At 63.0% G+C, this 230686-nt stretch carries 198 protein-coding genes, 3 tRNA genes, 1 other RNA gene, 3 pseudogenes and 1 riboswitch (2 of these 206 only partly in view); of the genes and pseudogenes, 77 read left to right on the forward strand and 128 right to left on the reverse strand.

Annotation, left to right across the window (positions count from 1 at the left end):
- The 4 genes in view from PATSB16_RS12850 to PATSB16_RS12865 are tightly spaced (at most 24 nt apart) and all read left to right on the forward strand, a layout consistent with a single transcriptional unit that may run on beyond the window.
- Window positions 1–375, forward strand: partial view of a fumarate hydratase gene (locus PATSB16_RS12850; protein WP_047214505.1) — the final stretch only. Its footprint begins 498 nt before the window's first position; 375 of the gene's 873 nt are visible here — the last part of the coding sequence; its start codon lies off the left edge, out of view; the stop codon is at window positions 373–375.
- Window positions 376–399: 24 nt separating this feature from the next.
- Window positions 400–1011, forward strand: a complete 612-nt coding sequence (locus PATSB16_RS12855) for a fumarate hydratase C-terminal domain-containing protein (protein ID WP_047214506.1) — start codon at window positions 400–402, stop codon at window positions 1009–1011.
- A complete protein-coding gene (locus PATSB16_RS12860) occupies window positions 1008–2744 on the forward strand; it encodes an L-aspartate oxidase (RefSeq protein ID WP_047214507.1) in 1737 nt (578 codons plus the stop codon). Before PATSB16_RS12855 ends, PATSB16_RS12860 begins: the two co-directional genes overlap by 4 nt.
- On the forward strand, window positions 2741–3493 hold the full coding sequence (locus PATSB16_RS12865; RefSeq protein ID WP_047214508.1) for a sulfite exporter TauE/SafE family protein: 753 nt from the start codon (window positions 2741–2743) through the stop codon (window positions 3491–3493). The genes PATSB16_RS12860 and PATSB16_RS12865 overlap by 4 nt, the downstream gene beginning before the upstream one ends.
- 15 nt (window positions 3494–3508) lie before the next feature.
- Here PATSB16_RS12865 and orn read toward each other — a convergent pair whose 3' ends face one another.
- On the reverse strand, window positions 3509–4147 hold the full coding sequence (gene orn / locus PATSB16_RS12870; RefSeq protein WP_072628644.1) for an oligoribonuclease: 639 nt from the start codon (window positions 4145–4147) through the stop codon (window positions 3509–3511).
- A 191-nt stretch (window positions 4148–4338) separates the two neighbouring features.
- Between orn and PATSB16_RS12875 the strand changes: the two genes are divergently transcribed.
- The gene (locus PATSB16_RS12875; RefSeq protein WP_047214510.1) at window positions 4339–5586 is read left to right on the forward strand and encodes a M48 family metallopeptidase; all 1248 of its coding nucleotides are present in this window, start codon (window positions 4339–4341) and stop codon (window positions 5584–5586) included.
- Complete coding sequence (gene rsgA, locus PATSB16_RS12880) at window positions 5583–6527, forward strand: ribosome small subunit-dependent GTPase A (RefSeq protein ID WP_047214512.1); 945 nt, start codon at window positions 5583–5585, stop codon at window positions 6525–6527. Before PATSB16_RS12875 ends, rsgA begins: the two co-directional genes overlap by 4 nt.
- Before the next feature lie 14 nt (window positions 6528–6541).
- Here the strand turns inward: rsgA and PATSB16_RS12885 are convergent, their stop codons facing one another.
- The 6 genes from PATSB16_RS12885 to rpsP form a co-directional block, all read right to left on the reverse strand.
- Complete coding sequence (locus tag PATSB16_RS12885) at window positions 6542–7480, reverse strand: CobD/CbiB family protein (protein WP_047214513.1); 939 nt, start codon at window positions 7478–7480, stop codon at window positions 6542–6544.
- Between the two features lie 94 nt (window positions 7481–7574).
- The gene (locus PATSB16_RS12890; protein WP_047214514.1) at window positions 7575–8270 is read right to left on the reverse strand and encodes a CoA pyrophosphatase; all 696 of its coding nucleotides are present in this window, start codon (window positions 8268–8270) and stop codon (window positions 7575–7577) included.
- Window positions 8271–8373: 103 nt separating this feature from the next.
- The gene (gene rplS / locus PATSB16_RS12895; protein ID WP_047214515.1) at window positions 8374–8763 is read right to left on the reverse strand and encodes a 50S ribosomal protein L19; all 390 of its coding nucleotides are present in this window, start codon (window positions 8761–8763) and stop codon (window positions 8374–8376) included.
- 117 nt (window positions 8764–8880) lie between these two features.
- Window positions 8881–9642, reverse strand: a complete 762-nt coding sequence (gene trmD / locus PATSB16_RS12900) for a tRNA (guanosine(37)-N1)-methyltransferase TrmD (RefSeq protein ID WP_072628645.1) — start codon at window positions 9640–9642, stop codon at window positions 8881–8883.
- A 50-nt stretch (window positions 9643–9692) separates the two neighbouring features.
- Complete coding sequence (gene rimM / locus PATSB16_RS12905) at window positions 9693–10265, reverse strand: ribosome maturation factor RimM (protein WP_052892677.1); 573 nt, start codon at window positions 10263–10265, stop codon at window positions 9693–9695.
- A gap of 106 nt (window positions 10266–10371) precedes the next feature.
- Entirely contained in the window at window positions 10372–10626 is a 255-nt protein-coding gene (rpsP, locus tag PATSB16_RS12910) for a 30S ribosomal protein S16 (protein ID WP_047214518.1), read from the reverse strand.
- Window positions 10627–10942: 316 nt separating this feature from the next.
- Between rpsP and PATSB16_RS12915 the strand changes: the two genes are divergently transcribed.
- From PATSB16_RS12915 to PATSB16_RS12925, 3 genes are all read left to right on the forward strand, one after another.
- Entirely contained in the window at window positions 10943–11497 is a 555-nt protein-coding gene (locus PATSB16_RS12915; RefSeq protein WP_047214520.1) for an META domain-containing protein, read from the forward strand.
- Window positions 11498–11626: 129 nt separating this feature from the next.
- A complete protein-coding gene (locus PATSB16_RS12920) occupies window positions 11627–12067 on the forward strand; it encodes a TM2 domain-containing protein (protein ID WP_047214521.1) in 441 nt (146 codons plus the stop codon).
- 75 nt (window positions 12068–12142) lie between these two features.
- On the forward strand, window positions 12143–13774 hold the full coding sequence (locus PATSB16_RS12925; protein ID WP_047214522.1) for an acyl-CoA synthetase: 1632 nt from the start codon (window positions 12143–12145) through the stop codon (window positions 13772–13774).
- A 15-nt stretch (window positions 13775–13789) separates the two neighbouring features.
- On the opposite strand, the gene PATSB16_RS12930 is transcribed toward PATSB16_RS12925, so the two are convergent.
- Both PATSB16_RS12930 and PATSB16_RS12935 read right to left on the reverse strand, forming a co-directional pair.
- Window positions 13790–14878: a PA0069 family radical SAM protein gene (locus PATSB16_RS12930; protein ID WP_052892678.1), complete on the reverse strand. Its 1089-nt coding sequence runs from the start codon at window positions 14876–14878 to the stop codon at window positions 13790–13792.
- A gap of 88 nt (window positions 14879–14966) precedes the next feature.
- A complete protein-coding gene (locus PATSB16_RS12935; RefSeq protein WP_047214525.1) occupies window positions 14967–15455 on the reverse strand; it encodes a winged helix-turn-helix transcriptional regulator in 489 nt (162 codons plus the stop codon).
- Window positions 15456–15562: 107 nt separating this feature from the next.
- Here PATSB16_RS12935 and PATSB16_RS12940 point away from each other — a divergent pair, with 107 nt between their 5' ends.
- Both PATSB16_RS12940 and ald read left to right on the forward strand, forming a co-directional pair.
- Window positions 15563–16849, forward strand: a complete 1287-nt coding sequence (locus PATSB16_RS12940; RefSeq protein ID WP_047214526.1) for a D-amino acid dehydrogenase — start codon at window positions 15563–15565, stop codon at window positions 16847–16849.
- A 74-nt stretch (window positions 16850–16923) separates the two neighbouring features.
- Entirely contained in the window at window positions 16924–18057 is a 1134-nt protein-coding gene (ald, locus tag PATSB16_RS12945; protein ID WP_047214527.1) for an alanine dehydrogenase, read from the forward strand.
- Between the two features lie 71 nt (window positions 18058–18128).
- Here ald and PATSB16_RS12950 read toward each other — a convergent pair whose 3' ends face one another.
- The 3 genes from PATSB16_RS12950 to PATSB16_RS12960 form a co-directional block, all read right to left on the reverse strand.
- Window positions 18129–19910 (reverse strand): acyl-CoA dehydrogenase, encoded by a 1782-nt coding sequence (locus tag PATSB16_RS12950; protein WP_047214528.1) that lies wholly within the window; start codon window positions 19908–19910, stop codon window positions 18129–18131.
- 132 nt (window positions 19911–20042) lie between these two features.
- Complete coding sequence (locus PATSB16_RS12955) at window positions 20043–20978, reverse strand: electron transfer flavoprotein subunit alpha/FixB family protein (protein ID WP_047214529.1); 936 nt, start codon at window positions 20976–20978, stop codon at window positions 20043–20045.
- Between the two features lie 11 nt (window positions 20979–20989).
- Window positions 20990–21739, reverse strand: coding sequence for an electron transfer flavoprotein subunit beta/FixA family protein (locus PATSB16_RS12960; protein WP_047214531.1), 750 nt, complete (start codon window positions 21737–21739; stop codon window positions 20990–20992).
- Between the two features lie 251 nt (window positions 21740–21990).
- Between PATSB16_RS12960 and PATSB16_RS12965 the strand changes: the two genes are divergently transcribed.
- Both PATSB16_RS12965 and PATSB16_RS12970 read left to right on the forward strand, forming a co-directional pair.
- On the forward strand, window positions 21991–22848 hold the full coding sequence (locus tag PATSB16_RS12965) for an alpha/beta hydrolase (protein WP_047214532.1): 858 nt from the start codon (window positions 21991–21993) through the stop codon (window positions 22846–22848).
- A gap of 96 nt (window positions 22849–22944) precedes the next feature.
- Entirely contained in the window at window positions 22945–23718 is a 774-nt protein-coding gene (locus tag PATSB16_RS12970; RefSeq protein WP_083566772.1) for a ferredoxin--NADP reductase, read from the forward strand.
- A gap of 15 nt (window positions 23719–23733) precedes the next feature.
- Here the strand turns inward: PATSB16_RS12970 and PATSB16_RS12975 are convergent, their stop codons facing one another.
- Together PATSB16_RS12975 and PATSB16_RS12980 are read right to left on the reverse strand one after the other, a co-directional pair.
- Window positions 23734–24534 carry an enoyl-CoA hydratase gene (locus tag PATSB16_RS12975; RefSeq protein ID WP_047214534.1) on the reverse strand — a complete coding sequence of 267 codons (801 nt, stop codon included), beginning with the start codon at window positions 24532–24534 and terminating at the stop codon, window positions 23734–23736.
- A 38-nt stretch (window positions 24535–24572) separates the two neighbouring features.
- Window positions 24573–25496: a histone deacetylase family protein gene (locus PATSB16_RS12980; RefSeq protein ID WP_047214535.1), complete on the reverse strand. Its 924-nt coding sequence runs from the start codon at window positions 25494–25496 to the stop codon at window positions 24573–24575.
- Window positions 25497–25714: 218 nt separating this feature from the next.
- On the opposite strand from PATSB16_RS12980, the gene mltB reads away from it, so the two are divergent.
- Window positions 25715–26827: a lytic murein transglycosylase B gene (gene mltB, locus PATSB16_RS12985; RefSeq protein ID WP_052892679.1), complete on the forward strand. Its 1113-nt coding sequence runs from the start codon at window positions 25715–25717 to the stop codon at window positions 26825–26827.
- Between the two features lie 87 nt (window positions 26828–26914).
- On the opposite strand, the gene cysM is transcribed toward mltB, so the two are convergent.
- The 16 genes from cysM to gyrA form a co-directional block, all read right to left on the reverse strand.
- Window positions 26915–27817, reverse strand: a complete 903-nt coding sequence (gene cysM, locus PATSB16_RS12990) for a cysteine synthase CysM (RefSeq protein ID WP_047214537.1) — start codon at window positions 27815–27817, stop codon at window positions 26915–26917.
- A 159-nt stretch (window positions 27818–27976) separates the two neighbouring features.
- Window positions 27977–28417: a ComEA family DNA-binding protein gene (locus tag PATSB16_RS21310; protein ID WP_052892680.1), complete on the reverse strand. Its 441-nt coding sequence runs from the start codon at window positions 28415–28417 to the stop codon at window positions 27977–27979.
- Window positions 28418–28533: 116 nt separating this feature from the next.
- Entirely contained in the window at window positions 28534–29535 is a 1002-nt protein-coding gene (rfaD, locus tag PATSB16_RS13000; protein WP_047214538.1) for an ADP-glyceromanno-heptose 6-epimerase, read from the reverse strand.
- Window position 29536: 1 nt separating this feature from the next.
- Entirely contained in the window at window positions 29537–30484 is a 948-nt protein-coding gene (rfaE1, locus tag PATSB16_RS13005; protein WP_052892681.1) for a D-glycero-beta-D-manno-heptose-7-phosphate kinase, read from the reverse strand.
- Window positions 30485–30492: 8 nt separating this feature from the next.
- A complete protein-coding gene (locus PATSB16_RS13010; RefSeq protein ID WP_047214539.1) occupies window positions 30493–31869 on the reverse strand; it encodes a UDP-glucose dehydrogenase family protein in 1377 nt (458 codons plus the stop codon).
- A gap of 21 nt (window positions 31870–31890) precedes the next feature.
- Window positions 31891–33066, reverse strand: a complete 1176-nt coding sequence (gene lapB, locus PATSB16_RS13015) for a lipopolysaccharide assembly protein LapB (RefSeq protein ID WP_047214540.1) — start codon at window positions 33064–33066, stop codon at window positions 31891–31893.
- 56 nt (window positions 33067–33122) lie between these two features.
- Window positions 33123–33419, reverse strand: a complete 297-nt coding sequence (locus PATSB16_RS13020; RefSeq protein ID WP_047214541.1) for a LapA family protein — start codon at window positions 33417–33419, stop codon at window positions 33123–33125.
- Between the two features lie 189 nt (window positions 33420–33608).
- Entirely contained in the window at window positions 33609–33902 is a 294-nt protein-coding gene (locus tag PATSB16_RS13025) for an integration host factor subunit beta (protein WP_047214542.1), read from the reverse strand.
- A gap of 12 nt (window positions 33903–33914) precedes the next feature.
- Window positions 33915–35624 (reverse strand): 30S ribosomal protein S1, encoded by a 1710-nt coding sequence (gene rpsA, locus PATSB16_RS13030; RefSeq protein WP_047214543.1) that lies wholly within the window; start codon window positions 35622–35624, stop codon window positions 33915–33917.
- Between the two features lie 85 nt (window positions 35625–35709).
- On the reverse strand, window positions 35710–36405 hold the full coding sequence (gene cmk / locus PATSB16_RS13035) for a (d)CMP kinase (RefSeq protein WP_047214544.1): 696 nt from the start codon (window positions 36403–36405) through the stop codon (window positions 35710–35712).
- 210 nt (window positions 36406–36615) lie between these two features.
- Window positions 36616–37935, reverse strand: coding sequence for a 3-phosphoshikimate 1-carboxyvinyltransferase (gene aroA, locus PATSB16_RS13040; protein ID WP_047214545.1), 1320 nt, complete (start codon window positions 37933–37935; stop codon window positions 36616–36618).
- Window positions 37932–38804 carry a prephenate dehydrogenase gene (locus PATSB16_RS13045; protein WP_047214546.1) on the reverse strand — a complete coding sequence of 291 codons (873 nt, stop codon included), beginning with the start codon at window positions 38802–38804 and terminating at the stop codon, window positions 37932–37934. The genes aroA and PATSB16_RS13045 overlap by 4 nt, the downstream gene beginning before the upstream one ends.
- A gap of 22 nt (window positions 38805–38826) precedes the next feature.
- Complete coding sequence (pheA, locus tag PATSB16_RS13050) at window positions 38827–39909, reverse strand: prephenate dehydratase (RefSeq protein WP_047214547.1); 1083 nt, start codon at window positions 39907–39909, stop codon at window positions 38827–38829.
- Window positions 39910–39982: 73 nt separating this feature from the next.
- Window positions 39983–41080, reverse strand: coding sequence for a 3-phosphoserine/phosphohydroxythreonine transaminase (gene serC / locus PATSB16_RS13055; RefSeq protein WP_047214548.1), 1098 nt, complete (start codon window positions 41078–41080; stop codon window positions 39983–39985).
- Window positions 41081–41246: 166 nt separating this feature from the next.
- Window positions 41247–41816 carry a DUF2059 domain-containing protein gene (locus PATSB16_RS13060; protein WP_047214549.1) on the reverse strand — a complete coding sequence of 190 codons (570 nt, stop codon included), beginning with the start codon at window positions 41814–41816 and terminating at the stop codon, window positions 41247–41249.
- Between the two features lie 96 nt (window positions 41817–41912).
- On the reverse strand, window positions 41913–44498 hold the full coding sequence (gene gyrA / locus PATSB16_RS13065) for a DNA gyrase subunit A (RefSeq protein WP_047214550.1): 2586 nt from the start codon (window positions 44496–44498) through the stop codon (window positions 41913–41915).
- A 408-nt stretch (window positions 44499–44906) separates the two neighbouring features.
- Here gyrA and ompA point away from each other — a divergent pair, with 408 nt between their 5' ends.
- The 5 genes from ompA (at window position 44907) to ssrA (ending at window position 51372) form a co-directional block, all read left to right on the forward strand.
- On the forward strand, window positions 44907–45575 hold the full coding sequence (gene ompA / locus PATSB16_RS13070; RefSeq protein WP_047214551.1) for an outer membrane protein OmpA: 669 nt from the start codon (window positions 44907–44909) through the stop codon (window positions 45573–45575).
- A gap of 145 nt (window positions 45576–45720) precedes the next feature.
- The gene (ubiG, locus tag PATSB16_RS13075) at window positions 45721–46416 is read left to right on the forward strand and encodes a bifunctional 2-polyprenyl-6-hydroxyphenol methylase/3-demethylubiquinol 3-O-methyltransferase UbiG (RefSeq protein WP_047214552.1); all 696 of its coding nucleotides are present in this window, start codon (window positions 45721–45723) and stop codon (window positions 46414–46416) included.
- Window positions 46409–47095 (forward strand): HAD-IA family hydrolase, encoded by a 687-nt coding sequence (locus tag PATSB16_RS13080; protein ID WP_047214553.1) that lies wholly within the window; start codon window positions 46409–46411, stop codon window positions 47093–47095. Before ubiG ends, PATSB16_RS13080 begins: the two co-directional genes overlap by 8 nt.
- 55 nt (window positions 47096–47150) lie before the next feature.
- Complete coding sequence (locus PATSB16_RS13085) at window positions 47151–50981, forward strand: DUF748 domain-containing protein (protein WP_047214554.1); 3831 nt, start codon at window positions 47151–47153, stop codon at window positions 50979–50981.
- 31 nt (window positions 50982–51012) lie between these two features.
- Window positions 51013–51372, forward strand: a transfer-messenger RNA (tmRNA) gene (ssrA, locus tag PATSB16_RS13090).
- Window positions 51373–51562: 190 nt separating this feature from the next.
- Here the strand turns inward: ssrA and PATSB16_RS13095 are convergent.
- On the reverse strand, window positions 51563–52471 hold the full coding sequence (locus PATSB16_RS13095) for a DMT family transporter (protein ID WP_047214555.1): 909 nt from the start codon (window positions 52469–52471) through the stop codon (window positions 51563–51565).
- A gap of 237 nt (window positions 52472–52708) precedes the next feature.
- Here PATSB16_RS13095 and PATSB16_RS13100 point away from each other — a divergent pair, with 237 nt between their 5' ends.
- Complete coding sequence (locus tag PATSB16_RS13100; RefSeq protein ID WP_047214556.1) at window positions 52709–53707, forward strand: methyltransferase; 999 nt, start codon at window positions 52709–52711, stop codon at window positions 53705–53707.
- A gap of 94 nt (window positions 53708–53801) precedes the next feature.
- Here the strand turns inward: PATSB16_RS13100 and PATSB16_RS13105 are convergent, their stop codons facing one another.
- Window positions 53802–55166: an NAD(P)H-dependent oxidoreductase gene (locus PATSB16_RS13105; protein WP_047214557.1), complete on the reverse strand. Its 1365-nt coding sequence runs from the start codon at window positions 55164–55166 to the stop codon at window positions 53802–53804.
- Between the two features lie 128 nt (window positions 55167–55294).
- Between PATSB16_RS13105 and PATSB16_RS13110 the strand changes: the two genes are divergently transcribed.
- Window positions 55295–56299 (forward strand): LysR family transcriptional regulator, encoded by a 1005-nt coding sequence (locus tag PATSB16_RS13110; RefSeq protein ID WP_072628647.1) that lies wholly within the window; start codon window positions 55295–55297, stop codon window positions 56297–56299.
- Here PATSB16_RS13110 and mdeB read toward each other — a convergent pair.
- Window positions 56285–59005, reverse strand: coding sequence for an alpha-ketoglutarate dehydrogenase (mdeB, locus tag PATSB16_RS13115; RefSeq protein WP_047214558.1), 2721 nt, complete (start codon window positions 59003–59005; stop codon window positions 56285–56287). The two genes, PATSB16_RS13110 and mdeB, sit on opposite strands and share 15 nt — an antisense overlap.
- 149 nt (window positions 59006–59154) lie before the next feature.
- On the opposite strand from mdeB, the gene PATSB16_RS13120 reads away from it, so the two are divergent.
- On the forward strand, window positions 59155–59682 hold the full coding sequence (locus tag PATSB16_RS13120; RefSeq protein WP_047214559.1) for an Lrp/AsnC family transcriptional regulator: 528 nt from the start codon (window positions 59155–59157) through the stop codon (window positions 59680–59682).
- Window positions 59683–59777: 95 nt separating this feature from the next.
- Window positions 59778–60002: a hypothetical protein gene (locus tag PATSB16_RS13125; protein WP_047214560.1), complete on the forward strand. Its 225-nt coding sequence runs from the start codon at window positions 59778–59780 to the stop codon at window positions 60000–60002.
- Window positions 60003–60018: 16 nt separating this feature from the next.
- Here PATSB16_RS13125 and PATSB16_RS13130 read toward each other — a convergent pair whose 3' ends face one another.
- The gene (locus PATSB16_RS13130) at window positions 60019–62979 is read right to left on the reverse strand and encodes a putative bifunctional diguanylate cyclase/phosphodiesterase (RefSeq protein ID WP_047214561.1); all 2961 of its coding nucleotides are present in this window, start codon (window positions 62977–62979) and stop codon (window positions 60019–60021) included.
- 101 nt (window positions 62980–63080) lie between these two features.
- Window positions 63081–63872: an N-acyl amino acid synthase FeeM domain-containing protein gene (locus PATSB16_RS13135; protein ID WP_052892682.1), complete on the reverse strand. Its 792-nt coding sequence runs from the start codon at window positions 63870–63872 to the stop codon at window positions 63081–63083.
- A 354-nt stretch (window positions 63873–64226) separates the two neighbouring features.
- Here PATSB16_RS13135 and PATSB16_RS13140 point away from each other — a divergent pair, with 354 nt between their 5' ends.
- Window positions 64227–64979 carry a YoaK family protein gene (locus PATSB16_RS13140; protein WP_047216553.1) on the forward strand — a complete coding sequence of 251 codons (753 nt, stop codon included), beginning with the start codon at window positions 64227–64229 and terminating at the stop codon, window positions 64977–64979.
- Window positions 64980–65089: 110 nt separating this feature from the next.
- Here the strand turns inward: PATSB16_RS13140 and PATSB16_RS13145 are convergent, their stop codons facing one another.
- Entirely contained in the window at window positions 65090–65518 is a 429-nt protein-coding gene (locus tag PATSB16_RS13145; protein WP_047214563.1) for a hypothetical protein, read from the reverse strand.
- 245 nt (window positions 65519–65763) lie between these two features.
- Here PATSB16_RS13145 and PATSB16_RS13150 point away from each other — a divergent pair, with 245 nt between their 5' ends.
- Window positions 65764–66036 carry a hypothetical protein gene (locus PATSB16_RS13150; RefSeq protein WP_047214564.1) on the forward strand — a complete coding sequence of 91 codons (273 nt, stop codon included), beginning with the start codon at window positions 65764–65766 and terminating at the stop codon, window positions 66034–66036.
- A 52-nt stretch (window positions 66037–66088) separates the two neighbouring features.
- On the opposite strand, the gene PATSB16_RS13155 is transcribed toward PATSB16_RS13150, so the two are convergent.
- Both PATSB16_RS13155 and PATSB16_RS13160 read right to left on the reverse strand, forming a co-directional pair.
- Window positions 66089–66559, reverse strand: a complete 471-nt coding sequence (locus PATSB16_RS13155; protein ID WP_047214565.1) for a cyanophycin metabolism-associated DUF1854 family protein — start codon at window positions 66557–66559, stop codon at window positions 66089–66091.
- A gap of 18 nt (window positions 66560–66577) precedes the next feature.
- Window positions 66578–68896 carry a cyanophycin metabolism-associated ABC transporter gene (locus PATSB16_RS13160; protein ID WP_047214566.1) on the reverse strand — a complete coding sequence of 773 codons (2319 nt, stop codon included), beginning with the start codon at window positions 68894–68896 and terminating at the stop codon, window positions 66578–66580.
- Window positions 68897–69154: 258 nt separating this feature from the next.
- Between PATSB16_RS13160 and PATSB16_RS13165 the strand changes: the two genes are divergently transcribed.
- Window positions 69155–71377: a cyanophycin synthetase gene (locus PATSB16_RS13165; RefSeq protein ID WP_083566773.1), complete on the forward strand. Its 2223-nt coding sequence runs from the start codon at window positions 69155–69157 to the stop codon at window positions 71375–71377.
- Between the two features lie 20 nt (window positions 71378–71397).
- A complete protein-coding gene (cphA, locus tag PATSB16_RS13170; protein WP_047214567.1) occupies window positions 71398–73980 on the forward strand; it encodes a cyanophycin synthetase in 2583 nt (860 codons plus the stop codon).
- 59 nt (window positions 73981–74039) lie between these two features.
- On the opposite strand, the gene PATSB16_RS13175 is transcribed toward cphA, so the two are convergent.
- On the reverse strand, window positions 74040–74513 hold the full coding sequence (locus PATSB16_RS13175) for a WbuC family cupin fold metalloprotein (protein WP_047214568.1): 474 nt from the start codon (window positions 74511–74513) through the stop codon (window positions 74040–74042).
- A 167-nt stretch (window positions 74514–74680) separates the two neighbouring features.
- Window positions 74681–74757, reverse strand: a tRNA-Pro gene (locus tag PATSB16_RS13180).
- A gap of 137 nt (window positions 74758–74894) precedes the next feature.
- Here PATSB16_RS13180 and PATSB16_RS13185 point away from each other — a divergent pair.
- Complete coding sequence (locus tag PATSB16_RS13185) at window positions 74895–75371, forward strand: SixA phosphatase family protein (RefSeq protein WP_047216555.1); 477 nt, start codon at window positions 74895–74897, stop codon at window positions 75369–75371.
- A gap of 191 nt (window positions 75372–75562) precedes the next feature.
- Entirely contained in the window at window positions 75563–76390 is an 828-nt protein-coding gene (locus PATSB16_RS13190) for a GNAT family N-acetyltransferase (protein ID WP_047214569.1), read from the forward strand.
- Window positions 76391–76448: 58 nt separating this feature from the next.
- Here PATSB16_RS13190 and ppx read toward each other — a convergent pair whose 3' ends face one another.
- Complete coding sequence (gene ppx / locus PATSB16_RS13195) at window positions 76449–77954, reverse strand: exopolyphosphatase (protein ID WP_047214570.1); 1506 nt, start codon at window positions 77952–77954, stop codon at window positions 76449–76451.
- 172 nt (window positions 77955–78126) lie between these two features.
- Between ppx and ppk1 the strand changes: the two genes are divergently transcribed.
- Entirely contained in the window at window positions 78127–80187 is a 2061-nt protein-coding gene (ppk1, locus tag PATSB16_RS13200; protein WP_047216557.1) for a polyphosphate kinase 1, read from the forward strand.
- A 60-nt stretch (window positions 80188–80247) separates the two neighbouring features.
- Here the strand turns inward: ppk1 and phoR are convergent, their stop codons facing one another.
- The 11 genes from phoR to PATSB16_RS13255 form a co-directional block, all read right to left on the reverse strand.
- Complete coding sequence (gene phoR / locus PATSB16_RS13205) at window positions 80248–81594, reverse strand: phosphate regulon sensor histidine kinase PhoR (protein ID WP_047214571.1); 1347 nt, start codon at window positions 81592–81594, stop codon at window positions 80248–80250.
- Window positions 81595–81670: 76 nt separating this feature from the next.
- On the reverse strand, window positions 81671–82372 hold the full coding sequence (gene phoB / locus PATSB16_RS13210; protein ID WP_047214572.1) for a phosphate regulon transcriptional regulator PhoB: 702 nt from the start codon (window positions 82370–82372) through the stop codon (window positions 81671–81673).
- Window positions 82373–82398: 26 nt separating this feature from the next.
- Window positions 82399–83106, reverse strand: a complete 708-nt coding sequence (phoU, locus tag PATSB16_RS13215) for a phosphate signaling complex protein PhoU (protein WP_047214573.1) — start codon at window positions 83104–83106, stop codon at window positions 82399–82401.
- 20 nt (window positions 83107–83126) lie between these two features.
- A complete protein-coding gene (gene pstB, locus PATSB16_RS13220; RefSeq protein WP_047214574.1) occupies window positions 83127–83909 on the reverse strand; it encodes a phosphate ABC transporter ATP-binding protein PstB in 783 nt (260 codons plus the stop codon).
- A gap of 15 nt (window positions 83910–83924) precedes the next feature.
- Complete coding sequence (pstA, locus tag PATSB16_RS13225) at window positions 83925–84818, reverse strand: phosphate ABC transporter permease PstA (RefSeq protein ID WP_047214575.1); 894 nt, start codon at window positions 84816–84818, stop codon at window positions 83925–83927.
- Window positions 84815–85798, reverse strand: a complete 984-nt coding sequence (gene pstC, locus PATSB16_RS13230; protein WP_047214576.1) for a phosphate ABC transporter permease PstC — start codon at window positions 85796–85798, stop codon at window positions 84815–84817. The genes pstA and pstC overlap by 4 nt, the downstream gene beginning before the upstream one ends.
- Window positions 85799–85869: 71 nt before the next feature.
- Window positions 85870–86904 carry a phosphate ABC transporter substrate-binding protein PstS gene (gene pstS / locus PATSB16_RS13235; RefSeq protein WP_047214577.1) on the reverse strand — a complete coding sequence of 345 codons (1035 nt, stop codon included), beginning with the start codon at window positions 86902–86904 and terminating at the stop codon, window positions 85870–85872.
- Between the two features lie 193 nt (window positions 86905–87097).
- The gene (gene glmM / locus PATSB16_RS13240) at window positions 87098–88447 is read right to left on the reverse strand and encodes a phosphoglucosamine mutase (protein WP_047214578.1); all 1350 of its coding nucleotides are present in this window, start codon (window positions 88445–88447) and stop codon (window positions 87098–87100) included.
- Between the two features lie 7 nt (window positions 88448–88454).
- Entirely contained in the window at window positions 88455–89333 is an 879-nt protein-coding gene (folP, locus tag PATSB16_RS13245) for a dihydropteroate synthase (protein ID WP_072628648.1), read from the reverse strand.
- Between the two features lie 100 nt (window positions 89334–89433).
- Window positions 89434–91314: an ATP-dependent zinc metalloprotease FtsH gene (gene ftsH / locus PATSB16_RS13250; protein ID WP_047214580.1), complete on the reverse strand. Its 1881-nt coding sequence runs from the start codon at window positions 91312–91314 to the stop codon at window positions 89434–89436.
- A 117-nt stretch (window positions 91315–91431) separates the two neighbouring features.
- The gene (locus tag PATSB16_RS13255; protein WP_047214581.1) at window positions 91432–92085 is read right to left on the reverse strand and encodes an RlmE family RNA methyltransferase; all 654 of its coding nucleotides are present in this window, start codon (window positions 92083–92085) and stop codon (window positions 91432–91434) included.
- Between the two features lie 99 nt (window positions 92086–92184).
- Here PATSB16_RS13255 and PATSB16_RS13260 point away from each other — a divergent pair, with 99 nt between their 5' ends.
- Window positions 92185–92667 (forward strand): YhbY family RNA-binding protein, encoded by a 483-nt coding sequence (locus PATSB16_RS13260; protein WP_047214582.1) that lies wholly within the window; start codon window positions 92185–92187, stop codon window positions 92665–92667.
- On the opposite strand, the gene PATSB16_RS13265 is transcribed toward PATSB16_RS13260, so the two are convergent.
- The 6 genes from PATSB16_RS13265 to PATSB16_RS13290 all read right to left on the reverse strand — a co-directional run bounded on the left by PATSB16_RS13265 (window position 92642) and on the right by PATSB16_RS13290 (window position 99834).
- Window positions 92642–93172 (reverse strand): DUF4149 domain-containing protein, encoded by a 531-nt coding sequence (locus PATSB16_RS13265; RefSeq protein ID WP_047214584.1) that lies wholly within the window; start codon window positions 93170–93172, stop codon window positions 92642–92644. The genes PATSB16_RS13260 and PATSB16_RS13265 overlap by 26 nt on opposite strands.
- Complete coding sequence (gene greA, locus PATSB16_RS13270; protein ID WP_047214585.1) at window positions 93156–93632, reverse strand: transcription elongation factor GreA; 477 nt, start codon at window positions 93630–93632, stop codon at window positions 93156–93158. Before greA ends, PATSB16_RS13265 begins: the two co-directional genes overlap by 17 nt.
- 176 nt (window positions 93633–93808) lie before the next feature.
- Window positions 93809–97048: a carbamoyl-phosphate synthase large subunit gene (gene carB / locus PATSB16_RS13275; protein WP_047214586.1), complete on the reverse strand. Its 3240-nt coding sequence runs from the start codon at window positions 97046–97048 to the stop codon at window positions 93809–93811.
- A gap of 17 nt (window positions 97049–97065) precedes the next feature.
- The gene (gene leuE / locus PATSB16_RS13280) at window positions 97066–97719 is read right to left on the reverse strand and encodes a leucine efflux protein LeuE (RefSeq protein WP_047214587.1); all 654 of its coding nucleotides are present in this window, start codon (window positions 97717–97719) and stop codon (window positions 97066–97068) included.
- A gap of 10 nt (window positions 97720–97729) precedes the next feature.
- The gene (carA, locus tag PATSB16_RS13285) at window positions 97730–98893 is read right to left on the reverse strand and encodes a glutamine-hydrolyzing carbamoyl-phosphate synthase small subunit (protein WP_047214588.1); all 1164 of its coding nucleotides are present in this window, start codon (window positions 98891–98893) and stop codon (window positions 97730–97732) included.
- A gap of 206 nt (window positions 98894–99099) precedes the next feature.
- The gene (locus tag PATSB16_RS13290) at window positions 99100–99834 is read right to left on the reverse strand and encodes a FadR/GntR family transcriptional regulator (protein WP_047214589.1); all 735 of its coding nucleotides are present in this window, start codon (window positions 99832–99834) and stop codon (window positions 99100–99102) included.
- A 236-nt stretch (window positions 99835–100070) separates the two neighbouring features.
- On the opposite strand from PATSB16_RS13290, the gene PATSB16_RS13295 reads away from it, so the two are divergent.
- From PATSB16_RS13295 to PATSB16_RS13305, 3 genes are read left to right on the forward strand one after another with little or no spacing between them, the layout of a single operon-like run.
- Window positions 100071–101402: a C4-dicarboxylate transporter DctA gene (locus PATSB16_RS13295; RefSeq protein ID WP_047214590.1), complete on the forward strand. Its 1332-nt coding sequence runs from the start codon at window positions 100071–100073 to the stop codon at window positions 101400–101402.
- A 32-nt stretch (window positions 101403–101434) separates the two neighbouring features.
- The gene (gene alc / locus PATSB16_RS13300) at window positions 101435–102460 is read left to right on the forward strand and encodes an allantoicase (protein ID WP_047214591.1); all 1026 of its coding nucleotides are present in this window, start codon (window positions 101435–101437) and stop codon (window positions 102458–102460) included.
- Window positions 102461–102470: 10 nt separating this feature from the next.
- Entirely contained in the window at window positions 102471–103001 is a 531-nt protein-coding gene (locus PATSB16_RS13305; protein ID WP_047214592.1) for an ureidoglycolate lyase, read from the forward strand.
- 15 nt (window positions 103002–103016) lie between these two features.
- On the opposite strand, the gene PATSB16_RS13310 is transcribed toward PATSB16_RS13305, so the two are convergent.
- The 10 genes from PATSB16_RS13310 to gloB all read right to left on the reverse strand — a co-directional run bounded on the left by PATSB16_RS13310 (window position 103017) and on the right by gloB (window position 115722).
- Complete coding sequence (locus PATSB16_RS13310) at window positions 103017–103442, reverse strand: RidA family protein (protein ID WP_047214593.1); 426 nt, start codon at window positions 103440–103442, stop codon at window positions 103017–103019.
- 4 nt (window positions 103443–103446) lie between these two features.
- On the reverse strand, window positions 103447–103887 hold the full coding sequence (locus PATSB16_RS13315) for an acyl-CoA thioesterase (protein ID WP_047214594.1): 441 nt from the start codon (window positions 103885–103887) through the stop codon (window positions 103447–103449).
- A gap of 11 nt (window positions 103888–103898) precedes the next feature.
- Window positions 103899–105536, reverse strand: coding sequence for an AMP-binding protein (locus PATSB16_RS13320; RefSeq protein ID WP_047214596.1), 1638 nt, complete (start codon window positions 105534–105536; stop codon window positions 103899–103901).
- A 66-nt stretch (window positions 105537–105602) separates the two neighbouring features.
- A complete protein-coding gene (locus tag PATSB16_RS13325) occupies window positions 105603–106763 on the reverse strand; it encodes an acyl-CoA dehydrogenase family protein (protein ID WP_047214597.1) in 1161 nt (386 codons plus the stop codon).
- Window positions 106764–106784: 21 nt separating this feature from the next.
- On the reverse strand, window positions 106785–107648 hold the full coding sequence (locus PATSB16_RS13330) for an enoyl-CoA hydratase family protein (protein WP_047214598.1): 864 nt from the start codon (window positions 107646–107648) through the stop codon (window positions 106785–106787).
- A 28-nt stretch (window positions 107649–107676) separates the two neighbouring features.
- Window positions 107677–108483: an SDR family NAD(P)-dependent oxidoreductase gene (locus tag PATSB16_RS13335; RefSeq protein ID WP_047214599.1), complete on the reverse strand. Its 807-nt coding sequence runs from the start codon at window positions 108481–108483 to the stop codon at window positions 107677–107679.
- Window positions 108480–110822, reverse strand: a complete 2343-nt coding sequence (locus PATSB16_RS13340) for a bifunctional salicylyl-CoA 5-hydroxylase/oxidoreductase (protein WP_047214600.1) — start codon at window positions 110820–110822, stop codon at window positions 108480–108482. Before PATSB16_RS13340 ends, PATSB16_RS13335 begins: the two co-directional genes overlap by 4 nt.
- 206 nt (window positions 110823–111028) lie before the next feature.
- Window positions 111029–112927, reverse strand: a complete 1899-nt coding sequence (locus PATSB16_RS13345) for a propionate--CoA ligase (RefSeq protein ID WP_047214601.1) — start codon at window positions 112925–112927, stop codon at window positions 111029–111031.
- Between the two features lie 161 nt (window positions 112928–113088).
- On the reverse strand, window positions 113089–114792 hold the full coding sequence (locus PATSB16_RS13350) for a transglycosylase SLT domain-containing protein (RefSeq protein WP_047214602.1): 1704 nt from the start codon (window positions 114790–114792) through the stop codon (window positions 113089–113091).
- A gap of 138 nt (window positions 114793–114930) precedes the next feature.
- Entirely contained in the window at window positions 114931–115722 is a 792-nt protein-coding gene (gene gloB / locus PATSB16_RS13355; RefSeq protein ID WP_047216558.1) for a hydroxyacylglutathione hydrolase, read from the reverse strand.
- A 15-nt stretch (window positions 115723–115737) separates the two neighbouring features.
- Here gloB and PATSB16_RS13360 point away from each other — a divergent pair, with 15 nt between their 5' ends.
- The 5 genes from PATSB16_RS13360 to trhA all read left to right on the forward strand — a co-directional run bounded on the left by PATSB16_RS13360 (window position 115738) and on the right by trhA (window position 118793).
- Window positions 115738–116574, forward strand: a complete 837-nt coding sequence (locus tag PATSB16_RS13360) for a class I SAM-dependent methyltransferase (protein WP_047214603.1) — start codon at window positions 115738–115740, stop codon at window positions 116572–116574.
- A complete protein-coding gene (gene rnhA / locus PATSB16_RS13365; RefSeq protein ID WP_047214604.1) occupies window positions 116571–117014 on the forward strand; it encodes a ribonuclease HI in 444 nt (147 codons plus the stop codon). Before PATSB16_RS13360 ends, rnhA begins: the two co-directional genes overlap by 4 nt.
- Window positions 117015–117031: 17 nt before the next feature.
- On the forward strand, window positions 117032–117769 hold the full coding sequence (gene dnaQ / locus PATSB16_RS13370) for a DNA polymerase III subunit epsilon (RefSeq protein ID WP_047214605.1): 738 nt from the start codon (window positions 117032–117034) through the stop codon (window positions 117767–117769).
- A gap of 84 nt (window positions 117770–117853) precedes the next feature.
- Window positions 117854–117928 (forward strand) — tRNA-Val (locus PATSB16_RS13375).
- Between the two features lie 244 nt (window positions 117929–118172).
- On the forward strand, window positions 118173–118793 hold the full coding sequence (gene trhA / locus PATSB16_RS13380; protein ID WP_047214607.1) for a PAQR family membrane homeostasis protein TrhA: 621 nt from the start codon (window positions 118173–118175) through the stop codon (window positions 118791–118793).
- Between the two features lie 48 nt (window positions 118794–118841).
- Here the strand turns inward: trhA and PATSB16_RS13385 are convergent, their stop codons facing one another.
- Complete coding sequence (locus PATSB16_RS13385; RefSeq protein ID WP_047214608.1) at window positions 118842–119099, reverse strand: DUF4148 domain-containing protein; 258 nt, start codon at window positions 119097–119099, stop codon at window positions 118842–118844.
- A 190-nt stretch (window positions 119100–119289) separates the two neighbouring features.
- Window positions 119290–121638 carry a cytochrome P450/oxidoreductase gene (locus tag PATSB16_RS13390; protein ID WP_047214609.1) on the reverse strand — a complete coding sequence of 783 codons (2349 nt, stop codon included), beginning with the start codon at window positions 121636–121638 and terminating at the stop codon, window positions 119290–119292.
- 236 nt (window positions 121639–121874) lie between these two features.
- Here PATSB16_RS13390 and PATSB16_RS13395 point away from each other — a divergent pair, with 236 nt between their 5' ends.
- Window positions 121875–122714: an IclR family transcriptional regulator gene (locus tag PATSB16_RS13395; RefSeq protein ID WP_047214610.1), complete on the forward strand. Its 840-nt coding sequence runs from the start codon at window positions 121875–121877 to the stop codon at window positions 122712–122714.
- An 86-nt stretch (window positions 122715–122800) separates the two neighbouring features.
- Here PATSB16_RS13395 and PATSB16_RS13400 read toward each other — a convergent pair whose 3' ends face one another.
- The 8 genes from PATSB16_RS13400 to PATSB16_RS13435 all read right to left on the reverse strand — a co-directional run bounded on the left by PATSB16_RS13400 (window position 122801) and on the right by PATSB16_RS13435 (window position 130301).
- Window positions 122801–124126, reverse strand: a complete 1326-nt coding sequence (locus PATSB16_RS13400; protein WP_206093702.1) for an MFS transporter — start codon at window positions 124124–124126, stop codon at window positions 122801–122803.
- Window positions 124127–124479: 353 nt separating this feature from the next.
- Window positions 124480–125418, reverse strand: a complete 939-nt coding sequence (hutG, locus tag PATSB16_RS13405) for a formimidoylglutamase (protein ID WP_047214613.1) — start codon at window positions 125416–125418, stop codon at window positions 124480–124482.
- A gap of 4 nt (window positions 125419–125422) precedes the next feature.
- A complete protein-coding gene (locus PATSB16_RS13410) occupies window positions 125423–126184 on the reverse strand; it encodes an amino acid ABC transporter ATP-binding protein (RefSeq protein WP_047214614.1) in 762 nt (253 codons plus the stop codon).
- Window positions 126181–126849, reverse strand: a complete 669-nt coding sequence (locus PATSB16_RS13415; RefSeq protein WP_047214615.1) for an amino acid ABC transporter permease — start codon at window positions 126847–126849, stop codon at window positions 126181–126183. The genes PATSB16_RS13410 and PATSB16_RS13415 overlap by 4 nt, the downstream gene beginning before the upstream one ends.
- An 18-nt stretch (window positions 126850–126867) precedes the next feature.
- Window positions 126868–127617 (reverse strand): glutamine ABC transporter substrate-binding protein, encoded by a 750-nt coding sequence (locus PATSB16_RS13420; RefSeq protein ID WP_047214616.1) that lies wholly within the window; start codon window positions 127615–127617, stop codon window positions 126868–126870.
- Between the two features lie 20 nt (window positions 127618–127637).
- Window positions 127638–128405 (reverse strand): IclR family transcriptional regulator, encoded by a 768-nt coding sequence (locus PATSB16_RS13425; RefSeq protein ID WP_047214617.1) that lies wholly within the window; start codon window positions 128403–128405, stop codon window positions 127638–127640.
- A gap of 214 nt (window positions 128406–128619) precedes the next feature.
- The gene (locus PATSB16_RS13430; RefSeq protein WP_047214618.1) at window positions 128620–130092 is read right to left on the reverse strand and encodes a sodium:solute symporter family protein; all 1473 of its coding nucleotides are present in this window, start codon (window positions 130090–130092) and stop codon (window positions 128620–128622) included.
- Entirely contained in the window at window positions 130089–130301 is a 213-nt protein-coding gene (locus PATSB16_RS13435) for a DUF3311 domain-containing protein (protein WP_047214619.1), read from the reverse strand. The genes PATSB16_RS13430 and PATSB16_RS13435 overlap by 4 nt, the downstream gene beginning before the upstream one ends.
- A gap of 477 nt (window positions 130302–130778) precedes the next feature.
- On the opposite strand from PATSB16_RS13435, the gene PATSB16_RS13440 reads away from it, so the two are divergent.
- Window positions 130779–131129 carry a hypothetical protein gene (locus PATSB16_RS13440; RefSeq protein WP_047214620.1) on the forward strand — a complete coding sequence of 117 codons (351 nt, stop codon included), beginning with the start codon at window positions 130779–130781 and terminating at the stop codon, window positions 131127–131129.
- Here PATSB16_RS13440 and PATSB16_RS13445 read toward each other — a convergent pair.
- Together PATSB16_RS13445 and PATSB16_RS13450 are read right to left on the reverse strand one after the other, a co-directional pair.
- A complete protein-coding gene (locus tag PATSB16_RS13445; protein ID WP_047214621.1) occupies window positions 131102–132343 on the reverse strand; it encodes an MFS transporter in 1242 nt (413 codons plus the stop codon). The genes PATSB16_RS13440 and PATSB16_RS13445 overlap by 28 nt on opposite strands.
- Window positions 132344–132509: 166 nt before the next feature.
- On the reverse strand, window positions 132510–133901 hold the full coding sequence (locus PATSB16_RS13450) for an MFS transporter (RefSeq protein WP_047214622.1): 1392 nt from the start codon (window positions 133899–133901) through the stop codon (window positions 132510–132512).
- 357 nt (window positions 133902–134258) lie between these two features.
- On the opposite strand from PATSB16_RS13450, the gene nirB reads away from it, so the two are divergent.
- The 3 genes from nirB to PATSB16_RS13465 are packed head-to-tail and all read left to right on the forward strand — an operon-like array spanning window position 134259 to window position 139933.
- Window positions 134259–136700: a nitrite reductase large subunit NirB gene (gene nirB / locus PATSB16_RS13455; protein ID WP_047214623.1), complete on the forward strand. Its 2442-nt coding sequence runs from the start codon at window positions 134259–134261 to the stop codon at window positions 136698–136700.
- Between the two features lie 32 nt (window positions 136701–136732).
- Window positions 136733–137116, forward strand: a complete 384-nt coding sequence (gene nirD, locus PATSB16_RS13460; RefSeq protein ID WP_418303898.1) for a nitrite reductase small subunit NirD — start codon at window positions 136733–136735, stop codon at window positions 137114–137116.
- 9 nt (window positions 137117–137125) lie between these two features.
- Entirely contained in the window at window positions 137126–139933 is a 2808-nt protein-coding gene (locus PATSB16_RS13465) for a nitrate reductase (RefSeq protein ID WP_047214625.1), read from the forward strand.
- On the opposite strand, the gene PATSB16_RS13470 is transcribed toward PATSB16_RS13465, so the two are convergent.
- Entirely contained in the window at window positions 139923–140840 is a 918-nt protein-coding gene (locus PATSB16_RS13470; RefSeq protein WP_047214627.1) for a LysR family transcriptional regulator, read from the reverse strand. The genes PATSB16_RS13465 and PATSB16_RS13470 overlap by 11 nt on opposite strands.
- A 117-nt stretch (window positions 140841–140957) precedes the next feature.
- On the opposite strand from PATSB16_RS13470, the gene PATSB16_RS13475 reads away from it, so the two are divergent.
- Window positions 140958–141572, forward strand: coding sequence for a glutathione S-transferase (locus PATSB16_RS13475; protein WP_047214628.1), 615 nt, complete (start codon window positions 140958–140960; stop codon window positions 141570–141572).
- Complete coding sequence (locus PATSB16_RS13480) at window positions 141569–142504, forward strand: pyridoxamine 5'-phosphate oxidase family protein (RefSeq protein WP_156884746.1); 936 nt, start codon at window positions 141569–141571, stop codon at window positions 142502–142504. The genes PATSB16_RS13475 and PATSB16_RS13480 overlap by 4 nt, the downstream gene beginning before the upstream one ends.
- Here PATSB16_RS13480 and PATSB16_RS13485 read toward each other — a convergent pair.
- The 8 genes from PATSB16_RS13485 to PATSB16_RS13520 form a co-directional block, all read right to left on the reverse strand.
- Complete coding sequence (locus PATSB16_RS13485) at window positions 142501–145668, reverse strand: error-prone DNA polymerase (protein WP_047214629.1); 3168 nt, start codon at window positions 145666–145668, stop codon at window positions 142501–142503. The genes PATSB16_RS13480 and PATSB16_RS13485 overlap by 4 nt on opposite strands.
- A 3-nt stretch (window positions 145669–145671) precedes the next feature.
- Complete coding sequence (locus tag PATSB16_RS13490; RefSeq protein ID WP_047214630.1) at window positions 145672–147201, reverse strand: Y-family DNA polymerase; 1530 nt, start codon at window positions 147199–147201, stop codon at window positions 145672–145674.
- On the reverse strand, window positions 147131–147892 hold the full coding sequence (gene imuA / locus PATSB16_RS13495; protein WP_237170231.1) for a translesion DNA synthesis-associated protein ImuA: 762 nt from the start codon (window positions 147890–147892) through the stop codon (window positions 147131–147133). Before imuA ends, PATSB16_RS13490 begins: the two co-directional genes overlap by 71 nt.
- 392 nt (window positions 147893–148284) lie before the next feature.
- A complete protein-coding gene (locus PATSB16_RS13500) occupies window positions 148285–148425 on the reverse strand; it encodes a DUF3563 family protein (protein ID WP_072628649.1) in 141 nt (46 codons plus the stop codon).
- A 323-nt stretch (window positions 148426–148748) separates the two neighbouring features.
- Window positions 148749–150134: an NCS2 family permease gene (locus tag PATSB16_RS13505; RefSeq protein WP_047214631.1), complete on the reverse strand. Its 1386-nt coding sequence runs from the start codon at window positions 150132–150134 to the stop codon at window positions 148749–148751.
- 591 nt (window positions 150135–150725) lie between these two features.
- Window positions 150726–151151, reverse strand: coding sequence for a Cu(I)-responsive transcriptional regulator (gene cueR, locus PATSB16_RS13510; RefSeq protein WP_047214632.1), 426 nt, complete (start codon window positions 151149–151151; stop codon window positions 150726–150728).
- 6 nt (window positions 151152–151157) lie between these two features.
- Window positions 151158–151913, reverse strand: coding sequence for an endonuclease/exonuclease/phosphatase family protein (locus PATSB16_RS13515; protein ID WP_047214633.1), 756 nt, complete (start codon window positions 151911–151913; stop codon window positions 151158–151160).
- A 138-nt stretch (window positions 151914–152051) separates the two neighbouring features.
- Window positions 152052–154436 (reverse strand): heavy metal translocating P-type ATPase, encoded by a 2385-nt coding sequence (locus PATSB16_RS13520; RefSeq protein ID WP_083566775.1) that lies wholly within the window; start codon window positions 154434–154436, stop codon window positions 152052–152054.
- A 186-nt stretch (window positions 154437–154622) separates the two neighbouring features.
- Here PATSB16_RS13520 and PATSB16_RS13525 point away from each other — a divergent pair, with 186 nt between their 5' ends.
- Window positions 154623–154829, forward strand: a complete 207-nt coding sequence (locus tag PATSB16_RS13525; RefSeq protein ID WP_047214635.1) for a heavy-metal-associated domain-containing protein — start codon at window positions 154623–154625, stop codon at window positions 154827–154829.
- A 32-nt stretch (window positions 154830–154861) separates the two neighbouring features.
- On the opposite strand, the gene PATSB16_RS13530 is transcribed toward PATSB16_RS13525, so the two are convergent.
- A complete protein-coding gene (locus PATSB16_RS13530; protein ID WP_047214637.1) occupies window positions 154862–156622 on the reverse strand; it encodes a cation:proton antiporter in 1761 nt (586 codons plus the stop codon).
- A gap of 328 nt (window positions 156623–156950) precedes the next feature.
- On the opposite strand from PATSB16_RS13530, the gene PATSB16_RS13535 reads away from it, so the two are divergent.
- Entirely contained in the window at window positions 156951–157463 is a 513-nt protein-coding gene (locus PATSB16_RS13535) for a disulfide bond formation protein B (RefSeq protein WP_047216561.1), read from the forward strand.
- A gap of 19 nt (window positions 157464–157482) precedes the next feature.
- On the opposite strand, the gene PATSB16_RS13540 is transcribed toward PATSB16_RS13535, so the two are convergent.
- Window positions 157483–158433: a LysR substrate-binding domain-containing protein gene (locus PATSB16_RS13540; RefSeq protein WP_047214638.1), complete on the reverse strand. Its 951-nt coding sequence runs from the start codon at window positions 158431–158433 to the stop codon at window positions 157483–157485.
- Between the two features lie 159 nt (window positions 158434–158592).
- On the opposite strand from PATSB16_RS13540, the gene xdhA reads away from it, so the two are divergent.
- The 6 genes from xdhA to PATSB16_RS13570 all read left to right on the forward strand — a co-directional run bounded on the left by xdhA (window position 158593) and on the right by PATSB16_RS13570 (window position 167043).
- Window positions 158593–160074 (forward strand): xanthine dehydrogenase small subunit, encoded by a 1482-nt coding sequence (gene xdhA / locus PATSB16_RS13545; RefSeq protein WP_047214639.1) that lies wholly within the window; start codon window positions 158593–158595, stop codon window positions 160072–160074.
- An 11-nt stretch (window positions 160075–160085) separates the two neighbouring features.
- Window positions 160086–162440, forward strand: a complete 2355-nt coding sequence (xdhB, locus tag PATSB16_RS13550) for a xanthine dehydrogenase molybdopterin binding subunit (RefSeq protein ID WP_047214641.1) — start codon at window positions 160086–160088, stop codon at window positions 162438–162440.
- Window positions 162440–163498 (forward strand): xanthine dehydrogenase accessory protein XdhC, encoded by a 1059-nt coding sequence (gene xdhC, locus PATSB16_RS13555; protein ID WP_047214642.1) that lies wholly within the window; start codon window positions 162440–162442, stop codon window positions 163496–163498. The genes xdhB and xdhC overlap by 1 nt, the downstream gene beginning before the upstream one ends.
- An 84-nt stretch (window positions 163499–163582) precedes the next feature.
- Window positions 163583–164611 carry an adenosine deaminase gene (locus PATSB16_RS13560; protein ID WP_047214643.1) on the forward strand — a complete coding sequence of 343 codons (1029 nt, stop codon included), beginning with the start codon at window positions 163583–163585 and terminating at the stop codon, window positions 164609–164611.
- Between the two features lie 271 nt (window positions 164612–164882).
- Window positions 164883–166232, forward strand: coding sequence for a guanine deaminase (guaD, locus tag PATSB16_RS13565; protein WP_047214645.1), 1350 nt, complete (start codon window positions 164883–164885; stop codon window positions 166230–166232).
- A gap of 48 nt (window positions 166233–166280) precedes the next feature.
- Window positions 166281–166509, forward strand: a riboswitch (yybP-ykoY riboswitch).
- Window positions 166477–167043, forward strand: a complete 567-nt coding sequence (locus tag PATSB16_RS13570) for a TMEM165/GDT1 family protein (protein ID WP_047214647.1) — start codon at window positions 166477–166479, stop codon at window positions 167041–167043. (Overlaps the previous riboswitch by 33 nt.)
- Before the next feature lie 69 nt (window positions 167044–167112).
- Here the strand turns inward: PATSB16_RS13570 and PATSB16_RS13575 are convergent, their stop codons facing one another.
- A complete protein-coding gene (locus tag PATSB16_RS13575) occupies window positions 167113–167721 on the reverse strand; it encodes a DUF4136 domain-containing protein (RefSeq protein WP_047214649.1) in 609 nt (202 codons plus the stop codon).
- A 129-nt stretch (window positions 167722–167850) separates the two neighbouring features.
- Here PATSB16_RS13575 and pepN point away from each other — a divergent pair, with 129 nt between their 5' ends.
- On the forward strand, window positions 167851–170526 hold the full coding sequence (gene pepN, locus PATSB16_RS13580; protein WP_047214650.1) for an aminopeptidase N: 2676 nt from the start codon (window positions 167851–167853) through the stop codon (window positions 170524–170526).
- Window positions 170527–170559: 33 nt separating this feature from the next.
- On the opposite strand, the gene metE is transcribed toward pepN, so the two are convergent.
- Window positions 170560–172875 carry a 5-methyltetrahydropteroyltriglutamate--homocysteine S-methyltransferase gene (metE, locus tag PATSB16_RS13585; RefSeq protein WP_047214651.1) on the reverse strand — a complete coding sequence of 772 codons (2316 nt, stop codon included), beginning with the start codon at window positions 172873–172875 and terminating at the stop codon, window positions 170560–170562.
- Window positions 172876–172971: 96 nt separating this feature from the next.
- On the opposite strand from metE, the gene PATSB16_RS13590 reads away from it, so the two are divergent.
- The 4 genes from PATSB16_RS13590 to PATSB16_RS13605 all read left to right on the forward strand — a co-directional run bounded on the left by PATSB16_RS13590 (window position 172972) and on the right by PATSB16_RS13605 (window position 176545).
- Window positions 172972–173895: a LysR family transcriptional regulator gene (locus PATSB16_RS13590; RefSeq protein ID WP_047214652.1), complete on the forward strand. Its 924-nt coding sequence runs from the start codon at window positions 172972–172974 to the stop codon at window positions 173893–173895.
- An 83-nt stretch (window positions 173896–173978) separates the two neighbouring features.
- The gene (locus PATSB16_RS13595) at window positions 173979–175268 is read left to right on the forward strand and encodes an aspartate carbamoyltransferase (RefSeq protein ID WP_047214654.1); all 1290 of its coding nucleotides are present in this window, start codon (window positions 173979–173981) and stop codon (window positions 175266–175268) included.
- A gap of 84 nt (window positions 175269–175352) precedes the next feature.
- Window positions 175353–176357, forward strand: coding sequence for a class 1 fructose-bisphosphatase (locus PATSB16_RS13600; protein WP_047214655.1), 1005 nt, complete (start codon window positions 175353–175355; stop codon window positions 176355–176357).
- Window positions 176358–176469: 112 nt separating this feature from the next.
- A tRNA-Thr gene (locus PATSB16_RS13605) sits at window positions 176470–176545 on the forward strand.
- 252 nt (window positions 176546–176797) lie between these two features.
- On the opposite strand, the gene PATSB16_RS20890 is transcribed toward PATSB16_RS13605, so the two are convergent.
- The 6 genes and pseudogenes from PATSB16_RS20890 to PATSB16_RS13630 form a co-directional block, all read right to left on the reverse strand.
- A complete protein-coding gene (locus PATSB16_RS20890) occupies window positions 176798–177001 on the reverse strand; it encodes a hypothetical protein (protein WP_156884748.1) in 204 nt (67 codons plus the stop codon).
- A 116-nt stretch (window positions 177002–177117) separates the two neighbouring features.
- Window positions 177118–177396, reverse strand: a complete 279-nt coding sequence (locus tag PATSB16_RS13610; protein WP_047214656.1) for a helix-turn-helix transcriptional regulator — start codon at window positions 177394–177396, stop codon at window positions 177118–177120.
- A 3-nt stretch (window positions 177397–177399) separates the two neighbouring features.
- Entirely contained in the window at window positions 177400–177717 is a 318-nt protein-coding gene (locus tag PATSB16_RS13615; RefSeq protein ID WP_047214657.1) for a type II toxin-antitoxin system RelE/ParE family toxin, read from the reverse strand.
- Between the two features lie 31 nt (window positions 177718–177748).
- Window positions 177749–178291, reverse strand: a pseudogene (locus PATSB16_RS13620) (tyrosine-type recombinase/integrase); the annotation flags it as partial.
- Between the two features lie 29 nt (window positions 178292–178320).
- On the reverse strand, window positions 178321–178614 hold the full coding sequence (locus PATSB16_RS13625) for a HigA family addiction module antitoxin (RefSeq protein WP_047214658.1): 294 nt from the start codon (window positions 178612–178614) through the stop codon (window positions 178321–178323).
- Between the two features lie 288 nt (window positions 178615–178902).
- On the reverse strand, window positions 178903–179547 hold the full coding sequence (locus tag PATSB16_RS13630; protein WP_047214660.1) for a DsbA family oxidoreductase: 645 nt from the start codon (window positions 179545–179547) through the stop codon (window positions 178903–178905).
- Window positions 179548–179670: 123 nt separating this feature from the next.
- Between PATSB16_RS13630 and PATSB16_RS13635 the strand changes: the two genes are divergently transcribed.
- Window positions 179671–180330 carry a trimeric intracellular cation channel family protein gene (locus tag PATSB16_RS13635; RefSeq protein WP_047216563.1) on the forward strand — a complete coding sequence of 220 codons (660 nt, stop codon included), beginning with the start codon at window positions 179671–179673 and terminating at the stop codon, window positions 180328–180330.
- Between the two features lie 43 nt (window positions 180331–180373).
- Here PATSB16_RS13635 and PATSB16_RS13640 read toward each other — a convergent pair whose 3' ends face one another.
- The 3 genes from PATSB16_RS13640 to PATSB16_RS13650 all read right to left on the reverse strand — a co-directional run bounded on the left by PATSB16_RS13640 (window position 180374) and on the right by PATSB16_RS13650 (window position 184179).
- A complete protein-coding gene (locus PATSB16_RS13640; protein WP_047216564.1) occupies window positions 180374–181429 on the reverse strand; it encodes a porin in 1056 nt (351 codons plus the stop codon).
- 102 nt (window positions 181430–181531) lie between these two features.
- A complete protein-coding gene (locus PATSB16_RS13645) occupies window positions 181532–182242 on the reverse strand; it encodes a YczE/YyaS/YitT family protein (RefSeq protein ID WP_047214661.1) in 711 nt (236 codons plus the stop codon).
- Between the two features lie 167 nt (window positions 182243–182409).
- Window positions 182410–184179 carry an adenine deaminase C-terminal domain-containing protein gene (locus PATSB16_RS13650; protein WP_237170232.1) on the reverse strand — a complete coding sequence of 590 codons (1770 nt, stop codon included), beginning with the start codon at window positions 184177–184179 and terminating at the stop codon, window positions 182410–182412.
- Between the two features lie 252 nt (window positions 184180–184431).
- On the opposite strand from PATSB16_RS13650, the gene PATSB16_RS13655 reads away from it, so the two are divergent.
- Together PATSB16_RS13655 and PATSB16_RS13660 are read left to right on the forward strand one after the other, a co-directional pair.
- A complete protein-coding gene (locus tag PATSB16_RS13655) occupies window positions 184432–185334 on the forward strand; it encodes a LysR family transcriptional regulator (RefSeq protein ID WP_047214663.1) in 903 nt (300 codons plus the stop codon).
- A 287-nt stretch (window positions 185335–185621) separates the two neighbouring features.
- On the forward strand, window positions 185622–187895 hold the full coding sequence (locus tag PATSB16_RS13660; protein WP_047214665.1) for an FdhF/YdeP family oxidoreductase: 2274 nt from the start codon (window positions 185622–185624) through the stop codon (window positions 187893–187895).
- Between the two features lie 149 nt (window positions 187896–188044).
- On the opposite strand, the gene PATSB16_RS13665 is transcribed toward PATSB16_RS13660, so the two are convergent.
- The 7 genes from PATSB16_RS13665 to PATSB16_RS13695 all read right to left on the reverse strand — a co-directional run bounded on the left by PATSB16_RS13665 (window position 188045) and on the right by PATSB16_RS13695 (window position 196336).
- Window positions 188045–188986, reverse strand: coding sequence for a VOC family protein (locus PATSB16_RS13665; RefSeq protein ID WP_047214666.1), 942 nt, complete (start codon window positions 188984–188986; stop codon window positions 188045–188047).
- Between the two features lie 14 nt (window positions 188987–189000).
- Complete coding sequence (locus PATSB16_RS13670) at window positions 189001–189849, reverse strand: fumarylacetoacetate hydrolase family protein (protein ID WP_047214668.1); 849 nt, start codon at window positions 189847–189849, stop codon at window positions 189001–189003.
- A gap of 47 nt (window positions 189850–189896) precedes the next feature.
- The gene (locus PATSB16_RS13675; protein WP_237170233.1) at window positions 189897–190775 is read right to left on the reverse strand and encodes an alpha/beta hydrolase; all 879 of its coding nucleotides are present in this window, start codon (window positions 190773–190775) and stop codon (window positions 189897–189899) included.
- 116 nt (window positions 190776–190891) lie between these two features.
- The gene (locus PATSB16_RS13680) at window positions 190892–192229 is read right to left on the reverse strand and encodes an amidohydrolase family protein (protein ID WP_047214671.1); all 1338 of its coding nucleotides are present in this window, start codon (window positions 192227–192229) and stop codon (window positions 190892–190894) included.
- Window positions 192230–192233: 4 nt separating this feature from the next.
- Complete coding sequence (locus PATSB16_RS13685; RefSeq protein ID WP_047214673.1) at window positions 192234–193733, reverse strand: FAD-dependent monooxygenase; 1500 nt, start codon at window positions 193731–193733, stop codon at window positions 192234–192236.
- 56 nt (window positions 193734–193789) lie between these two features.
- Entirely contained in the window at window positions 193790–194863 is a 1074-nt protein-coding gene (locus PATSB16_RS13690; RefSeq protein ID WP_072628651.1) for a porin, read from the reverse strand.
- A gap of 135 nt (window positions 194864–194998) precedes the next feature.
- Window positions 194999–196336: an MFS transporter gene (locus PATSB16_RS13695; protein ID WP_047214674.1), complete on the reverse strand. Its 1338-nt coding sequence runs from the start codon at window positions 196334–196336 to the stop codon at window positions 194999–195001.
- A gap of 129 nt (window positions 196337–196465) precedes the next feature.
- Between PATSB16_RS13695 and PATSB16_RS13700 the strand changes: the two genes are divergently transcribed.
- Window positions 196466–197458, forward strand: a complete 993-nt coding sequence (locus PATSB16_RS13700) for a LysR family transcriptional regulator (protein ID WP_083566777.1) — start codon at window positions 196466–196468, stop codon at window positions 197456–197458.
- Between the two features lie 309 nt (window positions 197459–197767).
- On the forward strand, window positions 197768–198100 hold the full coding sequence (locus PATSB16_RS13705; RefSeq protein WP_047214675.1) for a type II toxin-antitoxin system HicB family antitoxin: 333 nt from the start codon (window positions 197768–197770) through the stop codon (window positions 198098–198100).
- A gap of 206 nt (window positions 198101–198306) precedes the next feature.
- Here PATSB16_RS13705 and PATSB16_RS13710 read toward each other — a convergent pair whose 3' ends face one another.
- A complete protein-coding gene (locus PATSB16_RS13710) occupies window positions 198307–198594 on the reverse strand; it encodes a HigA family addiction module antitoxin (RefSeq protein ID WP_047214676.1) in 288 nt (95 codons plus the stop codon).
- A gap of 9 nt (window positions 198595–198603) precedes the next feature.
- On the reverse strand, window positions 198604–198882 hold the full coding sequence (locus tag PATSB16_RS13715; RefSeq protein ID WP_047214677.1) for a type II toxin-antitoxin system RelE/ParE family toxin: 279 nt from the start codon (window positions 198880–198882) through the stop codon (window positions 198604–198606).
- A 418-nt stretch (window positions 198883–199300) separates the two neighbouring features.
- Here PATSB16_RS13715 and PATSB16_RS13720 point away from each other — a divergent pair, with 418 nt between their 5' ends.
- From PATSB16_RS13720 to PATSB16_RS21140, 4 genes and pseudogenes are all read left to right on the forward strand, one after another.
- Entirely contained in the window at window positions 199301–200386 is a 1086-nt protein-coding gene (locus PATSB16_RS13720) for an alcohol dehydrogenase family protein (RefSeq protein ID WP_047214678.1), read from the forward strand.
- A 143-nt stretch (window positions 200387–200529) separates the two neighbouring features.
- A complete protein-coding gene (locus PATSB16_RS13725; protein WP_047214679.1) occupies window positions 200530–201102 on the forward strand; it encodes an NADPH-dependent FMN reductase in 573 nt (190 codons plus the stop codon).
- 438 nt (window positions 201103–201540) lie between these two features.
- A pseudogene (locus PATSB16_RS21135) lies at window positions 201541–202341 on the forward strand (ABC transporter transmembrane domain-containing protein); the annotation flags it as partial.
- A gap of 141 nt (window positions 202342–202482) precedes the next feature.
- On the forward strand, window positions 202483–203208 hold the full coding sequence (locus tag PATSB16_RS21140; RefSeq protein ID WP_237170370.1) for an ABC transporter ATP-binding protein: 726 nt from the start codon (window positions 202483–202485) through the stop codon (window positions 203206–203208).
- On the opposite strand, the gene PATSB16_RS13735 is transcribed toward PATSB16_RS21140, so the two are convergent.
- The 3 genes and pseudogenes from PATSB16_RS13735 to PATSB16_RS13745 form a co-directional block, all read right to left on the reverse strand.
- A complete protein-coding gene (locus PATSB16_RS13735; protein WP_047214680.1) occupies window positions 203181–203753 on the reverse strand; it encodes a GNAT family N-acetyltransferase in 573 nt (190 codons plus the stop codon). The genes PATSB16_RS21140 and PATSB16_RS13735 overlap by 28 nt on opposite strands.
- 82 nt (window positions 203754–203835) lie before the next feature.
- Window positions 203836–204264: pseudogene (locus PATSB16_RS13740) on the reverse strand (class I SAM-dependent methyltransferase); the annotation flags it as partial.
- A gap of 36 nt (window positions 204265–204300) precedes the next feature.
- On the reverse strand, window positions 204301–204642 hold the full coding sequence (locus PATSB16_RS13745) for a DHCW motif cupin fold protein (protein ID WP_047214682.1): 342 nt from the start codon (window positions 204640–204642) through the stop codon (window positions 204301–204303).
- Between the two features lie 457 nt (window positions 204643–205099).
- Between PATSB16_RS13745 and PATSB16_RS13750 the strand changes: the two genes are divergently transcribed.
- Window positions 205100–206113 carry a hypothetical protein gene (locus PATSB16_RS13750; RefSeq protein WP_047214683.1) on the forward strand — a complete coding sequence of 338 codons (1014 nt, stop codon included), beginning with the start codon at window positions 205100–205102 and terminating at the stop codon, window positions 206111–206113.
- Window positions 206114–206392: 279 nt separating this feature from the next.
- Here PATSB16_RS13750 and PATSB16_RS13755 read toward each other — a convergent pair whose 3' ends face one another.
- Window positions 206393–207277, reverse strand: a complete 885-nt coding sequence (locus PATSB16_RS13755) for a bifunctional helix-turn-helix transcriptional regulator/GNAT family N-acetyltransferase (protein WP_047214685.1) — start codon at window positions 207275–207277, stop codon at window positions 206393–206395.
- Window positions 207278–207864: 587 nt separating this feature from the next.
- Between PATSB16_RS13755 and PATSB16_RS13760 the strand changes: the two genes are divergently transcribed.
- Window positions 207865–208317 (forward strand): DUF302 domain-containing protein, encoded by a 453-nt coding sequence (locus tag PATSB16_RS13760; RefSeq protein WP_047214686.1) that lies wholly within the window; start codon window positions 207865–207867, stop codon window positions 208315–208317.
- A gap of 43 nt (window positions 208318–208360) precedes the next feature.
- On the opposite strand, the gene PATSB16_RS13765 is transcribed toward PATSB16_RS13760, so the two are convergent.
- The 7 genes from PATSB16_RS13765 to PATSB16_RS13795 all read right to left on the reverse strand — a co-directional run bounded on the left by PATSB16_RS13765 (window position 208361) and on the right by PATSB16_RS13795 (window position 217085).
- Window positions 208361–209317 (reverse strand): D-2-hydroxyacid dehydrogenase, encoded by a 957-nt coding sequence (locus PATSB16_RS13765; RefSeq protein WP_047214687.1) that lies wholly within the window; start codon window positions 209315–209317, stop codon window positions 208361–208363.
- A 29-nt stretch (window positions 209318–209346) separates the two neighbouring features.
- Window positions 209347–211326 (reverse strand): transketolase, encoded by a 1980-nt coding sequence (gene tkt / locus PATSB16_RS13770; RefSeq protein WP_047214688.1) that lies wholly within the window; start codon window positions 211324–211326, stop codon window positions 209347–209349.
- Window positions 211327–211431: 105 nt separating this feature from the next.
- Window positions 211432–213285, reverse strand: a complete 1854-nt coding sequence (locus PATSB16_RS13775) for a TRAP transporter large permease (RefSeq protein ID WP_047214689.1) — start codon at window positions 213283–213285, stop codon at window positions 211432–211434.
- Window positions 213282–214325, reverse strand: coding sequence for a TRAP transporter substrate-binding protein (locus PATSB16_RS13780; RefSeq protein WP_047214690.1), 1044 nt, complete (start codon window positions 214323–214325; stop codon window positions 213282–213284). The genes PATSB16_RS13775 and PATSB16_RS13780 overlap by 4 nt, the downstream gene beginning before the upstream one ends.
- Window positions 214326–214422: 97 nt before the next feature.
- Window positions 214423–215187: an SDR family NAD(P)-dependent oxidoreductase gene (locus tag PATSB16_RS13785; protein WP_047214691.1), complete on the reverse strand. Its 765-nt coding sequence runs from the start codon at window positions 215185–215187 to the stop codon at window positions 214423–214425.
- A gap of 54 nt (window positions 215188–215241) precedes the next feature.
- Window positions 215242–216240, reverse strand: a complete 999-nt coding sequence (locus PATSB16_RS13790) for a transketolase family protein (protein WP_047214692.1) — start codon at window positions 216238–216240, stop codon at window positions 215242–215244.
- A complete protein-coding gene (locus PATSB16_RS13795) occupies window positions 216237–217085 on the reverse strand; it encodes a transketolase (RefSeq protein WP_047214695.1) in 849 nt (282 codons plus the stop codon). Before PATSB16_RS13795 ends, PATSB16_RS13790 begins: the two co-directional genes overlap by 4 nt.
- Window positions 217086–217289: 204 nt before the next feature.
- Here PATSB16_RS13795 and gcvA point away from each other — a divergent pair, with 204 nt between their 5' ends.
- A complete protein-coding gene (gcvA, locus tag PATSB16_RS13800) occupies window positions 217290–218180 on the forward strand; it encodes a transcriptional regulator GcvA (RefSeq protein ID WP_047214696.1) in 891 nt (296 codons plus the stop codon).
- 207 nt (window positions 218181–218387) lie between these two features.
- A complete protein-coding gene (locus tag PATSB16_RS13805; protein ID WP_047214698.1) occupies window positions 218388–220298 on the forward strand; it encodes an EAL domain-containing protein in 1911 nt (636 codons plus the stop codon).
- A gap of 74 nt (window positions 220299–220372) precedes the next feature.
- Here PATSB16_RS13805 and PATSB16_RS13810 read toward each other — a convergent pair whose 3' ends face one another.
- Window positions 220373–220873, reverse strand: a complete 501-nt coding sequence (locus PATSB16_RS13810) for a peroxiredoxin (protein WP_047214700.1) — start codon at window positions 220871–220873, stop codon at window positions 220373–220375.
- Window positions 220874–221186: 313 nt separating this feature from the next.
- Here PATSB16_RS13810 and PATSB16_RS13815 point away from each other — a divergent pair, with 313 nt between their 5' ends.
- Window positions 221187–222017, forward strand: a complete 831-nt coding sequence (locus PATSB16_RS13815; protein ID WP_047214701.1) for a GntR family transcriptional regulator — start codon at window positions 221187–221189, stop codon at window positions 222015–222017.
- Between the two features lie 41 nt (window positions 222018–222058).
- On the opposite strand, the gene PATSB16_RS13820 is transcribed toward PATSB16_RS13815, so the two are convergent.
- The 3 genes from PATSB16_RS13820 to PATSB16_RS13830 form a co-directional block, all read right to left on the reverse strand.
- Window positions 222059–223366, reverse strand: coding sequence for an MFS transporter (locus PATSB16_RS13820; RefSeq protein WP_047214702.1), 1308 nt, complete (start codon window positions 223364–223366; stop codon window positions 222059–222061).
- 278 nt (window positions 223367–223644) lie between these two features.
- Complete coding sequence (locus tag PATSB16_RS13825) at window positions 223645–224151, reverse strand: aconitase X swivel domain-containing protein (RefSeq protein WP_047214703.1); 507 nt, start codon at window positions 224149–224151, stop codon at window positions 223645–223647.
- Window positions 224148–225383, reverse strand: a complete 1236-nt coding sequence (locus PATSB16_RS13830) for an aconitase X (RefSeq protein WP_047216570.1) — start codon at window positions 225381–225383, stop codon at window positions 224148–224150. Before PATSB16_RS13830 ends, PATSB16_RS13825 begins: the two co-directional genes overlap by 4 nt.
- A 348-nt stretch (window positions 225384–225731) precedes the next feature.
- Between PATSB16_RS13830 and PATSB16_RS13835 the strand changes: the two genes are divergently transcribed.
- The gene (locus PATSB16_RS13835; RefSeq protein ID WP_047214704.1) at window positions 225732–227402 is read left to right on the forward strand and encodes a SulP family inorganic anion transporter; all 1671 of its coding nucleotides are present in this window, start codon (window positions 225732–225734) and stop codon (window positions 227400–227402) included.
- Between the two features lie 56 nt (window positions 227403–227458).
- Here the strand turns inward: PATSB16_RS13835 and PATSB16_RS13840 are convergent, their stop codons facing one another.
- A complete protein-coding gene (locus PATSB16_RS13840; RefSeq protein WP_047214706.1) occupies window positions 227459–227833 on the reverse strand; it encodes a single-stranded DNA-binding protein in 375 nt (124 codons plus the stop codon).
- A gap of 223 nt (window positions 227834–228056) precedes the next feature.
- Here PATSB16_RS13840 and PATSB16_RS13845 point away from each other — a divergent pair, with 223 nt between their 5' ends.
- Window positions 228057–228296, forward strand: a complete 240-nt coding sequence (locus PATSB16_RS13845) for a hypothetical protein (protein WP_047214708.1) — start codon at window positions 228057–228059, stop codon at window positions 228294–228296.
- 14 nt (window positions 228297–228310) lie between these two features.
- Here PATSB16_RS13845 and PATSB16_RS13850 read toward each other — a convergent pair whose 3' ends face one another.
- Entirely contained in the window at window positions 228311–229204 is an 894-nt protein-coding gene (locus tag PATSB16_RS13850) for a PhzF family phenazine biosynthesis protein (RefSeq protein WP_047214709.1), read from the reverse strand.
- Window positions 229205–229407: 203 nt separating this feature from the next.
- Between PATSB16_RS13850 and PATSB16_RS13855 the strand changes: the two genes are divergently transcribed.
- Both PATSB16_RS13855 and PATSB16_RS13860 read left to right on the forward strand, forming a co-directional pair.
- Window positions 229408–230100, forward strand: a complete 693-nt coding sequence (locus PATSB16_RS13855; protein ID WP_052892687.1) for a LolA family protein — start codon at window positions 229408–229410, stop codon at window positions 230098–230100.
- A 108-nt stretch (window positions 230101–230208) separates the two neighbouring features.
- On the forward strand, window positions 230209–230686 hold the start of the coding sequence (locus PATSB16_RS13860) for an MFS transporter (protein WP_047214710.1). Its footprint extends 713 nt past the window's final position; the window shows 478 of its 1191 coding nt (coding positions 1–478); its start codon is at window positions 230209–230211; its stop codon lies beyond the right edge, outside the window.

The raw sequence follows: 230686 nt of genomic DNA on the forward strand, positions 1-230686 counted from the left end.
GATGCCATCAAGACGTTCGTCGTCGATTGCGTGCTGTCGGCCGGCGGCAAAACCTGCCCGCCGACCATCGTCGGCGTCGGCGTGGGCGGCACCGCCGACCTTTGCGTGCATCTGGCCAAAATCGCCGCAACCCGCCCGCTCGGCTCGCACTGCGACGATCCTCAGGGGCGCGAGCTCGAGACGCAACTGTCGAACGTGGTCAACACGCTGGGCGTCGGCGCCCAGGGGCTTGGCGGGGACGCCACCGCGTTTGCCGTGCATGTCGAAGTGGCCCACACGCACATCACGCTCAATCCGGCCGCCGTCAATATGCAATGCCACTCGGCACGGCGCGCACTGGCACGCTTCACGCCGGCCGGCGTGGCTTACGAATAACGTCGTCTGCATGGAGGAGGCGCCATGGCGCATCATGACATTACACTGCCGGTCGACGAAGCCGCTGTGCGGGCGCTGCGCGCAGGCGACACCGTCACCCTGAACGGCACGCTGTTCGGCATTCGCGATGCAAACCAGATTGCGATGTTCGACCACGGCCGCACCACCCGCTTCGATATGCGCGGCGGCGCGGCCATCCACACGGCGCCCAATGTGCGGCGCGTGGCGCGGTCGCCGCAGTATCCCGCCGGTTATGCGCCGGTGTGCATCGGCACCACCACCAGCGCCCGCATGGAGCGCTTCACGCGGCCATTGATGACGCAGTTGGGCGTGCGCCTGATTATCGGCAAGGGGGGACTCGGCAGCGACTCGCTCGGTGCCTTCGCGGAATTGGGCGGCGCTTATCTGGCGATCGTCGGCGGTGCCGCCGCGCTGGAGACGACGTGGATCGAGGCGATCGAGGACGTCGATCTCGACGACCTGAATCCGGAGTCGCTGTGGCGCTTTCGCATCCGCGATTTCGGCCCGTTGCTGGTGGGCATGGACAGCCACGGCGGCAGTCTGTACGCCGACGTGGCGGCGCAGGCCCAGGCGCGACGCGCCGATGCGCTGGCGGCCCTCGGAGTGCACTCATGAACCTGCCGCTGCGTCGTATCCAGACCGACGTCCTGATTCTCGGCGCGGGCGGCGCGGGGCTGTTCGCCGCGCTGCACGCCAAGCGCGCCGCGCCCGCGCTGCGGGTGACGATCGCCGTCAAGGGACTGCTCGGCAAATGCGGCTGCACGCGCATGGTTCAGGGCGGCTATAACGTGGCGCTGGCCGACGGCGACTCGATCGAGCGGCATTTCATGGACACCATCGAGGGCGGCAAGTGGCTGCCCAATCAGGAACTGGCCTGGACGCTGGTCAACGGCGCGGTCGAGCGCGTGCACGAACTCGAGAACGAAATCGGCTGCTTTTTCGATCGCAATCCGGACGGCACGCTGCATCAAAAGGCGTTCGCCGGCCAGACGTTCGATCGCACCGTGCACAAGGGTGACCTGACCGGCATCGAGATCATTGGCCGGCTGGCCGAGCAGGTCTGGGCGGCCGGCATCGACCGGCTCGAGGAGCATCGCGCCATCGCACTGATCCGTTCGAGCGACGGCGCGAGCCTGGCCGGCGTGCTGATGATCGACGTGCGCAGCGGCGCCTACGTATTCGTGCAGGCGCGTGCGGTGCTGCTCGCCACCGGGGGCGGCCCGACCATGTACAAGTACCACACGCCCAGCGGCGACAAGAGTTGCGATGGTCTGGCCATGGCGCTGCAAAGCGGCCTGCCGCTGCGCGACCTGGAAATGGTGCAATTCCACCCGACCGGCCTGCTGGCCGGACAGCACACCCGCATGACCGGCACGGTGCTCGAGGAGGGGCTGCGCGGCGCTGGCGGATATCTGCTCAATGGCGCTGGCGAGCGCTTCATGGCGCGCTACGATGCGCGCGCCGAGCGCGCCACGCGCGACATCGTGTCGCGCTCCATCTATCGCGAAATGCTGGCCGGCCAGGTGAGCCCGAATGGCGGCGTGTACATCAGCATGGCGCACCTGGGGCCGGAGAACGTACGTCGCCAATTCAAGGGCATGGTCGAGCGCTGCGCCGATTGCGGTTTCGATCTGGCTGGCGGACGGGTCGAGGTGGTGCCCACCGCCCACTACATGATGGGCGGCTTGATGTTCGAGACCGACGGCGCGACCGAACTCCCCGGCCTGTTCGCGGCGGGAGAGGACACCGGCGGCGTGCATGGCGCCAATCGCCTCGGCGGCAACGGTGTGGCCAACTCGACCGTGTTCGGCGGCATTGCCGGCGACGCCATGGCGGCCTGGATCGGCCAGAGTGACTGGCGAGCGCCGGACGAGGACGCCATTGCACACGCAATCGCGCGCAGCGAGCATCCGTTCCATCAACCGGCAGGACAACTGCAGGCGATTCGCGACGCGCTGTATGAAACCATGTGGCAGGACGCCGGCATCATTCGCACCGCCACAGGCCTGATGCGCGCCAGGGATACGTTGGCCGAACTGGCTGCGCGGCTGGATCGTTGCGGCATCGACGACGGCGCGCGCACGTTCCATCTGACCTGGCACGACTGGCTCAATCTCGACAATCTGATTGCCGTGAGCCGCGCGATCGTCACTGCGGCGCTGGCGCGCGAGGATTCCCGCGGCGCGCATTTTCGCGACGACCACCCCGAGGCGGGCGACCTGGCCACCTCGACCTATACGGTCGTGCGCGCGCGCGAAGCCGCACGCGCCGGAGACGATTTGAGCGTGTCGCACGAACCGGTCAAATTCACGCGCGTGCAGCCTGGGCAATCGCTGCTGGCCGCATGAGCCACACCGCCGTCCTGGTGCTGATCGGCTCGGCCGTCGGCGGCTTCATTTCCGGCCTGGCGGGATTTGCCTTCGGCCTGGTGGCCATGGTGTTCTGGGCCTGGACCATCAAGCCGCAACTCATCGGCCCGATGCTGGTCGTGGGCTCGTTGTCGGGGCAATTGCTGACGATCCGCACCGTGCGCCATAGCATTCGCCCCGCGATGGTGTGGCCGTTTATCGCGGGTGGCGTGATTGGCGTGCCGGTGGGCGCGAGCCTGCTGCCGTATCTGGACCCGCTGTGGCTACGCATGACCGTGGGCGCATTGCTATTCGTGTACTGCCCGTTGATGCTCTGGTCGGCCAGTTTGCCCGGCATTCGCTGGGGCGGACGCAAGGCCGACGGCGCGATCGGTGCGGTGGCCGGCGTGCTGGGCGGGATCGCCGGCCTGATCGGCCCGGTGCCGACCTTGTGGTGCATCCTGCGCAATTGGCCCAAGGACGTGCAGCGTGCGGTGTGCCAGAGCTTCTTTATTGCGATGCAGTCGCTGACGCTGGTCGTCTATCTCTTCAACGGCTTGCTGACCGGCGAAGTGCTGCGGCTGTTCGCGCTGCTGCTGCCGACGGCATTGATCAGCGCCGGCCTGGGCGCGCGACTGTATGTACGGCTGAGCGACCTGGCGTTTCGCCGCGTGCTGCTGATCATTTTGTTTTTTACCGGCACCCTGCTGCTGGCGTCGGCGCTCTGGCAGTGGTGGCGCACCGCGTGAGCGCCGCGCCGTGCCTCAGGATTGGCTGACGGCAACCGCGCCAGGCTGGCCGATGAAGTGCTCGCGATAGTATTTCAGCTCGTCGATCGATTCGTGGATATCGGCCAGCGCGGTATGCATGCCACGCTTGTTGAACCCCTTGGCAATCTCTGGCTGCCAGCGCCGGCACAGTTCCTTGACCGTGCTGACGTCGAGGTTGCGGTAATGGAAAAAGGCCTCCAGGCGCGGCATGTAGCGTGCCATGAAGCGGCGGTCCTGGCAGATCGAATTGCCGCACATCGGCGATTTGCCGGCAGGCACGTACTGCGCGAGAAACGCCAGCAGCAGGTCTTCCGCCTGCGCCTCGTCGATGCCCGAGGCCTTGACGCGATCGATCAGCCCCGAGCGGCCATGGGTGGTCTTGTTCCAGTTGTCCATGCCGTCGAGCACGGCATCGGACTGGTGAACCGCCAGGACCGGGCCTTCGGCCAGCACGTTCAATTCCGAGTCGGTCACCACCACGGCGACCTCGATGATGCGGTCCTGCTCGGGCTGCAGGCCGGTCATTTCCATGTCGACCCAGATGAGGTGAAACTCGTTCTTGATGATCGCGGGCTGCGTGTCTGGCGAAGTCGAGGGCGCGGCGGTAGCCGGTGTGGTTGGTGTATCTGACATGGGGCTCTGAAAAGTAATCGGGTGAGACTCGCCGCCGTGACAATGCGGCCAGCGGGCCGGAACAGGCTGCCATTTTGCCCGAATATGCGCTTTTTGGCGCGCTTCGCTGGTTTCCCGGCGGGCAGACCGGAGGGCGATGGCGAAAGAATCTATAATTCGAGCATTCCTCCTCGACGAGCAAACGAATCCGGATGTTTACCTACCTTTTTGTGTTCTTCCTGCTGGCGATGGTGATTGTGAAGCTGTGGCTGGCCGTGCGGCAAGTGCGCCACGTGGCGCAGCATCGCGGCGCCGTGCCGGCTCAGTTCGCGTCGACCATCGCATTGAGCGATCATCAGCGGGCGGCCGACTACACGATCGCCCGCAGCCGGCTCGGCATGTGGGAGACACTGGCGCAAGGTGCGTTGCTGCTGGCCTGGACCCTGCTGGGCGGGTTGCAATGGCTGCATGTCGGCGTGATCGAGTGGCTGGGTCAGGGAACCCTGGCGCAGGTCGTGCTGGTCGGCGCCGTGCTGGTGATTTCCGGCATCGTCGATTTGCCGTTCGCCTATATCCGCCAATTTGTCATCGAGCAACGCTTCGGTTTCAACCGCATGACGCTCGGCCTGTTCATTGCCGACCTGTTGAAGTCGGCGATCGTCGGGCTCATTCTGGGCGTGCCTTTGCTGCTGGCCGTGCTGTGGCTGATGACGCAGGCCGGGCAGTGGTGGTGGTTTTATGCGTGGGTGGTCTGGGTGGCGTTCAATCTGGTGGTGCTGGTGCTGTACCCGACGGTGATCGCACCGCTTTTCAATAAATTCGAGCCGCTCAATGACGAAGCGCTGAAGGCCCGTATCGAGGCGCTGATGAAACGGTGCGGCTTTGCCGCCAAGGGGCTGTTCGTGATGGACGGCAGCCGCCGCTCGGCGCATGGCAACGCCTACTTCACCGGCTTTGGCGCGGCCAAGCGGATCGTGTTCTTCGATACGCTGCTCAGCCGGCTCTCCCCGACTGAAGTCGAGGCAGTGCTCGCGCACGAACTGGGACATTTCAAGCATCGCCATGTGCTCAAGCGGATTGTCGTGACCTTCGCGCTGAGCCTGGTGTTTCTGGCCCTGCTCGGCTGGCTCTCGGGCCGCACCTGGTTCTACACCCAGCTGGGCGTCATGCCCTCGCTGACCGGCAGTAACGCCGGCCTGGCGCTGGTATTGTTTTTCCTGGTGCTGCCGGTGTTCGGCTTTTTCTTCAGCCCGCTGGGCAGCCTGTCGTCGCGGCGGCATGAATTCCAGGCCGATGCGTTTGCCGCCCAGCAAACTGGCGCCGCCGATCTCGTCAATGCGCTGGTCAAGCTGTATCAGGACAATGCGTCGACCTTGACGCCCGATCCGCTCTACACGGCGTTTTATTATTCTCATCCGCCTGCCTCGCAACGCATCGACCGGCTGCTCTCGCACGCATGAAGCGCGCGTCCGCTCCCCGGGGAAAATCCGCCGCGGCACCGGTCGCCGCGTTGGCGGGCCGAGTCGTGGCCGCGCATGGCCGGCACTATGCGGTGGAGCTCGATGACACTAGCGAGACGCTGCTGTGCTTTCCGCGCGGCAAGAAGAGCGCCGTCGCGGTGGGCGATCGGGTCGCACTGCAGCGCACCGCCGCCGACCAGGGTGTGATCGAGGACATTTTGCCTCGCCGCAACCTGCTGTATCGCTCGGATCAGTTCAAGAGCAAGCTCTTCGCCGCCAATATCGATCGCCTGCTGATCATGCTCGCCACGCAGCCCTCGTTCAGCGAGGATCTGCTCGGACGCGCGCTGGTCGCTGCCGAGGCCCACGAACTCGCACCGCTGATCGTGCTCAACAAGACCGACGTGACCGACGCGCTGCCGGCAGCGCGCGATCGCCTGGCGCTATATCAGTCGCTGGGCTATGAGGTCGTCGAAGTCTCGATCAAGCAGGCGCCGCAGGAGGCACAGGCCCGCCTGCTGCCGGCTTTGGCCGATCGCGCCACGCTGCTGCTGGGACAGTCGGGCATGGGCAAGTCGTCGCTGGTCAATTTGCTGGTGCCGGATGCGGAAGCGGCAACGCGCGAAATTTCGCACGTGCTCAACTCAGGGCGCCACACCACGACCTTCACGCGGCTGTTTCATTTGCCGGGCGGGGGCGCGCTGATCGATTCCCCGGGTTTTCAGGAGTTCGGCCTGCATCATTTGAGCGAGGGGCAGCTGGAGCGGGCCTTTCCGGAGTTTCGCCCGCTGCTCACGGGATGCCGGTTTTATAACTGCCACCACACCAAGGAACCGGGCTGCGCGATCCTGGCAGCGCTGGCCGAAGGCGGCATTGCCCCTCGGCGTCACGCGCTGTATGCGCAACTGCTGCATGAATCCGAACAGCAGTTGCCGTGGTAGGAAACGTTAGAAAATCAGCCGAACCAGACGGCGATCGTCAGCATCATCAGTAGCAGCATCCACAGCAGCACGGCCCGCCAGACCAGGCCTACCGCTGCCTGCAGGGTACGCGGTGTGCAGTCGCTGCCGACCGGTAACGGCGCCTCGTGGTCACCGTCCAACGTGTCGACGCTCGACGGTTCGGCCAGCGGGCCGACCAGCCGGGCGCCGAGCGCGCCACTGCCGGCCGCCAGCAGAATGCCGTCGTTGCCGTCGGGCCATTGCTTGGCGTAGGTGCGCCACGCATAGATCGCATCCTCGAAATTACCGACGATGGCAAAACCGATCGAGGTCAGGCGCGCGGGAATCCAATCGATCACATAAAAGGCACGCCGGGCGAACTGGCTGAATTCAGGACTGCGATCCGGGCCGGGTTCGGACCAGTGGCGCGCCAAATATTCCGAGACGCGATAAAGCACGGCCCCGGCCGGCCCGATCGGCATCAGGAACCAGAAAAAGACGCCAAAAACATGGCGATGCGAGGCAACGACCGCGTGAACGAGCGTGTTTCGTACAACTTCCTGCACCGGCATGTCGACCGTGTCGATGCCGATCCATTGGCGCAGGATTTCGCGAGCCCGGTTGGGATCGTCATTGTTCAGGGCGAGATGGATGTCGGTGAAGTAATGGCTGAACTGACGGAATCCCAGCGTGAGGTAGACGATCAGCACATTCCACGCGAAGCCGAGCAGAATGTTGATGCGCATCAGTACGTAGTAGACGATCGCCACCACCAGCACGAACGGCACCACCACCACCAGCCAGGCCAGCAGGCCGTGCTTGGCCCTGCCGGCATCGAAGCCTTGCGCGGTATGCTCCGCGTGCGAGCGCACGAGGTTATATATCGGATTGTGTGTGGACAGCGCGCGGACCTGTTCGATAATCAGGGCCAGCAAAACCGAGAAGAATGTCATGCGATCGGATTATCGAATGGAATGACGTAAAGATAGCACAGGTCGGCACCGCGCCGATGGCCGCGCAATGCCTTGCGCGTCAGGCTGCACGGCGTCAGGCACGGAGGAAATGATAGAAATTGCGGAGCATCGCGGCAGTCGCGCCCCAGATGAAAAACTCGCCTCCGTCCGGGCGCGGATAGGGCATGGCATAGAAGTGCCGCTCACCGACAACCCATTTGAATAGTCTGACCTGATGATTATTGGGGTCCATCAGGAAATACAGCGGCACTTCGAAGATCTCGTCGACTTCCTGACGATCGGCCTGCAACGCGAACGGCGGTGCGATCAGGCCGACGACCGGCGCGATGCGAAAGCCGGTGCCGGTGACGTAGTCGGGCAGCGTCCCGATAACTTCCACATGCTCGGTATTCAATCCGATTTCCTCACGCGTCTCGCGCAAGGCGGTGGCGACCGGGTTCGGGTCTTCGGGCTCGCGACTTCCACCAGGGAAGCTGATTTGCCCGGCATGCGCACTCAGATGGGCGGTGCGGCGCGTGAGCAATACCGTCAGCCCCTCGTCACGCTCGACCAGCGGCACCAGCACCGCGGCCTGGCGGGGCAGGACGGCTTGTCCAAGGCGGCTCAGGCCGTGTTCGACAGCGATCTCGGGTTGCCAGATCGGCGGGTTGGCAAAGCGATCACGCAAGGCGGCGGGCAGCAGGCGTTCGGCCGGCACAGGCGGCTCGCCCTCGCGGGTCGCGATGACCGGCAGGCGTTCTGGATGAGAAATCAGGGGGGAAGCCACGATGTTATTCGAATGGATATGTCGCCTATTCTACTAGCCTCCGGCTAATTGCGACGGTCAAAAAAAAAGCACCCGAAGGTGCTTTTTTCCTGGCACAGCGGATGCCTCAAGCTTCTGCCGTCGTCTTTTTGCTCTTGAACGCCAGCTTTTCCTTGATGCGAGCCGATTTGCCCGAGCGCTCGCGCAAATAGTACAGCTTCGCACGGCGGACGTCGCCGCGACGCTTGACTTCGATGCTGGCCAACAGCGGCGAGTAGGTTTGGAAGGTACGCTCCACACCTTCGCCCGAAGAAATCTTGCGCACGATGAACGAGGAATTCAGACCACGGTTGCGCTTGGCGATCACCACACCTTCGTAAGCCTGAACACGCTTGCGGTTTCCTTCAACGACGTTGACGTTAACCACCACGGTGTCGCCGGGAGCAAATTCGGGAATGCTCTTGTTGGCGGTCAGGCGGACGATCTCTTCCTTTTCGAGTTGTTCGATCAGGTTCATTGCTTGCTCCATAGCCATCATGTCGACGTTTCATACCGCCCCGGCGGGGTCGGCCTCGACAGAGGATGATTTTAATCGGCGTCGATTCAACGACGCCACCCTCCGGCAAGCGGGCCACTAATTCGGTTCGCTCGCCAGTTTTGCCAGCACAGCCTCATCGGCCTTGCTGAGCAATCCATTGCGACGCGCCGCCTCGATCAGATCGGGCCGCTTGCGCCAGGTGTTGGTCAACGCCTGTTGGCGTCGCCATTTTTCAATCTCGGCATGGTGTCCTCCCAGCAACACTTCGGGGACACGCACGCCCTGATATTCTTCCGGCCGGGTGTAATGCGGGCAGTCGAGCAGGCCGTTCACGAAACTGTCCTGCTGCGCCGATTGCGCGTCGTTCAATACCCCCGGCAATTGCCGGACTACCGCGTCCATCAATGCCATCGCGGGCAACTCGCCACCCGACAGCACGAAATCGCCCAGGCTGATTTCCTCGTCGACGCAGCGGTCAATCAGGCGCTGGTCGATTGCTTCATAGCGACCACACAACAGCACCAACCCCTCTTCCGCAGCGAAACGCATGACGTGGCGGTGGGTCAACGGCGCGCCTTGCGGCGACAGCGCCACCACGCGCGGCCTATGCACACCCGTTTGGCGTTGCGCCGCTCGCGCAGCGTCGATCGCATCTTCGAGCGGCTTGGCCAACATCACCATGCCCGGTCCGCCTCCGTAGGGACGATCATCGACCGTGCGATAGTTATTGCTGGTGAAATCACGCGGATTCCACAAGCGCATTCCAAACTGCCCCTGCTTCAGTGCGCGACTGGTGATTCCCCACTCGCTGATCGCCTGAAACATGTCAGGAAAGAGCGTAATGACGTCGAACTGCACCGCTCCTCCTCATGTATCGCCCAAAGGCGATCGTGCATCGCCGGTCGGCGCTAATAGTCCCGCCCCCAGTCGACCACGATGCGTCCGCCAGCCGTATCGACTTCGTGCACGTATTGGGCGACGAACGGGATCAGCCGCTCGGCATCCTGTGGCGCGCCGCGCCGGTCCGTCGCCGGGTAAGTCACGCGCAGTACTGCATGCGCGCCGTTGTCGAGCAGTCCGCTGACCTTGCCGAGCGCCTCGCCCTGCAGATTGGTCACCTGGGCGCCGATCAAATCGACCCAATAAAACTCATCTTCCTGCGGCACCGGAAAGGCGCTGCGGGGCACCCAGACCTGCAGACCCTTGAGCGCTTCGGCAGCGTCACGGCCTTCGATACCCTTCGGTTGAGCAACGATCGAGCCGCTGTGCTCGCGGCTGCGAGCGATTTCGACGACATACGCATCACGTTCGCCGGGCCGCCGCAACCACCAGCGGCCAGCCCCGAGGAGCACTGCGCCGTCGGCGGCGTGCGGTTGCACTTTCAACCAGCCGCGAATGCCATGCGCCTCGGCGACATAGCCCAACTCGACCAGGTCGTCCGGCAAATCGTTGGCTGCCATGGGTGTACAGGCGGATGGCATGCCGCCCTGCTGCGTCGCCTGACGACGGATCAGTGGTTCACCGCTACGCATGTGAATCGGCGAACCCTGTTGAAATACCCACCCCGCCAGACATGTACGATGCCAATCAGGCCGTCTTTTGCGCGGCTTGCTGCTTGAGCAGGCGCGTGACGGTCGGCGACAGTTGTGCGCCAACGCCTTGCCAATAGGTCAGACGGTCTTGAGCGATACGCAGACCCTCTTCCTTGTCCGACGCGACCGGGTTGTAGAACCCGATGCGCTCGATGAAACGGCCATCGCGGCGATTACGGGAATCCGTTGCCACGATGTTGTAAAACGGGCGCTTTTTCGCGCCGCCGCGAGCCAAGCGGATAACGACCATAGTAATTCCTTGAGAAACCTAAACGGGTTTGAGCACAGAAAGCGCGTGATTATAGCGCAAAAACATCGTCAAAACAAACACTTCGAGCCCTCCCCGGGAACCCGTCGCGCCGGACTCGCGCCGGCCGGCCGGCCCTCGGCGTGCCAATCGGGGCTTCTCGGCGCGCCGCTTTCCATCCGATGCCTACGGGGATATCCTGAGGTTATCTTGATTGCGATGAAAATGTGCGGCACGCAACCGCCAGGAACCGATCGGCCCGCAGGGAGTCAATCGGGATCAGAAATCCAACGCATTGCAGCACTGTGGATCACAAAAAATGACCAAAAAGAATGCCTTCACGAGCGCCGCCCGTTTGCTGGCCGCATTCTCGATCGTGCTGAGCTCCTTTGTCGGATGCGCGGCAACGCCAATTTCGCCGCATGCCGACCGGGCCGTCGGCCAGCCCGGCACTGGCATTGCCGGACTGACCGGTCGATGGGTTTTGTTGAGCTGGGTGGGGCAACATGCTTCGCCACCGCCCGCCGCGCGCAACGTGACCCTGGTGCTCTCGAAAGACGGGGCTTATGGCGGCTCGGGCGGCTGCAACAGGATTTTCGGGCAATATCACGTCGGTCCGGCTCATCAGCAGATCAGCGTGAATCCGCCGGCGACGACCCGCATGAGCTGCCCGGTCGACGTGATGGCGTTCGAATCGCGGTTTCTCGCCACCCTCGCGCACGTCAACCGGTTCGAACTGACCGGCAACACCCTGGTCCTTTTCGTGCGTGACACCGATCGCCTGACCTTTGCCCGTCAGGTCATTCCCCGACAAGGATCGCTGGCCGATAACGCGCCGGGCAAATCGATGGCATCGGGCCGAACGCCAGCGTAGAATAAGCGCCGCACTGACCGGGCAGGCAACGCCGGCAGCGCCATCGGCCGGCATGGCCAACTGGCGCGCGCTGCCCCTCGGGCAGGCGCGATCGCAAAATAAACGGCCGTATCTCCCTGATGACGCCCCATGGCTTATAAATCCAAGACCGTGGCTGCCCTGCTTGCCTTTGCACTCGGCACGCTTGGCGGCCATCGCTTTTACCTGTACGGGCCGCGCGACGCATTCGGTTGGCTGCACCTGCTGGGCACGCTGCTCGGCATCGACGGCTGGCGGCTGTTGACGCACAGCCAATTGATGTCACCGCTGGGTTGGGCGCTTACGATCTGTGGCGCCGTTTCGCTGTTCTCCAGCTTGCTGGCGGCAATCGTCTACGGACTGCGTCCCGACGAAGCCTGGAATAGCCGCTTCAATAGCCAAAGTTTGCGTAAATCACGCTCCGGCTGGAGCGCCATTCTGATAGTGAGCGCCTCCCTCTTTATTGGCGCCGGGCTGATGATGTTCGGTTTCGTCGTCGGCTTTCAGACTTACTTCGAAACACATCTGCCACCCAATTCGCTGTCACAATGACATAAACGACCGTACTACCGTACTGATCCGCACGGGTCAGCAACGGAGATGCGGCCGGATCCACAGGAGACAAAAATGCTCACCAGGCAATCGACCTATGCCGAACTCGTCGCCGGCTTTTCGTGGCACATCCCGCCGCGCTTCAATATCGGCGTCGACACCTGCGACAAATGGGCCGACGGCAGCGGGCGCCTCGCGCTGATCTATGAAAGAAACGACGGCACGCAAGCGCGCTACACCTTCGACGACATCAAGGCACGCTCCAACCAGCTCGCCAATAGCATGCGCCGGCAAGGCGTCGAGCGCGGCGACCGCATCGGCATCTTTCTTCCGCAAACACCGGAAACGGCGCTCGCGCATATCGCCGCTTATAAGCTGGGGGCCGTGGCTGTGCCGCTGTTCGCCCTGTTCGGCATGGAGGCGCTCCAGTATCGCTTGTCCAACTGCGGCGCCACCGCGCTGGTCACGGATCGCCAGGGCCTGGAGAAGATTCGCTCGATTCGCGATACCTTGCCCCACCTGAAGACGATCTATTGCATCGACGCGACAGCTTCCGATACCGATGCCTGCGATTTCTGGCAACAGCTGCAAGCCGAAGCGGATGCGTTTGAGCCAATCGACACGTCAGCGGACGACCCGGCCGTCATCATCTACACCTCCGGCACGACCGGCAAGCCCAAAGGCGCACTGCACGCGCATCGCGTGCTGCTGGGGCATCTGCCCGGCGTCGAGATGTCGCATGAATTTTTCCCGGAGCACGCGCGGCTGATGTGGACGCCGGCCGACTGGGCCTGGATCGGCGGCCTGCTCGATGTGCTGCTGCCCGCCTGGCATCATGGCGTGACCGTGCTGGCCCGCCGCTTCGAAAAGTTCGACGGCGAGGCGGCATTCGATCTGATGGCCCGCCACGGCGTCACGCACACCTTTCTGCCGCCGACCGCCCTCAAGATGATGCGCGCAGTCAAGGATCCGCAACGCTGGCGCTTGTCGCTGCGTGCCGTCGCCAGTGGCGGCGAGTCGCTCGGCGAAGAGCTGATCGAGTGGGGGCAGGCCGCGCTGGGCGTCACCATTAACGAGTTCTATGGGCAGACCGAATGCAATGTGGTGCTGTCGTCGTGCTCGTCGCTGTTTCCACCCAGCATCGGCTCGATCGGCAAAGCAGCGCCCGGACACCAGGTACGGATCGTCGACGACGCCGGCGAAGTATTGCCGGTCGGGACCGAAGGCAATATCGCCGTGCGCGCCCCCGATCCGGTGATGTTTCTCGGTTACTGGGACAATCCCGACGCCACTCGTGCGAAATATGCCGGCGACTATTTGATCACCGGCGATCTTGGCGTGGAGGATGCGGACGGTTTCATCCGGTTCATTGGGCGCAACGACGATGTCATCACCAGCGCCGGCTATCGCATCGGCCCGGGACCGATCGAAGATTGCCTGCTCGGTCATCCGGCCGTGCGCATGGCGGCCGTGATTGGCGTTCCCGATCGCGAACGCACCGAGATCGTCAAGGCATTCGTGGTGCTGAACCCCGACTACAAGCCGAGCGATGCGCTGGTCAAGGAAATTCAAATGCACGTCAAGACGCGTCTGGCCGCGCACGAGTACCCGCGCGAGGTCAGTTTCGTCGATGCGCTGCCGATGACGACTACCGGCAAGATCATTCGCCGAGCCCTGCGCGAGGCGGCTGGCGACGCGAAGACGTAACGCGCGCGCCGACGCTCAGAACAGGTCCAGTTGCGCGCTGTGTGCATCGGGCCGGCGAAACCGCGTCGCGTCCAGCTGACGGCGTGCCATGTTCAAGCCATTGCGCCGGCACGCCAACTCGAAACGCCGGCGCACCAGTTCCGCATATTGGCCGGTGCCGCGCATGCGGCTGCCAAAATTTGCGTCGTTATGGCGACCGTCCCGGACTTGCTCGATGAGGCTCATTACATGCGCCGCGCGTGAGGGGAAGTGAGCGTGCAGCCACTTGACGAACAGGTCATGAACCTCGAGCAGCAAGCGCAACATCACGTAACCGGCGCCCTCCGCCCCGGCCTGGGCCGCGACCTCGAGCACGCGCTCGATGTCATAGTCGTTGAGCGCCGGAATGATCGGCGCGACGATCACGCCGGCCGGCACGCCCGCCTGCGCGAGCCGGCGAATCGCCTCGATGCGGCGCCCCGGCGTATTGGCGCGAGGCTCCAGTAGCCGCGCGAGATCGGCGTCCAGCGTGCCCACCGACAGGAACACCCGTACCAAACCCTTGCCCGCCATGCGCGAGAGAATATCGAGGTCGCGCACGACCAGCGCCGACTTGGTGGTGATGCCGACGGGGTGATTGAAGTCTTCCAGCACCTCGAGTATCGAGCGCGTAATGGCAAGCCCGCGCTCGATCGGCTGGTAGGGATCGGTATTGGCGCCGAGCGCGAGTATCGCGGGCCGATAGTTCGGCTTGCTCAACTCCACGCGCAACAGTTCCGCGGCGTTGCGCTTGGCGTATAACTCCGTCTCGAAATCGAGCCCCGGCGAGAGCCCGAGATAAGCATGCGTCGGCCGAGCGAAACAATAGATGCAGCCATGTTCGCAGCCACGATATGGGTTGATCGACCGGTCGAACGGCACGTCCGGCGAGTTGTTGCGGGAAATGATGCGGCGGGCGATTTCGTCGGTGACATGTGTCTTGAACTGCACCACATGCTCGTGAGCCGCATTGGCGGATTCGATCGTCTCGTCGGGCTCTCGTGACCAGGCGCTAAAACGTTCAACCTGGTTGGACGTGGCGCCTCGCCCTTTGAGCGCGGCAGTTGGCTGATCGGAGGAAGGCATGACGACCCCTTGAGTACTGTATATTTATACAGTATATCGCTTCCTCCATCGCTTGGCAGGGCGTCGGGAATTTCGCGCCCTGTTTGCCTTACTCTTGCGCGTCGATCACGAGCGTCTCTTTGATTTCTTCCATCACGACGTAACTTTTGGACTGCACCGCGCCGGGCAGCTGCAGCAGGATGTCGCCCAGCAGCTTGCGGTATTCCGACATCTCCCGGATGCGCGCCTTGATCAGGTAGTCGAAATCGCCCGACACGAGATGACACTCGAGCACCTCGGAAATGCGCAGCACCTCGCGGCGAAACTGCTCGAACATATTGCCCGATTTGTGATCCAGCGTGATTTCGACAAACACCAGCAACGTGGCACCCAGCGCGACCGGATTGACCCGTGCGTAATAGCCGGTGATCACACCGTCGCGCTCCATGCGCTTGACTCGCTCGATACACGGCGTGATCGACAGGCCGACCTGCTCGGCGAGGTCTTTCATCGAGATGCGCCCGTCGCGCTGCAGGATCGTCAGGATGCGTCGATCCAGTTTGTCGAGCGTGCGCACGGACTGCTGCTGGATTCTCATTATTTTTTCCCGAAAACAGAAAATCTACATGAACAATTACTACTTAATACTCAATAGTATAGCGATTATTAATACCAATTTTTAAATTTACAGCATCGGAGCATACTATGCGGGTGGTCATTCTCGGTAGCGGCGTTATTGGCACCGCCAGCGCTTTCTATCTCGCACAGGCTGGCCATCAGGTCACTGTCCTCGACCGCCAGCCCGGCCCCGCCCTGGAGACCAGTTTCGGCAATGCCGGACAGATTTCTCCGGGTTATGCGTCACCCTGGGCCGCCCCGGGCATCCCGCTCAAAGCAGTCAAATGGCTGTTTCAGGCCCACGCGCCGTTGGCCATTCGCGCCGACGGATCGCTGTTCCAATTGCGCTGGCTCTACCATATGCTGCGCAACTGCACTGCCAGCCGCTATGCGGTCAACAAGGAACGCATGGTGCGCCTGGCCGAGTACAGCCGTGACTGCTTCCGCGCCCTGCGCGCCGAAACCGGCATCGAATACGAGGGGCGCCAGCAAGGTACGTTGCAGTTGTTCCGTACCCAGGCGCAGCTTGACAACGCGGCGCGCGACATCGCCGTGCTCGAGCAGGCCGGCGTGCCCTTCGAACTGCTCTCGCCCGCCGAACTGGCACGGGCCGAGCCGGCGCTGGCTGCCGTCAGCCACAAGCTGACGGGTGGCCTGCGCCTGCCCAATGACGAAACCGGCGACTGCCAATTGTTCACCACGCGCCTGGCCGCGATGGCCGAGGATCTGGGCGTGCAATTTCGCTATGACACACCGATCGATGCACTGCTGACCAACGGCGACCAGATCAGCGGCGTCGTCTCGGGCCAGCAAGTCATCAAGGCCGACGCCTATGTGGTTGCGCTCGGCTCCTATTCGACGCCATTCCTGCGCGGCATCGTCGATATCCCCGTCTATCCTCTCAAGGGATATTCGATCACCGTACCCATCGCCGACGAACGCGCCGCTCCGGTGTCGACCGTGCTGGATGAAACCTACAAGATCGCGATCACACGTTTTGACGATCGCATCCGGGTGGGCGGCATGGCCGAGGTCGTCGGCTATGACAAACGCCTCAAGCCACAACGGCGCGCCACGCTCGAGATGGTCGTCAATGATCTGTATCCCGGCGCAGGCAACACCGCCGAGGCCAGTTTCTGGACGGGTTTGCGGCCGATGACGCCAGACGGCACGCCGATCGTCGGCGCCACGCCGGTAAAGAATCTGTTCCTGAACACCGGGCATGGCACGCTCGGCTGGACCATGTCGTGCGGCTCGGGCCAGCTCCTGGCCGATCTGATCTCGGGCCGGCGTCCGGCGATCGCTGCGGACGACCTGTCGGTCGCCCGTTACCTGAGTGAGCCTGCCGACACACGGCAACCTGCTTATGCCTGATACGCGAACGGCGCTCTCGAGCGCCGTTTTTTATTCAACCGCTTCACCCAAGCACGACACGATAGGAGACAGCCATGAAAATCGGCGTACCCAAGGAGATCAAGAACAATGAGTTCCGCGTCGGCATGACCCCAGGCGCGGTGCGCGAAGTAGTCGCGCATGGTCACGAAGTCTGGATCGAGAGCCATGCCGGCGACGGTATCGGCATGGACGATCAGGCTTACGTCGCCGCTGGTGCCCACATTGCTCCAAGCGCGGCGGACGTTTTCGAGCGCGCGGAATTGATCGTCAAAGTCAAGGAACCACAAGCCGTCGAACGCGCACGGCTGAGGCCGGAGCAAACGCTCTTTACCTACTTGCACCTGGCGCCCGACCCCGAGCAAACGGCCGACCTGGTCAAGAGCGGGGCAACGTGCATCGCTTATGAGACCGTGACCTCTTCCCAAGGGGGGCTGCCGCTGCTGGCGCCGATGTCCGAGGTCGCGGGTCGCATGGCTGTTCAGGCGGGCGCCACCGCGTTGGAAAAATCGCATGGCGGCCTGGGGTTGCTGCTCTCCGGCGTGCCGGGCGTGGAACCCGGCAAAATCGTGATTCTCGGCGGCGGCGTGGTCGGCTCGAATGCCGCCACCATCGCCTGCGGCATGGGAGCTGAAGTGGTGGTGATCGACCGCTCGGTGGACGTCCTGCGGCGGCTATCCGCGCAGTTCGGCGGGCGCATCAAGACGGTTTATTCGACCCGCCACGCGATCGAACAGCATCTGCGTGACGCCGATCTGGTGATCGGCGGTGTGCTCATTCCGGGGGCCGCGGCGCCAAAGCTGATTACGCGCGACATGCTGGGCCTGATGCAGCGCGGCGCAGTGATTGTCGACGTGGCAATCGATCAGGGCGGCTGCTGCGAAACCTCGCGCGCGACCACGCACGCCGATCCGGTGTATGTCGTCGACGACATTGTGCATTATTGCGTCGCCAATATGCCCGGCGGGGTACCCCGCACATCAACGAAGGCGCTCAACAACGTGACATTGCCGTTTATTCTTCAGCTCGCTGGGCAAGGCGTGCGCGGCGCTCTCGAAGCCAACCCGCATCTGCTCAACGGCCTGAACGTCGCCAATGGCGCAGTGACCAACGCGGAAGTCGCGCAGGCGTTGAACTATCAGTACCGAGCACCCTTGAGCGCCATCGCCCATTTACCGCGGCCGGCCTGAGCGGGCGCGAGTGTACCGCCGAGGTCGCGGCGGTTGCCGCGGCCTCCTGCATTGCTCTCGATAACGAAGAATCAGAACTGTGCTTCGGCCAGTGCCAGCACGTCCTCGCTGCCCTCGATGATGGAGGTGGCCAGACCCGGCGCCTGCGTCAACACGTGATCGGCGAAAAAGCGCGCGGTGACTTGCTTCGTACCATAAAACGCCTTGTCCTCGTCGAGTCTGCGCTGCGCCGCGAGGAACGCGCGACCCAATTGCCAACCGGCCAGTACGATGCCGGCGAGTTTCAGGTATGGCACGCTGCCGGCAAAGACGGTGTTGGGCTGCGACTTGGTCTGGGTGACCACGAAGTCGACCACGCGCAGCAATGCCTGCCGACCCGCCGCCAGACGCCGTCCGATGGCCGCGCCGGCCTCGCCCTGGGCCGTCAATTGTGCCTCGGTCGCTTCGATTTCGGCACACAGCGCCCTGGCCGCGGCGCCACCGTCACGCACCGTCTTGCGCCCCACCAGGTCATTGGCCTGAATGGCCGTGGTGCCTTCGTAAATCGTCAGAATCCTTGCATCGCGATAATATTGCGCCGCACCGGTTTCTTCGATGAACCCCATGCCGCCGTGCACTTGCACGCCGAGGCTGGTGACCTCCAGCGACATCTCGGTGCTCCATCCCTTGACGATCGGCACGAGATATTCATAGATCGCCGCATTGTCGCGCCGCACCTGGGCATCGGGGTGATGGTGCGCCATGTCGCACGCGCCGGCCGCCGCATAAGCCAGTGCCCGCGCGCCCTCGATCTGGGCGCGCATGGCCATCAGCATGCGCTTGACATCCGGGTGGTGCACAATGGTGACCGCCTCGCGCGCCGAGCCGTCGACCGGCCGGCTTTGCACCCGCTCACGGGCGTAAGCCACGGCCTTCTGATAGGCGCGATCCGCGATCGACACGCCCTGCATGCCGACGGCAAAACGGGCGGCGTTCATCATGATGAACATATACTCGAGCCCGTGATTGAGTTCGCCGACCAGATAGCCCTTGGCGCCGCCATGATCACCGAATTGCAACACTGCCGTCGGGCTCGCCTTGATGCCCAATTTGTGTTCGATCGACACGCAATGAACGTCATTGCGCGCGCCCAGGGAGCCATCGTCGTTGACCAGGAACTTGGGCACGATAAACAGCGAAATACCTTTTACGCCCTCCGGTGCGTCGGGGGTTCGCGCCAGCACCAGATGGACGATGTTCTCGGCCATATCGTGCTCGCCATAGGTGATGAAGATCTTGGTGCCGAACAACTGGTAGCTGCCGTCGGCTTGCGGTTCGGCACGCGTGCGCACCAGCGCCAGATCGGAGCCGGCCTGCGGCTCGGTGAGATTCATGGTGCCGGTCCATTGCCCCGACAACAGGCGCGGCACATAAAGCTGCTGCTGCGCCGCGCTGCCAGCGGTCAGCAGGGCCTCGACGGCGCCGTCGGTGAGCAGCGGACAGAGCGCGAACGAAAGATTCGCGGCATTGAGCATCTCGTTGCAGGCGGTCGCCACCAATTTCGGCAGCCCCTGCCCCCCGTAAGCCTGCGGGTGCAGCACGCCCTGCCAGCCAGCTTCACCGAACTGGCGGAACGCCTCCTTGAAGCCAGGAGTCGTGCGAACCTCGCCGTCCTGCCAGGTACTCGGGTTTTTGTCACCAGTGACGTTCAGCGGCGCGACGACCTCCTGATTGAACTTGGCGGCCTCCTCCAGCACCGCCTGCACCGTTTCCGGCGTGGCATCCTCGAAGCCGGGCAATGCCGCTACTTGCGCCAGTCCGGCCAATTCGTTCATGACAAACAACATTTCCTTAACAGGCGCTTGATAGCTCATGGCCGTCTCCTTTGACATTAAAAATCTGTTGTTCTGCGGGATGCACGCCGCGCGAGACCGTGAAAAAAGGGCGCAGGAAATTGCCGTGCGCCCTTGCTTCTTGCTTTACCTACCCGGGTGTTCTCGCGTAGCTCAGCCCAACGCGCCGATCAGCTCCGGCACCACGGTGAACAGATCGCCCACCAGGCCGTAGTCGGCCACCGAGAAGATCGGCGCCTCCGGATCCTTGTTGATCGCCACGATCACCTTCGAATCCTTCATGCCGGCCAAATGCTGGATCGCGCCCGAAATCCCCACCGCGATGTACAACTGGGGCGCGACAATCTTGCCGGTCTGCCCGACCTGATAATCGTTGGGCACGTAGCCCGCGTCGACCGCCGCGCGCGAGGCGCCCAGCGCCGCGTTCAGCTTGTCCGCCAGCGGCTCGAGCACCTTCGTGTAGTTCTCGCCCGAACCCAGCCCGCGACCGCCCGAGACGATGATCTTGGCCGAGGTCAGCTCCGGCCGGTCCAGCTTGGTGACTTCGCGCCCCACGAAGCGCGACAGGCCCGCATCGGCCGCCGCCGCCACGTTCTCGATGGCCGCGCTGCCGCCTTCGGCCGCCGCCGCATCGAACCCCGTGCTGCGCACCGTGATGACCTTCACCGGGTCGGCGCTTTGCACCACCGCCAGCGCGTTGCCCGCATAGATCGGCCGCTCGAACGTGTCCGCGCTCTCCACCCGGGTGATGTCCGAGAGTTGCGCGACGTCGAGCAGCGCCGCCACGCGCGGCGCGATGTTCTTGCCGTAGGCCGTGGCCGGCGCGAGGATGTGGCTGTAACCCTGGGCGATCGCCAGCACTTGGGCAGCGACGTTCTCCGCCAGCCCGTCGGCCAGATGCGGCGCATCGGCCACCAGCACCTTGCTTACCCCGGCGATCCTGGCCGCCTGCTGGGCCGCGCCGCTGCAATTGGCGCCCGCCACCAGCAGGTGCACTTCGCCTCCGCACTGCGCCGCTGCGCTCACCGTGTTCAGCGTGGCGGCCTTGATGCTCTGATTGTCGTGTTCTGCAATTACAAGAATGCTCATGACGGCTTCCCTCACAATACCTTGGCTTCGTTCTTCAGCTTGTCGACCAGCGTGGCCACGTCGGGCACCTTGACCCCGGCGCTGCGCTTGGCGGGCTCGCTCACCTTGAGGGTTTTCAGGCGCGGCGCGACGTCCACCCCGAGCGCCTCGGGCGTCACCGTCTCCAGCGGCTTTTTCTTGGCCTTCATGATGTTGGGCAGCGTCACGTAGCGCGGCTCGTTCAGGCGCAGATCGGTGGTGATCACCGCGGGCAGATTCAGCGCCAGCGTCTCGAGCCCGCCGTCGACCTCGCGCGTGACTTGCGCCTGGCCGTCGGCCACCACTACCTTGGAGGCGAAGGTCGCCTGCGGCAGGCCGGCGAGCGCGGCCAGCATCTGGCCGGTCTGGTTGCTGTCGTCATCGATCGCCTGCTTGCCCAGGATCACCAGTTGCGGCTGCTCCTTGTCGACCAGCGCCTTGAGCAGCTTGGCTACGGCCAACGGCTGCAGTTCCTCGCCCGACTCGACCAGGATCGCGCGGTCCGCACCGATCGCCAGCGCCGTGCGCAGCGTCTCCTGGCATTGCGTGGCGCCGCACGACACGGCAATCACTTCGGTTGCCACGCCCGCTTCCTTCAGCCGCACCGCCTCTTCCACCGCGATTTCGTCGAACGGGTTCATCGACATCTTCACGTTGGCAATGTCAACCCCGCTGCCGTCGCTCTTGACGCGGACCTTGACGTTGTAATCCACCACCCGCTTGACTGGTACCAGAATTTTCATCAACTTCCTCCACAATGGTATTCACATCATTCCAGCGCCATTATAACCACAGGCATAATGATGCAAATTGCGGTGTTTTTTGCGCTTCTGATGAGATTGGCGCAGCAAATTCGCCTCGAACGATCGTGCTATTTTAATGGAAAACCGGCAAATTCCTACCTCGATTTTGGGATTTTTCCTCTAGTGCCGTGCTCGCGCTCAACGCAGAGACTATGATCGAATAGCGGCTTTAAAGCTTCGCCGCGCCCATCATGCTCCATACCGCTTACGAATTGCACGGCAGCGACGGTCTGCCCTTGTTCGCCCAATCGTGGCAAGCGCCCGATGGCGCGCCGCGAGGGGTTATCGCACTGGTGCATGGTATGGGCGAGCATAGCGGCCGATATGCCAAACTGGCGGAATATCTCGGCCAGCATGGCTTCGCCACCTACGCCTACGATTTGCGTGGTCACGGGCGCTCCGGCGGCCCACGAGTATATGTCGACAAGTTTGACGAATATCTTAGTGATACCGACGTTTTTCTGACCGACTTGCGACGTCGGTGCGGTCCGACACCGGTGTTTCTGGTAGGCCACAGCATGGGAGGCACGATTGCTGCGCTATACGTGATAACGCGCCAGCCGGCGCTGCGCGGACTGGCGCTGAGCAGCCCTGCCGTTGAACTCGGCGCGGACATTCCCAAAGCACTGATCGTCGCCGGACGCTGGCTGGCCCGGGCGCTGCCTCGGCTGCCGGTACGCAAGATCGACGCTCGCCTGATATCGCGCGACCCGGCCGTCATCGCCCAAGCGGCGAGCGACCCGCTTAACCATTACGGCGGCACGCCAGCACGCACCGGCGCGGAACTGCTCAACGCCATGTCCAGAGTGCTGGCTGCTTGCCGCACGTTGCGCACGCCCATGTATATCTTCCACGGCACCGAGGATCGCCTGACCTCGCCTTCCGGCAGCCAGGCGTTGTATGCCGGCTCGGCCTCGCTCGACAAGACGCTGCGCCTGTATCCCGGCAGCTACCACGAAACCATGAACGACCTCGACCAGGAACAGGTTTTGCAGGAACTGGCCGACTGGCTGGTGGCGCATTCGCCGCGCACCGCGTCGGCGGCTTAAGACACAAAACCCTTTGCCCTTACCGGCTTTCTGGCTAAAGGCGGGCGATCGCGGTGCGCGGACTATACTCCAAGAATGACCATTGGAGCCCGTCTTATGAGCGATCCGGAGAAATTTTCCGCGCAGCGCATTACACAGATTAAATTCTGGATGCCGAATCTGTTTACTTTCAAAACGACGCGGCCGGCCAGCCTGACCTTTACCCCTGGCCAGTTTGTCAGGTTGGGGCTGCACAAAGAAGATGGCAGCGAAGTCTGGCGTGCATATTCTTTTGTCAGCGCTCCCGACGAAGAAAATTTGGAGTTCTATTCAATCGTCGCCCCCGACGGCGAGTTCAGCCCGCGGTTGGCCAGGATGCGCACAGGCGACGAATTGCTGGTGGCGCATACTGCCTTTGGCTTTTTGACACTGGATCGCTTCGAAGATGGCCGGGATCTCTGGCTGCTTGCGACCGGCACCGGACTCGCCCCGTATATTTCGATGCTGCGAACCCAGGAACCCTGGCATCGCTTCGAGCGGATCTTCCTGGTGCATAGCGTGCGTCTGGCCGCGGACCTGACCTACCGTGACGAGATCGAAGACTTGGCGCGTCGCAACGGGCCGCAGACCCATACCGCCGAGTTGCGCTACGTGGCAACGGTCACACGGGAGAAGGCGCCCGACACGCTTGGCGGGCGCATCACGCAACTTATCGAAAACGGCGCGCTGGAACAGGCGGCGGGCGCCACGCTCTCACCGCAGCATTCACGCATCATGGTGTGCGGCAATCCAGAAATGGTGCGCGATACGCGCAAACTGCTCACCGGCATGGGTTATGCGGTGAGCCGCTCGGCGACGCCTGGCCCACTCGCGCTCGAAAATCAATGGTGAGCGCTCGCGCACCGATCAGTCGCGGGACCAGTGCGGCGGGCGTTTTTCGATGAAGGCTTGAACACCCTCGAGGGCGTCGCCGGCCATCATGTTGCAGGCCATCGTCTGCCCGGCCAGTTGATACGCGGCTTCGATGCCGGTCTCCAGCTGGCGATAGAACAGGCCCTTGCCGGCGGCCACGGCAACCGCCGGCTTGGCGCAGATCGTTCGGGCCAGCGCCCCCAATTCGTCGTCGAGTTTATCCAACGATACGACGCGATTGACAAGACCCCGCTCACGCGCGGTATTGGCATCGATGAATTCGCCGGTGAGCAGCATTTCCATCGCCTGCTTGCGCGACACGTTTCGGCCGAGCGCCACGCTGGGGGTGGCGCAAAACAGGCCGTAGTTGATGCCAGAGACGGCAAATCGCGCGACGTCGGCCGCGACCGCGAGGTCGCACATGGCGACCAGCTGGCATCCGGCAGCCGTCGCCAACCCATGCACGCGGGCAATCACGGGCTGAGGCAGACGCTGAATCGTCAGCATCAGGCGGCTGCATTGCGCAAACAGTGTCTGATAATAGGTCAGCGACGGCGCAGCGCGCATCTCCTTGAGGTCATGCCCGGCGCAAAATGCCGGACCGGCACCGCCGAGAATCACCACCCGCACCGATTCGTCGACCGCGATTGCTTCCAGGGCCCGCTGCAGCGCATCCAGCATCGCCTCGGACAACGCGTTGAATTGGCGCGGCCGGTTCAAGGTCAGCGTCACCACTCCGTGGGCATCGCGCGTTTGCAGCAGCAAAGGAGCGTCCGGTTGGGCTTCCTGATTCATTGCTCAACTCCTTGTTGTGAGACCGGTCGACAGGCCGGCTACAGGTCGGCCAGCACCCTCAAATGCGCAACGACACTGCGGCCGAGCGCCGACAGGTTGTATCCGCCCTCCAGACAGCTGACGATGCGCCCATGGGCGTGTCGCTGCGCAACGGCCTTGACTTGCGCCGTGATCCAACTGAAATCCGCCTCGGTAAGGGCAAGGCCGCCAAGGTCATCGTCGCGATGCGCGTCGAAGCCCGCCGAGATGAAGATCATCTGAGGCTTGAATTCCTCCAGGCGCGGCAGCCAGGTCAGGTCGATCATTTCGCGCACTTCCAACCCGCCGGTGCGCGCCGGCACCGGCACGTTGACCATATTGGGGGCTGGATTTTCGGTGCCGCTGTATGGGTAAAACGGATGCTGGAAAATGCTGCACATGAGCACCCGGGACTCTCCGGCAAAAGCGGCTTCGGTGCCGTTGCCGTGGTGCACGTCGAAATCGACGATGGCGACCCGCTGCAGGCCATGGACGTCAAGCGCATGACGCACCGCAACCGCGATATTGTTCAGCAGACAAAACCCCATGGCGGTACCTGGGGTCGCGTGATGTCCGGGCGGTCGAATGCTGCAGAATGCGTTCTCCAGCTCGCCGGCGAGCACCGCGTCGGTCGCGGCAACCGCCGCGCCAGCGGCCCGTCGGGCAGCTGTTAGCGAATGCGAGTTGAGCACCGTATCGCCGTCGATCGCAAAGTAGCCGCTCTTCGGCGCGTTGGCCGACAGGAAATCCCAGTGAGCAGCCGTGTGCGCCCGCAGAATGTCCGCTTCCGCCACCAGCGGCGCTTCGCGCCGCTCCAGCAGGCCGTCGATGCGCCCGGCGATCAACTGGTCTTCAATGGCCTGCAGGCGGGCAGGGCATTCCGGATGCCATTCACCCATTTCATGGAGCACGCAGTCCGGGTGCGTGTAAAAGCCGGTCGCCATACGAAAATCTTTGTCTCGATCTGTTTAAATCGCTGCGCGGCCAGTCTCCGGGCGCGGCAGCCTCTTTTGCTATTATCCGCCCGTTCGCTTCACGGCTGGCAACTGGGGGAATCTGCGGATTAAGGTATCACAGGTTCACTCGGTTATACTGCACGCATTGCTTTCCCCCGGCCCGACTCTCGCCTGACCGTATGAAAAATCCGCTAAGGACTCCTCACGTGGACAAGCTGGCTCGCATTGTTGCCAACGTTTCGCTTTCGTTCCTGTTTGCCTTCGCCGCTGTCGTCCTGGCGCCTGCCCACGCGCATGCGACCCCGAGAAACGACCGGACGAACAATTCGCTGGAGGAGGAAATCGTACCCCAGCATTACGCCAACAACCCGGACGTCGACGCGTTCATTGCCGATCTGGTGGCGCGCGACGGATTCGACGGCGCGGCGTTGAAACGGCTGTTCTCGCAAGTCGATTATTCCCAGACGGCAGCGCGGCTGGTCGCGCCGCCGCCAGTGCCGACCCCGAAGAACTGGAGCGCATATCAGTCACGTCTGGTCGATTCCATTCGCATCAATGACGGCGTCCAGTTCTGGCAGGACAATGATGCCACCTTGAAACGAGCGGCCGAACAATTTGGTGTGCCCCCGAGCATTATTGTTGCCATTATCGGCGTCGAAACCGTCTACGGTCGGCACATGGGCAACTTCCGCACGATCGACGCGCTGACGACCCTGGCCTTCGACTATCCGCAGACGAAGAACCGGGACGACCGCATGACAATGTTTCGCAAGCAGCTGGAAAATTTCTTGGTCTGGACCCGCGAACGCAATGTCGATCCGCTGTCGGTCTATGGGTCATATGCTGGTGCCATCGGCATTCCTCAATTCATGCCGACCAGCCTGATCAACTATGCAGTCGATTACGACGGCGATGGCAAGATCGACCTCGCGCACAGCGCTGCCGACGCAATCGGCAGCGTCGGCAATTTCCTGATGCAGCATGGCTGGGAACGCGATCAGCCGGTGATTTGGCATATCGCGAGCGACCCTGGCAGCCAGGGGCTGGCGCAAGCGGGCGCGGATGGGCAGGCCAAACCGCATTGGACGCTGGGTAATTTCCTCAAGGCGGGCATCGAGATGAACGAGCCCGGCCTGAACCTCGCCGCGCAGAGCAACACTCCGGTGTTGGTCATCGATTTACCGACACCCGACCAACCCACTCAGTACTTCCTGGGGCTGCAGAATTTCTACGTCCTCACGCGCTATAACCGCAGTTTTTTCTATGCGATGGCGGTGTATGACCTGGCCCAGGCAATCAAGGCGGCCAAAGCACCCTGAAAGGCCTGAACCGAGGCGCGCGATAAAGTAAATTCGCGCGCCGGCAAGCATTGACAGCTCAACGATAGCGCGGCGGTGAAGCGGGGCTCAGGCAGGAAATACGCCGGTCGACAGATAGCGGTCGCCACGATCGCATACGACGAAAACGATCGTCGCATTCTCGACTTCCCGCGCAATACGCAATGCAATCGCGCAGGCCCCTGCAGCGGAAATACCACAAAAAATGCCTTCCTCCGCAGCCAGCCGTCGCGCCATGACCTCGGCTTCGGCCTGGGTAACGGACTCGGTACGATCAACCCGATTTCTGTCGAAAATTTTCGGCAGATAGGCTTCCGGCCATTTGCGGATGCCGGGAATCCGCGACCCTTCCGCAGGCTCGGCGCCAACGATCTGAATGGCTGCGTTTTGTTCCTTCAGATACTGCGATACGCCCATGATCGTACCGGTCGTGCCCATGGCAGAGATGAAGTGCGTGATGTTTCCACCAGTGTCCCGCCAGATTTCCGGGCCAGTCGTTTCATAGTGAGCCAGCGGATTGTCCGGATTGGCAAATTGATCGAGAATCACACCTTTGCCGTCTTTTTCCATTTGATTCGCCAGATCGCGGGCGTATTCCATGCCCCCCTTGACCGGCGTCAGAATGATCTGCGCGCCATACGCTGCCATGCTCTGCCGGCGCTCGATCGACAAGTCTTCCGGCATGATGAGAATCATTTTGTAACCGCGTATGGCGGCAGCCATTGCCAGCGCAATACCGGTGTTGCCGCTGGTCGCCTCGATCAGCGTATCGCCCGGCTTGATCCGGCCACGGGCTTGTGCATGCTTGATCATCGATAACGCCGGACGGTCCTTGACCGACCCTGCCGGATTATTTCCTTCAAGCTTGCCCAGAATCACGTTGTTGCGGCGACGCGCCTCCTCGTCCGGCAAGCGCACCAGTTGCACCAGAGGGGTATTGCCGATCGTGTCTTCAATGGTTTTGTAAGTCATTGCACAAAGCTCGCGAGCATAGGGAGTGCTTGCATTCTAAACCACGGCGGAGCGCGGTGCTGCAGCTCGGTCCGGACGGTTGCCCACCCGCTCATCGGGGAAATAAAAAACCGCCGAAGGCGGGGGCCAAGGGCGGTTCTTTGGAAATGCAAGAAATCGCTACTTCTGCGCGGGTTTGCCGGCGGGCGTGGTAGCTGCGCCTTCATGCGCGGCGTTTTTCTTGGCCGCCTTGTCAGCCGAATGAGCGTTGCCTTTCGCGTCGCCATGCTTGCTTGCTGTCACTGGCGCCGCCTTCCTGTCGCCGAACGTCAGCCCTTCCGCCTCGAGTTTGGCAACGGATTTGCTCCCAATGCCCTTGACTCGTCTGGCAAGGTCCTCAGCGCTTTTGAACGGACCATTCTTGGTTCGTTCTTCCACGATCGCTTTTGATTTGGCTGCACCAATGCCCTTGATCGTTTCCAATTGAGCCTGGCTGGCCGTATTGACGTCAACGGCGGCCGCGGCCATACCGGAGAAAACAAAAAAAGCGACAACTGCCAGCAGTACTTTCTTCAACATAATGCGGTCCTTATCGAGATTGACCACTTTTAAAATGGGCATACGACGATGCCGTTGCCCTCCCTGTGTCAACACCCCGCACCCGCGCCATCGGCGGAGAACCGACAGCAACGGGCGCGTGGCGCAAACGCTTCCAGCTCTCGAAGGCTGTTACAGAATTATTTTGAAAGCAACCAATGACAGTACCGCTCAACGCCTTGAGCGACACTCAGGAACGGAGCGTCGTAACCCGCCGCCCTCAATTGACCGATATCGGCTTGTGTGAAGCATTGATACTTGCCACGCAATGCGTCCGGAAATGGAATGTACTCAATCAATCCGTCACGCACCAACGCTTCCAGCGGCATCGCCGGCATGCCCTGTACGCCACGTAGCGTATTGACCACGGCCATCGCAACGTCATTGAACGGCTGGGCACGGCCAGACCCCAGGTTGAAGATGCCGCTTTGCTCCGGGTGGTCGAAGAAATGCAAATTGACCTTCACGACGTCTTCGACCGATACGAAATCGCGGCTCTGCTGACCGGCGGCATACCCGCCGTATTCGCCGAACAGCTTGACCTTGCCTTCGCTGCGGAACTGGTTGAAATTGTGAAAGGCGACCGACGCCATGCGCTCCTTGTGCGCTTCGCGCGGACCGTAAACATTGAAATAGCGAAACCCTACGACCTGACTGGGCAGCTTTCCACCGGCGTTACGGGTCAGCCGCCGGACAACCTGGTCGAAAAGAAATTTCGAATACCCATAGACGTTGAGCGGCTGCTCATACTCGCGCGACTCGACGAAGGTGTCGGAGCCCCCATAGACCGCGGCCGACGACGCGTACAGCAGCGGTACGGCTTGCGCCAGACAACTGTCGAGCAGCGCACGCGTGTAGCGGAAATTGTTTTCCATCATATAGCGGCCGTCGGTTTCCATCGTGTCCGAACATGCGCCCTCGTGGAATACCGCGCGTACTTTACCGAACTCGCGCCGCGCCATACGCTCGATGAAATCGGTTTTGTCGAGGTAATCGCTGATATCGCAATCAACCAAATTGCGAAACTTGTCGGCGCGAGTCAGGTTATCGACCGCCACGATGTCGGTTTCGCCGCGCTCATTGAGTGCCTTGACAAGGTTGGCGCCGACAAAACCCGCTGCGCCGGTGACGATAATGGTCATGTCAGTTGCCTGGGAAAAGTTCTGCGTAATCGACGGTTGCCGTACCGAGCTTGCCGACGACGATACTGCCCGCCCGGTTCGCGTGCCGCACCGCGTCAGCCAGAGGCACGCCCGCTCCGACCATTGCGGCCAGCGTCGCAATCACGGTGTCGCCGGCACCCGAGACATCGTAGACTTCGCGTGCCTGAGCAGGCTCGTTCAGCACACCATCTGCGGTGAAGAGCGTCATGCCCTCCTCGGACCGGGTCAGCAGCAGCGCGTCGAGCGCGAGATCGTCGCGAAGCCTTTGCGCACGCGCCACAAGGTCGCTCTCCGAATGCCACCGCCCGACGACCTGCTGCAATTCCGCACGATTTGGGGTGAGCACGGTAGCGCCCCGGTATCTCGCATATTCGCTGCCCTTCGGGTCGACCAGGACGGGCACGCCCGCCGCTCGAGCCGTCTCGATCATGGGCTGCACGTGGGTGAGACCACCCTTGGCATAGTCGGACAACAAGACGACGTTATGTGCCGGCAGCAGCTTGCGATACCGATCGAGGACGCCGAGCAAGACCTCGTGAGTCGGCTGATTTTCGAAATCTATCCGCAGCAATTGTTGCTGGCGCGATACGATTCTCAACTTGATCGTTGTCGACAGCTCTTCATCGCGGTGGATGTGCGACGCGACGTCGCTCGCCGCCAACATGTCGGCAATGCGGTCACCCGGTTCATCCTGCCCGATCACGCAGAGCAGATCGGCTTTTGCGCCCAGCGCCGCCGCGTTGAGGGCGACGTTGGCAGCGCCGCCCAGGCGCTCCTCGTTGCGTTTCACATGCACGACGGGTACCGGTGCTTCAGGTGATATTCGGTTGACATCGCCAAACCAATACCGGTCCAGCATCACGTCCCCGACGACCAACACGTGCGCCGCCGCGAGCCGCGCGCGCGTAATGGTGCCTGAGTTAGTCATTGTCTTACTCATGAGCGTTGTGGCGCGGCAGAGCGCCCAATGGCGTAATACTCGATACCCAGTTCGCTCATGGCTTCCGGAGCGTAAAGATTACGACCGTCGAACACCAGCGGCGCCCTCATGGCCGCCTTGACGCGCTCGAAGTCGGGGCTGCGAAAAGCTTTCCATTCAGTCACAATGACCAGCGCATCGGCCCCTTCGAGTGCATCATTCTGTGATTGGGCAAAGGTGACGCGAGCCAGTAGTTCCTCTCGCCCCGCAAAATCGAGCGCCAGCACACGGCGAGCCTCGTCCATGGCAACGGGATCGTAGATCCGCACGGAAGCGCCGTGCCCCAACAGGGCGGCAATGATGCGCCGGCTCGGCGCTTCGCGCATATCGTCGGTATTGGGTTTGAATGCCAACCCCCAGATAGCGAATGACTTGCCGTCAAGGCGTTCACCCAGGCGCGCCAGGATCTTGCCAATCAGCACTTCCTTTTGCCGTTCGTTGACTGACTCGACCGACGCCAGAATCTGCAGCGGCAGGCCGTTCTCGTTCGCGGTTCGCATCAACGCCTGGACGTCCTTGGGGAAACATGACCCTCCATAGCCGCATCCGGCATAGAGGAAGTCATAGCCAATGCGCGGATCCGAACCGATGCCCAGGCGAACGTGCTCGATGTCGGCACCGACGCGATCGGCCAGGTTGGCGAGTTCGTTCATGAAGGAAATCCGCGTCGCCAGCATTGCGTTCGCGGCGTATTTAGTGAACTCGGCAGAGCGCACATCCATAAAAAACGTTCGTTCATGGTTGCGGTTGAACGGTGCATACAGCGCTTTCATCATTGCCTTGGCCTTTTGCCCGGCAACGTCGTCGCGGCAGCCCAGCACAATGCGATCGGGGCGCATGAAATCTTCCACCGCAGCGCCTTCCTTGAGGAACTCCGGATTCGATACCACGGCGAATTCTGTGTCGGCGCCACGCGCCGCCAGCTCCTTGGCAATCACGTCGGTCACCCTGTCCGCGGTTCCAACCGGGACGGTCGATTTGTCGACGACAACCTTGTACTCCTTCATGTGACGTCCAATGTTCCGTGCCGCTGCCAGCACGTACTGCAAATCTGCCGAGCCGTCTTCGTCGGGCGGCGTGCCAACGGCAATGAATTGGATCTGGCCGTGCGCTACGCTCGCTGCAATGTCGGTCGAGAACACCATACGCCCGCTGGCACGGTTGCGGTCGATGATTTCCTGCAAGCCCGGTTCGTGGATAGGTACGCCGCCACTATTCAGAATGTCGATCTTGCGCTGGTCGATGTCCAGGCAAAAAACGTCATTGCCAAGCTCGGCCAGACAGGCGCCCGTGACAAGTCCAACATAACCGGTGCCGATGATAGTAACTTTCATAGCTGCTCGATACAAATAGGATCAGGATGAAGCTGGCATGTCGGCGCGGCGGGGCACGTAGGTCTCCCATCCGCCGCACCCGGGGCATTGCCAGTAGAAAAAGCGGGCGCGAAAGCCGCACTGCTCGCAGACATAGCGCGGCAAATTTTTGGTGCGCTGGAGTAGCCACTCTCGCACCATGACCAAATCGGCTTGCTGCGACCCGCTGGCGTGTTCGTGATGCGCTGTCAGCAACTTGACGGCAGACTGCACGCTGGGCGCACGCTTCATTTCGTCTCGCACTACGGCGTAGGCCGCGTCGGGTCCATCCTGTGCCATGACTTTTTCAAACACAACCTCGGCCAGATCATCCGAAGGATGGAGCGAAAGCATGTCGCGCAGATGAACGATGCCCTCGGCAGTTCGTCCCAGCGCTTCATAGGCACGCATCAGCCGCCCCGCAGCGAATCCCACGTAGGTTGGATTCTGCCGAGGTACCTCGCTCAGGATCGCCAGCGCACCTGCCGGGTCGCCATTGTGAAGCAGCATATCGCCACGCAACAGCATCGCGCGGACATTTGCCGGGTTGACGCGCAATGCCGCCTCGATTTCGGCCGAGGCGGCTGCGGCGTCTTTTCGCTGCAATGCTTCCTGCGCCAGTTCGCAATGAAACTGGGAGATTTCCTTTTCGTACGAAGAGCCGTCGCCGTCGGCGGCCAGGCGATCGGCACACTCGAGCGCCTTGTGCCACTCCTTTTCGATCTGGTAGATCGCCAGAACACTGTGCTGGGCCTGTTTTGCGAAGCTACCGGTTTGCAGTCGCTGGAAGGCTTCCTCGGCGCGATCCAGAAGGCCGGCCTTCAGGAAATCCTGTCCGAGATCGAAAAGCGCATGCTCCTGCTCGCTAACCGGCAGATCATCGCGACTCAGCAGGTTCTGGTGAACACGGATAGCGCGCTCTGTTTCGCCACGCCGCCGAAACAGGCTGCCGAGCGCGAAATGCAACTCCGTTGTCTCGGGATCGAGTTTTGCAACCTCGATAAAAGCGTCGATCGCCTTATCGGGTTGTTCATTCAGCAGAAAATTGAGCCCGCGAAAATAAGATCGCGGTAAGTTGCTGCTCTCGGAAAGCAGGCTCTTGACGTCGAACCGGGATGCGGCCCAACCCAGCCCAAAGATCACTGGGATCGCCAGCAACCACCAGACCTCGAATTCCATTGTGGTATTTCTTTTGATAGTGTCGGTTAAACGCCGTCAGACTGGCGTTGGGTCATTCAGACGGGCGGCAGGATGGGCGGTTGCTGTTGCACCCCGCTGGCGTCCCGTTGGGCCTGTTCCAGCGCCCGGCGCGCGCGGCGCAGATCGAAGCGCTGACGCACCAGACTGGGCAGTGTCGCCAGCACCCCCATCAGCATTCCCACCACGAAGAATGCAAGGCCAATCAGAATCAGAGGCGCAGTCCATGTGTGCCCAAGAAACAGATGCAGCGGGACCTCGTCGGTATTGGCCAGCGCGAGCAGCAAAAGCACCAAAAAAATCACCAGCCGTACGATCCAAACAATCAATTTCATGTCGAAATGCTCCTGCGGCAGGTTTGAAGTACATGACAACCCGCCCTCGGGCCTGCGCCATGCAGTGTCGCCGTATTGTACCGGAAAGCCCTCGCGCGTCTCCGCACGGCAAGGCGAGCAATAGAAAACGTCCGGCGCAAAAGTAAAAAAAGCGTCAGAAGACGCTTTTTTTACTTGGAAAACCAATTGCTAGTTTTGCTCGGCCTTGTGGTCGACTCGCTCGCGCAATTCCTTGCCTGGCTTGAAGTGCGGCACGAACTTCTCCGGCACCAGCACTTTCTCGCCGGACTTGGGATTACGCCCAACCCGCGGCGGCCTCCGGTTGAGCCCAAAGCTGCCGAAACCTCGGATCTCGATACGGTGACCGCATGCCAGGGCATCGGCCATCGCATCAAGTATCGCCTTGACGGCGAAATCGGCGTCTTTGAGCACCAGTTGCGGAAATCGCGCCGCGAGCTGGTTGACCAATTCGGATTTGGTCATAAGGCTCGAACCTTATTGATTCTGGCTATCGAGCTTGGCTTTGAGTAGCGCCCCCAGATTGGTGGTGCCACTGGCAGCCGAGCTGTCCGACTGCGACTGCAGTTTCTGGATCGCTTCCTGTTGCTCGGCGGAATCCTTCGCTTTGATCGAAAGGTTGATGTTGCGCGATTTGCGATCGATATTCACGATCATCGCATTCACCGCATCGCCTTCCTTGAGGACGTTACGCGCATCTTCGACTCGATCGTGGGTGATCTCGGAGGCACGCAGATACCCTTCGACATCCTCGCCCAGGCTAACGACGGCGCCCTTCGCGTCAACCGACTTGATGACGCCGTTGACCAGCGCACCCTTGTCGTTCATCGCCACGAAATTGTTGAACGGATCGCCTTCGAGCTGCTTGATACCCAGCGAAATGCGCTCTTTCTCGACATCGATGCCCAGCACGACGGCTTCGACCTCGTCGCCCTTCTTGTACTTGCGCACGGCATCTTCGCCGGTTTCGCTCCAGGACAGATCGGACAGATGCACCAGGCCATCGATACCGCCGGGCAAGCCGATGAACACGCCGAAGTCGGTGATCGACTTGATCGCGCCCGTCAGCTTGTCGCCTTTCTTGAAGTTACGGCTGAAATCATCCCAGGGATTGGGTTTGCACTGCTTCATGCCGAGGCTGATACGACGGCGGTCTTCGTCGATCTCAAGGACCATGACTTCGACTTCGTCGCCCAACTGGACAACCTTGGACGGCGCCACGTTCTTGTTGGTCCAGTCCATTTCGGACACGTGCACCAAGCCTTCGATACCGGATTCGACTTCAACGAACGAACCGTAATCGGTAATGTTCGTGACCTTGCCGAACAGGCGGGTGCCTTGCGGGTAGCGGCGTGCGATGCCTTCCCACGGATCTTCGCCGAGCTGCTTCACGCCCAGGGAAACTCGCCCCTTTTCCTGATCGAACTTCAGAATCTTGGCCGTCACTTCCTGGCCGACGGACAGCACTTCGCTCGGATGGCGAACACGGCGCCAGGCGATGTCGGTGATGTGCAACAGGCCGTCGATGCCGCCCAGATCGACGAACGCACCGTAGTCGGTAATGTTTTTGACCACGCCCTTGACGATCGCGCCTTCCTTGAGCGTTTCCATCAGCTTGGCGCGTTCTTCGCCCTGCGTCGCCTCGATGACCGCACGACGCGACAACACTACATTGTTGCGCTTGCGATCAAGCTTGATGACCTTGAATTCGAGGGTCTTGCCTTCATACGGCGTGGTGTCCTTGACCGGACGGGTATCCACCAGCGAGCCGGGCAGGAAAGCGCGAATGCCGTTGACCATGACGGTCAGACCGCCCTTGACCTTGCCGGTGATCGTGCCGGTGACGAGTTCGCCCGATTCCAGGGCCTTTTCGAGCGACAGCCACGAAGCCAGACGCTTGGCCTTGTCACGCGACAGGACCGTATCGCCGTAGCCGTTTTCCAGGGCATCGATCGCCACGGAAACGAAATCGCCGGCCTGAACCTCGACCTCACCCTGATCGTTCAGGAATTCTTCAATGGGAATATAAGCTTCGGACTTGAGTCCCGCGTTGACAACCACGAAGTTGTGGTCGACACGCACCACTTCTGCGCTGATAACTTCGCCAGCGCGCATGTCTTGGCGGGAAAGCGACTCTTCGAACAGGGCCGCGAAAGATTCGTTTGTCGAGGTTTGCAGGTCGGACATAAAAATGGAAAATACCGTCAGGCGCGCATGTGGAACTGCGCCACAACGGGGGGTTAAAAGTTAAAAACACGCCATGAACAAAAGTTCAGGCACCTTGCGGGTACTGCGCTTGCGAGAACCATTCGAGCACCTGCGCAACAGCCTGATCGGCGGTCATGCCGGATGTATCGAGTACCCTCGCCCCTTCTGCCGGCCGCAGCGGCGCTTCTGCCCGGGTGCGATCCCGCGCGTCACGCTCCTGCAAATCCAGTAAAAGACTATCTATATTAGCAGAAAATCCTTTTTCTATCAATTGCTTATATCGCCTCTGCGCGCGCGCCTGAACGCTGGCGGTCAGAAACACCTTCAAAACCGCATCAGGAAAGACGACCGTGCCCATATCACGGCCGTCGGCGACCAGTCCCGGCGCCTTCCTGAAGCTGTGCTGAAGCGCCAGAAGAGCACGCCTTACCGCCCCATGGACGGCAATCGCCGATGCTCGATTGCCGATCGCTTCGGCACGAATCGCGTCCGTGACGTCCTCGCCCGAGAGCCACACTCGCTGCTCGCCGAAGCGCACATCCAGGGTTTCGGCCAGAACCGACAGGGCATCGGCGTCGTCCGGGGCGATGCCATGGCGGGCACTGGCCAGTGCGGTCAAGCGGTATAGCGCGCCGCTGTCGAGATAATGAAATTCCAGCGCATCGGCAACCCGGTGCGCCACCGTCCCCTTCCCCGAGGCCGTCGGCCCGTCGACGGTGATCACTGGTATCGCGCTATTGTCGCGCTCACTAACATCCATGAGATAGCAAAGTCCTGCTTGGTTTGATATTTTCAGGCGTCAAGACCCGACAATGCCGGAAGCGAGGGACGTGGCCCCGTAACCCTCGCTGGAGCACCATTGCCACGCGTCAACTTCCGGATCCCGCACCGGGACACTTTTTTGTCGCCGGATTGAGTATAGTCGGGACACCGATCGCCAGGCGAACAGAACTCTTTGCCGGGCATCGCCTTAATCGACAATGCGGCTAAATTCAGCAAAATAATCGGGAAACGTTTTTGCGACGCAACCCGGGTCGTTAATGCGCACAGGCACGCCGCCCAGGCTTGCCAGAGAAAAGCACATCGCCATGCGGTGATCATCGTAGGTATCGATTGCCGCATCGCGACGCAGCTTTGCCGGAGGCGTAATGCGCAGGAAATCGGCGCCCTCGTCGACCGCAGCACCAAGTTTGCGCAATTCCGTCGCCATGGCGGTCAGGCGATCCGTCTCCTTGACCCGCCAACTGCCGATATTTCGCAGGTAACTGGTGCCATCGGCAAACAGCGCCGCCACGGCAATTGTCATCGCCGCATCCGGGATGTGATTGAAATCCATGTCGATCGCACGCAGTTTGCCGTTTGCCGTCGAGACGCCATGCGCGACAACCGAATGTTCGCCCAGCGTAATCCTGGCACCCATTTGTTCAAGGGCGTCGACAAACCGGATATCCCCTTGAATACTGTCGCGCCCGACCCCTTCGACGGTGACCGGCCCGCCGCCTATGGCGCCCGCCGCGAGGAAATAGGATGCCGAGGACGCATCGCCTTCGACGTGAATCGTTCCAGGGCTTCGATATCCGCCTCCTTGCGCGATGCCCGGAACCGTGAACCGTTGCCATCCATCGCGCTGCACTTGCACGCCAAAACGGCTCATCAGTCGCAGGGTGATGTCGATGTACGGCTTGGAGATCAGTTCGCCGTCGACAACGATCTCAACGCCATCGCCTGCCGCGCTGAGCAGTGGAGCAGCCATCAACAGCGCGGTCAGAAACTGACTCGAGACGTCACCTCGCACCCGAATCGGCACTTGGTGCAGTTGCACATCGGCCGCATGGATATGCAATGGCGGGAAGCCGGGCTGGCCCGTGTAGTCGATACGAGCGCCGATCTGCCGCAAACCGTCCACCAGATCGCCGATCGGCCGCTCGTGCATGCGCGGCACGCCGGAGAGGCGATAGTCGCCTCGATTGAGTGCCAGGGCGGCGGTCAGCGGCCGTATCGCGGTTCCCGCGTTGCCCATGAAAAGAGTCGCCTGCTTGACCGGAAAATCGCCGCCCGCGCCGTGCACCACCGTGCTGCCGTCACCCGGTTGGTCCCACCGAACACCCAGCGTGCGCAAAGCCTCGAGCATGACGTGGGTGTCGTCCGACGCCAGCAGGTCATGCACCACGGTCACGCCCTGGCTCAACGCTGCCAGAAGCAAGACGCGATTGGAAATGCTTTTCGAGCCAGGCAACTTGATCGTGCCGGAAGCCTTCGAGAACGGACCGAGATCGAGGAAGTTCGTCATTTTTCTTGCTGCCTTCCCCAGTCCAGACGCGCCTGACTGGCGCGCGAAAATACGCGCTCGAGCGCGGCGCCATCTGCCGCCGCCAGCATGCGCCGCATGTCTTGCAACATCGCCATATATCCGTCGATTTCACCCAACAGAGGGGCCCTGTTGGCGAGGCAAATATCACGCCACATCTCTGGGTTCGATGCGGCAATGCGCGTGAAGTCGCGAAACCCGGCTCCCGCGTTGTCCAGCTTCAGATCGGCGTACGAGCTGTCCAGGATTTGCGCGACCAGCGCATAGGAGAGAATATGGGGCAGATGGCTGACCGCCGCGAACACGGCATCATGCTGCTCAGCCGTCATATGCTTGACCAGCGCACCGGCAGCACACCACATCTGCTCGATGCAAGTGACGTCCGCCGGACGATTTTCCGGCAATGGACATAAAATCGCCCGCTTGCCGCGGTACAACCCGGCCTGGGCCGCATCGACACCGCTCAGCTCCCCGCCGGCGATCGGATGTGCCGGCACGAAACGCCAGGCATCAGCCCCCAGCGCGGCATACGCCGCAGCGACCGCATCCCCCTTGGTACTGCCGGCATCGGTAACGATCGTGCCGCCACGCAAGTGCGGTGCCATGGCGCGCAACAAGACCGGCGTCTGAGCCACCGGCGCAGCCAGAACGATGATATCGGCATCCGCCAGGGCCGACTCGATCGACTCGGCGATGTCGTCGATAACGCCGAGCGCCAGCGCGTGCTGCAAGCTGCCGCGGCTACGTCCGATGCCGACGATTTGCCTGGCGACGCCAGCTTCCTTGAGCGCCAGAGCTAGCGACCCGCCGATCAAGCCGACGCCTGCGATAACAAGTTTTTGAATGGCCATGAGAAAAGAAGATGTCAGGCGCTCAGCGAGCCTGGGGATAGGAACCGAGCACTTTGCAGTACGCGGCTCGTTCCTCGAGTTCCGCCAGCGCGCCGGCAATCTTCGGGTCGGCGCGATGACCCTCGATATCGACGTAGAAATAATATTCCCACGCACCGCTCTTGGCCGGCCGGGATTCAAAACGAGTCATTGAAACGCCATGCCGCGCCAGCGGCTCAAGCAGACCAAACACGGCACCCGCGCGGTTGGCCACGGAGAGGATCAGTGAAGTTTGATCACGCCCGCTCGGCGCCGTATCGAGGGTGCCGATAACAACAAAGCGGGTTCTGTTATGTGGATCGTCCTGAATATGGGCCTGTGCGACCTGCAGACCATACTGGGCGGCGGCCGCATCGCCGGCAATGGCCGCCACGGTGGCATCGACGCTGGCCAGCCGAGCTCCCTCTGCGTTGCTGGATACGGCACGCCGCTCCAACTGCGGCGCATTGGCGCTCAGCCAGTGCTGGCACTGAGCCAGCGCCTGAGGATGCGCACAGACGGACGTAACCCCCGCCAAGTTGCCACTGAGTGTCAGAAGGTTGTGATGAATCGGCAGCGCCACTTCGCCGCTGATCGTCAACGGCGACTGGAGCAGCAGGTCGAGCGTGCGCGAGACGGCGCCTTCGGTGGAATTCTCGACTGGCACAACCCCGAAATCCGCGGCTCCGGCCTCAACCGCGCGGAAGACCTCGTCGATCGACGCACAAGGTTGCTCCTGAACGCTGCGCCCAAAATATCCGAACGCGGCCTGCTCGCTGTAGGTTCCGGACGGCCCCAGGTAAGCGACTGCCAGCGGCTTTTCCAGCGCTCGGCTGGCGGACATGATTTCGCGCCAGATCGCCGACAGGCTGTCATTGCCGAGCGGTCCGCCATTCGAGTCCTGCAAGCGAGCGATCACCTGTAGTTCGCGCTCAGGCCGAAAAACCGGCGCGCCCAGACGCTTCTTGACTTCGCCGACCTCGAGCGCCACTGCCGCGCGCTGATTCAGCAGCTGGAGCAGTTGTTCGTCGATTACGTCGATTTTTGCGCGCAGCGGCGCAAGTAATGCGGAGAGTTCGTCTGCCATCAATCTATCTTCGTTGAGCGAATGTGATCGGTGCCGCGCTCGGGAAAGACTCCGCGCGCGGGGTGCGCCGGTGTCAGCCGTGGCTGCGTTCAAATTCTCGCAGGTAGTCGACCAGCGCCTGCACGCCCGCGAGCGGCATCGCATTGTAAATCGACGCCCGCATGCCACCCACGAGCTTGTGCCCTTTGAGTTGCAGCAGACCACGCTCTCGCGCGCCGTCCAGAAACGGCTCGTTCAACCGCTCATCGGCCAGGAAAAACGGCACGTTCATGCGCGATCTGCAGGCCGGGGCAACCTGAGTCCGATAGAAATCGCTCTCATCCAGGCATCGATAGAGCGTCTCGGCCTTTGCTTTATTGCGCTGCTCGATGGCTGCCAGGCCACCTTGCCCCTTGATCCACCGAAACACCAATCCGGCAATGTATATCGCATAGGTCGGCGGTGTGTTGTACATGGAGTGGGCTTCGGCAACGGTCTTCCAGTCGAAGGCCGACGGGCAGACCGGCAATGCACGTCCCAGCAACGCTTCGCGCACGATCACCAGCGTCAGACCGGCCGGCCCGATGTTCTTCTGTGCACCGCCATACATCACGTCGAATTTCGACACGTCCATCGGCCGGGAGAGAATATGCGACGAAACGTCAGCCACCAGCGGCGTATCGGGCAGCCCGGCCGACTTCAGATCGGGGGTCCAGAAATATTCGACACCATGGATCGTTTCGTTCGTGCAGATGTGCACATACGCGGGATTCTTGGACAAACGCCAGGTGTCCTGTGGCGGAATCGCCCTGAAACCGTCGGCCTCGCTGCTGGCCGCAATATTCACGGAACAATACTTGCGCGCTTCCTTTTGGGACTTGATCGACCAGGCGCCAGTGACAACGTAATCGGCTTCGTGCCTGTTGCCCAGCAGATTCATCGGCACGATGGCGTTCTCGGCCAGCGCCCCGCCTTGCATGAAGAGGATCCGATAGTCGGACGGCACCGCCAGCAACTCGCGTAGATCCGCCTCGGCCTGCCCGATGATCGACGTGAACTCCTTGCCGCGATGGCTCATTTCCATCACGCTCATGCCCGAGCCATGCCAGTCGAGCATTTCCGCAGCGGCTTCGGTCAGCACTTCGGGAGGAAGCGCCGCAGGACCCGCCGAAAAATTATAGGGCCGTGTCATTGCTGTTCAAGGGAAAAATTGAAACGCAAAAGGATGCGCGGACCCGAATCCGCGACGCCTCTTGCGTTTCAACTCTACTCGGGGGACGCACTGGGCGCCACCAAAACAATAATGGCCGCCAGCAGTCACCCGCAAACGGCCATTATCGATCAAACAGACAGGAAAATCACTTCGCCGGTTTGACGGCAGCGACTTCCTTTTCGGCCAAAGTGCGCGTTGCCTGGATGGATTGCGGCATGTATTTGCGCATCAGACCGCCAACCACATCCTGGCCGACCTTATCCTGCACCTGGATGTACTTCTGCCCGGTGGGGCTCTTGTAGAACTTGGTCAAGTCCTTGATTTCGTTGGTCGTGTAGTATTTTGCGTAAGCGTCATATTGCGCCTGGATCGCGTCGTTCTTGAAGTTGTCGGTGGTGAATACCTTGCCGGCCTGATCAACCAATTTCGGAACCGCTTCTTTCTGCAAAGTCGGAACGGCAGCCCGCTTTTGCGCTTCCGTCAACGACTTGTTCTGCACCAGCGCCTGCTCGAGAATCGCCGGCACCATTTGCTTCGATTGCTCCTGGGCACCTTCTCCAATCGCCTGCACCAGCTTGTCGGCGTCGATTGCACCGAGCAGATCCTTGATTGCGGCGCGCTCGCCAGCATTGACCGATGTGCTTTGCTGAGCCATCGCCATCGCGGGTACAACCAGCAACAACCACATCCACTTCTTCAGGTTAATGAATCGCATTATTTGGGTAACTCCATTACATAATTCGCAGGCAAATCGCCTGACATGTTGAGATGCGTTCTCGTTCGAGATTTCGCTTGCCAGTACAATCGACCGTTACGATTTGAGGTCGGCTTCATCCACCTCACCATCGGTTTCAGCGATCGGCTGCAATCCCGATAGTTTGGTGCCCTCGTCCAGACTGATCAGCGTCACACCCTGGGTGGCGCGCCCCATTTCCCGGATTTCAGCGACCCGGGTCCGGATCAGCACGCCGCCAGTCGTGATCAGCATGATCTCGTCGTCGGCCTCGACCAGTGTAGCAGCTACGACCTTGCCGTTTCGCTCGCTGGTCTGGATAGCAATCATACCCTTTGTGCCTCGGCCGTGGCGCGTATATTCAACAATCGACGTACGCTTTCCGTAACCGTTTTCGGTGGCGGTCAGCACCGACTGCTGCTCATTCTCCGCCACCAGCAGCGCGATGACCTGCTGACCGTCTTCCAGTTGCATGCCGCGCACGCCGCGCGCCTCCCGCCCCATCGGGCGCACGTCGTTTTCGTCGAAGCGTACCGCCTTGCCGGCATCGGAGAACAGCATGACGTCGTGCGCTCCGTCCGTGATCGCGGCGCCAATCAGGATATCTCCGCCGTCGAGATTGACAGCGATGATGCCGCGCTTCATCGGCCGGCTGAAGGCCTCGAGCGGCGTTTTCTTGACCGTTCCCAGGCTGGTCGCCATGAAGACGTACCGGTCTGCAGAAAATTCCTTGACCGGCAGCACCACGTTGATCTTCTCGCCGTCCATCAGCGGGAACATGTTGACGATGGGCTTGCCGCGGGAATTGCGCGAACCCTGTGGCACCTCGTACACCTTCAACCAGTAGACGCGACCGCGATTGGAGAAGCAAAGTATCGTGTCGTGAGTATTGGCGATGAACAGCGTGTCGATCCAGTCGTCTTCCTTGGTCGCCGTTGCCTGCTTGCCGCGCCCGCCGCGTTTTTGCGCCCGGTACTCGGACAGCGGCTGGGATTTGATGTATCCGGCATGAGACAGCGTCACGACCATGTCCTGCGGCGTGATCAAGTCCTCCGTGAAGAGCTCGGTCGCATTGAGTTCGATCCGCGAACGGCGCGCATCGCCGAACTCGGCTCGCGCAGCACTCAGCTCCTCTGCAATGATCGTGGTGATACGCTCCGGTGACGCCAGGATATCCAGCAGATCGGCGATCTGCGCCATGACTTCCTTGTATTCCGCAACGATCTTGTCCTGCTCGAGCCCGGTCAGGCGCTGCAGTCGCATCTGCAGGATTTCCTGCGCCTGCGTATCCGACAGGCGGTACAGGCCGTCGACCTGCATGCCGACCCGCGGATCGAGCCCATCGGGCCGGAATGCCGCCAGCCCGCCAGGCGTGTCGGCCTGGGCACGGCCAAGCATCTCGCGAACCACCGAAGAATCCCAGGCCCGCGACATCAACTCCTGTTTGGCAACAGGCGGCGTCGGTGCGGCCTTGATGATGGCGATGAATTCATCGATATTGGCCAGCGCCACGGCCAGGCCCTCGAGCACATGGCCACGCTCGCGCGCCTTGCGCAGCTCGAAAACGGTGCGACGCGTAATGACTTCGCGGCGATGCGACAGGAAATGCACCAGCATTTCACGCAGATTGAGCAACTTCGGCTGGCCATCGACCAGTGCCACCATGTTCATGCCGAAGGTGTCCTGCAGCTGGGTATTCTTATATAGATTGTTGAGGACAACCTCGGGCACTTCGCCACGCTTGAGCTCGATCACGACGCGCATGCCGCTCTTGTCGGACTCGTCGCGGATATCGGAGATGCCCTCCAGGCGCTTCTCATTGACCAGCTCGGCAATGCGCTCGAGCAACGAACGCTTGTTTACCTGGTACGGCAGCTCATCGATGATGATCGCCGTGCGCTGCCCTTTGTCCATTTCCTCGAAATGCGTGGTAGCGCGCATCACCACGCGGCCGCGGCCAGTGCGATAACCGTCGCGCACGCCTGCGATGCCGTAGATGATCCCGGCGGTCGGGAAGTCGGGCGCTGGGATGATTTCGATCAGCTCGTCGACCGTCGCCTCCGGGTGCTTGAGCACGTGCAGACAGGCGTCGACCACTTCATTGAAATTATGCGGCGGAATGTTGGTGGCCATCCCGACGGCGATCCCGGACGACCCGTTGATCAGCAAGTTCGGGATCCTGGCGGGGAGGATGAGCGGTTCCTTTTCGCTGCCGTCGTAATTGGGGCCGAAGTCGACAGTTTCCTTGTCGATGTCTGCCAACAATTCGTGGCCGATCTTCGCCATCCGGATTTCCGTATAACGCATGGCCGCCGCGTTATCGCCATCGACCGAGCCGAAATTGCCCTGGCCATCCACCAGCATATAGCGCAGCGAGAAATCCTGCGCCATCCGAACGATCGTATCGTAGACCGCAGAATCGCCGTGCGGATGGTACTTACCGATCACGTCGCCGACGATACGGGCGGACTTCTTGTACGCCCTGTTCCAGTCATTATTCAGTTCGTGCATCGCGAACAAAACACGTCGATGCACCGGCTTGAGGCCGTCCCGAACGTCCGGGAGGGCTCGCCCCACGATCACGCTCATGGCGTAATCGAGATACGAGCGGCGCATCTCTTCTTCCAGCGATATCGGGAGCGTTTCTTTGGCGAACTGATCCATTATTGGTTTCTATCAAGCGTTTATCGCGATAGGAAGCTGCGCGCGACATTATCCAAACATTCTAACATGCGCGACCATGCGCTCCGGAGTCGCCACGGTCCTTATCGGCAAGCTCTCACGGGTCAGAAAATAAAATCCGCAAACTTAGGAGTCGACCTATTGAAAATACCGACGTCCAACTGTTGCTCTCAAACCACAATCACGCGCAGAAGGTTTGGCAAGCTGGGTTTTTTTTAGCGTCAGAGAAAAGCTCTATGGCAAAATGCCGGTGCATAAGTTAGACATTACTCGAAGTGTACGTAGCGGCTCGCGCCGGTTCGGCGATGCTATACTTCGAGCGATGTAAGACTTGTTCCGTCGTCTAGGCTCGCAGTAAACCTGCGGTAATCTCATTTCGAGAGGAGAAATATGAATAAATTCGCAAAGCTCGCGATTGTTGCAGCTACCGCAGTGATGGCTGCATCCGCAATGGCTGAAAGCTACGTTCAGACCGCACCCGGTCCGATCGCTGCGTCGAAGCAAGCCGTCAACAGCAACTGGGTCAACGGTAGCGGCCAGTGGGTATGGAAGAACGGTTCCGACGAACTCTGCTGGCGCGATGCTTTCTGGACTCCGGCGACTGCCAACGCGAAATGCGACGGCTCGATCATTGCACAAGCTCCGGCTCCGGCACCGGCACCGGCCCCCGCAGTTGCTCCGGTCAGCCAAAAGGTCACCTTCCAGGCTGACGCGCTGTTCGACTTCGACAAGGCTGTCCTGAAGCCCGAAGGCAAGGAAAAGCTGAGCAACCTGGCCGCTCAGATCAAGAATGTGAATCTTGAAGTCGTGGTCGCCACCGGCTACACCGACCGCATCGGTTCCGATCGTTACAACGATCGCCTGTCCGTGCGTCGCGCCGAAGCCGTCAAGGCATTCCTGGTCAGCCAAGGCATCGAAGCCAACCGCATCTACACGGAAGGCAAAGGCAAGCGCGATCCGGTCAAGACCGATTGCCATCAACGTAACCGCAAGGCTCTGATCGCTTGCCTGGCACCGAACCGTCGCGTGCAAGTCGAAGTGGTCGGCACCAAGAAGTAAGCAGCCTGACTTCGAAAAGCCCTGCTCCGGCAGGGCTTTTTTTTTGCCATGAGCAAGAACCGTTCGCTATACTGGCCTCGATAAGCCTTGTCGGGGCTGTAATGCCCGCAATCGCCTCGCCTGACCGCCTCTTGAAAAAGACCGCATGAACGCCGATCCTCAAGAATTGCAGAAATTCAGTGAACTGGCCCACCGTTGGTGGGATCCGCATAGCGAATTCAAGCCTCTCCACCAAATCAACCCGCTCCGACTCGACTGGATCGAGCAGCACGTCTCGCTTGCCGGCAAACAAGTCCTCGACGTCGGCTGCGGAGGCGGCATCCTGACCGAATCGATGGCGCGCCAAGGCGCCCAAGTCAAAGGCATCGACCTCTCGCAAAAAGCGCTCGGCGTGGCCGATTTGCACAGCCTCGAGAGCGGCCTGACCGTCGCCTATGAGGAAATCGCCGCCGAAGCGCTGGCGGCCCGCGAGCCGGGCCACTACGATGTGGTGACCTGCATGGAGATGCTCGAGCACGTGCCGGACCCCGCCGCCGTGGTCGCCGCGTGCGCCACACTGGTCAAACCGGGTGGTCACGTGTTCTTTTCCACATTGAACCGAAATCTGAAGGCGTATCTGTTCGCCATCATTGGTGCCGAGTACATGCTACGCCTGCTGCCGCGAGGCACTCACGACTACGCCAAATTCATCCGCCCAGCCGAATTGGCGGGTTTTGCGCGCAACAGTGGGCTGCAATTGATCGACATCAAGGGTCTGACGTACAACCCACTGACCCAACGCTACGCGATCAACGACGATACCGATGTCAATTATCTGATTGCCTGTACGCGAGATGCCTAAATTGCCTCACCCGATCCGCGCCGTGCTCTTCGACCTCGATGGCACGCTGGCCGATACCGCGCCAGACCTGGTCGCGGCCATCAACAAGATGCGGCTCGCGCGCGCCATGCCGGCGCTGCCGTACGAATCGCTGCGCCTGCTGGCTTCGCATGGCGCCCGTGGACTCGTCGGCGCGGCCTTCGACCGGCAACCGGGCGACGACGAATACGAGCCGCTGAAGCAGGAATTCCTGGCCAACTACGCCGACGCCTTATGCGTCGATACGCGCCTGTTCGACGGCATTCCGACCGTGCTCGAGGCGCTCGAGCAAAGAGGTATGCCCTGGGGTATCGTCACCAATAAAATCACTTGGCTGACAACCCCCCTGGTGCGCCAACTCGGCCTGAGTGAAAAGGCGGCCTGCGTGGTTTGCGGCGACACCACGCCCCACAGCAAGCCTCACCCCGCCCCGCTGCTCTACGCCGCCGAACAAATCGGCATCCTGCCCGAGCACATCGCCTACGTAGGCGATGACTTGCGTGACGTCCAGGCCGGCAAGGCAGCAGGCATGCCCACCGTCGCGGCAGCCTATGGTTATTGTGGCGACGGCTTGTCACCTGTCGAGTGGCAAGCCGATGCACTCGTCAAAGCGGCCGTGAACCTGATGGACCTGCTCGATACGACAAGCGTGTCGGCCTGACTGTTTCCCAGTCTTCCTTGCTGAGATCGCGCAGCAACCCCGCAAAAGGAAAACCATGGCTGATCCGGCGCACAACCCAACCCGCTCGAACATCGTTCTCCAGCGCGTCAAGGCGGTCGGCCGATCGCCACGCACCCGCAAGGGCGGTCTGATAGCCCTGGTTGTCGTTCTTCTGTTCGGCTTGGTCACGTTCTTCGGTGTTCCGCCGCTGATGCACCGGGTCGTAGCGCAGAAACTCAGTCAATGGCTCGAGCGTCCGGTCTCCTTCGGCGATATCAGCGTGAACCCGTACACGCTGCGCCTGGATGTCCACAACGTGCATATCGGTGGCCGTCAGGCAGGTCAGCAGTTTGTCGACATCGGACTGCTGCACGTCGATGTCTCATGGTCATCGTTATTCCGATTTGCTCCGGTCATCGACGAATTGACCATCGATCGCCCGAACATTCACATCGTCCGCACGGCCGAACAGCGCTTCAATTTCTCCGACCTGATCGACAAGGCGACCCAGGGCCCCAAACCCAAGGAGCCCAGCAAGCCGGCGCGTTTTGCCATCTACAACGTACAAGTGCATGACGGCACGATCCAGTTCGATGACCGCGTTCTCGACACGCAGCATCAAGTACAGCACCTGCAACTCGGCATTCCGTTTATCGCCAACCTGCCGTCCGACACCAACGTCTTCGTACAGCCGCTGCTGCAAGCGACCGTCGACGGCAGCCCGCTCCACGTGAGCGGCAAGCTCAAGCCGTTTGCCTCGTCACTCGACTCCATCGTCGATCTCAAACTCGATCGGTTCGACGTGCCGCGCTATCTGGGGTATGTGCCTGCCGCGCTGCCATTCGACCTCAAGCAAGGTACGCTGTCGGCCGACCTGCACGTTCAGTTCGTGCGAACCGGCAGCACGCCGAATATCACGCTCAGCGGCACGCTCGGCATGGACAACGTGGATTTGCGCGACACTCACGGCGCTGCGCTCGTCACGCTCAAGCATGCCGAGGCCAACCTGGGCGACGTCGAACCGCTACGCAATTTCGTCCATTTGAATGCGGTAAGAATCGACGGCCTGGCACCGACCGTCACCATCCAGAAGGACGGCAAGCTCAATTTCCAGCAACTGCTCGCCACACCCCGCGCCGCCGCACGCACCGCTCCGACGGCAGACGCGACGGTCGCAGTCGCGAAGCCCGCGGCGGCGGCTCCTTCGGCTCCATCGGCGACGTCCGTGGCGGCCGCTTCGTCGCCCGCGGCATCGTCCGCCGCAGCGGCAAAGACAGCGCCAAACACCGCGACCAAGGCGGCCACGCCCACCCCTCTCGATCTGGCAATAACCGCATTCAACCTGACCAACAGCACCCTCCATTACCGTGACGAGCGAGCCGGTCCGGCCGCCGTTGCCACGCTGGACAACATCCATATTGCGCTCAGAGACGTGCAAACGCTTGGCAACGCGCCAGGCAGCTACGATATCGGCGCGCAATTGTCCACGGGCGGAAGTCTGGCGGCGCAGGGCGGATTCACACTCTCCAGCGCACAAGCCAACGGCGACATCGCGCTGCACGACATCACGCTGTCGGCGCTCCAGCCGTTGCTCAAACCCGTTTTCGCTGGCGACATCAAGGGCGGCACACTCTCGGCCCGAGCCAAATTCAAAGGCCAGTTCGCGACCGGCAAGCCGGACCTGCAAGTGGCCCCCGCCAGCATCGCGCTCGATCGCCTCGATCTGCGCACCCCCGACAAACGCGACGCCCCCCTCAAGGTCGCCGCGCTGGACGCTCAACTGACGAGTTTCGACCTGCTTCGCAAACATGTGGACGTTGGCAGTATTACGGTCAAAGGGCTCGACGCAGCAATTCGCCGCGAACATGACGGCGCCATCAACCTGCTCAAGCTCGCCGCGGCCGCACCCGCGCACGACAAAGCCGGCGCCCCGGCCAAGGCGCCCACGCGACACGGCGCGGCGCCCGCAGCGGAGCAAAGCCGCAGCAACCCATGGCAATGGCAAATCGGCGCGCTGGGGCTGGAAAATGCCGCCGTCAGCTTTGACGACGAAGCGGTTACCGGCCGCCCGGTCAAGGTGCGACTCACCGCACTCAACGCCAAGGTGCAAGGTATTTCGCAAGACCTCGCCAAGCCGCTGGCCGTCGAAATCAATGGAAAGGTCCAACCCCGGGGCACGCTGAATATCACCGGCACGGTAAGCCCCGAGCCACTCAAGGGCGCCCTGACGGTGCGCACGCAAAGCCTCGATCTTGCGGCGTTCGAACCGTACATCGACACGACCTTGAACGCCTCCATCGCCAGCGCGCTGCTGAGCGCCCAAGGCAAGCTCGGGTTCGCCAGGCCACATGACAAGATAGAAGTCAGTTACCTTGGCAATGCAACGCTTGGCAATGTCTTGATGCGCGACAAGCTGACTTCCGAGAGCTTTCTGCGCTGGGGAGCGCTCAACGCCGAGCACATCGATTTTCGCTATGGCATGGGTGAGCCCAAGGTTCACGTCGGCGCGCTGTCGCTCTCGCGCTTCTACTCGCGCATCATCATCAACAGCAACGGCCGGCTCAATCTGGAAGATGTCGTTGCGAAAAAAACCGAAGCGCCAAAATCGCTGACGCGCGCCGAGCCTCAAGGCACGCCGGCGACACCTGCGCCCGCCCCGGCCAGTGGGCCCGTGGCGGGGGCGGGTAAAGTGATTCCGGCCGACATCGCGATCGGACGGGTCACGCTGCAAGGCGGGCGCATCAACTTCACCGACAACTTCATCAAGCCCAATTACACCGCCAACCTCACGCAAATCGGGGGCAGCATCGGCGCCTTCGGCACGCGATCCACTGCGCCGGCCGACGTCGTACTCAAAGGAAGCGTGGATAACGACGCGCCGATCAACATCGACGGCAAAATCAATCCGCTCACGCCGATGGCGTTCGTCGACCTCAAGGCCAAGGCCGATGGCATCGAGCTTACCAACCTGACGCCCTACTCGGACAAATACACCGGCTATCCGATCGAAAAGGGCAAATTGAGCCTCGATGTTCACTACCTGCTCGACCAGGGCAAGCTGACTGCCGACAACCATATTTTCATCGACCAGTTGACCTTCGGCGACCGGGTCGAGAATGACACCGCCACCAACTTGCCGGTCAGGCTCGCGGTCGCCCTGCTCAAAAACTCGCGCGGCGAAATCGACGTGCAAATTCCCGTCTCGGGATCGCTGTCCGATCCGCAATTCAGTCTGGGCAGCGTGATCGTGCGCGCCTTCGTCAACCTGATCGTCAAGGCCGTGACCGCGCCGTTCAACCTGCTGGCATCGGCCTTCGGCGGCGGCGATCAGCAGCTGGGCTTTGTCGCCTTTGCCCCGGGTTCGTCGACGCTGGACGAGGCCAGCATCAAAAAACTGGAAACCCTGGTCAAAGCGCTCAATGACCGACCGGCGCTGCAACTCGACATCATCGGCCGGGTCGACCCGAACAAGGATATTGAAGGACTGCGCAAAGCCAAGGTCATGCGCCTGGTGCGCGCCCAAAAACGCGAGGCGTTGATCGCCGAGGGAGCCAACCCCGACACCGGCCCGATCACGGTCGCCCCAAATGAATACAATAAGTACCTTGAATTAGCCTACAAAGCAGCCAAGTTCCCCAAGCCGCGTAATTTCATCGGTTTCGCCAAGTCATTGCCGCCGGCCGAGATGGAAAAGCTCATGGCCGCCAATATGACGGTCACCGAGCAGGATCTGCGCGCGCTCGCCAATGCCCGCGCCAACGCGGTGCGGGAATGGTTCAATGGCAAGATCGCCGCCAACCGGCTGTTCGTCGTCGCCCCCAAACTCACCGCCGAAGGGATCAAGGACAAAGGTGACACCACCAGGGTTGATTTCTCGCTGAAATGACCCATCTATGGGATAATTGCAGAACACACACGGGGCCGACCTGGTTTCGACGTGGGTAGTGAAGCAATTCAGGGCATACCGAGGACCCGTCACCTCGTAAATCAATGGGAATCAACTAACTGCAAACGACTCTCGTTTCCAGCTGGCCGCTTAACACCGGCCAACCTCGCACTAGCCTGCTGATGGGGTAGGGTCGCAAGACCGCGCGAGGTCATTTTCATCAGATCGTGCCAGATGGCGTCGCGACGTCCGGTACTAAAACCTAGCGAATCGCCGTGCCGAAGCGTGTTCTGTCCGCGTCGGAACGGTTAAATCAAAAGACAGGACTAAGTATGTAGAACTGGTTGCAGAAGACTTACGGACGCGGGTTCGATTCCCGCCGGCTCCACCAACACAGCGTCAAGCGACACCAAGGTTTGACCCAAAACCCCGCCCAGCCCGGCTGCGCGGGGTTTTCCTTTTATCGCCCCGTCCATCGCCATCCCTTCACAGGGAAGGCAGGGGCATCCCGCTTTCCGGAAAATCGGTTGCCCCGTGCTCCTGAGCGGCGTCGAACGACACAACGCGCGGTGAAAGGAAAATCAGGCCCGCTGCCCCAGCCAGATGCCCGCGACAATGGTCACCAGGCCAGCGGCGTGATACCAATGCGGCCACTCGCCCAATAACAGGGTCGACAGCAGCGCCGCGAACACCGGCGTGAGCGTGATAAAGAACACCGGCAGGTGCGCGCCGGCACGGGCGATAGCCCGGTCCCACGCAAAATACGCCAATAGCGAAGGCGTCGTCGCGACGTACAGCATGATCGCCACGACTTTCCCGCTCCAGTGAACCACCTGGTGCTCAACGGTCAACTCCCAGACCGTAAACGGCAGGCTGACGATCACACCCATCACGATCTGCGCGAACAACAACACCGTCAGCGGCACGGCCGGCCGATTCTTGCGCAGCAGCCAGGTATAGCCGCTCCAGGTAATGGTCGCCACCAGCATGAACAGGTCACCCGGCACGAAATCGAATTGTACGAGGCGGCTCAGTTGCCCGCGCACCAGCACGAGCGATACGCCCACCAGGCAAAGCGCCGCGCCGGCGACATGCCACCCGGCCACGCGCTCGCGGAAAAAAATCACCCCGACCAGCAGCAGGAACAGCGGCATCGATGCGCCGATCAGCGTGACGTTGATTGGTGTGGAGGTCGTGAGCGCGAGGTATTGCAAAGCGTTATAGCTGGCGATCGAGAGCACGCCCATCGCCGTAATCACACCGAGGTTCTGCCGCAGCGTAGCGCGGTGAGCCACGACCCCGCGCCATGCGTAGGGGGCCAGCAGCAGCCCCGCAAACACCCAACGTGCGAAATTCAGGGTGATCGGCGGCACCGCGCCGATCGCAAGCCGACCGACGATGGCGTTACCGGCCCAACACAATGGCGGAAAGGTCAGCAGAAAAAGCGTCAACCAGTTGGGACGGGTACCGCTGGGGGTGGTGGAGATCATTACGCGTCGAACCCTTGGCCTGTTTTCGCCCAATTATGCAACAAACCCTCGCAGCGGTTCTCGCCAGACGCCGCCGTCACGGCATTCAAAGTACCGCCAGTTAAGTTCTTCCCTGACAATCCGCAAAGTAATGTCATTTAATGAACAGATACCTTGCGGACGCGAATACTTCACCACCGCGATGAGCGTAGCCTCGCCTGATCTCGCGGCATATTTTGTCCTTGAACGGGGGTCACAATGAACGGGGTCTCTCCACAGCCTTTTGTCGACGCGATACTCGGCTACCAGAAAACAGCGGCAATCAAAGCCGCGATTGCGCTCGACCTGTTCTCCGCCATCGCCGACGAGGATGGCAAACTGCCGGGCATCGCGAAGCGAGTACAGGCTTCCGAGCGCGGCGTCCGCATCCTGTGCGATTACCTGACGATACACGGCTTCCTCGAAAAAGCGCAGGACCGCTATCGCCTGACGCCCGCGACTTCCACATTCCTCACGACCTCCTCGCCGGCCTGGATGGGCAGCATCGTGGATTTTCTCGCCGCGCCGGAAATGACGGCGCTGTGGCTGGACGATCCGGTCTCGTTCGTGCGCAACGGCGGAGCCGCCGGACTGGGCACGGTCGCCCCCGACAATCCTGTCTGGGTGAAATTCGCGCGCGCGATGGTGCCCTTCGTGGCGCAGACCGCGCAAGGTGTTGCGCATGAGGTAAGCACCTGGGAAAACGCTCCCGGGCGGGTGCTCGACATCGCGGCAGGGCACGGGCTATTCGGCATCGCCATCGCCAAGGCGATCCCGGGCGCGGAAATCGTGGCGTGCGACTGGCAGGCGGTACTCGCGGTGGCCAAGGAAAATGCCGCTGCCGCCGGCGTGATGGCGCGTTATCGCACAATCGTCGGCAGCGCCTTTGAAGTTGACTGGGGTACGAACTTCGACCTGGTGCTGCTGACGAATTTCCTCCATCACTTCGACCCGCCGACCTGCGTCGAAATACTCTCAAAGGCGCGGCGCAGTCTTGCGCCAGGGGGGCGGGTGCTTGCGGTCGAATTCGTCCCTGACGGGGATCGCATATCGCCGCCTTTCGCGGCGGCGTTTTCCTTCACGATGCTTGCATCGACCCCGCACGGTGACGCGTACACCGCGCGCGAATTCGAGCAAATGGGCCAAACGGCCGGCTTCACCAAGGTGAGCGTCGCGTCGCTGCCGCCCTCGCCGCAAAGTCTGATCGTCTTCGCATAGCGCGGCGCCAGGCCCGCACGCTCGAAGCGGGTCACGCCCTCGCGCGAATGGATTGCCGGCGTTCGTGTGCCCGCGCGCGCGGTAGCGGTGGAGCTCAGCGCGCCGCCACCGCGCCCCACTCATCGCGAAAGACCGCCTCCATCTCGAGACGAAAGGCGATCGCCGGATTGGCACGATCGAAACCGACATCGGCCCAACGGACCGGCACACCGGCGGCCACGGCTCTCTCCAGCTTGAGGCCATGCGCGAGCCCGATCGGCACGGCGCCTAGCTCGAGCGACGCCTGGGCAGGAATCACCTTGCCGTACACCGTGAAACCACCCTCGCCGTCGAGCACTTCGCCCGGCTTGAGCGCTCGCTTGGCGATCGACACGACGTCGGCGCGCCAGCCGTTGGTGGAGCCGGTCGGCTCGCCCCGCGTGGCAATGCTCGCCACCGACGTTCCCAACTCGAGCCCGATCAGGTGATAGGGTTTGTAAGTCGCGGCAAAGCGGCCACTGTCGTCTGTCTTGAGACCATACTGCTTGAAGCACTCGCGAACGTAAGCTGTCGGTGCGTCGAATACGACGTAGACACCCCACCGAAGGTCCCGAAACACCGGGCGCCCGTCGCGCTCGAGCGAGGACACGACCTCCACCGTACCCCGCCTGGCGAGGATGCCGCCCTGTTCCATCGGGCGCAGCACGCTGGGCAGGTCGTCCACGCCACAGGGCGGAAACGCCAGGCCATTGTCGGGCGGGCTCAAATCGCAGGCATTGGCGACTGCCGCCATCTCCAATGCGGATTTCGTGCCGTCCAGGAAGGAATTGAACATCTGCGGATTGAAATCGCCGCCGGCGACCTGCTCGGGGGTAAAGCCATAGTGTCCCCAGACCGTATCGGGCGTGGACTGGTGATACACGGGCAGATATTTGGTGCCCTTGCCGGCACACACCACCTCGAAACCGGCCGTGCGAACCCAGTCGACCAGCTCCGCGATCAATGCCGGCTGATCGCCCGAGGCCATCGAGTAGATAATGCCCGCCTGCTCAGCGCGGCGGGCCAATAACGGGCCGGCCAAAGCATCGGCCTCGACGTTGACCATCACCACGTGCTTGCGGTGCTCGCATGCCATGAGCACATGACGAATGCCGGCGGCCGGGCTGCCGGTCGCATCGATCACGATATCGACGAACGGGCTGGCAATCAGCGCCTGCGCGTCGTCGGTCACGAAGGTGCTCGTGCTGCGGGCCGCGTCCTCGAACGATCTGGCCGAGAATCGCTCCGGCGCCCATCCCACGCGCTGCATGGCATCCTGCGCGCGCGCGGGCGACAGATCGGCGATGCCGGTCAGGTGAATGCCGACGGTTCGCCACGCCTGCGATAAATACATTGAGCCGAATTTTCCGGCGCCGATGAGACCCACGCGAACCGGCTTGCCGTCGGCTGCGCGGCGCTGCAATTTTGCGAACATCGACATGCGTTCCTCCTGGATCGGGTAATTTCGGCGCGCGACCGTTTTTTTCTCCAGGCCCGGCGCGAGTGCTTGTTCCGCTGAAGGTTATTCAATACGATGCCCTTGTGTAAATTCGCAAAGGAGCAAAGCTGGTGTGCGCAAAATCACATACCCCAGTTTTCGATTGGGACGACCTCCGCTCCTTCCTGGCCGTTGTACGCGCCGGGCGCCTCACCACTGCCGCCCTGCAACTGCAAATCGATCACTCGACCCTGAGCCGGCGCATCTGCGCGCTGGAGGCCTCCCTCCAGGTGCGGCTTTTCGACCGCCTGCCGACCGGCTACTCGCTGACGCCGGCCGGCGAGCGCCTGGCCGCCGAAGCGCAGGCGATGGAAAGCGTCGCGATCCGCATCTGTTCGGAGTTATCGGAGGCCGGCCGCCGCATGACGGGCTCGATCCGGCTCGCGACACCGGAGGGCTTCGGCACTTATTTTCTGGCGCGGCAACTGCACCTGTTCGCCGAGCAATACCCCGAGGTCAAAGTCGAGCTCATCGCAAACCCCGGCGCGGTCAGCCTGACCAAGCGACAGGCGGATATCGCCGTCACGATGTTTCGCCCCGAGAGCGGGCCATTGCGCGCCAGGAAACTGGCGGACTATGAATACGGGTTATACGGGTCCCACGAATATCTGCGCACGCGGCCGCGGCTCAAAACCCTTGGCGATGCCGCCTCGCATCGTTTGATCGGCTACATTCCGGATCTTCTGCCGACGCCCGCGCACGACTATCTGAAGGAATTTTTCGGCAATCGTCAGGCGGATCTGCAGATCTCGAATATCCTGACCCAGTTGAGCGCCACGCTCGACGGCTATGGGCTCTGCGTGCTGCCCTGCTTCATGGCCGATACTCACCCGGAGTTGGCGCGAGTTCTGCCGCAGACCGTTTGCCTGACCCGCTCGTATTGGTGGGTCACGCACGCCGAACTGCGGGCGCCCGCACTGGTCAGGGCAATGAAGAGCTTTCTCGAGGAAGCCACCGCGCGCAGCCGATCGGCGCTCATGCCCAGCGCCAGCTTCGGCCAGGCGCTGGCCGGCCGGCCCGCCGGCGCGGCATCACCGATGGACGCGCCGGCCAGCGACGATCTATCGCTGCCATGAGCCGGCTTGCACCGGCTTGTTTTTGCCGTATCGCTCACGCGCGCTGACGACGACATCGGCCTCGATCTCGCCGTCGTCGGCGAGCGCCTTGAGAGCGGCAATCACGATCGATGCACGGTCGACCTCGAAGAACCGGCGCAGCGCCTCACGCGTATCGCTGCGGCCGAAGCCGTCGGTGCCGAGCGTCACGTAGCGACGCGGTACATACGCGCGGATCAATTCGGGCACGGCACGCACGTAATCCGTGGCGGCGATCACCGGGCCACTCGACGCGCCCAGCGCCTGGGTCGCATAGGGTGCCTCGGCCGGCTCGCCCAGACGCGCCAGGCGCTCGGCAGCCATGCCGTCGCGCTGCAGTTCCGTGAAACTGGTCACGCTCCAGACGCCGGCCTCGATGCCCCAGTCCTCCTGGAGCATCTGTCGTGCGATCAGCACTTCCCCGAGAATCGCGCCGGCGCCGAGCAGTTGCACGCGCGCCGCGTCGTTCGAAGCTGACGGCAACCGATAAATACCCTTGAGAATACCCTCGCGGACTGCCTGAAAATCTCCCTCCGGGGCCGACGGCTGCGCAGTGTTCTCGTTCATCACCGTGACGTAATAGAACACGTCGTGCTGGCGCTCGACCATCTCCCGCATGCCTTCGTCGACGATCGTCGCCACCTCGTAAGCAAAGGCCGGATCGTATGCCCGGCAATTCGGGATCGTCGACGCCGCCAAATGGCTGCTGCCGTCCTGATGCTGCAGGCCCTCGCCGCCGAGCGTCGTCTTGCCGGCCGTCGCGCCGATCAGGAAGCCGCGAGCCCGCTGATCGGCCGCCGCCCAGATGATGTCGCCGATACGCTGAAAGCCGAACATCGAGTAATAGATATAGAACGGCAGCATCGGCAGATCGTGCACGCTGTATGACGTCGACGCGGCGATCCATGACGACACGGCGCCGGCCTCCGAAATGCCTTCCTCGAGAATCTGGCCGCTCGTATCCTCCCGGTAATACAGGATCGAGCCGAGATCCTCCGGCTCGTACAGTTGGCCAAGCGGCGAATAAATCCCGACCTGCCGGAACAGGCTGGCCATGCCAAACGTGCGCGCCTCGTCCGCGACGATGGGCACCACCCGCGGGCCCAGCGCGTGGTCCTTGAGCAGCGCGCCGAGCATGCGTACCAACGCCATCGTGGTCGACATCTCCTTGCCGGCAGCCTGCAGCGCGAACTGCCCCCAGGCCTGCGTCGGCGGTACGGCCAACCCCTGCGAGGCCGCAGTGCGCCGTCTGGGCAGATAACCTCCCAGGGCCTCTCGCCGCGCATGCAGATATCGCATCTCGGGGCTGTCGTCAGCCGGCTTGTAAAACCTTACTTGTGCGACGTCCTCGTCGGAAAGCGGCAGGCGGAAACGATCGCGGAACGCCTTCAGATCGTCAAAACCCAGCTTCTTCTGCTGGTGCGTGGTCATGCGGCCCTGGCCGGTCACGCCCATGCCGAAGCCCTTCATGGTCTTGGCGAGAATCACCGTCGGCTGGCCGCGATGGGACAGCGCCTGCGCGTAAGCCGCATACAGCTTGCGCGCATCGTGGCCGCCGCGTCGCAGCCGATCGATATCCTCGTCGCTCAATTGCGCGGCGAGTGCCGCCAGCTCGGGATTCTGTCCGAAAAAGCGCGCGCGGTTGTAGGCACCGTCATTGGCCGAGAAGGTTTGAAACTGACCGTCGACCGTATGCGCGAAGGCTCGCGGCAACGCGCCGGTGCGATCGCGCGCAAACAGCACGTCCCAGTCCGATCCCCACACCACCTTGATCACATTCCAGCCGGCGCCGGTGAATTGGGCCTCGAGTTCGTCGATGATGCGCCCGTTGCTGCGCACCGGGCCGTCGAGCCGTTGCAGATTGCAGTTGATCACGAACACCAGGTTGTCGAGCCCCTCGCGCGCAGCCAGCGACAATGCGCCGATCGATTCCGGCTCGTCCATCTCGCCGTCGCCGAAAAATCCCCAGACCTTGCGGCCCTCGGTGTGCGCCAGACCGCGGTTCTGCAAATAGCGCATGAAGCGCGCCTGATAAATCGAATTGATCGGGCCGATGCCCATCGAGCCGGTCGGAAACTGCCAAAAGTCCGGCATTAGCCACGGATGCGGATAAGAGCATAGGCCCGGGCCGGAAATTTCGCGCCGGTAGTGCTGCAAGTGCTCCTCGCTCAGAAACCCTTCGAGGTAGGCGCGGGCGTAGACTCCCGGCGACGAATGCGGCTGAAAATAGACCAGATCCCCACCCGCGCCATCGGCGGCGCCCGGTGCGGCAGCCCTGAAGAAATGATTGAACCCGACTTCGAACAGATCGGCGGCCGAGGCATAGCTGGCGATATGACCACCGAGTTCGCCATACGCCTGGTTGGCGCGCACCACCATCGCCAGCGCATTCCAGCGCAGCGCGGCTCCCAGCCGCTCCTCGAGCTCGAGATTGCCCGGATAAGGCGGCTGCTCATCGAGCCCGATCGTATTGACGTAGGGAGTGATGCGCGCGCGTGCCGATTCGACGCCCAGCGACAGCGCATGCTCGGCCAGCCGGTCGAACAGGTATTGCGCGCGGCCTTTGCCGACGTGCGCGACCACCGCATCGAGCGCTTCGAGCCATTCGGCCGTCTCTGCGGGATCGCTGTCCTCCCTCTCGGTGGCGAGCGCGCGTATCTGTTCGCTACCGCTGGCTAAATTCGTCATGGCAGGACTCCGTGAGAGAAGCGTCAGGGCTATATTAAAAAATTAATTTTAATCATCCCGGAGAAGAATGTTTCTCTCATTTACTGACTTTCATGGTCTTGACCGGTATATTTATTCTGCTTAATTCAATTCCATGGAATATTTATCCTATGACCTCCGTTCCCAAACGGCTCGACCGGATCGATATCGGCATTCTGAGCGAACTCCAGCAAAACGCGCGCATCACCAATGCCGAACTGGCTCGCGCGGTCAATCTCTCGCCGACACCGTGCTTCAACCGAGTACGCGCGCTGGAAAATCTCGGGCTCGTCAAGCAACAGGTCACCTTGCTCAATCCCGAACCGCTGGGCTTGAGAATCAACGTTTTTATCCAGGTGAGTCTCGAGAAGCAGGTCGAGGACGCGCTGCAGCGCTTCGAGCAGGCCATCGCGGAACAGCCCGAGGTCATGGAGTGCTACCTGATGTCGGGCGATGCGGACTATCTGCTGCGCGTGGTCATGCCCGACATCAAGGCGCTGGAGCGCTTTATCCTGGAGCGCTTGACGACCATTCCCGGCGTCTCGAACATCCGTTCGAGCTTCGCGCTCAAGCAAGTCCGCTACAAGACCGCGCTGCCGTTGCCATCATCGGGGCTCACGCTGATCGATGCAGACGACGCCTCAACGGACTGGCGGTGAATGTGCCGCTCAAACAGCGCGAGGCCGGGATGCGCGATCATTGGCCGCCGGTGTACTAGACTGAATCAATGGGTCAAGGATGCGGGAGGCCAGCGATGATCGAAATTTCAGAAACGGTCGGTACGCGTGATTTTTCGGCGCAGCTCGAGCGCAATGGCATCGTCATATTCAAGGAACACGGACACGAGCGCAGCCGGCTGACGTTGAACGACGCGCTCGCCGCACTCGCCGAAGAGCGTGACGACGACGAGGATATCCGTGCGGCGACCGTCGAGGACATGCTGCGAGCGCTGATTCACGATTGCGCCCGTGCGGTCTGAGGCGAGCCGTCCGGCCTCAGTGAAACCCTCGCCGGGCCAGGATCGCCGCGCTGTCCCAGGGGTCGCCGGTTTCGGCGCCCGTCAGGATCGTTTTGACATACGCTTCGATAGCCGGATCCTGGATGAAGTCCGCCGACGAGCGCGCCGCCAGGATCGCGTCGGGCAACTGCGGCCGGGCGATGCAGAATCCCTGGATATAGTCGATCCCGACTTCGGTCATGGCTTTGACGGTGTCGAGGTTGTCGACCCACTCGGCGACGCTGGTCATGCCCAGATTGTGCGATAACCCGGCAATCGCTTCGATGATCGACAGATTCGCCGGATGGGCGATCGCCTGCGTGACCAGCGAGCCGTCGATTTTCAGCAAATCGGCCGACAGGCTGCTCAGGTACGCGAACGACGTGTAGCCCACGCCGAAATCGTCCAGTGCAATCTTGGCGCCAAGCTCACGCGCGCGATCGATAAAGCGCAACGTGTTCTTGATGTCGCGCACCGCCACGCTCTCGGTAATTTCCAGGCAAAGCCGCTGCACCGCGCGTGGATATTGCGCCATGATCGAGAAGGCATCCTCGATGAAGCGCTCGTTGTTCAGCGAGCCGCCGCTAAGATTCACCGAGACGAACTGGGTGCGGTCGAGCATGTCGGCACGCTTTTCGATCCATTCGAGCACATGCACCAGGACCCACCGGTCGATGATCGCGATCCGGCCATTCTTCTCGGCGGTGGAAATCACCTTCCAGGCCGGCTCGACGGTATTGTTCTCGCCGTGCATTCTGAGCAGCACCTCGAAGTTCAGCGATGCGAACGGCGCGCGCAGCGACATCAACGGTTGCATCACCAGGAACAGCCTGTCGGGCGCCGAGTCCAGACCAAAGCTCTTCAGGATTCGCATTTCTTCCTCGAGCTGATGGAAGACCGGCGAATCCTTCTCGCAGATCGCCAGATCGGCACTGCCCTGCTTCGCTTCCTGGCACGCCCGATCCGCGCTGGAGATCGTCTCGGCAACGCCCATGCGGTCGGTGACCTCGACCAGTCCGACACAGCAGCCCACGCGGAACGCCTTATCCGCAATGACGAACGGCATGGCCTGGATCGCGTCGATCATCTTCTGGCACGTGATGGCCACCAAATCGACCGGCTTATCCAGGAAAATCAACACGAACTCGTCGCCGCCAATCCGGCCGAGCACGTCGTTGTCGTCGAGATGAGGCTGGACTCTCAGGCATATCTGGCGCAATACCTCGTCGCCGGTGCCGTGGCCATAAAGATCGTTGATGAGCTTGAAGCGATCGAGGTCGAGATAGCCGACCGACAGGCTGCGCCCTCTCGCGACCTGGGCCACCCCGTAGTCAAGCCGCTTTTCGATGCCGCGCCGGTTCAGCACGCCGGTGAGCGGGTCATGGTCAGCCAGAAAACTCAACCGTTCGGTGGCATGGACACGCTCGGTAATGTCCTGCAACGATCCCTCGATATGCGCACCCGCCAGCTTGGCCCGCACCATGAACCACATGCCGGCATGCCGCGCGTCGACGCTTTCGATCTCCATTTCGGCGGTCGCGCCGGCGGTCACGCGCTGGCTCAGTGCAGCCCACGAGACCGGGCCGAAATAGTCGGCCCAGGTATGCCGCGCCCATGACACCTCGCGCCCCAGCATGGCCTTGAGCGTCGGATTGCCCCGCAGCAGCACCCCGTTGGCGTCCAGCGTGAACAGCCCGATCGGCAGCTCGTTGTACGTGCGGCTGAGTTCGGCCTGCGCGCGCCGGCGTTCCAGCCGCTCGTCGCGCATCTGCTGCGAAATCGCCAAGGCTGCCATCAGGCTCGAGAAAAGCGCTGCCGTGACGCTATTCACGTACACCAGCAAGCCTTTGAATCCGAGCCAGGCGGCCACGACCTCGCTGAATCCGGAGAACATCGCAATAATGAGCGAGATGCTGAACCAGACCGCCACCTTGGAGCGGGTCACAAACAAAATGCGGCACAGATAGAAGACGATAATGCTGCCGGCAATGCCGGTCATCGCCCACATGCCCGGCAGGTACCACGCATATGGCAATGCCACCATCGCCAGCATCGGCAGGCAGGTCCATTGGTTCCAGCGCAGCAGCCAGCGATGACCGACCCGCTTGAGGTCGTCGCTGAACAGCCAGCCGAACAGCGTCACCGTCAACATGTAGTAGACGGAGATATTGAGCTTTCTGGCGAACAGCAGCCAATGCACCGGGATTTCCTGACCCAGCCATTGGGCATCCCATCCGGTCGACAGCGCCGCCAGCCGGAGGTTGGCAACCAGCCAGGCTGAAAAGACGATGTAGATCCACTCGCGATTGATCAACGCGGTGAGCAACACGAACAGCGCCAGGATGCCCAACCCGCCGTCGAGCAAACCCGAGTCCCGATCAAATGCCTGGATCGCCGAGTCGAACGACTCGCTGTCCCAGTACCTCACCGTCAGGCGCGCCGGGCCGGCGAAGTCCCCGCGGCACAACAGGCGCTGGCCGTCGAGATGAGCGCCGGTCAGTGCGAAACCGGCTCTGGCAAGCATGAACGCACCACTTGCCCCGCCTCTGTCGGCACGCCCAAGCAACTGCATCGTATTGGCGTCCCAGCACGCGATGTCGACGGCATGGCGGGACGGAAATTCAATCACCGAGCGAGCGCCGAAGCGCACGGGCACCGCGACGGTGAACCAGACCGGCGCCGTGGACAGATGAGTACGGTGGAAGGGTTTGGCCGGCGCGGCGTCCAAACGCGTCAACAATGCCGGCGTCGGCTCCGATGTGTTCGCATCGGTCACAAGCGCATGAATGTCGAGCGGCGTGCCCTCGAGCAGCGGGTATTGCGTGTGCCAGAGAAACAGCGCGACAACGGTAATCGCGGCAATCCCGATCGGTGCGAGGTAAACCGACAATGCGTAAAGCAACGATTCGATGAATCGATCCGAAGCTCGCTTACCTGTTACCCCCGTGTCCGCGGACATCCATTTCCTCTATTTGAAAATGTTGGCCACAGTCCCCGCCAGGGGCACTGCGGCCTTCATCGAAAAAACGCGGACTATTTTTGTCGGTACTGCATCACCCATCACGCCTCCAGCGAGAACTCCGCATGACGCATGGTCCGATGGCGCGTCTCGAAATCCTGCAAAAACTCGGGCAGGTGATTTTGATGCCCGACATCGATGTCCGGATGGTGCGTGCGGAAGTATAGATCATACAAAGGGTGCTCGACTTCCGCCCAGCGCTCTTTTGCCGTATCGATCTCATGGCAAAAGACGCGATGTGGAATATTACCAACGTGCTTCATGGGAATGAAGCCCAATTGCGGAAACACATCCTGGAACAGCAGCGCCTCATACTGACGGTCGAGCGGCGAGCGCGCCGTGATCACCATCCAATCGATCCCTGTATCGAGGCAATGCATGTAGAACGCCTTGAACAGCAGGGTTTTCACCAATCGTCCGACCCGGTCCGGCGAAACGCCCAGGCGGGTCGCCTCGGCCAGCACGCAGCCCTTGAACCGCTCCGGCAACTGCACCGACTGCTCCAGGCCAAGCGGGCGGAAACGGTTGGTCTGGATCCGCATGCTGCCCAGCGGAGCTCCGTCGAGCTTCGATTCCGCCAGCAGAATCATCGCGCCGTCTTCAAAATCGTAGGCTTCCGGCTCTTTCAAACCGGCGGCGAGATCCGGCACATGCCTGGCATAGGCGGCATGACGGATCGCCACGGCTTTGTCGATATCCTGCTCGCTACGGGCAATCCGCACCGTGAACGGCAACCGCTCGACCTTGGTCTTGTTCGCCGGTGCCAGCATGGCGGCAAGGTGATGGTTAGTATTGTTGAGGGTGTTGGCGTGGGAAATGATCTGATCGCGCATGGTATGGCTCCATTAGGTGTGGTAGACGACTGAATTACGTCATGTGTATTTTTGTGATACACCGCTAAAGAATGCCACGAGTTTGCCGTTATACGTACTGTGGCATTACCAGCAAGCCCTCCAGAGGAGCTGCGTCTCGACGAAAAAATAGGGTCAGATTCAAGGGCGCATACTGCGTGACTACGGCGCGGTTCGCCGCGACTCCCCCTTCCGCTCCGAAATGCCGCCGCAGCGATGGCCCATGCGCGCCGTTTTCTTGATCCAAGCCGCGTCAGGCGAGGTTTTTTTGGTGCAAACTTGGCGTATCGGCCGGTGCGTTCGCCCGCCAAGCCCCCTCCTGATTATTTTTTCACCATGCCGATCGAATATCTTCGCGGTTTCACCCATCCGGCCCGCACCGAGCAAGCCAATCGCCGCCTGGGCTATTCACTCGCGTTCGTTGCGGGCGCGGCCAATGCCGGCGGCTTTCTGGCGGTCGGGCAATACACGTCGCACATGTCGGGCATCGTATCGTCGCTGGCCGACAATCTGACGCTCGGCGAGATCGGCCTGGTGCTCACGGGACTGGGTTCGCTGCTGGCCTTCACGATCGGCGCCGCCACCTCGGCTATTCTCGTCAACTGGGGGAGGCGGCATCATACGCACAGCGAATATGCGCTGCCCCTGATGCTCGAGGCGGCGCTGCTGTTGTGCTTCGGCCTGCTCGGGGCCAATCTCGAGCAACATCACCTGCTGTTCGTGCCGATGACGGTGCTCCTGCTGTGCTTCGTAATGGGCCTGCAAAATGCCATCATCACCAAGATCTCGAGAGCCGAAATCCGTACCACCCATGTCACGGGCATCGTCACCGACATCGGCATCGAATTGGGCAAGCTGTTCTATTGGAATTTCGGAACCCACGACAAGAGCGGGCCCAAAGTCTGGGCCAACCGGTCCAAACTGGCGCTGCTGGCCGGCTTGCTCGGCATGTTCATGCTCGGCGGCCTGTCGGGCGCGCTCGGGTTCAAGCACATGGGATTCATTGCGACAGTCCCTTTGGCGACGATTTTGCTCGCGCTGGCCGCAGTCCCCCTGTTGGACGACTTGGCCGGTCGACTGCGTCATTGACGGCGGCAGCCGGATCGACTGACTGACACCGCAGCGCGGCGCTCGATCGCCGGAATAAAAAACGCCACCGCAAAACATGCGGTGGCGTTTTGACTTGAGCGGCTTGCCGGTTACTTGCAGGCCTTGCCGTGATCGGGACGGAAGCCTTTGGCCTTGGCCTCGGCTTCGCTCATATAAGCGCCGTTCTTGGTCTTGCCGTAGAAACGATCGCCCTGGCAATGATAGACCTTCGAGGTGTTGTTCACCCATACCTTGCCCGCACCGCCGCCCATCGCGGGCGCTTTTTCGGCGGCGGGCGCCGCGGCGCTCGTGGCTGCACCCGCGGCTGCCTTGGGTTCGGCTTTCATTTTGGCGGTGGCGGCCTTGTCGACGCCGCCGTGACCGCGGCATGCGCCTCTCATCGATTTGCCGGAGTAGGACGTGCCGTCCTTGCAAACCGCGCTGACCGACGCGGCCGCTGGCGTGGATTCCGTTTTCGCAAAAGCGCTCGACATCACCAAAACAGCACCTGCAGCCATCGTCAAAAGCAGTTTCTTCATGACATTCCCCAAGAGGCGCACGGAATTACGTGCGTCTTCCGTTAACGTGGTCATCCCAAAAACGATGACGCGCACTGAAATCTTTAACATTTTTTTACAAAATCACCCTCTCGCCCCCCCCCCGCCCTGTCGACTTGGCGCCACGTCCCGGCCATCGGCAAGTGCAGACGGCGCGCTTCTGATCTATATTGAAAACGCTTGCGGGGGGCGTCAATCCAACCGATCGACCGTCAGGAGGTCTCGACATGCGTTCATTTTTTAGCGTATTCAACTCGCCTGCGCCAGAAAAACTGGCGGAAAAAGAACTGCAGGAAATGCGGCTGACGTTATTCCAGGCCGAGCGGCGCCTGCTGGAGGCGCAATTGCAGGTCGATTACTACCGGAATCTCATCGGATTCCTTGAAGAGGTCTCGACAGTCGGCGTGGAGAGCGTTGCCGACAAACAGAAAGCGGCGCCTCAGGCGCCACGGGTGGCGCCGGTCGCGCCCAATTTCGTCGCGGTATCGTCGGCGGCTTAACGGCCATCACACAGCGCGCCGGACCGCGCAGGCGATCGGGCGCGCTGCCGCTTTACAGGAATCTATCGAGAATCTTGCGGCTGCCGCTGTCCAGCGCATGCTGGTCGCGAATCAGGAAATGTATGCCGTGGCTGTCGGTAACCAACAGCATCGGCGAAGCCAGGCGACGGATGTCGTCCTCGCCCTTGAGCACGAATGTCGTGGGGCCGCGATCGGTCTCCACGGTCCAGGTGCTCGGGGTGTAGAAACTGGAGACCTGCCGGATGCGCTGGATCTCCGGCATGAAATCGCGATTGGCCAATTCCTCCTCGATCATGGCCCGGATCGCCGGCGACACGTCCGCCAGTTGCGCGATCCACGCCAGCTCATGGCCATCGGCATCGACCAGCGCGATGCCCTGCTCCGGGGACGAGATCGGAAAAGCGCGCACCGGCGCCACGCCCTCGTATGTGGCACCGTCCTGCGCGTGCAGAACCAGCCGGCCGAAGGCGTTGCGCGTCAATGTGAAACTGTGTATCGACATCGGGTGTGCTCTCTTCTTTCAGGCCGCGCTCTGCACAACCTCTTCCTCGGCCCAGGCGGCCTCGGCCGACGTATCGGAGTCCTCGGTATCGACTTGCCGGGCCTGCGCCTGATACAGGCGGTAGTAAGCGCCGTTTCGATCGATCAGTTCTTCGTGCTGCCCCACTTCGACGACCTCGCCACGATCGAGTACGACCAGCCGGTCGGCGCGTCGCAAGGTGCTCAGGCGGTGCGCGATCGCGATGGTGGTACGGCCCCGCACGAGGTTATCGAGCGCCTTCTGGATCTCTTTCTCCGTGGCGGTATCGACCGACGAGGTCGCTTCGTCCAGGATCAGGATGCGCGGATTGATCAGCAATGCCCGCGCAATCGAGATGCGCTGGCGCTCGCCACCCGAGAGTGCCTGACCGCGCTCGCCGACCAGCGAATCGTAACCATGCGGCAGGCGCAAAATAAATTCGTGCGCGTGCGCCGCGCGGGCCGCGGCGATGATCTCGTCCCGACTCGCGTCGGGCTTGCCATACGCGATGTTCTCGGCAATCGTACCGAAAAACAGGAATGGCTCCTGCAGCACCAGACCGATGTTGCGGCGGTACTCGCTCACCGGCAAGGCCCGGATATCGGCGCCGTCGATCCGGATCGAGCCTTCCGAGACGTCGTAGAAGCGGCAAATCAAATTGACCAGCGTGCTCTTGCCCGAGCCGCTGTGGCCGACCAGGCCGATCATCTCGCCGGGAGAAATGCTCAGATTGACCCCGCGCAGCACTGCCCGGTTGCCGTACCGGAAGCCGACGTTGCGAATCTCGATTTGCCCCTTGACGTGCGGCAGGTGCACCGGATTGGCGGGTTCGGGCACGCTGGAGACATGATCGAGAATATCGAAGATGCGCTTGGCGCCTGCAGCCGCCTTCTGCGTGAACGAAACGATGCGGCTCATCGAGTCGAGTCGGGTGTAAAAGCGCGTGATATAGGCAAGGAATGCGACCAGCACACCGACCGTGATCTGATGCTTCGATACCTGCCAGATACCGAACACCCAGACAATCAACAGGCCGACTTCCGTGAGCAGCGTGACCGTGGGCGAGAACAACGACCAAACCGTGTTGACGCGGTCGTTGATCGCCAGATTGCGGTCATTGGCTTCCCGAAATCGCGTGACTTCGCGCTTTTCCTGGGCAAACGCCTTGACCACCCGAATGCCGGGAATCGTATCGGTCAGCACATTGGTGATTTCCGACCATACCCGGTCGACCTTTTCAAAGCCGTGACGCAACTGATCGCGCACGATGTGGATCATCCAGGCAATGAAGGGCAACGGGACCAGCGTGACCAGCGCAAGCCAGGGGTTGATCGAGCAAAGGATGATCGCGGTCATGACGATCATCAGCACGTCGGTGGCGAAATCCAGCAGATGCAGCGACAAAAACACGCAAATGCGATCGCTTTCGCTGCCGATCCGGGCAATCAGGTCGCCGGTGCGCTTGCCGCCGAAATATTCGAGCGACAAATGCTGCAAGTGCTCATACGTGGAGGTGCGCAAGTCGGCGCCAATGCGCTCGCTGACCCACGCCAGAATATAAGTGCGCCCCCAGCCCAATACCCAGGCCGCCAGCGCGGAAAGCAGCAAACCGCCCAGGTAGAGCCGTACCAGCCCGTAGTCGATCGACTTGCCGTCCTGGAACGGTATCAACACCTTGTCCATCAGCGGCATCGTCAGGTACGGCGGCACGAGCGTGGCGGCAGTTGCCGCCAGCGTCAGCAGAAATCCTGCCAGCAGCTGCAGGTTGTACGGTCTGGCGAAGCGCCACAGTCGCAGCAACGCCCACGTCGACGGCGGCGACAGTGCTTCTGTGTCGCATGTCGGGCAAATTTCCTGTTGCGGGTCGAGCACCATCTGGCACTTGGGGCAAATGGCGGGGGCAGGCGCTTGGGCGGGATGCCCGGACACCGCACTATCGCGCTGCCGCTCGAAGTGATCGAGCAAGCGAAGCGCCGCGTTATTGCGCCCGAGCGTGTAATGCCAGCAGCCCAGGCGCGCCTGGGCGTCGCATAACTCCAGGCTGCCGACCCCCGCATGATCGCGGTGCCGCAGCGCCAGCCCCTCGCGATAGCGCCACGCCTGCCATTGCGGCTCCTCCTGCCCTTTGGCCAGCAGCCGTCCGTCGGTGACGATCAGCAGGCCGCTCGCGAAGTGCAGGCGTCGATCGACGTCGAGCTCGAGCCAGGCAAGGATTTTTTCGCCGTCGGCCAATTGCGCGGCGACCTCGTGGCGCCAGGCCTCGGGGATGCCGCCGGCGTCGGCAGCCAAAACGCGGGGATTGGGGGATTCGGTCTTCATCGGTACGACACAGTGTCCCTCAAAATGGACATCTCATGAATTTTCTTTGCAAAACAACGCCACGCCGCAGGGCCACCCCCATCGTCACCGGCGCCCAATAGTATAACGAAGCGGCCCCCCGCAGCTGCCCGGTCAAGGACAGATATTTTTTACATTTTTATGTAAACCATTCCCGGGCGAGGACGTTAACCCAGCATTACGCCAATTTCCGACCGATTCCCGGTCGCCCCCAGGCCTAACGAGCTCACTACGCCCTACATGCCAAAAAAAGACATTGATATTCTGGATGTCAAGTCGCTGCGCGGACCAAACATCTGGACCTACCGCCCCGTTCTGGAGGCTTGGGTCGACATTGGCGAATTGGAGGATTTCCCGTCCAATACCATTCCGGGCTTCTACGAACGCCTGTCGACGTGGATTCCGACCCTGATCGAGCATCGCTGCAGCATCGGGGAGCGTGGCGGATTTCTGCAACGGCTGCGAGAAGGCACCTGGCCCGGCCATATTCTGGAACACGTCACGCTCGAGCTGCAAAACCTGGCCGGCATGCCCGGCGGCTTCGGCAAGGCGCGGGAAACCGCGACGCGCGGCGTCTACAAGGTGATCGTGCGCGCCTGGCACGAGGAGGTCACCCGCGCCGCACTGTATGCCGCGCGCGACCTGGTGATGGCTGCCATCGAGGACCGCAGCTATGACGTGGACGCCGCTGTGGCACGCCTGCGCGACATGACCGACTCGCTGTGTCTGGGCCCGAGCACCGCCTGCATCGTCGACGCCGCGGACGACCGCGACATCCCCGCGATTCGCCTGAACGAAGGCAACCTGGTCCAGTTGGGCTATGGCGCGAGCCAGCGCCGCATCTGGACGGCCGAGACCGATCGGACCAGCGCGATCGCCGAGAGCATCTCGCGCGACAAGGATTTGACCAAGCGCCTGCTCAGCGCCTGCGGTGTGCCGGTGCCCGAAGGCCGTCTGGTGGAAAGCGCCGAAGACGCCTGGGACGCGGCCGAGGACATCGGCGTGCCGGTGGTGGTCAAGCCGTGTGACGCGAACCACGGGCGCGGGGTATTTACCAATCTGCGCACGCGCGCCGAGATCGAGGCGGCATTCGCCGTAGCCGACGAGGAAGGCAGCGGCGTGCTGGTCGAGCGCTTCGTGCCTGGCAACGAGCATCGCCTGCTGGTGGTCGGCCGCCGGGTCGTCGCCGCCGCGCGCGGCGAACCGGTATCGGTCATTGGCGACGGCCGCTCGACCATCCGCGAATTGATCGAGCAGCAAATCAATACCGACCCGCGCCGCGGCAGTCTGGAAGATTCGCCGCTCAATCCCGTGCGGCTGGACTCCGCGGCACGGCTGGAGATTGCGCGGCAAGGGTTCGAGGGGGACTCGATTCCGCCGGCCGGCCAGTCCGTGCTGATCCAGCGCAACGGCAATGTCGCGATCGATGTGACCGATCAGGTCCACCCGAGCGTCGCCGCGCATGTCGCGCTGGCCGCGCGCGTGGTTGGCCTCGACATTGCCGGCGTCGACCTGGTCGCCGAAGATATTTCGCAACCCCTCGAAGGCCAGCGCGGCGCCATCGTCGAAGTCAACGCCGGACCAGGCCTGCTGATGCATTTGAAGCCCGCCGAGGGCAAGCCCCGTCCGGTCGGACAAGCCATTATTCAGCATCTGTTCCCACCCGGTGACAGCGGCCGCATCCCGGTGGTCGGCATCACCGGCACGCGGGGCAAGACCCTGGTGGCGCGCCTGGTGGCACGGCTGCTTCAGCTCAACGGGCAGCGTGTCGGCCTGGCTTGCAGCGACGGCCTGTTCCTGGGGCGTCGGCAAATCCAGCAGGCTAACGCCGCCAATTGGCAAGGTGCGCGCAAGGTACTGCTCAATCGCGCGGTCGAAGCCGCGGTCTGCGAGAACGGCAGCCGCTCGATTCTGGGCGAGGGCCTGGCCTACGACCGTTGCCAGGTCGGCGTGATCACCAATCTCGACCCCGATGCGCCGCTGCCCGAATACTCGATCAATGAACCCGAGCAGATGGCCAATGTCCTGCGCACACAAGTCGATGTGGTGTTGCCCGACGGCGTGGCAGTACTCAATGCCGACGACGCACGGGTTGCCGAGATGGCATCGCTGTGCGACGGCGAAGTCATTTTCTTCAGCTTCGCGCCCACGTCGCCGACGCTGGCGGCACATCGCGCGATCGGCGGACGATGCGTGTTTGCCCGCGACGGCTATCTGATCATGGCGCGCGGCCAGGACGAAATGCCGCTGGTCGAACTGGCGTCGGTGCCGGTCGCACGGCCAGGCCAGCCGCGCCTGCAGGTCGAGAACGTGCTGGCTGCGGTCGGCGCGGCGTGGGCGTTGGACATCCCGGCGGGGCTGCTGCGCACCGGTATCGAAACATTTGCGCTGAATCACGCCGCGCCGGCCAGCGGCCCCAACAGTCATGGTGCGGGCGCACGCAGCGCCGCGGCGCCAGCCTAAGACAGGAAAGCACAGCAATCATGGAAGTATCGCGAATTCGGGCGTTGCGCGGCCCCAACCTATGGAGCCGGCGCACCGCCATCGAGGCCATCGTCAAGTGCACCGAGGCCGAATGTTCGATCGACAATCTGCCTGGCTTCGAAGCCAGGCTGCGCTCCCGCTTTCCAGAGATCGGCATGTTGCAACCGGAGGGCATCCAGCAACCGCTCTCGCTGGCCCACGCCCTCGAGGCCGCCGCGCTCGGCCTGCAGGCGCAGGCCGGCTGCCCGGTGACCTTCAGCCGTACCGCCGCCACAGTCGAGCCGCACGTCTATCAAGTGGTGGTCGAATATACCGAGGAGGCGGTCGGCCGCTTTGCCTTTGAATTGGCCGAGGTGTTATGCCGCGCGGCCAAGCGCGATACCTCGTTCGATCTGGCCGACGCTTTGGCACGCCTGCGCGAGCTGGACGAGGATGTGCGCCTGGGCCCGAGCACCGGCGCGATCGTGAGCGCGGCAGTCGCGCGCGGCATTCCGTATCACCGCCTGACCGAGGGCAGCATGGTGCAATTCGGCTGGGGCAGCCGGGCACGGCGCATTCAGGCCGCCGAGTCGAGCGCCACCAGTGCAATCGCCGAGTCGATCGCACAGGACAAGGAACTGACCAAAAGCCTGCTCGCCGTGGCCGGCGTGCCGGTGCCGCAGGGACGCACGGTAGTCGACGCCGAAGATGCCTGGGCGGCGGCATGCGAGATCGGCGGGCAAGTCGTCGTCAAGCCGCGCGACGGCAATCAGGGCAAAGGCGTCGCGGTCAATATCGAGTCCCGCGAGCAGATCATGACGGCCTATGAAGCCGCGGCGCAAATCAGCTCGGAAGTGATCGTCGAGCGGCACATCGCCGGACACGATTTCCGTTTGCTGGTGGTAGGCGACAAACTGGTTGCCGCGGCACGGCGCGATCCGCCGCAGGTCATCGGCGACGGCGTCCAGACGATTCGCGAGCTGGTCGAGCAAATCAACTGCGATCCGTTGCGCGGCGAGGGCCACGCGACTTCGTTGACCAAGATCCGTCTCGACGAGATTGCGCTGGCAACCCTCGACAAGCAAGCCTACACGGCCGATTCGGTGCCCCCGAAGGGCAAGCGTGTGGTGTTGCGCAACAATGCCAACCTCAGCACCGGCGGCACCGCCACCGATGTCACCGACGACGTGCACCCGGAAGTGGCCGAACGTGCCATCGCCGCCGCGCAGATGGTCGGCCTGGACATCTGCGGGGTCGATATGGTGTGCGAGACCGTGCACAAACCGCTCGAGGAGCAAGGCGGCGGTATCGTCGAAGTCAATGCCGCGCCGGGTCTGCGCATGCACCTGAGTCCGTCATATGGCAAAAGCCGGGCGGTGGGCGAGGCAATCATCTCGGCCATGTTCGATGGCGACGACGACGGGCGCGTCCCGGTGGTGGCGGTGGCCGGCACCAACGGCAAGACAACCACGGTGCGGCTCACCGCGCATTTGCTGGCCGCCAGTGGCCGGCGCGTGGGCATGACCAATTCGGATGGCGTCTACATCCAGAAGCAGCGGATCGACACCGGCGACTGCAGTGGCCCGAAGAGTGCGCGCAATGTGCTGATGCACCCCGACGTCGACGCGGCAGTGCTCGAAACCGCACGCGGCGGAATTTTGCGGGAGGGTCTCGGGTTCGATCGCTGTGACGTCGCGATCGTCACCAATATCGGCATGGGCGACCACCTCGGCCTGAACTTCATCAGCACCGTGGAAGATCTCGCCGTGGTCAAGCGCGTCATCGTGCAGAACGTGGCGCCGCATGGCACCGCCGTATTGAATGCCGCCGATCCGATGGTAGCCAACATGGCGGATACCTGCCCGGGGTCGGTGATTTACTTCGCGCGTGAGCGCAACCATCCGGTCATGGCCACTCACCGCGCCCAGGGCAAGCGCGTCGTGTACACGGAAAATGGCCATATCGTCGCCGCCGAAGGGCACCTTGAGTACCGTGTTGCGCTGACCACCGTTCCGCTCACCGCCAACGGGCTGATCACCTTCCAGGTGGAAAACGCCATGGCAGCCACGGCCGCGGCCTGGGCGCTGGGACTCGACTGGGATACCATCCGCGCCGGGCTGGCGACCTTCGTCAACGATGCGGGTACCGCGCCGGGGCGGTTCAATATGTTCGATTACCACGGCGCGACCCTGATCGCCGACTACGGCCACAACCCGGATGCGATTCTGGCGCTGGTCGATGCGATCGACGCATTGCCGGCCAAGCGCCGCGTGACGGTCATCAGCGGCGCCGGCGACCGCCGCGACGTCGACATCCGCCGTCAGACGGAGATCCTGGGCGATGCCTTCGACGAAGTGATTCTGTACGAGGATCAGTGCCAGCGGGGTCGGGCCGACGGGGAGGTATTGGCGCTGTTGCGCGAGGGCCTGAAAAACGCCAAGCGCGCCGCCGTCACGGAGGAAGTGCGCGGCGAATTCCTCGCCATCGACATGGCGCTCGAGCGCCTGGCCCCAGGCGATCTGTGCCTGATTCTGGTGGATCAGGTGGAAGAAGCGCTCACGCACATCGCGCAGCGGATCGCTGAAGCGGATAACGCGGCGTAGGTGCATGCCGGGCGGCCATCGAGGCCGCCCGGCGCCGATTATTCAACTCGCAAACCGCCTCAAGCCGGCCAGCGATCGCCAACGGCGGCTGTCATGCACCATGCCATGAATGCCTGCGCCTGCGGCGTGCCCGCCTCGGCCGACCAGGGCGCGTAGTCGGCGTCGACGAATGGCCGATACGGCCCGTGCTTGACCTCGAAAATCACGCCGCCGCCGTCAAGCGATACAACCGTGTGCAAGGTATCCGGCGGCGTCTCGACGACGGCCGCGCCGGCGCCGAGTGTCGTGCGGCCCGTCACCACGCCCTGCCGGTCGAATTCAAGCACCGCAAAGCGGCCACGCAACGGCAACAGCAACTCCCAGGTGTGCCCATGACGGTGCGGCCGGATATACGTGCCCGGCTCCATCGCAATGGCCAAGCGCTGGATCGGATCGCTCAATTCGGCATGCAGGTTGTGGTTCATGCGCAGGCGTGGCGATTGGCGAGCGGCGTCGGCCAGCACGTCGAGTTGGTCGGAAGGAAGAGTTTTCACGGAAGTTTTCCTGCGATGGAAGACTCTCGGCGGGGCGTCGCCCGCTCGCGCCTGCGTTGCGCGGGGCCGCTGAAGGCAGGCGGCCCGCGACTCGGGGCAATCGCCGGCAGCGCCGCTCGAGAATTTGGGCTGCGGCCAACGAGGCCGATGAGCCCTGGGGGTTTTCGTGGTCGGAGCGATAGGATTCGAACCTACGACCCTCTGATCCCAAATCAGATGCGCTACCAGGCTGCGCTACGCTCCGACGAAGGGGGCTATTCTATAAGCAAGCACATGCAGCGTCAATGAAACGTTTGCGTTGCCGGGACGTTCCGCGCGCGTTTCACCATAACGCCACGGAACAGCGTCAAGATAGCGTTATTTGCAGCAGTCATGTCACTCATGAATTTGATCCTGTGGCGTCATGCCGACGCGCAACCGCTGCCCGACTCGCTGACCGGCCGGCAAAGCGCCGACCTGGCCCGCGAGCTGACCCCACGCGGCCAAAAGCAGGCGAGCCGTGCGGCCGCCTGGCTGCGGCAACGCTTGCCCGAGGGCACCGTGGTGCTCACCAGCCCGGCCCAGCGCGCGATCCAGACCGCACAAGCGCTGACCGACAATTACCGTGTGGTGCGGGCCATTGCTCCCGGCGCCAGCGCGCTCGACGTGCTGAAGGCCGCCGGCTGGCCCGAGGGTCCGGGCAGCGTGCTGGTGGTTGGACACCAACCGGCACTTGGCCGACTCGCCAGCCTGTTGCTGGCGGGTCAGGAGAGCGACTGGAGCGTCAAAAAGGGCGGCATTTGGTGGCTGGCCTCGCGGCAGCGCGAGGACGACGGGCAAATCGTGCTGCGTGCGGTGATCTCACCCGATTTGCTTTAGAGACTCCCGTCACCGATGTTTGCACTGCGCCGGCAAGAAAAAATCTATTTAGTCATGCTTATCAATTAAAAATTTTTCCGCCGACATCCTGGAACGATTTCGCGTGTCACTGAATTATCGCGGAATTGTCACGGAATAGACATTGCGATTTTTTACATTGTGCGTAATACAGCTGCCATACAGGAAATTGTATGCACGACTTGCCGCACCAGAACATCACCATCGCCGCGACGGCGCCGACACTGAGAAAACCGCTGACGCCGCGTCACGACGATGCGGCGCAACCTCACTTGATCGTCGCCTGGGCCCGCGACAGCGAGGAGATCCGCGAAGCGCAGCATCTCAGATACCGTGTTTTCGCCGATGAGATGGGGGCAACGCTCAAAGGCGCGACCGGCCTGGACATCGATGAATACGACGAGTACTGCGATCACCTGCTGGTGCGCGACAAGGCGTCGCTCAAAGTGGTGGGCACCTATCGGGTGCTACCGCCTCATCAGGCCGGGCGGCTCGGCAAGCTCTATGCGGAAGGCGAATTCGATCTGTCCCGTTTCAAGCATCTGCGTCCCAAGATGCTCGAATTGGGTCGCTCGTGCGTGCATCCCGATTATCGCAGCGGCTCGGTGATCATGACGCTATGGAGCGGGCTCGCGGGCTATATGAAAAAGCACGGCTACGAGACCATGCTCGGCTGCGCCAGCGTGCCGATGGCCGACGGCGGCCATTACGCCGCCAGCCTGTACACACAGTTGCAACAGCGCGCGATGACCTCGCCCGAGTATCGCGCCACGCCCCACATTCCACTGCCGATCGCCGATCTGCAATCGAATCTGGCGGTCGAGCCGCCCGCGCTGATGAAAGGTTATCTGCGCTTGGGCGCCCGTATTTGCGGCGCGCCGGCGTGGGATCCCGATTTCAACACCGCGGATTTTCTGACGCTGTTCAGGCTCTCGGAAATCAACCCCCGCTATGCCCGCCACTTTCTCGGCCAGGCAGCGCTCGACGCCTTGACTTTGTAAAGCGCCGGGGTGAAGGCGCGGCAGCGCGGCACTGTCGCACTCCGCTCGCCTGCCCGCACTAGCGATAGACGACCCGGCAACGCAGGCCGATTTTCTCCCACTCGGCGGCTTCCCGCGTCAGGCTGTAGTCAGTCAACGGGTTGGCGTCGATCCAGGCTTTGGACAGGCTGACCTCGAAGCCGTCGGCCAACTCGGCCACCTCGATGCTGGTCGGCAGGGTATCGGTACGGCGCCGGCAAAACAGCACCGCCAGCCGCAGGCAAAATAACAAACGCCATTCCGGCGCATGAAACTGCGAGCTCAGTTTTCCCAGCTTACCGACATGGCCAAGCAACAACGCCGCCAGGCGGGCTTGATCCTGGCGGGAGAAGCCAGGCATGTCGGCGTTGCTGCCGATGTAGGCCGAGTGCTTGTGGTAGGCGCTGTGTGAAATCGACAGCCCCATCTCATGCAACGACGCGGCCCACAGCAGCAGTTCCTGCTGGGCGGTGCGAACCTCGTCGTCCGGCTCGGGAAACTGCAAATACAGCGTGTTAGCCAGCCGCCCTACCCGCTCGGCCTGGGCGCGATCGACCGAGTAGCGCCGCATGAACTGCGCAACCGTGACAGCGCGCATGTCTTGGCGATGCGAACGGCCGAGCAAGTCGTACAACACGCCGAGGCGCAATGCAGCGTCGGTGGTTTCCATCACATCGATGTCGAATTCGTTGAACACCGACAGCATGATCGCCAACCCGCCCGGCAAGACCGGAATGCGGTCCGACTTGAGACCGCTGAGCTTGACCCGGTTGACGTTTTCCGCACGGATCAAACTCCGCTTCAGGCGCTCGAGCCCAACGCGAGAGAGGCCGGTGACACCATCGTCGTTGAAATTGTTGTCCTCGATCAATTCGGCCAGTGCACGGGCCGTCCCGGACGAGCCGATGGCCTGAGCCCAGCCGGACTCCCGATAGGTTGCGGCGATGATCTGTATTTCGCGCCGCGCCGCGAGCTCGGCCTGCTTCATCGCGTACTCGTCGACGTTGCCGCTGGGGAAAAACTGACGGCTGTGACTGACGCAGCCAATATACAGACTCTCCATGATCAGCGGCTGATAGTCCTGGCCAATGATGAATTCGGTCGAGCCGCCGCCAATGTCGACGACCAGGCGCTGCCCCGCACAGGTCGGCACCGAATGCGAGGCGCCGGCATAGATCAGCCGCGCCTCCTCGCGTCCGGCAATGACCTCGATGGGAAAGCCCAGCGCTTTTTCCGCCTTGGCGAGAAATTCCGAGGCATTCTTGGCAACCCGCAGCGTGTTGGTGGCGACCGCGCGCACGTGATCGGGATGAAAGTCGCGCAGGCGCTCACCGAATCGCTTGATCGCCTCGAGTCCGCGTTTCTGGGATGCGTTGTCGAGATACTTGTCCGCATTGAGCCCAGCGGCGAGCCGTACCGGCTCGCGCAGCGCATCCACCTGATAAATCTGACTGCCTGCGGCGATTTCTTCGACTCGGCCAATAATCAGGCGGAAACTGTTCGAGCCCAGGTCTACCGCGGCCAACAAGTGAGGTTGTGCTGTCATAAGCGCTAGCGTGGTGTCATCGGCAACCTGAGTTACCCAGGCGACGAGCGGCAAAAGCCGACGATAAAATAGAAAGGTGATATGACAATAGCGTGAAAATCATGAATGTCATATAACCGTAACAATCGGTATGAAAAATCACAATACTACTACTGGCGATTTCGGGCAAAAAATGAGCTACCCGCTGCTTAACCGAGAGCTTGGCATTCTGGCTTTCAACGAACGCGTTCTCGCGCAGGCGGCCGATCCGGAAACGCCTTTGCTGGAGCGGCTGCGTTTCATTTGTATCGTCAGCAGCAATCTCGACGAATTTTTCGAGATCCGCGTGGCCGGCCTCAAGGAGCAGATGCGGGATAATCCGGGCGTGCTGACGCAGGACGGCATGACGCACCTGCAAGTCTACACGCAAGTGTCTCAGCAGGCGCAGTCGCTGGTCTCCCGGCAATACGCCATGCTGTCGGATACCCTTCTGCCGCTGCTGGAGAAAGAGGGAATTTTCTTCCATGGCGCCGACGGGTGGAACGACGCGCAAAGGCAGTGGGCCAAGGAAGTGTTCCTGCAGGAGCTGATGCCGGTGCTCACGCCGATCGGTCTCGATCCGGCGCATCCGTTTCCTCGCGTGCTCAACAAGAGCCTGAATTTTGCCGTGGAACTCGAGGGCAAGGACGCCTTCGGCCGCGACGCCGAACTGGCGATCGTGCAGGCGCCACGTTCGCTGCCCCGGCTAGTGGCGATGCCGGCGGCCCTGTCCGGCCATCCGTATGGCTACGTGTTGCTGTCGTCTCTGATGCAGTGCTTTGTCGGAGAGCTGTTCCCGAACCTGACGACCAAGGGCTGCCACCAGTTCCGGGTCACCCGCAATAGCGAATTGTTCGTCGACGAGGACGAAATCACCAATCTGCGCACGGCCCTGCAAGGCGAGCTGCCTGCCCGTCACCTGGGCGACGCGGTGCGGATCGAAGTCGATGCGAACACCCCCGGGCGCTTGATACGCCGGTTGCAAATCGAGTGCGGCCTGAGCGACGCGGACTGCTATCGAGTCAAGGGCCCTGTCAATCTGGTACGGCTGATGCAGTTGCCCGATATGGTCGATCGGCCTGATTTGAAGTTCCTGCCGCATGTGCCGGCGCTACCCAAGCGGCTGGCCAATACCTCGGTAATTTTCGATGCGATCGACCAGGGGGATATCCTGCTGCATCACCCCTACGACAGCTTCCAGCCGGTCCTGGAGCTTCTGCTTCAGGCGGCCAGGGATCCTGCCGTGGTGGCGATCAAACAGACCATCTATCGCACCGGTAACGAGTCGGCGCTGATGGATGCGTTGATGGAAGCCGCCCGCAATGGCAAGGAAGTGACGGTGGTGGTGGAGTTGCTGGCGCGCTTCGACGAAGAAACGAATATCAACTGGGCAGCTCAGTTGGAGGCGGTCGGCGCCCATGTGGTGTACGGTGTGGTAGGCCACAAATGTCACGCCAAGATGCTGCTGATCGTGCGCCGCACGCAAACCGGCAAACAGGTGCGGCTCAAACGCTACGTGCACCTGGGAACCGGCAACTACCATCCGCGCACGGCCCGCTTTTACAGCGATTTCGGCCTGATGACGGCCAATGAGGCGATGTGCCGCGACGTTCACCTGGTGTTCCAGCAACTGACTGGTATCGGCGGGCAAATTACCCTGAGCCATTTGTGGCAGTCGCCGTTCACGCTTCATACGGCATTGCTCGAGGCGATTCGCTTCGAGGCGCGCGCGGCCGAGGCCGGAAAAAAGGCTCGCATCATTGCCAAAATGAATGCGCTGCTCGAGCCAAGCGTGATTGCCGAGTTGTACAAGGCGTCCAAGGCCGGCGTCAAGATCGATCTGATCGTGCGCGGTGTGTGCGCGTTACAACCCGGGGTGCCGGGCCTGTCGGAAAATATCAGCGTGCGCTCGATTGTGGGCCGCTTTCTCGAACACCATCGAATCTATTATTTCCACGCCGGCGGCACGGAGCAGGTGTATCTATCAAGCGCGGACTGGATGGATCGCAACTTCTTTCGCCGCATCGAAGTCGCGTTCCCCGTGCTCGATAAAAAGCTCAAGGCCCGCGTGATTCGCGAAGGTTTGATGGTTCACCTGCGCGATAACCAGTCGTCCTGGATCATGCAAAGCGACGGCCGCTATCAGCGGCGACGCCACGGCAAGCGTCTCTACAACAGCCAAAAGGCGTTGCTGGCGGAGTTGTGCGGTGAATAAGCCTGACTGAGCGCCCTGCCGGGTGGCGGCAGGCGCCGCCCACTGAGTTCAGCGCGCAGTTCAGTCGCGCGAGGCGGATGATGCGGTAGCCGCGTCGCCCTGGACCTGATCCCGCGCGATGCGGCTTGCCGGGAAAACGATGGAGAAGGTGCTGCCCCGCCCTTCCTGGCTCTTGATATCGAGATGGGCCTGATGGCGGGTCAGCACATGCTTGACGATGGCCAGGCCCAGGCCGGTGCCGCCGGTGTCGCGCGAGCGGCTGCGGTCGATGCGATAAAACCGCTCGGTCAAACGCGGAATATGTTGCGCCGGAATCCCCAATCCAGAATCGGTAACGCTGAAGATGGCGCCGCCGTCTTCCGTGCCGCGCCAGTCGATTTTGATTCGTCCCTTGGCCGGCGTGTAGCGCACTGCATTCGAAACCAGGTTGCTGAAAGCACTTTGCAATTCGGTCTCCGACCCCAGCACGGCCAGCCCGCTCTCGCAATCGACCGATATATCGTGAGTCTGGTTGGATAGCCCTGCCGCATCGATACCCAACTGCTTCACAATGCGTTTCATGTCGAGCCGCTGATCGACCGGCGGCAGGGTATTGCCCTCCAGCTTGGCCAAGGTCAGAAGGTCGTCGACGATGTTCTTCATGCGCTCGGCCTGACGCTGCATGATATCGAGGTAGCGCTCCTTCTCTTCCTCGTTCAGCGGAAGCTCTTTCATGGTTTCGAGAAACCCTGAGAGCACGGTCAGCGGCGTTTTCAGCTCGTGCGACACGTTTGCGACGAAATCGCGCCGCATGGTCTCGGTGCGCTCCAGTTGCGTGATGTCGTGCGACAGAATCAGCTTGCGATTGTCGCCATACGGGAACACCTGCACCGACAGAACGTTATTGTGCTGCTCGCCCATATGATGCATGCTGAGCGCTTCATCGTAGCGGTGCATCGCCAGGTAGTGAACGAATTCGGGCTGACGCAACAGGTGCGTGATTTGCTGGCGCACGTCACGCCGCGCATTCAGGCCGAAATGCCGTTCGGAAATGGCGTTGCACCATTCGATCTGGTTGTGCTCGTCGAGCATTACCACGCCATTGGGCGACGCCTGAATCGCCTGGATAAAGCGATTGTGCTGCTGCTCGACTTGTCTGACCTGGTTATGCCAGCGCTTGGCCAGGCGATACAGGCGGTAATAGATCTCGCCCCACATGCCGATCGCACTGGGGACTTCGCCATAGACCGGGGCATCGAGCAGCCGCCATAGACGCTGCGCGTGAAAAGTATTGAAAAAAACCTGCAGCAACAGGGCTGCGATCGCGAAGGCAAACCCGATCTTCGATCCGAAAAGCCAGCCCAGCGCCGCCGCTACCGCGCCGAGCAGGCAAGCCAAGGCAACTGTGCGCGCCCAGATGATATTCATAGCTTAAGCAATTGAACCATGTCCCCCGTGACTGCCATGAACCATGGCAGCGGCACAGCTCGTCTCGCGCGGCATGTCAGGCGGATTTCGTCAGGCGATAGCCACTGCCGCGCACCGTTTCAATCATCGAATCGTAGCCAGTGGGCTTGAGCGCCGAGCGCAATCGCTTGATATGCACGTCTACCGTGCGCTCTTCGACGAACACATGATCGCCCCATACCTGGTCGAGCAACTGAGTGCGGCTGTGCACACGCTCGGGGTGCGTCATGAAAAAATGCAGCAGCCGAAATTCTGTCGGCCCCAGATCCAGTTTGATTTCCTCGCCCTCGCGCTGGCTGGTGACCCGATGAGTAGCCGGGTCGAGGCGCAGACCGTTGACGCTGACGGCGTCCTCGGTCAGCTGTGGCGCCCGGCGGCGCAGCACCGCCTTGATACGGGCCATGAGCTCCTTGGGCGAGAACGGCTTGGTGACGTAATCATCGGCGCCCAACTCGAGTCCCATGATCTTGTCCTGCTCCTCGCTGCGCGCGGTCAACATGATGATCGGGATGTGCTTGGTGCGTTCGTTATTGCGCAGTTCGCGCGCGAAAGCCACTCCTGATTGGCCGGGCAGCATCCAATCGAGCAGAACCAGATCGGGCAACACGTCGCTGATCAGCGTCTGAGCCTGTTCGGCGTTATAGGCGCGAATCGCATAATGACCCGCATGCTGGAGGTTGACCGAAATCAACTCGGAAATCGCTGGCTCATCTTCGACAATCAATATGCTGCTCGGCATTGCATCCTCTCAAACTGTCGCTGGTGTTATTTACCTAACGCTTCCCGTTCCAGATCTTCTTGCGACACATGGCGCACGTCGGTGCCGCGCACGATGTAGATCACGAATTCAGCAATGTTCTTCGCGTGGTCTCCAATGCGCTCGACTGCTTTGGCGATGAACAGAAAATCGAGTCCGACCGAGATGGTGCGCGGGTCTTCCATCATGTAGGTGACGAGTTTTCTGACGAAAGCGCGGAATTCATCGTCGATGGCCTTGTCGTCACGCACGATCTCCGCGGCTTCCGCAACGTCGAGCCGGGCGAACGCATCGAGCGTGCGGCGCAACAGCGCCACTGCCATGTCGCCGGCGATCTTGATCTCGGAATGATTCAATGAATGGCCGGCGGCATCGTCCATGATCCGCCCGGTGCGCTTGGCGATTTTTTCAGCCTCGTCGCCGGCACGCTCCAGGTTGGTGATGGTTTTCGAAATCGCCATGAGCAACCGTAGATCGCGGGCGGCCGGTTGGCGCCGCGCGATGATGTTGCTGCACTCCTCGTCGATTTCGATTTCCATCGCGTTGAGCTTGTGCTCCTGCGCGCGCACGGTCTCGATCAGACCGCGATCGAAATTGTTCAACGCCTGCATCGCATTGACGATTTGAGACTCGACCAAACCGCCCATTTCCAGGACGCGCGAGCATACTTGATTCAGGTCGGTGTCGAATTGACTGGAAAGATGTTTATCTGACATGGCTTCTCCTGCGTCATCGGCTAGCCAAAACGGCCAGTGATGTAGTCCTCGGTTTCCTTGCGGCTCGGCTTGATGAAGATTTTCTCCGTTTCGCCGAATTCGATGAGCTCGCCCAGGTACATATATGCGGTGTGATCGGAGCAGCGTGCAGCCTGCTGCATGTTGTGCGTCACGATGACCACGGTGTATTCGCTCTTGAGTTCGGCGATCAGCTCCTCGATCCGACCGGTGGAGATCGGGTCGAGCGCCGAGCACGGCTCGTCGAGCAGCAACACCTCGGGGCGAATCGCGATGCCGCGGGCGATACACAACCGCTGCTGCTGTCCGCCGGACAGGCCATGGCCGCTCTGATTGAGCTTATCCTTGACTTCACTCCACAACGCCGCTTTGGTCAGCGCCCATTCGATGCGGTCGTCCATTTCGGAGCGCGAGAGCTTTTCGAACAGCCGTACGCCGAATGCGATGTTGTCGTAGATCGACATCGGGAAAGGAGTCGGCTTTTGGAATACCATGCCGACCTTGGCGCGCAGCAATGCGATGTCCTGCTTGGACGTCAGCAAGTTCTCGCCGTCCATCAGAATCTCACCCTCGGCGCGCTGCTCCGGATAAAGGGCATACATCTTGTTGAAGGTGCGCAGCAGCGTCGACTTGCCGCAGCCGGACGGGCCGATGAATGCCGTCACCTTGTGTTCCGGGATGCGCAAATTGACGTTTTTCAGCGCATGGAACTTATCGTAGTAAAAATTGAGGTTGTTGACCTCGATTTTCGGCTTGAAGGAAGTTTCGCTCAACAATGAAGTCATGATCGCCTTGCCAGTTTATTTTTTCGCGAATATCACGCGCGCCAAAATGTTCAATCCGAGCACGCCCAGCGTAATAATGAACACGCCCGCCCAGGCGAGCTGCTGCCAGCCTGCGTAAGGGCTCATCGCAAACTTGTAGATGGTGACCGGCAGGTTCGCCATCGGTTGATTCAAATCCACGCTCCAGAACTGACTGGACAGCGCGGTAAACAGCAGTGGCGCCGTTTCGCCAGCAATCCGGGCCACGGCCAGCAGCACGCCGGTGACAATCCCGGCGACCGAGGCTTTGAGCGTGATCAGCGAAACGATTTTCCATTTCGGCGTACCAAGCGCAAAAGCGGCTTCGCGCAACGCATTCGGCACCAGCTTCAGCATGTTTTCCGTGGTGCGAATGATGATCGGAATTTCCAGCAATGCCAGCGACATGACGCCAGCCCAGCCCGAGAAGCGATCCATGTGCGCCACCATCACCGCATACACGAACAGGCCGATCACGATCGAAGGCGCGGACAGCAGGATGTCGTTGATGAAGCGGATCAAGCTGGCCGGCCAGGACGATTGGCCATATTCGGCCAGATAGACGCCCGCCAGGATGCCCAGCGGCGTACCGATCAGGGTAGCCAGTGAGACGAGGATCAGACTGCCGACGATAGCATTGGCCAATCCGCCCCCGGCCGAGCCGGGCGGCGGCGTTGCCGCCACGAACAAATTCAGCGAGAGCCCGCCGATACCCAGCGTGATCGTGGTGTAGAGGATCCAGAGCAGCCACCACAGACCGAAGGCCATCGCCAGCATGGACAGGGTGATCGCCAGCGCGTTCTTGCGACGGCGCCGAGCCTGGAGCTTGAGTTTTGTGCCGGCGTTGATTTGCTTCAAGGCGGGCGTGATTTCGAGTGAGCGATCGTTCATTTTTTGCCCTCGACCCGCTCAAGACGCAGCAGCATCAATTTCGATAACGACAGCACCACGAAGGTAATAAAAAACAGAATCAGCCCCAACTCCATCAGCGCCGAGGTGTGCAGACCCGGACCGGCTTCGGCAAATTCATTGGCCAGCGCGGACGTGATGCTGTTGCCCGGCGAGTACAGCGACGCGTTGTCGAGGATGTTGGTATTGCCGATCATGAACGTAACGGCCATCGTCTCGCCCAGGGCACGCCCCAACCCGAGCATCACGCCGCCGATGACGCCGCTTTTGGTGAACGGCAGCACGACATTCCACATCACCTCCCAGGTTGTGCATCCGATGCCGTACGCCGACTCTTTGAGCAAAACGGGGGTGACCTCGAAGACGTCGCGCATTACCGACGCGATGTAGGGGATGATCATGATTGCCAGAATCACGCCTGCTGGCAGCAGACCGATGCCCAAGGGCGGCCCCTGAACCAGCGCCCCGATCAGCGGAACGTTGCCCAGCAGGTCGGCCAGCGGCGCCTGGAAGTAAACGCTGAAAATCGGCGCAAAAACCAATAATCCCCACATGCCGTAGACAATGCTGGGGATGGCGGCGAGCAACTCGATGGCAGTGCCGAGCGGACGCCGCAGCCACAGTGGCGACAGCTCCGTGAGAAACAGCGCGATGCCGAAGCTGACCGGCACCGCGATAATCAACGCGATAATCGACGTGACGATGGTGCCGTAGATCGGCACCAGGGCGCCGTACTGATTTGCGACAGGATCCCAGTCGCTGGTCCAGAGAAACCGGAACCCGAATTTATGGATGGTCGGCAGCGACTGTATGCAAAGCGAAATAATGATGCCGCCCAGCAGAATCAATGCAACCAGCGCCGCCAGACGTACGACCGCCGCAAACACAACATCTCCGGTATGCCCAGGAGGTCGTGCCATGCCCGGTGCGAACGGCTTGGAGGAAGTGGTGTCATCAGCCATAAATCGAGCTCTCCCAATACAACGCCGCCCAGGGGTGGGCGGCGTTTGCAACGTTACTTACAGCTTAGGCTTTACTGATAAATCGCCTTGCCGCTTTCATCCTTGATCGACTTCTTCCATGCCTGGCGGATCTGGTTGATCACGCTTTCCGGCAGCGGAATGTAGTCGAGGTCGGAAGCCATCTTAAGACCATTCTTGAACGACCAGTCGAAGAACTTCAACACTTCGGCGCCTTGAACAGGCTTGTCCTGCTTGGTGTGCAGCAGCACGAAGGTCGCGCCGACGATCGGCCAGGCGTTCTTGCCGGGCTCATCGGTCAGGATCTGATAGAACGATTTCGACCAATCCGCGCCGGCTGCGGCCGCCTTGAAGGTTTCTTCTTTCGGCTCGACCACGCTGCCGCTGGTGTTCTTCATGGCAGTGTAGGTCATGTGGTTTTGCTGAACGTAAGCGGACTCGACGTAGCCGATCGCACCGGGCAGGCGCTGCACGAAAGCGGCAACACCCGGGTTGCCGTTACCGCCGGCCGAGGTTGCAGGCCACTTGAGCGACGTACCGACACCCACTTCGCTCTTCCAGGTCGGGCTGACCTTCGACAGATAGTTACTGAAAATGAACGTCGTGCCCGAACCGTCGGCGCGACGAACCAGGACGATCGCCTGATCCGGCAGTTTCACCTTGGGATTCAATGCCTGGATCGCCGGATCATTCCACTTCTTGATCTTGCCCAGGTAGATGTCGGCCAGAACCGGGCCGGACAATACCATTTCACCCGGCTTGACACCCTTGAGGTTCACGACCGGCAGAATCCCGCCGATGACAGTCGGGAACTGGAACAGGCCGTCCTTGGCCAGTTGTTCATCAGTCAGCGGAGCATCCGAGCCGGCGAAGTCAACCGTTTTGGAAATGATCTGCTTGATACCGCCAGAAGAGCCGATACCTTGATAGTTGACCTTGTTGCTGGTCGCCTTTTGATAGGCGTCAGCCCATTTCGTATAGATCGGAGCGGCAAACGTGCTGCCTGCACCGGTGATATCGGCAGCAAAAGCCGAACCAGCAATAACGAGACCTGCCAGGCCAGCCGCTGCCGTTTTCATGAACTTCATGGATCCCCCAATGATTTATGAACGAGATTTGAACACCCCGAAGCTTAGCGACGATATATGACAATATTGTGTCAATTATAGTCTTTCACATGACTGTCATCCAACCCAATTTGCCGAGTTCGATCTGTCGCGCGACAAAAAACGCCTGCCCGGCGAAAGCCTGGCAGGCGTTGCTCGCACGGCGATGATCGCGTCAGCCGCTAACTTCGGATTGCACCGTATTGGCCAGCCGCTCGGCACACTGGGTGGCGATATCGGCCTGATGCGCCTCGACCATGACCCGCAACACCGGCTCGGTACCCGAGGCCCGAATCAGAATACGGCCCGCGCCGGCCAACTCGCGTTCGATCTGCGAGCACTCGCTTTGCAGCGACGCATTGGCTTGCCAGTCATACCCGGCGGGCACTCGCACGTTGATCATGTGCTGCGGGAAAAGATCGACCCCATCCAGTAATCGAGCCAGCGGCTGTTGCGCGCGCTTTAGCGCTGCCAGCACCTGCAGCGCGGAGATGATTCCATCTCCTGTGGTGTGCTTGTCGAGGCACAGAATATGCCCGGAGCTCTCGGCGCCCAGCAGCCAACCACGTGTTCGAAGTTGTTCGAGAACGTAGCGATCGCCAACCTTGGCACGTACAAACTGCACGCCCAACGACTGCAGGGCCAGTTCGATCGCCATGTTTGTCATGACCGTGCCGACCACGCCGCTGACCTCGCCCTGGCGCAAGCGGTCCTTGGCCAGCACGTAGAGAAGCTCGTCGCCGTTGAAGAGTCGTCCATTGCCGTCGACCACTTGCAGCCGATCCGCGTCGCCGTCCAGTGCAATGCCGAGGTCAGCCCGATGCGCTTGCACTGCGCGCACCAGATTGTCCGGTGCCGTCGCCCCATAGCCGTCGTTGATATTGAAACCGTTGGGCTGATTGCCGATGGCGATCACTTCGGCGCCCAGTTCGTGGAATACGTGCGGGGCGATGTGGTAAGCCGCGCCGTGGGCACAATCGATCACCAGTTTCAGGCCGCGCAAGTCATACTCGTTCGGAAACGTGCTCTTGCAGAATTCGATATAGCGGCCGGCTGCATCGTCCAATCGGCGAGCCTTGCCCAGCTCTTCGGAGGCGACGCATTGCATGGGCTCGTCGAGTTGGCGCTCGATGTCCGCCTCGATCCGATCGGCCAGCTTGTTGCCGTCGGCCGAGAAGAATTTGATGCCGTTATCCTGATAAGGATTGTGCGAGGCGCTGATGACGACGCCCGCATTCAAGCGCAGCGCCCGCGTGAGATAGGCTACCGCGGCGGTCGGCATTGGCCCGGCCAGCATGGTATCGACACCCGCGGCGGCGAAGCCGGCTTCCAGCGCTGCCTCGAGCATATAACCGGACACCCGGGTGTCCTTGCCGATCAGCACCGTGGGACGGCCCGATGCCGGCGCGTTCGCCGCCAGCACAATGCCTGCGGCATAACCAAGCCGAAGCACAAAATCCGGCGTAATGGGAGTTTTCCCGACGGTGCCACGAATTCCGTCGGTACCAAAATAACGTCGCTTCATGCCTTCCTCATGCTTGTTCTACTCTGGGAGTGGCGCTCCTGACGGCTTGCCACACTTTCAATGCGTCGACTGTGGGCGCGACATCGTGTACCCGGATGATGAAAGCGCCTCGCTCTGCCGCGCACAGGGCGGCGGCCACGCTGGCGGCCAGCCGCTCGGTCGGCATTTTACGCCCGGTCAGCTGCCCGAGCATGGATTTGCGCGACATGCCGACCAGCACGGGCCACGAACCGTGTGCCAACTCGTCCAGGCGGCCCAACAATGTCAGATTGTGTTCCAGGGTCTTGCCGAATCCAAAGCCCGGGTCGACACAAATGCGGGAGCGGGCGATCCCTTTGGCCTCGAGCATGCTTGCCTGCATCGCCAGAAACTGCCCGACCTCGGCTGCCACGTCGCGGTAACTGGGCGCCGACTGCATGGTCAGCGGATCGTTGAGCATGTGCATGACGCACAGGCCGCATTGGCTGCCGGCGACGGCGTCGACCGCACCGGGCTGACGAAACCCCCAAATATCGTTGATCATATCGGCGCCGGCAGCGAGCGAGGCCCGCATGACGGCCGGCTTGTAGGTATCGATCGACAACGGTACGCCGCACTCCCTGAGCGATTCCACGATCGGAATGACCCGCTCCAGTTCCTGCTCCAGCGGCAAGGCATCGGACCCCGGCCGGCTCGACTCGCCGCCGATATCGATAATATCGGCCCCCTCCGCCAATAGCTGCTCGGCCTGCCGTAACGCGCTATCGCGGGCGATAAATCGACCGCCATCCGAGAATGAATCCGGAGTAACGTTGAGGATGCCCATCACCAGCGGGCGGCTCAGGTCGAGATTGAATCTTCCGCACGTGTAGGAGGCGGAATCTGGCAGCGGTGCAGCGGAACTCATGGCTTGTTTTGGGATTGATCGGGCAAGGGCGCGGTGCAATCGGTACCGCGATAAAAAAGGCCGGCATTAGGCCGGCCCCGATATTGAACGCTTGGTTGTTTTAGATCGTCGCCGGCGCGTTAGTCGGCTTCAAAGGCGCGTTTCCGCCTGGCGGCGTGCTGCCCCCCGAGGCGCCGCCGCTTTTCGGCGGACGCGGCGGCCTGCCGTCCATGATGTCGTTGATCTGGTCGGAATCGATCGTTTCCCAGTCCATCAACGCATGGGTCATGGCTTCGACCTTGTCGCGATTCTCCTCGAGCAGACGCTTGGCCAACGCATACTGTTCGTCGAGAATACGGCGAATCTCCGCATCGACCTTCTGCTGCGTGGCTTCGGAGACCGACTTGGCCGACATGCGCCCGAACACGGATTCCTGTTCGGTGTCGACGTAGACCATCGGCCCCAATGCATCGGACATGCCGTAGCGCGTCACCATGTCGCGCGCCAGTTTCGTGGCACGCTCGAAATCGTTCGAGGCTCCCGTCGACATCTTGTTGAGGAAGACCTCCTCCGCGGCGCGACCGCCGAACAGGATGGCGATCTGAGTCAGCTTGGTGTCGCGGTATTCCGAATAGGTGTCATGCTCGGGCAACTGCCAGGTCACGCCCAGGGCCCAGCCACGCGGCATGATCGTGACCTTGTGCACCGGATCGGCATTGGGCAGCATCTTCGCTACCACCGCATGTCCTGACTCGTGATAAGCCGTCGCCAGCTTTTCCTCTTCGCGCATCACGGCCGACTTGCGCTCCGGCCCCATGAAGATCTTGTCCTTGGCATCTTCGAAATCCTGCATCTCGACGATACGCTTGTTGCCGCGTGCGGCAAACAGCGCCGCCTCGTTGACGAGATTGGCAAGATCGGCCCCGGAGAAACCCGGGGTACCGCGAGCGATCACCGACGGATCGACGTCATTCGCGATCGGTACCTTGCGCAAATGCACTTTGAGAATCTGCTCACGGCCGCGAATGTCAGGCAGGCCGACATACACCTGACGGTCGAAACGGCCCGGACGCAACAGCGCCTTGTCCAGCACGTCGGAACGGTTGGTCGCGGCGATCACGATCACGCCGGAATTGGCGTCGAAGCCATCCATTTCGACCAGCATCTGGTTCAGCGTCTGCTCGCGCTCGTCGTTGCCGCCGCCCATACCGGCACCGCGGTGCCGGCCGACTGCGTCAATTTCGTCGATGAATACGATGCAGGGTGCCTGCTTCTTGGCATTCTCGAACATGTCGCGCACACGAGCCGCGCCGACGCCGACGAACATTTCGACGAAGTCGGAACCGGAAATGCTGAAAAACGGTACCTTGGCTTCGCCCGCAATGGCCCGGGCAAGCAGTGTCTTACCGGTACCTGGCGGGCCGATCAACAACACCCCGCGCGGAATCCGGCCGCCCAGCTTCTGAAACTTTTGTGGATCCTTGAGGAAGTCGACCAATTCGCCGACCTCATATTTGGCCTCGTCGCACCCGGCCACGTCGGCGAACGTGATGACGTTATTGTTCTCGTCGATGAGCCGCGCACGGGATTTGCCGAACGAGAAGGCACCGCCCTTCCCGCCCCCCTGCATCTGTCGCATCATGTAGAACCAGAAGCCGATGATGAGCAGCGTCGGCCCCAGATAGTAGAGCGCCGACATCAAGAGGTTGGGTTCGTCGTCGGCCTTGCCCGACACCTGAACGCCATATTTCATCAGGTCGCCTACCATCCAGATATCGCCCGGCGACACGATCGAATATTTCTGACCGTCGACGGGGGTGACCTGGAGGTTGCGTCCTTGGACGACCACACCCTTGATCTTGCCGTCCTTGGCATCGTTCATGAATTGCGAGTAGCTCACGTTGTTCTGAACGTGTGGCTTGTCGAATTGCTTGAAAACAGTAAACAGCACCAGTGCGATCACCAACCACACTGCCGCCTTGGAAAACATATTGTTGTTCAAAGCGCTACTCCTTCATGAAATCGCTTTGCGCCAGCTTTCATTTTAATCCACTCCCGTAGGTGCCGCCATAACGAATATTTAACCGGTCAATAGCCAAAAACTTGGCATTAGGGCCAATCATCCGGGATTTTTCAGGTTTTTGCCCAAAATGAACGTTTCCGACGATTTGTCGCGTGAGGCTTTGGGCTTGCGCGGCGCCACGATCTTGAACTGGTGCTTGAATTTCTCGACGATTTGGCTGTAGCCGCTGCCATGAAAGCACTTGACCAACAATGCCCCTTCCGGCTTCAGATGTCGTTGGGAAAATTCCAGCGCCAGGTCACAAATATGCTCGACGCGCGCCGCATCGGCCACGGCTACGCCGGATAGGTTGGGGGCCATATCGGAAAGTACAAGGTCCACTTGACGCTCGCCGAGAACTTCTTCCAACCGGCCGAGCACTTCGTCGTCGCGGAAATCCCCCTGAATGAAATGGACATCGGCCACGGGATCCATTGGCAGCAGATCCAGCGCAATGATGGTGCCGTCGATGCCCCCGTCGACGCGGTTCTTGCTGGCCGCCAGCTTATTGCGCGCATACTGGCTCCAGCTGCCCGGGGCCGCCCCGAGATCGACGATGACCTGTCCGGGCCGAATCAACTTGTCCTGTTCGTCGATTTCCTTCAATTTATATGCCGCGCGAGCCCGATACCCGTCGCGCTGCGCCATTTTGACGTAGGGGTCGTTGATGTGGTCGTGCAACCACGACTGATTAAAGCGGTTTTTTGCCATGAAACTCTAAAAACCCTGCAATTTTGCTGGATAATACGCCTTCGCGCGCCCAGCCACTGATTTTATGGGCGCTTCTCCGATTTTCTGCCGACCGCCGATATGCCTGCCCTGTCCCTTTCCCCCGCCCGCCGCGCCGAGCTGCGCTCCGAGGCGCATGCCTTGAATCCCGTGGTTCTGATCGGCGCAGACGGGCTGACGCCAGCCGTGCTCAAGGAGATCGACCTCAGCCTGAACGCACATCAACTGATCAAAGTCCGTGTTTTTGGCGATCAGCGTGATGAGCGCATCGCCATTTACGAATCGATTTGCGACCAGCTCAATGCTGCGCCGGTTCAGCATATCGGCAAGCTCCTGGTGATCTGGCGCCCGGCCGAACCCAACAAGGCGACCGACGCTCCTGGCGCTCGCAAGGGTCGTGGCCCCAAGGTGGTCACGGTCATCAAATCCAGCACCAACCCGGGTCGTCGCCCCACGGTGAGGAAGGTGGTGGTACGAGGCAACGAACGGCTGACCTCGGGCGGATTGCTCAAAAAGGCGAAAAAACGCCAGAGCAGTGTCAAGCGCCGTCAATCCGGCGCGTAGCTCCTGCGGCCGGAAGCCGCCAGATCAGCGCCAGTCCGAGCAGACTTTGCAGGACATAGAAGCCGGTCGATACGCCATGCAGCAAGCCAAAGCGAGCGGCGTAGGCGGAATGTTCGATGTCGACTCCGGCCACGGCTGCGGAGGTGCGCAATTGGTCCATCCAAGGCGCCAGCGCAAAATATCCGAACAGAACGCACACCATCATGCCCGCCACGATCCAGCGCAGCGGACGGTAGACTGCAGCGCCGCCGGGCGCTCGGGACAGTGCATTTCCGAGGAGCAACAGCAACACGCCGCAGACGATACCCAGAATCGCCTCCGAACGGAACAGACTGGCGGCCAGCGACCCGGCCGTGCGGCGATTCTCCAGTAGCGCGAACAGGGTAGGCGCCACCAGATAGCCGATGGTCCATTGACTGCCGCACCAGATCGTGGCCAGCAGACGGTACACCTTTACCGGGACGGGCCCGGCAACGGCATTGGACGATTCAGACGTAGCGGACATCGATGATCTCGTACTCGCGCACGCCGCTGGGGGCCTGCACCTCCGCCACATCACCGGCGTACTTGCCGATCAGCGCGCGAGCAATCGGCGAACTGACCGAAATCTTGCCGGTATCGAGATCGGCTTCGTCGTCTCCGACGATCTGGTACTCCACGGTCTTGCCATCCTGCAGATCCTCGAGCTCGACCGTGGCTGCGAACACCACGCGGCCATCGGCGTCCAATTGCGCAGGGTCGATGATCTGCGCTGCCGACAACTTGGACTCGATCTCCATGATCCGGCCTTCGATGAAGCTCTGCTTTTCCTTGGCCGCGTCGTACTCCGCGTTTTCCGACAAATCGCCCTGCGCACGGGCCTCGGCAATCGCATTGATGACAGCCGGACGTTCGACGGTTTTGAGTCGATGGAGCTCGAGCTTCAACTGCTCGGCTCCCTGCTTGGTCAATGGGACGGTACTCATACGCAAATTCCAAAAGGCAAAAAAATTACCGCAGCGAAGCCGCATTCGCTTTCGCGAACGCCGCTCAACCGCGGCTGTGTCAAAACAGTATAACGGGTTTAAGCACGCGTTTCAAAAAGCCGGCCGGCAGCCCGCCCTTGCTGCAACGAACCGCCGGCAGACCGGTGACGCCCGGCTTAGTTCAGGCGCGCATGCAAGCCCTGCAGATCGTAGACCTCCAGATCCTGCAGATATTTCAACCCTTCGACGGCTGCTCGCGCGCCCGAGATGGTCGTGTAATAAGTGACCTTGTGCGCCTGAGCGGACATCCGGATCGAGCGTGAATCGGCAATCGCGGTACGCGTTTCGTCGACGGTGGTGAACACCAGTGCCAACTCGCCGTTCTTGATCATGTCGACGATGTGCGGACGGCCGTCCTTGACCTTGTTGACCACTTTGACCGGAATGCCGGCCGACTCGATGGCCGCGGCCGTACCGCGCGTGGCGACGATCGGATAGCCCAGCCCATGCAACATGCGGGCAACTTCAACCGCGCGCGGCTTGTCGCTGTCTTTCACGGTAATGAGCACCGCCCCGGACGCCGGCAAGCGCGAGCCGGCGGCAAGCTGCGACTTGAACAGGGCCTCGCCAAAGGTCTCGCCCACTCCCATGACCTCGCCGGTCGAGCGCATTTCCGGCCCTAGAATCGGGTCGACGCCCGGGAATTTCACGAACGGGAATACCGCTTCCTTGACGCTGAAATACGGCGGCGTCACTTCCTTCTCGATGCCTTGCGCCTGAAGCGACTGCCCGACCATGCAGCGCGCGGCGATTTTCGCCAATTGCAGCCCGGTCGCTTTGGATACGTACGGCACCGTGCGGGACGCACGCGGATTCACTTCCAGCACGTAGACCACATCCTGCCCGTCCTGCTGCTGGATAGCGAACTGCACGTTCATCAGCCCGACGACATTGAGCGCCTTGGCCATCGCGGCGGTCTGCCGCTTGAGCTCGGCCACGGTCTGCTCCGACAGCGAGTAAGGCGGCAACGAGCACGCCGAATCGCCCGAGTGCACGCCGGCCTGTTCGATGTGCTCCATGACGCCGCCGATGAATACCTCCTTGCCGTCGGAGATGCAGTCGACATCGCACTCGATGGCATCGTTCAGGAAGCGGTCGAGCAACACCGGGCTGTCGTGGCTTACCTTGACGGCCTCGCGCATGTAGCGCTCCAGATCGCGCGGCTCATGAACGATCTCCATGGCTCGCCCGCCCAGCACGTAAGACGGACGCACGACCAGCGGGTACCCGATCTCAGCGGCCAATGCGAGCGCCTGGTCCTCGGTACGTGCGGTGCGGTTGGGCGGCTGGCGCAACCCCAGCTTGTGCAACAGTTTCTGGAAGCGCTCGCGGTCTTCGGCCGCATCGATCATGTCCGGGCTGGTGCCGATGATCGGCACCCCATTGGCCTCCAGATCCAGCGCCAGTTTGAGAGGCGTTTGCCCGCCGTATTGCACGATGACGCCAAAGGGCTTTTCCTTGTCGACGATTTCCAGCACGTCTTCGAGCGTCAACGGCTCGAAATACAGGCGATCCGAAGTGTCGTAATCGGTCGACACGGTCTCCGGATTGCAGTTGACCATGATGGTTTCATAGCCATCATCGTGCAGTGCGAGCGCGGCGTGAACGCAGCAATAATCGAACTCGATGCCCTGCCCGATACGGTTCGGCCCGCCGCCGAGCACCATCACCTTCTTGCGATCGGTCGGCTGGGCTTCGCACTCTTCCTCATAGGTCGAGTACATATAGGCGGTCTTGGTGGCAAATTCGGCCGCGCAGGTGTCGACGCGTTTGTAGACCGGGCGCACGTTCAGCGCCACGCGCGCCGCACGCACCTCGGCCGGCTTGGCGCCAAGCAGCTTGGCCAGGCGGCGATCGGAGAAACCGCTCTGCTTGAGGAAGCGCAATTCCTCGGCCGACACGCTCGACAGCGCGCGGCCCTGCAGCGCCTTTTCCTTGCGCACGATATCTTCCAGTTGCGCCAGGAACCACGGATCGATCGAGGTTTCCGCATAAATCTCCTCGAGACTCATACCCAGGCGGAAAGCGTCCCCGACGTACCAGATGCGATCCGGCCCCGGCTCGCCGATCTCTTCGATGATTTCGTCCCGGTCGACGCTCTTCTCGTCGAGCCCATCGACGCCGACCTCCAGACCGCGCAGCGCTTTCTGGAACGACTCCTGGAACGTACGGCCAATGGCCATGACCTCACCGACCGATTTCATCTGGGTCGTCAAATGCGGATCGGCCTCGCGGAATTTCTCGAAAGCGAACCGCGGCACCTTCGTCACGACGTAATCGATGGTCGGCTCGAACGAGGCCGGCGTGGCGCCGCCGGTGATTTCGTTGCGCAATTCATCGAGCGTATAGCCCACCGCCAGTTTGGCCGCGACCTTGGCGATCGGGAAGCCAGTCGCCTTCGAGGCCAGCGCCGAAGAGCGCGACACGCGAGGATTCATCTCGATCACGATCATCCGGCCATCTTTCGGATTGATCGAGAACTGCACATTGGAGCCGCCGGTATCCACCCCGATTTCACGCAGCACCGCCAGCGACGCGTTGCGCATCAATTGGTATTCCTTGTCGGTCAGCGTCTGGGCTGGCGCCACGGTGATCGAGTCGCCGGTATGCACGCCCATCGGATCCAGGTTCTCGATCGAACACACGATGATGCAGTTGTCGGCCCTGTCGCGCACGACCTCCATCTCGAATTCCTTCCAGCCCAGCAGCGACTCTTCGATCAGCAGCTCGCGGGTCGGCGACAGGTCGAGGCCGCGCTTGCAGATTTCCTCGAATTCTTCACGGTTGTAAGCGATGCCGCCGCCCGATCCGCCCAGCGTGAACGACGGACGAATCACCATCGGATAGCCGCTGCCGCCGATCTGGCGAGTGATCTCCTGCTGTACCGCGAGGGCCTCTTCCATCGAATGGGCGATCCCCGATTTGGCCGACCCCAGGCCAATCTTGGTCATCGCGTCCTTGAACTTCTGCCGGTCTTCGGCCTTGTCGATCGCCTCGGGCGAGGCGCCGATCAGTTCGACCTTGTACTTGTCGAGCACGCCATGCCGGTGCAGGTCGAGCGCACAGTTCAGCGCCGTCTGCCCGCCCATGGTCGGCAGGATCGCATCGGGTCGTTCCTTGGCGATGATGCGCTCGACGACCTCCCACGTGATGGGCTCGATATAGGTCACGTCGGCGGTGTCCGGGTCGGTCATGATCGTGGCCGGATTGCTGTTGACCAGGATGACCTTGTAACCCTCTTCGCGCAGCGCCTTGCAGGCCTGGGCACCGGAGTAATCGAATTCACATGCCTGCCCGATGATGATCGGGCCTGCGCCGATAATGAGTATGCTTTGAATGTCTGTGCGCTTTGGCATAACGATCTCGATAAAAATTAGCTCAGTGTCGCCGTCGCCAGCTTCAGGCCGAAGCCGAGGAACAGCAGGCCGACGCTGCCGGTCGCGCCGGCGCTCAGCCGGCGCCGACGGCGCAGATGCTCGGCAAGGCGTGCCCCCGCGAGAATCAGCGTGCTCAAATAGAGGAAGCTGAAAAACTGGCAAATCAGGCCAAGAATGGCAAACGACAACGCCGGATGGGCATAGGCCGGATCGACGAACTGAATGAAAAACGAAACGAAAAACAAAATCGCCTTGGGATTGAGCAGACTGATGAAAAGCGCCTTCGAAAACGGCTGCCGGTCATCCACCGGCGCCACGACGCTTTGCGGCGCGGCCGCGCGGGTCTTGCGCCAGGCCGCGCGCAGCATGTTCACGCCCAGGTAAAGCAGGTAAGCCGCGCCTGCGTACTTCACCGTGAAGAAAACCGCCGGGTTAGCCTTGAGCAACGAGGTCACGCCGGCGGCCGACAGCGTCATCAGCACCGTGTCGCCCAGGAACACACCGCACGCTCCCTGGTAGCCGCGACGCACGCCCCGCTGGGCCGCCACCGACAATACATAAAGCGAGTTCGGTCCCGGCAGCAGCACAATCACGATCACGCCGGCCAGATAGGTCCACAGATTCACAATCCCGAACGATTCGGCAAACACGGGATCTCCCTCACGCCTTGGCGGCCGCTTTCGCCGCGTCCATCAATGCAATGAAGCGGTCGAACAGGTAGCCCACATCGTGCGGCCCGGGCGATGCCTCCGGATGGCCCTGAAAACAGAACGCCGGCTTGTCGGTAAGCTCGAACCCCTGCAATGTGCCGTCGAACAGCGACACGTGCGTGATGCGCGCGTTGGCTGGCAGCGAATCGGCATCGACCGCGAATCCGTGATTTTGCGAGGTGATCGCCACGCGACCGTCGGTGAGATCCTTGACCGGATGGTTCGCGCCGTGATGGCCGCACTTCATTTTCATCGTCTTGCCGCCCACCGCCAGGCCCATGATCTGGTGCCCCAGACAAATGCCGAAGGTCGGAATGCCGCGGGCCAGAAATTCGCGCGTCGCGTCGATCGCGTAATCGCACGGTTCCGGATCGCCCGGGCCGTTGGACAGAAAAATGCCGTCGGGATTGAGCGCGAAAGCCTCGGCCGCACTGGTCTGCGCCGGCACGACAGTGACGTCGCAGCCGCGCGCGGCCAGCATGCGCAGAATATTGCGCTTGACGCCGAAGTCATAGGCCACGACCTTGAAGCGCGGCGCCGTCACTGTGCCGAAACCGGGCTTGCCGTCGCCGTTGTCGAGCCGCCACTCGGTGTCCGTCCAGCCGTACGATTCAGTCGTCGAGACGACCTTGGCCAGATCCATCCCGGCCAGACCGGGGAACGAGCGCGCCAGCGCAATCGCCTTGGCTTCGTCGGCCTCGCCGGCCAGGATGCAGCCGTTCTGGGCCCCCTTGTCGCGCAAAATACGCGTCAAGCGCCGCGTATCGATGCCGGCGATGGCCACAACGCCCTCGGCCTTCAGATACTCGGACAGCGTATGCTCCTGGCGGAAATTAGAGGACAACACGGGCAGATCGCGGATGATCAAGCCGGCGGCATGCACCTTGCCGGCCTCGACGTCCTCATGATTGACCCCCACATTGCCGATATGCGGATACGTCAGCGTGACGATCTGGCGGGCATAGCTGGGGTCGGTGAGGATTTCCTGATAGCCGGTGATGGCGGTGTTGAAAACCACCTCACCGATGGTATGCCCGGCAGCGCCGATGGCATATCCGCGAAAGACCGTGCCGTCAGCGAGCGCAAGCAGAGCGGGGGAAAAAGACGGCAGCACGGGAACTCCTGAAGGGATCACCCAGGCTGCCACCCTATCGTCCGCCGCAATGGCTTTCGCCTTGAATGCAGGCGCGCTCGGTAAGGCGCGCGGCCGGCTTCGGGCAACGGACGAAAGTTTAGGATGGGGTCGGCGCTAGGGTGAAGGTTGAGTGACTTAAACCTTAAAATTATATCCCAAAAGCCTTAATTCTCAAAGCCATAGAGTCAGGGCGCCCCCTGCGCCAGCGCTTCGTCGGGGCTCGCCTGCACGGCAGGCGGCACCGGAAAATGGATGCCGGCGCGCTGCGCCGCCCTGACGATATGGTATTCCATCGCCCGCCCGGCAGCGGCCGCGTCACGACGCTGCAGCGCCGCCAGGATTTCCACATGCTCCTGATAAGTCGATAGAACCAGTTCCCGCTGATAGAACGGCAGGCGCTGGCTTTCCATGACGATTTCGGTGCTGCCGCGCAGAATGTCGGCAATCGCCCCGTTGCCCGCCATGCCCACGATGCGCAGATGAAACGCAAAATCCAGTTGCGCGGCCTCGTCGAAGCGCCCCTCGCTCAGCGCGGTGCGCATCGAATCGACGTTATCGGCCAGCCACGCGATTTCATCGGCACTCGAGGCCAGCGCCGCCAGACGGGTCGCAAACCCCTCGAGCGCGTAGCGCAGCTGATAGGTATCGGCCAGCGAGATCTGGTCGGCAAAACGCCACGCCACGCCGGTGCGTTCGGACAGATCGCTGACATACACCCCCTTGCCCGGCCGGATCGCCACCATCCCCAACGCCTCGAGCGTCGACAAAGCCTCGCGCAATGACGCCCGGCTGATCTCAAGCTCCTCGGCCAATTGGCGCTGCGACGGCAGCATTGCCCCAGCCGGATAGACCTGCCGCTCGATCCGCTCCCGGATCGTCGCAACCGCCGCATCGGTCACCGCGTGCGAATTTGTCTTCATTCAAGCATCACCTGTCGTTGAGCACCCGTGTCTATGCCGGGCGCTATCACGCCATTGTACGACGCGCACGGCGGCCTATCACCCGGCTTCGTGCTGCGCGCCGCTCCGGCCTAGGGATATCCCGGGGCAAGAAGTTCTTGACCGTCGCATATCGAATTACTAATATCCACCATAACACAACTGGTCTGACCGGTATGATGTGTTAACCGTACAATGAAAACCGTTGGAGACAAGCCATGCCCCGCTTCCTCAATTCCCTGTTCGGCCGTGTCGTGATCGCTTTGGCGATCGGCATCGGGCTGGGCGTATTCTTCCCGCATCTCGCCGAAAGCCTGCGCCCGTTCGGCGATGGATTCCTCAAGCTGATCAAAATGGTGATCGCGCCGATCGTGTTCTGCGTGGTCGTCAGCGGCATCGCCAGTGCCGGCGACTTGAAAAAAGTCGGCCGGGTCGGCGCCAAGGCTGTGATCTACTTCGAGATCGTCACGACCTTCGCGCTGCTGATCGGCGCCTGCCTGGCTTATCTGATCAAGCCGGGCATGGGCATGAACATCGACGTCCATTCGCTCGATCCATCGGCGCTCGCCACCTACACGGAGCACGCCAAGAGCCTTAAAGACGCCGCCGCGTTTATCCTGAAAATCATCCCCAATACGGTATTCGGCGCCTTCGCCAACGGCGACATTCTCCAGGTGCTGGTGTTCTCCGTGCTGTTCGGTTCGGCGCTCTCGCTGCTGGGCGAAAAAGGCAAACCGGTGGCCAGCCTGATCGACCAGCTCGCGCAGGTGTTCTTTCGCGTCATGGGCTTCATCATCAAACTGGCACCGCTCGGGGTGTTGGGCGCGGTAGCCTTCACCACCGGCAAATACGGCGCCTCGTCGCTCGAACAACTCGGCTTGCTGGTACTGGTTTTCTATGCGAGCTGCGTGGTATTCGTCACCGTCGTGCTGGGCCTGATCATGCGCCTGGCGGGCTTCAACATCTTCAAGTTCATCCGGTACTTCCGCGAAGAGTTGATGATCGTGCTCGGCACCGCTTCCTCCGATGCCGTCCTGCCGCAGGTCATGCGCAAACTCGAATGGCTCGGCATCAAGGATTCGACCGTCGGCCTGGTCATTCCGACCGGTTACTCTTTCAACCTCGACGGATTCTCCATCTATCTGACGCTGGCGGTCATTTTCATTGCCCAAGCCACCAACACGCCGCTGTCGATGCATGACCTCATCCTGGTCATCCTCGTCTCCTTGCTGACCTCCAAGGGTGCCCACGGCATACCGGGTTCGGCGATCGTGATTCTGGCGGCAACGCTGACCGCAATTCCCGCCATCCCGTTGCTCGGGCTGGTGCTGATTCTGCCGGTCGACTGGTTTGCCGGCATTGCGCGCGCGCTGACCAACATGATCGGCAATTGCGTAGCCACCGTGGTGATCTCCTCGTGGGAAAAGGATATCGACCGGGCCCGCGCACATCGCGTCCTCAACGGCGAGCTGGCCTATGAGCCGGCCGCCCCCGCCGTGCCGGCCAGCCCGGCGGTGCCGGCGCCGCATCTGACGAAAAATGTTGTCTGACGTCAAACTCAACCCGTACCAAGGACTCACTCATGGCAGTTGTCACCCTCGACCCGAACGCACCGGAGTATGTGCGCCGCTACGTGAACCTGGCCGATCCGCGGCTGGGCGCGCAGGCCCTGTTTGCCACCGACGAATTCTTCGCGGCCAAGGAGCGCATGCTCAACCCCGAGCCGGCGGTGTTCATTGTCGGCAAATACGACGAGAACGGTAAATGGATGGACGGCTGGGAGACGCGCCGCAAGCGCACCACCGGCTACGACTGGTGCATCGTCAAGCTCGCGCGCGCGGGCGTGCTGCACGGGGTGGATCTGGACACCAGCCACTTCACCGGCAACTTTCCGCCGGCGGCCTCGCTCGACGCCTGCTACTGCCCGTCGGGCGCGCCCGACGAGCGCACCGAGTGGCACGAGATCCTGCCCTCGGTGAGCCTGCAGGGCAACAGCCACCACTATCACGCGCTGGCCGGCGAACGGGCCTACACCCACGTGCGGGTCAACCTGTACCCGGACGGCGGGCTCGCGCGGCTGCGCCTGTACGGGCTGCCGCAGTGCGACTGGGCCGCGCGCGGGGCCGACGAGCTGATCGACCTGATCGCCATGGAGAATGGCGGCACCGTGGTGGGGGTCAACAACCAGCACTTCGGGCTGGCCTCGAACCTGCTGATGCCGGGCCGGGGCGTGAACATGGGCGACGGCTGGGAGACGCGGCGGCGCCGCGAGCCGGGCAACGACTGGTGCATCATCGCGCTGGCGCACCCGGGCGAGATCGAGAAGATCGAAGTGGACACGGCGCACTTCAAGGGCAACTACCCGGACCGCTGCTCGGTGCAGGCCGCGTACGTCACCGGCGGCACGGCCGAGTCGCTGGTCACGCAGTCGATGTTCTGGCCGGTGCTGCTGCCCGAGCAGAAGCTGGCGATGGACAAGCAGCACGGCTTTGCCGAGCAGATTGCGCGGCTCGGGCCGATCACCCACATTCGCTTCAACATCGTGCCCGACGGCGGGGTCTCGCGGCTGCGGCTGTGGGGCCGGCTCGCGCGCGGCGCCAAGGCGTGAGGAGCCGGGCATGAACGAGTTGAGGATCGAGCGCCTGACGCGCGAAGCGTTCGCCCCGTTTGGCGACGTGATCGAGCTGGCCGGTGCGCGCCACTACCCGATCAATGGCGGCAACACCGAGCGCTATCACGATCTGGCCAAGGTGGAGGTGGGTCGCGGGCATGCGCTGCTGAACCTGTTCCGGGGCCAGCCGCGGCCCCTGCCGTTCGAGGTGAAGATGCTCGAGCGCCATCCGCTGGGCAGCCAGGCGTTCGTGCCGCTGGCCGACACGCCGTACCTGGTGGTGGTGGCGCCGGCCGGCGAGCTGGACGTGCGCGGCATGCGCGCGTTCGTCACGAGCGGCTGGCAAGGGGTGAACTACGCCGCCGGGGTGTGGCACCATCCGCTGCTGGCGCTGCGCCGGGTGAGCGACTTCATCGTGGTCGATCGCGGCGGCGAGGGCGCCAACTGCGACGAGCAGGATCTGCCGCAAACCTGGTGGCTCACCGAGGCCGCGCTCGAGCGCGCGCTGGCCCCGGAGGAAAGCCTGGCTCTGTGCTGAGCCACGCGCCGGGAGTCACACCGGCGTCACAGGCGTCTCGGACGGCACGACCGCCGTTACTTCGATTTCAACCTTGGCCCGATCCTCGACCAGCTCGGCCACCTCGAAAGCCGTCATGGCCGGAAAATGGCGGCCAATCACAGCCCGGTAGTGCTCCCCGATCACCGGATACGCATCCACATACTCCCGCTTGTTCGTCACGTACCAGGTCATGCGCACGATATGCGACGGCCGCGCCCCGCCCTCGGCCAGCACCGCCACGATGTTCTCCAGCGTCTGCCTGACCTGCTGGCCGAAATCGTCGCTTTCAAACTGCTGCTCGGCGTTCCAACCGATCTGGCCGCCCACGAAAATCATCCGACTGCCGGGCGCCATCTCGCACATCACGCCGTTGGCGTAGCCACGGGGTTTTGCCCAGGTGGGCGGTTGCAGCATTTGCATCGACTTACTCCACATCAAAAGAATCGTTATCGACCAGATAGCCGCCAAGCGCGGCGCGCATTTCCTCCGGCCAGGGCACCGCGCGGGCGCTCCGCAAATCCATCAGCACGATCACCAATTCGGCCTGCACACGCACGTTGCCGTCGCTGCCGGCAAAGCGGATCGCCAGGGTGGCTGAACTGTTGCCCAGCCGTTCGACCGCCACGCTGCACTCGAGCACGTCACCCAGCCGGCTTGGCGCGGCAAACCGGCATTGCACGTTGACCGTCGGAATGCCCTTGCCGAGCTCGTCGTGCAGCTCGGCAAACGACACCCCAATACCATCGGCAAACCAGTCCTCGACCAGGTCGTTCATCAGTTCGAAATAACGCGGGTAAAACACGATCCCGGCCGGATCGCAGTGCCGAAAGCGGATGGTGATCGGCCTGACAAAAGGTTGTCCCATCTTGCTGTCCCTTAGTTCTGGCGTAATTTGAAACGCTGCAGCTTGCCCGTCTCGGTGCGCGGCAGCGCATCCATGAACTGAATCGCGCGCGGATATTTATAGGGCGCGATGGTCGCCTTGACGAACGCCTGCAACGCCTGCGTCATCGCCTCGTCACGCGCATACCCCGGCTTGAGCACGACGTAAGCCTTGACGATCTGCCCGCGCGCGTCGTCGGGCACGCCGATCACGCCGCATTCGGCGACCGCCTCGTGCCGCAGCAGCGCGGCCTCGACTTCCGGTCCGGCGATGTTGTAGCCGGCCGAGACGATCATGTCGTCGGAGCGCGCCTGATACGCGTAATACCCGTCTTCGTCGGCAATGAAGGTATCGCCCGGCAGATTCCAGCCTTGCTTGACATAGTTCTTCTGGCGTTCGTCTGCCAGGTAGCGGCACCCGGTCGGCCCCTTGATGGCAAGCTTGCCGACCTGGCCCGGCGGCAGAGGGTTCATCTCGTCGTCGACGATCTGCGCGATGTAACCCGGCACCACTTTGCCGATCGTGCCCGGCCGGACGTCGGCCCCGGCGCTGGAGATGAAGATGTGGATCATTTCGGTGCCGCCGATGCCGTCGATCATCTCGATACCGGTGGCCTGCTTCCAGAGCTGGCGAGTCGCATCGGGCAGCGCCTCGCCGGCCGACACGCTTTTCTTCAGGCTGGCGATGTCGTGGCTCGCCACCAGTGGCGCCATCTGGCGGTAGAACGTGGGCGCGGTAAAAACAATCGTCGCGCGGAAGTCCTCGATCGTCTGCAGCAAGGTTTCAGGAGTCAGCTTTTCCATCAGCACCGTCGAGGCGCCGACCCGCAGCGGAAAGGTCAGCAGCCCGCCAGTGCCGAACGTAAACGCCAGCGGCGGCGTGCCGCAGAAAATATCCTGCGGGCCCGGCTTCAAAACATGGCGAGGAAACAGATCGCACATTGCCAGCACGTCGCGATGAAAATGCATGGTGCCCTTGGGCTGGCCTGTCGTGCCGCTGGTGAAGGCAATCAGGCACACGTCGTCGTCGGCCGTATCGCACGCCGTGAAAGTCTCCGGCTTGCCCGTCAGCCGGGCGTCCAGCGAGCCCGGCGAGCCATCGTTGAAATACAGCACCTGCGCCAGGTCGGCACAGTGGTGTTCATGCCCCTCGGTACGGCAGAATTCCATCTCGTCCTTCAGACGCACGTCGCACAACGCCGCGGTAATTTCCGCCTTGTCGATCATCTGCTTGAGTTCTTTGGCGCGCAGCAACGGCATGGTCGGCACGGCCACCAGCCCGGCCTTGATGATCGCCAGCCAGCAGGCCGCCATCATCAGATTATTGGGTCCGCGCAACAGCACCCGGTTGCCCGGCACCAGCTGCAGGTCATCGATCAGGACATGAGCAATGCGATCGACCAGCACGCGCAATTCGCGATAGGTCGTGGTCACTGGCCGGCCTTCGTGCACGCTATGGATCGCGGGCCGCTCGGCATGCCCCGCCGCCACCATCCTGTCGAGCAACTCGACCACGCAATTCAGGCGCGCCGGATACGTCACGTCCGGGTTGTCCAGCAGGAACTCCGGCCACTGATCGGCGGGCGGCAGGTGGTCCCGCGCATAAGTGTCGAGATGTCCGGTGCGGTGCATATCAATCTCCTTGATCGGTTGGCAGCTTTCTCGGGAGCTGTTTAACGTGAGGCGCCCGGGGCGCCCTCAGGCATCCTTGAGCAATTCGCGGGCAATGATGAGTTTCTGTACCTCGGTCGCGCCTTCGTAGATGCGCAGCGCGCGGATTTCCCGGTACAGCCGCTCGACCACGTTGCCGCGCATCACCCCGGCGCCGCCAAACATCTGCAGTGCGCGGTCGATCACGCGTTGCGCCTCCTCGGTGGCGAACATCTTGGCCATCGCCGCCTCGCGCGTGGTGCGTTGGCCTTTCACGTCGCGCAGCCAGGCGGCCCGATAGGTCAGCAACGCGGCGCCGTCCACGGCCGTCGCCATCTCGCCGAGCGCCGCCTGCGTCAATTGGAAATCCGCCAGGGTGTGCCCGAACATCTCGCGCGACTTCGCGCGCGCGACGCCCTCATCGAGGGCTCGCCGCGCAAAACCAAGCGCGGCCGCCGCCACCGACGCGCGAAAGATATCCAGCGTCATCATCGCCAGCTTGAAACCCTGCCCTGGCTCGCCCAGCAGGCAATCGGCCGGCACCCGGCAATCGGCAAAGCGCAACCGCGCCAGCGGATGGGGCGCGCATACGTCGATGCGCTCGGCAACGCTCAACCCAGGCGTATTCGCATCGACCACGAACGCCGAAATGCCGCGTGCGCCCGGCGCTTCGCCGGTACGGGCGAAAACGCAATAGAAATCGGCAATCCCGCCGTTGGAAATCCATGTCTTCTCGCCGTTGAGCACAAAGTGCTCGCCATCGCGCACCGCGGTGCATTGCATCGCCGCCACATCGGAGCCCGCCTCGGGTTCCGACAGTGCGAACGCGGCAATCGCCTCGCCGCGCGCCACCCGAGGCAGATACCGGGATTGGACTGCTGGGCGGCCGGCCAGGGTAATCGCGCCGCTGCCCAGGCCCTGCATCGCAAAGGCGAAGTCGGCCAGTCCGTCGTGCCGTGCCAGCGTCTCGCGAGCCAGGCACAGCGAACGCGAGTCGAGCTGCTCGAGCGCGCCGCCGTGCGCGGCCGGCACGCAGTATTTCAGCCAGCCCGCCGCACCCAATTGACGCACCAGCGCCACGCAGGCCGCATCGGTGTCGCCGTCGTGATCGACGTGCAACTCGCGTGCGCACCAATCGTCCAGCGCTACGGCCATGGCGCGGTGCGAATCATCGAGAAACGGCCAATCGAGAAACTGCGTATCGCTCATCGTCTGGATCTCCTCGCCGCCTCAATCGCCCTGGAATACCGGTTTTTGCTTCGCCACGAAAGCTTCGTAGGCACGCCGGAAATCCTCGGTCTGCATGCAGATGGCCTGCGCCTGCGCTTCGGCTTCGATCGCCTCGTCGACACCCATCGCCCATTCCTGGTGCAGCAGTTTCTTGGTCACGCCATGCGCGAAGGTCGGCCCGGCCGCCAGTTGCGCGGCCAACGCCTGGGCTTGCGCGAGAACCTGGTCGCCAGCGTGCAAGGCGTTGAAGAAGCCCCACTGCAAGCCCTCCTCGGCGCTCATCGAGCGCCCCGTGTAGAGCAGCTCGCTCGCGCGGCCCTGCCCGATCATGCGCGGCAGCAAGGTGCAGGCGCCCATGTCGGCACCAGCCAGACCCACACGGGTAAACAAAAAGGCGGTCTTGGCCTGCGGCGTGCCCAGCCGCATGTCCGAGGCCAGCGCAATCATCGCGCCGGCACCTGCGCAAATACCGTCGACCGCGCTGACGATCGGCTGGGGGCATGCGCGCATCGCCTTGACCAGGTCGCCGGTCATGCGCGTGAATTCGAGCAGTTCCGGCATGCGCATTTGCGTGAGCGGCCCGATGATTTCATGGACATCGCCGCCCGAACAGAAATTGCCGCCCGCGCCGCTGATCACCACGACCTTGATATCGGTGGCGTAGGTCAAATTGCGAAACAGATCGCGCAGCTCCGCGTAGGAGTCGAACGTCAGGGGGTTCTTCTTCTCGGGCCGGTTCAGCGTGATGTGCGCAATACTCGGCTTGCCGTTCGCGTCGGCGGCGACCGACCAGAGAAAATGCCTGGGTTGATAGTCCGCAAACGGACGCTTGTGGTGCGCCATGGTGAGGGCCACATCGCTCATCGGGAAAGCCTCCAATAAAAATTCGGGATCAGCCGACCATCACTTCGCCGCCGGCCACCGCAATCGCCTGCCCGGTGATCGCTTGCGCGCTCGGCAGGCACAGCCATGCCACGGCGTCTGCCACCTCATCGGGCTGCACCATGCGGCCCTGCGGATTGCGGCGCGTCAGTTCCTCGCGCGCCTGGGCTTCGCTGCGGCCGGTTTTGGCAACGATGTTGGCGACCGCCTCCTGCACGATGTCGGTTTCCGTATAGCCCGGACACACCGCATTGACCGTGACGCCGCGCTTGGCGACTTCCAGCGCCAGCGCGCGGGTCAGGCCCACCACGCCGTGCTTGGCCGCGCAATAGGCCGCGACATAGCCGTAGCCGGTCAGCCCGGCGGTGCTGGCAACGTTGACGATGCGTCCCCAGCCTGCTTCGAGCATCGCCGGCAGGGCCGCCTGGGTGCAGTGGAACGTGCCGCTGAGGTTGACATCGAGCATGCGCTGCCAGAGCGCCGCCTCGGTTTTCAGAAATGGCGTCGCGGCGGCCTGGCCCGCATTATTGATCAGCAGCGATACGGGTCCGAGGGCGGCTTCGGCCTTGGCGAAGGCAGCCCGCACCGTCGATGCGTCGGTCACGTCGGCCGTCACGTAGATGGCTTCGCCGGTCTCGCGCAGCGCGCGCGCGCCTGCCTCCAATGTGTCGACCGAGCGGCCGAGCAGCGTAATGCGGGCACCATGCGCCTGCAGACGGCGGGCAATGGCCGCACCGATGCCGCGCCCCCCACCGGTGATCAGGGCATGGCGGCCCGCCAGGGCCGGCGCCGTGCCGGAATTTGTCGATTGGTTCATTTGCCGATTTGCAGCGCATATTGCGCCGCGCGCTCCAGGTTGGTTTCAAGTTGACGCTTGCCGGCGACATATTGATTCGGCCAGGCGATCTCCTTGTAGCCGATCTTGGCGGCCTCGTGCAAGGTCCAGAATGGGTCGGCCAGATGAGGCCGCGCCAGCGCGCACAGGTCCGCGCGCCCCGAGGCGATGATGCTGTTGACGTGATCGGCCTCGAAAATCGCCCCCACGGCGATGGTCGGAATATGCGCCTCGTTGCGCACCCGATCGGCGAAAGGCGTCTGGAACATCCGGCCATAGACCGGCTTTTCCGCCTTGCTGACCTGGCCCGACGAGCAATCGATCAGATCGGCGCCGGCCGCCTTGAAGGCGCGCGCAATCGCCACCGCGTCGTCGGCGGTGATGCCGCCCTCGACCCAGTCGTGCGCCGAGATTCTGACCGACATCGGCTTGTCGCTCGGCCACACGGCGCGCACCGCATGGAACACTTCGAGCGGATAGCGCAAGCGGTTCTCAAGGCTGCCGCCATAGCTGTCGGTGCGATGGTTGGTCAGCGGCGAGATGAAACTCGACAACAGATAGCCGTGCGCGCAGTGCAGTTCGAGCCAGTCGAAGCCGGCCTCGTGCGCGCGCCGTGCGGCCGCGACGAAATCGTCCTTGACGCGCGCCATGTCCGCTTCGTCCATCGCGCGCGGCGTTTGCGAGACACCTTCGATATACGGCAGCGGCGAGGCCGAAATCAGCGGCCAATTGCCGGCGGCAAGCGGCTGATCGATCCCTTCCCAGGCCAGCCGTGTCGATCCCTTGCGCCCGGCATGGCCGATCTGCATGGCGATCCTGGCCTCGCTGTTGGCATGCACGAATTCGACGATGCGCCTCCAGGCCGCCGCCTGCTCGTCATTCCACAGACCCGGGCAACCCGGAGTGATGCGCGCATCGGGCGACACGCACGTCATTTCCGCCACCACCATGCCGGCGCCGCCCAACGCGCGGCTGCCCAGGTGGACCAGGTGGAATTCGCCCGGCACGCCGTCGCGCGCCGAATACATGGCCATCGGCGACATCACGATGCGGTTCTTCAACTGCACGCCGCGCGCCTGGAACGGGGTAAACATCGGCGGAATCACCTGTTGCGATGGCCGGCGCTCGACGCCGGCACGGCGCGCCAGCCAGTCCTCATAGGCCTCGACGTACTGCTTGTCGCGCAGCCGCAGGTTTTCGTGCGAAATCCGCTGCGAGCGCGTCAACAGCGAATAAGCGAATTGCTCCGGCTCGAACTCGGCATAACGCTCGACGCTTTCGAACCATTCGGTGGAGTTGCGCGCCGCGTTCTGGATCTTGAGCACCTCGACGCTGCGAATTTCCTCGTACTTGCCCAGCGCATGCGGCAGGTCGTCGGTACCGAACTCACGGAAGCAATCGGCCAGTTGAATGGCGTCCTCGAGCGCGAGCTTGGTGCCCGAGCCGATCGAGAAATGCGCGGTGTGGGCTGCATCGCCCATCAACACCACCGGCACCGATTTACCGTCGAGTTGATTCCAGTGCACCCACGTATTGCAGATCACGCGCGGGAACCGGATCCAGATGGCCGAGCCGCGCAGGTGCTTGGCGTTGTTGAGCAGCTTGTGCCCGCCCAAATATTTGGAGAACAGGCGCTCGCAATAGGCAATGCCGTCGTCCTGGCTCATTTCGTCGAGCCCGGCCTTTTTCCAGACATCTTCCGGCGCCTCGACGATGAAGGTCGACGTTTCATCGTCGAACTGATAGGCATGCGCCTGAAACCAGCCATGCTCGGTTTGCTCGAACGCAAAGGTAAACGCATCGAACCGCTGATGCGTACCCAACCAGACGAAACGGCATTTGCGTACGTCGATATCGGGATGGAAGGTGTCTTGGTAGCGCGTGCGGATGCGGCTGTTCAAGCCGTCCGAGGCGATCACCAGGTCGGCGTCGTATTGCCGGGCGATTGCCTGGTCGTCGCTCACCTCGTTTTCGAACACCAGTTCGACGCCAAGCGCCTCGCAGCGCGCCTGCAGAATATTGAGCAGCTTTTTGCGGCCAATGCCGATGAAACCGTGGCCGCCCGAGCGCAGCGTGCGGTCCTTGAAGTGAATATCGATATCGTCCCAGTGATTGAAAGCGGCGTTGATCTGCTCGGCGCTCTCGGGATCCGCCGTCACCAGGTTGTCCATCGTGGCGTCGGAAAACACCACCCCCCAGCCAAAGGTGTCATAAGGGCGATTGCGCTCGATCACCACGACGCGATGGGCCGGGTTGCGGCGCTTCATCAAAAGCCCGAAATACAAGCCTGCCGGGCCGCCACCGATGCATACGATGTTCATTGCGCTTCCTCCATCTTGGCTGGACACTGGGCCGGCCTGGACGGCGCGGCGCGGCGCGTTTAATTAATCCATAAATATTTTATGCTTAAAATAATAATCCAAAGTGTGGCCGGATACAAGCCCCGCATGCGGGAGGCTCTCGAGATACTCGCCCGACATGCGATCATGCCAGGCACGCGGTGCGCATCCTGCGTCCGGCGCGGGCCTCAACCGGCCTGCACGGCGTCGCGAATCAGCTGCAGCGCGGCAGGGTCCTCGATCGTCACCAGTTCGCCGGTGTGCCGCCCTTCGCAAATGGCCTGGATGGCGCGGCGCAGCAATTTGCCCGAGCGCGTCTTCGGCAGCAGCGCGACGAAGCGAATGCGCGCCGGCCGCGCGATGCCGCCCAGTTGGTGCTCCACCAGCCGCATCAATTCGCCTTCCAGCGTCTGGCAGTCGGCCGCAGTTGCAACTCGCTCGGCATGGCGCACGACCGCGAAGGCCATCGCCACCTGCCCCTTGAGCGCATCGCTCACGCCGACCACCGCCACCTCGGCAATCTCGGGGTGGCTGGCCAGACTCTCCTCGATCTCGCGCGTGCCGAGCCGGTGCCCCGCCACGTTGATCACGTCGTCGGTGCGCCCGAGAATGAAATAGTAGCCATCGTCGTCGCGCATGCCCCAGTCGAAGCTCGAATACAGCAGCCGATCCGGCACGGTCGACCAATACGTCTTGACGAAGCGCTCGTCGTCGCGCCACAGCGTGCTCATGCACCCGGGCGGCAACGGTCCGGCGATCGCCAGCACGCCCTTTTCGTTGGCCCCGCAATCCTGACCGGTGGCCTCGTTGACCAACCGCACGTCGTAGCCGAACACGGGCAGCCCCGGCGAGCCGTATTTGCCCGGCAGATCCGGCTCGACGCCGCGTGCCAGCGCCAGGATCGGCCAGCCCGTCTCGGTTTGCCAGTAGTTGTCCAGGATCGGCTTGCCGATGCCCTCGTTGATCCAGTGCGCGGTCGGTTCGTCCAACGGCTCACCCGCCAGAAAAACCCGCTGCAGGTGCGACAGATCATATTGAGTGAGGTAGGCCGGATCCTGCTTCTTCAGCATCCGAATCGCGGTCGGCGCGGAGAACATGATGTTGACCTTGTGCCGCTCGGCGATGCGCCACCATACCCCGCCGTCGGGCTTCACGGGCGTGCCTTCGTACATCACCGTCGCCATGCCGGCGATCAGCGGCCCATAGACGATGTAGCTGTGCCCGACCACCCAGCCGATATCGGAGGCGGTAAACATCGTGTCGCCAGGCCGGCCGCAGAAAATGGCTTTCATGGAGGCAGCCAGCGCCACCGCATAGCCGCCGGTGTCGCGCTGCACTCCTTTGGGCTTGCCGGTGGTGCCCGAGGTATGCAGCACGTAAGACGGCTCGCTCGATTCCAGCCAGACGCACGGCACCTCGGCGCCGAGATGTTGCTCACGCAAGGCGGCGTAGTCCAGATCGCGCCCCGCCACATGCGCCATCGGCGCCAGGCCGCGGTCCACCAGCAGCACGCGCTCGGGTTTGGCCGTGGCCAGCTCGATCCCCTCGTCGAGCAGCGGTTTGTAGGGAACGACTTTGCCGTTGCGCGAGCCGGCGTCGGCCGACACGATCACCTTGGGCGCCACGTCGTCGATGCGCGAGGCCAGGTTGGCCGCGGCAAAACCGCCAAACACCACGGCATGGATCGCACCGAGCCGCGCGCAGGCCAGCATCGCGAAGCAGGCTTGTGGAATCATCGGCATGTAGATCAGCACGCGATCGCCGCGCCCCACGCCCTGCGCCCGCAGGCTCGCCGCCATGCAGTTGACCTCGGCATGCAGTGCGGCGAAGTCGTACACCTGCTCCTGCCCGGTTTCGCTCGAGACCCAGATCAGCGCGGGCTGTGCGGCGCGCGCGCCCAGATGCCGGTCGACGGCGTTATGGCACAGATTGGTGCGACCGCCCACGAACCACCGCGCAAAGGGTGGCCGGCTGTAGTCGAGCACTTCGGCAAAAGGGGTTTCCCACTCGATCAGGCTGGCCTGCTCGCGCCAGAATCCGTCACGGTCGGTCAGCGAGCGGACGTAGAAATCGTGGTAAGCACCCATGCGTCTCCTCCATTTTTTTGATCGATATGGCACGCAGTCTGCGCTGACGAGCTTACGCCCATCTTACCGCCAACCCGCGGCTGCGCAGCGGTTTCGGACACGACAAAAAAAACGCCGCGGACAAGCCGCGGCGTTCAATTCGATGCGCAGTATCACGCAGATCAGCGCTCCGCAGTTCGCAACGTTTTCTCGAAGCGACGTTTGGATCTGTCAGCCACAGCGCGCTTGGCGGTCGCCTTCCGATCTTTCTCCCTGGCGCTCACCGCCGGCGCGCCATGTCTGCTGCCTTTTCTGCTGGCTACCTCTTTTCTCTTGGACTCATGCCGCACCGTGGCTCGTTTTGCCACTTCGCGCCTGACCACCTCGTGCTTGACAGTGTTGCGACGCGCGGCTTCACGCTTGGTCACGGGGCGATGCGAACTCACCGTGCGCCTCTCTGTCACCGCGCCCGCCACGCGGCGCTCGGGCGCCCCGCGCACCATCAGCACGAGCGTCTGACCGGCCCGCAACCCATTACCCCGCATGCGATTCCAGCGCTTGATTTCGAGCTCACTCACACCATAGCGCCTGGCCACCGCGCTCAACGAGTCGCCACGCCGCACGCGTACGGCCACCCTGCGCACGGGCGGTACTTCCGGCTCCAGAGCCAGTACGGCATTGTCAGCCACGGTCGAGCTGATGTCCCGATCATTCTCGCCGGTACGCGGCACCAGAATGGTCGATCCGGCCTTCATGCGGAATCGCGGCGGAATGCCGTTGACCGAGCGGATCGTCGATGCCTCCACACCCAGCCGCTTGGCGATCACCTCAGGCGACTCGGCGCGTCTGATTGTATAGGTGGTCCAGCTCGATAACGGCTTCTTGTAGCTCTTGAGCTGCTTCGCGAAGATGTCGGCGTTATCGAACGGCAGCAGAATCTTCGATTTCGTCGCCCCCAGGATCACCGGCTTCTTGAACGCCGGATTGAGCGCCCGAAACTCGCTCAGCGGCAGATCGGCCAGGCGCGCGGCCAGCGCCACGTCGATATCGTGAGAGGTCGTCACACTGACGAAATAGGGGTGATTCGGAATTTCCGGCAGCTTCACATCGTAGAGCGCGGGGTGCTCGATGATGTTCTTGATCGCCTGCAGCTTCGGCACGTATTCGCGCGTCTCGGTGGGCAGGCGCAGGCTCTGGTAGTCGGTCGGCAAGCCCTGTGCCTGATTGCGCGCTATCGCGCGCTGCACGTTGCCCTCGCCCCAGTTGTAGGCGGCCAGCGCAAGGTACCAGTCGCCGAACATATCGTGCAGGTTCGACAGATAGTCCAGCGCCGCGTCGGTCGAGGCCACCACATCGCGGCGCTCGTCGCTGAACATGTTCTGCTTGAGGTTGTAGGTCTTGCCGGTGCTCGGGATGAACTGCCACATGCCCGCGGCCTTGGCGGTCGACAGCGCCTGCGGATTGTAGGCGCTCTCCACGAACGGCAGCAGCGCCAGCTCGGTCGGCATGTGACGCTTCTCGAGCTCCTCGACGATATGGAACAGGTAGCGGCTCGAGCGGTTGACCATACGCTCCACGTACTCGGGGCGAGCCGCGTACCACGCCGTGCGTTCCTGCACCAGCGGGCTGTCCAGATCGGGGATCGCGAAGCCACGGCGGATGCGGCTCCATAGATCGTTATCCTGGTGATCGCCATACGACAGATTGTCGAGCGAGTCCTTGTCGACGTCGATCGTCTGGTCGCTGGAAACTTGCTGTTTGGAAGAACTGGAGAGAGCCGAAGCGGAGGAAGTACTGCTTTGCGCTGTCGAAGTGCCGGAACCGGGCGGCGCGCTAGCACACGCTGCCAATACCAGCGTCAGTAGCAGGCTAACGATAAGACGCATTGATTATTCTCAATGTTGACGGCTTCTTACTGGAAAATTTCAAGGATGGTAAGGAAACCCTCCTTGCGCGTCAACCATTTTTGCCTGATTTTGATGCACTTTTGGCTAAAATTAAGGGCAATCCCCTAGGAACTCCGGCTAACGAAAACCGTCCTTCCATGCCCGGATCGCGGCAAAGACACCCAGCCGGTCCAACGATGTCTGGCCCGCTTGAGAGATGGCGGCCTCGCGCACCTGCGGCGCGTTGCTGCGCAAAAATGGATTGACCGCCAGCTCGTGGGCGAGCGTGGTCGGCACGGTGGGCAGACCCGCTTGCCGCAGGCGCGAGGCCTCGTCCCGCCAGGCGCGCAGCGCGGCATTATCCGGCTCGCACGCCAGCGCGAAGCGGATATTCGACATCGTATATTCGTGCGCGCAGTGCACGCGCGTGTCGCCGGGCAGCGCGGCAAGCCGGTCGAGCGAAGCCAGCATCTGTGCCGGCGAGCCCTCGAACAGCCGCCCGCAACCGCTGGCGAACAGGGTATCGCCACAAAACAGCCGCGGCGCCTGGCCGTCTTGCGCGGCCATCCAGTAGGCGATGTGTCCGCGCGTATGGCCGGGTACACTGATCACGTCGAACTGCAGCCGCGGCGCCTCGAGCGCGACCCGCTCGCCGTCGCCCAGCGGATGGTCGACCGACGGAATCGACTCGGCCGCCGGCCCGTACACGGGCACCTTGCCATGCGCGAGCAACTCGGCCACGCCGCCGACATGATCGCCATGGTGATGTGTCAGTAAAATAGCGGAGAGTTCAAGACGATGGGCGCGCAGATAGTCGAGCACAGGCTGGCTCGCGCCCGGGTCGACCACGACCGCCTCGACGCCGTTGCTCAACAACCAGATATAGTTGTCCTGAAATGCCGGGATCGGCACCACGCTCAATGCAGCCATCATTCACCCACCAATATGTCCGATGCAAAGATTATAGACTGGCCCGCCTGGCTTGATTCACCGCCGGGCCGCTACGTGATGGCGTGGGAGCAGGCCCAGTTCGATCATTGGGTCGGCGACGTGTTCGGCTATCACGCGCTGCAACTCGGCTTGCCGGAACTCGACGCGCTGCGCGAAAACCGCATGCCTTATCGTGGACTGGTATTGCCGTTTCGCCCGCAGCAACGCCCCGCACCCGCGCCGGTCGAGGTACGCGCCGCGGCCGGCTGCGTCCACCCTCACGCTCACCACGCGCGCCCCGTGCGCGACGTGCTCATCAGCCGCTTCGACGAGTTGCCGATCGCGACCCAAAGCATCGATTTGGCGGTGCTGCCGCACGTGCTCGAATTCACCGAAAACCCGCACGACATTCTGCGTGAAGTCTGCCGGGTGCTGGTGCCTGAAGGACAAATCATCATCACCGGCTTCAACAACCTCAGCCTGTGGGGCGCGCGCGAGCAACTGGCGCGCCTGAGCGGCAAGCCGTTCCTGCCGCAGCCGGTCGACCTGATCGCCTTCACGCGCCTCAAGGACTGGCTCAAGCTGCTGGGCTTCGATCTCGACCGCGGCCGCTTCGGCTGCTACCGCCCCCCCATGCGCCGCGAACATTGGCTGGCGCGCTTCTCGTTCCTTGAGGCCGCCGGCGACCGCTGGTGGCCGATCTTCGGCGGCGTCTATGGCGTGCGCGCGGTCAAGCGCGTGCGCGGCATGCGTTTGGTCGGCCGGGTGCGCAAGCGTATACTCAGCCTCCAGCCGGAGCTCAAGCCGGTTGCCACACCCAACACGACACACCGCGACCACCCCGATTCATGACCCTGCCTCACGTAGAAATTTTCACCGACGGCGCCTGCAAGGGAAACCCAGGCCCCGGCGGCTGGGGCGCCCTGCTGCGCTCCGGCGCCACCGAAAAGGAATTATTCGGCGGCGAACCCCTCACCACCAACAACCGCATGGAATTGCTCGCGGTCATCCGCGCGCTCGAGGCGCTCAACCGTCGTTGCCACGTCGTGCTGCACACCGATTCGCAATACGTGCAAAAAGGCATCAGCGAATGGATTCACGGCTGGAAGCAGCGCGGCTGGAAAACCGCGGCCAAGGCGCCGGTGAAAAATGCCGATCTCTGGCAAGAGCTCGACCGGGTCAGCCAGCAGCACCAGATCGAATGGCGCTGGATCAAGGGCCACGCCGGTCACGACGGCAATGAGCGTGCCGACCAGCTCGCCAATCGCGGCGTCGCCAGCCTCCAAACCTAAACCTCGGACTTCACGCCATGCGCCAACTCGTCGTCGACACCGAAACCACCGGACTGAACCCCAAGACCGGCGACCGCATCCTCGAAATCGGCTGCGTCGAACTCGTCAACCGTCGCCTCACCGGGCGCAACCTGCACTACTACATCAATCCCGAACGCGACAGCGACCCGGGCGCGTTGGCCGTGCACGGCCTGACCACCGAGTTTCTCAGCGACAAACCCAAATTCGCCGAAGTCGTCGACGAATTGCGCGACTACATCGCCGGCGCCGAAATCATCATTCACAACGCGGCCTTCGACCTCGGCTTTTTCGACGCCGAATTCGAGCGGCTCGGCCTGCCAAGCTTCATGAGCCATTGCGACGGCCTGATCGACACGCTGCTGCAAGCCCGCGAAATGTTCCCCGGCAGGCGCAACTCTCTCGACGCCCTGTGCGAGCGCCTGGGCGTGAGCAACGCCCACCGCACGTTGCACGGCGCGCTGCTCGATGCCGAGCTGCTCGCCGAGGTCTATCTGGCCATGACGCGCGGCCAGGAAAGCCTGGTGATCGATCTGATGGATGCTTCCGCCGACAGCGGCGAGTCCGACAACTCCTGCGTCGCGCTGCATCAGATCGAACTGCCCGTGCTGGCCGCCAGCGGCGAAGAGCAAGCCCTGCACGACGGACTGCTCGACGAACTCGATAAAAGCGTCAAGGGCACCTGCGTCTGGCGCGAGACCCCTGCTGCCGGCCCGGAGGCCGGCACCCCGTCCTGAGCGCAAGCTCACCGGACGCCGGAAAAAGTCGATCGCCCCTCTTTACGGACTGCACAAATCATGGAATAATCGCGGTCTCTTTTCGGGTGGTTAGCTCAGCGGTAGAGCACTGCCTTCACACGGCAGGGGTCACAGGTTCAATCCCTGTACCACCCACCAAAAATCATCGGTGTGTGAAATCCCGAAGAATCAAGGCCCTACGGCATGAGCCGCAGGGCTTTTTTCTTTGTGCGTCGCCATGGCAACCGACGCCACCGGGGCACAAGATGGAAAAATCACGGCATTGCGTTCGGATGGGAGCAACCCCGCAACGCTGGCCGGGACATGTAAATTTATGTCACTACGGCCACAGCATTCTTCCCGGATCGGTATCATGAGTGCAATCAACCGGGAGAATGACCTCATGCACGTCGGTGAGCGATTCAACAGCATTACCCATCTCATCGGTGCGGCATTGTCGGTGGCGGGACTCAGCGCACTGGTCACGATAGGCGCGCATGACCATGACGCATACAAGGTGGTGAGCTTCAGCGTGTACGGCGCGATGCTGTGCGCGCTCTACGGGATCTCGACGCTCTACCACAGCGTGCGGGGCCCGCGGCTCAAAGCCATTCTCCAGAAGTGCGATCATTCGGCGATCTATCTGCTGATCGCCGGCAGTTACACGCCATTTACGCTCGTCACGCTGCGCGGGCCGTGGGGATGGTCGCTGTTCGGCGTAAGCTGGGGGCTTGCCGCGTTCGGCATCGCCCAGGAACTCACACTTGGCCAACGCACCCGCATCGTCTCAATGACTCTCTATGTGCTGATGGGCTGGCTGGCACTCGTCGCGATTGGTCCGCTGGTTCACGCGCTGCCCGCGGCCGGCACGGCATGGCTGGTCGCGGGCGGCGTGATCTACAGCGCCGGCATCTACTTCTTCATCAACGATGAACGCATTCGCCACGGGCACGGCATCTGGCACCTGTTCGTGCTGGCTGGCAGCCTGTGCCAGTTCGTGAGCGTCGTGCGATACGTCGCATAACGCCCACGGCGAGATGCCCGTCAATTTTGCGGCGTGACGCGCTCGGGCTTACTGCGCGGAGGTACCTGCCTGGCGTTGCGCCGCCTCGATCTGCGCGGTGCGGATCTGCAGTTGGGCCGCCTGCTCCGGCGTATACGGATAATTGATGTAGTCGACCGGCACCAGACCGAGCTCTTCGGCAGCCTGCAATTCCGCCAGCACGTGGGCACGAGTCACCCGGGTAGCGCTTTCATTGGCAAAAGCGCCGCTGGCGGCAACACTCAAAACGCCCGCCAGCATAAGCGCGGCATAAGTCCTTTGTTTCATGGAAAACTCCTGTTTTCATCTGCGTGGAGCCCCTTTTTTTCATTTCACGTAGAACGTGGGGCCATGAAAACCAGTATAGATTTCCGGATGCGACAGACCTAGATCGATTCCTGCAACAATCAATTGCACATATCGTGCTTGCCGGCGGCCGGGCGCCCGTGAGCAAGCGCGGCCCGGCCGCCGCAGCGCCTCACAGTTCCAGCACCAGCCGTTTGCCGCAGGCGCGCGAGCAGCATGCCATCATCTTGCCATTGGCCTCGCGTTCGGCGCGCGTGAGCACTACGTCGCGGTGATCGACCTCGCCCTCGAGCACGCGTACCTCGCACGAGCCGCACAGCCCTTCTTCGCAATCGCTTTGCACGTCGATATTGGCGGCGCGCAACGCGCTGAGCAGCGTCTGGTCGGCCGGGACGTGAACCGAGATGCCGGAATCCTTCAAAGTGACATCGAACGCATGCTCGTGGGTCGGATCGAGTTTGCTCAGGGTCGACTGGAAGTGCTCGACGCGCAGCGCATCGGCAGGCCATGCGGCGCAACCGGCGCTCAGCGCCTCGAGCATGCGCACCGGACCGCACGCGTATATCTGCGTGTCGGCATCGGGTTGGGCGAGCAGCGCCGGAAAGTCGTTGCGCCGCCCTTCATCCTTGGCATACACGTGCAGGCGCTCGCCATGCAGTGCGGCCAACTCATCGAGCAGCGCCATCGAGCGGCGGCTGCGACCGCTGTAATGCAACTGATACTCGATGCCGAGCGCCCTGGCCCGGCGCGCCATCGCACTGATCGGCGTGATGCCGATGCCGCCGGCGATAAAAATCGCGCGCTTGACGGTCTCGTCCAGACGAAAATGATTGCGCGGCCCGCGAATCCGCAGCCGGTCGCCGGCCCGCGCATGCTCGTGCACCCACCGTGAACCACCGCGGCTCTGCGCCTCGCGCAACACCGCGATCTCGAACACCGCCGATTCGGCCGGATCGCCGCACAGCGAATATTGGCGCGACACGCCGGTGTCGCCACATTCGACGTCGATATGCGAGCCTGGCGCCCAGCGCGGCAACGGCCGCCCGTCGGGCGAAGCCAGCCGCAGCCTGACGATATCCTCGCCGGCCGGACTCACGCTTTGCACCACCACGGTCCGATTGATCGCGTGCCCCGACGGCTCGCCAATGCGCACCGTCATGCGCGATTCAAGCACGCTGGCATCGGCCCGCTCGGGGTTCTCCCGAGGATCCCACTCGACCCATAAATGTTCGGGCCCGCGAAACGACGTGTTCGGTACGTAGGTAAACTGTTGCTCGGCCAGCCTCATGTGAGGCAGGCGCCGGGCAAATTCATCCAGGAAAATCTGCATCTCCATGCGCGCCAGGTTCTTGCCCATGCACTGATGCGCGCCATAACCGAAGGTCAGTTGATCGCTGGCATTCTCGCGCCGGATATCGAACAGATCGGCGTCCGCGAAATGCCGCTCGTCGTGATTGGCCGACGACATCACGATCAGCAGCTTCGCCCCCTCGGGAATCGCCACGCCGCCCACCGTCACCGCTTTGGTGGCCAGGCGCCGCCAGGCCGCCACCGACCCGTTGTGGCGCAGGCACTCCTCCACCGCGTTCGGAATCAGGCTCGGGTCTTCGCAGATCTCGCGCCACACGTGCGGATGCTGCAGCAGCAGTTTCATTGCATTGGCCGACGCATTGGCGGTGGTCTCGTGCGCCGCCACGATGCCGGCCATCATCATCGAATGCAGATAGGAATCGGTGACCACCTCGGGATGCGTCTGCTGCTTGCGCAGGCCGTATTGCATCCAGCCCGGCTGCGAGGGATCCTGCCGCATCTTGTCGAGCACCTTGCCGGCGAATTGCCAAAAGTTGCCTACCGCGTGCGCGACCTCGACCTGCTCCTGCGGCTTGGGCCGGCCCCATGTATTGACGGTATGCGCGATCGAATACTTGCGCAGCATCTCCATGTCTTCCTCGGGCACGCCGAGAAAGTGCAGCGCGACGGTCAGCGGCACCTCCCACAGCATTTGATCCACCAGATCGGCGCGGCCATCGTCGATGAAGCGATCGACATACTCTCGCGCCAGCCGCCGCACCATCGGCTCGTGATGCTTGAGCTGCTCCGGCGTGAAAGGCTCCATCAGCACGCGCCGGCGCGGCATGTGCGCCGGCTCGTCCTCATTGACCAGCGTGCGGTTCATTGCGTAACCATACGAGGCGAGCACCGCATTGGCCTCGGGCCCGGTCGGCGTGATCTTTTCCAGCGCGATCGACGGGCTGAAAGTGATGTTGTCGCGAAAAATCGCCTTGATATCGTCGTAGCGGGTCACGACCCAGTACCCCAGTTTGGGACTGTAGAACACCGGCTCCTGCTCGCGCGCCCACCTCACATATTCGGGCGGATCCTGCTGGTAACCGTCGCCGAACGGATCGAACTCGGCCGCGCGCGTGCCCACCGGGCAGCCGGTCGGCGATACGTGGGGGGACGCCGCGGCGTGGCTGAAAGGGCATTGGGCGGAGCTGGAATCGGGGGGCGTGTCGCTCATGTCAGGGACTCGGTCATTACTGGCTCGTCTCGGTTCGGGCTGTTTGCGGCACATCAGCCAGGCAATGCGCCAGCCCGCGACCGGCAGCATGAGCGCCGGTGCGCTGTCTGTTTACAGCTTTGTTTTGCGTAATTGTAGTACGCTATGCGTAATTTGACGAGGGCCGACTCGGCGCAAAACAAATTTTGCGCGCGGCTGGCCTCGACCAACACGCCGGCACCTTACAATCCGAGCCGATGAACAAGAAACCCGACTCCCTGGAAGTCTTTGCGCCAACCCAGCCGCCCGCCCGCGAGCGGCGCGCCCGCGTGCAATCGGCCGAAACCGGCATGGCCGTGCTCAAGGGGCTGTCGCGCCTGGGCGGGCGCGCCAGCCTGAGCGCGCTGGCCGCGCACGTCGGCGAGAGTCCGGCCAAGGTGCACCGCTACCTGGCCAGCCTGATCGAGCAGGGCCTGGTCGCGCAGGACGCCGACTCCCAGCACTACCATCTCGGGCTCGAAGCCATGCTCATCGGCGTGGCGGCAATGCGGCAGGCCGACCCGGTACGGATCGCCGAACCCTCGCTGGTGCGGCTGCGCGAACAACTGGAAGTGACCTGTTTTGTCGCCGTGATGGGCAACATGGGGCCGACCATCGTGCGCTTCGAGGAACCGGGCCTGCCGGTCACCGTCAACGTGCGGGTCGGCTCGGTGCTGTCGATGCTGTGGTCGGCCACCGGCCGGGTGTTCCTCGGGCTGCTCGACGAGTCGCGCGTGCGTGCGCTGGCCGAGGCCGAACTGGCCGCCGCGCCGCCGGAGTTGCGCGCCCAGTTGAGCAAGTGCGACGCGATCGATGCGATTGGAGCATTACGGCGGGAAGTGCAGGCCGCCCGCTGCGCCGCGGTCAGGGACACCAACCTGAAAGGCATCAGCGCGGTAGCCGCACCGCTCTACGATTACACGGGTCGCTTGTGCGCGGTGCTCACCGCCCTGGGAGCCACGGGAGGTTTCGACGCCGCCATCGACGGGCCGATCGCCACGGCCGTGCGGCGCGAGGCGATGGCCGCCAGTGCGCAAATGGGGTACACGGCAGGGTAAGAAAAAGGCGCGGCCTGGTGCCGCGCCCGTGAACTGCTATCGTCGTGCTACCGGCCGGTGCCGCGCAACACTCGCGGCGGCCAGCGTCAATGGCTGATTTTCTCCAGCGACAGCCCTCGCGTCGACGGTCCGAGCAGAATCATGAAAATGCCCAGGATCATCGAAATCGCAATAAAGACCGCAACGCCCGGCACACCGTAGCCGTTGATCAGAACCCCGATCGCCAGGCCGGCGAAGGCCGCGGCAAGCCGGCTCCACGAGTACACGAAACCGACGGCCCGCGCACGCACGCGGGTCGGGAACAGTTCGGCCTGATAATTATGGTAAGCGTACGACATGACGTTCGCAGCCAACGTGAACAACACGCCAAGCACGATCAGCAGCGCCGGAGACGAGGACTGCGAAAACAGCGCAATGACGATGCCCATGATCGCAAGACCACCGATGATCTGGGTCTTGCGCTCGAACTTGTCGGCGAACAGCGAGCCGATGAGCGGGCCGAACGGATTGGCGATCGCAATGATGAACGCATACTCGAGGCTGTGCGTGACGTGAATGCCTCGATGCATCAGCAGCGTCGGCACCCATGCGGCGAAACCGTAAAAACCGATCACCTGCGCCATGTTGAAGATCGACATGATGATGGTGCGCTTGAGGTATAGCGGCCCGAAAATTTCGCTGAGCGAACCCCGCCCTTCCTTCTCAGGCTGGACGGCTTGCGGCGTCGGCAGCGTCACGCCCTTCTCGGCAGCCACCCGACGCTCGATGTCGGCGATGATGCGCTCGGCTTCCTCGACCCGGCCGTGACGCGCGAGCCAGCGCGGGCTCTCGGGAATGTGACGGCGCAGAACCCACACCACCGCGGCGCCGACCGTGCCGATCAGAATCACCACACGCCAATAATCGAGACCGAACGGCTGGGTGCCCTTGAGAACGAAAGCCAGGAACGCAACCACCGGCACCACGCAAAACGTAATGAACTGATTGATCGCATAAGCGCGGCCGCGCTCGCTGCTCGGCATCAATTCGGAAATATATGTATCGATGGTCACCAGTTCGACACCGATGCCGATACCCGCGATAAAGCGCCAGATATCGATGGCGAACCCGGTGGTCTGAAACGCCATGATCGCCGTGCAGATCATGTACCACACCAACGACCAGGTGAACACCACTCGTCGGCCGAACCGGTCAGCCACATAGCCGAACAGCAACGCACCGAGCCAGAGCCCGGCAAAGGTGGCGAACACGAACGTGCCGAAGCCCGCGACCTTCAGCGGCCCCAGCGCAGCGAAGATTCCCAGCGATTCCGGCTTGAACAGCCCTGCCTGGACCATGCCCGGCGCCACATAGCCGGTGAAGAACAAATCGTAGAACTCGAAAACGCCGCCCAGCGAGATCAGAATCACCATGGTCCAGATGGTTTTCGATGGCGGCAGCCGATCGAGTCGAGATGCAATTTCAGCTGCTTTTTGTGAGGACATGCACGTCTCCTGTTAACTTTTAAGTTATATGAGTGCGCACCGGCGGCGGCCTCCGGGGATAGCGTCAGCCCGTTCCGGAGCGCAGAAAGCCACGCCAAGCGGATGCATTATCGTCCGGCACTCCTGATTGTGTCGATGGGTTTGGAGAAAAATTTTGATAGACGATTTCCTCGACCCCGCGAATCGGGGCGCGCCACGGCAGGCGGCGGCTCGCGGTCAGACCGGCACCGCGCCTGACCGGCGCGCCCGGCGCTCGGTGCGACGGGCGCGGTCGGCCGGCCTCAGCCGCAAATCAACTGATAGACGAGCCGGGCGGCCACACGCGCGGTATGGCGGTCGACGTCGAAGGTCGGATTGTATTCGGCGATGTCGGCCACGCGCAGCTTGCCCGTGCGCTGCACGCGCTTGACCAGTTCCTCGACCACCGCCAGCGGCACACCATAGGCGGCGGGCGCGGAAACGCCGGGCGCCACGCTGGCGGGCAAGACATCCATGTCGATCGTCAGGTAGACGTGGTCGGCCTCGGCAAGCCGCCGGTCGAGCTCGGCGGCGCGCTGCTCGAGGTGCCGCTCCTGCATCTCGAAGTCCTGAACATAATGCACGTCGAGTTCGGCGGCCCGGGCGAACAATCCGGGCGTGTTGGCCAGCCGGCTCACACCCAGGCAACTGTAAGCGAATGGTGCGCCGCGCGCCTGGCAGTCCGCCGCGATCTGGTCGAACGGCGTACCGGAGTTGGCCGGCCGAGCCGTGCGCAAATCGAAATGCGCATCGAAGTTGACGATCAACAGGCGGCCCGAATCGCCCCTCGCCTCGAGCCAGGCCCTCAGCCCGGCGTACGTGCCGTAGGCCACTTCATGACCGCCGCCGACCACTACCGGCCGGGCCTGCTGCGCCAGCAATGCGTGCACCGCCGCGCCCAACGCCTGCTGGGCGTCTTCCAGACGCTCGTCGGGGCAGCCGATGTCACCGGCATCGAACAGCACCGGCAATCCATGCGCCGGCACGTTGGCCAGGGCACGCCGCACCTCGCGCGGCGCAAGCGCCGCGCCGACGCGCCCCTGGTTGCGCCTGACGCCCTCGTCGCAGGCGAAACCCAGCAATACGGGCGCACCGGGCGGAACGTCATCGCCCAACGGGCGCACCACCTGGAACAGCCGCGTGGTGTCCCCCCGTTCTCCCGCATCCAGCCGGCCCTGCCACATCGAAACATCGATTGCCATACACTTACTCGCGGGAGATCACCGCCTGCAGAAAGCTGCGCGTACGCGCCTCTCTCGGTTGACTGAAGATTTGCGACGGCGGTCCGGCCTCGACGATACCGCCGCCATCCATCACCACCACCACGTCGGCCACTTCGCGCGCGAAGCCCATCTCGTGGGTGACCACCATCATCGTCATGCCTTCCTTGGCGAGCAGCTTCATGACTTGCAGCACTTCGCCGACCAGCTCCGGGTCGAGCGCCGAGGTCGGCTCGTCGAACAACATCACCTTGGGCCGCATCGCCAACGCGCGAGCAATCGCCACGCGCTGCTTCTGCCCGCCCGAGAGCCGCCCCGGCATGGCATCGGCCTTTTCGCTCAGGCCGACCTTTTGCAGCAGCGCCCTGGCTTCCTGCCGAGCCGCTTCGTGCGACATGCCGCGCAGCTTGCGCGGGCCGATCGTGATGTTGTCCAGCACCGACAAATGCGGAAACAGATTGAACGACTGGAACACCATGCCCACCTCGGTGCGCAGCCGGTTCAGGGCCTTGTCGGGCAGCAGCCGGCCATTGTCGAGCAGGCGCGTGCCGCAGATATCGATCACGCCCCGTTCCGCCACTTCCAGCCCGTTGCAGCAGCGCAGGAACGTGCTTTTACCGGATCCGCTCGGCCCGATGATAACGACCACCTGCGACGGCTCGACCTCGAAATCGATGCCCTTGAGCACCACGTGATCGCCGAACGACTTGGTCAGATCGCGAATTTGAACGATGGCGGAGCCGCTCATTGCACCATCCCCCCGGCGCGCAATTTGCGCTCCGCAAAACGCAGCAGCAGGCTGGTCGTGCCCGTCATCACCAGATACACCAGTGCAATCGCCAGATAAACTTCCAGCGAGCGATATGACACGCTAATAATCTTCTCCCCTTGATGCATCAAATCGTCGATGGTCAGCAGCGATACCAACGCCGAATTCTTGATCAGCGCGATAAACTCGTTGCCCAGCGGAGGAATCATTCGCACGATCGCCTGCGGCAGAATGATCGAGCGCATGGCCTGGGCCGACGACATCCCGATCGATCGCGCGGCCTCCATCTGCCCGCGATCGATCGACGCAATCGCACCACGCACCACCTCCGACTGATAAGCGCCGGAGTAGACGCCCAGCCCCAGCACGCCGCAGAAAAACGCCGGCAACATGATATTGAACTGCGGCAGTCCGAAAAAGAGCAGGAACAACTGCACCAACAGCGGCGTGCCGCGAATCACGACCAGGTAGACGGTACAGAAGCCGTACACGAACCGGTGCCTCGGATTGAGCCGGCCGATCCCGATAAGCAAGCCCAGCATGCAGCCGAGCAACAGCGAGGCGCTCGTCACCTCGATCGTCACGAGCGCGCCGTGCGCCAGCTCCGTCCACCCCTGAAAAACCGGCGTAAAGTCCAGTTGCATCCCTGTGTCCTCGTCGGCTTACTTGGCGTCCGGCCCGAACCACTTCTTCAGCAGCTTGGCATACGTCCCGTTGGCCTTGATCTTGTCGAGCGCCGCGTTGAGTTGCTGGGTCAGCTGCGGCATATCCTTGCGCACGGCCATACCGTATTCCTCGGTCGTCAGCGGCGTGTCGAGCACCCGCATATCGCCCGTCGTCTTGGCGTACTGCTGCGCGGCCGGCTTGCCGGTCACCGCCGCGTCGACCCGGCCGATCTGCACGAGATTGAACATGTCTTCATTCTTCTCGACCTCCACGCGCTGCACCTTCGGGTAGTGGGTGCGCAGGAAATCCACCGACTTGGTGCCAACCTGCACGCTCACCTTCTTGCCGTCCAGGTCAGCCGGCGTCTTGATCGCCGTATTGCTCTTCTTGACCAGCACCACCAGCCCGCCGTGATAGTAAGGCTGCGTGAAATCGACCACCTTCTTGCGCGCATCGGTAATGTAGATCGCCGACACCGCAACATCGAAGCGGTGCGCCACCAGCCCCGGAATGAGGCCCTTGAAATCGATATCGGTCCATTGCACGTGGCGTCCCATCTGCTTGGCCATCGCTTCGACCAGATCGATGTCGAACCCGGTGCGATGACCGTTCTGCACGAATTCCATCGGTGGGAAAGTCGCGTCGGTGGCAACGCGCAATACCTTGTTGTCTTGCGCATGTGCGATGCTCGCTGCCGAGCACAGGGCGGCCGTGGCCAGAATGAACTTGCGGCGTGTGATTAGCATGTGGGTCTCCAAGGGCCTTCTCAAAAATCTTGCAGCCGCGCCGAGATGACCCGGGCGGTAGCAAGGGTTGCGTCAATCAGTTGTTGCGTCTTCTGGTGAGCACGTGTCGCGGGCGCCATCAGGGTGAGCGTGCCGGCAGCCTTGCCCGGCTGGCGAAACAGCGGCGCGCTGATACCCCATACGCCGGGATCGACCTCGCCTTCGGTGACGACGAAACCTCGCTCGCGAATCTGTTCCAACTCTGCAAACAATTGGGTCTGCCGCCTGGGTTTGGCACCCAGCAAATCCGTCACGATCTGGCGCGCCGCCGAGCCCGGCATAAACGCCAGCAGCGACTTGGCCGAGGCGCCGTCGAGCAGCGGAATGCCTCGCCCTTTCTCGAACGAGCAACGCAATGAATGCTGGCTCTCGACCATCTCCAGGCATACGGCCTGATCCTTGACCGCGACGATCAATCCCACGCTTTCGCCCGATTCGGCCGCCAGCCTTGCCATCGGCAGCTTCGCCTCGTGCACCAGGTGCGACGCCTGATCGAAGCCCATCGCCAGTTGCAGCCCCACCGGCCCCGGCGCGTACTTGCCGTCGATCTCCGCCACGAAACCCCATTGCTTGAGCAGCGCGATCTGGCGGTACAGCGTGCTTTGCGCCAGCGCAGTCTTTTGCGCGAGGTCGCGCGCGTTGATCGGATGCCCGTGCCGCGCGAGCGTCGCCAGCACGAACAGCACGCGGTCGGCGCCCGCCTTCGAGCTGGGTTGAGCGATATCGGTGATCGATTGACGATGATTCATGGGCTGAAGAATCGTCAATTTCTCTCATTATTTCAAGTTCGCATTCCCAACCTACGGGAAAAAATCGATGACTCAGTGTTTACACCGACCTTGCGGGCCGCATAACGCAATGCCCGGTTTCGCCCTTGGGCCAGGCAGAAAAAAAAGCCGTTCGGCCTACGCCGAACGGCTTCGCGGTTCGAGAACCGGTTCTAGCTTCGTGACTCTGCCGGCCTCAGGCCCGCGACGATTGAGCCAGTCCTTGCTTGGGCTGGGTCATGGCGCTCACGACGATCGTGACAACGACGTTGAGGATCAGCGCGACGAAGCCCACGTTGATGTCGTGCAGCGATTCCGGCAGGAACGGCAGCAGCTTGCCGATCGTGCTGTGCGTGAGCGAAATACCGACCACTGCCAGCACGCCGACCAAAATGCCGCAGAAAGCCCCCTGCTTGGTCACCTTGTTGTTTTTCGCAACGCTGCAAATCACGGCGGGGAACAACTGCGTGACGAAGTTGTAGCCCATCAGCAGCAGCGCCACGATGGTCGAGCCGCCCTTCAGCGTGAAGCCAACCGCGACCAGGGCAACCACCGGCACCAGGAAGCGCGCCAGGCGATTGATGGCCTCATCCGAGGCGCCATGCGCAATGCCGCCGCGATAAATATCGTTGGCCAGCAACGTCGAGGCGGACATCAGAATCATCGAGCCCGGCACCAGCGCAGTGAGTACCCCGGCAGCGCCGATCACGCCGATGAACCACGGATCGAAAGTCTGGATCGACAGCTTGAACAGCGACAGATCGATGTCGCCGCCCTTGAGGCCCGGCACTTTAAGCACGGCGGCAAAGCCGACGAAGAACACGAACAGCAAAATCAGCTGATAAATCGGCAGCATCACGGCGTTGCGCCGGAAAATCCGCTCGTCCTTGGCGGTATAGAGCGAGCCGAACGTATGAGGCCACATGAAAAACCCCAACGAGGTTAGCAGCACGGTCGACTGGAACCACACGACGCTGGTGCCCTTGTCGGAGAACTTCAGGAAGCCCGGCTTGGCCTGATCGATCGCGTGGAACATCGAGCCCAGGCTGCCATAGTAGTGAATCGGCAGGTAGATCCCCAGGAAGATGACCATGGCCAGGATCAGCGTGTCCTTGACCACCGCGTTCCAGGCCGAGCCGCGTACGCCGGAAGCCATCACGTAGGCGGCCACCACCACCGCACCGATCCAGATCGCGGCCGTCGACGAAATGGAGCCGTAGGAGGCCGTCTCCACGATGATGCCCAACCCCTTGAACTGCAACACCAGGTAAGGAATCAGCGCGATCACGCCGACGATCCCCACCAGCACGCCCAGTGCCGGGCTGTTGTATTTGCGGGCGAAGTAGTGAGGCTGGGAAACCAGGTGCTCCCGCTTCGCAAAGCGCCAGATCGGCGGCAACAGCCAATAGGAGATGATATAGGCCAGTGCGCCATAGGCCAGGATGTAGAAAACCGCCGCGCCCTTGCCGTAGGCAAAACCACTGCCGCCGAGGAACGTGAAGGTCGTATAGATTTCCCCGGCCATGAGCAGGAACACGAAAGCGGTGCCGAAACTGCGGCCGCCGACGGTCCATTGCTCGAGGTTCATGTCCCGCCCCCGGCGCGCGCGCACGCCGAGAAACAGGGCAAACAAGGTCACCAATAAAATAACGAGCAGTGCGCTATTCATCGATTTGCCTCCGAATTCCCGTTCTCGGCACGGTTGGCCGGATCGTTGGCATAAATGATCGCCATGATGACCGCCGTCAACACAATCCACATCACGAGCCATGCCAGCAACAGCGGCATGCCCAATACAAGAGGTTCGACCTCGTTGACAAACGCAGTCCCGATTAGGATGCCTATGAAAGGCAGTACAGCAAGCCAGCGTATCGACATATTAAATATCCTTCTCGAAGGGTGAAACGCGACACCATGAAGGGAAAAGCTGTGCGTTACTGTATGCCGAATCATGGCGATGGCGTCATCCGCGTTAACCATGATGTTTAACATCATAAATTCGATATGCGAGGCCAGATCGTCGTACACTCACTGCGCGCAGCAGCACCTCGACACCGTTCGGTTCACGCGAACCGTGTCCGCGCGCCTTGCCAGCCGGGGAGCGGCCGGCGCGCAAGGCGCGGCAGGAGCGACTGCCTATCACAAAAGTCGGCTCGGACTGCAAGCGATATCGTCAATTTGAGCATTGCTTCGATTTGCATCGGTTCGCTCAACGAAACACATCGCATGGCCGCGCACTGACCGTCGCCATGGCGACACTTGGCCCGCATTCGCCAGACGCGGCAAAGACGCTTACACTGGCGAGTTTCGCTCACGCCATTGCAGCATGAGCACCATATTTCGGGGAAATGATTCGTGCGGATCTTGCTTTATCTTGGGGGCGCCGCGGCACTGCTCATCGCATGCCAGGCGCAGGCGCAGACCGGGCTGACCGGCGGCAGCGCGCACTTGGGCACCCATTCGTCGATGGGTTTTGGCCTCACCGCCGGACAATTCGGCGACGCGGGGACGCTCGGCAACAGCACGAGCGGACAGAGCGGCCTGGAAACGCGCTTTGCCAGCGAACTCGATACGTCACCGCTGGATGCGGCACCACTGCGCCAGCGCTCAGGCAGGGTGAACCATTCACCCGTACGTGCGGCCCAGAGGCCGAGTCACCCGGCGCCACGAGGCGACACCTACTCCGCGCCCGCCACCGTCAAGTGAGGCGCGCGCCGGGCGCGACGATGCAAGCCAAGCGTCAGGCATGCGCCCAGTGCCGCTGACAGCGCCGCAAACAAAAACACCTGCGCATAGCCAAACTGGCTGACCACGAGCCCCGCGACCGGCCCGGTCACACCGAGCGACAAATCGAGAAACACCGAGTAAGCGCCAAGCGCCGCACCACGGCTGTGTGGCGGCACGAGCCCGACCGCCTCGACGCCCAGCGCCGGGAACACCAGCGAGAAGCCGGCGCCGGAGAGCGCGGCGCCCAGCAGCGCGACGGACGGATCGGGCGCCAGCCACAGCAGGCTCAGCCCGAGCAGTTCGACGCAGAACGAGACGATGCCGACCCGGAAACCGCCAAAGCGCTTGATGCTATTGGCGCCCAGCAGGCGCACGCCGGCAAAGCACGTGCCGAACACGGTCAGGGTCAGGGCCGCATCGGGCCAGTGGCGACTGGCATAAAACAAAGTGACGAAGGTCGCGATGGCGCCGAACCCGACCGAACCGAGCGCCAGCCCGAGGCCATGCGGCAGAACGCGGCCGAGCACGGCACGGAACGCGAGCTTCTCGCCATGCACGATGGCCGTGGCGCGCTTGAGTTGAGCCAGGCCGAACCCGGCCAATGCCAGGCCAATGACCACCACGCCGATCGCCGAGAAGCCGTAGGCCCGCTCCAGCGCCACGCCAATCGGCGCGCCGACCGCGAGTGCGCCATAGGTTGCCACGCCGTTCCAGGAAATCACCCGGGCGGTGTGAGTCGCCCCCACCTGGCCGATGCCCCAGGTAATCGCTCCGGTACCGACAAAACTCTCGCCGCAGCCCAGCGCCAGGCGGCTTGCCAGCAGCGCCAGCAGGCTCAAGCCAGGCATGTGCTGCCACATCGCCGAGACGAACAGCAGCGCGCCGCTCACGCCGCACGCCAGCAAACCGTATAGCACCGTCTGCTTGGGTCCGACCGTGTCAGCCGTACGCCCCGCGCGCGGCCGGCTCAGCAGGGTCGCCAGGTATTGCGCGCTGATTGCCAGCCCGGCGACCACTGAGCTGTACCCCAGGTCGAGGTGCACATACGACGGCAGGATCGCCAGCGGAATACCGATCGCCAGATAGCACAGAAAAGTGAAGAAGACCGTGGAAACGATTTGCCCCGTGACCGCGGTATTCGACACCAGGGGCGCGCGCTGCGCGGAATGGGGAAGGCAGGATTCTTTTGACATGCGTGGGGGGCGATATCGCGGCGGCACGGAAAAAAAGCCGGCGCTGTGATTGTTTCGTCGCAGCGCCAGGTATTAGGGTTTTCCCGAATCATACGCCAGATTGAATTTTTGTGCAGCGCCGCATTTTCATTCCGGCCCTCGCCTCGTCCCACGCTCGCCGATCCGGTTATTCCGCATGCAGCCCCGCCAGCGCCGCCTCGCCATGGCTCACCGCCTCCGGCGCCAGCACCGCCCAGCGCAGCCATTGCGCGCGCAGCAGCACCACCAGCACGAAGGCACAGCCGGCCAGCGCGCCGAAGGTGGCAAATCCCATCTGGTAGCTGCCGGTGCTTTCCTTGGCGATGCCCATGATCACCGGAAGATAAAAGCCGCCAATGCCGCCAGCCGCGCCAATGATGCCCGACATCAGGCCGGTTTTGCCCTGCCAGCGATGCGGCACCAGTTGAAAGGTGGCGCCGTTGCCAAGGCCGAAACCGCAATACAGTATTAGTAGCAAGGCAATGCCGCTGCCCAGCGGCGGCATCCAAATGGCAAACGCAGCATCGCATAGCGAAATCAGCGCCAGCAGCATCAGCAGCGCGCGCACGCCAGAGATACGGTCGGCCACCCAGCCGCCAAGCGGGCGAACCATCGCGCCGGTAAAGGCGAGCAGCGCCATGAACAGGCCCGCCTCGACTTTCGGCATCTGATAGAGATTGGTCAGCAACAGCGCCACATACGACGACATGCCGACGAAGCCGCCGAAGGTAATGCTATAGATCAGCATGATCACCCAGGTATCGCGCTCAGCCAGCACGGTGCGGTATTTCGATGGCAGCACGGCGATCGCCAGCAGCGCGCCCAGCACCGGCAACAGCAGCACGCCGGCCCTGCCGTGGCCGAACAAGCCCGCCGGCACCGCCAGCACCAGCAGCATCAAACCGGCCAGATTCAGCACGAAGCCACCGAACGCACGTACCACACTGCCGCTTTTCGGCGCGCGGTCGCGCGCCCACAGAAATACTGCGACGGCAGCCACCGCCAGCAGAATCACCGCGGCGCCCGCCGCCTTCTGCCAGCCGAAATGCGCCGCCAGCCCGGGGAACAGAAAACCGTCGAGCACCGCACCGATATTGCCGGCCGCGGCCACGCCCAGCACCAGACCCTGAACACGCGGTGGATAGTTACTGCCGGCGATCGGCAGCGCGATGGCAAAACTGGCGCCGCCCACGCCGAGAAATACGCCGAGCACCAGCAGCAGCGAATACGACGGCACGCCCGGCAGCAACGGCAGTACGATCGCCGGCAACGCCGAGAGCAGAATCCCCATCAGGGCGATACGTCGCCCGTCGGCGGATTGATACAGATTGCCCAGCGTGACGCGCAGAATCGCCGCGGCCAGTACCGGCACGGCAACCAGGAACCCCTGCTGAGCCGGGCTCATAACGATGTCTTTCGCGATGAAAGGTGCCAGCGGCCCGTACAGCACCCACACGGTGAAACCGGTATCGAAATAAAGAAAGCAGGCCAGCAAAGCGCGCCAGTCACCGCTGCGCAGCGAAATCATTAGATTTTTCATTGCATATCTCTCCCGGTTGTCAGGTCGTCCGCAAGCACTGAGCAAGTTCGATGCCACCGCGCCTGGATGGCATGCCTGCGGCGCGGCGCGCCGCCCGTGCGTGCGGCTGCGCAGCATTTCGCTGCTCGCGCGCGCAGCCCGGGGCAGCGCATTCTCATGCACGGCTGGCGCCCCCTTATGCCCATATCTGGCCAGGCGGCACTGCCGACGTGCGCGCCATGCGCTGCGGTGGTGCGCGGCGGCGCGAATGCGCCAATGTCATTGGCTCCAGACCCCGTTTAAGCCGTGGCATGCATCTTGCTGAATTCCTTTCAAGCGGCGCGCAGGCGGGGCCGCAAATCTTGGAGCGAGGTTGCAATGCGGAAGATGAAACTGGTGATGGTGGGTAACGGCATGGCCGGCGTGCGCGCCATCGAGGAACTCCTCAAACTCGCCCCGGACATGTACGAGATCACTGTGTTCGGCGCCGAGCCGCACCCGAATTACAACCGGATCCTGCTCTCGCCGGTGCTCGCCGGCGAGCAGACCGTCGAGCAGATCGTGCTCAACTCGTTCGAGTGGTATCGCGACAACGGCATCACGCTGCATGCAGGCAAGAAGGTCACCAGGATCGACCGCGTGCGGCGCCAGGTCAGTACCGACGACGGCATCGTCTGCGACTACGATCGTCTGTTGCTGGCGACCGGCTCCGATCCATTCATTTTGCCGGTGCCGGGTCGCGACCTGGACGGGGTGCTGGCCTACCGGGACATCGCCGACACGCAGGCCATGATCGACGCGAGTTCGCGCTATCGCAGCGCGGTGGTCGTCGGCGGCGGGCTGCTCGGCCTGGAAGCGGCCAACGGTCTGGCCGCGCGCGGCATGCAGGTCACGGTGGTGCATCTGGCCGAGTGGCTGCTCGAGCGCCAGCTCGATCGCACCGCCGGTGACCTGCTCAGGCAATCGCTCGAAGCGCGCGGCCTGCACTTCAAACTGGGTGCGCAAACCGCCGCGTTGCTGGGCACCGAGCCCGGCCAGAACGGCCGCGTGCGCGCCGTGCGCCTGGCCGGCGGCGAGGAAATTCCCGCCGACCTGGTGGTCATGGCCGTCGGCATCCGGCCCAATACCGCACTGGCCGAGGCGGCCGGCATTCACTGCCAGCGCGGCATCGTCGTCAACGACACGATGCAGACGTTCGATCCGCGCATTTACGCGGTCGGCGAATGCGTCAGCCATCGCGGCATCGCCTACGGGTTGGTGGCGCCGCTGTTCGAACAGGCCAGGGTGTGCGCCAATCACCTCGCGCATTTCGGCATCGGCCGCTACACCGGTTCGGTCACCTCGACCAAGCTCAAGGTCACCGGTATCGATCTGTTCTCGGCGGGCGATTTCATGGGCAGCCCCGGCGCCGAGGAAATCACGCTGGCAGACCCGCTGGGCGGTGTCTACAAAAAGCTCGTGGTCAAGGATGACAAGCTGATCGGCGCCTGCCTGTACGGCGACACCGTCGACAGCGCCTGGTATTTCAAGCTGCTGCGCGAAGGGCGCGACATCGCCGAGATTCGCGACAGCCTGATGTTCGGCGAAGCCAATCTGGGTGACGCCGGCCACGGCGGCGCCGAGCGCGCGATGCAAATGGCCGACACCGCCGAAGTGTGCGGCTGCAACGGCGTTTGCAAGGGCACCATCGTGCAGGCCATCAAACAGCAGGGCCTGTTCACGCTCGAGGACGTGCGCAAGCACACCAAAGCCTCGGCGTCGTGCGGTTCGTGCACCGGTCTGGTCGAACAGATCCTGATGAGCACGCTGGGTGGCGACTACTCGGCCGCGCCCAAGCAAAAGGCCTTGTGCGGCTGCACCGACCACACCCATGAGCAAGTGCGGCAAGCCATTCGCGAGCACGAGTTGTTCTCGCTCGATGCGGCCATGCGCTTTCTCGAATGGCGCACGCCCAACGGCTGCGCGACCTGCCGCCCGGCGCTCAACTATTACCTGATCAGCACCTGGCCGCATCAGGCCAAGGACGACCCGCAGGCGCGTTTCATCAACGAGCGCGCGCACGCCAATATCCAAAAGGATGGCACCTACTCGGTGGTGCCGCGCATGTGGGGCGGCGTGACCACCTCGGCCGAACTGCGCCGCATTGCCGACGTGGTCGACAAATACCAGGTGCCCGCGGTGAAGGTCACGGGCGGCCAGCGCATCGATCTGCTCGGCGTGAAGAAAGAAGACCTGCCGGCCATCTGGGCCGACCTCGGCATGCCGTCAGGCCATGCCTATGCCAAGGCACTGCGCACCGTCAAGACTTGCGTCGGCTCCGAGTGGTGCCGCTTCGGCACCCAGGATTCGACCCGCATGGGCCAGGAACTGGAGCGCGCGCTGTGGCGCATGTATGCGCCGCACAAGGTCAAGCTGGCCGTGTCGGGCTGTCCGCGCAATTGCGCGGAGTCGGGCATCAAGGATGTCGGCATCATCGGCGTCGACTCGGGCTGGGAGATCTACGTGGCCGGCAACGGCGGCATCAAGACCGAAGTCGCGCAGTTTCTCGTCAAGGTCAAGACCCACGAGGAAGTGCTCGAATATGCCGGGGCCTTTTTGCAGCTGTATCGCGAAGAAGGCTGGTATCTCGAGCGCACCGTGCACTACGTCGGCCGGGTCGGACTCGATTATGTCAAGAAGCGGGTGCTCGACGATGCGGCCAACCGGCGCGCGCTGTGGGAGCGCCTGCAGTTCGCGCTGCGCGACGAGCCCGATCCGTGGCATCAGCCGGCCGAGGCCGCCGTCGACCTGCGCCAGTTCGAACCGCTCACGCTGGCTTGACCCCTTATCGGCTGCCGACTTTATCCGAGGATATTGCAATGCTTGACGACAACTGGCTGGCCATTTGCCAAATCGACGACATCCCCGTGCTGGGCGCGCGTTTGCTCAGGCGTGCCAACCATAGCGATATCGCGATCTTCCGCAATGCCGAAGATCGCGTGTTCGCGGTACTCGACCGCTGCCCGCACAAGGGCGGCCCGCTCTCGCAAGGCATCGTGCACGGCGAGCGCGTGTCCTGTCCGTTGCACGGCTGGCAAATCGGCCTGGACGACGGCTGTGCGCTCGACCCGGACGTCGGTTGCGCGCAAACCTTCGCGGTGCAGTGCGACGAACGCACTGTGTACATGCTGCGCAGCGAATTATCCCAACCCGAGGCCGCGGAAAACACGCAAGCGCTCGCGGCCAGTGGGGCGTGAGGCCTGCCGATGGCCGACAGCACACCCGCCAAACCCGTCGCACGCCGCACCCGCTCGACCTGCTGTTATTGCGGGGTCGGTTGCGGCGTGCTGATCGACAGCCTGCACCACCCGGACGGCCGTGAGGAAATCGTCGGAGTCGCCGGCGACCCTGACCACCCGGCCAATTTCGGCCGGCTGTGCACCAAGGGCAGCACCTTGCATTTGACCGCCGCGCCGCATCGCTATACCCAGGTGCGCGCGGCGCAACCCGCGCTGCGGCACAGCCGCGCCGACGCACTGGCGCCGGCCGGCTGGGACGACGCGCTCGACCATGTCGCGCAGCGCCTGGCCGACATCGTGCAACGGCACGGACCCGACGCCGTCGCCTTTTATGTGTCCGGCCAATTGCTCACGGAAGACTATTACGTCTTCAACAAGCTGGCCAAAGGCCTGATCGGCACCAACAACATCGACTCGAACTCACGGCTGTGCATGAGTTCGGCCGTAGCCGGCTATAAGGCCGCATTCGGCGTCGACGCGCCGCCTTGCAGCTACGAGGACATTGAATTGGCCGGCACGGTTTTCATCGCCGGAGCCAATCCCGCCTACGCTCACCCCGTGCTTTTCCGTCGGCTCGAAGAGGCGCGCGCCCGGCACCCGGCCATGCGCGTGATCGTCGCCGATCCGCGCCGCACCGATACCGCGCAAAGTGCCGACTTGTTTCTGCCGCTGCAACCCGGCACCGATGTTGCGCTGTTCCACGGCATGCTGCACGTGATGCTGTGGGAGGGCTTGATCGATCGTGCCTATATCGACGGGCACACGGAAGATTTCGAAGCGCTGCGCGCCGTCGTGCATGAGTTCACGCCCAGCGTGGCCGCGCGGTTATGCGGCCTGCAGGCCGACGATATCGTCACCGCCGCGCGCTGGTTCGCCCAAGGCCCGACGCTGTCGCTGTATTGCCAGGGATTGAATCAATCGTCGAGCGGCACCGCGAAGAATCGCGCGCTGATCAATCTGCACCTGGCCACCGGGCAGATCGGCAAACCCGGCGCCGGCCCGTTCTCGCTGACCGGCCAGCCCAACGCGATGGGCGGACGCGAGGTCGGCGCGATGGCCAACCTGCTGTCGGGCCACCGCAATCTCGGCAACCCGGCGCATCGGGCCGAAATCGCCCGCCTGTGGGACGTGCCGAGCGTGCCGATGCAACCCGGCAAAACCGCCGTCGAGATTTTCGACGGGCTGCGCGACGGCACCATCAAGGCCGTTTGGATCGCCTGCACCAACCCCGCGCAATCGCTGCCGTCGCAAACCGCCGTGCGCGCGGCGCTGGGCCAGGCCGAGTTCGTGGTGGTGCAGGAGGCCTATCGCAACACCGCCACGGTGCCCTACGCCGACGTGTTGCTGCCGGCCACCACCTGGGGCGAGAAGGAAGGCACGGTCACCAATTCGGAGCGCTGCATCTCGCGCGTGCGCGCGGCGGTGGCGCCGTTCGGCGAGGCCCGCCACGACTGGCGGATCGTGTGCGACGCGGCACGGCGCCTCGAGGCGCGCCTGCGCCCCGGGCAAGCCACGCTGTTCCCGTACGACTCGCCAGAAGCGATCTGGCTCGAGCACCGTGCCACCACGGTGGGCCGCGATCTCGATATCGGCGGGCTCTCATACGCGCTGCTCGAGACCGAAGGACCTCAGCAGTGGCCTTTTCCAGAAGGAGCCACGCAAGGCCGGCAGCGCCTGTACAGCCAGGGCCGCTTTCATACCGGCGACGGCCGCGCACGATTTGCCGACGTGCCATATACGCCTGTGGCCGAAGCCGTCGATGCGCGCTATCCGTTTTCGCTGAGTACCGGCCGCCTGCGCGACCAGTGGCATGGCATGAGCCGCACCGGCTCGCTCGAACAGTCTTTTGGGCATGTGGCGGAGCCCAGCGTCGACCTGCATCCGCGTGACGTCGAACGGCTCGGATTGCGAGAAGGCGCGTTCGTGCATCTGACCTCGCGGCGCGGCAGCCAGATCCTGCCGGTACGCGCCACCGACAGCGTGGCGCCCGGGCAAGCCTTCGTGGCAATGCATTGGGGCGAGGAATACGTCTCGGGCGTGGCCGGCCGGCAAGCCGCCTTCGGCGTGAACAGCCTGACGCTGCCCGCGCTCGACCCGCAGTCGCTGCAGCCCGAACTGAAGCACAGCGCGGTCAAGATTCTGCCAGCCGAGTTGCCATGGCAATGGGTCGTGTTCGCCTGGCTGCCGGCCGACGAAGTGCTGCTGCGGCAAATGCACTTGCGGCGCTATTTCAAATGCTTCCCTTACGCCAGTTGCGTGCCGTTCGGCCGCTCGGGCGGTGCGCAAAGCGGGTTGTTGTGGCGTGTGGCCGGCTACGAGCGCGCCGACGACGCGCTGCAGCAGGAGATCGAAACCCTGTTTGGATTGGCCGGCGCGCCGCAGGCCAAAGTGCTGAGCTATCGCGATCGCCAGCGCGGCACGATGCGACGCCTGCGCATCGAAGACGGCACGCTGCAGGCAGTCTCGCTGGCTGGCGACGTCAGCGCGGCGGGCTGGCTGCGCGAAATGCTGGAGAGCGCTCAGACGACCTCCACGCTGGGGCGCCTGCTGCTGTTGCCCAGCCGTACCGCGCCGGCCGGCGTGCAGCCGCGCGGCAAGACCGTATGCAACTGCAACGGCGTCACCGAGACCCAGATCAACGCCTGTCTGGCCGATCGGCAGGGCCCGCCCGAAGCCCGGCTGCGCGCGTTGCAGGACGCGCTCAAGTGCGGCACGACGTGTGGCTCCTGCCTGCCGGAATTGCGCCGCATGGTAGCGCCGGCAGTCACGCCATGAGCTTCAGCGCAGTGGCACTGATTACATCGAGCCTACCGAGTTGCTCGGCGGCATGGTCGAGAAATGCGCGCAGCTTCGGCGCCATGTGCCGCGCGCTGGGCATCACCAGATGCACCGGCAGCGGCGGCGGTTCGTACTCGGCAAGCAGGCGCACCAGCGTGCCGGCCGCAAGATCGTCGACCACCTGGTATGAAAGCACGCGGCCGATGCCACGGTGACTTTTTACGGCCAGCAGTGTCGCATCGATTGCATTGACCGTCAGACGCGGCGTGAGTGACACCACCTGCTCGCTCCCGGCATGCCGGAAACGCCACTCCGGCGCCACCGGCCGGCTTGCCGTATAAACCACGTCGTGCGCGCCCAGGTCGCCCGGCGCGCTCGGCCGGCCGCGCCGCGCCAGATACTCGGGGCTGGCGACCCACACGCGCCGGACTTCGCCGACGCGGCGCGCCACCAGGCTGGCGTCGACGAGCGTCCCGATCCGTACCGCCACGTCGAGCCCCTCTTCGATCAAATCCAGATTGGCGTCGCTGAGCACCAGCTCGACCCGCATCGCAGGATATTTGTCGAGGTAGCTGGTCACCACCGGCGTGACATGGCGCCGCCCGAAAATACGCGGCGCCGTGACACGCAGCCTGCCGTGCAGCGGCGCATCGGCGCCTTCGCGCACTGCCGCCTCGTAGTCGGCCAGCAGGCGGCGCGCATGCTCGGCCAGCCGCGCGCCAGCCTCGGTCGCGCTCAGATGGCGTGTGGAGCGCTCGACCAGGCGCATGCCCACACGCGCTTCGAGCGCCGTCAGGATCCGCGTGACCGCCGGCGGCGAACGGCGCAGCCGACGCCCTGCGGCAGCCAGACTGCCGGCGTCGAGGATGGCGATCAGTACGCTGAGTTCATCGAGTCGATCCATGGAGTGAGCCTTGCATTATTCCGATTATCGGAAGACTGAGTTTCAGTATATCGATATTTACGTTAAATGGCGGAATGATTACTCTGTTCCCAAGTCCTCAACGAGCATTGTCCAATCATGTCCGAACCAACCATTACCCTGTACGGCACCCGGCTCTCCGGCCACTCGCACCGCGCCGAGCTGATGCTTTCGATACTGGGCCTGCCTTATCGCTTCGTCGATGCGCCGGCCGAGGTGCGCCGCAGTGCCGGGTTCCGCGCGCTCAATCCGCTTGGCCAGATCCCCGTGCTCGACGACGGCGGTGTGGTGCTGTGCGACAGCAACGCGATTCTGGTTTATCTGGTCAGGCGCTATGCCCCCAGCAGCCTGTGGTTGCCGGACGATCCCGTGGTGGCGTCACAGGTACAACGCTGGCTGTCGATCGCCGCGGGCGAAATCCGCTTCGGCCCGGGCACCGCCCGCGTGATCCGGCTCTGGGGCGCACCAGGCGACGATGTCGGCCCGGCGATACGCATCGCCGACGGGCTCATGCCGTTCATGGAGCAGCACCTGAGCGGGCGGCGCTACCTCGCGGCCGCTCACCCCACGCTGGCCGACCTGGCATGCTACTCGTACATCGCCCACGCGCCGGAGGGCGGCATCGCGCTCACGCCCTACCCCAACATTCGGGCCTGGCTCGCGCAGGTCGAGGCATTGCCGGGGTTCGTCGCCATGCCGGTGAGTGCATCATGAGCCCCGACACAGTGGTGCCTTCCACACTTTTTCATGACGGTGAGTTGCGGGCGCAGGAACTCGCCGGGGGCGGTCCGCGCGTCGCGGCCATACGCGAGTTCATGCCCGACCAGCACCGCGCGTTCTTCGCTGCCTTGCCGTTTGTATTGCTGGGCGCGACCGACGCCGACGGCTGGCCGGTCGCGACGATGCTCGCCGGCGCGCCGGGATTTATCACCTCGCCCGACCCGCATGCGCTGCACCTCGATCTCGACCCGCAGGCTGCCGATCCGGTCGTCGCCGGCCTCGCTCGGCACGGCCAGGTCGGGCTGCTCGGTATCGACCTCGGCACGCGACGGCGCAACCGGGCCAACGGCACCGTCACGGCGATCGACCGCCAGCGTCTGGAGATCGCCGTGACACAGTCGTTCGGCAATTGCCCCCGCTACATTCAGATGCGCGAAATTCACGAGGCGCCGCCGGCCCACATGCCCGCCACGCATTTCACCGCGCTGGATGCGAGGTCGCGCGATCTGATCGCGCTCGCCGATACCTGCTTCGTGGCCACGGCCAGCGGCGCGGGACCGGCGGGCAGCGCGGCCGGAGTGGATATTTCGCATCGGGGCGGACGACCCGGCTTCGTGCGCATCGAGGGCAATACCCTGACGGTGCCCGATTTCAACGGCAACCGCTATTTCAATACGCTCGGCAACCTCGTGCGGGAGCCGCGTGCGGCGATGCTGTTCGTCGATTTCTCGAGCGGCGACCTGCTGCAGCTGCAAGGCACCACCGAGATCGTCTGGGACGCGGCCGCACTCGGCGAGTTTGCCGGCGCCGAGCGGTTCTGGCGCTTTCAGGTCGCGCGCGGCTGGTACCGGCCGGGCGCCGTGGCGCTGCGCTGGAGCGGCGGCGCCCTGTCGCCGGCTACCGAGCACACCGGTGTCTGGAGTTAGTGAAAATTGCGGCTGGGCGTCGCCAGCCGCCCCAGCAGCGGCGACAAGTCGATCAGCCGGCGCGCCACCAGGTGGCGCACCACGTGCTCGCCCTCGCCCGTGCATTGCCAGACGCCATGCACGGCCAACAAGCGGGTGCCGAGCAACTCCTTGCGCTGGCGCTCGACCAGATCGGGCCAGATGATCACGTTGACGACCCCGGTCTCGTCCTCGAGCGAGACAAAAACCGTGCCCTTGGCAGTGCCGGGCCGCTGCCGCATCGTCACGATGCCGCAGGCGCGGGCACGCCGGCCATTGGGCAGCTCGCGCAGTTCCTGGGCCGATTTGAGCCGCATGGCGCTCAGGCGCGGGCGCAATAGCGCCAGCGGGTGGCGCCGCAGCGTCAAACCGGTGCTGGCATAGTCGGCCAGAATCTCCTCGCCCTCGCGCAACCGCGGCAACGGCACCGGCGCGCCATCGTCCTGCAGCGTGGACTGGCCCAGCAGCGGCGTGGCCGGCAAATGCGCGGCGACCGTCCATTGCGCCTGGCGCCGTCCGCCCAGCAGCGTGGCCAGCGCATCGGCCGCAGCCAGCGCGGCCAGTTCCTGGCGGCTCAGTTGCGCCCGCGCGGCCAGATCGTCGATATCGCGATAAAGAGCCTGCGCGCGCGCCTGCGCGATGCGCCGCGCCGCGTCGGCGGCAAGCCCGGCGACTTGCGCCAGGCCCAATCGCACGGCCGGCGGCGTGCCGTCGCCACGCGCTTCGAGCGTGCAATCCTGGGCGCTGGTGCATACGTCGACGGCCAGCACTTCGACCTGGTGGCGCCTCGCATCCTGCACCAGTTGCGAGGCCGAGTAAAAACCCATCGGCTGGCTGTTGAGCAGCGCGCAGAGAAAAATGGCCGGCTCGTGCCGCTTGATCCATGCACTGGCATAGACCAGTTGCGCGAAGCTGGCCGCGTGGCTCTCGGGAAAACCATATTCGCCGAATCCCTCGATCTGGCGGCAAATGGCATCGGCGAAGGTTCGCTCGTAGCCGTTTTTCAGCATGCCCGAGACGATTTTCTCCTGGAATTTTTCCAGCCCGCCCTTGCGCCGCCAGGCCGCCATCGAGCGGCGCAGATCGTCGGCCTCGCCGGCGGTGAAGTCGGCCGCGATCATGGCGATCTGCATTACCTGCTCCTGGAAGATCGGCACGCCCAGCGTGCGCGCCAACGCGGGCGCCAGGGCGTCCTTGGCGTAGTGAATTTTCTCCGGCGGCTCCTGCCGGCGCTTCAGATAAGGGTGCACCATGCCGCCCTGGATCGGGCCGGGCCGCACGATCGCCACCTGTACCACCAGATCGTAGAACTTGCGGGGCTGCAGGCGCGGCAGCATGCTCATCTGCGCACGCGATTCGACCTGGAACACACCCACGGTATCGGCCTGGCACAGCATCTCGTAAGTGGCCGGGTCCTCGCGCGGAATATCGGCCAGATCGAGCCAGCGGCCCTGCCGCTGCCCCAGCATGTCGAGCGCACGGCGCAAGGCCGAGAGCATGCCGAGCGCCAGCACGTCGACCTTGAGCAGCTTGAGCGCTTCGAGATCGTCCTTGTCCCACTGGATGATGCAGCGCTCGGGCATCGCGGCGTTCTCGATCGGCACCAGCCGCGAGAGCTTGCCGCGCGAGATGACGAAGCCGCCGGTGTGCTGCGACAAATGACGCGGAAACCCGACCAGCTGCTCGACCAGTTCGCACCAGTGACGCACCGCCGGCGCCTCGGGCGACAGGCCCTGACGCGCCAGCCGCTGCAGCAGATCGCGGCGGCCGTCCCACCACTGCTGGCCCGCGCACACCTGGTCGACGATCGATGCATCGATACCGAGCGCCTTGCCGGTCTCGCGCAAGGCGCTGCGCGTGCGATAGGTGGTCACGGCCGCGGCCAGCGCGGCGCGTTGCCGCCCGTATTTGCCATAGATGTATTGAATGACTTCCTCGCGCCGCTGGTGCTCGAAATCGACGTCGATATCGGGCGGCTCGTTACGTTCGCGCGACAGGAAGCGGCCGAACAGCAACTGGCTTTGCGCCGGATCGACGGCCGTGATGCCCAGGCAGTAGCACACCGCCGAATTGGCGGCCGAGCCGCGGCCCTGGCACAGGATCTTTCGCTCCCGGGCGAATTTGACGATGTCGTAGACCGTCAGGAAATACGGCTCGTAAGCCAGCTCGGCGATCAGCGCCAATTCGGCGGCGAGCTGTTTGCTCACAGTCTCGGGCACGCCCTGCGGATACCGCCGCCGCGCGCCGGCCAGGGTTTCCTGGCGCAGATAATCGGCCGGCGTCAAGCCGGCCGGCACCAGTTCGTCGGGGTATTCGTAGCGCAGTTCGTCGAGATTGAACGTGCAGCGCTCGGCAATCTCGACGGTGGCCTGCAGTGCTTCGGCCGGATAGAGCGCGGCCAGCCGCAGGCGCGCGCGCAGGTGCTGCTCGGCGTTGGGCATCAGCGCGGTGCCGCAGGCATGCACCGGCCGGCCCAGGCGGATGGCGCTCAATGTATCCTGCAGCGGCTTGCGCGAGCGCACATGCATCAGCACGTGTCCGGCGGCGGCCAGCGGCACGCCGGTCTCGCGCGCGACCGCCGTCAGGCACGCCAGGTGCAGGTCGTCGTCGGGCCGGTGCAGCAGTTCGAGCGCCAGCCACAGCCGCCCCTCGAACACGCGAGCGGCCCAGGCGAGCTGCTCGCGCAGGCGCTCGCGCGCGACGCCATGGGGCGGCACCAGCAGCACCAGGCAATCCGGCAGTCCGCGCAGATGCTCATAGGGCGGCTGCGGCGCGTCCAGATCCTGCGGCGTGAGCCGGTAGCCCTCCTGCTTGCGCCCGCGCGTGCGCGCCAGCGTGATGAGTTCCGACAGGTTGCCGTAGCCTTCGCGGTTTTGCGCCAGCACCACCAGATGCGCGGCGGGCGCGCCGCCAGCGTCGACCAGCCGCAATTCGCTGCCGATCAGCAGGTGCAGCCCCTGCCGCAGGGCTTCGCCATGCGCTCGCACCACCCCGGCCAGCGAGCATTCGTCGGTCAGAGCCAGCGCCCGATAGCCCAGCTGTGCCGCGCGCGCGACCAATTCTTCGGGATGCGAAGCACCGCGCAAAAAAGTGAAATTCGACAGGCAATGCAACTCCGCATAAGCGGGCAGGACGGACGCATTCATGACTCACCCGAACAGCCCGTGCAGATACCAGGCGGCCTGGCCGCGGCTGGTCTGCCGCTCTCGGTACACCCACAGCAGCGCGCCCTGCGCATCGGCGGCGATGAAGTAGTCGCGCAACGCCGCGGCGTCGTCCCACCAGCCCGACTCGATGCGCTCGGCATGTGTGAGCACGCGCAGCGGGGTGCCATGGACCGGCCGCTCGCCTTGCATGGCCAGCGGCCGTGGCGAGTCGAGCAGCCAGACCGGCCGCACCTTGGAGGACGCCTGGATGGCGCCCGGCGCGGCGCCGGCGATTGCCGGCGCCGGGCGCGACACGACGTACGGCAGCAGGCGGTAAGCGGCCTCGGGCCGATGCTCGTCGTGCAAAACCAGTTGGCTCACCTGCGCCTCGCCCAGCCGGGCATTCAGGCGCTCTATCAGGCGCACGAACTCCTGGCGCGCGCGGCCAGGCTCCGGCAACAGGCTGGCGTTGCCCGGCTCGTGCGGCACCACCTGGCTGACGCACAGGCGCAACTCCAGCACCGGCGTCTCGAGGCGATGCCGCGCCAACTGTTCCTTGAGCACATTCAGCAGGTGCGCCGGCGCCGCGCCGGGTTCGGCCAGCCGCACCATCACGCGTGTCGGCGGTAACGTGCGACGTCCCAGCGGCTCGTGCTCCAGCACCAGCTCATAGGCATGCACGGCCTGATGGTGCGCCGCGAGCCAGCCAGCCATTTGCACCAGCAGGCGCCGCGCGCCGAACAGCAGCGTCTCGACCTGAGTGGTGCGGGCCGGCAGCGCGAGCTGCGCTTCGAACTGCAGGGGCGCCAGGAACCAGGCCGGCATCTCCGGCGCGTCGCCATAAGCCCGCGCCAGCTCATCCACCAGCGCCTGGCCGCAACGCCGGATCAACCCCGCGCGCGGCAAACGCCGCAGGTCGGCCAGGCGGGCGCAGCCCAGTTGCTCGAGCCAGGCAAGATGCGGCGCGGCCTCACTCAGCAGCGACACCGGCAAGTCGTCGAGCAGCGCGCACAGCCGCGCCAGATCGGTCGCATGGCGATGCTGCCGGCCACTGCTTTGGCGCGCCAGCAGCCAGGCACCGGCGGCTGTCGGCGCCACGGCCAGCCGCGACGCATGGCCGAGCAGCCGAGCCGTCTGCCCGACCTGGCGGCACAGCGCGCTCAGGCCGCCAAACAGGCGCAGGCTGGCCGAAACCTCGACCAGCACCACGTGCTCGCCGGCCAGCACGACTTGCGGGCTGAAGCGCAACAGGGCCAGGGCCACGGTCTCCAGCAGCCGTTGCTCGCCCTGCGTGTCGCGCTCGCGCAGGATCGCATCGGGCAGCAAGGCCAGCGCCCCGGCCCGCCGCAAACCCGGCACGATGCCCGCCTGCCGGGCCGCAGCACTCGCCATGCGCACGCGCTCGCCGTCCATCACGACCAGCGCATCGGAGGCGGCGCCCCCTGTCATGCCAGCGGCCTCGTCAGGCGGCAAGATCGGTCGAAAGACCTCGAGGATGAGCCAGGGCAAGTGCAGTGCAATCCAGCAGCGCATAGAGGCCTCCTGAATCCGGAGAAAGAACGGTATCGGAGCGCGGCGGCCCCAGTTTTGGATGATGCGCCGGCAAGTCCAGCCGCAGCGGCATGCCACGGGCCGGTCCCCGGCGCTTGTGAAAATGAATCAGCAGGCCGCTGCCCGGCGCCGGCTCGAGCGCCAGCCGCAACGGCGCGGGCGAAGACGAGGCCAGCGCCTGGGGTTGACGTACGACCCAGGCCAGCGCATCGCTGCCGGCGGCAGCCAGTTGCAGGCGGCGCAACTGATCGGCGCGGGCCTGCGGCAACCAGGCCAGGACCGCGCCGCAGCTGGCGCTTTTGAGCGCCTGCTCGGCCGCCCAGAGATCGTCGGCCGCCGGCGGCGCTGTGGCGCCGGATGGCGCTCGGGCGTGTACAAGCACCAGATGGCGCAGGTCGACACCGGCGCCGGCCAGGGCCGGCGCGTAAGGCAGATACGGCGGCGCGATCATCACGACAGGCTTGCCGACCCGGGTCAGCGTCGCCAGCGCGGGCAACAACAGGCGCAGCTCGCCGATCCCGGCGTGCGTGGGCAGCAGCTCGGCCAGCGCACCCGCCGGCCAACCGCCGCCCGGCAATTCCTGATCGAGCTCGACAAAACCGGTGGCCCGCACCGGCCCCTGGCCCTGGGCCAGTTCGCTGGCGCGCCAAAGTCCGGGCGGCAAGTTTTGCATGGAGAGCGACATCGGAGTGAGCAACGAAAGCGGGTGGCGGTCATCTAAAATACTGTACGCACATACAGTACATCAATGTTGGATTTGTCTCAAGACAAACCGATGAGAACGAACGCTCCCTCGATATCGGCCGCGGCAAGAAGGCGATTTGCCGCATCCTGGGTATTGGCGCCGCCGAAATAAATGGGGAAAGGTAAAAGCTGCGGAGTTGACGTGCTCGTCAGGCAGACGTCATTCGTCCATGACAGAAAAGCCAAAGGCCCACGCAAGGGTGGGCCTTTTTGCCGAGATTATCCGCGGTCGCTGCGGCCAAGCCGGCGAAGGGCTGGATATCTCGTGGGGCGCGCGAGGCGCTTTGCTACCGGGTTACTGCATCCAACAAGACAGCAGGTTCAGATGGCGCCGGTTTCGAGCGCGCGAATGCGATATTCCAATTCGCAAATATCGGTGGACTGCGCCAGGTATTCTTCACGGCGGCGGCGTTCGGCGTTTTCGAACCAGGAATTAACGATTTCAAACAGTTTGGCAAACATGGCAACCTCCAGTCGCATAATTTGCTGCGTTGCAGCAGTGATTGGAATTATATAGGGTTTTCCCTATAGGTGTTAGCCCTAATTCTGAAAAAAGCGACTTATTCGTTTTGCATCCGCCCCCGATGCAGCCATGTTTTAAGAAATCACATAAAAATCAATTACTTAATAAATTAATTTTCTTTCGGACAAACTGCCGGACAGCAAAAAGCGTGGCCCAAAAGCAACGCCCCCTCGCTGGCTCAGGCCTGCGAGGAGGCGTTTTCAGGCGGCAGGCGCCGCCCATCGCGCTCACGCGATAGTCCGCGCCTTCGCGATCAGATCATTCAGATCGCCCAGCCGCCCAGATAGAACGTGGCCAGTACCACGGCGATGGCCACGGTGCCGACGTTGAGTTTCTTGTATTCGCCCGATACCAGACGGCCGATCACCAGCGTGCTGAAGCCGAGCATGATGCCGGTCACGATGTTGCAGGTCAGCACGATGAACACCGCGCACACCAGGCCGGCCATCGCATCGACCGTATCCTCCATATGCAGCTTGCTGATACTGCCGAGCATCAGCAGGCCCACGTACATCAATGCCGGCGCGGTCGCATAGGCCGGCACCAGCGCGGCCAGCGGCGAGAGGAAAATCAGCAGCAGGAACAGCACGCCGACCACTGCCGGTCCAAGTCCGGTCTTGCCGCCGGCGGCAACCCCCGCGGCCGATTCGATATAAGCGGCCGCCGGCGCGCCGCCGAGGAAAGCCGAGAAGATCGAGCTGACGGAGTCGGCCGTGAGCGCACGGCCGCCATTGATGATCTGTCCTTTTCCATCGAGCTGCCCGGCTTGTCCAGCCACGGCGCGAATCGTTCCGGTGGCATCGAACACGGCGGTCATCACCAGCGCAAGCACGCTGGGAATGACCGCGGCGCTCAAGGCCCCCCTGACGCTCATCGAGTCGATCAGCGTGGGATGGCCCGGCGCACTCAGCGACGGCAGCGCGAACATCCCGGTGAACTTGACGCTCGGGTCGAAAGCCAGGCCCAGTGCCGACAGCGCGATGATGACCAGCAGGATGCCGCCCGGCACACGCCGGCGTTCCAGCCCGAAGATGGCCGCCAGCCCGCCGATCGACATCAGCGCGGGAAAGCTGGCCAGGTGGCCCAGGGCGACCGGCAACCCCGGACCCGGATTCTTGATCACCAGGCCGACGTCGTTGGAGGCGATCAGCAGCAGGAACAGGCCGATGCCCACGCCCGTGCCGTGCGCGACGCCTGCGGGCAGGTTGCGCAGGATCCACGAACGCACGCCGGTCACGGAGATGGCGGTAAACACCAGCCCCATCAGAAAGATCGCGCCCAGCGCGACCGAAGGCGACACGCCCTTGCCGAGCACCAGGTCGAAGGCAGTGAAAGCGGTCAGCGAAATCGCGCAGCCGATGGCGATCGGCAGGTTGGCCCAGACGCCCATCAACAGCGAGCCGAACGCCGTTGTCAGGCAAACGGCGACGAATACCGCGCTGGTGTCGAAACCCGCCTTGCCGAACATGCCCGGCACGACGAACACGGAATAGACCATCGCCAGGAACGTCGTGAGCCCGGCCACGACTTCCTGACGCAGCGAACTACCGCGTGCGGTGATCTGGAAATGGCGGTCCAGCCGGCTCACCTCTCGAGCCGGCGCTGGCGCATCGACTCCTACGGTGGGGGCGTAGTCTTGTTCCATCATGATTCAAGCTCCTTTATCAGCGTACTGAAACGGATCGGAAAAATGTCCGTCGTCAGGCATGCTCTCATGTGTGATGCGCGTCGCGACGCCGAGGCAGTATGGCCTGCCGGCCCGTCATTGCCGGCGCGCGAGAGGCGCTATTTTCATCGGAAACGTTTTGAAGGGGTCGCCCTGCAACCGCAACCAATACCATGCGCCGAAGCAATCCATGCAGGAAAATGGTGGCCGGAAACACCCGCTGCGTGATGGGGGTCAGCCTGCAATAGCACGCCCGTGTCGGTCCGTGCCATGCCTCGTCCATATGCCATGCTGCGAACTACCGGCACATCCACGAGGCTCGCCCATCCGATAAGACAGGCGGCGAAACTTATCTCCTCACGCTCTCTGGCGACCGCATCGTGGCGATCGCATCTTCCTGTACTAGGTCGCGTTCTTATGCGACTTCATTGTATGAGCTTGAGGTCGCTGGCAAGCCTTGCGCGAGTGATGTCGATTATCAGAAGTCTCTGATAATCATGGTTTACCTGAGGTCGCCGGAAAGCCTTGCCTGGGGCCGCTGCAGCGTCCTGTCAGGCCGGGCCGGATGGGCCGTCAGCAGTGCCGTTCGACCGGCGGGTCGACGCTTTCTTCGTCACAACTCAAGCCGTCGAGAATCGGGCACTCGGGCCGCGCGTCGCCATGGCAGTGCGCGGCCAGATGCGTGAGCGTATCGCGCATCGCGCTGAGCTCGGCGATGCGTTGATTCAGCTCGTCGATATGCGCCTGCGCGAGCGCCTTGACGTCGGCGCTGGCGCGCTCGTGATCCTGCCACAGCGCCAGCAACTGACGAATCTGCTCGATACCGAAACCCAGCCGGCGCGCTTGCCGGATAAAGCGCAGCAAGTGCAGATCGGTGTCGCTGTAGGTTCGATAGCCGGACTCGGTGCGCCGGCTCTCGGGCACCAGGCCGATACTCTCGTAATAGCGAATCATCTTGGCGTTGACGCCGGAGACTTGGGCTGCTTGTCCGATATTCATGTCGTATCAGTTCAGTGGCTTCAGGTAGGCGCTGATCGGCGAGTGGTCGGAAATTCGCGACCAGGGCCGGCCGCGCAGCACTTGCGCGGTTTCGATATGCATGCCGCGGGCATAGATGCGGTCGAGCCGCAGCAACGGCAGGCTGCTGGGGAAACTGCGCGCCGGACGCCCGGCGCTGTCGAACACCTCGGTCAGTCCCAGGCGCTCGGCCAGCAGCCGGTCGGCCTGATTGGTCCAGTCGTTGAAGTCGCCCGCGATAATGAGCGGCGCGTCTTTCGGCACATTGCGCATCACGCGATCGATTAGCATGCCAAACTGCTGGCGCCGGCCCCGGCCGCTCAGCGACAAATGCACGCACAGGCAGTGCAGCGGCTGCGCCCAGCCGGGCACGGCCACTTCGCAATGCAGCATGCCGCGCCGCTCGAAGCTGTGCGTGGTGATGTCGTGATTGGCCGAGCGCAGGATCGGAAAGCGGCTCAGAATCGCGTTGCCGTGGTCGCCGTGCTCGTAGATGACGTTGCGTCCATACGCATGCTCCTGCCAGGTGCCGCCGGCCAGGAACTGATACTGCGGCTCGCTCGGCCAGTTCAGGTGGCGCGCCGCGTGGCGCAGATGCAAGCCATGTACTTCCTGCAGAAACACCAGATCTGGATTGAGCCCCTCGAGCCGATCGCGCAATTCGTGGATACGCAGGCGATGAAACTGCGAAAAGCCCTTGTGGATGTTGTAGCTGGTGATATGAAGGGGGCTGGGTGTGGCCATGGACGTCTAAGATCTGCGATGAATGGAGACTGCGGTTAAGCATGTCGCACATGCAAGTCACTTGGGGCCATGCGGGCGATTTTCAAGCATATGCCGATCTCGCCCACACGGCCATTATCCCCCCAGTCGAGCGCGCCGTCATGCCGCGCGCGGCCGCCAGCGCTTGAGCAACAGCGCATTGCTGACCACGCTCACGCTGCTGGCGGCCATGGCCGCGCCGGCAATCATCGGATTGAGCCAGCCGAGCGCCGCCAGCGGAATCCCCACCACGTTATAGGCGAAGGCCCAGAAAAGATTTTGCCGAATCTTGCTCCAGGTGCGCTGCGATACGTCGATGGCGTCGGCCACCAGCGCCGGATCGCCGCGCATGAGCGTGATGCCCGCGGCGTGCATCGCCACGTCGGTGCCGGTCGACATGGCAATGCCGACATCGGCAGCCGCCAGCGCCGGCGCGTCGTTGATGCCGTCACCCACCATCGCCACCACGTCGCCGTCGTGCCGTAACGCGGCAACCGCCTCGGCCTTGTGCTCGGGCAGCACCCGAGCCTTGATCTCATCGATGCCCAAGGCGTCGGCCACCGCCCTGGCACTGCCGGTGTTATCGCCAGTCACCATCATGGTGCGGATGCCGCGCGCCTGCAGGCGCTCGATGGCAGCCTTGGCGTGCGCCTTGACGGTATCGCCGAACGCCAGCAGTCCGAGCAGACGGGGCTGCGCGCCGGCCTCCATCAACCACGACACGGTGCGCCCGGCCTGCGCCAACCGTTCGGCCTGCTCCGCCAGCGCACCGGCGGACAACTTCAGTTCATCGAGCAAGCGCTCATTGCCGAGCCGAAGCTCATGCGTGCCGTCGGCGCTCGTCACGCGTGCGGCCGCGCCGCGCCCCGGCAACGCGCTCATCTCGCTGGCCGCCAGTGGCGCCAGCCCGGCCTCTTGCGCGGCCGCCAGCACTGCGCGCGCCAGCGGATGGGAGCTGCCGGCCTGCACCGCGGCAGCCCACTGCAGCAGTTGTGCGGCTTCGATGCCCGGCGCGGCGAGATGGTCGGTCAGGCGCGGCTTGCCTTCAGTGAGCGTGCCGGTTTTGTCGAACACCACCACGGTGACGCGGTGCGCCGTCTCCAGCGCCTCGGCGTCCTTGATCAGAATGCCGTGACGCGCTGCCACCCCGGTGCCGGCCATGATCGCCGCAGGCGTGGCCAGCCCCAAGGCGCATGGGCAGGCGATCACCAGCACGGCCACCGCATTGAGCACCGCCGCCTCCAGGCCAATGCCCGCCCAGCCGCTCACCAGCAGGGTCAGCAAGGCGATCCCCAGCACCACCGGCACGAATACCGCGGCGACCTTATCGACCAGCCGTTGAATCGGCGCCTTGGCCGCCTGAGCATCCTCGACCAGCCGGATCATGCGCGAGAGCGTGCTCTCGGCCCCGACCGCGGTGGTTTCCACGCGCAGCGTGCCGGCACCGTTGATCGAGCCGCCTGTCACGTGTGCGCCTTCGCGTTTTTCGACCGGCAGGCTCTCGCCGGTCAGCAGCGACTCGTCGAGCTGGCTGGCGCCCTCCCGGATGACGCCGTCGACCGGCACCCGCTCGCCGGCGAGCACCAGCACCATATCGCCGACCCGCACGTCGCCAACCGGCACTTGCTCGGCCGGCGCCGAGCCGCGCAGCACTCGCGCGGTATCCGGGCGCAGCGCCGCCAGCGCGCGAATGGCCGCCACCGTCTGCCGCTTGGCGTTCGCCTCGAGCCATTTGCCCAGCAGTACCAGCGTGATCACCACCGCGGAGGCCTCGAAATACAGATGCGGCATCGCCCCACCGTTCGGCCGCAGCCATTCGTACAGGCTCAGGCCATAGGCCGCCGAGGTACCCAGCGCCACCAGCAGATCCATATTGCCGGTGCCGGCGCGCAAGGCTTTCCAGCCGGCGCGATAAAAACGCGCGCCCAGCCAGAACTGCACGGGGGTCGCCAGCAGCCATTGCAGCCAGGCAGGCAGCATCCAGTGCGCACCGAACGGCGCCGCCAGCATCGGCGCGAGCAACGGCGCCGAAAACAGCGCGGCGACGCCCACCGGCCAGGCGGTGCGCCACATCGAGGCGGCTTCGTCAGGCGCACCGCCCTGCTCCGCCTCGATCTCGCTGGCCTCATACCCCGCCTTGCGGATGGCTTCGATCAGGCGTTGCGCATCGACCATGCCGCGCAGCGCCTGTACGCTGGCCCGCTCGGTTGCCAGATTCACACTGGCCGAGCGCACGCCCGGCACAGCCAGCACAGCCTTTTCGATACGATTGACGCAAGAAGCGCACGTCATGCCCGAGACCGCCAGCTCGAGATGCGCTTCGGTGACCTGATAGCCAGCCTTGTCGACCGCCGCCTCGATCGCCTCGACCAGTGCGGCCGGCGCGGTATCGGCATCGGCCTGCACGACCGCGGTTTCGGTGGCCAGATTGACGCTCGCCTGCGTCACCCCCGGCACTTTGCCAAGCGCCTTTTCCACACGGCCAACGCAGGACGCGCAGGTCATTCCCTCGATACCCACGGACCAAGTTTGACTCACGATACAGCTCCTTTTGACAATCACACTGGCATGTTAAACCTTCCATTGGCTGGAAGGTCAAGCACCGTCCACATCACGCTCTCGATTATTTTTCGCTTGAGCTTACAACGGTAGGAAGGTTTATCATGCAGTAGCTAATCAACAGGAGTCATCATGATGCAATTCCAGGTGGAAGGTATGAGCTGCAGTCATTGCGTAAAGGCAGTAACGCAGGCGGTGCAGGCGCTCGACGCCAACGCCAAGGTCGACGTCGATCTGGCCGCGGGCTCGGTGCGGGTCGAAAGTCAGCGCGCCGCCGGCGACATTGCCGCGGCAATTACCGAAGCGGGTTATCCGGCCAGGAGCGGCAATCCGGCCTAGCGGCCGGCAGAGGTTCTGGCGGCATCGCGCCGCTAGCTCTGTTCGCTGTCCTGCTCGAGCGTGTGCTTGAGCGCGATCTGCAGTTTCGCGTGAATGCGGATAAACCAGCGGCGCAGCAGGATGGCCAGCAATAGCGCCCCGCACACCAGCAGCAGCAGCATTTCGGTGCTGGGCAGAATGCTGGCGCTGAGCGCGGCGACCAGCAGCATCACGCCGACCATCGCGGCAGCCGGAATGATCTCGGCGACGGCTCGCCGCATGTGAGCGGTGTGGCGTCCGGTCATTGCTGGGCGCACGCTCAGTTCGGCCAGCAGCAGACTGATCGACTTGAGCTTGCGGTACACCGCGATCAGGAACGGCAGGGCCAGCAGCAGCGCCACGCCCCACACCAGCGTGCTCTGCAGCCCGTCGTCGGTCACCCAAGGGGAGAACAGCGCGATCAGGCGCGGGCTGAAATACGCCACCACCAGGAAAATCGTCACCACCAGCGCCAGATTCACCGACACATTGAACGCCACGCGCCGAAAAATGCCGACCAGCGCAGCCCGCTCGTCCGACAGACGCAGTCCTTGCAGCCACTGGGTGTATTGCCGAAACACATACGCCACGCGAGGCGGCATGGCCCGCCCGAGCCAGCGGGAGAATGGATCGGCGCCCTTGATCAGATAGGGCGTGAGCAGCGTGGTGATGGCCGACACGGTCACCGCGATCGGGTAGAGAAAATCGCTGGTGACCTTCAGCGACAGACCGAGCGAGGCAATGATGAACGAGAACTCGCCGATTTGCGCCAGGCCCATGCCGACCCGCATCGAGGTGCGGCCGTCCTGCCCCGAGACGAACACGCCCAGGCCGCACGAAATGATTTTTCCCAGCACCACCGCCACGGTGATCACCGCGATCGGCGCCGCGTAATGGAGCAGCACGCGCGGATCGAGCAGCAGCCCGATGGCAACGAAGAAGATTGCGCTGAACATGTCGCGCAGCGGCGCGATCAGCCGTTCGATGACGTGCAGCTCGCGTGACTCGGCCATGATCGCACCGATCAGGAACGCGCCCAGCGCAATGCTGTAGTCCAACTGAACCACCAGCAGGCAGAACCCGAAGCACAGCCCGAGCACCGTCACCAGCAGCATCTCGTCGCTCTTGAAGCGCGCCACGTAAGCGAGCAATCGCGGCACCAGCAACAAGCCGACCACCAGCGAGACCACCATGAACAGCAGCAGCTTGCCCAGCGTGAGGCCGACGTCGACGGCGTTGACCGAGCCGCTGGTGGCGATGCCGGAGAGCAGCGCGATCATGGCAATGGCGAGAATGTCCTCGACGATCAGCACGCCGAAGATGAGCTGCGCGAAATTCTCGCGCTTCATGCCCAGCTCGTCGAGCGCCTTGACGATGATGGTGGTCGAGGAAATCGCCAGCATCGCCCCCAGGAACAGCGAATCCATCGTGTCCCAACCGAAGCCGCGGCCGATTTCGAAGCCCAGCCAGAGCATCAGCACGATTTCCGTGAGCGCGGCCACCAGCGCGGTGACGCCGACCTTGGCCAGCCGGCGCAGGCTGAATTCCAGGCCCAGCGAAAACAGCAGAAACACCACGCCCAGCTCGGCCAGCGTATTGATGGTCGCTTCGTCGTGAATCAGCGCGAACGGCGGCGTGTAGGGCCCGATGATCACGCCGGCCAGAATGTAGCCGAGCACCACCGGCTGCTTGAAACGATGAAAGATGACCGTGACGATGCCGGCGAGCAGCATGATAACGGCCAGATCCTGAATGAAGTCGATCGCGTGGTGCATCCGATAAGCCGTCCAGAAAAAAGCGTTGCGAGCACTGAGTCGCGCAATCCGGTTTGCCGCACCGCCGCGCCCGGGGGGTGCTATCGCGCTCACTCGAATTTTGCGGGGCGTTTTGCGTTGTGGCGAGCAAGCCGCGGCCGAGGTCGGCCACGACCGGGTCGGCACTGCCGAATATACGCGAGGGCCTCGGCGCCACGCAAGCGGCCGTTGGCAGTACAAAAATATGCCATCCGCCGCGCAACCTGCCGCCCGGACACATGTCGGATACCGCAGGCGCGCGGGGTACAATGCCCGGCATCGCGTTTTCACCTTCGAACCGGCTTTTATGATGACCCGTTACGACGATACACTGCGGCACGAGCGGCGCCTTTACCTGCTGCTCGGCGTAATTTGCGTGGCCCTGCTGGGCGGCGCGCTGTACCTGCAATACGGCCGCGGGGAAGACCCCTGTCCGCTGTGTATCCTGCAGCGTTACGCCTACGCACTGATCGCGATCTTCGCCTTCGGCGGGGCCGCCTCGCGCAGTCCGGCGGGCATCGGCGCGGCGCGCTGGCTATCGATGCTGGCCGCCCTGGGCGGTGCCGGCGCCGCCGGTTATCTGATCTGGGTGCAGTCCCATCCGTCGATGAGCTGCGGCTACGATGCGGTGGAAGCCTTCGTCGACGGCCTGCCGACCGCCCGTTGGCTGCCCTCGCTGTTCAAGGTGCAGGGCCTGTGCCAGACCGTCTACCCGCCGCTGCTGGGCCTGTCGCTGCCGACATGGTCGCTGATCGGTTTCGTCCTGATCCTGCTGACGCTGCTGTTGCATCGCCCGCTGCGGCACCCGTCGCAAAGCCGTTGAGCCCGGGCCGGGTCGCGTTTCAGTCCGCGCGGCCCGGCGCCCGCACATTGGCCTCGAGTTCGGTCGCCACCTCGGCGATGCGCCGCCGCAGCCAGGTGATTTCGGGCGCGGCATGCGTGCGTTCGTGCCATAACTGATAGAAGCGCATCGGCGGAAACGCGAACGGCGAAGCCACCACCCGGATGGGCAAATAACGGGCGTAATGCTGGGCAAACTGGCGCCCGGTGGTAAACACCAGATCGGTGCGCATCAAAACGTAGGGAACCAGCCCGAAATACGGCATGGTCATCTGGATGTGTCGGCGCAAGCCGCGCTCGGCCAGGCAACCGTCGATGAAACTGTGCCGCTCCGACACATAGGGGGTGGGCGCCAGATGCGGCAGCTCCAGGTAATGCTTGAGCGAAATGCCCTTGTTGGCCAGCGGATGGTGATTGCCCAACATGCACACCACCTCGTCGTCGAACAGGCGCGACATGTGCAACTGCGGCGGCGGCTCCAGCCAGTTGCCGATCACCACGTCGAGCGTGCCGTTCTCCAGCGCCCCGACATAATCGAAACCCGCATTGATCGGATGCACGATCAGCTTGGCCTGCGGCGCCTCGCGGCGCAGCACCTCGGCGATCTTGGGCAGGAACACGGCGTCGAGGTAATCGGGCGCGCCCAACTGAAACACGCGCGAGGTGCTGTGCGGCGAAAATTCCGTGGTCGGATGCGTGATCCGGTCGATGGCCGCCAGTGCGTCGGTCGCGTAGGCCAGCAGTTCGCGGCCGCGCTCGGTCGCCACCATCCCGCTTTTGCCCCTTACCAGGATGGCGTCGCCGGTGATCTCGCGCAGGCGGCGCAGCGAATTGCTGATCGCAGGCTGCGACTGGCCGAGCTTGAGTGCGGCGCGCGACACGCTCTGTTCGGTCAGCAGAATCTGCAGTACGCGCAATAAATAGGCGTCGATCTGTTCGCGGGGTCGTTGCATGGGCGGTGGGTGCTCTGGTTATCGTCTGCCGTACCTGAATAGTCTACGTCAATCCAATTCATCGGTCGCGCTTGATACCCAACATCACCCGCGACAAATGCCGATGACGGCGGCCGGTGCTATCGTCGGGGCATTCCCACAATGAACTAGACTCGAGTCATGGAGACACAAACTATCCGCTTCTATTTTCGCGGCCAGGTGCATGAAGTCACCGGCCAGCCTACCACGCGGACCGTCCTCCAGCACATCCGCGAAGACCTGCATTGCACCGGCACCAAGGAAGGATGCGCCGAGGGCGATTGCGGCGCCTGCACGGTGGTCATCGGCGAGCTGGATCAACGCGGCGAGGTCGAACTGCGGGCGGTCAACGCCTGCATCCAGTTCCTGCCCACGCTCGACGGCAAGGCGCTCTATACGGTCGAAGATCTGCGCCAACCCGATGGTGCGCTGCATCCTGTGCAGCAGGCGATGGTCGACTGCCACGGCTCGCAATGCGGATTTTGCACCCCCGGGTTCATCATGTCGATGTGGGGTATGTACCTGAATCGCGATCCGGCGCTGCCCAAACCGACCCGCGAGGAAATCAACGACGTGCTCTCGGGCAACCTGTGCCGCTGCACCGGCTACCGCCCGATCGTCGACGCCGCCCAGGCCATGTTCGACCTGCCGCGCGCAGAATTCGACCGCCAGGCGCTCGCGACCATCCTCAAGGGACTGGCGCGGCAAGATGCCCTTACCTACCAGGCGGGCAACCAGGTGTTCCACGCACCGCGCACGCTGGCGCAACTGGCCGAGCTGCGCGCGAGCCATCCCGAGGCACGTATTCTGGCCGGCAGCACCGACGTCGGGCTGTGGGTCACCAAGCAATTCCGTGAGCTGCAGCACCTGATCTACATCGGTCAGGTCGCCGAACTGCGCGAACTCACGCGCGATGACGGACACCTCTACATCGGCGCGGGCGTGCTGCTCAACGACGCCTTCGACGCGCTGGTCGAACACTATGGCGAGCTGGCCGAAATGCGCCAGCGCTTCGCTTCGTTTCCGATCCGCAACGCCGGCACGCTCGGCGGCAACGTCGCCAACGGCTCGCCGATCGGCGACTCGATGCCCGGCCTGATCGCGCTGGGTACGCGCATCGTGTTGCGGCGCGGCGAGCGCGTGCGCGACATGCCGCTGGAAGACTTCTATCTGGCCTATCAAAAAAATGCGCTGGAGCCGGGTGAATTCGTGCAGGGCATCCGCGTCCCGCTGCCGGCGGCGGCACAGCGCTTTCGCACCTACAAGCTGTCCAAGCGTTTCGACCAGGACATCTCGGCGGTGTGCGCGGCCTTCGCCATCACGCTCGACGGCGACACCGTGCGCTCGGCCCGCATCGCCTTCGGCGGCATGGCCGCCACGCCCAAGCGCGCCGCAGCCGCCGAGCAAGCGCTCGCCGGCAAGCCCTGGAACGAGGCCAACGCGCGCCTGGCAATGGCCGCGCTGGCGCAGGACTATGCCCCGCTGGCCGACATGCGGGCCAGCAGCACCTATCGGCTGAGCGCGGCACAGAATCTGCTGTATCGCTTTTTCCTCGAAACGCGTCCCGACGCGCCGCTCGCGGCGCATCAAGTCAACGCGTTCGCCACCGCCGCCACTGTTTGAGGAAAATCGCCATGAATACCCAAGTCGAAGCTTTCATGACCCAGGACCAAGCGAGCGCCGGTCAAAGCCAGGGGGCGCAGGTGGGCCTGTCGCGCCCGCACGAATCGGCCGACCTGCATGTCAGCGGCGAGGCCATCTACACCGACGATATCCCCGAGCTGCAAGGCACGCTGCACGCCGCGCTCGGTCTCTCGCAAAAAGCTCACGCCCGCATCGTCGAACTCGACCTCGAACCGGTGCGCCGCGCGCCGGGCGTGGTGGCGGTGCTGAGCGCCGCCGACATTCCGGGCGTCAACGACTGCGGGCCGGTGATTCACGACGATCCGCTGCTGGCCGACGGCGTGGTCCAATACATCGGCCAGCCGATGTTTCTCGTCGTGGCGCATAGCCACGATGCGGCGCGCCGCGCCGCACGTCTGGCCGCGGTCCAATACGAAGAGCTGCCGGCGATTCTGACGCCGCAGCAGGCCAAGGCCGCCAAAGCCGGCGTGCTGCCGCCGCTGCACCTCAAGCGCGGCGACCCCGATGCGGCGATCGCCAGCGCGCCGTTCAAGCTGGCCGGCACTTTCGAATGCAACGGTCAGGAACAGTTTTATCTCGAGGGGCAGATTTCCTATGCCGCGCCCAAGGAAGGCCACGGCGTGCACGTCTGGTGTTCCACCCAGCATCCGAGCGAAATGCAGGCGCTGATCTCCCACGCGCTGGGCTGGCACGCGCACCAGGTGCTGGTCGAGTGCCGCCGCATGGGCGGCGGCTTCGGCGGCAAGGAGTCGCAGTCGGGCCTGTTCGCCTGCCTGGCGGCGATTGCCGCCACCCGCCTGAATCGCCCGGTCAAGCTGCGGCTCGACCGCGACGACGACTTCATGATCACCGGCAAGCGTCACGGCTTTTACTACGAATACGAGATCGGCTACGACCACGACGGCCGCATTCTCGGCGCCCGGCTCGACATGACCCTCGGCGCCGGCTTCTCGGCCGACCTCTCGGGCGCGGTGGCCACGCGCGCGATCTGCCATTTCGACAACGCCTATTATCTGGCCGACGTCGACATGCACGCGCTGTGCGGCAAGACCAACAAGCAGTCCAACACGGCGTTTCGCGGCTTCGGCGGCCCGCAGGGCGCGCTGGTGATGGAAGTGGCGATCGACGCGATCGCCCGCAAGCTGGGCCAGGACCCGCTCGACGTGCGACGCCTGAATTTCTACGGCACCGACGAGCGCAATGTCACGCCGTACGGCCAGACCGTCACCGACAACGTGATTCACACGCTGGTCGACGAACTGGCCGCCAGCAGCGACTATCGGGCGCGCCGCCAGGCGGTGCGCGAATACAACGCCGCCAGTCCGGTGCTCAAGAAAGGGCTGGCGCTGACCCCGCTCAAATTCGGCATTTCGTTCAACGTGCCGGCGTTCAACCAGGCCGGCGCGCTGGTGCATGTCTATCGCGACGGCTCGATCCTGGTCAACCACGGCGGCACGGAAATGGGCCAGGGGCTCAACACCAAGGTCGCGCAGGTGGTCGCGCACGAACTGGGCGTCGACCTGGCCTGCGTGCGCGTGAGCGCCACCGACACCAGCAAGATCGCCAACACTTCGGCTACCGCCGCCTCCACCGGCTCCGACCTCAATGGCAAAGCCGCCCAGGACGCCGCCGCACAGATTCGCCGACGCCTGACCGAGTTCGCCGCACAGCGCTACAACTGCGCGCCCGAAGCGGTCCGTTTCGCCAACGGCACCGTGACGATCGAGCAGCAGTCGCTGCCGTTCGCCGAACTGATCAACGCCGCCTACCTGGCGCGCGTCCAGCTGTGGTCGGACGGTTTCTACGCGACTCCCGGTGTACACTGGGACAGCAGCACGATGACCGGCCACCCGTTCTATTACTTTGCGTATGGCGCGGCGGTCTCGGAAGTATTGATCGATACGCTGACCGGCGAATGGCGGCTGCTGCGCGCCGACGTGCTGCACGATGCCGGCAAATCCATCAATCCGGCGCTCGATATCGGCCAGGTCGAGGGCGCCTTCATTCAGGGCATGGGATGGCTGACCACGGAAGAACTCTGGTGGAACAAGGACGGCAAATTGATGACGCACGCACCCTCGACCTATAAGATCCCGGCGGTCAGCGATTGCCCGGCCGACTTCCGCGTCAAGCTGTTCGACAACCGCAACGCGCAAGACTCGATCCATCGCTCCAAGGCGGTCGGCGAGCCGCCGCTGCTGCTGCCGTTCAGCGTATTCAACGCGATTCGCGATGCGGTGGCCAGCGTCAACGACTACCGGGACGAGCCGGTGCTCAACGCTCCCGCCACGCCCGAAGCGATTCTCGGTGCGCTGACCGAACTGCGCAGCCGGAGCGCGCACTGATGCACGGCTGGATCGCCGAGGCTCAGCGGCTGGTGACGCACGGCGAGTCGGCTGTGCTGGTCACGGTCGCCAAGGCCGAAGGGTCCACGCCGCGCGAGGCCGGCGCCAAACTGCTGGTCACGCGCGAGCACCAATGGCAGACCATCGGCGGCGGCCATCTCGAATGGCGCGCCGTCGACATTGCGCGGCAGCTGCTCAAACAAAGCGCCGGGCATGGCGGCGCACGCCACGTCGAGCGGCTCTCGCTCGGCCCCAGCCTCGGACAATGCTGCGGCGGCGCGGTCACGCTGGTGTTCGAGCTGCTCACGGTGGCCGACCTTGGCTGGCTCACCAATTTGGCCAAGCGCCTGCAAGCGGGCCAGGCGACCTTGCGCAACGTTGCTATCGCAGACGCGGGCGCCAATCCGCCAGGCCAGCCCAATCCGGCTGCCGGCCCCGTGACCTTGACCGATCCGGCTGCCGGCAGCACCGACGCCCCGCTCGCGCCGCAGGACGATTGCCTGCTATGGCAGGCCCGGGACGGCTGGCGCTGGCTCACCGAGATCATCGCTCCGGTCGATTTTCACGTAGTGCTGTTCGGCGCCGGCCACGTCGGCCAGGCGCTGGTGCGCGTGCTGGCCACCCTGCCCTGCACCGTCACCTGGGTCGACGAGCGCGAGGCGCAATTTCCCGACGATTTGCCGGCCAACGTCACTGTCGAAGCCACCGATGTGCCGGAAGCCGCGATTGCCGAAGCACGCCCACGCAGCTATTTCCTGGTCATGACGCACAGTCATGCCCTCGACCAGCGCCTGTGCGAGCACATCTTCCTGCGCGATGATTTCGCATACTTCGGGCTGATCGGCTCGCAAACCAAGCGCCGCCAGTTCGAGCATCGGCTGCGCGAGCGCGGCGTGCCCGACGAACGCCTGGAACAGATGATCTGCCCGATCGGCGTGCCCGGCGTGAGCGCCAAGACGCCCGAAGTGATTGCCATCGCGGTGGCCGCGCAGCTGCTGCGCGTGCGCGAACAGGATATCCAACGGGCCGCATCCCGCCCGGCCGCGATCGCGGTATAGTTTTCTCTATCGGGCCGCCGCGCAAGCGGCGGCCGATCGTGCGATATTTGTCTGACCCGCGCTCGACTTTGCTCAATCGCTCCCATGAATCCGACGCTGATCAAAAAAATTCGCGACATGCCCAAGGCTGAGCTGCACCTGCATATCGAGGGCACGCTCGAACCCGAGCTGATTTTCCGTCTGGCGGAACGCAACGGACTCACGCTGCCCTACGCGTCGGTCGACGCATTGCGCCACGCCTACGCCTTCACCGACCTGCAGTCATTCCTCGATCTTTACTATGCCGGCGCCGGCGTGTTGCAGACCGAGCAGGATTTCTATGACATGACGTGGGCCTATCTCGCGCGCGCCCATGCCGATCATATCGTTCACACCGAGATTTTCTTCGATCCGCAAACCCACACCGCGCGCGGCATTCCGCTCGATCTGGTGCTGGGCGGCATCGAGCGGGCGCTGGCCGACGCGGAAAAGCGCTATGGCCTGTCGAGCCGATTGATATTGTGTTTTCTGCGGCACCTGTCCGAAGCCGACGCCATCGCCACACTCGAGGCCGCGCTGCCCTATTTCAAAAGCCTGTCGCATCGGCTCATCGGCGTCGGGCTGGATTCATCGGAGCGCGACAACCCGCCGGCAAAGTTCGCCCGCGTCTTCTCCCAATGCCGCGCATTGGGGCTGCGGCTGGTCGCGCACGCCGGGGAGGAGGGCCCGCCAGCATACATCAGCGAAGCGCTCGATGTCCTGCACGTCGAGCGTATCGACCATGGCGTGCGCTGCGTCGAAGACCCGGCGCTGGTGGCCCGTCTGGCGCGCGAACACACCGCGCTCACGGTGTGCCCGCTGTCGAACGTCAAGCTCAAGGTATGCGACGACCTGAGCCGGCACCCGCTCAAGGCCATGCTCGACGCCGGTCTGGCGGTGACGATCAATTCGGACGATCCGAGCTACTTTGGCGGCTATCTGAACGACAACTATCTGGCGACATTCGAAGCCCTGGCGCTGGACGAGCAGCACGCCTACGCACTGGCCCGCAACAGCTTCGAGGCCGCCTTCCTCGACGACCGCCAGAAGCGCACCCTGTTGGGCCATCTCGAGCGTTATTGGCAAACGGCGTAAGGCACACGGTCGCGCGCGGCGGACAGCGTTATCAAGGAATGCGAATGCGGCATATTCAGCGGCTGGCACCACATCACGCGCGGCTAATGTTACTTTCCCTCTAACATGCCGGCATGCGAACCTTCGGGATTCGCGCCACCGGCAAAAGACATCCACAAGAAACCGGAGACTCTTCGAGGATCACGACTGCCACGCCCCGGCCGATCAGGCCTCATACGCGTGCCGCCGCCCGTCCCGCCGATCTCCACGTCCCACGAGAGAAACATCGACTATGCCTGCCGACCCGACCTCCCCCAAGCTGCCCGACGCTGGCCAGCGCACGGCTTACCGCGCCCAACTGCTGTACTTCACCGGCGAGCCCGGCCGCGCCGGCGACAATAGGGCGAGCACCACCGTGTGGCTGTCCGACGGGCTGCTCGTGGTAGAGGGCGCACGCATTGCGCAGGTCGGCGACTATCGCTCGCTCGCGTCCGATCTGGCTCCCGGCACGCCGGTGATCGACTGGCGCGACAAACTGATCACCCCGGGCTTCATCGACACTCACATCCACTATCCGCAGACCGATATGATCGCGTCGCCCGCCCCGGGCCTGCTGCCGTGGCTGGAGACCTACACGTTCCCGACCGAGCGCCGCTTCGAAGATCCGGCCTATGCGGCCGACGTCGCGCGCTTCTTCATCGACGAACTGCTGCGTTGCGGCACCACCAGTGCGCTGGTGTACTGCACGGTGCATCCGGGCTCGGTCGATGCATTTTTCACCGAGAGCGCCGAACGCAACTTGCGCATGGTCGCCGGCAAGGTGATGATGGACCGCAATTGCCCGGAGTTCCTGCGCGACACCGCGGAGACCGGCGGGCGCGACAGCGAAATGCTGATCCAGCGCTGGCATGGCCAGGGCCGGCAACTCTATGCACTGACGCCGCGCTTCGCCCCCACTTCGAGCGAGGCGCAATTGGGCGTATGCGGCGAGCTGGCGCAGCGCTATCAGGACGTATTCATCCAGACCCACGTGGCGGAAAACCTCGATGAAGTGAAATGGGTCAAGGAGCTGTTCCCGGGTCACCGCAGCTACCTCGACATCTACGATCATTACGGCCTGCTGCGCCCCCGCGCGGTGTATGGCCATTGCATCTGGCTCGACGGCCATGATCGCCGCCGCATGCAGGAGACCGGTGCGGTGGCCGCGCACTGCCCGACATCGAACCAGTTCCTCGGCAGCGGTCTGTTCGATTTCGCCGCGGCCGAGGCCAGCCACATGCCGGTGACGCTGGCCACCGACGTCGGCGGCGGCTCGTCGTTCTCGATGCTGCAAACGATGAACGAAGCCCACAAGGTCGCGCGCCTGTCCGGCTATCATCTGAATGCCGAGCGGATGTTCTATCAAGCCACCGAGGGTGCCGCGCAAGCGCTCGGCCTGGGTGGCCAGATCGGCACCCTGGCGGCCGGCGCCGAAGCCGACTTCGTGGTGCTCGACCCACAGGCCACGCCGCTGCTGGCGCGCCGCACCGCCCAGGCGGATTCGCTCGAGGAACTGCTGTTCGCCCTGGCCATGCTGGGCGACGACCGCGCCGTGGCCGCCACTTTCGCGGCGGGCCGGCGGGTGCACCAGCGCGGCGGCTAACGGCAGCGGCCGGCGCTGGCCCGGCGCTGCGGGCCGATGTATAATCGGCCGCACTTCATTGGGGAGTAGCCGCCCTGCCGGTCACGGCAGGGGCGCATGTCAACAGACTTGGCTGCCGAATTTCACCGGCGACCATGGCATGCGCAGCCACACATGGGCCTGGCCAGACCAATGACCGACTCCCTCGCGACGGGCCGGAGGGGGACGGTCATTGGCAAACCATATCGGCCCGGCGGAGCGCTCGATGTCCCCTTTTCTTATCTCGACCGGTGTGGTCGCGCTTGCCGAAATCGGCGATAAAACCCAATTGCTGTCGCTCGTGCTGGCGGCCCGCTTCAAGAAGCCGGTGCCGATCATCCTGGGCATTTTGGCCGCCACCCTGCTCAACCACGCGGGCGCCGGCGCCATCGGCGACTGGCTGACCACAGTAGTCAGCCCGACCATCCTGCGCTGGAGCATCGTCATCTCGTTTCTGGCGATGGCCGTCTGGATCCTCATTCCCGACAAGCTCGATGCTGAAGAAGGCAACGCACGTCGCAAACTCGGCGTGTTCGGCACCACCCTCGTCACCTTCTTCATGGCAGAAATGGGCGACAAGACGCAGATCGCCACCGTCATGCTGGCCGCGCGCTTTCATGAATTTTTCGGCGTCGTGGCCGGCACCACGCTGGGCATGATGCTCGCCAACGTGCCGGCGGTGCTGCTCGGCCACCGCTTCGCGCACCGCATGCCCACGCGCGCGGTTCACATCGCCGCGGCGGTGATCTTCGCGGTGCTGGGCGTGCTGGCCTGGCGCGAAGCCGGCATGTGAGTCGCGTGGCCCGCATGAAAAAAGCCCGCACAGGTGGCGGGCTCTCTGGTGCGATGGTGCCGGCGCGGGTCATTTCGACGGCGTGACTTTCTCCTCGACGCTCGACTGCTGCCCACTCGGGAATGGCAGCTTGGCCAGCGCCGCGCGAATCAGATAAGGCATGACGCCCACCAGCGAATTGCCGCCGTCTTCCGTGCGCGCCGACACCAGATAGACTTCCCGCCCGCTGGCGCGGTCGAGAAAACGCAGTTGCAGCCATTTCATATAGACCGGCCAATCGCGCTCGACGTACATCGGCGGCGGCCCCCACATCCACGGGTTGTAGCGCCAGCCCCAGGGGCCGTACCAGCCGGGCCCGAACATCGGGTCGAAGGCCGGCTCCTGGACACGCACCACGCTGCTTTGCATGCCGTAGGCCAGCGAGACGAGGTATTGCGCATCGCGCGCCGCGCGTTCCTGAAAGCCGTCGCCGGCGAGCCGATCGCGCACCCAGCCTTCGTAAGTTTTCTGCTCCAGGTTGTTGTCCTGCTCCGGGGTGCGCTTGAAGGCATACGTGCGCGCCCCGTGGAATGCTCCGTTATCGTGAAAGGCCACGACTTGAGTCGTCACCGTGCTGGCGCAAGCGCTCAGCAAAAACACCAGCGAAATCACTCCGCCAAGCCGCCAATTGATTCGCATCGCATCTCCTTGAAAGTTCGCGCAGCGAGTATTTCCATTCGACTGGGTGCCTGCCGTGAAATTCAATTCCGGCGGGCACGTCGCCGCTTAGGTACAATTTAACCATCACGTGCCGCTTACCGAGTTCCCATGCCCAGCCCAGATACCGCAGTCCGCCGCACCGATTACACCCCTCCTGCCTATCTGATCGATACCGTCGATCTGGCTTTCGATCTGGATCCCGGCAATACCACCGTCACCAACCGCATGCGTGTGCGCCGCAACCCGCAGGCCGCCGGCGCGGCGCTGCTGCTGCACGGGCAGGAACTGGAACTGCTCGGCATCGAGATCGACGGGGCGCCTTGCCACGACCATCGCCTGACGCCCGATGGCCTGCTCATCGAGCACCCGCCGCAGGATTTCGAACTGCGCCTGGTCACGCGCTGCCACCCTCAGGAGAATACCTCGCTGATGGGGCTGTATGTGTCGAACGGCAACTTCTTTACGCAATGCGAGGCCGAGGGTTTTCGCAAGATCACCTACTTTCTCGACCGGCCCGACGTCATGGCCACTTACACCGTGACGCTGCGCGCAGACCGGCAACGCTACCCGATCCTGCTGGCCAACGGCAATCTCGCCGAACAGGGCGAGCTGCCCGACGGCCGGCATTATGCCGTCTGGCACGATCCGTTCAAGAAACCCAGTTATCTGTTTGCGGTAGTGGCAGGCCAGCTGGTGTGCCGCGAGGAGCGCATTCGCATCGGTTCGGGCGAAGAAAAGCTGCTGCAGGTGTGGGTCGAGCCGCGCGACCTGCCCAAGACCGCGCACGCGATGGCCTCGCTGATCCATGCGATCCGCTGGGACGAACAGCGCTTTGGCCTGGCGCTCGATCTGGAGCGCTTCATGATCGTCGCCGTGAGCGACTTCAACATGGGCGCGATGGAAAACAAGGGCCTGAACGTCTTCAACACCAAATACGTGCTGGCCGACGCGCAAACCGCCACCGATGTCGACTACGGCAATATCGAGGCGGTGGTCGGCCATGAATATTTCCATAACTGGACCGGCAACCGCGTGACCTGCCGCGACTGGTTCCAGCTCAGCCTCAAGGAAGGCCTGACGGTATTCCGCGATCAGGAATTTTCGGCCGACATGATGGGCACTGAATCGGGGCGCGCGGTCAAGCGCATCGAGGACGTGCGCGTGCTGCGCCAGGCGCAGTTTCCCGAGGATGCCGGGCCGATGGCGCACCCGGTGCGGCCCGACAGCTATGTCGAGATCAACAATTTCTACACCGTGACGGTGTATGAAAAAGGCGCCGAAGTCGTGCGCATGTACCAGACCCTGCTCGGCCGGGACGGCTTTCGCCGAGGGATGGATCTCTACTTCGCGCGGCATGACGGACAGGCCGTCACCTGCGACGATTTTCGCCAGGCGATGGCCGATGCCAACGGGCGCGATCTGACGCAGTTCAGCCGCTGGTACAGCCAGGCCGGCACGCCGCGCGTCAAGGTCACCGGCCATCACGATGCGGCCGCGCGCACCTATACCCTGACACTGCGGCAGGAATGCCCCAAGGTCGGCGTCGAGATGCTGCCCGGCACGCCCGACAAGCTGCCGTTCCATATCCCGTTCGCGGTCGGCCTGCTCGATACGTCCGGACATGACTTGCCGCTGCGCCTGCAGGGCGACGACGGCGCGGCCGCCACCACCCTCGTGCTGGACTTCACCGAGGCCGAGCAGCGCTTTACCTTCGTCGACATCGACGAGCCGCCGCTGCCGTCGCTGCTGCGCAACTTCTCGGCGCCGGTGATCGTCGAGCACGAATACACGGTCGACGAGCTGGCCTTTCTGATGGCCCACGACAGCGATCCGTTCAATCGCTGGGAAGCCGGCCAGCGACTGGCCACCCGCCAGTTGCTCGCACACGTCGAGGCCATTCGGCGCGGCGAGTTGCCCAGCGTCGATACCTTCGTCATCGACGCGTTCCGCCAGGTACTGCGCGACGACACGCTCGATCCAGCCTACCGCGAACTGGCGCTGACGCTGCCCGGCGAGAGCTATCTCGGCGAGCAGATGGACGAAATCGATCCGGCGGCAATTCATGCGGCCCGGCAATACATGCGCCAGCGACTGGCCACCGCCTTGCACACCGAGTGGCTGGCCGCCTATCACAATCACCAGACCCCGGGCGATTACCGCCCCGATGCCGCCTCCGCCGGCCAGCGCGGGCTGAAGAATCTGGCGTTGAGTTACCTGAGCGAACTCAACGACACCCACGTCACGCAGACCGCCCAGGTCCAGTACGAACACGCCAACAACATGACCGATCGCCTGGCCGCGCTCAACGCGCTGGTCAACGGCGGGCAGAGCGCGCAGGAAGCCGCATCCGCGGCACTGGCCGAGTTTTACAGCCGCTTCGAGCAAGAGCCGCTGGCTATCGACAAATGGTTTGCGCTGCAGGCCATGCAGCGCGCCACCGGCGCGCAACGCGTCATCGATACGATACGCACGCTGCTGCAGCATCCGGCCTTCACGCTGAAGAACCCGAACCGCGCCCGCGCGCTGATTTTCAGCTTCTGCGCCGGCAACCCGGCGCAATTCCACGCCGCCGACGGCTCCGGCTACGCTTTCTGGGCCGACCAGGTGCTGGCGCTCGACGCACTCAATCCGCAAGTCGCCGCCCGCCTCGCGCGGGTGCTCGACCGCTGGCGCAAATACACGCCGGCGCTGCGCGGCGCAATGCTCGATGCGCTCAACCGCGTGGCCGCCCACCAGGGGCTGTCCAAAGACGTTCGCGAGATCGTCGACAAGGCGATCGGCTGAACCGGCGGCCTGCCGGCCGCCGTCCGGGTTCGCCTAAGCGGCCGCGGGCTGGCCGTGCGCGGCCAGCCTGGCCCGCACCGCCCGCGCTGCGGCGGTCATTGCCGTGAGCGCCGGGTCGACCTGGGCCCAATCGCGCGTCTTCAGCCCGCAATCGGGATTCACCCACAGCCGCTGGGCCGGAATGCGCGCCAGCGCAGCCTCGATCAAGCGCTCCATCTCGGCCTGCGCAGGCACGCGCGGCGAGTGAATGTCATACACGCCGGGGCCGATTTCATTCGGATAGTCGAACGCCTCGAAGGCGTCGAGCAGTTCCATGTCGGAGCGCGTCGTCTCGATCGAGATCACGTCGGCATCGAGCGCGGCGATCGACGGCAGAATGTCGTGAAACTCCGAGTAGCACATATGCGTGTGAATTTGCGTGTCGTCGGCCACCGCGCATGAGGCTACCTTGAAAGCCCGCACCGCCCAGTCGAGATATTCCGCCCAATCGCGCCGGCGCAGCGGCAAGCCTTCGCGCAGCGCCGGCTCGTCGATCTGGATCACCCGCACGCCGGCTTTTTCCAGGGCGAGCACCTCGTCGCGCAGCGCCAGCGCGATTTGCAGCGCGGTGCGCTCGCGCGGCTGATCGTCGCGCACGAAGGCCCACTGCAGCATCGTCGCCGGCCCGGTCAGCATTCCCTTGACCGGTTTGCTCGTCAGGCTTTGCGCATAGGCGCTCCAGGTCACCGTCATCGGTTCGGGCAGGTACACATCGCCGTAGATCACCGGCGGCTTGACGCAGCGCGAACCGTAGCTTTGCACCCAGCCGTTCTCGGTGATCGCATAGCCCCACAGCAGCTCGCCGAAATACTCGACCATGTCGTTGCGCTCGGCCTCGCCATGCACGAGCACGTCCAGTCCATAGGATTCCTGCTTTTCGATCGCCAGGCGAATCTGCGCGCGCATCGCTTCCAGATAATCGAGATGCGTCAACTGCTTGCGCTTGAAGCCGGCGCGCGCGGCGCGAATCTCGGCGGTTTGCGGGAACGAGCCGATGGTGGTGGTCGGCAGCAGCGGCAGCTTGAGCCACGCCTGTTGCGCGGCGATGCGCGTCGCGTAGTCGCTGCGGCGGCGCGCATCGGCCTCGCTCAGACCGGCGAGCTTGCGGCGCACGACCGGATTGTGAATGCGCGGCGAGCTGCGGCGCGCCGCCAGCGCCCGGGCGGTATCGTCGAATGCGGCTTGCACCGATGCCACGCCATGGGTGAGCGCCTGGCGCAGCACCGCGATTTCGTCGAGCTTTTGGCGGCCGAACGCCAGCCACGCGCGCAGCTCGTCGTCCAGTTGGGTCTCCAGGCTCGCATCGACCGGCGCATGCAGCAGCGAGCAGCTCGAGCCCACCCAGAGCCGATCGCCCAGCGCCGCGTGCGCGGGCGCGAGCAACGCGAGCGAGCCGGCCAGATCGTGCCGCCATACGTTGCGCCCGTCGACCACGCCGCATGAGAGCACCTTGTCGGCCGGGTAGCCGTCGACAAACGTGGCGAGCTGCTGCGGTGCGCGGGCCAGGTCGAGGTGCAGGCCGGCCACCGGCAGCGCCTTGAGCAAGGCCGCATGCTCGCTGACGTCGCCAAAATACGTCGTCAGCAAAATGCGCGGCGCGAGCGGCGCCAGCCGGCGATAGGCCGGCGCGGCCGCGGCCAGCCAGGCGGCAGGCAAATCGAGCGCAAACAACGGCTCGTCGATCTGCACCCACGCCACGCCCTGCGCACGGAGCCGCCCCAGCAGACGCTCATACTGCGCAAGCAGAGCCGGCAGGAGCGTCAGGCGATCGGCCAGGCCGTCCTTCTCCTTGCCCAGATACAGCAGCGTGAGCGGGCCGACCAGCACCGCCTTGACCGGATGACCGAGCGCCTGCGCCTCGCTCACTTCGTCGAACAGCCAATTCACGCCCTCCCCGAAGGTCGTTGCCGGACTATATTCCGGCACCAGGTAGTGATAATTGGTATCGAACCACTTCGTCATTTCCAACGCCGGCTGGGCGGCGTTGCCGCGCGCCATGGCGAAGTAGGCGTCCAGATCGAGATCTTGGGCATCGAAGCCGAAGCGCGCCGGCAGGCCGCCGACGTGCGCGAGCGTGCTCAGCACGTGGTCGTACCAGGCGAAGTCGCCCACCGTCACCCTATCCAGGCCGTCGAGCCCCGCCGCGGCGCCGGCCTCGCGCTGCGCCTGCCAATTGGCGTGGCGCAGCGCGCGGCCGGTGTGCGTCAATGCCGTCTCGTCGATTTCCTTGCGCCAGAATTTTTCCAGCGCGAATTTCAGCTCGCGGTGCGCGCCGATGCGCGGCAAACCCAATACGTGTGCTCCAGCCATTGCCATTCCTCTGCCATTGAAAGTCTGCTGGCAGTATCTGCCCCGCTCATTTATTATTCAAACGAAAGTTATTTCTGATAATCATTAATTATTTTCATGACACGAACACCCATCGAACTCCGCCATCTGCAGACCCTGCTGGCCTTGCGCGACACCGGCAACGTCTCGCGCGCAGCCCAGTGGCTGCATCTGACGCAATCGGCGTTGTCGCACCAGATCAAGGCGCTCGAAGATTTTTACGGTCTGCCGCTGTTCGTGCGCAAATCGGCGCCGCCCAGCTTCACGCCGGCCGGCAAGCGGCTGCTCGAGCTGGCCGAACAGGTGGTGCCGGCGGTCGAAGCCGCCGGGCGCGATCTGGTGCGGCTCGCGCAAGGCACACGCGGCACGCTGCGGATCGCCGTCGAGTGCCATACCTGCTTCGACTGGCTGATGCCGGCAATGGACGTCTTTCGCGCGCACTGGCCGGAGATCGAGCTCGACATCGTCTCGGGCTTTCATGCCGACCCGATCGGCCTGCTGCACCAGGACCGCGCCGACCTGGCGATCGTCTCCGAATACGACCCTGACGAGGCGGTCGATCACCACCCGCTATTTCGCTTCCAGATGGTGGCGTTGCTGGCCAACGACCATCCGTTGTGTGCCAAGCCGTTTCTCGACGCCGAGGACTTCCGCGCCGAGACGCTCATCACCTATCCGGTGCCGGACGATATGCTCGACCTGATGCGGCAGGTGTTGATCCCGGCCGGCATCGAACCGGCGCGCCGCACCACCGAATTGACGGTCGCCATCCTGCAATTGGTGGCGAGCTGCCGCGGCCTGGCGGCGCTGCCGCTGTGGGCCGTGAGCGGCTACCTGGAGCGCCGCTACGTCACCGCCCGGCCGATTACCCGCGCCGGCCTCACCGGCAAGCTCTATGCCGCGACCCTGCCCGCCCTGAGCGGCAAGCCGTACATCACCGAATTCGTCGCGGTGATGCGCGAGACCAGCTTGATGAACTTTCCGGAGATTGAGTTGCTGTAGGTGCGAACCGCATTGAAATTCGTGGACAAACACAAGACGCCGCCGTACTATACGCATCGCGTACAAATACAACCAAAAGGGTCATGATGAGCGCTCAACAAATCTTCCTGCGCGACGCCATGCGCCGCCTCAACATGACCCGAGACAGCTTCGCCGATCGCATCGGCGTGCGCCGCCGGGCGCTCGACACCTGGCTTTTGCCGGAAGATTCGAGCGAATTCCGCAGCATGCCGGGTATCGTCGAGAAATTCGTCGATGAAATCGTGCAGCGCGAGGCTCCGGCCAGCGGAGATACGCAAAGCGTACATACGTCGTTGCGCGAGCGCATCGCCGTCGAAGGCAAGCCGCAGTTGCTGTCGGTCGACCAATTCAGCCGCGAATCGCTCGAAGACCTGTTCCGCATCGCCGACATCATGCAGCCGATCGCGCGCCGCCAAAAGGTGTCTCGTGTGCTCGAAGGCGCGGTGCTGGGCAACCTGTTCTTCGAGGCCAGCACCCGCACCCGCGTGAGCTTCGGCGCGGCGTTCTGCCGGCTGGGCGGCTCGGTGTGCGACACCACCGGCTTCACTTTCTCGTCGATGGCCAAGGGCGAATCGATCTATGACACCAGCCGGGTCATGAGCGGCTACGTCGACGCCCTGGTGGTGCGGCACCCCGAACAAGGCTCGGTGGCCGAATTCGCGCGCGCCACCAACATTCCGGTGATCAACGGCGGCGACGGCCCGGGCGAGCATCCGAGCCAGGCGATGCTCGACCTCTATACGATCCAGCGCGAGTTCTCGCGGCTGGGCAAGCTGGTCGACGGCGCCCACGTAGCAATGGTCGGCGACCTGCGCTACGGCCGCACGGTGCACTCGCTGATCAAGCTGCTGGCGCTGTATCGCGGCCTCAAATTCACCCTGATCTCCCCCGTGTCGCTGGAAATGCCCGCCTATATCATCGATCAGGTCGAGCGCGGCGGCCACGTGGTCGAGCAATCGCAATCGCTCGAGGAAGGCTTGCGCGGGGCCGACGTGGTGTACGCCACGCGCATCCAGAAGGAGCGTTTCGCCAACGAGGCGATCGAGGGCTACACGCCGGAATTCCAGGTCTCCCAGGCGCTGATCAATCGCGTGTGCGATGCCGGCACGATCATCATGCACCCGTTGCCGCGCGACAGCCGGCCGGGTGCCAACGATCTGTCGACCGACCTGAACCACGACCCGCGCCTGGCGATCTTCCGCCAGACCGACAACGGCATTCCGATCCGCATGGCGATCTTCGCCGTGCTCATGGGCGTGGAAAACCAGGTGCAGCACGCGATGCGCGACGTCACCTGGCGCACGCCATCGCGCATCGGCCCGGACGACGCCTCGTTCGACGGCCTGGACTGAGCCGGCAAAAGTAAAAAGGCGCATGAGCGCGTCCCGGGCAGGTAAAATTGCGGCAACCCGAGTCTTTTGCCCTGGAGTGCAGTCATGCGCCGTAAAACCCTCACCCAATACCTGATCGAGCAGCAACGCGAGTTCGGCAACATCCCCGCCGAATTGCGCCTGCTCATCGAAATCGTCTCGCGCGCCTGCAAGACCATCGGCTACAACGTCTCCAAAGGCGCGCTCGGCGGCGTGCTGGGCAGCGCCGGCAGCGAAAACGTGCAAGGCGAGATCCAGAAAAAGCTCGACGTGATCTCCAACGAGATCCTGCTCGAAGCCAACGAATGGGGCGGCCACCTCGCCGCCATGGCGTCGGAGGAAATGGAGCAGGTCCACCACATCCCCAATCGCTATCCGAAAGGCGAATACCTGCTGCTGTTCGATCCGCTCGACGGCTCGTCGAACATCGACGTCAACGTCTCGATCGGCACCATCTTCTCGGTGCTGCGCTGCCCCGACGGCGTGTGCGAGGCCACCGAGCAGGACTTCCTGCAGCCCGGCACCCGTCAAGTGGCGGCCGGCTATGCGGTCTACGGCCCGCAAACCGTGCTGGTGCTGAGCACCGGCCACGGCGTGCACTGCTTCACGCTGGACCGCGAGATGGGCTCCTGGGTGCTCACCCAGGAAAACATGCGCATCCCGGAAGACACCAAGGAATTTGCCATCAACGCCTCGAATTCGCGGCATTGGTACCCGCCCGTCAAGCGCTACGTCGACGAACTGCTGCTGGGCGCGGAAGGCCCGCGCGGCAAAGACTTCAACATGCGCTGGATCGCCTCGATGGTGGCCGACGTGCATCGCATTCTCACGCGCGGCGGCATCTTCATGTACCCGGCCGACGCGCGCGATCCCAGCAAGCCCGGCAAGCTGCGCCTGATGTACGAAGCCAACCCGATGAGCTTCCTGGTCGAGCAGGCCGGCGGTGCGGCCACCAACGGCGCGCAACGCATGCTCGAAGTTCAGCCCACCAGCCTGCACGAGCGCGTGGCCGTGTTCCTCGGTTCGAAAAACGAAGTCGAGCGCGTGACCGGCTATCACCGGCAGGATTGAGCCGGCCTGGTGTCAGCCCCGCTTCGGCGACGCCATGCACACCGCTGCCGGGAAAAATATTGCGTCAGGCTAGTGACAAATCGCCTCTGGTTTTGTTAAAATCCGAGGCTTCGCCGGAATAGCTCAGTTGGTAGAGCAGCGCATTCGTAATGCGAAGGTCGGGGGTTCGACTCCTCTTTCCGGCACCAGTAAAATCAAAGGGTTACGGCAATCATGCGCGTAACCCTTTGTCGTTTCTGGCAACAGTGTAACCACTGTGTAACCGGATTGGAGAAACTTCAGGCCTACTTAGGCGATTTAGCAAATCCACTGATAATCCAGCTTAGAGTGCGGGCGCAGACGTATCCGATGACCCCGAGTAACGCTGACCTGCGCCCTTCACTAGTACCAACCGGTCACGGTAGGCCTCATATCCATGAAGCACCTCAGAACTTTCGCCGTTAATTAGCGCTCGCAGTTCTGCAGCGATACCCCAAAAAGCCCACATGTAGCAGTCCCAGCGTTTCATGGGTGTTGCGAAAAGCCTCGCCACTGTCGCCGTAAGTCTGAAAAAGTAGCGCATCAAGCTTTAATGCAAGCTCGCTCGCGCGGTCTTGAGGAAACGATTTGGGGGTAGGGACCGGCGTAGAATTGGTCTTAGCCATGATTCAAGCTCCTTTCTAGCTTGGTTTATGGCCAGGCGGCTCGAAGTGCTGCAACGCCCGCGCCGCCGCTCCGCCGCTCCGCCTGATACCGTCAACCGTCAGGCAACGGTCATGCTCTATACGGCCTCAAGACGCACCACAGCGCGGCTTCCAGTTGCCTCGGCATATCGGGTAAGTGTACGCATCGAAGGCAACGAACGGCCGCTCTCCATTCTTGCAATGGTCGATTGGGTCGTATGCATCCGTTCTGCCAACTCATCTTGAGTCAGTCCGGCTCGAACACGCGCGGCAATGAGTTCTCGTGCAATGGCAAACTCCGGCGCTTGTGCGTCGTATTCAGCCTTCGTTTTGGGGTCCGCCAGCAGGCGTTTTTTCAGGGTGGCAAGGTCAGTCATCGTTCAATCCTCTTTCATTCTGGCGACAGCTGTCTCGATGGCCCGGCGCGGCGTCTTCTGCGTCTTCTTCACGAACACGTGCAGCACAACCAGACGCTGCCCGGTCCGTGTAACGTATATCGCCCGCGCGATGCCATCCCAGCCCGTCATGCGGATTTCCCACAACTTTCCCTCCAACGGGCGCACGTGCGGCATTCCGACGCGCTGCGGACCAAATTCCGCCAGCATTTCCGCGATGTGCAGAAAGCGGGCGCACATATCGGGCGGCAGCGACAGCAATTCGGCTTCAGCGTCGGGTATTAACTCTACGTGCCATGCCATTATTTTATCGTTTTTTTGCTATATTCGTAAATCACTGCGCCACTACCCGCAATCCCGGCGCCTGCTCACGCTTAAAGTCGATGCCCGCCTGCTCCAGCATCCACGCCTCAATCTTGTCGTGCCAGTTTCGCAGCAGATCCAGCGGACGGCGGCGATAATGCTTCTCGGCAAGTGCGCTAGCCGTATGCCCCATAATTTGCGCCACCACGCCTACGGGCACCTCGCACCACTCAGAAAGCGTGCCGAATGACCGGCGCAGGCCATGCAGCGTCACATGAGGCAATCCCGCAGCGGCTAGCGCCTGATTGTGCGCAATGCGCGGCTCGGCAATCTTGCCATCGGCGGCAGCCGAACTACTGAACACCCATTCATTGCGGCGCGGTAACGCGGCCAGCAGGGAGGCAAGATAAGTTGTCAGCGGAATAGCTCGGTCCGTCACCGTTTCCACCTTGTCAGCCACATGCAGGCTTCGCCATTGAAAATCCACTCCGGCCCACTTGAGCGCCGCCATTTCCTCGCGGCGCGCGCCGGTAAGCAATAACGCTTGCAGGTAGGCACTGATAACGGGGTTCTTGGATCGCCCAAGCCAGACCTTGGGCACTGCTAGACGTTCAACCGCTTTGCCGGTTTGACTTTGACCGTGCTTTTTTGCTCCGCATGCCATAAGTCATATTGAAGCTGCTGCCGCAGCCAGATTTCCGGGCTGCCGCCCAGCCATTGGGCCAAACGAATTGCCATATCGGCACTAATCGCAGCCCGCCCGTTAATTACCCTCGAAAGTGCCACACGCGACACCCCCAATTGCTCGGCGGCTTCGGTCACACTCAGACCCAAGGCCGGCAATACGTCTTCCTTGAGTGCGTCGCCGGGGTGCGGCGGATGGTACATGCGCGCCATATTCTGTTCCCTACTGATAATCCTGGTAATCGACAACCTCGGCGTCCTCGCCGCTGGCAAAACTCTCCCATGGGCACGCGACTGATTGAGAAATGCCAGATATGGCCTGTGCGCAATAGTTCACCCTCTTTCCGCTTTGCCCGGAATATCGGACTATTCAGTTGATCGCTCGCAGCACCCGATAATGCAAATCCGGCGCTTGCCAGCGTGCCTCACTCGTTATATGAAACACACGCAAAAAAGCCCAACCGCCAGGTTGGGCTTTTTGCTTTCAGGGAGCGTGGCGCCCTACTCCGCCGCCAGCACCTCGCGAATCACCTGTTCGAAGGTCTCCACCGGCTGGCCGCCGGTCAGTACGTAGCGGCGATTGAAGATGATGGTCGGCACCGAGTGGATGCCCTTGGCCTGGTAGTCCCGCTCCTCGGCGCGTACCTGCTCGGCATAGTCGCCACGCTGCAGCACGGCGCGCGCCTCGACCGGGTCGAGCCCGACGGATTCCGCGACCTCGACCAGGACGTCGTGGTTGCTGACATCCTTGTCGTCCGAATGATAGGCGCGCAGCAGCGCGAGCTTGAGCGGCAACTGCTCGCCCTGGAGACCCGCCCAATGCATCAGGCGATGCGCGTCGAACGTGTTGTAGACGCGGGTGCGCGGACCGAACGTGAAGTCGACACTCGCGCCGCGCTCGCGGATCATCGCTTGCGTCTGGGCCACCTGCTCCGGCGTGCGGCCATACTTCTTGCAGAGATAGTCGACGGTGTTCTCGCCGCCGGCGGCCATGTCCGGATTCAGCTCGAATGGGTGCACCACGATCTCGGGCTCGACCTCGTTTTCGAGACGAGCCAGCGCAAGCCGCAGCGACGACAGCCCGACCGCGCACCATGGGCAGGCGATATCCGAAACAAAATCGATTCTCAGGGGTTGCGGTTGCATGGTGCTTTCCTCCGGCTTGATCGCTTCGATCATACCAGCGAATTTTCCGGCCAACCGGTGTATATTCGCACCCAGCGCTATCTGGCCGGCGTCTGGCCAGCCTTCACTATCAGACAGATCATCGTGCCCCCCCACGTCGTCAATTCCCATGTGGTGTACACCGCCCTCGATCTGGTGGGCACCTTCGCGTTCGCCATCAGCGGCGCCGTCGCGGCCCGCCAAAGACGGCTCGATCTGTTCGGCATCGCGGCCGTCGCCTTCACCGTGGCCTGCGGCGGCGGCATCGTGCGCGACGTCTGCATCGGCGCCGTGCCGCCAGCGGGCCTGTCGAACTGGCGCTATCTGGCCGCCTCGCTGTGCGCCGCCGCGCTCACCATTCTGGCGTATCCGAAAATCCGGCGCCTGCGCCATTCGGTGCTGCTTTTCGACGCGATCGGGCTCGGCCTGTTTGCCGTGTCGGGCGCACAAAAGGCGCTCACCTACGGACACAGCGCGGAGCTGGCAATCCTGCTGGGCATCGTCAGCGCGGTCGGCGGCGGCGTGATGCGCGACGTGATGCTCTCGCGCGTGCCCGCCATCCTCGAGCGCGAGATCTACGCCTCGGCCGCCTTGCTCGGTGCCGTAATCCAGGTCGGCCTCCATTACGCAGGCTGGAGCAACGCCTGGACCCCATGGCTCGCAACGCTCGCCTGCGTGACGGTGCGGCTCGCCTCCCTCTATTTCGGCTGGCGGCTGCCGGTGTTTGGCGAGGCGCGGGAGAATGGGGTTCGCGAGCGGCCGTAGCTCGCCCGCAGTGCAACGCCGGCCGGCAAACGCCGGGCCCGCTTCAGAACCGGGTCCGAATGCCGATCCCCAAGGTGCTCCCGCTCGACAGGGCTGCAACGTGGTCATACAGGTAGCCGGCATAGATGTCGGTTTGCCTGGAGCATGGATAGTCGTAACTGAGCGCCGCCGTCTGGCGCGTTTTGTTCAAGTTTCCATCGTCTCGCGAGTATGCGTACGAGGCCAGTACCCGACCCACGCCAACCGGCACCGCAAGCCCGGCCTGCACCATATTGACGTGAAAGCTGCCGCTGAGCAGTCGATTGCCGGTGTACGTATATTCCCCGAACAATTTCACCGCCCGCACGCGATACGACACGCCCAGTTGCGCCGCCGTTTGGCTTTGCAACCCATGCAGCAGGTTGCCGAGGTCGCCCGGCGTGGCGCTGAAATTCAGATACTGGTAGGTCGCTCCGATCGCGAATGCTCCCTGCGAGAACGTTGCTTGGGTGGCAAACTTCTTGGCGCTGTCGTTGCCCGCCTGGTTGCCAAGCGCATACATGACGCGGGCATTCAATCCGCCGAAATCCGGCGTGGCGTATTGAATCGCGTTACTCCATGAGGTGCCGCCCAGAATGCCCTGATCGGTAGCGTAGCCAGGATAGGTGCCCAAACCGGCATACAACTGATTGATAGTCGGCGAAAAAGTGAATGAGGCATAAAAGGGGTTGAACCGCGCGGACTGCAAATAGAGCAAACTGCCCTGCCGCCCGAGCGTCAGCGTTCCGGCTGGCGACACGATGCCCACGTAGGCATTGCGGGAGAAGAACGCATCGCCGTTATACGAGCCGTACTGGCCGCTCTGCGGTCGGAAAAATCCCTCGATGGCGAACGTCGTCTTATAGCCGCCGCCCAGATCTTCCTGGCCACCGAACCCCCAGAATGACGTCGACATGCCACCGCCCCCCATTTGCGCGGCGCCTGGATTGCCGGGTATGCGTTGATAGCCAGTCCATGCGTCGACGATACCGTACAGCCGTACGCTCGATTGCGCGTTGGCGTGAACGCCGATCGCCGCCAAGGCCAGGGCCACGCCAAGACGGCGGATTTTTTTCGGCATGCCGGGGAAAAAGCTTTCCTTAAACATAATGTTGTCTCTTTCAAATGACGAGCGGAAGCCGCCGTCACGCGCGGGTGACGGCGCTCGGAAAAAGCAAGTGGGTTAGTTCGGCCGGTGCTCCAGCGCGCGCTGGTGATGCAACGCTTTCGCGGCCTTGATTTTCTTGAACAGAAAGAAGTAGAGCTTGATGTACTGCCCCACCAGAATGGCATTCATGAAAGTGCCTTCCCGGATGAACTTAGGCTCCCCCAGGCATACGAAACCAATCGTGGCGCTGACCACCAGCAGCGTGCAATCGAAAGTGGTCTTGATGTTTCCCCATTTCCATCCGGTGCGCCTGAATATCGCATTGACGAACATGTCGATCGGCATGAGCACGAGATTCGCTCGAATCATCAGGAACAGGCCGAATGCGGTCAAGGCGTCCGCGAACGCCAGTAAAGACAATTTCAGGAAGTAGTCCTGAAACCCGATCGAGCGGGTCAGCATCAGGTTCAGATTCAGGCACGACGCCAGCACGAATGCCGGGATCAACGAAGTCAAATCCTTCGCTTTAAAGTCCTTGCGCAACACCAGATAGGTCAGGAACAGCATGAACAACTCAAGCATAAAGTTGTATGTCCCCTGGCTCAAGGACGTGTACACCAGGGTCATGGTGCGGGTCAGGCTGCTCTGGGGCGAAATGCCAATGCCGGCTCTGATCGCCAGACTGATCCCCAGTGTCAGTATGTAAATTCCGGCGGTGTATGTGATCCAGCGCCGCGTCAGGCTGCCGGTATCGATGATTTCCGCGTCTCGTTCATGGTGCGCCATGATTGTCTCTCGGTTGTCTTCCTTGTTTTTTTGCGAATCCGGTCGCCTCTTTTTATCGTGGGGCGCCGCGCTCTTATCGGCAACCCGGACGCACAGCGGCGCTCGGGCTCCCGCAGCCGGCCGGTCATTATGGTACCCGCCGGCCTCCTCCTGTTATCGGGCTGGCCTCACACCATGAACCCGAAACGATCCAGCGAAATGAACAACGTCAGGAGCTTGTTCACCACCGGCTCGCCCTCATTGCGATTGCCCATCGCCTCCAACGCCGCGTCGATGGCGCGTGTCGCCGCGACCAACTCGGACAGGCTCATGTTGGCCATCACGCCGTAAATGTCCAACGGCAGCAAGGCCTTGACCGCCTTGTTTTCGGTGACGACGCAGCCGCCGACCTGGGCATCGATCTGTTTCAGACAGTGGCACATTTCCTCGCTGTCTTGCCCGACCGCTACGAAATAAGCCTTGGGAGCCGGCCAGAACGTCGCCACGGCGCCGCGATCGATGCGCACCCCCTTGAACAGTCCATTGACCACATGGCGCTTGCCGTTGGCATAGCGCTGCACCACCGCGATGCGATTGAGCGTGACGCCGCCGACTTCAGGGACGATTTTTCCGTCCCGCACCGGCACCCAGACTTCCTGATAGAACTTTTCGTGACCCCGGCCGTAGACGTCGAACAGATACACCTTGGCCTGCTTGCCGTCGGCTGAAATCTCCAGCGGCAGCAGCTCGAGTTCTGCCGGGCTCAGGTTGCCAAGTCCCGGCACCGGCTCCTTCACCATGCCGGAATAGTCGATATCGGCGTGCTTGAGCATCTGGCGGTCTTTGGCCACCAGCTCGCCATCCTTGAAGACAAAGCGCGGATTGATTTTCGACAGGCTGTCGGTCAGCACGATATCGGCGAAGCGCCCGGGTGTGAGCGAGCCAAACTTGTTGTCCATGCGAAATGCCCGCGCCGTATAAAGCGTGGCCATTTTGATCGCCTGAATCGGATCGATGCCCATTTCGGCACACAACGAGACGACCCAATCCATATGGCCCTTGGTCAGCAAGCGATCGACCGAAATATTGTCCGCGCACAGTTGGAAATTCTCGGCGGGCCACTTGCGCTTGACGATCGCGCGCAACATGATCTTGATCACTTCGGCGCTGCCGACGCCAAACTTGATCTGCGTCTGCAGACCATAGCGAACGCTTTTCTCGATGTCGTCTTCCTTCCAGACATCGTGATTGGCAAACGCGCCGATCGCGGGCATGTAGTTCAGCATCATGTCCGACAGCGTGGTCACGCCCCAATGCGTGTTCATGAAGCCGCCCTTGGCGCGCCCCAACGCGGACTTGCGGAAATCGTCGTCATTGCCCACGCTGTAGGTCAGGTGCGCGAGCTCGCCCAGGCCGATCACCGGTTCCATCTTCAACAGCGCATCGGTGACCTCCACCGAGGTTTTCTTGCCGGGCGCAAACGCATACACGCGATACGGCAAGCGCTCGTGGTGCTTGAACAGTTGCGCGGTCGCCGGCACCGCCTCGGCTCCGGCCGCGCTTACGAAATCCAGGCATTCGGAAAAAATGGTGGTCGTGCCGCAAGGAACGATCGCCTCGCCGAACGCGGCGGGATGCGCCAGTTGCGCGTCGAAGTGAACGTGCGCGTCGATCAGCCCGGGAATCGCATACAGCCCCTCGCCATCGAACACCTGACGCACCTTGATGGCCGTCTCGTCGGGATTCAGGGCGACGATGCGCTTGTCATAAACCAGAATCGAGCCCTGGTACACGGTTTCGCTGTGCACATCCAGGATGTTCAGATTCCTCAGCAGCAAATCCGCTTCCTTTTTCCCGTTCAGGATGTCGAAAATTGCCCTCACCTGATCGTAGTGGGCGGCAACCTGATCGCGTTGCGCGGATGCCGAGGCATTTCTCTCGGTGATTTCTTGGTACATGGCTTGTCTCTCTCTCATCAATTGGCACGAGCCTGTTTGCCGCGGCTCGGCAGCGAACCCATCCGTCAGACCGAGGCTAAACCCCGCGTGCGGCAAAGCGGGACGAGCGCGGGTTCGGCTCTTTCAGATCCCGTCGCCAACCAGGGCGACTGGCGTAATGAAAACCCAATTAACCGTTTCTGAAAAGCGATGTTTTAAGCACATAATGTGCATTTTTCGAGTACGCTACGGTTTCACTCAGGATCCATCGCCATGCTCCACTCACGCCTTCTGCGCTACATCGACGAAGTCGCACGCTGCGGTTCCATCCGCGCGGCCGGCGAAAAACTGCACGTCGCCCCGTCGGCCATCAGCAAGCACGTCCTGCTGCTCGAAGAGACCATCGGCGAGCCCTTGTTCGAGCGCCTGCCGCGCGGGCTGCGGCCAACAGCGGCAGGAGAAATTCTTCTGGCTCACGTGCGCAGCACCTTATCGGCGTACCGCCAGGTCGAAGCCGAGATACGGGATCTGAAAGCGCTGGAAAAGGGCGAAGTGATCATTGCCACCATGACTGGCCTGGCCAGTGGTATCGCCTCGACCGCCGCGACACACTTCTGCGCGCAACATCCCCACATAAAACTTTCCATTCGGGTGATGCCGGTGCTTGAAATCCTGGATGCGATCGCCAGCGGCGACGCCGATCTTGGCCTGGGCTTCAATCTGCCGCCCTCGCCCCAACTCGAAACCCTCTGGGAAATGGACACGCGCTTGGGCGCCGTGATTTCTCCGAGCCATGCGCTGGCACGCATGGAATCCATTCCGCTGGCCTATTGCGCGTCTTACCCGCTCATCTTCCCGGATCGCTCCATGCTGATCCATGGCATCGTCGCCGACACTTTCGCCGAGGCTGGCCTCAGCGTCGAGCCGGCCTTCCGCACCAATTCGATCGAGACGATGAAGCGACTCGCAGCCGCCGGCGAAAGCATTGCCTTTCTCAGCAAGTTCGACATCGTCGAGGAGTATCGCCAGGAGGTCCTCACCTACCGTCAGATCCGCGATCGCGCCTTCAGCAAGAACGTACTCTCGCTGGTTCGCCGCGCAAAGCTCGGGCGGGGTCTTGCAAGCGTGATGCTCGCCGAGGAGATCATCGGTGTGCTGGGCGCGATGAGCGGATAGGGTTTCCCGTTGTTTATGCTTCGTCCATTGTCGCATCGCGCTCTTTGGCCCGGCGCCCGCCGGTGTTCGCAGAGGCGCGGGGAAATACACTTCGGGAGCGATCGTAACCAACCGCGCCTCGGCCGCCAAAGCGCTTCTGCCCAGTGTGACTCAGCCACGGCACGATCCGTGCTGCGCGCTGCGCACTCGTTCTGTCTATACTGGTACAGCAAACGGTCTCCGAGGTACGCCTACATGGGCCGTCATCCAGGCCCCAACAAATACCGGGGCTCCTTATGGAGTGCAAAATGACCAAACGACGCGACGTGCCGGGCATCCGGCGCTATGACGCCCCCGCCGGCGGATGGGGCGCGCTGCGAGCCACCGCGCAGGCGATCCGGCAACAAATGGAAGGGCTCGGCGCACCGATCACCCTGCTGCGCACCAACCAGCCCGACGGCTTCGATTGCCCCGGCTGCGCATGGCCCGACAAAGAGCATAGGTCGACCTTCCAGTTCTGCGAGAACGGTGCCAAGGCGGTCACCTGGGAAGCGACCAGCAAGCGGGTCGGACCGGATTTTTTCGAACGCCACACAGTGTCTTCGCTGCTGCGGCGATCCGATTACGAGCTGGAAGATCTTGGCCGGCTCACCCACCCGCTGGTCTACGATCGCGCCACCGACACCTTCCGTGCCGTCGAGTGGGAAGCGGCGTTTGCCCGCATCGGCGAGATCCTGCGGGGCCTGCCCTCGCCCGATCAGGTCGAGTTCTATACGTCCGGCCGGGCGTCGAACGAAGCGGCCTACCTCTTTCAGTTGTTTGCGCGCGAATACGGCACCAACAATTTCCCCGATTGCTCGAACATGTGTCACGAGCCGACCAGCGTGGGGCTGCCGCAATCGATCGGCATCGGCAAGGGCACCGTCTCGCTCGACGACTTCGACGCCGCCGAACTCATCATCTCGATCGGGCATAACCCCGGCACCAATCACCCGCGCATGATGGGCACGCTGCACGAGGCCTCGCGCCGGGGCGTGCCCATCATCGTCTTCAATCCGCTGCGCGAGCGAGCGCTGGAGCGCTTCGCCGATCCGCAGAATGTCGTCGAGATGGCGACCTACGGCTCGACCCGCATCGCATCGACCTACTACCAGGTCGATGCCGGCGGCGATGCAGCCGCCCTCAAAGGCATCATGAAGGCGCTGCTGGCCATGGACGCGGCGCACGGCAACGTGCTCGATCATGCATTCATTGCCGAGCACACCCAAGGATTCGACGCCTTCGCCGCCGACCTGGCGACAACCACCTGGGCCGACATCGAAACCGTCAGCGGACTGGCCCGCGGCGAACTGGAGCAAGTCGCGGCCGCCTATGCCAAATCGAATGCGACCATCGTCACTTATGGCATGGGCATCACCCAGCACAACCGCGGCACTGCAAACGTCCGCCTGATCGCCGACCTGCTGCTGTTGCGCGGCAATTTCGGCAAACCCGGCGCCGGCATCTGCCCGTTGCGCGGCCACTCGAACGTGCAGGGCAATCGCACCGTCGGCATCACCGAAAAACCTTCCGCCGCGTTCCTCCAACGTATCGAGGACGTGTTCGGCTTCAAGCCACCGGCGACGCACGGGCACGACGCCGTGCGGACCATGCAGGCGATGATCGACGGCTCGGCCAAGGCCCTGATCTGCCTGGGCGGCAACTTCGCGGTGGCACTGCCCGACGCGGGGCAATCGTTTGCCGCGATGGGCAAGCTCGACCTGAGCGTACACGTGGGCACCAAGCTCAATCGCTCGCATCTGCTGGTCGCCAGGGAAACCTACGTACTGCCCTGCCTGGGCCGCACCGAGCTCGACCTGCAAGGCGGCATGCGTCAATCGATCACTGTCGAAGATTCGATGTCGATGGTGCACGCCTCCGCCGGCAAGCTGCCGCCCGCCTCCGAGCAACTGCGCTCCGAGCCGGCCATCGTCGCCGGCATGGCCAGCGCGACGTTGCCGCACAGCAAAGTGGCATGGCCGGCATTGGTCGCCGACTACGACAAAATCCGCGATGTTATCGAACAGACCGTGCCGGGCTTCGACTCGTACAACGCCCGCATCAGAATCCCCGGCGGGTTCCGCCTGCCGTTGCCGCCGACCGAACGCGTGTGGCCCACTCCGTCGGGCAAGGCCATGTTCTCGGTGTTCGGGGGCGTCAAGGAAGACGCCGATGTCTACGGCGCCGACGAAGTGCTGCGCCTCATTACGATCCGCAGCCATGACCAATACAACACCACCATCTACGCGATGGACGACCGCTACCGCGGCGTCTTCGGCCGGCGCGACGTACTCTTCATGAACGAAGCCGACCTCGCCGAGCGCGGCCTTGAACATGGCGACCTGGTCGACATCGAAACCGTCGTGACGGGCCGGCCGCTGCGCCTGGAGAAAATCACCGCCATCGCCTACAGCATCGCGCAAGGCTCGGTGGCCGCCTACTATCCGGAAGCCAACGTGTTGGTGCCGCTTGATTACTTCGACAAGGAAAGCGGCACGCCTTCATACAAGTCCGTGCCGGTGCGGGTCACGCGATCGGGGTGATGGTTAGCGGGTTTCATGGGGTTGCCAAACAGGTTGCTTGTCGGCACCACTCCGCATCGTCTTCGCCAGAGACCCTTTTTTCTTGCTTGGCGCCATGCCAATCGACTGCGATGGCCAATGGCAAGGCGCAAGCGCAGGTTGGGCGATGGTCACACCTCTGTGTTTCGCACGAAATTTTCTGGTACGGGCGGTCCCCACAGATAGAGCGAATCTTCTGGTAGAAAGTCTCCTGCTGGCCAGTCTCGCCCAGCGGATATGAAGTCAATGTCGGCCGAATACTCGCAAAACGAGCCCCACGGGTCCTCGACGTAATGGAAATAGTTGGCCCCGAGCACATGCCTTCCGGTTCCCCACCCCCTCGCGTAGCCGGCAGCGGCCATTTGTGCCGCACCCTGGCCGACCATGTCCACACTCGCGACGTCCCATGACGAATGGTGCCAGCCGCGCGCACTGCTCTTGGCAAAAGCAACCAAATGATGATCGCAACCATGGGGCGCATGGGTAAAGGCAATCAAATCGCCCGACTTATCGGACAGCCTCAGCCCCAGTGCACGCTCGTAGAAAGCTACCGCACGCAATACGTCTGTCGTGAAAAGCAGTACATGCGATAGTCGCCTGGGCCGCACGCGGGGGGCCTCGGCGCGGGTGCAGGCACCGCGCGTATCGGCTGCGGCACCTGCGCTGACATGAGGCACTTTACAGTCCGGGCTGGTTTTTTTTCCGGCGCGGACCTGAATGAGATTGCCGTCAGGATCGTGGAACCAAAATCCCGCACCTGCATCACCGAGCGCCGGAGAAATATTCGTACCCCCCGCCGCAATCACCTGCGTCCGAAGCACCGGAAGATCGGCCGCATAACCGTTAAAGCACAAGTAAGCCAGTGACTTATTTGACGCGGCCAACAGGCGTGCCCAGCGATGGCCATCCGCAGCGCGCAATTCCAGCCCGGCGATCTGTCCCGACGCCGGGTCGACATCCAGGCCGAAGGACTCGAAGAACCGGTGAGCGTCGGCCAGGGACGGTACGTTCAATGCAAAATGGTCAATGGAATGTACCGCCGCGGCCGCTTGAAAGCGTGATTCTTGTCGCATGGCAATTCCTCGAATCAGCGTTTGATCTCGTCGGCAATTGGATTGCGCAGCGTTCCAATACCTTCGACGCTCACCTCGCACACATCGCCATGCCGCATCAATAGCTTCGGTGTACGCGCCCAGCCAATGCCTGATGGCGTGCCGGTGACAATCACGTCTCCCGCCTCCAGCGTCATCGCCCGGCTCACGATGCTGATCAGGCTCGCCACGTCGAATAGCATGTCATCGGTGCTTGCCGATTGCACCACTTTGCCGTTCAAGCGAGTCTCGAGACGTAACCCCTTCACCCCAGGCGGCAGTTCATCGGCAGTGACCAGATCGGGGCCGAACCCTCCGGTACGGTCAAAATTCTTGCCAACTGTCCATTGCGGCGACTTGAATTGGTATTCACGCACGGAGGCGTCATTGAATAGCGTGTAACCGGCAACATAGGCAAGCGCGTCTTCCGGGCGGATATGGCGCCCACCTTTGCCGAGAATAGCGGCGATCTCCCCCTCGAAGTCAAGGCCCTCGCTGTCTGGTACCGCCGGACGTACCAGAGGTTGCCCATGCGCTACCAGACTGGTCGCCACACGGAAAAAGATGGTCGGGTAGTCTGGTTGCTCATATTTGCTCTCCTTGGTGTGATCGGCATAGTTCAGGCCCGCGCAGATAATCTTCGGCGGGCACGTCAGCGGCGGCAGGAACGTGAGACCTTCCGCAGTTATGGAGGCTTGACCTGACCGCGTCCGCCCGTGCACAGTCAGATCGACTCCGCGAGCGAGCAGAGACTCGAGCGCCTCCTCGCCAACGATCCGGATCGCATCGCCCTCGCGAACGCCCAAGGTGGGCTTGTCATTATGGAGAAATGAAACGTAACGCATAACCACTCCTGAAAACAGTAAGTACGATCGGCTCTGTCATGCCACTGTCAGGTGGCCGGCAAGGCATGACGATCTATCCAGGCTGCGAAGGCGTGGCAGATCGCATCGCTGGCTCGGCGCGCCGATGCCGATGCCTCGAACAAGCCGAAGAAGGTATGAAACATGTCCTCGAAGAGAAAAAGTTCAACCGGCACACCGTCGGACTCCAAACGCTTGGCGTAAGCGATTCCCTCATCGTGCAATGGATCATGACCGGCAACGGCAACGAGCGCCGGTGGCATACCGGCGAGGTCAGCCGCCCGCAGCGGCGACGGTGGACATTCGGTGGCGCGTGCTTTTGCCGCACCCATGTAAAGTCTCGCGATCTCGCGTAAATCGTTCGTGGACAACATTGGAAAGTCGGTGCGCGTCGCCTCGATACGAGCCACGTCTCTTGCCATATCCACGCCGGGCACGACCAGCAACTGCGCGGCCAGGCGCCGATCTGCGCCGCGCAGCTCCCACGCCGTTGAAGTAGCCAGGTTGGCGCCCGCGCTTTCGCCAGCGACAGCGATGCGCGACGCGTCCCCGCCAAGGTGGTCCACGTGACGAATTACCCAGCGCACCGCGGCCAGCGCATCGTCATGAGCGGCCGGGAATGGATGCTCCGGCGCAAGCCGGTAGTCCACGGACACAACCACGGTGTGAGTGTCCCGGCAGAGCTTGCGTGCAATGTCGTCCATAAGCTCAACGCTGCCCAACACGAATCCGCCGCCATGAAAAAACACTGTCGTTGGCAAAGGCATCGGCGTGTCCTGCGGCCGGTAAATGCGCACAGGAACATGCCTCGTAGCGCCTCGCACAATGTCAACCGCGACCGCATCCTCCACGGCGCCAACGACCGGCATGGCGACCCGTTGGCGCGCGGTCATGACGGCAAGCCGCATGCGTTCGCGCGCCTGCTCCGGTGTGCCGGAGAATGGCGGCGGACTGTTCGATGCGGCACGCGCCGTCACGATGGCGGACAGTTCGGCATCGAGTGCCTGCGCTGGATGGATGTCGTTCATCGCAGCCCCAGAACGTACCGTTGGGAAGCCCGCGCCCGTTGACGCAGACGTTCAAGGTCGATACCGACCATTCGGCCATGACGCTTGACTGCACGACCCGCCACAAAGACAGAATCCACATTGCCCGGATGCGCCGCCAGCACGACCGCACCGATGGCGTCGGAAACCGGTGCGAGATTAAGGTCGTCACCGCGGATCATGACGATGTCTGCCTGCTTGCCTGGTGTCAGCGAGCCGACCTTATGGTGAAGACCGTTTGCCCGCGCGCCCGCGACAGTGGCGAACTCGAGCACTTCGCGCAGCGTTAGCGTAGCTGGAGCGTTGGGCACCCGGGAATGCCCGCCTCCCATCCACGACCGGTAATATGCGAACGCGTGTCGCATCTGCGTAAACATGTCGCCCGAGCACTTCGTCTCAGTGTCTCCGCTCAGACTCGGGCGGACACCTGCGGCGAGCAAGCGGTCGAGCGGGATGTCGCCAATGCCCTGCGCATTCAACTCGCAATGCACTCCAAGCGACGCGCTGACGCCGGCATCGGCCATCATCGCGATTTCGTCCGCTCCGGAAAAGCAGCAATGCACGAATGTCAGATCCTCGCCGAGCATGCCGGCCGCATGCATCTGGGCGATCGCACGCACCGGCGCATTACGCGCATAGGCGCCCATGTGAATGCTGGAGCGAATGGCAAGTTCACGGGCCAGCCGTAAATCAGCAAGCCAAACGTCGCGCTGGGCCATCTCTGGCCCCCGCGCCGCCATCGCGAGGGTGAGCAATTGATCGTCAGATGAAAAGAAGCGCTCGCGCAAGCGCCGAATGTCGGGCGGATGCCCGCGCCTGCTGTCGAACATCCAGGACCCACCATCGACCAGCGGCCAGCCGTGCGCAAAAACACCACGAATGTTGGCGTCGCGCAGCGCCAGGATCGCGGCGTCCGCGTGCTCCGGCGAGTTCTGCACGTGCGACCAATCGAGCATGGTGGTGATCCCGCCTTCGAGAGCGGAAACCGCGCCGAGCAGCGTACCCGTGTAGACGTCCTCGGGCCGGAATGCCGCTCCCTTGGCGCCCAGCATCTCGGCAAAATAGATCTGGGGATCGATGTCTGCATACCGATGCCGAACGCAACTTTGCCACGTGTGGCGATGCGTATCGACGAAGCCCGGCAGGACAATCATTCCACATGCGTCGATGCGCTCGGCATCTGGCGCATCAATGCGCGGCGCGACCGCGACGATGCGCTCGCCCTCGACCAGGAGGTCGCCTTCGAGCAGATCGCCGATAGCCTCGTCCATGCTCACGATCCAGCCGCCGCTCAGAAGCATGCGTTGTTCGTTCATGTGCTCACCTCCTTAGCCACTTACCCAGCTGCTCCACGACTTCGCCAGCTTTCACCGTGTTGTCGCTAGCCCACGCCACATAGCCGTCGGGGCGCACCAACAGCCCCTTCACACCTTCGAGTGCCGCCGGAATGCGCGCCACGCGCGCTTGCAGCACGGTCACCGGCAACCCCCGAACGTCGAGCGTTTCAAACTGACGGCCAAAGCCTTCCAGGTCAAGCAAGATGAAGTGACGCTGACGTAGGGTCTCGGTCAGCGCCACTGACTTGCCGTCGAGCAGCATCAAGTCGACGTCGGGACAGCAATACCCGACCAGTGGATGGCTGCCCGCGTCGCTGGGATAGGGGATCTCGAGTCCGCACAGTTCCAGCACCAGCTTGCGCTGAACGTCGGTCAGCGGAATAAATTCAGCCTGCATTCGCCGCTTGAGTGCCACCGCCTCGGGCGAAAAATTGAATTGCAGCGCGCATTGCGCCCTCACGCTGTCGAGCAAGCGACGCATAACCGGCATACGCTCGGCATCATAGGTGTCGAGCGTCGCTTCGTCGGCCACGCCTTTCACCACATTGGCCAGCTTCCAGCCCAGATTGAACGCGTCCTGGAGACAGAAATTCATACCCACACCGCTGGACGGATAATGGATGCGTGCGGACTCGCCGACCAGAAACACGCGTCCTCGGCGCAACGTCGGCACTGCCCGCATCTGGTCGTCGAAGCGCGAAGCCCAACGGTAGGACGTAATGCCGTAGTCGGTGCCGTGCACGTCGCGAATGCACTGCAGCACCTCGTCCAGCGTGACCGGTTCGTCCCTCGGCGCATGACGCCGCTCGCGATGCACGATATTGAAGCGCGTTACACCCTTGCCGAACGTATAACCGCGAACCCAGCCCATTTCGTTGTCGACGTTGATGCGCCCGCTCGGCCATGGGGCCTCCAAAAACGCATCGACTACGATGCCGCGAAACGTGCCCGCATGCCCGTCGAACGGCAGGTCGATCCTTTTTCGCACTGCGCTGCGCCCGCCATCCGCGCCGACCAGATAACGTGCCCGGCGTGTGCCTATCGTGCCGTCGCCGAACATCACGTCGATTTCAAGGCCGTCGGCGTCCTCACGGATATCACGGAACTCGGCGCCGCGCTCAATGACCGCGCCACACTCCGTGGCCCATTCCCACAGAATTTCCTCCGTCAAGTTCTGTGGCAGGCCAAGCGTGAAGCCAAAACGCGTTTCGAGATGTTTCCACTCGATCGGATGAAAACCTGCCCATATATGGGTCGGCCGAAAGGGATAAGGAGCGATTTCACGCGTCTTCTCGATAAATCGATCGGCGATGCCGCGCGCATCGAACAATTCAAGCACACGCGGCAAGAGCGTGCCGGCGCGCGATTGCACGCCGGCGGTCCTGCGCTCCAGCACCAGCGTTCTGGCGCCGGCCCCGGCCAACTCAGCCGCGACCGTCAAGCCCGACGGCCCGCCGCCAATCACGATGACATCCCACTGCATTACGTTCTCTCCATCAACTGACGAACCCTGCGATATCGGCCGAGCCGCGCCGGCCGTCAAAAGAAATGCGTGATACCAGCCTCGATCTCCACCTGATGCGGGCCAGCCGCGGGCGCCTGGTTGCGCATTACCGCCCGCTGCCCGGCCCCGGCAAGCTGGAGCACGCCAAGCACATACAGGCTCGTGCGTTTGGAAAGCGCATAGTCGGCATGCGCATGAAACTGATTCCACTTATATGATTCGAGCTTGGTGTACGAATAGCCGCCACCGAGCCGCAGCCGCTGCGTCACGTACTTATAGGCCCCCACATCGATCGTCTGCGCGGTAGCGGAATCACCCAGCGCCGATAAGCGCGTGTAACTGTAGTTACCCATCACACGCCAGCCGTCGTTGGCATATGCCATGCCGAGCGTGCCAGTGTTCTGCCGCTGATGGATCAACGTGTTCGGTGCCGCCGAAAAATTTACCCCATACAGAGATGACACACCGAGCCTTGTGCCAGGGGTGTACGGCACGCCGTTGACCGACTCCCAAACCGCGATGGATTGCCACGGCCCTGCCGTGAAATTGACTTCCGCGCCGACCACCCGCCCGGTGTTGGTCGTCGACGTCGATTGCCCGAAACCGTACATTGCGCCAAACTGAAAGCCGCCATAAATCGGCGATTTGTACTTGATGGAGTTGTTCAGCGCATTGCCGACCGTCCTGTCGAGATTGCCCGGGTGGGTTGCGAGAAGCGATGTAAATCGCTCCGACGTGAACGGCACGAGGTCTGCCAGCAAGTCATACATCGAACCAATCGTCAGCGTGCCCCTGCTTGCCGAGCTCAAGCCAACGTAACTCTCATACGGCAGATCCATGCCGTTGTTGAGGAACACATAGCGGCTTAAGCGGAAAATGGCCGAAGTGTCGCTATCGATGACCTCCTTCCCTGTCATCGCAATGAATGGCACTGCATGCGTGTTCGTCGCTTGATACTGCGCACCACCACCGGCTCCGGCATTGCTGGTGTATGACACCCCCATGCCGAGCAGTCCGGAGAGCGTAACGCTCGATTGCGCACTGGCCGTTCCAATCGTCGCCATAAATATTGCACTACTAATCATTAAATTGCGATGACGCACTTTCATCTATCCGTCTCCTTGACATAGTTTTTATGTTGGCCGCACCGAAACTCGCTGCGCGTTCTTCAACCATGCTTGCCGTCGATTACGGCAGTCACTCCCACCAGTGTTACCTGCTTTGCTCGTTGGTCGCAGCTGGTCTCAAGCAAAAGTTCGGGCCGACACGGGCAATCGCGCGTCGCGCGCCAGATTTCGGCGCATCAGTGTCGCGGCCGCAGTCGCCAACAGCCCGGTCACGGCAAACACGACAGCCATGGCGTGCGGCAAGGCTTGCGGCAGATCACCAAAGATGTGGCGCTCCACCAGCGCAATCACCGTAGGCGATAGCCCTTGACCGACCAAACCGTTGAGAACCAATACGATCGCCATTACCAATCCAACCGACTGGGACGGCACCGTCCGCGCGACGATCACCGAGGCCACCGACATGAACGTCCATGAGCACAGGACCACCAATGCGTCGAATGCCCAAAAGGTCGATAGTGAACCGGCCAGCACCAATGACACAGTGAGCGCTGTGACGGCCGCGCTCGCCACGATGCCGACGCTCGCCACTCGCGTGAGCGACGCCGCGATTTGCCGGCGTTGCATGCACGTGCCCGCCAGCCAAAGCCCGACCGGGCCGGCAGTCAACATCAGCGCTCCCTGCGCCAGGCCGAACTCCTTGATACCGAGCGAAAAGCGCCTGATCACCATGGTCGGCACCCAAGCGGCAAGACCGTATGTAATCATCGCGTTGCCGATCACGAACAGCAGCAACGGCCCGAATACGCCACGCTGCGCCCACAACATCCGAAGCACGGCGCGCAAGCGCGCGTCTTGCGCAACAGTCGACGCCTCGCCTCCATGCCGGCCGGGATCTCGATTCAGGAAGATCGTCAGCCCGATTGGCAAGCCGACCACGCCGATCAGGAGGAGCGCCATCTGCCATGCGGCGACATCACCGACAAGCGGCAGCGCATGCCATCCGGACACTTGAAGCGCCCCGATCAACGGGCCGCCGAGCACAAGTGACAGGCCGGTCCCCAACATCAGCGCCATGGTGTAGACCGACAGCGCGCGAGCGCGCCGTGCTTCGTCGACGCCGTCGCGAATCAGAGAGTAGGAAGCGGGGGGAATCATCGCCTCGGCACCACCAACAACGACGCGTGCGAGCACCAACGCGGCGAACGACGCGGCAACCGCGTTGGCCGCAACCGCAAGCGACCATACCACCACACCGCACGCAATGATCGCGCGCCGGTCGAAGCGGTCCGCCAGCCATCCGGCAGGTAATCCAACGACAATATTCGCCACGGCAAACGCGGCGCCAATCAGAAAGCTGATCTGGACGTCGTTCACGCCGAACGCATGCCGGATCGGCCCAACCATCAAAACCAGAATGTTCTTGTCGATCTGGGCCAGCATCGTCATCACTGTCAGCGTGACGACCAGCCCCCACTGGGCGAGAACCGGGTTCGCCTTGCGAATCTCACGCATGCTAGTTGTCTCCTCGATTTGTCTGCCATGTTCGGCTTATCTCGCCGTCTGAAAGGATTATAGATTTCACGTGACATTTATAAAATTTATTGTTTAAATTTGAGACATCCATTCCATAAATGTCAATCCATGCGCTTCAATAAGCTCGACCTCAATCAACTCGTGGTGCTCGACGCACTGCTATCGACGCGCAGCGTTGGCAAGGCCGCCGAGCAGTTGTTCCTGAGCCAGCCGGCCACAAGTTGTTCTCTGGCGCGGCTACGCGAGTATTTCGGCGACGAATTGTTGATGCCAGTGGGTAAGACCCAGGTGTTGACACCGCTCGCAGCCGAGTTGATCAAGCCCGTGCGAGACGTATTGCTCCAAATTCAAACCATCACGCGATCGCGCCCTTCATTCGATCCGACCACGTCGACTCGACGCTTCACCATCGAATCGTCGGACTACGTCATCAGCGTGTTTCTTTCGGCGGTAGTTCGGCGCGCAGCGGAATTGGCCCCGTTGATGGAGTTTGACCTGCGAGCCATCAGTCCGCAGACGCCGGAGCATTTGGAGAGCGGCGAAGCGGAACTGCTCATCGCTCCCGAGTTTGCCAAGGTCCCCGGCCATCCAAGCGAGCCCCTGTTTGAAGACACATTTTCCTGCCTCGTGTGCGCCGGCAATCCAGCGTACGGCGACGAGATGACGGAGGATCAATACTTCGCTGCGACCCATGTCGGGGTCGAATGGGGGGGCGGGCGGCGCATCACGTTCGATGCGCGCCTGATCTCGACCGGCAAGCGGGCACGGCGCCAAAGCGTGATCGCTCCTTCTTTCACACTGATTCCCGAATTACTGAGTGGCACTGCGCGGATTGCCACGCTGCCGTCACGCCTCGCATATCAGATGGCCGCGCGGCTTCCGCTGCGAGTGATCGCGTGCCCGGTTGCGATACCCGCATTCGCCGAGCATTTGCAATGGCATAAATATCAGGAACGTGATCCGGCGATCGCGTGGCTACGATCGTTGCTGACGGAAACCGCAGCGGGTCTGAAGGCCCCCACGGACCTTGGATCGGCTGCGGACGGAGCGAAAAACAAGACCGCCCGCGCTCGCAAGCCGCGATCGCGGGCGATTGACTGAAGTCTTCCCGGCACGCAGATACGCGGCCTCAAGGTTGAGCAGGAATGTGACGCGCCAAATGCTATTCGTCCAGACGCCGGGCCTCGGATCAAACCTTAGCGGCTTCAATGAATGGCCCCGGCAGGCCGGCTCGGTTTGTTACGAATCAGGCAACGTGTCACGATCATACAGCGCGGTACGATACCCAAGGTGGTACTGTTTCGTCGTCCCTCGTGGACACGTTTCACCGGCCTCACGCCGCCCAGGAAGCCGAAACCTACCAGGTGCGTGACGCGCGCAAATTTCTTGAGAAAATGCGGGATTCAAGCCATGAAAGCCATGAATTACAAGGGCTACGCGATCCGCATTGAATACAGCGATAAAAATGAATGTTTCGTCGGTCACATTACCGGCATATATGACGTCGTCGGGTTTCACGGCGATTCGGTGACACAGTTGCACGCTGCCGTCATCGAAGCGGTCCACGACTATCTGGCTACCTGCGAGAAGCTCAGGCGGCCACCGAAAAAGCCGTATTCGGGAAAATTCGTGCTGCGCGTGCCGACCGAAATGCATTCGCGCATGGCGATGCAGGCCGAGGCGGCGGGAAAGAGCCTGAATCAATGGGCAACAGAAGTATTGGAAGAGGCCATTCACGCTTGAATCCACCGATGACACGCATGCCTCCGGTGTCTTCTCATATCACCGTTGCAAGTCAGTCAACTCTGCGCCAGCCGGCCCCGCCCTGCCCTGGCCAGCTGCAAGATCACCCGCGCCTTCGCCGGCAGTCTTTTCATCGCTGTCGGCAATCAGCTTCGCAGAAACGTCGCGGCCTGAGCGCCAGGGTGAATAAATCACATGCGCGCGAGTTACACCCGCATGCGTTTGAGCGGCTTTATCTTCGGCTTTGGCTGCTGCTCCGCCTGCCACAGATCCCACTGATTTTGCATCCCCAGCCACAACTCGGGCGACGTGCCCAGCCATGCCGAAAGGCGCAACGCCATGCCCGCAGTCACGCCTGCCTTGCCGTTCAACACCTTGGACAGCGTAATGCGGGAGACCTGTAACGCCTGGGCCGCTTCCGTGACCGTCATGTCCTGCGGCAACCATTGCCGCAACACTTCGCCGGGGTGAGCGGGGTTGTGCATCTTGCTCATGTCGTTTCTCTAGTGGTAATCCTGATAATCGACCAGTTCGGCATCTGCGCCGTTGAAGCGGAACGTCACGCGCCAATTGCCGTTCACCCAGATCGACCAGTGACCAGCCAAATCACCAGTCAACGAGTGCAGGCGCCACGCCGGCGCATTCATGTCCTGTGGACCAGCGGCACTGTCCAGAGCGGTCAGCAACAAGCGCAACTTTCCGGCATGGCGTGGCTGGATGCCCCCTTTGTTACCTGTGCGATAAAAAGCTTCTAACCCCTTATGGCGAAAGGTCTTTATCATGAATTATTGCATACTGTTAATTAACACTTATCAACACCAGGCGCTCATCCCTGAATCAAATCGCGGCAACCGCGATGAATGATGCCGCACAAGCCGGCTCAGTTTGTTCTGAAAGAAGCGCCCAGCCCCACCTCCCCATCAGTCAACCGATCCGCCAACCGGCACCGCTCCGCCCCGTCCGGCTGCGAGATGCCCCGCACCGTCGCCAGCAAGCGATGCGACAACTCGGGCGCCAGAGTCACGATGCAACACTGGTCATGTCGAGTGAGGGAAATAGTGCGAGATGAGCGTGCTGAGATCGGTGCGTGGCGCGTCCTCCGTTGGAGCAGAAACGTTCGTCCATATTTCGCCACGATTGCAACGAAAGCCAAAGCGCTTACCATCTGCATAACGCAGCGACATTTCAAAAGGAAATCCAATGCAGGGTAAGCAAGCCGGCAACGGCCCGACAATGCACGCGATCGTCACCACCGGCACCGGAGGGTACGACAAGCTTGAATACCGGCAAGTCGCCGTTCCGGTCCCCGGGCCGGGCGAGGTGCTTGTGAAGGTCCTGGCCGCCGGCGTGAACAACACCGAGATCAACACCCGGCTCGGCTGGTATTCGTCGTCCGTCACGAACGGCACCGGCGATACGAGCGATGACCGGAATCGGCCCGATGGCGGCTGGAATGCCGCGACGCCCTTTCCGTTCATTCAGGGGACGGACTGCTGCGGCGAAGTGGTCGGTCTCGGCCCCGGCGGCGATCAGACCCGGATCGGCCAGCGGGTCCTGGTGCGGCCCTGCATGCGCGAGCATGGATTCGAGCGCATGGACAACGTCTGGATGGGATCGGATTTCGACGGCGCGTTCGCGCAATATGTGAAAGTCCCCGAGGGCGAAGCCTTCAAGGTCGATTGCGACTGGAGCGACGCCGAGCTCGCGACGGTTCCCTGCGCATACGGCACGGCCGAGAACATGGTGCATCGTGCCGGCGTTCGCGCGGGGCAACGGGTTTTGATTCCCGGCGCCTCGGGCGGCGTCGGATCGGCCCTTGTCCAGCTCATCAAGCGGCGCGGTGCCGAGGTGGTAGCGATAACCACCGCATCCAAGCGCAGCGCCGTCGAGGAAATCGGCGCGGATCGCGTGCTGACCCGCGAAGACGATCCGCTGCAGGTCCTGGGCGAGCAAAGTGTCGACGTAATCATCGACAATGTCGGCGGGCCGGCCTTTGGCACCTTGCTGAAATTGCTGCGGCGCGGCGGTCGTTATGCATCTTCGGGAGCGATCGCCGGTCCGCTCGTCGCTCTCGATCTGCGCGACATGTATCTGAAGGACATCACGCTGATCGGCTGTACCGCGTGGGATGAACCGGTCTTTCCCAATCTGATTTCCTATATCGAGCAAGGCGAGATTCGCCCGTTGCTGGCCGCCACCTACCCCCTGGAGCAGATCGCGGTTGCTCAAAAGGCATTTCAGGAAAAGCGGCATATCGGGAAGATTGTGCTGATTCCGCCCGCCTGATCGCGGCGGCATGGGGATGCCGGTGACCGACCGTGCGGCACCGTTCGCCGTGATGCGAAGCGTGCAGCCGCAGTCTTACCAAACATGGCGCATGCCGGATTACAGTACAGTGAGCATTTACGACGTCCCGCGACCAGAACCCAATGAAGCTTTTAGCCATCTCCGGCAGTGCCCGCCGCGAGTCCGTCAACACGGCGTTGTTGCTGGCATTGAAAGACACCGCACCCGCTGGCGTTGAGCTATCGGTATTCCATCGCCTCGACACCTTGCCAGTCTTCTCGCCCGATCTGGAAGGGAACCGGACGCCAGTCGAAGTGCTGGAATTTCTGCAGCGTGTATCTGAATGCGAGGGAATCGTCATTGCCAGCCCAGAATACGTTCGGGCCATTCCGGGCGGGCTCAAGAATGCGATCGACTGGATGGTTTCGCGCTTCGAGGTGATCGGAAAGCCCATCGCCTTGGCTCATGCCTCTCATCGCGGCGATGACATGCTCGCATCGCTACGCCTGGTGCTGTCCACCGTCAGCGATGGATTTCTGGACGATGTCTTTTTGCGCATCCCGCTGATCGGCAAAACGCCGCGAGAAATTGAATCCATCGTGATGTCGCCCGAGCAGCAAGCCGAGATGCGGGCGTTCATGTCGGCGTTTGTGAGTGCGGTGCGGTCTCGGTGGAGCGTCTTGACTAACGGTGGAGACGGTCTTTTTGGGGATTGATGCCGCTGCCAGGACATTGCGGAAATCGTGTGCGAGCGGATGGCTTATCGTAGCAGGCATGCGCGATGGTCGATGACCTGCGGATCGCCGCTCCCGCCGCGATTGTCACGAGTCTACCCGCGGATTTCGAACGACCGGTGTGGCTGCTACGGAGAGCTGGCGGTATGGCCCTCCTCCATCCGCCGGCGGACAGCCCAACGCCGATTTTTATCTCTGCGGCGCGCTGTCAGTCATATCGAAGCGACGTTGTTCAAATGCGGCTCCTTGCCAATTCGAGGAAAAACAACGCACTATATCCAGCCTTTTTTCATCTGAGAGCAACAAATGTCCACGTCTGTTCAGGACCCCGACGATTATGACGACCTTGCCGCGCGACATGTCTCCATGCGGCGCGTGCTGGCGTTGTTCGCACCCTACCGGGGGCGGATCGCCGCAGTCATGCTGCTTATGCTGGTCGCTTCGGCGACCGGCCTGGCAGGCCCTTTCCTGCTGCGCGCGATCATCGATCAAGCCCTGCCACGGAACGATGTCACGCTACTCGTCTGGCTAGTTGCGGGCATGGTTCTGGTCGCCTTTCTGTCAGCTGCGATCGGCGCTGGCCAGGTCACCCTCAGCTCACGCATAGGACAGGCAGTCCTGCATGATCTGCGGGTAAGGCTATACGCCCATCTCCAAAGCCTCTCGCTGCGGTTCTTCACCGGAACCCGTGTGGGTGAGGTGCAATCGCGCATCGCCAGCGACATCGACGGGCTGCAATCGCTGGTGACCGACACCGCAAACGAACTCGGCCGCTCGCTCAGCGCGGTTGTCATGACCGCAATCGCCATTCTGATCCTCGACTAGCGGCTGGCACTCTTCGTTCTGTTCATCGTGCCGGGGACGGTACTGATCAGCAATCGCGTGGCCCGGATACGCGAGGCGCTGACCTACCAGCAACAGGCTCGTGCCGCCGATATGTCCGTCGCCGTGCAGGAGACTCTTTCGGCCTCGGGGATCATCCTCGCACGCACCATGGGACGGGGGCCGCACCTGACGCAACGTTTCGCCCGCATCTCGGGCGACCTGGCCAAACTTGAGGTGAAATCGCGTACCGCGGGTGAATGGCAATGGTCGCTGATCGGCTTTGCGCTGGCGGTCCTGCCAGCGATGACCTTGCTGGCAGGCGGACTCCTGATGCGAACCGGCAATCCCGCCACCATCGGCACTCTGGTGGCAATGATCGCGCTGCAGGAGCAACTGTTGTGGCCCTTCGAGCAGTTGCTGGAAATCGGTCGCGATACACGGAAAACGCGTGCCCTGTTCGCCCGGATTTTCGAGTATCTGGACAAGCCGGTCGAGATCACCGAGCGGCCCGATCCCGTTACGATTCGACGCGCCGACATGCGCGGCGAAGTGGCACTGGACCATGTCAGCTTCGCCTACCACGAGGAAGGCCGCCCCGCCGTGAATGACATCAGCCTGAGCATTCCTGCCGGCGGCAACGTCGCGATCGTCGGTCCGACCGGGTCGGGCAAGACGACGTTGGGATATCTGCTGGCGCGGCTTTACGATGTGAGCAGCGGCGCGATCCGCTTCGACGGTGTCGATCTGCGCGACCTTAGTTTCCAATCGCTATCGGAAATGCTGGGTGTCGTTTCGCAGGAGCCCTATTTGTTGCATGCGTCGGTGGCGGAGAACCTGCGCTTTGCCAAGCCCGATGCGACCGATGCCGAGCTATTCGCGGCCGCAAGGATCGCCCAGATCCACGACCATATCGCGTCGCTGCCCGAAGGCTACGGCACGCTGGTGGGCGAGGATGGCTACCGCTTCTCCGGAGGCGAAAAGCAGCGCCTGGTGCTGGCCCGCACCATCCTGCGCGACCCGCCAGTGCTGCTGCTGGACGAGGCAACCAGCGCGCTCGATAGCCGTACCGAGCGCGCCATGTCGTTGGCGCTGGCCCGCATGTCAAAGGGCCGCACAACGATCACCATTGCCCATCGGCTGTCGACGATCCGCCATGCGGATCTGATCGTGGTCATGCAGGCGGGGCGCATGGTCGAACATGGCACCCATGACCAATTGGTGGCGCTCGACGGCGTTTACGCGGGCTTGTTGCAGGGTGGGTGATCTTGCAACCGATCATCGCTTTGACGCCACTCCTTTCGCAGGATGGCGTACTGCATGGTGTTCTCGAAAATTGGCTCCCCGTTGTCGTCCTTTATGAACGATACATATTCGAGAAACAGCCCCTCCTGCCGCATCCCGAGTCGCTCGCACAGACGCCGGGAGGCGCGGTTGTGGTCCTCGACATAGGCATAAAGCCGGCGGGCTCCCTTGACGCTGAACAAGTAGGCGAACAAAGCCCGAGCCGCTTCGGAAGCAAAGCCACAACCACTGAAATCTCCGTTGAAATTCCACCCGACCGCGAACGTGTCCCCTTCAGGAACGGCAAACAGGTCCCCGATCAGCTCGCCCGAATCCTTCAGGCAGACGGCGATGCAGTCATCGCTTCGGCTTCGGTTTTCCACCTCCGCTTCAGCCGCATCCATATCGTCGAGTTTCATGGAAAGAAAGCAACTCGCTCCGGGTTCCTTTAGATAGGCATAAAGCCCGGGCGCATCTGCGCTCCGGAAATTCCTGAGGACAAGCCGATTCGTTTCAATAGGGTCCATGCAACCTCTTTTGTGATGCTCAGTCCTGCACTAACAGCTTAGTGCAGCTGACTCGCACATGACTGATACGATATTCCGGCGACAAGCGTGGACTTCGATCTGCGACAAACACGACGGGATTGAAGAGGCTGCTGAGCAACCGCCCTCCCTCCGGGCGCAACACCCTGAAGCATTCATGCCACACCGGCCGCATATCCGGCACCTAGAGGTTGGAGATCGGATGAACAATGATGTCGAATGATCTATCTGCAAAGACGGACAGATCGCGCATATCGCCCTGCACGATTTTCAACGCAAGGCCATCCCGATCCGCGACCATCTCGTCTTGCTCGAGTTGCACCGCGGATGCGTCGAACACCGTGACATCGGCACCCGCTGCCGCAAGAATCGGCGCTTGCTGACCGCCAGCACTGACAGGTCGAGACCATTCACCCCGGCTCGCCGCCTGGCGATCCCAGGCAGTACGGTTGTGCTCGAATATATCGAATGTATCGGTTGGCAGGACAGGCATCGTGTTTTGCCCGGATGGATTACTCCACCACCCGAATCAGTCAACAATGAAGAGTTTCGCGCCCGTCCTGGTGTAGGACTGATGCGGCTCCGCGTTGTCGCCCACCTGGTAGCTCATGCCCGCCGTCAAAACGAACTTCCGCCCATCCTCGAGCGTTGTTTCCAGTTCGCCCTCCATGCAGAAAAGAATGTGTCCTTTTTGGCACCAGTGATCGGCGAGGTAACCGGGGGTGTATTCCACCATCCGCACCCGGATTCGATTCTGCTCTTCACCAAAGAAGCGCGTGCGCCAATAGGCTACGCCAGTCTCTCCCCGGTGCTCCGTTCTTTCGACTTCCTGCCAGTGGGTCGTACCGAAGGCAAATGCATCCATTTTCATAATGTCACTTCCTGTATAGGTCGGGCTCTCGCACCTAAGTCGATTCGCCGTCGCGATCCACACTGTTCATTCGCATCTGATCGTCGTGGACCACCGCAGACCACTACACGATTTCCGATCTGATGGTTGACGATCTACAGCGTGGCGTTGAGCGTTGTATCTGGTCCGCACGCTGCCCGATAGTGATCTTCGCTTTGCATTCCAAAGTAATCAATCTCGCAGATCGTGAAGTGAACGGTGCAACGCGGAGACGTCGATTTTACCGAGTTTTCGGAAAAAATCACTCGCCCCTGCCGGGACACCGTCCCGGCCTCTTCAATTGCAGGCTTATATACCTTTGGCCTGTCATCATTCGCGGATACAGCAGAAGGTGTCGTTACAACGCAACGTTCGCCCGACTATAATTGTTCTGACCTTGTCCAAGAAATCGCAGTTACAAAATCGAGGAGGTGCCTAAGTGAGGCAGTGCCGTCGCATCTATTCGCGCTTGGTCCTGACGAGTTCGATCGCCGCTCTGGCGAGCCTGGCAGGCGCAGGCCTCGCGCACGCCGAGGGCAGTACTTCGAGCTTGCCGGCCGGGTTCACGCCAGCACAAAGAACGATCGACGTGTATGCCGTGTATGGCGGCGGACGCGCGACCGAAGGCGGCGATATGCACTGGCGTGCCTACCAGGTCGGCTTCGGCGACGTCTTGAATGACTATCTCTCGGTCTACGTCGCGTATGTCAACGAGGGGCATCCCGTCAATCACCACCGCGACGGCTTTGCCGCACTGGGTTCGTTGCGCTGGCCCGTTGGCGATCGTTTGGTGTTCGAATTGTCGGCGGGGCCGTATTTCAGCATGGATACGACCAGTGTCGACAACCAGCCGCGCAACGATAAGCGATGGGGCTTGCTCACCTCGGCCGCGGTGCGGTATTACCTCGTTCCCAATCGCTTCTTCCTCAAAGCGCAGTACAACCACATCCAGATGATCGGCGGACACGCCTCCGACGCGGCGCTCTTCGGCATCGGCTCGGATTTTGGCGGCAATCCTCACCCGGCGTTTTCGGACGGCAAGACGCAGCTTAGCGTTTGGGCTGGTACGTCGCAGACGAACCATCCCCAGGTGCCGATGGAAAAGGGGTACATGGTCGAACTCAAGCGGCCACTCGGTACTGCATGGGCCTATTCGGCGAGTCTCGTGTATGAAGGCAACAACGGCGTCGCAGGCCGAAGAGGCGTGGCAGCGCAATTCTGGTATGTCGCACCGATCAGGAACAAATGGACGATTTCGGCAGGTCTAGGCCCGTATCTCTCATATGATCGGGACGAGGTCTCGAGAAGAGCGAGACTCAATGCCCTGTTCAGCGCGCAGGTGAGCTATCAGTTCACGCACGATTGGGCCGCCAGCGTGCGCTTCAACCGTGTCGCAACCCGAACCGACAAGGACCAGGACATGTTCATGGTCGGCCTGGCGCGCAATTTTTAGTGCCTGATTCTCACGCGTAGACCCATTCCGCTCAAAGAGTCTTGAAGCGGGCGTCGTGGTTTCGGCTCTCGGCAGCAAGCACACCAACGATGCAGTTCGATCTGCTGACGTTGGTGCGCTGCGAAGGTGAGGCGAGCATCGACTCGACGCGATCGTCTGAAGCCGTCCCACTTGGGACGCTTGCCCTCGAGAAATAAAAGTCTGAAGGTTTAGGACAAGCGGCTGTTCGCGGGAGCACTATCTCTGTGAGACGTTTTCCAGCGCGCCGGTATCAGCGCATCAAGTCAGCTTTTTTTCAAACCAGTGGTGAGCGTATGGTTCGCTGTTAAACGCCTCGACCTCAACGTATCCGGATCGCCGATAGAGTCCGATCGCTTCAAGCAGCGTCCGATTTGTCTCCAGCCGAATAACTCGGACTCCTATCTGACGCGCATGTTTTTCGGCTTCCTCAATCAGCCGCCGACCTAGACCAAAACCGCGAGCAGACTGGCTAACCCACATCCTCTTAAGTTCGGACGGTGACTCGCCATGAAATTTAAGCGCGACGCACCCTACGGGGTTCTCGTGAAGTCTTGCTACGATCAGCGCACCTTCCGGCGCCGTCAGATCGCGGGCATCCGCCGACAGGCTGAGTGACGGATCGAACCCTGAGTCAAAGCGTGTATTGAGTTCGGCGAAGTACTGTCCAAAGCACCACCGCGCGTCTTTGCTGTTCGGGTCCTCGATTGCGAAACGCACCATGGAGGCCTCTAGCAAGCGCTCTACTTCAGACATTGCTGCGACGAGCCTTCGGCGTTGCTCATCAGATAACGGTTCAAGTAAACGGCAAGCGACAGCATCCGAAAGCTTTTCGAGTTCAGATCTTTCGTCGGCTCCAGCATCGGTCAGACTGGCGCGGCGCACTCTGCGGTCGTCCGGGTGAGTCCTGACGACTACAAGCCCTTGTTGTTCAAGGGAGGCGAGAGTTCGGCTCAGATAGCCGGAATCCAGGTTGAGGCGCGCACGCAGTGTCCGAAGGTCAGCGCCGCCCACTCCTATTTCCCACAGGAGGCGAGACTCGCCCATTGGGCGGCCACGTCCCAGGAAGCGGTCATCAATAGCGCCTATGCCCTCGGCCACTATTCGGTTGAAGCTACGAACCTGTTGAACGGCGGATGTCTTCATATCTCTGACTTTAGTCAGAGATATTGGTTTCGTCAACTTCCGAGTGCGAATAGCGGCATGAGATCGTTTGACGAAATGACTTGGTTGAGGCGAGAACACCGGCCGTTCAACGGCTGTCAACGGAGGTCGGCTCCTGGCCGTATTCTGCCCGATTGTAGACGGCCGTTCGTCGCGGCAAAAACCATCTTCCTGAGCGACAGGCTTTCGCTCAGGCCAATCGGTGTATCCATCGCGGCGCCATTTCGATCTCCGCCAAATCCGCTCGGCCGTCAGCCAACCGCTACGTCACGCTCACCGAATGCGCGCTGCCGAACCTTGACCGGATACCGATCCCCCCGCGCACTTCCAGGCACGTTGGCTAGTCGGGTCAGCGGTGCCTCGCGCACAGATTCCCGCGCCGCTTTGGAGTAGCATGGTTCTGTTGAACCGAATGCATTGAACGCGGCCCCGCGGGTTGCAATGATCGCGCACGTTCGTGGTCTGGGTCGTCATTCGAGAGCGCCAGTGAACGAAGTTCGAGACTTTCATCGGGTGTGCGCCGCAGCACGCCCCGTGCATATCCATGCAAATCAGATCGGGAGATTCAAATGAATTCAGCAACCACCACGCCTTCGTCCACCCCGGGCTATGGTTTTCACTGCGATCTGACGGCGGCGGATTTTGCGCAGGCCGTGACGCTGGTGACCGAGGCGCTCAAGGCCGAGGGCTTCGGGGTACTGACCGACATCGACGTGCAGGCCACCATGAAGGCCAAGCTGGGGGTCGATGGGCGCCCGTATCGGATCCTCGGCGCCTGCAATCCGCCGCTGGCCCACCAGGCGCTGGGGGCCGATCCCGACATCGGGCTGCTGCTGCCTTGCAACGTCGTTGTTCGCGAAGACGCCGACGGGCGTATCGTCGTCGGTTTCATGGACCCGGTGGCCGTGCTGCAGCTGACCGGCGACCCCGAGATCGGCCGCGTCGCGCATGAAGTGCGCGCGCGACTGGAGCGAGTGCGCGCAGCGCTCGTCGCTCGGTCCGACGGGTCAACGCGGCACTGAGCTGAGATCGCCCGAGTCTTGCCACTGCCGCGTCACCCCCGCCTCACACTTCATTGACTCTCACCCCGCCCACGAACGCCTCGATATTGGCGATCAGCTGATCGGCCAGCGCCTGCTGCGCCTGGTCCGACGCCCAGGCGACGTGCGGCGTGACGATGACGTTGGGCCGATGCGCGGCGCGCATGAGCGGGCTGTCGGCCGGAGGCGGCTCGCCGCCGGCGGCGACGTCGAAGCCGGCGCCGCTGACCAGCCCTTCGTCGAGCGCGGTGACCAGGTCGGCCTCGTCGACGAGCCCGCCGCGGGCCGTGTTGATGATCAGCGGCCGGCGTTGCATCGCGCGAAATTCGGGCAGCGCCAGCAGGCCCTGTGTGTGCGGCGTGAGCGGGCAATGCAGCGTGATGATGTCGCTGGTGGCCAGCATTTCCTCCCAGGGCGTGTAAAGCGAGCCGAGTCCGCTCTTGCCCTTGTGCGCGGCGAACAGCGGCACCATGCCGAAGGCCCGGCCAAGCTCCGCGACACGCTGGCCGAGCACGCCCGCGCCGACGATGCCCAGGCGCGCGCCGCGCAGGTCGTGAATCGGATGATCGAAGAAACAGAACTGCCCGGCGCGCTGCCAGGCGCCGGCCAGCACATCGTCGCGATAGGCGACCAGATTGCGGCGCAGCGCGAGGATGAGCGCGAAGGTGTGCTCTGGCACGGTGTCCACCGCGTAGCCGCGAATGTTGCTCACAGCGACCTCGCGGGCGCGGCACGCCGCCTTGTCGACACAGTCGGTGCCGGTGGCCGCCACGGCGATGAGCTTCAACCCGGGCGCGTCGCGCAGCACCGCCTCGCGCAATGCGACTTTGTTGGTGATGGCGATGGTCGCGCCCGCCAGCCGCGCCGCGACCTCATGCGGCTGCGTGCGGTCGTATTCGATCCATTCGTGCGCGAACGCGGGGCGGCGCAGGCGAATCTGCGGCGCGAGCGTCGCGCGGTCGAGAAAAACGATTTTATGCATGGTCAAGGTGTGTGCCGGTGCGGCAGGGTTCAAAGGAGCCGCATTGCTTGCGATGCGACCTGCTCGGCAGTGATGCCGAAGTGTTCGTAAAGCGCCTCGCCGGGCCCGGAGGCGCCGAAGCCGGTCATGCCGACGAAGGCGCCGCGCTCGCCGAGATAGCGGTCCCAGCCGAGCCGCACCGCTGCTTCGATGCCCACGCGCACGGTGCCGGGCCCGAGCACGGCGGCGCGGTAATCGGCGTCCTGCGCCTCGAACAGCGCCCAGCACGGCATCGACACCACGGCGCTCGGCACGCCCTGGCCCTGCAGCCGCGCACGGGCGGCCAGCGCCACGGCGACTTCCGAGCCGGTGGCCAGCAAGGTGACTTGCCGCGCGCCGCCTTCGGCTTCGGCCAGCACATATGCGCCGCGGCGCGAGAGGTTTTCCTCGACGTGTTCGGCGCGCACCCGCGGCAGGCCCTGACGGGCGAACACCAGCGTGCTCGGGCCGGTGCGATGCTCGAGCGCGACCATCCAGCACTCGGCGGCCTCGACCGCGTCGGCCGGGCGCATCACCAGCATGTTCGGCATCGCCCGCAACGAGGCCAGGATCTCGACCGGCTGATGGGTCGGGCCGTTCTTGCCCACCCCGATCGAGTCGTGGCTGAAGACGAATTTGACCGGCAAGCCCATCAGCGCGGCCATGCGCATCGCCGGCCGCTCGTAGTCGGAAAACGCCAGATAGGTGACGGCCAGCGCAATCACGCCGCCATGCGCGGCCATGCCGTTGGCCATCGCCCCCATCAGATGCTCGCGCACGCCGCAGTGCACATAAGCGCCGGCGCGCTCGCCGGCCGCAAACGCGCGCAGTTGCCGCTTGTGTCCGGTGGGCGCTTCCAGGTCGGCGCAACCGACCATGCGCTCCGGCAGATGCGGTGTGAGCAAGTCGTTGATGTCGGCCGAGATCATGATGCCGGCCTGGGCCTCGTCGCTTTGCATCGCGCGCCGGCGATAGTCTTCGAGCACGTCGCGCCAGCCCTCGGGCAGCTGGCCAGCCTGAATGCGCTCGAACTCGGCGCGCTCGGCCGGCGCCAGCGCGGCCACGCGCTCGCGCCAGGCATCGTATTCACCCTGGCTGCGGCGCCCGGCGGCGCGCCAGGCGTCGAGCACCGGGCCCGGCATCTCGAACGGTGCATGCGGCCAATCCAGCGCGTCGCGCATCTGCCGGGCGTCGTCGGCGAACAGGCGCCCGCTGTGGCCGCCGCGCTGGCCCTGCAGGCGCGCGATGCCGCGCGCGATGACGGTGCGGCACGCCAGCAGCGACGGGCGCGGGTCCTGGCGCGCGTTGTCCAGCGCGGCCGACACCGCTTCGAGGTCGTGCCCGTCGACTTCCTGCACATGCCAGCCGGCCACGCGAAAGCGCGCCGCGACATCTTCGCTGATCGACAGTTCGGTGCTGCCGTCGTCGGTGATCCGGTTGTCGTCCCAGCACAGGATCAGCTTGCCCAGGCGCAGGTGCCCGGCCAGCGAGATCATCTCCTGGCCGATGCCTTCCTGCAGGCAGCCGTCGCCGACGAACGCGTAGGTGTAGTGGTCGACAATGCCGCGGCCGAAGCGGGCCGCCAGGTAGGCCTCGGCAATCGCCATGCCCATCGCATTGGCAATGCCCTGCCCGAGCGGCCCGGTGGTGACTTCGATACCGGCGCCGGTGTCGAATTCCGGATGTCCGGCGCAATGCGAGCCGAGCTCCCGGAACGACTGGATCTGATCGAGTCCGATACGCTTGTAGCCAGTCAAATAAAGCAGCGAGTACAGCAGCATCGAGCCGTGCCCGTTGGAGAGCACGAAGCGATCGCGGTCGGCCCAGGCCGGGTCGGCCGGATTGAATTTGAGATGGCGCGTGAAGAGCGCCGTGGCGATCTCGGCCATGCCCAGCGGCACGCCCTGATGCCCTTCGCCGGCTTGCAGAATGGCGTCGATGGACAGAAAGCGTATTGCGTTGGCCAACGCCTTGGCATCGGTGTGCGACATGACAAAAGCATCCTTCGCGCGGCCCTTGGACGGGCCGCGTCAGTCAAAAAAGTGAGTGATGGAGCGTTTGGGTGCGGCAACGCTGCGGCATGCCGCACCGCAGGTTCAGAGAAACCCGGTGGAGATCCACGGCACCGCCACGACCACCGCCAGGCCCGCGGCAAGCGCGCCCAGATATGGCCAGATGCGGCGCAATCCGGCGTTGGGATCGACCCGGCCGATCGTGCAGGCCGCGTAGTAGCCCAGGCCGAACGGCGGCGTGAACAGACCGATGCCCATGGCGAGAATCACGGTGATGGCGTAATGAACTTCGTTGATGCCGGCCTGGCGCGCGATCGGAAACAGCAGCGAGCCGAACAGCACCATCGCCGGGATGCCCTCGAGCACGCTGCCAAGAACCACGAAGGCGATCACCGAGATGAACAGGAACCCGTAAGCGCCGCCAGGCATGCGCGCCATCGCGTCGGCCAGCGTCTGCGAAAAGCTCGCCTGGGTCAAAGCCCACGCCATCGCGGTGGCCGCGCCGATGATCAGCAAAATCGCGCCGGACAGCGATGCGGTTTCGACCAGCATCGGATAGATGCGCCGCCAATCGAACTGGCGATACACCAGCAAGCCGATCACCACCGTGTAGGCAATGCCGATGGTCGAGACTTCGGTGGCCGTGGCCACGCCCTCGGCCACCGCATAGCGGATCAGCACCGGCAATACCAGCGCCGGCAGCGCTACGACCAGCGTGCGCAACACCGTATTGAGGCTCGCCCGCGGCACCTCGGCGGCCGCGTCGCCGGTACGCCGCCGGGCGATCACGGCCAGCGCCAGCGCCAGCACGATGCCGGGCAGCAGGCCGCCCTTGAACAGCGCGGCAATCGACACGCCCGTGACCGAACCGATGATGATCAACACCAGCGACGGCGGAATCGTCTCGGCCATCGCGCCGCACGCGGCCAGCAGCGACACCAGCTCGCCCTCGGGAATGCCGCGCCGTTTCATTTCCGGGAACAGCACCGGCGCGACCGCCGCCATATCGGCCGTCTTGGCGCCCGAGATGCCGGAAACCAGCAGCATCGCCCCGATCAGCACGTACGAGAGCCCGCCCTTGACGTGACCCAGCAGCGAGGCGAGAAAAGCCACCATCGCCTTGGCCATCTGGGTCATTTCGATGAGTTGGCCCAGCAGGATGAACAGCGGCACGGCCAGCAGCACCAGCGAGCTCATGCCCTCGTTCATCTGTCCGGTGATGACCGCCAGCGGCGTGGTCGTGGTGGTGAGCAGGCACGCCACCGTGCACAGTCCGAAACAGAACGCGATCGGCAGCCCGACCAGCACGCCGCCGCCGAGCAGCAGGCCGAAGAAAATCACCAGGTTCCAGTTGCCCATGTTCGCGAGCAGATCGCGCGCGCCGTAAAGCGCGAGCGCGATGAGTGCCAGCGCGCCGAAACCGAGCAGCAATTCACGCGCCCGATGCCGCATCAGCCGGACCGCGCAGATCGCCAGCATCAGCGCGGCACCCACCGGCACCGCCGCCGCGCGCACGGTGTCGTGCAGCCCCAGCACAGGCGTCTGAACGATCCACTGGTCGGATGCGTAATTGATCGACGGGCCGAGCATGATGACCAGAAATACGCACGGCGCGCCGATCGCCAGCACCTCGGCAAACGCCTTCCACCGGCCCGGCATGCGTGCGGCCAGCACCGTCATACGCATGTGGTGCCCGCGCCGCAAGGCGACGGCCGAGCCCAGCATCGCCAGCCACAGGAACAGGATGGAAGCGATCTCGTCGCTCCATACCAGCGGGTGGTTGAAGACGAAGCGCGCAATGATGCCGACCAGCAGGATCACGACCTCGGCCAGTACCGCGATGGCCGAGGGGATTTCGATCAGCCAGCCGAGCGCGCTGTCGCACCGCCCCTGCCAGGCAGGCAGGGGTTGCTCGTCGATCGAGAGCACGCTTGTCATGCCAGCGCCCCGGTGGTTTGCTGCAGCAGGTCCCAGCCCTGCGCGCCGAACTTCGCGCGCCAGTCGCGATAGAAGCTGGTCTTGCTCAACTGGTTGCGGAACGCCTGCTTGTCGACATCGACGATCTGCAGGCCCTTGCTGGCCAGGCTTTGGCTCAACGTCGAGTTGAGTGCGGCGATGTCGGCCCGCTCTTCGGTGGCCGCGCGATCGAACTCCTTGAGCACGATGGCCTGCACGTCGCTCGGCAGACGCTTGAAGGCGGCCGGGTTGCCGAGAATCCAGTACGCGTCCCAGACGTGGCTGGTCATGCTGACGTACTTCTGCACTTCATAGAGCTTCGCGGTGGAGATGATCGGCAGCGGGTTTTCCTGGCCGTCGACCAGGTGGGTCTGCAGCGCCGAATACAGTTCGTTGAAGTTGATCGGCGTGGGACCTGCCTTGAGCGACTGGAACAGCGAGATCAGCATCGGCGCGACCGGCACGCGGATCTTGAAGCCATGCAGGTCGTCCGGCGTGCGGATCGGCTTGGTCGACGAGGTGATCTGCCGGAAGCCGTTATCCCACGGACGCGACATCGCAAGCATGCCGGCCTTGGCGATTTGCGCCTGGGTGTATTTGCCCAGATCGCCGTCCATCGCTTTCCAGACATGATCGTAGTCGGGAAAGGCGAAGCCGGTGTTGGCGATGCCGGCGGCCGGCACGAGCGTGGAGAGCACCGAGGCGGCCATGTTGATGAATTCGACCCCGCCATTGCGGATCTGTGACAGCAGATCGGTGTCGGAGCCGAGCTGATTGCTCGGAAATACGCGAATCTCCAGACGCCCGCCGGTGGCCTGCAGAATGCGCTCGGCAGCCTGCTTGGCGCGCACGTTCACCGGATGGCTCGGGTCCTGGCCGGTGGCCAGCTTGTAGGAGAACTGCGGCGCCGAAAACGCCCGGCCGGAGACGCTCACCAACGGCGCGGCCACCGACAGTGCGGCGCCGGCTTTCAGGAAGGTACGGCGGTTGATGCGGGTCTTCGTGTTGGAATCCGTGCTCATAATGTGCTCCTCCAGTGATGGGTGTATTGCTGTTGTAGTTTTAACGCTTGTTTGAACCGCCCCGGCGCGCGCCTGCGCGCCGGTATGTTGCCACTGCTTAACCGTGAATCAGCATGCCGCCGTTGACGTCGATCACCGCGCCGGTGATGTAGGACGACAGATCCGAGGCAAGGAACGTGAAGGCGCCGGCCACGTCGTCGGGCACGCCGATGCGATTGAGCGGAATTCCCGCCAGGATCTCGACCCGCTTTTCGTCGCTGATCTTGCCGGCGTTGATATCGGTGTGAATCAGGCCCGGCGTGACGCAATTGACGCGAATGCCGTCAATGCCGAACTCGCGCGCCATCGCCTTGGCCAGACCCAGTACGCCGGCCTTGGCGGCCGAGTAATGCGGGCCGCCCAGGATGCCGCCGCCGCGCTGCGCCGATACCGACGACATGCAGGCGATCGAGCCGCTATGCTGTTTTTTCATCTGCGGAATGACCGCTTGCGACAGATAAAGAACACCGCGCAGATTCACGTCGAGAATCTTGTCCCAGCTCGCCGCGTCGATGTCGAGCAACTTGACCGGCTGGGTGATACCGGCGTTGTTGACCAGCACGTCGATGCGGCCGAAATCGCCGACGATCTGCTCGACCGCGGCCACGCACGCCTGCTTGTTGGTCACGTCGCAGGCATAGCCGCGATGCTCGGCGCCAAGACCTGCCGCGGCCTCGGCGGCGGCCGCCTGATCGAGGTCGAGAATGGCGACGCGCGCGCCGTGCCGGGCAAACATGCGCGCGGTGGCAATGCCGATGCCGCGCGGCGACGCCGCGCCGGAGATCACGGCAACCTTGCCGTCCAGAAGTTTTGTCTCGCTCATTTTGTTGTCCTAAAGTGGGTCACTCGAGAGGTTTTCGTCAGGGTGGCCGACGCCTCAGCGCAGCCAGGTTTTCACGGTATCGGCCATGGCCTGCGTGGAGATGCCGTAGCGATCGTGCAGGGTCGGCAGCGCACCGGCGTCGAGGAACGCATCGGGCAGGCCGATCTGGCGGAAGGCCGGCGTCACGCCGTGGCTCAGCAGCACGGCTGCGACTGCTTCGCCGAGCCCGCCGATCACCGTGTGGTTCTCGGCGACCACCACCAGGCGGCCGCTGCGGCGCGCCTCGCGCAGAATCGTCGCGGTATCGAGCGGCTTGATGGTCGGCACGTGCAGCACGCCCACGTCGATGCGGTCGTGCGCGAGCGTCTTGGCGACTTCGAGCGCGCGCATCGTCATGATCCCCGACGAAATGATCAGCACGTCGGCGCCGTCGCGCAGCAACTTGGCCTTGCCGAGCTCGAAGCGATAGTCGTATTCGTCGAGCACCACCGGCACGTTGCCGCGCAGCAGGCGCGCGTAGACGGGGCCGTGATGCGCGGCCATGGCAGGCACCATCTGCTCGATCTCAATCGCGTCGCACGGGTCGATCACCGTCAGGTTCGGCATGGCGCGAAACAGCGCCAGATCCTCGGCGGCCTGGTGGCTCGGCCCGTAGCCGGTGGTCAGCCCCGGCAGCGCGCAGGCGATCTTGACGTTCAGATTGTCTTCGGCGATTGCCTGGTGAATGAAGTCGTAGGCGCGGCGCGCGGCAAACACCGCATAGGTGGTGACGAACGGCAGCGCGCCTTCATGAGCCATGCCGGCGGCGGCGCCCATCAGCAGTTGCTCGGCCATGCCCATCTGGTAATAGCGCTCGGGAAAGGCCTGCGCGAAGATGTGCAGGTCGGTGTATTTGCCCAGGTCGGCCGTCATGCCGACGACGTCCGAGCGTTCGCGCGCCAGCGCCACCAGCGCATTGCCGAACGGTGCGGCGCGGGTGGCCTGCCCGTCGCCCGCGATCGAGGCGATCATCGCCGAGGTTTTAAGGCGCGGCTTGGTTGCGGCGGTGCTCATGCTTTTCTCCCGGCGTCGAGCGCTTGCAGCGCGAGTTGCCATTCGTGCGCTTCGACCCGAATGAAGTGATTTTTCTCGCGGGCTTCGAGGAACGGCACGCCGCTGCCCATTTTGGTGTCGCACACGATCATGCGCGGGCAGGCGCCGCGGTGCGCGCGTGCCGCGTCGAAGGCGGCGATCACGGCGGCCAGGTCGTTGCCGTCGATGCGCTGCACGAACCAGCCGAACGCCTGGAGTTTGTCGACCAGCGGCTCGAAGGCCATGACCTGGGTCGACGGCCCGTCGGCTTGCTGATTGTTGACGTCGACGATGCCGATCAGGTTGTCGAGCTGCCAGTGGCTGGCCGACATGATGCCCTCCCACACGGCGCCCTCGTCGAGCTCGCCGTCGGAGAACAAGGTGTAGACGAAGGCGTCGGAGCCGCGGCGCTTGAGCCCCAGGCAACGGCCCACCGCAATCGTCAGGCCCTGGCCGAGCGAGCCGCCCGACATTTCCATGCCGGGCGTATAACTGGCCATGCCCGACATCGGCAGCCGGCTATCGTCGCTGCCATACGTTTCCAGTTCTTCCTCGGGGAGGATGCCGGCCTCGATCAACGCCGCATACAGGGCAATCGCGTAGTGTCCGTTGGACAGCAAAAAGCGGTCACGTCCTTCCCATTCGGGATCCTCCGCACGGTAGCGCAACGCGTGGCCGTAAGCGACCGCGAGTACGTCGGCGATATCGAGAGCCTGGGCAATGTAGCCCTGGCCCTGCACCTCGCCCATGCGTATCGCGTTGCGCCGGATACGGTAGGCACACTCCGCGAGACGGGCATGCAACCCGGAGTCGCTTGTAGTCACCATGTTCTCCTTGTGCCGGCCGTCGCACTCGGGCGCGACCGGATTGGTTTGATGGATGCGGGCATGCTGCCGCCGCCTCGCAAGAACCTGGGCTGGGGCAAGATGCTTGCCGTCGCAGCCAGTGAAATAAGCTTAAAGACTTGAATCGGCCCGCTCAAACGAATTAATATGGGCTTATCGTTGAATTCAATTCATGCGTCCGCTGCAATGCACAATCGCGTCACACTCAAGTCGGTACAGGCTTTCGAGGCCGCCGCGCGGCTGTCTTCCTTCGCGCTTGCGGCGGAGGAATTGTTCGTGACGCCCTCGGCGATCAGTCATCAGATCAAGCTGCTGGAAGAACAATTGAGCGTCAGGCTGTTCCATCGCGTGCATCGCGCGGTGGTTCTGACGGACCTGGGCCGGCAGTACGCCGAGGAGATCGCCGCGGCATTCTCGCGCATCGATCACGCGACCCGGGAGCTGGGCCGCGCCGCCAAGAGCGACATTCTCACCATCCACTGCACGCCGAGCTTTGCCACGCAATGGCTGATGCGGCGCCTGGCGCGTTTCAGCGCGCTGCACCCGGACATCGATGTGCGCCTGAATGCCTCGGCCGGCGCGGCCGATCTGCTGTCGGAGGAGATCGACGTCGACATCCGCTACGGCGCGCGCAAGTTGCAGCCGCCGGGCGCGATGGTCTTCGAGCTGCCGCCCGAGACCGTCGCACCGCTTTGCTCGCCTGAACTTGCCCATGGCGAGCATCCGATCACTCGGGCGGCGGACTTGCAGCATCACACGCTGATTCACAGCGAGGGCTGTCTGGTGAGCTGGCGCGACTGGATGCGCCAGCACCGCAAAGTGCCGCTCGACGTCACGCGCGGCCCCCGCTTCGACCGCTCATTCATGTCGATCAGCGCGGCCGTCGACGGCTTGGGAGTCTGTCTCGACAGCCTGCTGCTCGCGCAACGCGAACTCGAAACCGGGCAACTGGTCGCCCCGCTCGGCCTGACGGGGCTCACCGTGCGGGGCTATACGCTGAATGTGCTCAAAACCCGGGCGGAACTGCCGAAGGTGCGCAGTTTTCACGACTGGCTGTTCGGCGAACTGGAAAAATGAGCGGGCGCGCATCGCGCGCCGTATGAAGAAAAAGCGCATCGGGGTTACCCACCCCACCGGGGCGTTTCGGGAGCCCTAGTCGCCCGCAAAAATCTAAGGCAAACTACGATTCAAGCGCAACGATACCGATTGGTGCGCGGGTATCTGTGAGACTGAATCCAATCAGCCTGGACCTATTTCGAGGCCATTCGCGCGAGCGGTTGCGACATGTCAAATTTCACCCAAGATACCCCCTCCGAGGACGGCTGGATGGCGCGGGAGATGCCCCTGTACGGGCCTGCCGCGGCCGTGGTGCTCGCGCCTTTGTTTCAGATTTTCAACGAACACGCCGACGAGATCTCCAAACGGCTGTTCGATAATCTGATGCGCTTGCCGAGATCCCCGCACTTTTTCCAGATGCTGTCGGCCGATGAACTCGAACAGACACAACGCAGACAGCTTCAATATTTGCTGCGGCTCGCCTCGCCGACACTCTCGGCCCACGACCATGGCGTGATGGCCCGCCAGATTGGCCGCATCCACGCGGCAATTGGCCTGGATCGCAGCGATCTGGCCAGGTCGCCCGGCGCGCTGTGGGCATCGATCCGCAATTTCATCACCCCCGACACGCATCACGGCGCGCTGGAAGTGCTCGAACGCCGTTTTATCCGGGATCTCGCATTGCAGTTGGACGTGTATCAAAACCTGCAGACCTCGCGCGAGACCATGCTGCTCAGTCTCACGGAGGTGGCCTGGAAAGCGCCGACCTACACCGACCTGATCACTCAAGTCGTCGAAACGCTGAGTGATTGCGACGAAATCGCAGGCTGCTTCGTCGGCCGCCCGGACGACGTCGGCATCTTCCGCTACGAGTCCATTGGCGGCGCGGCCATGGGGCAATACCTGAGCGAACTGGAAAAGTCCGCCGACGGCGCGATCATGGCCAACAGCGATTCGCCCAAAGGCAACGGCCCAACCGGACGCGCGTGGCGCAGCGGGAATATCGAGCGCTCGCTCAATATCTCGACCGACCCTCACATGACGCCCTGGGAAGAGGCCGCGCGACGAGTCGGCTTTCGCTCGAGCGTGGCGATTCCGCTGCATCAGCCGGATCACCCGACACGCGCAATTCTGACGTTGTACAGTGCGTCGCCCGGCGCGTTCACCGCCAGCGACCGGGTCGCATTCACCAGCCTGCTCCAGTCGCTGCTCGGATTCGCCATCACGCGCCTGGAAGCATTGGAAGGCAAAACGCAGACCATGTCTCACGGGTTGCGCCAGCACTTTGCCGGCCTGCTTCGCGGCAACGCGCTGGTGATGCACTACCAACCGCTGATGGATCTGCACTCGGGGCAAATCGTCAAGGTGGAGGCGCTGGCACGACTGCTCGACGGCGATCAACTCATCAGGCCGGACGCGTTTTTGCCGGCGTTCTCGGCGGAGGATCTGTTCGAGTTGTATCGCCTTGGCCTGGAACAGGCCCTGACGGATCGTCAACGCTGGGCCGAGGCCGGCCACGACCTTGGCATCTCGCTCAATTTGCCGGCCACCGCGCTCGGCGACGGGCGCTATTACCTGGCCACGCGCGACGCCCTGCACCGACATGCCTGCGCCGGCGAGAAGTTGACGCTGGAAGTACTGGAGTACGACGCTTTTCCGTTGGGTGTCGATCCGCTCATCGTGTTGTCGCACTTCAAGGCGCTGGGCGTCGTGCTCGCCGAGGACGACCTCGGCTCCGGCCACAGCAGCCTCAATCGCCTGCGGGAAATTCCTTTCGACGACGTCAAGATCGACCGTCACACCGCGCGCGTCGGGCATCACAATCCGGAGCGCGTGCTGCTTTTCATCTACCAGTTGATTCAGCTCGGTCACACCCTGCTCAAGCGGGTCACCGTCGAGGGCATCGAGGATTTCGACATGCTCGAGGCGATCGCCGTGCTGGGTGCCGATCTGGTGCAGGGCTACGTGATCAGTCAGCCAATGTCGGCCAAGCAGCTCGCTCAATGGTTGCGCCAGCCGCGTAACGCGCCCGACCGGACTCGCCCGGTGACAGCCTATGGCGTGCTGGCGATGGATATTTTGAAGCGCGAGCGGCAACGCCTGCTCGCGCATGAAAATCAGCGCGTCGCGCCGGATTGAGGCCGGCGCGACCGACATGATTTCTCGCACGGCTCGAGCGAACCCCATGACCGCGGATAAACGCCCGGGATGCTTTACAGCGTTTGCAATACCGCCTCGGCCGCGCTCACCTCGAATTTGCCGGGCGCTTCGACGAACAGCGCCTTGACCACGCCGTCCTCGACCACCATCGCATAGCGCTGCGAGCGCACGCCCATGCCACGCGCCGACAAATCCTGCTCCAGCCCCAGTGCCCGGGTAAACGCGGCGCTGCCGTCGCCCATCATGCGCACCTTGCCGTCGGTGTGCTGATCGCGCGCCCAGGCGCCCATGACAAACGCATCGTTGACCGACACGCACCAGATTTCATCGACGCCTTTGCTCCGCAGCGCGTCGTAATGCTCGATGTAGCCGGGCACATGCTTGGCCGAGCAGGTCGGCGTGAATGCCCCGGGCAGGCCGAAGATTACCAGCTTCTTGCCGTGCGCCAGCGCCTGCACATCCAGCGCGTTCGGCCCGATCGAGCAACCGCCCTGCTCGCTTTCGAAATATTCGTACAGCGTGCCCTGCGGCAGCTTGTCGCCTGCTTGAATCATGGTTTGTCCTTGTATTTGAGATAGTGGCTCCGACTACGCGCGACCGCGTCGCGGCCAACCCCGGCAGGCAGAACGATAAAATGCGACGCCGCGCCGTTGCGATGGGGATATCGCGCGTTATCGCAGTATCGCCGATTTCATTCTAGGAAGTGCCTGGGGGTTTGCCAACCCGCGGAGGCTACGCCCCGTCCGGCGACATCACTACTTGTGACAAGCTGGCCAACATGTATGATATGTTTCCATACATTTAAAACCAGCGGCACCGCGAACCGCTTTGCCGCGGCAAAAGTCCACCGCCACCGATCGATCAAGCATGAAACGTCAGAGCCGCCCCAAGGCGCCGCGCACCACGCCCGCCGCCGCGCCGCTGCAGCGCGATAGCGCCACGTCGCTGTATCGGCAAATCGCCGACCAGCTCGAGCACGATATTCTCGCCGGGCATTTCGCGGCCCATGGCAAATTGCCCTCGGAGCATGAGTTGACCGTCCGCTTCGGCGTGAGCCGGGTCACCGTGCGGCAAGCGATGGACGCGCTGCTTGCGGCGGGGTTGGTGGTCAAGAAGCAAGGCAAGGGCACTTTCGTTGCCGGCCAAAAGCTGCAGCACGATCTGCATTCGATGCAGGGCTTCTACGATTCGCTGATCGCGCAGGGCGTGGAGCCAGAGACCCGGTTGATCGAGTTCGCGGCCATCGCGCGCCCCGAATATGTCGATGCGAGCCTGGCAAACCCGAGCGGTCAATGTTTTTTCCTGCGCCGTATCTACCAGGTAGGTGGCGAACCAATTGCGATGGTGTGCGCCTACTTGCCCGCGGACGCAGCCAAGGTGTCCTGGCAGCAAGCCAGCGAGAATCCTATCTACGGCATTCTCGAGCGCCTGCTGCAGCTGCGCATCGCGCGCGCCGACGTGAGAATCCGCGCCCAGCCTGCCGGCGCGCGAATCGGCCGCGAGCTCGGGCTGGGTCCGCGCGCCGCGCTGCTGGTCATGGAGCGCGAGTCCTTCTGCAGCGACGGCACGGTAGCCGAACATTCGTCGTTCTACATTCGTCCGGAAAACTACGAATTCCTGCTCAGCGCCCAAGGCCCGCTGCCGATCAGCTCATCGATCCGGGGCGCCACACGAGCGCGCGTCGAGCAACTCGCCTGAATCGTCGCGCAACGCGCCTTGGCGCGCGCGGCGCCATCCCGTCAAGCGCGCGCGTTTTTATTGATCGGCCTGGCAATGAGGTCCGACAGGCGCATTTCCGTATCGATGAGCCAGACGAAACCGGCCCCGACGAGCATCAGGCCGCTTGCCACCAGGAAGGGCAAGGTCCAACTGCCGCTCCATTGCACCAGGGCACCGAACGCTATCGGAGAAATGATGCCGCCGACATTGGCCCAGGTATTCATCCAGCCGGCGGAGGTCGACGCATAAGAGCCGCCCATGTCCATGGCGATCGCCCAGAACACCGAAATCGTCGCATCCAGGAAAAAGAACGAGCAGGAAAACAGCATGATGGTAACGAACTGGCTTTGCGCATATATCGCGGGCAACAGCAGCAGAACCGAACAGATCATGCCGGCACTGGGGATCAGCCGCCGCCAAAGACGCTTGTTGCCGGTGCGCGCGCACAGGCGGTCGCACACCGCCCCACCCAGCACGCTGCCGAGCATGCCGCCGATGAACGGTAAAAATCCATAGATGCCCACTTTGAGCATGGTGAAGTGGTGGTCCTTGATCAGGAACGTCGGCAGCCAGGTCAAGTAGATCGTGAGGGTATAGAAGTAACAGAAATCGGCCAGGCAAAGCGCCCACATGCTTTTGCTCTTGAGCACCACCGCCCATACCTTCTTGCCATGCACCAGTTGGTTCCTGTGCGCCTGGCCTGTCGCCGGCGCACGATACACGGCAAGCCACACCAGACCGATCAGCACGGTTGCAGTGCCGAACACCCAGAACGGTCCGGGAATGCCGAACGCGACAATGCTGGCCACCCCAATAGGCACCGTGAGCGCAGCGCCCAGGCGCGTCGCCGCATGCATGATTCCCTGCGACAGCGCGCGCCGCCCGGGCGGCACCCAGGGCGAGACGCCGCCGGTGGCCGCCGGCATCGAGGCTGCCTCACCCGCGCCGGTAGCCGCGCGCATCCATGCCAATTGCCCGAGGTTCAGCGCCGTGACGCCGCTGAGGATTGTAAATGCGCCATACCAGAGCACCATCAGCCCAACCGAGCGCCGCGGCCCGAAAATATCGGACAGGTAAGCGAGTAGCGGCTGAAGAATCGTATAGGTAATCGCGAACGCGGAGAAAATCCATCCCATCGTGATTTTGCTGATGTGCAGATTCGCGATCAGATGCGGCGCCACGACCGACATCAACGCCTTATCCGTATAGTTGCTCATGTAGACCATCGAGCCCATCGCGATGACGATCCACGGATAGATGCGCGCCCGCTGCGCCATGGCGCCGGGTGACTGGAGCATGCCTTTCTTTGCTTCGGATGTTGCGTCCATTGTCTCCTCCAAGAAACATTTCGATCATCCGGCAGTGGCGCATGTGGTCGACGCGTATCTGCCCAGGAGCGGCACGTGGCGGCCCCGGCGAAGTGCCCCCAGCGCCGCGTATGTTTTTGTGTTTTCGATGCCTGCCTGCAAAACCGGCGACCGCGCCGGACACGGCATCTATGCGGCGCAACTCATCGAGGAGAACGCCGTTTTTCGCTCATACCCTTCTCACAGGTAGCAATCGGTTCCTGCCGTACGCGAGGCCGCGCGTGGCAGGCTTGTCCAATTCAACCCCGCTCGACGAAACGCACCTTGCTCATATTGCTCTGGGTGCCATGCGACTCGGCATCGCTCGCGCTGGCCGATGCCGAGGCTCGCCCCTGCGGGTCGAGCACGCGCAGCGTCCCGACGGCGGGATCGACTTCGACCCATGCCCCGTGGGGCACGCACGCGGTAACGTCTTCGTCGAAGCCGGCCAGCATGGGAATACCGGCCAGCGCGGCGCCCTGCACGAGAATCGTGTTGACGCTATTGAAGACGATGGCCAGCGGCGCCATGTCGCGAGACTGCATTTCATGAAGCATCCAGGCGCTCGCGACTCCGCCCTTGGCGGTATCGAGCACGAGAATGCGGCCGACATACGATTGACCGACCAGTTTGTGGGCCGGCCGGGAAAACACGCCGGTCAGACGGTTCAGGTCGTAGCGCGCCGACAGACCATCGTTGGCCACGAGCGCATGGCCCTCGACTTTGCGCCCCATCGCGTGGCGTGCGCTGAGCACCAGTTCTTTCATTGCAGTTCTCCGGTTTCGGCGGCATCGACGCATGCCGTCATCGACGCGAGCATCGGCACATAACCATAGCCGCCCAGGATGTTGACCAGCTTCGCGCTATTGCTTGCCAGCCGCTTCCAGCCTTTGGCCTCGGCCATCTCGCGTGCGTATGATTGGTAGAAGCACATACCCGATAGAACCGTGCCTCCGGCCGCTTCGATGCGTTCGGTGAAGCCGAAGCGATCCGCGTCGGGCTTGACCTGGGGACTGGTCACCGCCAGCAGAGGCACTTTGAAACGCCGCCCATCGCACAACTCGGCCAGCGTACGAAGCTCATAGAGGCTCAGTTGCGGGGCCGAGAACACCACGACGTCGACGGTTTTCTCCAGCGCATAGCTGCGCGTGAGCGCCTCGATGTCGCTGCGGCCGATGCACTGACGCACCGGCAAACGCTGCCCCCCCACCTCGCCCAATGTCGGCGCCTCGGGCGTCACGCCGACAATATGGAACAGTGCGGTCGAGCCGAAGCTCGCCATCGCCGCGCCAAAGTGCTTGAGCTGGTCCGACGATGGCGCGACCTCACCCATCTCGATAACGGGCACCTGCCAATAGTTGCCGGCCAGCCGACCGATCACGCCACCCAGCGCGCCCCACTCGTCGAGTCCGTTCGGCACGAAGTCGACCTGAACACGCAGCGTGGCCCGGCGATATTCGTCAAGATGAAAGGCATAGCGCGGCGTGCGGCCGGTCAACCCGGCCGCCAACGCCGACGGGCCGCCCTCGAAATTCGAGCGCGCTCCGTTGATCGAATTCGAATAGATCACCACCCCGGTGTCGCCAAAGGCCACGTGCTCGCCGCGCGTGGCGGCCAACACGGTCTGGTAGTTGACGCAGGTGTCGGTCATGGTGACGCCAAGCTTGACGAACGCGTCGATCGCCCGTCGCTCCAACTCCAACATCCAGGCGCTTTGCCCGAGCGCATCGGCCTTGCTGAAATCGGTGCCGCGCGGGTCTGTGATGGTCGGCACGCGTACCAGGTGCCGTCCGTCCTTGGCGTCGCAAAGGCGCTCCAGCCACATCACGCCGGCCTGCCCCAGACTCTCGGTATCGGCCATGATGTGCGCCTGCGTCACCGGCACGAAATCGCGGGCGTCGAAGAACTCGCCCACTGCTATCTGATGCCTGATGGCGGTCTGGGCAACCTCGCCCATTTCACCGGCCAGCATCGCTGTTTCTTCGTCATTGAGTCGCATTTCTCGGTCCCATGTGATGTCCTGCCATGCCAGGCGCCGCACGCCCATGCAGCGCCCATCCCAGATGCCGCGCTTAATCGACGGCGGCCAAGGCGCGCATTGGCTATCGGCACAATGCTGCTTAAAATGTATTAAGTTGTATTAATACATTAATGACCAGATAGTATGAAGCCGAGATGGCGATGTCAATAGCCCGGAAGTCCCGATTTCCATCAATACGCCGTCCGTCCCCGGGCAAGTGATCCATCATGAAACCGTTGATCTTTGCCACCGTTCGCGGCACGATGCCCGCATGACGCGATGCGCTGGGCCTCATAGGCGCCTGAAGAGAATCCGGACACAACGACAATGCGTTTTAAATTTTTCAAAGGCCTGCTGCCGCTGGATTGGCCGGGCGCACTGCGTGACGCGCTGGCCGGCGTGACGCTGGCGTCGATGAACATTCCTCAGGTGCTCGGCTACGCGCGGATTGCCGGCATGCCGGTGGTGACCGGTCTCTATACGGTGCTGCTGCCGCTCATCGGATTCGCCGTGTTCGGCTCGTCGCGCCATTTGGTGGTGGCGGCCGACTCGGCCACCGCGACGATCTTTGCCAGCGGTCTGACCGATATGGCGCCGGCCGGCAGCGCGGAATACGTCACGTTGGTCGGCATGGTTGCGCTGCTCACGGCCGGCTTCCTGCTCGTTGCGCGCATCTTCAAACTGGGATTTCTGGCCGATTTCCTGTCCCGCACCGTGTTGGTGGGCTTTCTTGCCGGGGTCGGCGTGCAGGTCGGCATTGCCATGCTGGGCAATATGCTTGGCATCAGCGTTAGCTCTGCCCACACCACCGGTCAGGTGATGCGTCTGGCGCAGGCCTGGGCGCAGACCCAGCCGCAGACCCTGGCGCTATCGGTGCTGGTGGTAACGCTGATCCTATGGTGCAAACGCTATGCGCCCCGGCTGCCCATGCCGCTGCTGACCGTGGTCGGCGGCATTGCCGCAAGCTACGTGTTTGATTTCTCCGGCCACGGCATTGCCGTGATCGGTCCGGTGCCGACCGGCTGGCCGCATTTCGGCGTGCCCATGGTCAGTTGGCGCGAGCTGATCTCACTGGTGCCGATCGCCGGATCGTGCTTTGTGGTTATCATCGCCCAAAGCGCGGCAGCCGCGCGGGTGTTTGCCGACCGCTATCACGAGCGGCTCGATAAGGATGCCGACATTCTTGGCCTGAGCGTGGCCAACTTCGGCGCGGCGCTGTCCGGCGCGTTCGTGGTCAACGGCAGCCCGACCCAAACCGCGATGGCCGATCGCGCCGGCGCGCGCAGCCAGCTCGCGCAACTGGTGTTCGCCGGTGTCGTGGTGCTGGTGCTGCTGTTTCTGACCGCACCGCTACAATATTTGCCGCACTGCGTGCTGGCCGGCATCGTCTTTACCATCGCACTCGGCCTGATCGATCTGGAGGGCCTGCGCGACATTCGCCGCGAGAGCCCTGGCGAGTTTTCATTGGCGTTGGTAACAGCGACCGCGGTGGTGCTGGTCGGCGTCGAGGAAGGCATTTTGCTGGCCATTGCACTGTCGCTGCTCCGGCACGTGCGTCATAGCTACCGGCCTCATACCACGCTGCTGGCACCCGACGCGCAAGGCAGGTGGCTGCCCATGCCGGCCACGCCCGGTGCGCAGACAGCGCCCGGGCTGATCGTTTATCGCTTTGGTGCGGATCTGTTCTTCGCCAACGACAATCGCTTTGCCGACGAAGTGCGCCAGCTCATCCAACGCGCACCGTCGCCGGTGCGGTGGTTCGTGGTCGATGCCGGGGCCATCACCGACCTGGATTATTCGGCGGCGCGCTCGGTGCGCACGCTGTGCGAAGACCTGACCGCGCGCGGCGTCACGCTGGTGTTCGGCCGCGTCAATGATTATTTGCTTGCCGATATGCGACGACACGGCATCGCCGAGGTGATCGGCGACGATCATATTTTCCCGACGCTGCACGAGGCTTTGTCCTTCACTGGCGTCCACCCAGCAGCCGCCGCTTAGCGGTGGCTCCAGCCAGCAGCGCGCCCGCCGCCAGCCGGGCGCGGGGTTGCGCGTGATCAAAACAGCTCGTCGTCGGCCAAGGCGCCATGAGGCGGCTGCGGCTGCCCCTGGCCTTGCACCTCCTGGCGCTTGCGCCGGATGTGGTACGCGGTGAGCAGTTGATGTGCCACCATGTCCAGCGCCGGCCTGGCCTCGCCATGCTTGTCGGTCCAGACCTTCGGGGTGAGGCTGCCAGAGAGCGCCACCGAATCGCCGTCGTCCAGCGCCAGCAACGCAGCCCTGACATCGTCGGCAAAGGCGATCACGTTGACGAACAGCGTCTCGTCGCCGGCGGCCACCCGCACCTTGGCCGTGACGAATGCCCGGCCGCCCTGGCCCGTGCGCTCCTGCGCGGCGCCATATAGTCGCCCGCCAATCAGCCCGTCGATCATGCCTCGCTCCCAAAACTCAATGGCTCAGTGTAACCGCAAGCGGCGTTGCCGCGCGTCGAGCTATATGGAATTTCGCAGGCACGATATCGCGGTGCCTCGTGGTGCCGGCAGGCTGGGGCGTAAGATATTGAAATAATTTTTGAGGATATGGCTATCGCGTCATGGTTGACGCGCGTTTGTCCAACCCACTACCCTAGCGCCTGTCAAAGCGATGAGAATTGCCGTGAAAATCTCCCACGTAGTCGCCGGCCTCGGTCTGCTGGCCGTGCTGCCGCTCGCGGCGGCACAACAATCCTCGGTGTTCAAAGCCATGCCGTCTTCAGCCGCCGATCAGGCGATCCAGCAAAACTGGAACGCCATCACTCATCCGCCCCCGCCGGCTCCTGCGCCAGACAGCAAGGCGCGCGCCGAGCGTCGCGCGCACGAACGGCGCGGCGCACGCCTGATGCAAACGACGAACTGATCGGCGCGCGCAGCTCAGAGCGTAATCGTGCCCTGACCCAGTTCGATCACCCGGCCGCCGACGCGGATGGCCCGATCCTCGCTGAGGTCGAGTTGCAGCCGGCATGGCCGGTCGATTTGATCTCCCTGGCTGACGCGCAAACTCGCAGGCAACGCATGCCCGGTCGAGATCAGCCAGCCGCCCAGGTTGGCGCAAGCCGATCCCGTGCCCGGATCTTCACTGACTCCGCCACCTTGAGTGGTGAAGAAATAGCGCGCCACCACCTGCCGCGTGCCGGTGTTCGCGCTGGGGTTCGCGCCATCGCCTGGCGCGTCGTCGAAAGCAAAGACGTAGCCGGTTTTTCGTCCCAGGCTGCTCAACGGCCAGCGCTCGAGCAAGGTGCTGACCGGCGCCGCGCGCCGCACCGCGTCGGGATGCTTGAGCGGTATCAACAGCTGATCGGCGCCGGTATCGACCCACACCGGGGCGGCGAGCAGGTCGTCGGCCTGCAGCCCTACCAGCGCCGCCACCTCGGCCCGCGGCAGTGCCACCTCGCGCACCAGAGGTGCCCCCTCGGCAGGCGCGGTCAGCGTCCAGACGTCGCCGTGCGCCCGCACCGGCACCACGCCGGCCTTGAACGACAGTGTCAGCGCGTCGCCGCTGCCGCGCAGCGCGCGAATGACGTGAGCAGTCCCCAGCGTCGGATGCCCGGCAAACCGCATCTCATAGCCCGGCGTGAAAATCCGCACGTTCGCGTCGGCCTGTTCGGAAGGCAGGATGAAGGTGGTCTCGGACAAGTTGAATTGACGCGCCAGCGCAAGCATCTGCGCATCGCTGAGCCCCCGGCCGTCTTCGAACACGCAGAGCGGGTTGCCGCCGAAGGTGGATTCTGCGAACACATTGACGATACGGAAACGGTAGTGGGCCATAAGGGATCCTCGCGGCGGGCATCGAAGCCCATGAAGTCGTGCAAAGCACTTAGCCTAGCGGCTCGCCAGGCCGCTCGCCATGGACAATTCGACGCAGATTCACCAAGCCAGTGAAGGCGCCGGCGACGGTCCCGGCAAACGCTGGACGTCTGCCCTATACTGGCTCCTCCCCGAACTTGCCGCCTAGCCAACGCGCCCTGCCCATGCTGCCGATCGCCATGACCCTGGCCATGCTCGCCGCGCCGCCGGCCGACCCGCTCGGTGCAGCCCAGGCCCGTTTTGCAGCACTCGGCAGTTACGAGGTGACGATCCGTTCGTCGGGCGACCGGCGGGGAGCCGAAGTGATTCATTACCTCTACCGCCGCCCCGATCATGTACGCATGGAATTCGACCAGCCGCACCACGGTGCCGTCATCGTCTACGACCCCGCATCACGGCGCGCCGTGGTGTGGCCGTTCGGCCAGGGACATTTCCCGCGCCTGGTGCTCAGCCCCGGCAATCCACTGATTCGCGGCGCGCGCGGCCAGCGGATCGACCAGTCGAGCGTCGGCGCGCTGCTGGCCAGTGCCCAGGCGCTGCAAGCCGAGGGAAAGACATCGCTGGAAGGCCAGACCATGGTCGGCACGCAGCACACCTGGCATGTGGTGGTGACCGGCGCCGGTAACGCCGAAGTGGCCGGCGGCATTCATCGCTACGATCTGTGGCTCGCCACCGGCTCGCTGTTTCCGGTCAAGGTCCAGAGTCGCGATGTCGCGGGTCAACTGCTGGAGTCGGTGCGCTTTGACGACGTGCGCCTGAATGTGCCGCTCGCGGCGCGGCTGTTCGACCCGCGGGCCAAACCGGCCGGCGCGCCCGCCGCCGTCGCGGTGCCGTCGACGCAACGCGCGCGCAACTGACACGCGAATACAGGCCGCGCAGAGCCTGTGCGAGACCGCGCTCTGCAAAGTTTGGCCGAAGCGCTTAACATGCCACCTTCCGTTGTTTGGCTCACTGATTTTTTTGACATGTCTTCTCGTACTGGCAGTTCCCTGACACGCGGCAGCGTCTTGCTCATGGCGATCGCGTGCGGCTTGACCGTCGCCAACCTGTACTACAACCAGCCGATGCTGGACGATATCCGCAGGGACTTCGGCCTGAGTGCGTCGCAAGTCGGCCTGATACCGATGCTCACGCAGCTCGGTTACGCTTTCGGCCTGCTCACTCTCACGCCGCTGGGCGATCGCGTCGATCGCCGCCGGCTGATTCTCGGCATGCTGGCCGTGCTCACGCTGTCGCTGATCGGCGCGGCACTCTCGCCCAGCCTTGCCGCGCTCGGTGCGGCAAGCTTCCTGGCCGGTGTCACCTCGACCGTGGCGCAGCAAATCGTGCCGCTGGCGGCCCAGCTGGCCGAGCCGGCCAGGCGCGGCAAGACCGTCGGGCAGGTCATGAGCGGTTTGCTGATCGGCATTTTGGCGGCCCGCACCTTGAGTGGCGTGGTGGCCA

This window comes from Pandoraea thiooxydans, assembly GCF_001931675.1.
Lineage (GTDB): Bacteria > Pseudomonadota > Gammaproteobacteria > Burkholderiales > Burkholderiaceae > Pandoraea > Pandoraea thiooxydans.

Excerpts from the sequence above, each read along its gene's own strand:
- gcvA (WP_047214696.1), top strand. The coding sequence starts at position 217,290 with ATGCACAATCGCGTCACACTCAAGTCGGTACAGGCTTTCGAGGCCGCC.
- imuA (WP_237170231.1), bottom strand. The coding sequence starts at position 147,892 with ATGCAAAACTTGCCGCCCGGACTTTGGCGCGCCAGCGAACTGGCCCAG.
- cysM (WP_047214537.1), bottom strand. The coding sequence starts at position 27,817 with ATGACTTACAAAACCATTGAAGACACGATCGGCAATACCCCTCTGGTG.
- PATSB16_RS13150 (WP_047214564.1), top strand. The coding sequence starts at position 65,764 with ATGCGTTCATTTTTTAGCGTATTCAACTCGCCTGCGCCAGAAAAACTG.
- PATSB16_RS13305 (WP_047214592.1), top strand. The coding sequence starts at position 102,471 with ATGAACGAGTTGAGGATCGAGCGCCTGACGCGCGAAGCGTTCGCCCCG.
- phoB (WP_047214572.1), bottom strand. The coding sequence starts at position 82,372 with ATGCCGAGCAGCATATTGATTGTCGAAGATGAGCCAGCGATTTCCGAG.
- PATSB16_RS13125 (WP_047214560.1), top strand. The coding sequence starts at position 59,778 with ATGATCGAAATTTCAGAAACGGTCGGTACGCGTGATTTTTCGGCGCAG.
- PATSB16_RS13755 (WP_047214685.1), bottom strand. The coding sequence starts at position 207,277 with ATGAAGACATCCGCCGTTCAACAGGTTCGTAGCTTCAACCGAATAGTG.
- PATSB16_RS13710 (WP_047214676.1), bottom strand. The coding sequence starts at position 198,594 with ATGAGCAAGATGCACAACCCCGCTCACCCCGGCGAAGTGTTGCGGCAA.
- PATSB16_RS13795 (WP_047214695.1), bottom strand. The coding sequence starts at position 217,085 with ATGGTGACTACAAGCGACTCCGGGTTGCATGCCCGTCTCGCGGAGTGT.
- PATSB16_RS13855 (WP_052892687.1), top strand. The coding sequence starts at position 229,408 with ATGCTGCCGATCGCCATGACCCTGGCCATGCTCGCCGCGCCGCCGGCC.
- xdhC (WP_047214642.1), top strand. The coding sequence starts at position 162,440 with ATGCACGGCTGGATCGCCGAGGCTCAGCGGCTGGTGACGCACGGCGAG.
- PATSB16_RS13575 (WP_047214649.1), bottom strand. The coding sequence starts at position 167,721 with ATGCGAATCAATTGGCGGCTTGGCGGAGTGATTTCGCTGGTGTTTTTG.
- PATSB16_RS12935 (WP_047214525.1), bottom strand. The coding sequence starts at position 15,455 with ATGAGAATCCAGCAGCAGTCCGTGCGCACGCTCGACAAACTGGATCGA.
- mdeB (WP_047214558.1), bottom strand. The coding sequence starts at position 59,005 with ATGACGAATTTAGCCAGCGGTAGCGAACAGATACGCGCGCTCGCCACC.
- PATSB16_RS13100 (WP_047214556.1), top strand. The coding sequence starts at position 52,709 with ATGAACGGGGTCTCTCCACAGCCTTTTGTCGACGCGATACTCGGCTAC.
- PATSB16_RS13395 (WP_047214610.1), top strand. The coding sequence starts at position 121,875 with ATGAACAAGAAACCCGACTCCCTGGAAGTCTTTGCGCCAACCCAGCCG.
- PATSB16_RS13190 (WP_047214569.1), top strand. The coding sequence starts at position 75,563 with ATGCACGACTTGCCGCACCAGAACATCACCATCGCCGCGACGGCGCCG.
- PATSB16_RS13445 (WP_047214621.1), bottom strand. The coding sequence starts at position 132,343 with ATGTCAAAAGAATCCTGCCTTCCCCATTCCGCGCAGCGCGCGCCCCTG.
- PATSB16_RS13315 (WP_047214594.1), bottom strand. The coding sequence starts at position 103,887 with ATGGGACAACCTTTTGTCAGGCCGATCACCATCCGCTTTCGGCACTGC.
- PATSB16_RS12950 (WP_047214528.1), bottom strand. The coding sequence starts at position 19,910 with ATGAGCTATCAAGCGCCTGTTAAGGAAATGTTGTTTGTCATGAACGAA.
- PATSB16_RS13045 (WP_047214546.1), bottom strand. The coding sequence starts at position 38,804 with ATGGCCATTCAAAAACTTGTTATCGCAGGCGTCGGCTTGATCGGCGGG.
- PATSB16_RS13155 (WP_047214565.1), bottom strand. The coding sequence starts at position 66,559 with ATGTCGATACACAGTTTCACATTGACGCGCAACGCCTTCGGCCGGCTG.
- PATSB16_RS13520 (WP_083566775.1), bottom strand. The coding sequence starts at position 154,436 with ATGACCTGCGCGTCCTGCGTTGGCCGTGTGGAAAAGGCGCTTGGCAAA.
- PATSB16_RS13025 (WP_047214542.1), bottom strand. The coding sequence starts at position 33,902 with ATGACCAAATCCGAATTGGTCAACCAGCTCGCGGCGCGATTTCCGCAA.
- rpsP (WP_047214518.1), bottom strand. The coding sequence starts at position 10,626 with ATGGTCGTTATCCGCTTGGCTCGCGGCGGCGCGAAAAAGCGCCCGTTT.
- PATSB16_RS12865 (WP_047214508.1), top strand. The coding sequence starts at position 2,741 with ATGAGCCACACCGCCGTCCTGGTGCTGATCGGCTCGGCCGTCGGCGGC.
- PATSB16_RS13145 (WP_047214563.1), bottom strand. The coding sequence starts at position 65,518 with ATGAAGAAACTGCTTTTGACGATGGCTGCAGGTGCTGTTTTGGTGATG.
- PATSB16_RS13160 (WP_047214566.1), bottom strand. The coding sequence starts at position 68,896 with ATGAAGACCGAATCCCCCAATCCCCGCGTTTTGGCTGCCGACGCCGGC.
- pheA (WP_047214547.1), bottom strand. The coding sequence starts at position 39,909 with ATGGCAGACGAACTCTCCGCATTACTTGCGCCGCTGCGCGCAAAAATC.
- PATSB16_RS13560 (WP_047214643.1), top strand. The coding sequence starts at position 163,583 with ATGAATCCGACGCTGATCAAAAAAATTCGCGACATGCCCAAGGCTGAG.
- PATSB16_RS13480 (WP_156884746.1), top strand. The coding sequence starts at position 141,569 with ATGAGCCCCGACACAGTGGTGCCTTCCACACTTTTTCATGACGGTGAG.
- gloB (WP_047216558.1), bottom strand. The coding sequence starts at position 115,722 with ATGGCTGCATTGAGCGTGGTGCCGATCCCGGCATTTCAGGACAACTAT.
- PATSB16_RS13805 (WP_047214698.1), top strand. The coding sequence starts at position 218,388 with ATGTCAAATTTCACCCAAGATACCCCCTCCGAGGACGGCTGGATGGCG.
- PATSB16_RS13020 (WP_047214541.1), bottom strand. The coding sequence starts at position 33,419 with ATGAAATTGATTGTTTGGATCGTACGGCTGGTGATTTTTTTGGTGCTT.
- pstA (WP_047214575.1), bottom strand. The coding sequence starts at position 84,818 with ATGAACGATCGCTCACTCGAAATCACGCCCGCCTTGAAGCAAATCAAC.
- cueR (WP_047214632.1), bottom strand. The coding sequence starts at position 151,151 with ATGAATATCGGACAAGCAGCCCAAGTCTCCGGCGTCAACGCCAAGATG.
- greA (WP_047214585.1), bottom strand. The coding sequence starts at position 93,632 with ATGAGTACCGTCCCATTGACCAAGCAGGGAGCCGAGCAGTTGAAGCTC.
- PATSB16_RS12980 (WP_047214535.1), bottom strand. The coding sequence starts at position 25,496 with ATGGCGACCGGCTTTTACACGCACCCGGACTGCGTGCTCCATGAAATG.
- PATSB16_RS13085 (WP_047214554.1), top strand. The coding sequence starts at position 47,151 with ATGGCTGATCCGGCGCACAACCCAACCCGCTCGAACATCGTTCTCCAG.
- alc (WP_047214591.1), top strand. The coding sequence starts at position 101,435 with ATGGCAGTTGTCACCCTCGACCCGAACGCACCGGAGTATGTGCGCCGC.
- PATSB16_RS13325 (WP_047214597.1), bottom strand. The coding sequence starts at position 106,763 with ATGAGCGATACGCAGTTTCTCGATTGGCCGTTTCTCGATGATTCGCAC.
- PATSB16_RS21310 (WP_052892680.1), bottom strand. The coding sequence starts at position 28,417 with ATGCCCATTTTAAAAGTGGTCAATCTCGATAAGGACCGCATTATGTTG.
- PATSB16_RS13310 (WP_047214593.1), bottom strand. The coding sequence starts at position 103,442 with ATGCAAATGCTGCAACCGCCCACCTGGGCAAAACCCCGTGGCTACGCC.
- trhA (WP_047214607.1), top strand. The coding sequence starts at position 118,173 with ATGCACGTCGGTGAGCGATTCAACAGCATTACCCATCTCATCGGTGCG.
- PATSB16_RS13645 (WP_047214661.1), bottom strand. The coding sequence starts at position 182,242 with ATGGCGCACCATGAACGAGACGCGGAAATCATCGATACCGGCAGCCTG.
- PATSB16_RS13695 (WP_047214674.1), bottom strand. The coding sequence starts at position 196,336 with ATGCGTGAGATTCGCAAGGCGAACCCGGTTCTCGCCCAGTGGGGGCTG.
- PATSB16_RS13790 (WP_047214692.1), bottom strand. The coding sequence starts at position 216,240 with ATGAGCACCGCCGCAACCAAGCCGCGCCTTAAAACCTCGGCGATGATC.
- PATSB16_RS13135 (WP_052892682.1), bottom strand. The coding sequence starts at position 63,872 with ATGCGCGATCAGATCATTTCCCACGCCAACACCCTCAACAATACTAAC.
- PATSB16_RS13590 (WP_047214652.1), top strand. The coding sequence starts at position 172,972 with ATGACACGAACACCCATCGAACTCCGCCATCTGCAGACCCTGCTGGCC.
- PATSB16_RS13330 (WP_047214598.1), bottom strand. The coding sequence starts at position 107,648 with ATGAGCGATGTGGCCCTCACCATGGCGCACCACAAGCGTCCGTTTGCG.
- PATSB16_RS13010 (WP_047214539.1), bottom strand. The coding sequence starts at position 31,869 with ATGAAAGTTACTATCATCGGCACCGGTTATGTTGGACTTGTCACGGGC.
- PATSB16_RS13705 (WP_047214675.1), top strand. The coding sequence starts at position 197,768 with ATGAAAGCCATGAATTACAAGGGCTACGCGATCCGCATTGAATACAGC.
- pstB (WP_047214574.1), bottom strand. The coding sequence starts at position 83,909 with ATGACTTCATTGTTGAGCGAAACTTCCTTCAAGCCGAAAATCGAGGTC.
- PATSB16_RS13350 (WP_047214602.1), bottom strand. The coding sequence starts at position 114,792 with ATGCGTCTTATCGTTAGCCTGCTACTGACGCTGGTATTGGCAGCGTGT.
- PATSB16_RS13785 (WP_047214691.1), bottom strand. The coding sequence starts at position 215,187 with ATGAGCGAGACAAAACTTCTGGACGGCAAGGTTGCCGTGATCTCCGGC.
- serC (WP_047214548.1), bottom strand. The coding sequence starts at position 41,080 with ATGACACGGCCCTATAATTTTTCGGCGGGTCCTGCGGCGCTTCCTCCC.
- lapB (WP_047214540.1), bottom strand. The coding sequence starts at position 33,066 with ATGGAATTCGAGGTCTGGTGGTTGCTGGCGATCCCAGTGATCTTTGGG.
- PATSB16_RS13685 (WP_047214673.1), bottom strand. The coding sequence starts at position 193,733 with ATGCAGTGGGATGTCATCGTGATTGGCGGCGGGCCGTCGGGCTTGACG.
- PATSB16_RS13360 (WP_047214603.1), top strand. The coding sequence starts at position 115,738 with ATGTCCGATGCAAAGATTATAGACTGGCCCGCCTGGCTTGATTCACCG.
- PATSB16_RS12930 (WP_052892678.1), bottom strand. The coding sequence starts at position 14,878 with ATGCCTTCCTCCGATCAGCCAACTGCCGCGCTCAAAGGGCGAGGCGCC.
- phoR (WP_047214571.1), bottom strand. The coding sequence starts at position 81,594 with ATGAATATCATCTGGGCGCGCACAGTTGCCTTGGCTTGCCTGCTCGGC.
- PATSB16_RS12940 (WP_047214526.1), top strand. The coding sequence starts at position 15,563 with ATGCGGGTGGTCATTCTCGGTAGCGGCGTTATTGGCACCGCCAGCGCT.
- PATSB16_RS13260 (WP_047214582.1), top strand. The coding sequence starts at position 92,185 with ATGCCTGCCCTGTCCCTTTCCCCCGCCCGCCGCGCCGAGCTGCGCTCC.
- ubiG (WP_047214552.1), top strand. The coding sequence starts at position 45,721 with ATGAACGCCGATCCTCAAGAATTGCAGAAATTCAGTGAACTGGCCCAC.
- PATSB16_RS13735 (WP_047214680.1), bottom strand. The coding sequence starts at position 203,753 with ATGGACCCTATTGAAACGAATCGGCTTGTCCTCAGGAATTTCCGGAGC.
- gyrA (WP_047214550.1), bottom strand. The coding sequence starts at position 44,498 with ATGGATCAGTTCGCCAAAGAAACGCTCCCGATATCGCTGGAAGAAGAG.
- xdhB (WP_047214641.1), top strand. The coding sequence starts at position 160,086 with ATGAATACCCAAGTCGAAGCTTTCATGACCCAGGACCAAGCGAGCGCC.
- orn (WP_072628644.1), bottom strand. The coding sequence starts at position 4,147 with ATGTCAGATACACCAACCACACCGGCTACCGCCGCGCCCTCGACTTCG.
- PATSB16_RS13490 (WP_047214630.1), bottom strand. The coding sequence starts at position 147,201 with ATGCGCTGCTGGATTGCACTGCACTTGCCCTGGCTCATCCTCGAGGTC.
- PATSB16_RS12960 (WP_047214531.1), bottom strand. The coding sequence starts at position 21,739 with ATGAAAATTCTGGTACCAGTCAAGCGGGTGGTGGATTACAACGTCAAG.
- rpsA (WP_047214543.1), bottom strand. The coding sequence starts at position 35,624 with ATGTCCGACCTGCAAACCTCGACAAACGAATCTTTCGCGGCCCTGTTC.
- rfaD (WP_047214538.1), bottom strand. The coding sequence starts at position 29,535 with ATGACCATTATCGTCACCGGCGCAGCGGGTTTTGTCGGCGCCAACCTT.
- PATSB16_RS13255 (WP_047214581.1), bottom strand. The coding sequence starts at position 92,085 with ATGGCAAAAAACCGCTTTAATCAGTCGTGGTTGCACGACCACATCAAC.
- PATSB16_RS13265 (WP_047214584.1), bottom strand. The coding sequence starts at position 93,172 with ATGTCCGCTACGTCTGAATCGTCCAATGCCGTTGCCGGGCCCGTCCCG.
- PATSB16_RS13485 (WP_047214629.1), bottom strand. The coding sequence starts at position 145,668 with ATGAATGCGTCCGTCCTGCCCGCTTATGCGGAGTTGCATTGCCTGTCG.
- PATSB16_RS13345 (WP_047214601.1), bottom strand. The coding sequence starts at position 112,927 with ATGGGTGCTTACCACGATTTCTACGTCCGCTCGCTGACCGACCGTGAC.
- PATSB16_RS13120 (WP_047214559.1), top strand. The coding sequence starts at position 59,155 with ATGACCTCCGTTCCCAAACGGCTCGACCGGATCGATATCGGCATTCTG.
- PATSB16_RS12925 (WP_047214522.1), top strand. The coding sequence starts at position 12,143 with ATGCTCACCAGGCAATCGACCTATGCCGAACTCGTCGCCGGCTTTTCG.
- PATSB16_RS13715 (WP_047214677.1), bottom strand. The coding sequence starts at position 198,882 with ATGATAAAGACCTTTCGCCATAAGGGGTTAGAAGCTTTTTATCGCACA.
- rimM (WP_052892677.1), bottom strand. The coding sequence starts at position 10,265 with ATGCCATCCGCCTGTACACCCATGGCAGCCAACGATTTGCCGGACGAC.
- pstS (WP_047214577.1), bottom strand. The coding sequence starts at position 86,904 with ATGAAGTTCATGAAAACGGCAGCGGCTGGCCTGGCAGGTCTCGTTATT.
- guaD (WP_047214645.1), top strand. The coding sequence starts at position 164,883 with ATGCCTGCCGACCCGACCTCCCCCAAGCTGCCCGACGCTGGCCAGCGC.
- PATSB16_RS13450 (WP_047214622.1), bottom strand. The coding sequence starts at position 133,901 with ATGAAAAATCTAATGATTTCGCTGCGCAGCGGTGACTGGCGCGCTTTG.
- phoU (WP_047214573.1), bottom strand. The coding sequence starts at position 83,106 with ATGTCAGATAAACATCTTTCCAGTCAATTCGACACCGACCTGAATCAA.
- metE (WP_047214651.1), bottom strand. The coding sequence starts at position 172,875 with ATGGCTGGAGCACACGTATTGGGTTTGCCGCGCATCGGCGCGCACCGC.
- PATSB16_RS13415 (WP_047214615.1), bottom strand. The coding sequence starts at position 126,849 with ATGCAACTGGACTTTACGCCGGTTTTTCAGGGGTGGACGGAGCTGGCG.
- PATSB16_RS13500 (WP_072628649.1), bottom strand. The coding sequence starts at position 148,425 with ATGTTTGCCAAACTGTTTGAAATCGTTAATTCCTGGTTCGAAAACGCC.
- ald (WP_047214527.1), top strand. The coding sequence starts at position 16,924 with ATGAAAATCGGCGTACCCAAGGAGATCAAGAACAATGAGTTCCGCGTC.
- PATSB16_RS13290 (WP_047214589.1), bottom strand. The coding sequence starts at position 99,834 with ATGAAGACAAATTCGCACGCGGTGACCGATGCGGCGGTTGCGACGATC.
- PATSB16_RS13295 (WP_047214590.1), top strand. The coding sequence starts at position 100,071 with ATGCCCCGCTTCCTCAATTCCCTGTTCGGCCGTGTCGTGATCGCTTTG.
- PATSB16_RS13435 (WP_047214619.1), bottom strand. The coding sequence starts at position 130,301 with ATGTCGATACGCTGGCTTGCTGTACTGCCTTTCATAGGCATCCTAATC.
- PATSB16_RS12875 (WP_047214510.1), top strand. The coding sequence starts at position 4,339 with ATGTTTACCTACCTTTTTGTGTTCTTCCTGCTGGCGATGGTGATTGTG.
- ompA (WP_047214551.1), top strand. The coding sequence starts at position 44,907 with ATGAATAAATTCGCAAAGCTCGCGATTGTTGCAGCTACCGCAGTGATG.
- PATSB16_RS13615 (WP_047214657.1), bottom strand. The coding sequence starts at position 177,717 with ATGGCATGGCACGTAGAGTTAATACCCGACGCTGAAGCCGAATTGCTG.
- PATSB16_RS13080 (WP_047214553.1), top strand. The coding sequence starts at position 46,409 with ATGCCTAAATTGCCTCACCCGATCCGCGCCGTGCTCTTCGACCTCGAT.
- PATSB16_RS13535 (WP_047216561.1), top strand. The coding sequence starts at position 156,951 with ATGACCCGTTACGACGATACACTGCGGCACGAGCGGCGCCTTTACCTG.
- PATSB16_RS13655 (WP_047214663.1), top strand. The coding sequence starts at position 184,432 with ATGCTCCACTCACGCCTTCTGCGCTACATCGACGAAGTCGCACGCTGC.
- PATSB16_RS13340 (WP_047214600.1), bottom strand. The coding sequence starts at position 110,822 with ATGAACATCGTATGCATCGGTGGCGGCCCGGCAGGCTTGTATTTCGGG.
- PATSB16_RS13410 (WP_047214614.1), bottom strand. The coding sequence starts at position 126,184 with ATGAGCGGCTCCGCCATCGTTCAAATTCGCGATCTGACCAAGTCGTTC.
- rplS (WP_047214515.1), bottom strand. The coding sequence starts at position 8,763 with ATGAACCTGATCGAACAACTCGAAAAGGAAGAGATCGTCCGCCTGACC.
- PATSB16_RS13540 (WP_047214638.1), bottom strand. The coding sequence starts at position 158,433 with ATGCAACGACCCCGCGAACAGATCGACGCCTATTTATTGCGCGTACTG.
- rnhA (WP_047214604.1), top strand. The coding sequence starts at position 116,571 with ATGACCCTGCCTCACGTAGAAATTTTCACCGACGGCGCCTGCAAGGGA.
- PATSB16_RS13840 (WP_047214706.1), bottom strand. The coding sequence starts at position 227,833 with ATGATCGACGGGCTGATTGGCGGGCGACTATATGGCGCCGCGCAGGAG.
- PATSB16_RS13165 (WP_083566773.1), top strand. The coding sequence starts at position 69,155 with ATGCCAAAAAAAGACATTGATATTCTGGATGTCAAGTCGCTGCGCGGA.
- ppk1 (WP_047216557.1), top strand. The coding sequence starts at position 78,127 with ATGAGCTACCCGCTGCTTAACCGAGAGCTTGGCATTCTGGCTTTCAAC.
- PATSB16_RS13335 (WP_047214599.1), bottom strand. The coding sequence starts at position 108,483 with ATGAACCAATCGACAAATTCCGGCACGGCGCCGGCCCTGGCGGGCCGC.
- PATSB16_RS13810 (WP_047214700.1), bottom strand. The coding sequence starts at position 220,873 with ATGATTCAAGCAGGCGACAAGCTGCCGCAGGGCACGCTGTACGAATAT.
- PATSB16_RS13390 (WP_047214609.1), bottom strand. The coding sequence starts at position 121,638 with ATGAGCGACACGCCCCCCGATTCCAGCTCCGCCCAATGCCCTTTCAGC.
- PATSB16_RS13185 (WP_047216555.1), top strand. The coding sequence starts at position 74,895 with ATGAATTTGATCCTGTGGCGTCATGCCGACGCGCAACCGCTGCCCGAC.
- aroA (WP_047214545.1), bottom strand. The coding sequence starts at position 37,935 with ATGACGAACTTCCTCGATCTCGGTCCGTTCTCGAAGGCTTCCGGCACG.
- rfaE1 (WP_052892681.1), bottom strand. The coding sequence starts at position 30,484 with ATGACTAACTCAGGCACCATTACGCGCGCGCGGCTCGCGGCGGCGCAC.
- PATSB16_RS13765 (WP_047214687.1), bottom strand. The coding sequence starts at position 209,317 with ATGCATAAAATCGTTTTTCTCGACCGCGCGACGCTCGCGCCGCAGATT.
- PATSB16_RS13665 (WP_047214666.1), bottom strand. The coding sequence starts at position 188,986 with ATGCGACAAGAATCACGCTTTCAAGCGGCCGCGGCGGTACATTCCATT.
- PATSB16_RS20890 (WP_156884748.1), bottom strand. The coding sequence starts at position 177,001 with ATGGCTAAGACCAATTCTACGCCGGTCCCTACCCCCAAATCGTTTCCT.
- PATSB16_RS13675 (WP_237170233.1), bottom strand. The coding sequence starts at position 190,775 with ATGCGGCTTGCCGTCATGACCGCGCGCCAACGGGTCGCCATGCCGGTC.
- PATSB16_RS12955 (WP_047214529.1), bottom strand. The coding sequence starts at position 20,978 with ATGAGCATTCTTGTAATTGCAGAACACGACAATCAGAGCATCAAGGCC.
- PATSB16_RS13830 (WP_047216570.1), bottom strand. The coding sequence starts at position 225,383 with ATGCGACTCAATGACGAAGAAACAGCGATGCTGGCCGGTGAAATGGGC.
- PATSB16_RS13745 (WP_047214682.1), bottom strand. The coding sequence starts at position 204,642 with ATGAAAATGGATGCATTTGCCTTCGGTACGACCCACTGGCAGGAAGTC.
- pepN (WP_047214650.1), top strand. The coding sequence starts at position 167,851 with ATGCCCAGCCCAGATACCGCAGTCCGCCGCACCGATTACACCCCTCCT.
- PATSB16_RS13420 (WP_047214616.1), bottom strand. The coding sequence starts at position 127,617 with ATGCTAATCACACGCCGCAAGTTCATTCTGGCCACGGCCGCCCTGTGC.
- PATSB16_RS13780 (WP_047214690.1), bottom strand. The coding sequence starts at position 214,325 with ATGAGCACGGATTCCAACACGAAGACCCGCATCAACCGCCGTACCTTC.
- tkt (WP_047214688.1), bottom strand. The coding sequence starts at position 211,326 with ATGTCGCACACCGATGCCAAGGCGTTGGCCAACGCAATACGCTTTCTG.
- PATSB16_RS13850 (WP_047214709.1), bottom strand. The coding sequence starts at position 229,204 with ATGGCCCACTACCGTTTCCGTATCGTCAATGTGTTCGCAGAATCCACC.
- PATSB16_RS13825 (WP_047214703.1), bottom strand. The coding sequence starts at position 224,151 with ATGAAAGAACTGGTGCTCAGCGCACGCCACGCGATGGGGCGCAAAGTC.
- PATSB16_RS13430 (WP_047214618.1), bottom strand. The coding sequence starts at position 130,092 with ATGAATAGCGCACTGCTCGTTATTTTATTGGTGACCTTGTTTGCCCTG.
- xdhA (WP_047214639.1), top strand. The coding sequence starts at position 158,593 with ATGGAGACACAAACTATCCGCTTCTATTTTCGCGGCCAGGTGCATGAA.
- hutG (WP_047214613.1), bottom strand. The coding sequence starts at position 125,418 with ATGGCAATCGATGTTTCGATGTGGCAGGGCCGGCTGGATGCGGGAGAA.
- PATSB16_RS13660 (WP_047214665.1), top strand. The coding sequence starts at position 185,622 with ATGACCAAACGACGCGACGTGCCGGGCATCCGGCGCTATGACGCCCCC.
- PATSB16_RS13670 (WP_047214668.1), bottom strand. The coding sequence starts at position 189,849 with ATGCGTTACGTTTCATTTCTCCATAATGACAAGCCCACCTTGGGCGTT.
- PATSB16_RS13690 (WP_072628651.1), bottom strand. The coding sequence starts at position 194,863 with ATGAAAGTGCGTCATCGCAATTTAATGATTAGTAGTGCAATATTTATG.
- PATSB16_RS13720 (WP_047214678.1), top strand. The coding sequence starts at position 199,301 with ATGCAGGGTAAGCAAGCCGGCAACGGCCCGACAATGCACGCGATCGTC.
- PATSB16_RS12885 (WP_047214513.1), bottom strand. The coding sequence starts at position 7,480 with ATGACATTCTTCTCGGTTTTGCTGGCCCTGATTATCGAACAGGTCCGC.
- PATSB16_RS13400 (WP_206093702.1), bottom strand. The coding sequence starts at position 124,126 with ATGGTGATTCTGATCTCGCTGGGCGGCGTTTTCGAGTTCTACGATTTG.
- PATSB16_RS21140 (WP_237170370.1), top strand. The coding sequence starts at position 202,483 with ATGCGCGGCGAAGTGGCACTGGACCATGTCAGCTTCGCCTACCACGAG.
- PATSB16_RS13760 (WP_047214686.1), top strand. The coding sequence starts at position 207,865 with ATGAATTCAGCAACCACCACGCCTTCGTCCACCCCGGGCTATGGTTTT.
- PATSB16_RS12920 (WP_047214521.1), top strand. The coding sequence starts at position 11,627 with ATGGCTTATAAATCCAAGACCGTGGCTGCCCTGCTTGCCTTTGCACTC.
- PATSB16_RS13320 (WP_047214596.1), bottom strand. The coding sequence starts at position 105,536 with ATGCACCGCACCGGACATCTCGACACTTATGCGCGGGACCACCTGCCG.
- carB (WP_047214586.1), bottom strand. The coding sequence starts at position 97,048 with ATGCCAAAGCGCACAGACATTCAAAGCATACTCATTATCGGCGCAGGC.
- PATSB16_RS13385 (WP_047214608.1), bottom strand. The coding sequence starts at position 119,099 with ATGAAACAAAGGACTTATGCCGCGCTTATGCTGGCGGGCGTTTTGAGT.
- PATSB16_RS13095 (WP_047214555.1), bottom strand. The coding sequence starts at position 52,471 with ATGATCTCCACCACCCCCAGCGGTACCCGTCCCAACTGGTTGACGCTT.
- cmk (WP_047214544.1), bottom strand. The coding sequence starts at position 36,405 with ATGGATGTTAGTGAGCGCGACAATAGCGCGATACCAGTGATCACCGTC.
- PATSB16_RS13060 (WP_047214549.1), bottom strand. The coding sequence starts at position 41,816 with ATGCGATTCATTAACCTGAAGAAGTGGATGTGGTTGTTGCTGGTTGTA.
- PATSB16_RS13570 (WP_047214647.1), top strand. The coding sequence starts at position 166,477 with ATGTCCCCTTTTCTTATCTCGACCGGTGTGGTCGCGCTTGCCGAAATC.
- rsgA (WP_047214512.1), top strand. The coding sequence starts at position 5,583 with ATGAAGCGCGCGTCCGCTCCCCGGGGAAAATCCGCCGCGGCACCGGTC.
- PATSB16_RS13835 (WP_047214704.1), top strand. The coding sequence starts at position 225,732 with ATGCGTTTTAAATTTTTCAAAGGCCTGCTGCCGCTGGATTGGCCGGGC.
- PATSB16_RS13595 (WP_047214654.1), top strand. The coding sequence starts at position 173,979 with ATGATGAGCGCTCAACAAATCTTCCTGCGCGACGCCATGCGCCGCCTC.
- PATSB16_RS13470 (WP_047214627.1), bottom strand. The coding sequence starts at position 140,840 with ATGGATCGACTCGATGAACTCAGCGTACTGATCGCCATCCTCGACGCC.
- PATSB16_RS13820 (WP_047214702.1), bottom strand. The coding sequence starts at position 223,366 with ATGGACGCAACATCCGAAGCAAAGAAAGGCATGCTCCAGTCACCCGGC.
- PATSB16_RS13680 (WP_047214671.1), bottom strand. The coding sequence starts at position 192,229 with ATGAACGAACAACGCATGCTTCTGAGCGGCGGCTGGATCGTGAGCATG.
- PATSB16_RS13640 (WP_047216564.1), bottom strand. The coding sequence starts at position 181,429 with ATGCCGAAAAAAATCCGCCGTCTTGGCGTGGCCCTGGCCTTGGCGGCG.
- PATSB16_RS13625 (WP_047214658.1), bottom strand. The coding sequence starts at position 178,614 with ATGGCGCGCATGTACCATCCGCCGCACCCCGGCGACGCACTCAAGGAA.
- PATSB16_RS13130 (WP_047214561.1), bottom strand. The coding sequence starts at position 62,979 with ATGTCCGCGGACACGGGGGTAACAGGTAAGCGAGCTTCGGATCGATTC.
- PATSB16_RS13610 (WP_047214656.1), bottom strand. The coding sequence starts at position 177,396 with ATGACTGACCTTGCCACCCTGAAAAAACGCCTGCTGGCGGACCCCAAA.
- nirB (WP_047214623.1), top strand. The coding sequence starts at position 134,259 with ATGCGGAAGATGAAACTGGTGATGGTGGGTAACGGCATGGCCGGCGTG.
- PATSB16_RS13425 (WP_047214617.1), bottom strand. The coding sequence starts at position 128,405 with ATGAATCATCGTCAATCGATCACCGATATCGCTCAACCCAGCTCGAAG.
- PATSB16_RS12855 (WP_047214506.1), top strand. The coding sequence starts at position 400 with ATGGCGCATCATGACATTACACTGCCGGTCGACGAAGCCGCTGTGCGG.
- PATSB16_RS13465 (WP_047214625.1), top strand. The coding sequence starts at position 137,126 with ATGGCCGACAGCACACCCGCCAAACCCGTCGCACGCCGCACCCGCTCG.
- PATSB16_RS13525 (WP_047214635.1), top strand. The coding sequence starts at position 154,623 with ATGATGCAATTCCAGGTGGAAGGTATGAGCTGCAGTCATTGCGTAAAG.
- PATSB16_RS12965 (WP_047214532.1), top strand. The coding sequence starts at position 21,991 with ATGCTCCATACCGCTTACGAATTGCACGGCAGCGACGGTCTGCCCTTG.
- PATSB16_RS13630 (WP_047214660.1), bottom strand. The coding sequence starts at position 179,547 with ATGCAACCGCAACCCCTGAGAATCGATTTTGTTTCGGATATCGCCTGC.
- PATSB16_RS12860 (WP_047214507.1), top strand. The coding sequence starts at position 1,008 with ATGAACCTGCCGCTGCGTCGTATCCAGACCGACGTCCTGATTCTCGGC.
- PATSB16_RS13600 (WP_047214655.1), top strand. The coding sequence starts at position 175,353 with ATGCGCCGTAAAACCCTCACCCAATACCTGATCGAGCAGCAACGCGAG.
- PATSB16_RS13105 (WP_047214557.1), bottom strand. The coding sequence starts at position 55,166 with ATGTCGATGTTCGCAAAATTGCAGCGCCGCGCAGCCGACGGCAAGCCG.
- PATSB16_RS12975 (WP_047214534.1), bottom strand. The coding sequence starts at position 24,534 with ATGAATCAGGAAGCCCAACCGGACGCTCCTTTGCTGCTGCAAACGCGC.
- PATSB16_RS12970 (WP_083566772.1), top strand. The coding sequence starts at position 22,945 with ATGAGCGATCCGGAGAAATTTTCCGCGCAGCGCATTACACAGATTAAA.
- folP (WP_072628648.1), bottom strand. The coding sequence starts at position 89,333 with ATGAGTTCCGCTGCACCGCTGCCAGATTCCGCCTCCTACACGTGCGGA.
- PATSB16_RS13530 (WP_047214637.1), bottom strand. The coding sequence starts at position 156,622 with ATGCACCACGCGATCGACTTCATTCAGGATCTGGCCGTTATCATGCTG.
- PATSB16_RS13505 (WP_047214631.1), bottom strand. The coding sequence starts at position 150,134 with ATGATGGAACAAGACTACGCCCCCACCGTAGGAGTCGATGCGCCAGCG.
- ppx (WP_047214570.1), bottom strand. The coding sequence starts at position 77,954 with ATGACAGCACAACCTCACTTGTTGGCCGCGGTAGACCTGGGCTCGAAC.
- cphA (WP_047214567.1), top strand. The coding sequence starts at position 71,398 with ATGGAAGTATCGCGAATTCGGGCGTTGCGCGGCCCCAACCTATGGAGC.
- dnaQ (WP_047214605.1), top strand. The coding sequence starts at position 117,032 with ATGCGCCAACTCGTCGTCGACACCGAAACCACCGGACTGAACCCCAAG.
- PATSB16_RS13515 (WP_047214633.1), bottom strand. The coding sequence starts at position 151,913 with ATGGCCACACCCAGCCCCCTTCATATCACCAGCTACAACATCCACAAG.
- PATSB16_RS13475 (WP_047214628.1), top strand. The coding sequence starts at position 140,958 with ATGTCCGAACCAACCATTACCCTGTACGGCACCCGGCTCTCCGGCCAC.
- PATSB16_RS13140 (WP_047216553.1), top strand. The coding sequence starts at position 64,227 with ATGCCGATCGAATATCTTCGCGGTTTCACCCATCCGGCCCGCACCGAG.
- glmM (WP_047214578.1), bottom strand. The coding sequence starts at position 88,447 with ATGAAGCGACGTTATTTTGGTACCGACGGAATTCGTGGCACCGTCGGG.
- PATSB16_RS13650 (WP_237170232.1), bottom strand. The coding sequence starts at position 184,179 with ATGTACCAAGAAATCACCGAGAGAAATGCCTCGGCATCCGCGCAACGC.
- PATSB16_RS13725 (WP_047214679.1), top strand. The coding sequence starts at position 200,530 with ATGAAGCTTTTAGCCATCTCCGGCAGTGCCCGCCGCGAGTCCGTCAAC.
- PATSB16_RS13775 (WP_047214689.1), bottom strand. The coding sequence starts at position 213,285 with ATGACAAGCGTGCTCTCGATCGACGAGCAACCCCTGCCTGCCTGGCAG.
- pstC (WP_047214576.1), bottom strand. The coding sequence starts at position 85,798 with ATGGCTGATGACACCACTTCCTCCAAGCCGTTCGCACCGGGCATGGCA.
- PATSB16_RS12915 (WP_047214520.1), top strand. The coding sequence starts at position 10,943 with ATGACCAAAAAGAATGCCTTCACGAGCGCCGCCCGTTTGCTGGCCGCA.
- PATSB16_RS13815 (WP_047214701.1), top strand. The coding sequence starts at position 221,187 with ATGAAACGTCAGAGCCGCCCCAAGGCGCCGCGCACCACGCCCGCCGCC.
- PATSB16_RS13700 (WP_083566777.1), top strand. The coding sequence starts at position 196,466 with ATGCGCTTCAATAAGCTCGACCTCAATCAACTCGTGGTGCTCGACGCA.